Source organism: Citrobacter sp. Cpo045 (assembly GCF_030332875.1).
Taxonomy (GTDB): Bacteria; Pseudomonadota; Gammaproteobacteria; order Enterobacterales; family Enterobacteriaceae; genus Citrobacter; species Citrobacter portucalensis.
The window spans coordinates 1-230,686 of the sequence record NZ_JAOWGZ010000096.1; the positions used below are offsets into that span (position 1 = coordinate 1).

Genomic DNA, 230,686 nt, shown 5'->3' on the forward strand with positions numbered 1-230,686 from the left:
TGGGGGAAGGATTCGAACCTTCGAAGTCGATGACGGCAGATTTACAGTCTGCTCCCTTTGGCCGCTCGGGAACCCCACCACGGGGTAATGCTAATTACTGGCCTGCTTCCGTTGGAAGCGGGGCGCATCATATCAAATGATGCGCCCCTGTAAAGCATTCCGTTGATAAAAAAGAACTGGTTGCCTGATTTTTACACGTAAAGATGTAAAGGTAACCAATTAACTTATCAATCGATTACAGAATAATCGTTCGGTTACCGTAAACAAAGACGCGTTGAGCCAGAACCTGATACAGCGCACGGCTTAATACATTTTTTTCAACGTCGCGACCCGCGCGCATCATATCTTCGGCGGTGTAGGTGTGATCAACATGGATCACGTCCTGCATAATGATTGGGCCTTCATCGAGGTTATCATTCACGTAGTGGGCCGTTGCGCCGATAATCTTCACGCCGCGTTCATAAGCTTGATGGTATGGACGAGCACCAATGAATGCTGGCAGGAATGAATGGTGAATATTGATAATCTTATTCGGGAAGCGTGAAACAAATGTCGGGGTCAGAACGCGCATGTATTTAGCCAGCACGACATAGTCCGGCTGGTGGGCGTCGATAGCATCAGCCATTTTCTCATCATGTTCGTCACGTGTTAAACCTTCATGGCTCACCAGCTCAAACGGAATATCAAACCGTTCAACCAGAGGACGCAAGGTCTCGTGATTGCCGATCACCGCGGCGATTTCAACATCCAGCCCGCCGTAATTGGCCTTCATTAATAAATCGCCCAGGCAATGCGCTTCCTTGGTGACCAAAATGACGATGCGGCGGCGGCCTGCTGGGGTTAATTCACGAATCGAGCCTTCAGGTAAGGCGCTGTCCAGATCGGCAAGCAGCGTGACGTCGTTAAAAATGCCCTCCAGTTCGGTGCGCATAAAAAAGCGTCCGGTACGGTGGTCCACAAACTCATTGTTCTGCACGATGTTCAGTTCATGCTTGTAACAGATATTCGTTATGCGCGCGATCAGACCTTTTTGGTCCGGGCAAATAGTACGCAGCACTTTTCGTTGTAATGAATGCATTTGCAGCGGTGATCCTGTTGAGAATGTTTGCAAAATTGATACTGTCGGGCGTTGATTAGCCGCAGCACTTTTTAAATTTTTTACCTGAGCCACAAGGGCAGGTATCGTTTCGTCCAATTTGAGGGCGTGTACCGTCAATATAGTACCACTGACCGTTTTCTTTTAAAAAACGAGAGCGCTCGATAATTGCACCTGTTTTACCTTGTTCAGAAAACCGTGCGACAAAACTGACATAGCCGATATTTTCTGTGTCTGCCGTTTCTTGTTCAAAAACGGTCAGTCCAAGCCATTCGGTATGAGTAAATCCTGCGATAATGTCGTCGCGAAACTCGGCCGCATGACAATCCGGATGCCAGGTTCTGATAAGGTAATCTGCGTCTTTCATCACAAAAGCACAGTAACGAGAACGCATGAGGTGTGACGGCGTAGGTGCTACTTGCGCGCCGGACACATAACGGTAGCAACATAGGCTATACTCGACAGCGCTACCACAGGGACAAAGCTGAGACACAAAGTACTCCCTGGAATATAAAAACGGCGTAAAAACGCCAGAGTGGCACTATGTTAACTGAGCGGTAGCGATGTTGCTACGTCTGCAAGCCAGGGGAAGTTTGTACGTATAATGAGAAAAATAAAAATTGGGCTGGCGCTAGGTTCCGGCGCGGCGCGAGGTTGGTCGCATATTGGCGTTATTAAAGCCCTTAAGCATATGGGTATTGATGTTGATATCGTGGCAGGGTGCTCCATCGGTTCGTTGGTTGGCGCTGCCTACGCCTGCAATAAGCTGCCTGCTCTCGAAAAGTGGGTCTGTTCTTTCAGCTATTGGGATGTTTTACGGTTGATGGATCTCTCGTGGCGCAGGGGAGGTTTACTGCGCGGTGAACGGGTATTCAATCAGTACCGTAATGTGATGCCGGTAGAAGCAATTGAGCAATGTACTCGCCGTTTTGCAACAGTGGCCACCAATCTGAGTACGGGTCGGGAACTTTGGTTCACCGAAGGTGATTTACATCTGGCTGTCCGGGCCTCCTGCAGTATTCCTGGCCTGATGTCACCTGTTGCGCACAATGGTTACTGGCTGGTCGATGGTGCGGTGGTGAATCCTGTCCCTGTCTCCCTGACTCGCGCGTTGGGGGCCGATATTGTTATAGCGGTCGACCTGCAACACGATGCGCATCTCATGCAACAAGATTTACTCTCCTTCAACGTCAATAGCGATGCCGAATCGGGTGATGATGCTGACGAACTCTCATGGCATGCCCGTCTGAAAGAACGCTTGAGCAACATTACGGCCAGGCGTGCAGTAACTGCGCCTACGGCGATGGAGATCATGACGACGTCTATTCAGGTTCTGGAAAACCGACTGAAACGTAACCGCATGGCCGGTGACCCTCCAGACATTCTGATTCAGCCGTTTTGTCCACAAATATCCACGCTGGATTTTCACCGCGCCAGTGCGGCAATTGCTGCCGGGCAGTTAGCGGTCGAGAAGAAAATGGATGAGCTTCTACCCCTAGTGAAAACCAACGTCTAACGCATTTTTTATCAACACTTAAGCTAATTCTGACAGGCGTGAGTGGCAATAGCATGCCACTATTTATTAAAGCCAGTCAGGGGGGAGAATATGACGCAGCCATTGGTCGGAAAACAGATTCTTATCGTTGAGGATGAGCCGGTATTTCGCTCACTCATGGACTCATGGTTTTCCTCTTTGGGAGCGACAACGGCGGTAGCTGGTGACGGACTTGAAGCACTGGACTTGCTTGGGCATTTTAAACCCGACCTGATGATCTGCGACCTGGCTATGCCAAGAATGAACGGTCTCAAACTGGTTGAGTATTTACGCAATCGTGGCGATCAGACCCCGATACTGGTGATTTCTGCGACGGAAAACATGTCCGACATAGCCAAAGCGCTACGACTCGGTGTGGATGACGTCCTGTTGAAGCCGGTGAAAGACCTTAATCGCTTGCGAGAAACCGTCTTTGCCTGTCTTTATCCCAATATGTTTAATTCACGTGTGGAAGAAGAAGAGCGGCTATTTCGCGACTGGGATGCGATGGTGGACGATCCTGCCGCCGCCGCGAAGCTGCTAAAAGAATTACAGCCTCCAGTGTCGCAAGTGATTTCGCACTGTCGCATTAACTATCGGCAATTGGTGGCAGCCGACCAACCGGGGCTGGTGCTGGATATTGCGCCGCTGTCGGATCATGACCTTGCATTCTATTGCCTTGATGTGACGCGGGCAGGGGATAATGGCGTGCTGGCTGCATTATTACTGCGAGCGCTATTTAATGGTTTACTGCAGGAGCAACTGACACAACAAAATCAACGGTTGCCAGAGCTAGGTACGTTATTGAAACAGGTAAATCATCTGTTGCGGCAAGCCAATTTACCAGGGCAGTTTCCCTTGCTGGTGGGGTATTACCACAGCGGATTAAAAAATCTGATTCTGGTATCGGCAGGGCTGAATGCGACATTAAATACAGGTTCCCACCAAGTGCAAATCAGCAATGGCGTTCCGCTGGGTACCTTAGGTAATACGTATCTTAATCAGCTGAGCCAACATTGTGAGTCATGGCAATGCCAAATTTGGGGGGCGGGAGGTCGCCTGCGCTTGATGTTGTCTGCAGAATGAACAATTGAGAGGCGTGTAAATGAAATTGGTTCACCCTCCTCATGCTGTGAGTGCTACTATCAGCGCCAGTTTTATTCGTATTTATCTTAATTATACCGACGCGCGTCCTTTTCAGACCAGAATCTTGTCGCTGTACTGATATACTCGGATGCGATACAGAATGATGAACACGTTCAATACATGAACAGTCCAGGAGAGTTTTAAATGGCTGCCCTTAATTCAAAAGTCAAAAAAGCCGTTATCCCGGTTGCGGGATTAGGAACCAGGATGTTACCGGCTACGAAAGCAATCCCGAAAGAGATGCTACCGTTGGTTGATAAGCCATTAATTCAGTACGTCGTAAACGAATGTATTGCTGCGGGCATCACTGAAATTGTACTTGTAACTCACTCGTCTAAAAATTCCATTGAAAACCACTTTGATACCAGCTTTGAACTTGAAGCGATGCTGGAAAAACGTGTAAAACGCCAGCTGCTGGAAGAAGTGCAATCTATTTGTCCGCCACATGTGACTATTATGCAGGTGCGTCAGGGGCTGGCTAAAGGTCTGGGCCACGCGGTATTGTGCGCGCACCCTGTGGTTGGCGATGAACCGGTAGCTGTAATCCTGCCGGACGTAATTCTTGATGAATACGAATCTGATTTATCCCGCGACAACCTTGCCGAAATGATTCATCGTTTTGATGAAACAGGTAGCAGCCAGATTATGGTTGAACCGGTAGAAGATGTTACGGCTTATGGTGTTGTTGATTGTAAAGGCGTTGAATTATCCCCGGGCGAAAGCGTTCCGATGGTTGGCGTGGTTGAAAAACCAAAAGCTGATGTTGCGCCTTCTAATCTGGCCGTTGTGGGTCGTTACGTTCTTAGTGCCGATATCTGGCCTCTGCTGGCTAAAACCCCTCCGGGAGCGGGTGATGAAATTCAGCTGACAGATGCTATCGATATGCTGATTGAAAAAGAGACGGTTGAAGCTTATCACATGAAGGGCAAAAGCCATGACTGTGGTAATAAACTGGGCTATATGCAGGCGTTCGTTGAATATGGTATTCGCCATAATACTCTCGGCGCCGAATTTAAAGCCTGGCTGGAAGACGAGATGGGTATTAAGAAGTAACCTTCTGGTATTATCTGGTCAGAACGGCGCTGTATTAACAGCGCCGTTTTTTTTATACCTAATCCGGGTAGGGTTGAACGAAGTACCGGTAAAAAAAATCCCGCCAGTGGCGGGATTTTAAGCAAACTATTTCTGAATTATTCCTTGATCAGGAAATCGTCCAGTTGTTTACCTTGTTCTTCCATCGCTTTTTTGATCACTGCCGGTGTACGACCCTGGCCAGTCCAGGTTTTAGTTTCACCGTTTTCGTCAACATAGCTATATTTAGCCGGACGTGCAGCGCGTTTAGCTTTGGTGCCAGATTTAACAGCAGCCATGCTATTCAGCAATTCGTTCGGATCAATGCCGTCAGCGATCAGCATTTCACGATATTGTTGCAGTTTACGAGTACGTTCTTCAACTTCAGCAGCAGCAGCGCTTTCTTCTTCGCGACGCTCGCTAACTACAACTTCTAATTTTTCCAGCATTTCTTCAAGCGTTTCCAGAGTGCATTCTCTTGCCTGCGCACGAAGAGTACGGATGTTGTTCAGAATTTTAAGTGCTTCGCTCATTGTAGTAATCTCAAACTTATATTGGGGTGGTTTGTTGAGCTAATAATAGAGCGATAAATTCAGTTGTGCAATAGCCAGGAATGTAAGGAATTCAAAATTGCGCTTTATTTAGTATCAGAATTAATTCTCCTGTCTTAAATTCCCCATGATGTTGGGCATAAAAAAGGCTTATTGGCGAGGGGGCTTCTCAGCGGCTGAGAGTAAAAATTCAAGATTCAGGTCACATTTTATGGTGTACAAATAGTATCTCTTTGCAGTGATTTCAACCTTTTGTATTAGTTTTGCTTACGTGAATTCGCTAATACATGGCGATAGTGGGTAGATTCAATAACAATATGGGAAGGGTTTCTTTATTGCCGTATGATGATAAGTGACATTGATAAATTTCATGAGCACTATTTGTGAAAGAGTGTGTATATACGCGTCCGAGCACAGGCTGTTTGGTCGATGGTTGTATGCTCTCTCACTATCCGTTACTTAAATTCAGGCGGCACTGTGCGAGCTTGCCCGCTCATTTATACGCCTTTGCGACCAACGCTACACCGACATGTTCGTGAAATATGATACAATCCAGCCCATATTTATTTCCCCGGGTGAGGGCCTTCGGTCAATGGCACAACTATATTTTTACTATTCTGCAATGAACGCAGGTAAGTCGACTGCATTGTTGCAATCTTCGTACAATTATCAGGAACGTGGGATGCGTGCCGTTGTATATACAGCGGAAATTGATGACCGTTTTGGTGCTGGAAAAGTAAGTTCGCGTATAGGTCTGTCGTCACCTGCAAAATTGTTTAACCAAAATTCATCATTGTTCGAAGAGATTCGCGCCGAGAATGCGCAGCAAAGAATTCACTGTGTACTGGTCGATGAGTCTCAGTTTCTGACCCGACAACAGGTTTATGAATTATCTGAAGTTGTCGATCAACTGGATATTCCTGTTTTGTGTTACGGCTTACGCACTGATTTTCGTGGTGAGTTATTTGGTGGCAGCGAATACCTGCTTGCGTGGTCAGATAAACTGGTTGAATTAAAGACCATTTGTTTCTGTGGCCGTAAGGCCAGCATGGTATTACGCCTTGATCAGGCTGGAAGACCTTATAACGAGGGCGAGCAGGTGGTTATCGGCGGGAATGAACGCTATGTGTCGGTATGTCGTAAACACTACAAACAAGCGCAGTCTGAGGGCTCTCTGACGGCGATACAAGAACGACACAGCCACGATTAACCCTGTACGCTTCTGAGCGCTTTTAAACAAAGGGTAGGCCGGAACCTTCGTCAATGTTCTCTACCCTGTCAGACTCTCTTCTGACGGCTAGTCTCACATCTTCCTGATTACATCTCTTACACTGCCATTCTATTCACATGGTTAAATTGTGTATTCCCCGATTTTCATAACACAAGACGAAAAAAAACGGCCCCAATTGGGACCGTTTATGATGAAACTAAAACTTATCTGAGCAAATTAAGCGGATTTCTTCGCTTTCTTTTCTGCTTTCGGTGCAGCTACTGCTTCAGTCTTAGCGGCGGTCTGACCTTCGCTATACTCACGACCGTAGTAGGTATCCAGCAGGATCTGTTTCAGTTCAGAAATCAGCGGGTAACGTGGGTTAGCACCAGTACACTGGTCGTCAAACGCATCTTCAGACAGTTTGTCCACGTGTGCCAGGAAGTCAGCTTCCTGAACGCCAGCTTCACGGATAGACTTAGGAATACCCAGTTCAGCTTTGATTTCTTCCAGCCAGCCCAGCAGTTTCTGGATTTTCGCGGCAGTACGGTCACCCGGTGCGCTCAGACCCAGATGGTCTGCGATTTCAGCGTAGCGACGGCGTGCCTGCGGACGGTCGTACTGGCTGAATGCAGTCTGTTTAGTCGGGTTGTCGTTCGCGTTATAACGAATAACGTTGCTGATCAGCAGGGCGTTCGCCAGACCGTGAGGAATGTGGAACTGAGAGCCCAGTTTGTGCGCCATTGAGTGACATACACCCAGGAAGGCGTTAGCAAACGCGATACCGGCGATAGTTGCTGCACTGTGTACACGCTCACGCGCTACCGGGTTCTTAGAACCTTCATGGTAAGACGCTGGCAGGTTTTCTTTCAGCAATTTCAACGCTTGCAGAGCCTGACCGTCAGAGAACTCAGACGCCAGTACTGAAACGTAAGCTTCCAGAGCGTGAGTGACCGCATCCAGACCACCGAACGCACACAGTGACTTCGGCATATCCATAACCAGGTTGGCGTCAACAATCGCCATATCCGGAGTCAGCGCATAGTCTGCCAGCGGGTATTTCTGCCCAGTTGCATCGTCGGTAACGACCGCAAACGGAGTCACTTCAGAACCGGTACCGGAAGTGGTGGTAACTGCAACCATCTTCGCTTTTACGCCCATTTTCGGGAACTTGTAGATACGTTTACGGATGTCCATAAAGCGCAGTGCCAGTTCTTCGAAGTGAGTTTCCGGGTGCTCGTACATAACCCACATGATTTTCGCGGCGTCCATCGGGGAACCACCACCCAGTGCGATGATTACGTCTGGTTTGAAGGAGTTAGCCAGCTCAGCACCTTTGCGAACAACGGTCAGAGTCGGATCAGCTTCAACTTCAAAGAACACTTCGGTTTCAACGCCAGCAGCTTTCAGAACGGAGGTGATCTGGTCTGCATAACCGTTGTTGAACAGGAAGCGGTCGGTCACGATCAGCGCACGTTTGTGACCATCGGTAATCACTTCATCCAGTGCGATTGGCAGAGAGCCACGACGGAAGTAGATAGATTTCGGAAGTTTGTGCCACAACATGTTTTCAGCTCGCTTAGCAACGGTTTTCTTGTTGATCAGGTGCTTAGGACCAACGTTTTCAGAGATGGAGTTACCACCCCAGGAACCACAACCCAGAGTCAGGGAAGGTGCGAGTTTGAAGTTGTACAGGTCACCGATACCACCCTGAGAAGCAGGGGTGTTGATCAGGATTCGTGCGGTTTTCATCATCTGCCCGAAGTAAGCAACACGCTCTGGCTGGTTGTCCTGGTCAGTGTACAGGCAAGAGGTATGACCGATACCGCCCATTGCAACCAGTTTTTCAGCTTTGATAACTGCGTCTTCGAAGTCCTTCGCACGGTACATTGCCAGCGTCGGAGACAGTTTCTCGTGAGCAAACGGTTCGCTTTCGTCAACAACCTTCACTTCACCGATCAGGATCTTGGTGGTTTCTGGTACGGAGAAGCCTGCCAGTTCAGCAATCTTGTATGCCGGCTGACCAACGATAGCTGCGTTCAGCGCGCCATTTTTCAGGATAACGTCCTGAACTGCTTTCAACTCTTTGCCCTGCAGCATGTAGCCGCCGTGAGTCGCAAAACGCTCACGTACTGCATCATATACGGAGTCAACCACGACGACAGACTGCTCAGAAGCACAGATTACGCCGTTATCGAAGGTTTTAGACATCAGAACAGATGCAACAGCACGTTTGATATCAGCGGTTTCGTCGATAACAACAGGGGTGTTACCTGCGCCTACGCCGATAGCCGGTTTACCGGAGCTGTATGCCGCTTTAACCATGCCTGGACCACCGGTCGCAAGGATCAGGTTGATGTCCGGGTGGTGCATCAACGCGTTAGACAGTTCAACGGAAGGTTGATCGATCCAGCCGATCAGATCTTTCGGTGCGCCAGCAGCGATTGCTGCTTGCAGAACGATGTCAGCTGCTTTGTTAGTTGCATCTTTTGCGCGCGGATGCGGAGAGAAGATGATGGCGTTACGGGTCTTCAGGCTGATCAGTGATTTGAAGATTGCAGTCGAGGTAGGGTTAGTGGTTGGAACGATACCGCAGATGATACCAATCGGTTCAGCAATGGTAATGGTACCAAAAGTGTCGTCTTCAGACAGCACACCACAGGTTTTTTCATCTTTGTAAGCGTTGTAAATGTATTCAGAAGCGAAGTGGTTTTTAATCACTTTATCTTCGACAATACCCATGCCGGATTCGGCAACGGCCATTTTCGCGAGAGGAATTCGAGCGTCTGCGGCAGCCAGAGCGGCGGCACGGAAGATTTTGTCAACCTGTTCTTGAGTGAAACTGGCATATTCACGCTGGGCTTTTTTTACGCGCTCTACAAGTGCGTTAAGTTCAGCGACATTAGTAACAGCCATGATGCTCTCCTGATAATGTTAAACTTTTTTAGTAAATCATCTGCTCGATACGAGAGTATAGACAGACCGACGAAAATTTGTGTAATGGTTTGAAAATCAAACGGTTAATTAACGTCCACTTTACTTTGATTTACTAAAAGAGCTTATACGCTAGCGCCTGTTAACTCTAACGCGTTACCTCCAGGTGGCGTAAGCAAGATTACTCACTTCTGAGTAGTAATTGCGTGATCTGGATCAAAAATTCGCAAAGCTGACACCTTTCAGCAGGCCCTTTTAGCGTTTCTCGTTAAGTGTTAATAAATTGACGTAATGAATGCTAATAACATTAGCATATTTAATACATATTAATAACACTGAGTATTGGTAGCGTATTTACATTGATATACGAAGATAGAAGGTGAAGTATGCTGACAAAAGGCGTATCTTCAGCGCGGATTTTATCAATTTTATGACTCATTTTATCCGGCTAACGCTTCGGAGCTAACCGTGATCCAAACGCTATTTGATTTTCCTGTCTATTTTAAATTTTTCATTGGGTTATTTGCGTTGGTCAACCCGGTAGGGATCATCCCCGTCTTTATCAGTATGACCAGCTATCAAACTGCCGCAGCACGAAACAAAACCAACCTCACGGCAAACCTTTCGGTCGCAATCATCCTGTGGACTTCGCTGTTTCTTGGTGATGGTATCCTGCAACTATTCGGCATCTCAATTGACTCGTTCAGGATCGCTGGCGGTATTCTGGTTGTGACTATCGCGATGTCAATGATTAGCGGAAAACTAGGGGAAGATAAACAAAACAAACAGGAAAAATCAGAAACCGCAATCCGTGAAAGTATCGGCGTTGTACCGTTGGCACTGCCGTTGATGGCGGGACCGGGTGCGATAAGCTCAACTATTGTCTGGGGTACGCGATATCATAGTGCGATTAACCTGTTTGGCTTTTTTGTAGCGATTGCGTTGTTTGCCCTGTGCTGCTGGGGGCTGTTCCGCATGGCACCATGGTTAGTGCGCCTGTTGGGCCAAACCGGTATCAACGTCATTACGCGTATTATGGGGCTGCTGTTAATGGCTTTGGGTATCGAATTTATCGTTACAGGCATCAAATCCATTTTCCCTGGTTTGCTGGCCTGAAACCTCTCTTCTGTGCAAACGGAGTCGTGTCCGGCTCCGTTTCATTTCATTATCAGTAAAACTTCTCACTAAAGTTGAAAATCAGCAGAGCAATAATAAAAAATGCTGATGATTAACTCTCCTGTTAGCCATTGATTCTAAAGATATAACACGTCCCAGTACGCCCGGCGAAGACCGATACTGCTGTTATTTTATTAACATCATACTCTGGGGCTTGCTGAAGGATTATCGAAATGTTATTAGTTATTTCAGCCTTTATTTCAGATGAATGTGCTAATTAATAACCAATTGTTAAATTTATGTGCATTTTGACATGGCGTTGACTTAGGAAAGGATGGTTAACACCATGGTCGACATAATGCATTGATTTTTGTGAACTTCCCATAATAAATCTTCATTCGTAAGACTTTTTAAGTGAGATTTATTTCCAATAAAAGAGAATTGGTTAACAAATTTGTAAAATGTATTGGCGGTTAAGAAACGCATTTGATACTTTCCGGCCAGGTATTATGCAGAAGAATTCACGTTGATGAGAATCATTTGCAGTTAGTTTCTCTCAACAGGGTAATAGCGTGTTTCCGGCAGGGGAGGCACGTAGAGAATCGACGCAAGGCGGTCATACGAATCGCCAGAATAAATAAAGTCGGTGATAGCAAGCAGTAAAACAATAAACCACCTGACGGCAGAAAATCTCCGGTGCCGTACAGGGATCCTAACAGGATTAACAGTCTGGTTAAAAAACCAGCCATAATAATGAGGGAGTACAACACAATGACTAACATCACTAAAAAAAGTTTAGTAGCTGCGGGGATCTTAACTGCGCTAGTCGCAGGAAATGTTGCCACGGCGGCAGTAGTGCCAGCGGGTGTGCAGCTTGCTGAAAAGCAGACTCTGGTGCGTAATAACGGTTCGGAAGTGCAATCACTCGATCCCCATAAAATCGAAGGTGTACCTGAATCCAACATTAACCGTGACCTGTTTGAAGGTTTATTAATCAGTGATGTCGATGGCAAACCATCGCCTGGCGTGGCTGAAAAATGGGAAAATAAAGATTTTAAAGTCTGGACATTCCATCTGCGTAAAGATGCTAAGTGGTCTGACGGCACGTCTGTTACCGCGCAAGATTTCGTGTATAGCTGGCAACGTTTGGCAAATCCAAATACTGCATCACCGTATGCCAGTTATTTGCAGTACGGTCATATTGTCAACATTGATGATATTATCGCCGGTAAAAAACCGGTCACCGATCTGGGCGTAAAAGCTCTCGACGATCATACTTTTGAAGTTACCCTCAGCGAACCAGTTCCTTATTTCTACAAACTGCTTGTGCACTCTTCCGTTTCACCGGTTCCCAGAGCGGCTGTTGAAAAATTTGGCGAGAAGTGGACCCAGCCCGCTAACATCGTTACTAACGGTGCGTATAAACTGAAAGACTGGGTTGTAAACGAGCGCATTGTGCTTGAGCGTAATACCAACTATTGGGACAACGCCAAAACGGTTATTAACCAGGTAACCTACCTGCCTATTTCTTCTGAAGTGACTGACGTTAACCGCTATCGCAGCGGTGAAATCGACATGACCTATAACAACATGCCGATTGAGTTATTCCAGAAACTGAAAAAAGAGATCCCGAACGAAGTCCACGTTGACCCGTATCTGTGCACCTATTATTACGAAATCAACAACCAGAAAGCACCGTTCAACGATGTTCGTGTTCGTACCGCCCTGAAGCTGGCGTTGGATCGTGACATTATCGTCAATAAAGTGAAAAACCAGGGTGACCTGCCAGCATATAGCTTTACTCCTCCATACACCGATGGTGCGAAACTGGTTGAGCCAGAGTGGTTCAAGTGGTCTCAGGAAAAACGTAATGAAGAAGCGAAGAAACTGCTGGCTGAGGCCGGATATACCGCTGAGAAACCGCTGACCTTTGATCTGCTGTATAACACCTCAGACCTGCATAAGAAGTTGGCTATTGCCGCGGCATCTATCTGGAAGAAAAATCTGGGTGCTAATGTGAAGCTGGAAAACCAGGAATGGAAAACGTTCCTCGATACGCGCCATCAGGGCAACTATGATGTTTCACGTGCGGGCTGGTGTGCGGACTATAACGAACCGACGTCCTTCCTGAATATGGTGCTGTCCGACAGCTCCAATAATACCGTCCACTATAAGAGCCCGGCATTTGATAAGCTGATTGCGGATACGCTGAAAGTGACGGATGAAGCGCAGCGCAGCGAACTGTATTCGAAAGCGGAACAGCAGCTGGATAAAGATTCTGCGATTGTACCGGTTTATTACTATGTTAACGCCCGCCTGGTGAAACCATGGGTTGGCGGATACTCCGGTAAAGACCCGATGGATAATATCCACGTTAAAGACTTGTATATTATCAAGCATTAATGGCAAGACGTGGGGCAATCATATTGCCCCACAGTGTCTTTTTCTTCGAACTATATATACCTCTTTAGACAAAGAGAGGTATACCCTAAATAATTCACGTTGCAGGAAGGCGGCAACCCAGCGAATCGCCAGGAGCTTACTTAAGTAAGTGACTGGCGTGAGCGAGCAAAGCCAACGCACTTGCAGCTTGAAGTATGACGGGTATAAAGGCACACGCCAGAAGGTACGGGCAATGTTAAAATTTATATTACGTCGCTGTCTGGAAGCGATTCCGACGCTGTTTATTCTTATTACGATTTCATTCTTTATGATGCGCCTTGCGCCGGGTAGCCCATTCACCGGGGAACGCGCATTGCCGCCAGAAGTGCTGGCTAATATTGAAGCGAAATATCATCTCAACGATCCCATCTCGACGCAGTACTTCAGCTATCTGAAACAGCTGGCGCACGGCGATTTTGGACCATCCTTTAAATATAAAGACTACACGGTTAACGACCTCGTTGCCTCGAGCTTCCCGGTTTCTGCGAAGCTGGGTGCGGCAGCCTTTATTCTGGCGGTGCTCGTCGGTGTTAGCGCCGGAGTGATAGCCGCGCTGAAGCAAAATACACGTTGGGACTATACGGTGATGGGGGTGGCAATGACCGGGGTGGTTATCCCCAGTTTCGTGGTCGCTCCCTTATTGGTCATGATATTTGCCATAACCTTGAAATGGCTACCCGGCGGGGGCTGGAACGGCGGGGCGCTGAAATTTATGATCCTGCCGATGGTAGCCTTGTCACTGGCCTACATCGCCAGTATCGCCCGTATTACTCGCGGTTCGATGATTGAAGTACTGCACTCTAACTTTATTCGTACCGCACGCGCTAAAGGGCTGCCGATGCGGCGGATTATTTTCCGCCATGCGTTGAAACCTGCGCTGTTGCCAGTGTTGTCCTATATGGGACCGGCATTTGTCGGCATTATCACCGGTTCGATGGTTATTGAAACCATTTATGGTTTGCCGGGTATTGGCCAGTTGTTCGTCAATGGGGCGTTAAACCGCGACTATTCGCTGGTTCTTAGTTTGACCATACTGGTGGGTACGCTGACCATCGTGTTTAACGCGATTGTCGATGTGCTGTATGCCGTTATCGACCCGAAAATTCGTTACTGATACTGGAGCTCGCTATGATGTTAAGTAAGAAAAACAGCGAGGCGCTGGAGAATTTCAGTGAAAAGCTGGAGGTCGAAGGCCGCAGCCTGTGGCAGGACGCGCGTCGACGCTTTATGCATAACCGCGCGGCGGTAGCAAGCCTGGTGGTGCTGGTAATTATTGCGCTGTTCGTGACGCTGGCACCGATGCTGTCGCAGTTTACCTACTTCGATACCGACTGGGGCATGATGTCCAGCGCGCCGGATACGGAATCAGGCCACTATTTCGGTACTGACTCTTCGGGACGAGACCTGTTGGTGCGCGTGGCAATTGGCGGGCGCATTTCGCTGATGGTCGGCATTGCGGCGGCGTTAGTCGCGGTGGTTGTTGGTACGCTGTACGGTTCTCTGTCGGGCTATCTCGGCGGTAAAATCGACTCGGTGATGATGCGTCTGCTGGAAATCCTCAACTCCTTCCCGTTCATGTTCTTCGTGATCCTGCTGGTCACCTTCTTTGGGCAAAATATCCTGCTGATTTTTGTCGCTATCGGGATGGTCTCCTGGCTGGATATGGCGCGTATCGTGCGTGGACAAACGCTGAGTCTCAAGCGCAAAGAGTTTATTGAAGCGGCGCAAGTGGGTGGGGTGTCTACCGTGCGTATCGTTATCCGCCATATTGTGCCGAACGTGCTGGGTGTGGTGGTGGTTTACGCTTCATTGCTGGTGCCGAGCATGATCCTGTTTGAATCCTTCCTGAGCTTTTTGGGACTAGGTACGCAGGAGCCGTTAAGTAGCTGGGGCGCGCTGCTCAGTGATGGTGCCAACTCTATGGAAGTCTCACCATGGCTGCTGCTGTTCCCGGCTGGTTTCCTGGTGGTCACTTTGTTCTGTTTTAACTTTATTGGCGATGGCCTGCGTGATGCCCTCGACCCGAAAGACCGTTAAGGAGTGCAGCCATGAGCGTAATTGAAACCTCAACCGCGCCGCTCGCGCAACAACAGGCTAACGCACTGCTGAACGTAAAAGATCTGCGCGTGACGTTTGCTACCCCCGACGGCGATGTAACTGCGGTCAACGATTTAAACTTTTCTCTGCGAGCCGGAGAAACGCTGGGTATTGTCGGGGAATCCGGTTCGGGTAAATCGCAGACGGCCTTTGCCCTGATGGGGCTGCTGGCGGCGAATGGTCGTATCGGGGGCTCCGCAACGTTCAACGGGCGTGAAATTCTGAATTTACCGGAACGTGAGCTGAACAAACTGCGCGCCGAGCAAATCTCGATGATTTTCCAGGACCCGATGACGTCTCTCAACCCGTACATGCGGGTCGGGGAGCAGTTGATGGAAGTTCTGATGCTGCATAAAGGCATGAGCAAAGCGGAAGCCTTTGAAGAGTCGGTCAGAATGCTGGATGCGGTGAAAATGCCGGAAGCGCGTAAGCGTATGAAAATGTATCCTCATGAATTCTCCGGTGGTATGCGTCAGCGCGTAATGATCGCCATGGCGCTGCTGTGCAGGCCCAAATTACTGATTGCCGATGAACCAACCACTGCGCTCGATGTGACGGTACAGGCGCAAATTATGACGCTGCTGAATGAACTGAAAAGTGAATTCAACACCGCGATTATCATGATCACCCACGATTTGGGGGTTGTTGCCGGTATTTGCGATAAAGTCCTGGTGATGTATGCCGGACGTACTATGGAATACGGCAGTGCGCGGGATGTCTTTTATAAACCCGTTCATCCGTATTCGATTGGTTTGCTAAATGCCGTACCTCGTCTGGATGCCGAAGGGGAAGAGATGCTCACTATCCCTGGCAACCCACCGAACTTACTGCGTCTACCAAAAGGTTGTCCATTCCAGCCGCGTTGCCCGCATGCGATGGAAATCTGTAGCAGTGCTCCGCCACTGGAGGAATTTAGCCCAGGCCGTCTGCGTGCCTGCTTTAAGCCGGTGGAGGAACTGGTATGAATACGGTGACCGAACAACGTAAAGTGCTCCTTGAGATTGCCGACCTTAAAGTCCATTTCGATATTAAAGATGGCAAACAGTGGTTCTGGCAACCGTCTAAAACCCTGAAGGCGGTTGATGGCGTAACCCTGCGACTGTATGAGGGCGAAACCCTGGGCGTGGTCGGTGAATCAGGCTGCGGGAAATCGACCTTTGCCCGTGCGATTATCGGCCTGGTGAAGGCCACCGATGGAAAGGTTGCCTGGCTGGGTAAAGATTTACTGGGCATGAAACCCGATGAGTGGCGGGAAGTGCGCAGCGATATCCAGATGATTTTCCAGGATCCGCTGGCATCGTTAAACCCGCGCATGACCATTGGTGAAATCATTGCCGAACCGCTGCGAACTTATCATCCGAATCTTCCTGGTCAGGAAGTCCGCGACCGTGTGAAGGCGATGATGATGAAGGTTGGATTACTGCCCAACCTGATTAACCGCTACCCACATGAGTTTTCCGGTGGCCAGTGTCAGCGTATCGGTATTGCCCGCGCGCTGATCCTTGAACCAAAGTTGATTATCTGCGATGAACCGGTTTCGGCGCTGGATGTATCAATCCAGGCCCAGGTGGTTAATCTGCTGCAACAGCTTCAGCGCGAAATGGGATTATCGTTAATCTTCATTGCTCACGACCTCGCGGTGGTTAAACACATCTCCGACCGTGTGCTGGTTATGTATCTCGGACATGCGGTGGAATTAGGGACTTATGACGAGGTGTACCATAACCCGCTGCATCCTTATACCAAAGCGCTGATGTCTGCGGTGCCGATCCCCGATCCGGATCAGGAAAGGAACAAGGTTATCCAGTTGCTGGAAGGCGAGTTACCGTCCCCGATTAATCCTCCTTCCGGTTGCGTGTTCCGTACGCGCTGTCCGATTGCTGGACCGGAATGCGCAAAAACGCGCCCGGTTCTGGAAGGAAGTTTCCGACATGCAGTTTCCTGCCTGAAAATAGACCCGCTATAATCCTGAGGGCTGACAAAGGTCAGCCCTTTTTTTGGTGAGGTATCTGTGCCTGGTTTAGTCTCTTCTGTCCGCCGTGCGCTCTATCGCAAATTATTTGATTTAAATACCCGTTCAGGGCGTCGCTTTGAAGGTATGTGTGCGCTATTTGCCTTGCTCAGCGTTATCGTTATCTTCATTGAGTCCGGAGTAGGGACGCAATACCATTTAACCTTTGAGGAATGGCGCGTTTTTGTCTGGCTGGAGATCTTTATTACTCTGGTCTTCACCCTCGAATATCTTCTGCGCTTATGTTGCTGGGCCAACCCCGCTAAATATGTGTTCAGCTTCTGGGGGATAATTGACCTTGCCACCATTCTGCCGCTGTATGTGATGTGGCTATGGCCGGAAATCAGTCTGAGCTATGTTTTCGCCTGGCGAGCGATGCGTGTCCTGCGCGTCCTGCGTATTCTCAAGCTGCTGCGCTTTATGCCTTCTCTGCGGGTGTTCTGGAATGCGTTAAAAAGCGCCCGACATCAGCTGATGCTGTTCTATTCCTTTATTGCCATTCTGATGGTGGTTTTTGGCGCGATGATGTATCTGATTGAAGGGCCAAAATATGGGTTTACTACGCTGAATGCGTCGGTGTATTGGGCGATTGTTACTGTAACCACCGTCGGCTATGGCGATATCACGCCACACACACCATTGGGGCGCATGGTGGCGTCTGTGCTTATCCTGATTGGTTACTCGGTGATTGCGATACCGACGGGATTGATTACCACGCACATGAGCAGTGCGTTCCAGCAGCGCGGGCACCAACGAAAATGTCCCCAGTGCCAGCAGGCGCAGCACGAAAATAGTGCGCAATTTTGTAACCGCTGTGGAAGTAAACTGCCGGGTTAAAAATGAAAAAAGCTGCGAGAGCAGCTTTTTTGTTTGATTATTCGCGCCAGAGAATATGGCAGAGCTTATGATCTTTTTCGCGACATAATAAAACGCGCGCGAAAATATCGTTAATCTCGCCGTCTTCTGTATCTGCCAGACCAATCACCACCTCGGCAAAGAAGTCAGGGTTCAGGTCAAAATCAACATGCTCCTGCCAGTCTTCCGCCGGATCGAACAACTCGGCACCGCCACGCTCTTCAAACTGCAAATTGAACAGAATGATGTCGGCTGGATCCAGATTGTCCGCAGCCAGTTCGAGAAAAATGTCGTAAGCCTGCTCAAGCGTTTCGTCTTCGGTCAGGCGATTGTTCAAATCCATATCCATAATGACTACCTGTTTACTGTCTGATGGGCACGTTTTACAGCAACGGACTAAAGAAGTAAAACAGTCGCTCTGCTATCCGCTGCCAGAGTGGTCGTTTTACCCACAAACGGGCATCAAGCAGGCGGGAACGCGAAATATAATCATCCTGCACTGCCGCGAGATCGCCACCGAATCCGGCATCATCAATGACCAGCGTGATTTCAAAATTGAGCCACAGACTGCGCATATCCAGGTTAACCGTACCGACCAGGCTCAGCTCGCCATCGACCAGTACGCTCTTGGTGTGCAGCAAGCCACCTTCGAACTGATAAATTTTAACGCCAGCCGCCAGCAGCTCGGTGAAAAAGGCCCGGCTTGCCCAGCCAACCAGCAGGGAGTCATTTTTACGTGGAAGAATGATACTGACGTCAACCCCACGCTGCGCCGCCGTGCAGATCGCGTGCAACAGGTCGTCGCTGGGGACGAAGTAGGGGGTGGTCATAATTAAATATTCACGCGCTGAATAAGCAGCGGTTAGCAGCGCCTGATGAATCAAATCTTCAGGGAAACCAGGACCCGAGGCGATAGTGTGAATGGTGTGGCCGCTGGCCTGCTCAAACGGCATGATATTGACGTCCGGTGGCGGAGGCAAAATGCGCTTTCCGGTCTCAATTTCCCAGTCGCAGGAATAGACAATGCCCATAGCAGTGGCGACAGGACCTTCCATTCTCGCCATTAAATCAACCCATTGCCCGACGCCCGCATCTTGTTTGAAGAAACGCGGGTCGACCATGTTCATGCTGCCGGTATAAGCAATGTAGTTATCGATCATGATCATTTTGCGGTGCTGACGCAGGTCCATACGGCGTAAAAATACACGCATCAGGTTCACCTTCAGCGCTTCTACAACCTCGATACCTGCGTTACGCATCATCGCCGCCCAAGGGCTGCGGAAGAACGCCACGCTGCCGGCGGAGTCCAACATCAGGCGACAGTGAATGCCACGCCTCGCGGCAGCCATTAACGACTCGGCTACCTGATCGGCCATACCGCCTGGCTGCCATATGTAGAACACCATTTCGATGTTGTGGCGCGCCAGTTGAATATCACGGATCAGCGCCTGCATCACGTCATCTGAACTGGTGAGCAACTGCAGCTGGTTTCCCTTTACGCCGGCTATTCCCTGACGACGCTCGCACAGTTTAAACAATGAAGAGGCGACGCTGCTGTTTTCCTGGGCAAAAATATGCTTGCAGGCCTTGAGGTCGTTCAGCCATTTGGCGGTTGAAGGCCACATCGCCCGGGCGCGTTCGGCACGTCGCTTACCCAGGTGAAGTTCACCAAAAGACAGATAAGCAATAATTCCTACCAATGGCAGAATGTAGATGATCAACAGCCAGGCCATTGCGGAGGGCACTGCGCGTCGCTTCATCAGAATGCGTAACGTTACGCCAGCAATGAGTACCCAGTAACCCAGAATGACCAGCCAACTCACCACGGTGTAGAAGGTTGTCATAAATTTAAAAATCCTTTTGAAAGCGTATTGTTAAGAGTTTACGCATCAGGATTAATCTGGCAAATAAAAACACGGGAAAACCACTGGTCTGCATTCGGTCTGGCGTTATAATGGCCGCTCAGTGACTGGAAGAGTAGTTAACATGAAGCGTAGTAGAACGGAAGTGGGACGCTGGCGGATGCTGCGTCAGGCTAGCCGCCGTAAAGCACGTTGGCTTGAAGGACAATCGCGTCGTAATATGCGTATCCATACCATCAGGAAGTGCGTTCTCAACCACCAACGTAACTCGTTGTTGTTTGCGATCCACAGCATCTGATCCCAAAAGGGCACCGCTGGCGGTGCCCAATGTCTGTTTTCCCGTATTGATTCTTAAATACTTTCCTGGCTGCCATTATTGTTTTGGTCCAGGTAAGAGATAGCCATTTCATTATTTATATTATTGTCATCTTTCAGGTGCCGTATCTACTCGAAAAAAAGAATGCTGGTGACAAGAAAATATGTTTTTATTTCAGTGAGAACTGATACATTTTAACGATTAAACAATGAGACAGTATGATGGCATTCGACAAAATTAAAGCCGATACCCACCGTGAATTTGGTTATTTCTCATGGAGTAAACTAATAATTGGTACAGTAATTAGCAGAACATTCCGTATCATTGTGATGATGCGTTTATGCCAATACTGTGCGGTTTCGCGCACACCGCTGCGTATCATGCTCTATCCATTTAAGATCTTGCATCGGTGTGCTGCTCACATGGGCTCGATGGATTTTCCATCGAGCACGCAGGTTGGTGCCGGGTTGGCTATCACTCATGGCTGGGGGATAGTGATATCGCCGAGTGCAAGGATTGGAAAGAACGTTACCTTATTTCATGGTGTAACCATCGGTCAGCGAGATACTATTCGGGGAGCAGGAACCCGCATCACGGGTTACCCCATTATTGAGGATGAAGTTTGGATTGGTCCAAATGCTGTCATCGTCGGCGGGGTCATCATTGGACAAGGGAGTAAAATTGCTGCCGGGGCGTTTGTGACCGAAAGTATCCCGCCTTTTTCTGTCGTTGTTGGTAATCCTGGCGTGATTGTTAAAACCGGGTGCATCCCAGACGTAATGAATAAAGCACCGTTGTTTCAAGAAAGAACTGTTGAAAAAACGGCAGCGTAAATTTCTCGCTGATTATACTTTTATTTTTATTATCAATACGATGATTCTACATTCTGGGGCTAGTGGTTCATAATAGTGTGGTCAGGTATTACTCGTTATCCTATTCTGTTAGTTTATTGTCTTTTGAGGGAAGTCATTATGTGTACAAATCTTTTTGACAACGCTCGTCGCTACACTGACGAGAAAAAGTAACAACCAAAGCCGCTATCTGCGGCTTTTTTACTTGAGTGAATATTAGTATCCGAATGGATATGATTCCCATAGTTCTGGTCAAGCGTCAAAGTTGCAGGGCGTTAGTTGCCTCGGTGTGTTCTGCTTGTTTAAATGCGCGTTGAAACATGGGGAGTAAAAGCCTACTGCCAAATGCACTTAGGTGGTTACTGTCTGAGTAAAGTGGACGTCCACCAGCATCTCCCCAACACCGCCCATCCTTGCAAAGATAGGGTAACGGATTGAGAATATTGACGCCGCAGTGCAGGGCCGCCTCATCTTGTGCTGCCCAAATGGCTGTTTGTCGCTGGTAATATTTATCGAGAGAAATAGATACTGTACTGTCTGACTTACCAAACATCAGTGCCCTGGCCATTGTATTAGGCACATCGACTGCCATTTCAGGAATAGGGCGGACCAGAAATACCCTCTGACTATTCTCTATGGAACACAGAGTTTTTACGAGTTGCTGGCTAAACTGCTGTGTTAAATTCTGATTGGGGTGTTCATTCGGCGTATCAAAAAATCCCATAGGAATATTAAAAAAATCGTCCTTTTCATTTTGTCCCAGGATAGCGAGGCTGCTTCTGTTGGCGATAAAGACGAGTTTATTTTTATATTCATTATTTAGTAAATTAATAGCTCGATCATTAAATAGTTTACAGTCATCATTAATATCATCTCTTCGTTTCATGCCTAACACTGTCGGACAGCTCGCATAGGTCATCTCAACCACCGCACCGGGTGCAGCCTCTGCGACAGCTGAAACCAGCATGCTTGCATGACTGTCTCCAAGGACAATGGCCGTTAACTCTCCTTTGCCATATCTGCACATAGGAGACTCGCTTCCTTTACCCGGCGCGAGCAGACATTTTTCAAATCGGACTGCGTAATCAAGTTTCGGGATCATCGCTAATTCAATTGCCGGGTTAATTCTGCCGTCGACTTGCTGATAACGAGCCCCTGCGGCCAATCCACCAGTGCTCAAAATTAACAGTAATAGTACCCAGCTCTGTTTGCGTGCAGGGGTTAGCGCAAGCTGTTTGCGTGTCGGAATCTCTACGAGCAATAAAGAGGTCTTTCCCAATAGCAAACTCATTACGATGCCAGTAGCAATCCACCAGGGATTGTGCTGTTTGTCGGCATAACTGAGCAGCACCGCCAGCGGCCAGTGCCACAGATAAATTGAATAAGAACTGGCACCTATCTGGCGAAAAATTGCCGTAGATGTAAAAAATGATCGCTGGCGATTAGCCGCAAGAACCAGCACGGTCCCCAACACAGGAACCACGGCATAACTTCCCGGCCATGGTCGTGTCACATCCAGGAGTGTGACTGACAGGGCAATTAAAATAAAACCCACCAACTCTAGTATCCGGGCTGGGCGTTGCGACATAGAATGCCGACGAGTTAGCCACCATACAGCTCCTCCAGCTAATAATTCCCAAATGCGGGTGGGGAGTAGGTAAAACGCACTACCTGGGAGTCGAGGGCTCACGTAAATTGATAGAGCTAATGACAGTACGCCTGCGGCGATAAGTGCAAACTTAACACCCTGCAGGCCAAACCAGCGCCAGAGTAAAATGCAGCCAACAGGCAACAAAATGTAAAATTGCCACTCCACCGAAAGAGACCATGTGTGCAGCAGCCAGTTTTCTCTGGAAGTGATATCGAAATAACCCGCTTCACGCCAAAACTTGAGATTGGAAACAAAAGTAAGCGCTGTGATCGCATTGAGTGCCAGCACATGATAATCAGCGGTGGGCAACCAAAACCAACCCAAGAAAAGTAATGTGCTACATAATACAATTAAGGCAGGAATAATTCGTCTGGCACGTGCCAGATAGAAACTCCATAATGAAAAATTGCCACGTTCAAGGCCGTTCACGATGATGGCGGTCATCAGGAAACCTGATATAACAAAAAAAACATCAACGCCGATAAAGCCACCGCTAAATCCGGGTACGCCAAAGTGATAAAATACGACCGCTAATACAGCCCATGCTCGCAGGCCATTGATATCATGGCGGAATGCTTTAGGAGAGGGAGAGGCGGGACGGAACGAATCAAAAGCCATAATTGACTAAAATCCCGTATAGCGTAACAACGCAGCCTGTCTGCATTGTGACAAATTAATCTCGACAGATAATAAAATACACTGAGGTTGAGTAAGAAACAATCAATGACACGCTAATAAACGGTCGTTGCTACCTTTTATAAGGGTACTTATCATTGCTTTGATATGCTGAATTAATGCATAGAGACGAGAAGTGAGGGCGTTTAGACTAATGTGCACCTAAATGCGCCCTCAATGGCTATGTATTTTGCTTACAGTTCAGTATTTTTATAAATGAAAATGGCCTTTTGTTTTGTCAAAATACTTTCTTGTAAGGTTTTACTGAAACCTGCGCATATACGCCCGCCGCAACATACGGATCGGCTTCTGCCCAAGCCTGTGCCGCCTCCAAAGATTCAAATTCGGCAATCACCGTCGAGCCGGTAAAACCCGCCGCACCGGGATCGTTACTGTCGACCGCTGGCATAGGGCCCGCCGTGAGCAAACGACCTTCGTCATGAAGGAGTTGCAGGCGAGCCAGATGAGCAGGGCGCACGGAAAGACGTTTTTCGAGAGAGTCTGCGATATCTTGAGCGTAAATAACATACAGCACGGGTAGAGCTCCTTGAACGGTAAAAGTCGTTAATAACGTTATTGGAAAGGCCTAACAACTGCAACGGAAAGATAACTGATATGTTAAGGCCATACTCTGAAAGTGGTTTTTTATCATAAAATCGCGTTTTAAATGTCAGTTAGCCCCACGGGCTTATTGAATATGATTGCTATTTGCATTTAAAATCAGGGCCTGGTTTTTTTACTGAAACGATTATGACTTCAATGACCCTTGATTTACCTCGTCGCTTTCCCTGGCCAACGTTACTGTCTGTCGGCATTCATGGTGCCGTAGTGGCTGGTTTGCTGTATACCTCGGTACATCAGGTTATTGAACTACCTGCGCCAGCGCAGCCGATCTCTGTCACGATGGTCGCGCCTGCCGATCTCGAACCGCCTCAGGCCGTTCAGCCGCCGCCGGAACCCGTTGTCGAGCCTGAACCGGAACCTGAACCGATTCCAGAGCCACCAAAAGAGGCGCCGGTGGTGATTGAAAAACCGAAGCCCAAGCCTAAACCGAAGCCAAAACCGGTGAAAAAGGTGGAAGAGCAACCGAAACGCGATGTTAAACCAGCAGAACCGCGCCCGGCCTCCCCAGTGGAAAATACGGCACCTACTCGCACAATGACCAATACCGCGCCGGCAACTACCAGCAAACCGGTGGTCAGTGCGCCATCGGGTCCACGCGCTTTAAGCCGTAATCAGCCTCAGTATCCGGCGCGAGCTCAGGCGCTGCGCATTGAAGGCCGGGTAAAGGTCAAATTTAACGTAACGCCGGATGGCCGGGTTGAAAATGTGGAGATCCTGTCGGCACAGCCTGCCAATATGTTTGAGCGTGAAGTGAAAAACGCGATGCGTAGATGGCGTTATGAAGCAGGCAAACCCGGTTCCGGGCTTGTGGTGAATATTGTTTTCAAATTAAACGGCACAACGCAGATCGAGTAAGCATCAGGCCGTCCGGCAATGATCAAGAGCGATGATTGCCGGATAGCAGTACTGACGTGTGCTATCAGACCAACGTGGGAATTGGACGCGGTTTCCCATCTTTATCAACGGCAACGTAGATAAACAGAGCTTCGGTGGCCTTATAGCGCTGCCCAATAGGTTCAGAAGCGACCTTCTTCACCCAAACTTCAATATTGATGCTGATCGAGGTTGTCCCGCGTTTCACACAGCGCGCATAGCAACACACCACATCACCTACGGCGACCGGGCGCAAAAAGCTCATCCCTTCCACTCGCACCGTTACCACACGACCATGTGCGATCTCTTTGGCCTGAATCGCGCCACCTATATCCATTTGTGACATCAGCCAGCCGCCAAAAATATCACCGTTCGCGTTGGTATCGGCAGGCATGGCCAGAGTACGTAAAACCAGTTCACCCTGGGGAGTGTTATTCGTTGTTGTCATTGTAGAACCGACTATAGAGAAAGATTACAGGCGCGATGCTACTAGAATTTGTGCGTTGAGAACAGAGGGGATGCGGCGTGCAGGGCAGATGTAAGTCAGGTTGTCAGCACAATGGAACGCGAGGGGATAAAAATTCGCCAGATCCGCAGATCTGGCGAGCATGAATTATGATTTATCTTCTTGCGGCAGATGACGGTAAATATAGACCCCACTCAGCAGCGTAAAGAATAAAGTCAGGGCGGTCAGGCCGAACACCTTGAAGTTGACCCAAATGTTCTGCGGTAGCCAAAATGCAATATAGATATTCGCCAGGCCACACAGGATGAAAAAGACGGCCCAGGCTAAATTAAGTTTCGACCACACCGGCTGCGGCAGGGTCAGCTCTTTACCTAACATGCGTTGAATCAGCGGCTTTTTCATCACCCACTGGCTAACCAGCAGAGCACCAGCAAACAGCCCGTAAATCACCGTTACTTTCCACTTAATGAATTCATCGTTGTGGAAAAAAATAGTCAAACCACCAAATACGGCCACCAGGACAAAGGTGATTAACGCCATCTTCTCGACCTTGCGATAGCGAACCCAACTGTAAATCAACACTACAGCCGTCGCGACAATCAGCGCCGAGGTCGCCGCATAGATGTCGTAAAGCTTATAAAAAGCAAAAAAGACAACCAGCGGTAAAAAATCAAGAAACTGCTTCATTCTTCGATTCCGTCATCAAAAGCACCGGGAACAAGCCCGGAATGCGTTCAGGGTTTATTGGCGAATCAGCATATACAGGCGGAACAAATAGATCAGCAACACGGCGGAGATCATATTGCTCAGCGTATTCGCCAATACCGCGCCTACATTCGGCGTAAGTACTGCAAAACTTGGCGCAAAAAGCAACAGCAGCGTTTTTGCCAGCAACCAACCGATCACTGCCGGCGCAACCAGTCGCATATTCGACCACGCCAGACGCATACTGTTGCGCATCGCGGCAAAGACACCCATTTTGTCCTGTACCAACATCACCGGTGCGAGTGCCAGCAGGATCGCCAGCAGAATACCGGGTACAACAACCAGCATAATACCGATTTGCACCAGCAGAGTAGTCAGAAAAATCAGAATAAACAGCTTCGGTAACACTGGCGCACTGGCGCCGATAGCACGTAACGCGCTGACGCGATGACCTGCTGAAATCAGCTGAATCATCAGGATGACCCCCCCGGCGAGGATGGCATTACCAATCAGACCGGAAAACGTCGACGCTGCGGATGCGCGTAGCAAAATTTGCTGTTGCTCCGGGGTCATGTTTTGCACCAGATCGAACAGCCCCACGCTGCTGGTTAACTGATCGCCTTCACTGAGTTGCGCAATTTGTGCGTCAGTGGGGGAAAAGGCATGCCCTAACACCACTGTGATAAACGCGCACAACAACGATACCAGCAAGATGGTAATGAATTGATTACGGAAAAAGTTTCCCGTGTCACGGTAAACGGATTTCGCCGTGATAGACATGCACTCTCCTTGAGTTTTGCAGGTGTTCATTTGCGGGCAATTGTACCCTGGATAACTCTACAGTGGCAGCATCGCGCGATGTATGGAAAAGCATATCTTTGTAAAGCTGCAGTAATTTTTGGCTATGACTTCAGCGTCGTGCATGAACGCTGTTTGTTATCTGCGCATCACGCGCAGATATCCATCACCCATCAGCAATGAGCTGGAGGTACTTGCACATTGAAAATATATCAAAATTGATCTGAATTAATTTAACCAGGATTTTGAATGCAAGTTCTAACTTAATCTGGATCAATAAATGTTAAATTATCAAAGTCAATGTGATCCATGTTAGATCACTTATTACTCCAATGTGGGTATATTCGTTCCGCTTTTATAACCATAACGATGGAGCGGACATGAAAAAATTAACAGTTGCAGCATTGGCTTTAACAACTCTTCTCTCTGGTAACGCATTTGCGCATGAAGCTGGAGAGTTCTTTATTCGTGCAGGTTCAGCCACCGTCAGGCCGACGGAAGGTGCAGGTGGTACGCTGGGCAGCTTAGGTGGCTTTGATGTCAGCAATAACACGCAGCTGGGTCTGACATTTACCTACATGGCAACCGACAATATCGGTGTTGAATTACTGGCAGCTACGCCGTTCCGCCATAAAATCGGCACTGCTGCAACGGGGGATATTGCCACCGTACATCATTTACCGCCGACGTTAATGGCGCAGTGGTACTTCGGTGACTCCAGCAGTAAACTGCGTCCGTACGTAGGTGTTGGGGTGAACTACACGACCTTCTTCGATGAAGGCTTTAACGATAACGGTAAAGAAACAGGGTTATCGGACCTGAGTCTGAAAGATTCCTGGGGGGCAGCAGGGCAAGTCGGTATGGACTATCTGATTAACCGCGACTGGCTGATTAACATGTCGGTCTGGTACATGGATATCGATACCACCGCAAGCTATAAAATGGGTGGCGTCCAGCAGCGAGACAGTGTACGCCTCGATCCGTGGGTGTTTATGTTCTCTGCGGGTTATCGTTTTTAAGTTCTTCTGCAAAACCCCTGCAAAACTGGTCATCAAGTGACCAGTTTTTTTTCATTCTTTTCCACGCGTGTCGTTGTCTTGAACGGCCATTATTTTGCTCCTCTGGCCTGACAAAATTTGTGTGTCGAAACCTCGCTATAAGCAGTGCAGCAGCAACTTTAATAGTAGAAGTGTTTGTCTGGAATATCACTTTTGTTTCTCTTCACTTATGCATTATTGCTGCGGACCATTTATTAAGAACAAAAAAGAACCAGAGGATAATTTATCAATAATGTTAACTATTGATAAAATTAAAGTAACATATCGTAAAATTCGAATATTTTTATTTTTAATAGACGAGGATTTATACGTCATGATATAATGTAATGCTAGGTTATTTAACTGTCGGCTATGTAAATGAATTTTCGAGGAGATCATTCCAGTGGGACGTAAGTGGGCAAATATTGTTGCTAAAAAAACAGCTAAAGACGGTGCAACGTCTAATGTATATGCAAAATTCGGTGTAGAAATTTATGCAGCTGCTAAACAAGGCGAACCAGACCCAGAATTAAATACATCTTTAAAATTCGTTATTGAACGTGCGAAACAAGCGCAGGTTCCAAAACACGTTATTGATAAAGCCATTGATAAAGCCAAAGGCGGCAGCGATGAAACGTTCGTGCAAGGGCGTTATGAAGGCTTTGGTCCCAGTGGTTCACTGATTATCGCTGAAACATTGACTTCAAATGTTAACCGTACGATTGCTAATGTCCGCTCAATTTTTAATAAAAAAGGTGGGAATATCGGGGCGGCTGGTTCTGTCAGCTATATGTTTGACAATACCGGAGTGATTGTATTCGAAGGAACAGACCCTGATCATATTTTTGAAATTTTGCTTAATGCTGAAGTAGATGTTCGTGATGTAACCGAAGAAGAAGGAAACATCGTTATTTATACTGAATCAACAGATCTTCACAAAGGCATTGCAGCTCTAAAAGCAGCAGGGATTACTGAATTCTCTACCACAGAATTAGAGATGATTGCTCAATCAGAAATTGAACTTTCACCAGAAGATTTAGAAGTCTTTGCAGGGCTTGTTGATGCCCTTGAAGATGACGATGATGTTCAAAAAGTATATCATAACGTTGCAAATCTCTAATGATAGATTAAAGGAATCTGTCATTATGGCAGATTTTTTTAACTCATAGAGTTGTTATGAAGAAGAATGTCTGGCCTGATATGTCTATTCTAAAAAATAGATAAAAACCACTATCTTAAAAAAGAAAATGTAATAATTAAAATCTCTGGCCTTAACTTTATAAGTACGCGATATCCTGCATCCACTCAGCGCCGCTATGAACAATTGAGATGTTAACTCCATCATTCCAGATCATTCTGATGCAAGCACAACGTGAGTTCCTCACTTATCGCTGTCCCGACATTATGAGTGAAGCTTTTCATCAGATAGTGTGGTCCGCTTCACGCTCAGAGTCGTCCAGCGATTGACAGTCTCAGGCAGTATGGAAACAATGAGTACAAGTACACTGTTATTACAAACTCGGATATTTTCCATCGTCATCAACTAAAAAAATCTGAGATAGATACCAGATATCATTTTCTTTGGACAACTGATATTCATAAATAGGTGAATAATACTGCCTTGATAATTTTGTCGTTACGACCGCTATTTTTTCAGTAATCTGAACCGATATGATCTTCTCTTGCTCAGGGTCATGACTAGACTCAGAACCAAAAGCTATAGGCTCGCCCTGAAAACCAGGTTTTGTATATTTTTTCAAAAGCTCATTCCAACCCTTCTGGGCCTGGAGCATAACTTCTTGCTTTCCATCGTTCTGATTTCTCTGAAATGACTGGTCATTCCAATATTTATAATCCCTCTGGAAAGCGGTGACTACCTGTTCCGGAGTATTTGCCAGTATGTCCCCAGCGCTTAAAAATCCAACGCTTAACACAACTAATTTAATCAACAGATGTCTCAACAAGTTCACCCATATTTGGTATGCTTTAAAGCAGTGTCTCGCAAGGGACTTTTTGAAGTCAACTTAATTAATAGCTGCACAACCAGGATGATTGAACTGTATAGATTCCGAGCATGCCTGACAGTGGTTAGCAACCAGGAAACATTCCCCTCGTTCTTCATTTAAACATTCTGGGGAAAACATCGAGCCTTTCTCCCCTTTGATGTAGTGCTACTCTTTAAGCAAAACAATTTTGAGGATATTGCTGATGATGTTGACCCGCCATCTGCTACAGCAAAAAATCGCACTTCTGGAACCGTTCTCCGAAGATCAAACGGCAGCGTTTGCCGTAAGTGCTGCACGTGAGTTATTGCTTTACATGGATAAAATTGAGGCGCTGGAGAAACTTATTGCGACTCCAGTTACACTACCTTATTGCAGCGCCAGTCCGGTTTGTGAGATTGAGGCGGGCTATGCCGCAGGCGTAAACGACTGCCGCGAGGCCATTCGACGGGCAGGGTATCCTATTGAAGGTGATGATTAGTTTGCGTTTATGTTAACAATTATGTGCTTTTATTGTATAAAACTGTAACCTAAGCGCGCGGCTGTGGGCTACATCAACTTACCTGCATCGGGGTGGCGAACATTCTCTATCAACGTACAACGCTGTTATGCAACAACATAAACGGGTAACCGATTTGGCAATACTGTTAACTATCAGGGTGGACTCGTGAAGATTGTGCAGGATAAGCTCAGAAACAGGCAGGCACTGCTGGTATCAGGGCTCATTACGTTGATATTTACGTCGTTGTTTCTGTTTATTATTTATGAACAGCGAATGGCCGCTGCCAGCGAAGGTGTTAACCGCCTGCAAGCGCGCATGATGGACATTTTTAACGACAACGAGCTGATCGCCGATGCGATTGGCGAGCGCTACCACCATATCAAAACGGGTGATCAATGCGGTGATATTTCACAGTTCGCCCCCCGGGATGAGAATGAATGGGGAATTAACGCCGACCCAAAGCGGCTGCATTCGGCAACGGGGACAATGGTTGCTCAGCAAACCAGCCACAACGCGCTGTGTATGTATACGGCGGCGGAGTTTATTCGCGGTATGGTCAATGAGCTAAACCCGGGCAGTTTTGATGCACATCGTTATATTATCGCCAAAAACTCAGATTATTTTTACTGGTTTATGGCTTCCGATTCGCGCAATTTCAGTTTCTCTAATTCTGAAATGGCGCGGGATATCACGCAATTTTTCTATCCCCCCGTCGATTTCTATACCCGACTGCTGCAGAAAAACGTCAAAAATAAAGCCCTCAGCTCAACGAATTTCTATACCGATAAAATTACCGGTGAAAAAGCTTACAGCGTGGTGAGTTATATCTACGATCTGTCTGGCAAAGAGATATCAGACCAAATCGTGGCTTATCTGGTCTATGACCATTCAAAGTCCGAATTGCAGGAAGCGTTAGCCCAGGCATTTGACTACCAAATTCCACCAGAATTGAACGTAGAATTGGTGAATTTGACCAACAATGAGAGTCTCTGTTTATCCGGTAAATGTACCGGTCAATCCCGCTTTATGGTGCGCAATTTTTCAGAGAAATATGCGCTGCACTATTCGTTATCATTAGGTCGTTTTATGACGCGCGACACGCATGCAGGTATCGTGATTCTGCTGGCGCCGTTTTTCTTCATCATGATCAGCTTCTCGTTAAAATCATGGCTGAACGAAAGTGACCTCAAGGTTTATATTGATACCCTGACCGGTTGTTTTAACCGCCGAATTCTCGACATCATCAAGCGTCGGGATTTATCACACTGCTCGGTGGTGCTACTTGACTGTAATAAGTTCAAGGCCGTCAATGACACCTGGGGCCACGCGGCAGGCGATCGTGCACTGCAAATTATCGCCAACAGGATGCTGTCAAACACCCGCACCAGTCACGATATTGTGATTCGTACCGGCGGGGATGAATTTATGATCCTGCTGTTTCGATCGCAGGCAACTGACGCTATAGCAATCGCGCAACGTATTAGTGGGCAGGTGACCAGCCATGTGTTTGTGGTGGATGGCCATACCGTGCCATTGTCAGTATCGTGGGGGATTGCAGAGGTGAATGGTGAACTTGATGTGGCCATTCAGAATGCGGATAGCGCTATGTATAGAATGAAGCACACGAAAGAAGGATAAAACCGCCAGAAATTTCTGGCGGTTGATTTAGCTTATTGGTGGGTGGCGGCTTTCATCGTGCTGACAAACGCTTTCAGCTCAGCCAGCATCTGTTCCGGTGCCGCAACATTTTTCTCAATGATTTTCACAATTGCCGAGCCGGAAATTGCACCGGCAGCACCGGCTTCAATAGCACCAGCGACCTGTTCAGGCGCAGAAATACCAAAGCCCTGTAAAGAAGGTGGCGCACCATATTCTTTCAGCTTTTCAACCAGATGATGCAGCGGTAATGCTGCACGATTTTCGGCACCGGTTACACCTGCACGTGAAAGCAGATAAGTGTAGCCACGACCATAAGAGGCAATCTGGCGTAGCAGTTCTTCATCTGCATTCGGCGGGCAGATGAAAATCGGCGCGATGTTGTGGCGCAGCGCTGCAGTTCTGAATGGTGCAGACTCTTCAACGGGAACATCGGCCACTAATACAGAATCCACACCCACTTTCTCGCACTGGGCGTAAAATTCATCAATGCCCTTACTGAAGACCAGGTTGGCATACATCAGCAACCCAATGGGAATCGTCGGATGCTTCTGGCGAATCAGCGCCAGCATTTCAAAGCATTGCGACGGTGTAACGCCGGCGGCAAACGCACGCAGGGTGGCTTCCTGAATAGTTGGGCCATCTGCCAGCGGATCGGAGAACGGAATGCCGAGCTCAAGCGCGTCGGCACCGGCTTCAATCAGCGTATCAATGATTTTCAGTGACTGCTCAACAGACGGATCGCCCAGGGTTACGAAGGGGACAAAAGCGCCTTCTTTGCGGTCCTTCAGCTGTGCAAACAGGTTTTCGTAACGTTCCATCAGATTTCCCCTCGCGCTTTCAAAATATCGTGTACGGTGAAAATGTCTTTGTCGCCGCGACCGGAGAGATTAACCACCAGCAACTGCTCTTTTTCTGGATTCTCACGCATCATTTTCAACGCGTGCGCCAGGGCATGGGAGGACTCCAGTGCCGGAATAATTCCCTCGTGCAGACACAGCGTTTTGAAGGCTTCCAGTGCTTCATCATCGGTTATTGAAACATAATCAGCGCGACCAATGCTGTTCAGGTACGCATGCTGTGGCCCAACTGACGGGAAGTCCAGTCCTGCAGAAATAGAGTAAGACTCTTCAATCTGTCCTTCTTCGGTCTGCATCATCGGGGACTTCATGCCGAAGTAAATCCCGACACGACCATGCTTCAACGGCGCGCCGTGTTCTCCAGACTCAATCCCATGACCGCCTGGCTCTACGCCAATCAGACCGACGCTGGTTTCATTAATAAAGTCGGCGAACATCCCGATGGCGTTAGAACCGCCACCCACGCAGGCGATAACGGCGTCCGGCAGACGACCTTCTTTTTCCAGAATCTGCGCCTTGGTTTCTTCACCGATCATGCGCTGGAACTCACGCACAATGGTCGGGAAGGGGTGCGGACCAGCCGCCGTACCGAGCATGTAGTGCGCGGTATCGTAGCTGCCAGACCAGTCGCGAAGCGCTTCGTTACAGGCATCTTTCAGCGTCGCGGAACCGCTGTGAACGGGGATAACTTCAGCGCCCATCAAACGCATACGGAAAACGTTAGGCGACTGACGTTCAACATCTTTCGCGCCCATATAAATACGGCATTTCAACCCCAGCAGTGCACTGACGAGAGCAGATGCAACACCGTGCTGACCCGCGCCTGTTTCGGCGATGATTTCCGTTTTACCCATGCGCTTCGCCAACAACGCCTGACCCAGCACCTGGTTGGTTTTGTGCGCACCGCCGTGCAGTAAGTCTTCACGCTTGAGATACAGCGTCGTGTTGGTGCCTTGAGTAATGTTCTGGCACTTGGTCAGTGCGGTTGGGCGACCCGCATAGTTTTTCAGCAGATCTGTAAACTGCGCCTGAAATTCAGGATCCTTTTGTGCGCTGACAAAAGCTTCTTCCAGCTGGCGCAGGGCAGGCATCAGAATCTGTGGCACATACATACCGCCAAATTCACCAAAGTACGGATTGAGTAATGTTGTCATGTCCTTTTCCTTAATATGCGCGCAGCGTCTGAAAGACCGAAGCCAGAAGACGTGCATCTTTGATGCCCGGCTGTGACTCTACGCCAGAATTGAAATCGAGACCGGCACAGCCGGTTTTTGCCGCGTCAACGCAGTTATCTGCGCCGAGTCCGCCAGCCAGTAAAACGTTATCCAGCGATTGTCCGCCTAAAAGTGACCAGTCGAAGCGTTGACCGCTGCCGCCCTGGCCGTTGTCGAAGACGTATTTATCGACATGCTGATAATCACGGGCTGGCAACGTCTCGCTGACGCTGAGTGCCTTCCAGATTTGCACCTGTGCGGGCAGTAAGTCGCGCAGGGCGTCAACATAGGACTGGTCTTCGTTACCGTGCAGTTGCACGGCAGTTAGTCCCAGCTCCGCCGCTGTTGCGCTCACGTCGGTAATATCTGAGTTGCGAAACACCCCGACGTATTGCAGCGGCGCGCCGGTCATGACCTCTCGCGCTTGTTCAACGTTGACCGCGCGCGGTGATGTGGGGACAAAAATCAAGCCGCCGTAAATGGCACCCGCTTCGTATGCCGCATTTGCATCCTGAGCCCGGGTTAAACCGCAGACTTTATTCTCGCCGAGCAGTACGCGACGCACGGCGACGTGCAGATCAGCATGCGACATCAGCGCAGAGCCAATCAGAAAACCGTTGGCGAAGTGGCTGAGCTCGCGCACCTGACCGTAAGTATTGATGCCGGACTCGCTGATGACGGTCACACCGTGACCCAGACGCGGTGCCAGTTGACGAGTGCGATTCAGATCAATCGACAGGTCGCGTAAATCACGGTTGTTGATACCAACGACTTTGGCGCCCAGTGCGATAGCACGCTCCAGCTCTTCTTCGTTACTGACTTCGGTCAGTACGCCCATTTTCAGGCTGTGGGCGACGGCGGCGAGTTGACGATATTGCTCATCATCGAGCACCGACAGCATCAGCAAACAGGCGTCCGCCTGGTAGAAACGCGCCAGGTAAATCTGGTAAGGATCGATAATAAAGTCCTTGCACAGAATCGGCTGCGGTGCGATGCGGCTGACGATAGGCAGGAAATCAAAGCTCCCCTGGAAATACTTCTCATCGGTCAGTACGGAGATCGCGGAAGCATAATGTTTATAGATGCTCGCAATCTGTGCCGGGTCGAAGTCATCACGGATCACGCCTTTTGATGGAGATGCTTTTTTGCATTCCAGAATAAAGGCGGTGCGTGCACCTTGCAGCGCATCGTAGAAATCACGTGAGCCAGGCTGAACATCATTTTGAAAGCTGGCCAGCGGTTGTTGCTGTTTGCGGGCTTCTACCCAAATCGCCTTGTCTGCGACAATTTTCGCTAAAACGGTTTGCATCATTTACCCTCTTGCTGCCAGTGCAGTGACGCGGTCATAGGCCGCACCGCTACGCAGTACATTAATCACGGTTTGCGCATTGGCTTTTAAATCTTCTTCACCGTGCAGGCGCATTAACATGGCGACATTCGCGGCAACAGCAGCTTCATGAGCGGCTTCACCTTTACCTTGTAACAAGCGACTAAGAATGTCACGGTTTTCTTCCGGCGTGCCGCCAGCCAACTGTTCCTGGTGGTAAGGCGTCAAACCAAAGTCTTCTGCCGTCAGTTGATAACTCTTGATTTCACCATCGTGCAGCTCTGCCACAATGGTCGGCGCATGCAGCGAAACTTCGTCCATGCCACCACTGTGCACAACGGCTGCTCGTTGATATCCCAGCACGCGCAGCGTTTCAGCAATCGGTAGCACCAGTTCCGGGCTGTAAACGCCGATCAGCGCCAGCGGCGGATGCGCCGGGTTAATCAACGGGCCGAGCACGTTAAACAGCGTGCGGGTTTTCAACTGCTGACGTACCGGCATGGCATGGCGAAAACCGGTGTGATATTTCGGCGCAAACAGGAAGCACACCCCGAGGTCGTCTAGCGCCTGACGGGATTTATCAGCGTTCATATCCAGATTGATGCCAAATGCCGCTAACAGATCCGAAGAGCCAGACTTGCTGGAGACACTGCGGTTGCCGTGTTTGGCAACTTTCAGTCCGCAAGCCGCCGCAACAAAGGCGCTGGCGGTAGAAATATTGATGCTGTTGCTGCCGTCGCCGCCGGTACCGACAATATCGGCAAACAGATAATCAGGGCGCGGGAACGGGGCGGCGTTTTCCAGCAGCGCGGTTGCCGCACCGGCAATTTCATTCGGGTGTTCGCCACGAATTTTCATGCTCACCAGCGCCGCAGCCAGTTGTTCCGGCTTCAGTTCACCGCGAACGACTGCGGAAAACAGCTGGTGACTTTCCTGCTGGGACAGCGTCTGGGCCTGATACAGTTTCTCCAGAATGGGTTGCAGCGTATTGGTTTGTTCAAGCTTCTGTTGCGCCCAGGCCAGCGTTTGTTCCAGCAAACGCGCGCCCTGGGTGGTCAGAATTGATTCCGGATGGAACTGGAAGCCGCAGACGCGATCGGTATCGTGACGTACCGCCATCACCATGCCGTTAAAGTGGGCGTTAATGGTCAATCCAGCAGGTACGTTGCTGCCAACCAGCGAATGATAGCGTGCCACCGGCAGCGGATTCGCCAGACCAGAAAACATCGCCTGACCGTCGTGTTCAATGCTGGACGCTTTGCCGTGAAGGATCTCTCCGGCCTGACCCACATATCCACCATAGGCTTCAACAATGGCCTGGTGTCCCAGACAAATACCGATGATTGGCAGCTTGCCGCGCAAACGGGTTAACAGCTCCGGCATGCAACCTGCCTCGCTTGGCGCGCCTGGTCCTGGAGAAAGCATCAGCACCGGATTTTTCATGGTTGCTAAGCGGTCAATCAACGTCTGGGCCGGAATATGGTTGCGGTAAATCACCACGTTGTGACCATTAGTACGCAGTTGATCCGCCAGGTTATAGGTAAAAGAATCGATGTTATCAAGCAGCAGAATGTCAGCCATTAGAAGGTCTCCTGTGCGTGGTGCGCGGTAGCGATAGCACGCAGAACCGCGCGCGCTTTATTACGGGTTTCATCGGCTTCAGACTGCGGTACAGAATCCAGAACAATCCCGGCACCGGCTTGTACGGTGGCAATACCGTCTTCCACGAGGGCGGAGCGAATGACAATACAGGTATCCAGATCGCCATGCGCCGTGAAGTAACCTACCGCACCGCCGTAGCTGCCACGGCGACGACCCTCGGCCTCGGCGATAAGCTGCATGGCGCGAACTTTTGGCGCTCCGCTTAACGTGCCCATATTCATACAGGCGCGGTAAGCGTGCAGCACATCCAGATCGCTACGCAATTCGCCGACCACGCGCGAAACCAGGTGCATAACGAAGGAGTAACGATCGACTTTGGTGAGGTCAGCAACATAGCGGCTGCCAGGCGTACAGATGCGCGCCAGGTCGTTACGCGCAAGGTCAACCAGCATCAGGTGCTCAGAAAGCTCTTTATGGTCGGTACGCATCTCCAGCTCGATACGGCTGTCGAGATCGCGATCAAGCGAACCGTCCGCACGACGACCGCGCGGGCGAGTACCAGCAATCGGGTAGATCTCAATCTGGCGGCTGGTGGCATCGTATTTCAGCGAGCTTTCCGGGGAGGCGCCAAACAGCGTGAACTCGTTGTCTTGCATGAAAAACATGTATGGGCTGGGGTTACTTTTCTTCAGCACATAGTAGGCCGCCAGCGGAGATGGGCAGGGCAGCGAGAAACGGCGGGATGGCACCACCTGGAAAATTTCGCCCGCGCGAATCGCTTTTTGCATGCCACGAACTACGGCGCCAAACTCTTCATCGCTCTGATTGCACTCGCAGCGCATCTGCGGGACTTCAGTGACCGGCAACGGCGGCGCAGGCTCGGTAAGCTGCTGGCTCAACTGCGCCAGACGAGCGTTAATACGCTGTTTTTCCGCATCATTGGGGGTAAAAATACTGGCCTGAATACGGGTGCTTTTTTTCTGGTGGTCGATAACCATCAGCGTTTCTGCCAGATAGAAGCAGTAGTCAGGGCAACGGTTGCCCGCTTCAAGCTGAGGTAAATCTTCAAAACCGGCAACCAGATCGTAAGAAAACAGACCGCCGAAGAACATCGCTTCACGTTCTTGCGCTGGAACATTAACCAGCTCCTGCAATAAACGGAATGCATCAAATACGGACAGGGAGCATAAGCGGGCGTCTTCATCGAGCAGAGGGCTGACGGCAGGGAATCGCAGATGACGACCATTCGGCTGTTGTTCGTTCTCAACGCCAGCGGGCAGGGCAGCATCCAGCAGCGACAGCAGCGATGCGCCGTTTGCGGACAATGCCTGAATAGTGACAGTGTCACCGAGAGCGGTAATGCGTAATGCGCTGTCGACCAGCAGCAGGCTCTTCAGATCGTCTTTGCTGTCGATATCTGCAGATTCCAGCAGCAGTGTTGCTGGACGTGCGCCACACACTTGATGAAACAGCGCCGTCGGATTCTCACGGTAGGCGGCATCGCAGGCAAGCAGTTCGAGTGTCGGTTTTTGAGTTTGCATCGTTATTCTCATTAATTTTGTTCAAAAAAAAGCCCGCTCATTTGGCGGGCCGGGTATCTGGTTGCATATTGCAGACGTAAGACACTGCCCGAAATCAGGAAGTGCGCCACCAACCGTGCAGAACAAATGTTGCTTTCATCTCAGATACCTTCTTCATGTGAACTTGCGTACTAGTTAACTAGTTCGATGGGATAAAGTCAACACCTGATTTCAGTATATTTGTCGAAACCGCTATGATGGGCGTGATACGACATTTATTGAAACGGGAGCCGCCTTGAGCGACACGAATTACGCAGTGATTTATGACCTGCACAGTCATACTACAGCCTCCGATGGGCGATTAACGCCAGAAGCCTTAGTACACCGTGCGGTAGAGATGCGAGTCGGTACACTGGCGATCACCGATCATGACACCACGGCCGGCATTGCGGCGGCAAGAGAAGAAATTTCACGTTCAGGTTTAGCCTTAAATTTGATCCCTGGCGTCGAGATATCAACGGTCTGGGAAAACCATGAGATCCATATAGTGGGTCTGAACATTGATATCGCCCATCCCATGATGTGTGAGTTTCTGGCGCAACAAACGGAACGTCGTCAGCAGCGTGCACGCCTGATTGCTGAACGACTCGACAAAGCGCATATCCCCGGCGCGTGGGAAGGGGCGTTACGCCTGGCTGATGGCGGGGCGGTTACGCGGGGCCATTTTGCGCGTTTCCTGATGGAATGTGGAAAAGCCACAACCATGGCGGATGTCTTTAAAAAATATCTTGCCCGTGGGAAAACCGGTTACGTTCCGCCACAGTGGTGTACAATAGAACAAGCTATTGATGTCATTCATCATTCTGGCGGTAAGGCTGTTCTGGCTCATCCTGGGCGGTACGATCTTAGCGCTAAGTGGCTGAAAAGACTGGTTGCACATTTTGCTGAACATCGCGGCGACGCGATGGAAGTAGCACAGTGCCAGCAGTCTCCCAATGAACGCACCCATCTGGCGACGCTTGCGCGTTCGCATCAACTGTGGGCATCGCAAGGGTCTGATTTTCATCTACCCTGCCCATGGATTGAGTTGGGCCGTAAACTTTGGTTGCCCGCAGGCGTAGAAGGCGTCTGGCAACTTTGGGAGCAGCCCGCGATCACAGAGAGGAAAGTATGAGTCAGTTTTTTTATATTCATCCCGAAAACCCGCAGCAGCGACTGATCAATCAGGCCGTTGAAATCGTGCGTAAAGGTGGGGTGATCGTCTATCCAACCGATTCCGGTTATGCGTTGGGCTGCAAAATTGAAGATAAAGGCGCCATGGAGCGCATTTGCCGCATCCGTCACCTGCCGGACGGACACAACTTTACGCTGATGTGTCGTGACCTGTCCGAACTGTCGACCTATTCGTTTGTCGACAACGTGGCATTCCGTTTAATTAAAAACAACACGCCGGGTAACTACACCTTCATCCTGAAAGGGACGAAAGAAGTTCCGCGCCGTTTGTTGCAGGAAAAACGTAAGACCATCGGCCTGCGTGTGCCATCGAATCCGATTGCGCTGGCGCTGCTGGAAGCACTGGGCGAGCCGATGCTCTCTACATCGCTGATGCTGCCGGGCAGTGAATTTACTGAGTCAGACCCAGAAGAGATTAAAGACCGTCTGGAAAAACTGGTGGATTTGATTATTCACGGTGGCTATCTCGGTCAGCAGCCGACCACGGTCATCGATTTAACCGACGATTCCCCGGTGGTGTTGCGTGAAGGCGTCGGCGACGTTAAACCTTTCTTATAAGGGCGCGAACCGCTATACTACGCGGCCTTAAAATGGCGCTGACTGGCGCCGTTGATTCTCCTGTTCGACGCCTGTGAAGGCGACATCTAAAGGAAGCTCTATGAGCGAAAAGTTACAAAAAGTGCTGGCGCGCGCTGGCCACGGTTCTCGCCGTGAAATCGAATCTATTATTGCCGCGGGTCGCGTGAGCGTTGATGGCAAAATTGCCACGCTCGGCGATCGCGTTGAAGTCACTCCGGGTCTGAAAATCCGTATCGACGGTCATCTGATTTCGGTTAAAGAGTCTGCGGAGCAAATCTGCCGCGTTCTGGCCTATTACAAGCCAGAAGGTGAACTGTGTACCCGTAACGACCCGGAAGGTCGTCCGACCGTGTTCGATCGTTTGCCAAAACTGCGTGATGCGCGCTGGATTGCCGTAGGGCGTCTGGACGTGAATACCTGCGGTTTACTGCTGTTTACCACCGATGGTGAACTGGCTAACCGTCTGATGCACCCAAGCCGTGAAGTTGAACGTGAATATGCGGTACGTGTGTTTGGTCAGGTTGATGATGCCAAACTGCGCGATCTGAGTCGTGGCGTACAGCTGGAAGATGGTCCGGCGGCATTTAAAACGATCAAATTCAGCGGTGGTGAAGGGATCAACCAGTGGTATAACGTCACGCTGACCGAAGGGCGTAACCGTGAAGTCCGTCGCCTGTGGGAAGCTGTAGGTGTACAGGTAAGCCGTCTTATTCGTGTTCGTTACGGTGATATCCCGCTGCCGAAAGGCCTGCCGCGTGGTGGCTGGACCGAGCTTGACCTCGCGCAGACCAACTATCTGCGTGAACTGGTGGAGCTGAAGCCGGAAACGACATCTAAAGTTGCCGTCGAGAAAGATCGTCGTCGCATGAAGGCAAATCAGATCCGTCGTGCGGTGAAGCGTCACTCACAGGTCGGTAGTAGCCGTCGTCCGGGTGGTCGTAGCAACAACGGTTAATCATGAGTAGGCCTGATGAGCAAAGCGCCATCAGGCGTTAGCGTGGAGCCGGATGCGGCGCAAGCGCCTTATCCGGCCTACTGTCAGTAATCAATCCCTATCTGGGCCTTCACGCCCGCTTCAAACGCATGCTTGACCGGGCGCAACTCGCTGACCGTATCCGCTAACTCCAGAATATCGCGATGACATCCACGGCCGGTGATAATCACCGTTTGATGGGCAGGGCGCGCGTTTAGGGCAGTGATGACCTCTTCAAGCGGCAGATAGTCGTATGCCACCATGTAGGTCAGCTCGTCCAGCACCACCATATCCAGTTCATCGTCGGCCAGCATCCGCTTACCGTGTTCCCACACGGCCATACAGGCCGCGGTGTCGGACTCACGGTTTTGCGTTTCCCAGGTAAATCCTGTCGCCATAACCTGAAACTCTACGCTGTGGGGTTCAAGTAAGTTACGTTCTCCGTTTGGCCACGTACCTTTAATAAATTGTACGACGCCGACTTTTTTACCGTGGCCCACCGCGCGCGTGGCGGTACCGAATGCGGCGGTGGTTTTACCCTTACCATTTCCGGTGAATACGATGATGATCCCGCGCTCGTCCGTAGCGGCGGCAACGCGTGCGTCAACCCGATCTTTTACGCGCTGTTGACGTTGCTGATAGCGTTCTTCACTCATTGGGCAATTCCTGGTTTACGGCCCGGCTGGGCGTCAAAAGTCATACCGGTTTTACGGCGGCTGTCATCGCCCATCAGCCACAGGTAGAGCGGCATAATATCGGCGGGAGTTTTCAATTTTTGTGGATCTTCCGTGGGGAATGCGCTGGCTCGCATACCTGTTCGTGTTCCACCAGGATTGATACAGTTTACGCGCAGATGACGGTTTTGATACTCATCAGCCAGAACCTGCATCATCCCTTCGGTCGCAAATTTTGAGGTGGCATATGCACCCCAATTGGCGCGTCCCTGGCGGCCAACGCTGGAAGAGGTAAAGACCAGCGATCCGGCATCGGATTTGAGTAACAACGGCAGCAATGCCTGAGTCAGCATAAAAGTGGCATTCACATTTACCTGCATCACATCCTGCCAGACCAGCGGGTTTTGTTCACTCATTGGGCAAATATCGCCGAGTAATCCGGCGTTATGCAGTACGCCATCCAGACGCGGGAAATGTGCGGCAATGCGTTGCGCAAGCTGGTGACATTCTTCAGAGGTACAGGTCAGTAAATCCAGTGTAAACCACTGTGGTTGTGTTCCGTTTTCATCGGCGATAGTGCGGGCAACCTGACGCAGTTTTTCTTCGTTACGCCCAAGCAGGATAACGGTCGCGCCATAGCGTGCATAGGTCTGCGCGGCTTCGCGTCCGATACCATCGCTGGCACCGGTGACAAGAATAATGCGGCCCTGTAAAAGGTCTTGTTTAGGTTGGTAATGCACGGCTACTCCTCGGCGACGCCCTGGCCATCTCGTTCGCAATAACTTTTGGGCTTTATGCCTTAAACCCTGTTCTTTTTCAATCAGCCAAAGGCAATAACACCGCAAAATGAACGCTTTGTCATGCTTTTTACTGATTCAGCACTGGATGTATGAAGCAAGACGAGGTGACACGCCTGTTGTACACTGAGCGGAAGTCGCGTTGTTTAACCAAGGTGGGTCTCGTGGAATTGTTGTCTGAATATGGGTTGTTTTTGGCAAAAATTGTCACTGTCGTGGTGGCTATTGCAGTGGTGGTGATGCTGATCGTAAACGCGACACAACGCAAACGTCAGCGTGGGGAATTGCGGGTTATTAACCTCAGCGATCAATATAAAGAGATGAAGGAAGACCTGTCGCTGGCCTTATTGGATGGGCATCAGCAAAAATTCTGGCATAAAGCGCAGAAAAAGAAACAGAAGCTGGAGGCGAAGGCCGCCAAGGCAAAAGCAAAACTGGGTGACAGTACGTCATCAGATAAACCTCGTGTATGGGTGCTTGATTTTAAAGGCAGTATGGATGCCCATGAGGTCAGCGCATTACGCGAAGAGGTGACGGCGGTGCTGGCGGTTGTTAAACCTCAGGATCAGGTGGTGGTTCGTCTGGAAAGCCCGGGCGGTGTGGTACATGGTTATGGCCTGGCTGCGTCCCAGTTACAACGCCTGCGCGATAAGCAGATCCCGCTGACCGTCACGGTAGATAAAGTCGCTGCGAGCGGCGGATATATGATGGCCTGCGTGGCAGATAAAATTGTCTCGGCGCCGTTTGCTATCGTCGGCTCAATTGGCGTGGTAGCGCAGATCCCGAACTTTAACCGCTTCCTGAAAGGGAAAGATATTGATATCGAACTGCACACCGCCGGACAGTACAAGCGTACGCTGACGCTGCTTGGCGAGAATACGGAAGAAGGGCGGCAGAAATTCCGTGAAGATCTGAACGAAACGCATCATTTGTTTAAAGATTTTGTGCATCGTATGCGCCCGACTCTGGACATTGAGCAGGTTGCCACGGGTGAACACTGGTTTGGTCAACAGGCGCTGGCAAATGGGCTGGTGGATGAGATCAATACCAGCGATGAGGTGATCCTCGGGCTGATGGAAGGTCGTGAAGTGTTGAACGTTCGCTATCTGCAGCGTAAAAAGCTGATGGATCGTTTTACCGGTAGTGCGGCGGAGAGCGCCGATCGTTTGCTGATGCGCTGGTGGCAGCGGGGGCAGAAGCCACTGATGTAAAATTGTCATTGCCGGATAGCGATGCTCACACATCCTATCCGGCCTACAAATAGGCATCAATGTAGGCTGGATAAGGTGTTGCCGCCATCCGGCAAATTATTTCTCGAGTTAATCGATCAAGTGATACTTTTCAGAAAGTACGTGCGCCAGGTGTTTAAACATATTAAACACAGCCGTACTTTTGGGCGTTGGTAGCCCTTGCTCGTCTAAAAAGTAATCTCCGCTGAAAACCAGCACGCCGTTTCGCTGCGTAACGCCGGTGGCGACAATCCCCGCCAGCGTGTCCTCATGCTCACGAATGATTTTGTTGGCTTCAATCAGCAGTGTTTCGCGATCGATGGGTTGAGTGTCTTTATGCATGATTTACTCCTTAAACAAGGACATTAGTCTACGCTGAGCCCGCCTTATGGGCAAATATTCCCTGACATAAATGAAGGTTTTACGACAGTGTTACAACTGGCGAGATTTGTTTTTGCATGCTAATAAAGTTGCGTAACGCATTTTATCAGGTACAGTGTGACGCTTTCGTCAATCTGGCAACAGATTTGCTTGACATTCGACCAATACTTCGTCGTGCTAGAGCGTTTGTGAGAAAAAAGCCTGTTAACTCAGTTACATGAGAGTTACATTACAAGCGCGAAACAGTTTAAGGGGTTGATATCCGCCGACGCAGAGACCATATCGATGTCTCGTCGCCAGTGGAAGGTGAATCAACGTGCGACGCATTCTGGAAGAATCAAATTAGGTAAAGGTGAATATGGGTAAAGCTCTTGTCATCGTTGAGTCCCCGGCAAAAGCCAAAACGATCAACAAGTATCTGGGTAATGACTACGTGGTGAAATCCAGCGTCGGTCATATCCGTGATTTGCCGACCAGTGGCTCAGCAACTAAAAAGAGCGCCGACTCAACCTCCACCAAAACGGCTAAAAAGCCCAAAAAGGATGAACGTGGCGCTCTCGTCAACCGTATGGGTGTTGACCCGTGGCACAACTGGGATGCGCGCTATGAAGTGCTGCCTGGTAAAGAGAAAGTTGTTTCTGAACTGAAGCAACTGGCTGAAAAAGCCGACCACATCTATCTCGCAACCGACCTTGACCGCGAAGGGGAAGCCATTGCATGGCACCTGCGGGAAGTCATCGGTGGCGACGACACCCGCTACAGCCGCGTGGTGTTTAACGAAATTACCAAAAATGCTATTCGCCAGGCGTTTGAAAAACCGGGCGAGTTGAACATCGATCGTGTTAATGCGCAACAGGCGCGCCGCTTTATGGACCGTGTTGTGGGCTATATGGTGTCGCCACTGCTGTGGAAAAAAATTGCGCGTGGTCTGTCTGCCGGTCGCGTACAGTCTGTGGCTGTGCGTCTGGTGGTTGAGCGTGAACGCGAAATCAAAGCATTTGTTCCAGAAGAGTTCTGGGAAATTGATGCTAACACGACCACGCCGGGCGGCGACGCGTTGCCGCTTGAGGTGACGCATCAAAATGATAAACCGTTCCGTCCTGTAAATCGGGAACAAACGCTTGCCGCTGTTAGCCTGTTGGAAAAAGCGCGCTATAGCGTCCTGGAACGTGAAGATAAACCGACCAGCAGCAAGCCGAGCGCACCGTTCATTACCTCCACGCTACAGCAGGCTGCGAGCACGCGTCTGGGCTTTGGTGTGAAGAAAACCATGATGATGGCGCAGCGCTTGTATGAAGCGGGTTACATCACTTACATGCGTACTGACTCAACCAACCTGAGCCAGGATGCTGTCACCATGGTTCGCGATTACATCAGTGATAATTTTGGCAAAAAATATTTGCCGGAGAGCGCGAACCAGTACGCCAGCAAAGAGAACTCGCAGGAAGCACACGAAGCTATCCGTCCTTCCGATGTCGCCGTACTGGCGGAGTCGCTGAAAGATATGGAAGCCGATGCGCAAAAACTGTATCAGCTGATCTGGCGCCAGTTTGTTGCTTGTCAGATGACGCCAGCGAAATATGACTCTACCACCCTGACCGTGGGTGCGGGTGATTTCCGTCTGAAAGCGCGTGGTCGTATTCTGCGCTTCGATGGTTGGACCAAAGTGATGCCAGCGCTGCGTAAGGGCGATGAAGATCGCATCTTACCGGCGGTGGACAAAGGCGATACCTTGACGCTTATCGAGCTGACACCTGCGCAGCATTTCACCAAGCCGCCTGCGCGCTTCAGTGAAGCTTCGCTGGTTAAAGAGCTTGAAAAGCGTGGCATTGGTCGTCCATCCACCTATGCGTCGATCATCTCTACGATTCAGGATCGCGGTTATGTTCGCGTTGAAAACCGTCGTTTCTACGCTGAAAAAATGGGTGAAATCGTCACCGATCGTCTGGAAGAAAACTTCCGCGAACTGATGAACTACGATTTTACCGCGCAGATGGAAGACAGCCTCGACCAGGTGGCGAATCACGAAGCCGAATGGAAGGGCGTACTCGACAACTTCTTCACTGATTTTACTCAGCAGTTAGATAAAGCCGAGAAAGATCCTGAAGAAGGCGGTATGCGTCCGAACCAGATGGTGCTGACCAGCATTGATTGCCCGACCTGCGGACGCAAGATGGGTATTCGTACCGCCAGTACCGGCGTTTTCCTTGGTTGCTCCGGCTACGCACTTTCCCCGAAAGAGCGTTGCAAAACCACCATTAACCTGGTGCCGGAAAACGAAGTATTGAACGTGTTGGAAGGCGATGACGCGGAAACGAACGCATTGCGCGCCAAACGCCGCTGCCAGAAGTGCGGTACAGCAATGGACAGTTATCTCATCGATCCTAAGCGTAAATTGCATGTGTGTGGTAATAACCCAACCTGCGACGGCTACGAGATCGAAGAGGGTGAATTCCGTATCAAGGGTTATGACGGTCCTATCGTAGAGTGCGAAAAATGTGGTTCTGAAATGCACCTGAAAATGGGACGTTTCGGCAAGTACATGGCGTGTACTAACGACGAGTGTAAAAACACCCGTAAGATCCTGCGTAACGGTGAAGTTGCTCCGCCGAAAGAAGATCCGGTTCCGCTGCCGGAACTGCCGTGTGAAAAATCTGACGCGTATTTCGTGTTACGTGATGGTGCTGCAGGTATCTTCCTGGCGGCCAATACGTTCCCGAAATCACGTGAGACTCGTGCGCCGTTGGTGGAAGAGTTGTACCGCTTCCGCGATCGCCTGCCGGAAAAACTGCGTTATCTGGCAGATGCGCCGCAAACAGACCCGGATGGTAACAAGTCTATGGTTCGTTTCAGCCGTAAAACCAAGCAGCAATACGTTGCCGCTGAGAAAGACGGTAAGGCGACTGGCTGGTCCGCGTTCTTCGTTGACGGTAAATGGGTAGAAGGGAAGAAATAACAGCGTTACGGCTGAATTTCTCCTCAAAGGGTCGCGTAAGCGGCCCTTTTTGTTTCTGGCATATTATTTTTTGTCATACCTATACAGCGTACATATAAATGATATAGTGGTTATAGTTAACAGACTTTTTATTATTAAATCGTATTAGCAGCGCCCACGAGCCTGCACTGAAACGATGATTTGATGGCGCGAATCGGGATGGCATAACATGAAATTACAGCAGCTTCGCTACATTGTTGAGGTGGTGAACCACAACCTTAATGTCTCCTCAACGGCGGAAGGGCTTTATACCTCTCAGCCCGGTATCAGTAAGCAAGTTCGTATGCTGGAAGATGAACTTGGCATCCAGATTTTCGCCCGTAGCGGTAAGCATCTGACCCAGGTTACGCCAGCGGGGCAGGAAGTTATCCGTATTGCGCGCGAAGTACTGTCTAAGGTAGATGCTATTAAGTCCGTTGCTGGCGAACATACCTGGCCGGATAAAGGCTCGCTGTATATTGCCACCACGCACACCCAGGCACGTTACGCTTTGCCGAACGTGATTAAAGGTTTTATTGAGCGATATCCTCGTGTTTCATTGCATATGCATCAGGGATCGCCGACGCAAATTGCCGAAGCCGTCTCGAAAGGGAATGCGGATTTTGCCATCGCGACGGAAGCCCTGCATCTGTATGACGATCTGGTGATGTTACCTTGCTACCACTGGAACCGTTCGATTGTCGTCACGCCGGATCATCCGCTGGCGGGAAAATCTTCGGTTTCTATTGAGGAACTGGCACAATATCCACTGGTGACCTACACCTTTGGATTTACCGGGCGTTCGGAGCTGGACACCGCGTTTAACCGTGCGGGTCTGGAGCCGCGTATTGTTTTTACCGCGACCGATGCCGATGTTATTAAAACCTATGTCCGTCTGGGTCTCGGCGTGGGTGTAATTGCCAGTATGGCGGTTGATCCTGTTTCCGATCCTGACCTGGTACGTGTGGATGCGCACGATATCTTCAGCCATAGCACCACCAAAATTGGTTTTCGTCGCAGCACCTTCTTACGTAGTTACATGTATGATTTCATTCAACGTTTCGCGCCGCATCTGACGCGTGATGTGGTGGACACGGCGGTGGCGCTGCGTTCCAACGATGATATTGAAGCCATGTTTAAAGATATTAAATTGCCTGAGAAATAATAACGGTTGTTACCTCGTCGGTATCTGTAAGCATAAAGTGATACCGACGGGGGAGTCTGAATTCATTATTTCTCCTCCTATATATTAACCATATATTATTTATGGAAAAAGTTCTCTAAAGTAGTTTCAAATTAGTCAGCTTGCCAAAAATCACGCTCAAATATTCATAATTGATCAAACAATTGATTTATTTATCAGATCGAATCCGAAAATTAACTGGCTTTTTTTCGCCTTTTTTATTAGGATTCCTCCTATCTGATGATTAATTGTACCAATTGTTTGGTGCCTAAATGATAAGTGATTTCGATAGTATGAGGTTAGCGATGCCTTCAGGAAACCAGCCTGCACGCCGGGATCCCGCGATGAAACGTAAAGCCTGGTTCGCCGTGTTTCTTGGCTCTGCGATATTCTGGATTATTGTCGCACTCGTGGCCTGGAACGTGTGGGGGTAAGTATGTCCGCACCGGAGCAGCACTCTACCGTGACGCCAGCGTCTCATGACCATGAGCAAGAGAGCAAAACCGTCGCCGAGAAGGAGCCAAAGATACCCGAATCCTGGAATCTTTCTCCTGAACAACGGGCGTTTATTGATCTGTTAACCGATGATGATAAACAGAAACAATAATTCGTACGTATTTTATAATAATAACGATTACCTCGTGGCCTTAAATATCGAATCGTTTATCCCATGTATTCACCATCAGCCACCTAATCAACGTATTATCGATTGCGCTATTGCCTGCTGAATATTCATCCTATTCATCTTCACGGCTAGACCTTACTCCCTACCATTGACCTCAATTCGCGCTTTTGTATCGCGCGCTACTTTTATCAATTTGAGTTGTTATCAAAGCGTTACATTTTGTTTGTGTTATCTTTAATACTAACCCTGAGGAAATCAGGGGATCCAACCCTGTCATTTAAGGAGGAGCTATGTCGTCGACCCTACGAGAAGCCAGTAAGGACACATTGCAGGTTAAAGATAAAACCTACCGCTACTACAGTTTACCTCTGGCCGCTAAATCACTGGGTGATATCACCCGACTACCAAAATCGCTGAAAGTGTTACTGGAAAACCTGCTTCGTTGGCAGGATGGTAATTCCGTAACCGAAGATGATATTCATGCGCTCGCGCATTGGCTGAAGACTGCCCATGCCGATCGTGAAATTGCCTATCGACCCGCTCGTGTTCTGATGCAGGATTTTACCGGCGTGCCGGCGGTGGTCGATCTGGCCGCCATGCGCGAAGCGGTGAAACGTTTGGGTGGAGATACAGCAAAAGTGAATCCGCTTTCGCCAGTGGACCTTGTCATTGACCACTCGGTAACGGTGGACCGTTTTGGTGATGATGATGCTTTCGAAGAAAACGTACGCCTGGAAATGGAACGTAACCATGAGCGTTATGTGTTCCTGAAATGGGGGCAGCAGGCATTTAGTCGCTTCAGCGTTGTGCCACCGGGAACGGGGATTTGCCACCAGGTTAACCTTGAATACCTCGGCAAAGCCGTCTGGAGCGAGTTACAGGACGGTGAGTGGGTGGCTTACCCTGACACGTTGGTCGGAACCGATTCCCATACGACAATGATTAATGGTCTCGGTGTGCTGGGATGGGGCGTTGGAGGCATTGAGGCCGAAGCAGCAATGCTGGGTCAACCCGTCTCTATGCTTATCCCGGATGTTGTGGGCTTTAAACTGGTGGGCAAGCTGCGGGAAGGTATCACCGCGACTGACCTGGTTCTGACCGTCACCCAGATGCTGCGTAAGCACGGCGTGGTCGGTAAATTTGTTGAATTCTACGGTGATGGCCTGGACACCTTACCGCTGGCCGACCGGGCAACCATTGCGAATATGTCACCGGAATACGGCGCAACCTGCGGTTTCTTCCCGATCGATAGCATCACTCTTGAATATATGCGTCTGAGTGGGCGCAGTGAGGAGCAGGTTGAGCTGGTCAGCGCCTATGCCAAAGCGCAGGGCATGTGGCGTAATCCTGGGGATGAACCCGTATTTACCAGTTCACTGGAGCTGGATATGGGCAGTGTAGAAGCTAGCCTTGCCGGACCGAAGCGTCCGCAGGATCGGGTGGCACTGGCTGATGTCCCGAAAGCGTTTTCGGCGAGTAATGAACTCGAAGTGAATAGCTCACTGAAAGATCGCCAGCCAGTGGACTATACAATGAACGGTCACCAGTACCAGTTGCCGGATGGTGCTGTGGTTATTGCAGCGATTACTTCCTGTACCAACACCTCTAACCCAAGCGTATTGATGGCGGCGGGGCTGCTGGCGAAAAAAGCAGTGACGCTTGGTTTGAAACGTCAGCCATGGGTGAAAGCCTCGCTGGCGCCAGGATCGAAGGTGGTGTCTGATTATCTGGCGCAGGCTGGGTTCACGCCGTACCTTGATGAGCTGGGATTTAACCTTGTAGGTTATGGCTGTACCACCTGTATCGGTAACTCGGGTCCGTTACCCGATCCTATCGAGACTGCTATCAAAAAAGGCGACCTCACCGTTGGTGCTGTGCTTTCCGGCAACCGAAACTTTGAGGGGCGTATCCATCCGCTCGTGAAGACCAACTGGTTGGCGTCTCCGCCGCTGGTGGTGGCCTATGCGCTGGCGGGGAATATGAATATCAATCTGACGAAAGATCCGTTAGGGCATGACAGAAAGGGCGATCCCGTTTATCTGAAAGATATCTGGCCGACGGCTCAGGAAATTGCCCGTGCCGTGGAGCAGGTCTCTACCGCCATGTTCCATAAAGAGTATGCTGAAGTGTTTGAAGGCACGCCGGAATGGAAAGCAATCCAGGTTGATCGGGCTGATACCTATGGCTGGCAGTCTGACTCAACCTATATCCGCTTGTCGCCGTTCTTCGATGGTATGCAGGCGACGCCGGATCCGGTCCAGGACATTCATGGTGCGCGTATCCTTGCAATGCTTGGAGATTCCGTCACTACTGACCATATTTCTCCTGCCGGCAGTATCAAGCCGGACAGCCCGGCGGGGCGTTATCTGCAAAGCCACGGCGTAGAGCGTAAAGATTTTAACTCCTACGGTTCGCGGCGCGGGAATCATGAAGTAATGATGCGCGGTACCTTTGCCAATATTCGTATTCGCAATGAGATGGTGCACGGCGTGGAAGGTGGGATGACGCGTCATTTGCCGGGAACTGAGGTAGTGGCTATCTATGATGCGGCTATGCAATATCAACAGGAGAATATTCCCCTGGCGGTTATTGCCGGGAAAGAGTATGGCTCTGGCTCCAGTCGCGACTGGGCGGCAAAAGGCCCGCGCTTGCTGGGGGTTCGCGTGGTTATCGCTGAATCCTTTGAGCGAATTCACCGTTCTAACCTGATTGGTATGGGGATTTTGCCGCTGGAATTCCCGCAGGGCGTCACGCGTAAAACGCTGGGACTAACCGGTGAGGAAGCGATCGATATTACGGATCTGCAAAACATTAAACCGGGTGCAACAGTGCCGGTGAGTATGGTTCGCTCGGATGGACGTAAAGAGGTGGTTTTATGCCGCTGCCGTATCGATACCGCGACGGAGCTAACGTACTACCAAAACGATGGCATTCTGCACTACGTGATTCGTAATATGTTGAGCTAGAAGTAAAAAGCCTGCGAGAGCAGGCTTTTTTATCGGCGGTAACAACTATTACTTGCCCAGTAAATGTCCCATCTTGGCGGCTTTGGTGTCCAGGTAATGTTCATTGTTCGGGTTACGACCCACAATCAGCGGCACGCGTTCAACAATGTTGATTCCCGCTTCGGTCAGAATTTCCACTTTTTTCGGGTTATTGGTCAGCAAACGAACTTCGTCCACACCAAGCAGCTTGAACATATCCGCACACAGCGTGAAATCACGCTCATCTGCCGCAAAGCCCAACTGATGGTTAGCTTCAACGGTATCATACCCCTGGTCCTGCAACGCGTAGGCGCGGATTTTATTGAGCAGGCCGATATTGCGTCCTTCCTGACGATGATAAAGCAGGATACCGCGCCCTTCTTCAGCAATATGGGTGAGAGCCGCTTCGAGCTGGAAGCCGCAATCGCAACGCAGGCTAAACAATGCATCGCCAGTCAGACACTCGGAGTGGACACGCGCCAGGACAGGCGTTTGGCCTGTGATATCGCCAAAAACCAGTGCGACGTGATCGTGTCCGGTTGCCAGTTCTTCAAATCCCACCATCAGGAAATCACCCCAGGGGGTTGGCAGTTTGGCTTCTGCCACACGTTTAAGCTGCATGTAATTCTCCAGATTATGCTGGCACTGTCGTGCCGTCGCCTGTTGGCTTCTGTTCTATATTGCACTATTTTGCCATAAGGCAACGATGTTCACCTAATCGCGACAACGGATTCGCTTTTGGAATGGCACAAAATTGTCAATTTCCCCGGCATGCGCTTTTTTCAGTTATGATTGTGAGACTTATCGACGAAAGGAGAGGCAATGCTGTCAATTGCAAAGCGCACTGCGGTCGGGGCCGGGCTGCTACTTATTATGCCGGTTGCCGTATGGGTATCGGGCTGGAGCTGGCAGCCGGGACATAACGTTTGGTGGCTAAAATCTCTGTACTGGATAACGGAAACGGTGACGCAGCCGTGGGGCATTATCACTCACGTTGTTCTCTGTGCATGGTTTCTGTGGTGTCTGCGTTTTCGTCTGAAAGCTGCGGTAATGCTGTTTGCGATCCTGGCTGCGGCAATTTTAGTCGGTCAGGGCGTGAAGTCCTGGGTTAAAGACAGGGTGCAGGAACCTCGGCCCTTTGTCGTGTGGCTGGAAAAAACGCACCATATTCCGGTTGATGAGTTCTACACTTTAAAACGTAAAGATCGTGGTCACTTAGTTAAAGAGCAATTGGCAGAACAACAGGATATTCCGACGTTTCTACGTAAGCACTGGCAAAAAGAAACGGGTTTTGCCTTTCCGTCAGGGCATACGATGTTTGCCGCCAGCTGGGCTTTACTGGCAGTAGGGCTGTTATGGCCACGCCGACGTACGCTGACGATTGTGTTTTTACTTATCTGGGCTACGGGCGTTATGGGCAGCCGCTTGCTATTAGGCATGCACTGGCCCCGTGATTTGGTCGTTGCAACGCTGATTTCATGGTTGCTGGTAACACTGGCGACATGGCTTGCGCAGCGGGTATGTGGACCCTTAACGCCGCCAGTGCAGGAGGAAAAAGAAATCGCTCAGCGTGAACAAGAAAGTTAGCCATGATTGATTTTTCGAATTTTGCCCTTAAATCAGAAAGGGGAAAGCGCTTTTCCGTTTCGCACTCGTTGTGAAAATGGTAATTTAAAGGGCTCAACGCGGTAAGTTGTACACGATTTATTCGCTCAAACCACATAACGGGAAGTAATGTGAAATATTTACTCATTTTCTTACTGGTGTTGGCGATTTTTGTTATTTCGGTGACATTAGGTGCGCAAAACGATCAACAGGTTACGTTTAATTACCTGCTGGCTCAGGGTGAGTATCGTATCTCTACGCTGCTTGCTGTATTGTTTGCCGCAGGTTTTGCGATTGGTTGGTTAATTTGCGGCCTTTTCTGGCTGAAGGTTCGTGTGTCTCTTGCGCGTGCCGAACGTAAAATCAAACGACTGGAAAACCAGCTTACGCCTGCGACCGACGTTGCGGTTTCTGCCGATTCGTCGGTTGTGAAGGAATAATTATTTATGTTGGAGTTGTTGTTTCTGCTTTTGCCTGTAGCCGCTGCCTATGGGTGGTATATGGGTCGCAGAAGTGCGCAACAAACCAAGCAGGATGAAGCTAACCGTCTTTCCCGTGACTATGTCGCCGGGGTTAACTTCCTTCTGAGCAACCAACAAGACAAAGCGGTGGATCTGTTCCTCGATATGCTAAAAGAGGATACGGGCACCGTTGAGGCTCATCTCACCCTCGGAAACCTGTTTCGCTCGCGCGGTGAAGTCGACCGCGCAATCCGCATCCATCAAACGTTAATGGAAAGTGCTTCGCTAACCTACGAGCAGCGTTTGTTGGCCGTACAACAGCTGGGGCGCGACTACATGGCCGCAGGTCTGTACGACCGCGCGGAAGACATGTTTAATCAGCTTACCGATGAAACAGATTTTCGCGTCGGTGCATTACAGCAACTGCTGCAAATTTATCAGGCGACCAGTGAATGGCAGAAAGCGATTGATGTCGCAGAACGTCTGGTGAAGCTCGGTAAAGATAAACAACGTATCGAGATAGCTCACTTCTACTGCGAACTGGCCTTACAGCAGATGGGCAGCGACGATATGGATCGCGCCATGACGCTGTTGAAAAAAGGGGCTGCGGCAGACAAAAACAGTGCCCGTGTTTCCATCATGATGGGCCGTGTGTACATGGTGAAAGGCGATTACGCGAAGGCCGTTGAAAGTCTGCAACGCGTGATTTCTCAGGATAAAGAACTGGTCAGCGAAACGCTGGAAATGCTGCAAAGCTGCTACCAGCATCTGGGGAAAAACGATGAGTGGGCCGAGTTTTTACGTCGGGCCGTTGAGGAGAATACTGGCGCCGCCGCAGAGCTGATGCTGGCCGATATTCTTGAAGCGCGTGAGGGGACTGATACCGCTCAGGTTTATATTACCCGCCAGCTACAACGCCATCCTACGATGCGCGTGTTCCACAAGTTGATGGATTACCATCTTAACGAAGCAGAAGAAGGGCGCGCGAAAGAGAGCCTGATGGTTCTGCGCGATATGGTCGGGGAGCAGGTGCGCAGCAAGCCTCGGTATCGTTGCCAGAAGTGCGGATTTACCGCATATACACTGTACTGGCACTGCCCATCCTGTCGCTCATGGTCAACCATTAAGCCTATTCGCGGACTTGATGGGCTGTAATTTTTAAAAAAACTTCACTTTAGTTACAACATACTAATGATGTGTAACCAATCCATCCTCAACCTCCGTTGCCAAATTCGCCTGGCAGAAATGTAATCGCGCCTGTTAATTTTCTATTGCCGCAGGTAGAATGCACGCCGTTTACCCATTTTGCGCCGCCGATGGCGCCCATCCTCAGGAAGGTCTGGTCATGACGTTTACTGCTTCATCTTTTTCTCGTGCTGTTACTGATTCTCCTGTCGTTGTCGCTCTCGATTATTCCAATCGTGATAAAGCATTAGCTTTTGTCGACAGAATTGATCCTAGTGATTGCCGTTTGAAAGTGGGCAAAGAGATGTTCACGCTTTTTGGACCTCAGTTGGTTCGCGATTTACAACAGCGTGGCTTTGACGTTTTTCTTGATTTGAAATTTCATGATATTCCCAATACTACCGCGCATGCCGTTGCGGCGGCGGCTGAGCTTGGCGTGTGGATGGTTAACGTTCATGCTTCAGGTGGGGCGCGTATGATGACCGCCGCACGTGAAGCCCTGGTGCCTTTTGGCAAGGATGCGCCGCTGCTGATTGCAGTAACAGTTCTGACCAGTATGGAAGCCAGCGATCTTGCCGACCTTGGCGTGACGTTGTCACCTGCGGAGCATGCGGAAAGGCTGGCGCGTTTAACCCAACATTGTGGTTTGGATGGCGTCGTATGCTCCGCGCAGGAAGCAGTGCGATTCAAGCAGGCATTTGGCCAGGCATTTAAACTGGTTACGCCGGGTATTCGCCCTGAAGGTAGCGAGGCAGGCGACCAGCGTCGCATTATGACGCCGGAACAGGCACAGTCAGCTGGCGTGGATTATATGGTTATTGGTCGTCCGGTCACACAGTCGGCAGATCCGGCTCAGACGCTGAAGATGATCAATGCCTCCCTGAAACGAGGTGCGTAAATGAACGACTCAAATTCTCGTCTGGTCTACTCAACTGACACCGGGCGTATTGATGAACCGAAAGCCGTCCCAGAGCGTCCCAAAGGCGATGGCATTGTCCGTATCCAGCGACAGACCAGTGGCCGCAAAGGTAAGGGCGTGTGCCTGATTACTGGAATAGATCAGGACGATGCTGAACTGACCAAATTAGCTGCGGAACTGAAGAAAAAATGTGGTTGCGGCGGGGCAGTGAAGGATGGCGTGATTGAGATACAGGGTGATAAACGCGACCTGATTAAATCGCTGCTGGAAGCCAAAGGAATGAAAGTTAAATTGGCTGGCGGTTAATAAAAAAAGCCACGGAATTTTTCCGTGGCTTTTTAATAATACAGACCTGAAAAAGTAAACGTATTATTATATCGAGCCGTTTAACCGTAAATTATTTACCCACCTGGTGGCCAATAATACCACCTACTGCAGCACCACCCAGCGTGCCCAGCGTGCTGCCGTCAGTCAGGACTGCACCACCGATTGCACCAGCACCAGCACCAATTGCGGTGTTACGGTCACGTTTGGACCAGTTAGAGCAGGCACTCAGCGACATTGCCAGAGTAATTGCCAAAATGGCAGCGGTCATTTTTTTGCTCGTTACTAACATAATACTTTCTCCTGAATTATTGATTCACGGAATCCAGTGTTCTTTAAGAGTAGCGCTAAATTTAGGCTAACGAAGATATTTCCGTGAAACCGTTTAGCGAAGGCATGACAAACACTATCCTGAGATTGGAGGTTCGTTCCTGTTATATCGCTAACATTAATTTTACGACTTAATCCTGTTAACGACAGGTAAAAAGTCTTAATTGGACTGTCAGATAACTCTCATAGAGGGGATGATTTGCCGACTGACAAATCATCTGCTGAAGATTTTATGCGTGCGCATCAATGATATTGACGGTTAATCCTGAATGCTCGAGCTGCATTTGTACGCTGGCGCTGAGTCTGGAATCCGTGACTACGCGGCTGAATCGCTCTAATGGACCCAGCGTGTAAGGGTGAATGGCTTCGAATTTTGAGCTGTCAGTAAGTACAATAACTTCTGCACCTTTTTCCAGCACCGCGTTAACCACATCAGAACGCATCATGTCGCGTCCGGTGAAGCCGGTGTCAGCCTGCCAGCCATCAATGCCGATAAAGGCCTTGCTGAAGTGTACCTGCTGGATAAACTGGCGAGTTAAGGGCCCCACCATGCTTTCGCTTTTTTTCTGATAGATCCCGCCAAGGAGAATCACTTCGCAGGGGGTTTCTTTCAGCAGATGGGCTATATAACTGCTGACGGTAATGATGGTGACATCTTTTTGCTCCGCCAGCGTTCTGGCCAAGAGCGCATTGCTGCTGCCGTTTTCAATGAATACGGACTCGCCAGGGCTTACCAAAGATGCGGCAAATTCGGCCAGTTCACGCTTCAGCGTAAAATTAGTCATCATGCGCGTTTCCACATCATCACTGTTCAATGAAACGGCAAAACCGTGCGCACGGCGTAAATAACTCTGTTTTTCCAGTGTGTTCAGATCCTGTCGAATCGTCACTTCTGAGACACCGGTGATTTTTGCCAGTTCGGCAACGCTCATCTGACCTTTATCAGTCACCATCTGCAAAATAGATTGTTGTCGGGAATTCATAATATTAATTTTATTGCGATATCGTATCGGAAATTAAACGGAAACTGCTTCATACGCAGTTTGCTTATAGCAGCGACATTAAAGGGTTAATGTCATCAGATCTCCCAGGGAGCCTTGTGCTTTTTGGGCAAAGACTCGGCATCTTCTTTGGCCGTATCTAGCAGCTCAGCCTTCAGAATTTCGAGATTGTGGATGGCTGAGTGGTAATCACCTGCAACGAGGATATCCAGCACGGTATCAATGCGTTCGGCCAGACGCTGAGCGTCGATATCAGACATGGTTATCATCCTAATAGCAATAGAGTTTGAATTTCATGATGCAGAATTTCATGGCAAAAGAGAAGGGAAAAATAGTATTAACTATCAATGATAGAAGAATATTATATATTCTGTGATTACATGCAGATAGGATCGTTACGTAATGTCCATTTATGGCTATTAATGACGTTTGATCCCACAGCATTAGCGCGTTTTTTTATTCAGATGTCGTCGATACCAACGTTCAAATGCAGCCGCTGGCATTGGTTTGGCAAACAAAAAACCCTGACGTTCGTTGACGCCATTTTTGGTTAAAAAGGCATCCTCTTTCGCGCTTTCAACACCTTCGGCGATGACCTGCAGATTGAGTGCCTGTGCGACCGCAACAATGGCACGTACTAGCGACTGCGAAATAGGTTGTTTGTGTACATCCCTGACAAAGGTTTGATCCAGTTTAATTGCATCAAGCGGGAAGCGGGCCAGTTGAGACAGTGACGAATATCCAGTACCAAAATCATCCAAATGGATTTGCGCCCCCAACTGGCTAAACTGCTGAATGACGGACAGTGCCAACTGCTCATTTTCAATCAAACTGCTTTCCGTTAACTCGACATCGATGGGGCAATATTCAAAGTCGAGTTCATGAAGCACCTGTTTGAGATCGGTAAATAGCGTCTGATCGGCGAGCTGGCGGGCAGAAACGTTTACCGCCACGCGCAGATTGATTCCCTTGGCGCGCCATTTTGCGACCTGACGCACAACGTCCAGAATAACCCAGCGACCCAGCGGAACGATAAGCCCTGATTCTTCGGCGTAGGAGATAAATTCCAGTGGTGAAATGAGGCCGCGTTCCGGAGACTGCCAGCGTACCAGCGCCTCCAGGCTGCGCACTTCGCCTCGCCAGGTTATCTTTGGCTGATAATGGATAACCAGTTGATCGTTTTCCAGCGCCTTGCGCAGGTTAGTATCCAGCCACAGGTATTCAAATACCCGCTGATTCATTTCCGGAGAGAAAACACAAAACTGTCCGCGGCCGCCTTCTTTCGCGGTGTACATGGCCGTATCGGCGTTACGAATGACGCTCTCGCAGTCCTGACCATGCTGTGGAGCGAGGGAAATACCAATAGAGCAGCCTGTATAGACTTCAATCAGGCCAATGCGAAAGGGTTGACGCAGGCGTGTCAGAATGCGCGATGCGGTAGCTTCCAGAGTGCTCTGGGACGTTTCGGTGGCAAGGACGATAAATTCATCACCGCCAAACCGAGCCAATAGCTGGTTGTCGTCAAGACAACTGAGGATTGCAAGCGACACACTCTGTAATAGCTGATCGCCAAACATATGCCCGTAGGCATCGTTCACCTTTTTGAAGTTATCCAGATCGAGATATACAATCCCAACCTGAGTATCACCTGCGTTCTCAATCGCGTCGCTTATCAGCTCATGAATGGCGTTACGGTTCGGTAATCCGGTGATGGAGTCGGTATTAGCCAACATACGCAGGCGTTCCTGCGCGCGGCGTTCTTCAGTGATATCGGTGCCGGAACAGATCAGAAATATTTCGTTCTTGCCGCTACCGTTATGTACAAACTTATTGCGAAAAAGAAACAGGCGCTGACCTTTGCAGGTCTTCACCCAACGTTCGACTTCATATGAGTTGCCTTCGCGAAAAAAGACCTCGATGTTGCGTCTGGAGGCTGCGGCTTCACGTCGACTCATAAACAGTGTGAATACGCTTTGGCCAATGACTTCACGTTCTCTGAGTCCGGTGTACTCTTCGCACAGACGGTTAAAACGCTGAATGTTGCCCATGCGGTCAAGAATGACAATAACGGAGTTGGCTTCTGAAACTACCTGCTCGGCAAAAGAGAGACCTTGAGCCAGATCGCGTGCGACGGAAGGGGTGTCATCCCAGGCTGATGCGCTGCCGGCCCATTCGCGTTTATTGATTTTCCGCCCGACCAAATGTACCGGAATATCGTCATCTTCAATAGGTAACGTCATCAACAGGCTTGACGTAATTACCGTCATCTCGCGAATGCGGTCGGCCTGCTCGGGTGATAATTCGATGGTCTGCTCAGCGTCTGCTGTTTCGTCAATAGAGAAATGCAGGATGTTGCAATCCTCTGACAAACGCCAGTAGGGGTTATGAGTGCCCACATAGCTATACAACGTAACCAGCTCCCGGACGTCTTTCATGATGTGTACTATCCCGTTTAAAGCGCATAAAGCCTCAAAAGTAAGGGTAGCCATGATTCATTCAGGGTGATTATGGCTGAACGTATTGTTTTATTTATATATTTATATGTAATCCAGAATCCATAAAAAGCAAAGCCAGCGGAACTGAAAAATAGTAAAAAAAAATTTTGACTGGATAAGAGAAGTGTAGTGTGTGGTTGAAATTTGGCCGCTAAAAAAAGAAAACGACCTTTCAAAAAAGAGAAAGGTCGTTGGATTTGTCAGTTTACGCTGCTGGACGCGCGATAACGCTACGGGTTTCCATGCGAACTTCAGCGATAGTTACGTCAATCACATCAGTGACTTTGTAAACCACTTCACCTTTGATTTGTACGGTACCACTTTCCTGGCTGCAGACCAGTTCATCACGCACGGCGTGCAGGAAGGGTGCAGGAATAAAGGCAACAGCGCCATTATCAACCAAACGTACGCGCATGCCGCCGCGGCTGACGTCGATGATCTCGGCCGCAAAGCGGGTGTCAGTTCCGGCTTTATCACTCAGGAAACGGGCGTATAGCCAGTCACCCACATCACGCTCAGCCATCCGGTTCAGGCGACGACGTTCTGCCATCTGCGCGGTGGTATCATCCTGAGGTCGAGCGACGGTTTCGCCTTTGATGACGGCCTTAAGCAGACGGTGGTTGATCATATCGCCGTACTTACGGATTGGGGAAGTCCAGGTGGCATATGCCTCCAGACCCAACCCAAAGTGTGGACCTGGCTCAATACTAATTTCAGCGTAAGACTGGAAGCGGCGAATTCGGCTGTCGAGGAAGCCGGATGGCTGTGCATCCAGTTCGCGGCGCAGTTTGCAGAAACCTTCCAGTGTCAGTACTTCTTCGGCATCGACGTGCATACCGTGGGTTTTCAGCAGCGCGGCCAGTGCGTCGGCGTTGGCCGGGTCGAATCCCATATGGACGTTGTAAATACCGAAGCCCAGCTTGTCGCGAAGCACACGGGCGGCGCAAATATTTGCCGCAATCATGGATTCTTCCACGATACGGTTTGCGATGCGGCGTGGCTCAGCGACGATGTCCAGTACTTCACCTTTTTCACCGAGAACGAAACGGTAATCCGGGCGATCTTTAAAGACCAGCGCGTGGTTATGACGCCACTCTCCTCGGCTCAGGCAAATACGATGCAGCAGACGGATTTGTTCCGCAATCGCGTCGTTTTCTGGTTGCCACTCGCCAGTACCTTCCAGCCAGTCGGAAACATTGTCATAGGCCAGCTTCGCTTTAGACTCGATGGTTGCGACGAAGAAGGTGATGTTGTCTTCAATCGTGCCATCGGCGGTAATGCTCATACGACAAGCTAAAACCGGGCGCACTTCGTTCGCGCGCAGAGAGCAGAGATCGTCAGACAATTCACGTGGTAACATCGGGATATTGAACCCCGGTAAATAATTGGTGAACGCGCGAATTTTAGCCGTTTTATCCAGCTTGCTGCCTTCTGAAATCCAGGCTGTTGGGTCGGCAATGGCGACGGTTAATTGTAGCGTGCCGTCAGCTTGTTCTTCAGCATACAGCGCATCGTCCATATCTTCGGTGCTGGCGCTGTCGATGGTGACGAAATTGAGGGCGGTTAAATCTTCACGAACCAGGCCTTCGTCCAGCATTTCGGTTGCTACACCGTCTGGTGCTTCTTTTTCCAGATTATGGCGTGCCAGTGTGACCCACCACGGGACAAAGTGGTCATCAGCAAAAGTGATAAATTGGGTTAACTCGGCGTAGAAGGTGCGATCGCCTTTCAGCGGATGGCGGCGCATTTCTGCAACAGCCCAGTCGCCTTCTTTAAATTCATGTTCAACGCCGCGGGCTGCACGACAAGGAATAGCATCTTTCAGTAACGGATGATCCGGCACAATGGACAGACGGTCATTTTTGCCCTGAACTTTACCCACGAAGCGCGTCAGGAAGGGTTCGATCAGTTCTTCCGGCTCAGCAGACTCACGGTCTTTTTCTGTATGGATAACCGCAACAATACGGTCGCCATGCATCACTTTTTTCATCTGCGGCGGTGGAATGAAATAGCTTTTTTGTGCATCGACTTCCAGGAAGCCAAAGCCTTTTTCCGTGGCTTTTACCACCCCTTCAGCACGTGGCGTCTGGGAATGTAGTTGCTGTTTAAGCTGCGCTAGCAGCGGGTTGTCCTGAAGCATAATTGTCTATTTTCGTGGCTAAAAGAGCGGCTGACAGTTTTACGCGATTCTGCCAGTTGCAGCAAGCGCTCTTTCAGTAAGTGGATCGGTTAATCAGTGTCGCCCAGCGCGATTTTCAAGCGATTCAACCATCCGCACAATCCACTCCAGGCTAGCAGGTTAATGGCCTGCTCTGAAGAGATTCCCTGATCGAACAAAGGCGTTAACAGTGCGGTGCTAAAGCGGTCGGGCGCCCGGGTCAGCCATTGTACCGCCTGTAGGGTGACGCGCTCAACCGGATGTCGTTGTTCCCACCGTTGTAATTCACGTTCATCCTGACGAAGAACGGTAATGGCCTCGGTTAATTCATGAGTTGAATACGCATGTTCATTAAAACAGGCCACGCTGCCATTAATCCGTGAAGTCATCAGCGTCGCCAATGAAAATGCCTGTACCGGTATCCCGCTACGTTGCGTGCTGGAAATGAGCGACCCGAGTAAATCCAAAATGACGGGGGAATGTATCAGTAATGGCAGTAACGCTTGCAGTTCCTCGGGATAACGTATGTCTATCGACTCATCATGATTAAGATGTTTTTCAATCGGAAATGGCGAAGCGTGCCAGGTAGCGTTTGCTGCACTAAATGGTGAAGCGTGAGCGAATTGTTGTATATCGAGACCCGGAATTCGGCGCACCGGATGTCCACACCAGGCCTGAAACAGGGCCACGATACGGGCCTGAAAACCGACGAATCCGATAATTTGATTCATCAGAATGCTATCGCTGGTGGTCAGCCCGACTGCATCCAGATGCTGGCGATCGCGCGCGCCTATCACGGCAGGAGAGCTGGCAAGTTGACGAGCATATTGGGTGATTTGCGCCAGTCGATGGTTACTTTCCCGCGAGGAGTCCGGCCCAGGAAGCGGTGTTAGACGCGCGGCATAGTGATTACATAATCGCTGGACGCCATATACCTGAGCGACGGTTAACGCCGTACTCATCCGTTCATAGGCGCTGAATGTGTGCATCTGACTCAGGTTTACGTGGGTCGGGAAGAGGATCTGTGCAAGTTTACGGGCAGGGATTAACCAGGATTGAAAAGGTAAAAGGGCGTCATCAGATATCGCCAGATCCAGTAAAAAGCAGTCGTCGACATGAGCGGCTTCCGGCACCAGCGGCAGAACATCTTGTGGATACATGCTGGATTGCGTCTCATGATACCAGTGGCTTTTGCCTTCAATTCGGCGTTGTTCCATGGGCGGTCCTTGGTCTAAAAAGTGGCGACCCGGACACGTCGTCATACCACTACGCCGGATCGTTTGCGCTGCAATATCCTGACGTAAGCAGAAGAGGGGATGAAAGATTGTTACGTGATAATAAATATCAGAAAAGCATATATGGGACAGGGTAGAGGGGAATTAAAAACGAGCATCACGGGCGACGGTGGGCCGCCCAGAGAAGAGTGGATGATTATTTCAGTTCTAGTTCATTCATTGCAGCGATGCTGAAACCACCGTCAACGTGTACAACTTCACCTGAGATACCGGCAGAAAGATCGGAACACAGGAATGCCGCAGAGTTGCCCACATCTTCAATGGTAACAGTGCGGCGAATCGGCGTAACAGCTTCGCAATGGGCCAGCATTTTACGGAAATCTTTGATACCGGAAGCGGCGAGGGTGCGGATTGGACCTGCGGAAATTGCGTTTACGCGTACGCCTTCAGGCCCCATTGCGTTAGCCATATAACGGACGTTTGCTTCCAATGAGGCTTTCGCCAGGCCCATCACGTTATAGTTCGGGATTGCACGCTCTGCGCCCAGATAGGACAACGTCAATAGCGCAGAGCCAGGGTTTAGCATGGAACGACATGCTTTTGCCATCGCAACAAAGCTATAAGCGCTAATGTCATGCGCAATTTTAAATCCTTCGCGGGTAACTGCATTCACATAATCACCATCCAGTTGGTCAGCAGGTGCGAAGCCGATGGAGTGTACGAAACCGTCGAATTTCGGCCAGGCTTTGCTCAGTTCAGCAAACATGGCGTCAATGCTGGCATCTTCAGCTACATCACACTGCAAAACAATGTTGGAGCCTAATTGCGCTGCAAATTCTTCCACACGACCTTTCAGCTTGTCGTTCTGGTAGGTGAACGCCAGTTCGGCACCTTCGCGATGCATCGCCTGAGCGATTCCCCATGCGATAGACAATTTACTGGCAAGGCCTGTCACCAGAATGCGCTTACCTGATAAAAAACCCATGGCTTTAATCCTTTTGGTTAACACTTATCTTTTATCAATCAATGAGTTATGATTGACGCATCAAACACACTCGAAATTGGCCTGAAATTATATCCCACGCTTTTTCCCTGGAGAATGGTTATCCGCCTCACGTGACCTGTCACGTTATTACATGTGAGGAGTATATCATCCCCCTCCGCTTATGCTTCGTTCAGGCATCTAACGTCGGTGAATCAGAGAAAATACGAGGTTTCAAAGGCATTGAAATGGTATTATTTCATTGCTAGCTGATGTTAATAAACATAGCAAGGTAGGAACTTTCTTAAAACATAAAACATGACAATATTCAGCTTGTTATGATATATTGTTTTTATCGATCAATATCGATTCATTGATCGATATTATTGATTGATTGTGATTAGAAGTGCATTATCAGGATGTTATGATCAATTGGAGTGGTCTTATGCACTATCATTTCATCGCGGAACCGATGAGAGACACAACAGATAAATTACTGGGTGTAGAGATTAACGCCCGGTTTACTTCAGATACGGTTCACCCGTTGCATCCAGATTTCATCATTTCAGCGTGGGATAGCGAACAAAAGCGTAATTTCATGCTCGAGCAAATTCGACTAATTGCCGAAAAGCGTGATTGGTTTGAGCGCAACAGCCTTATTTGCACCCTGAACCTCATTGACGAAATGGCACTGCTGGCGATTGCTGATCCAGCCATCAAGTCGGCCTTACATGCTCTACCATTTATTGCACTGGAACTTTCAGAACGTTTTCTGTCGAATACCGTGTGCCTGAATAATCTGCTGATTAATTCACTTCGCGACGGCCCAAACGCATTGTGGTTGGGCGATCTTGGCTCCGGCAGCGTAGGGGCCAGTCCGCTGGTTTGCGGTCATTTTGACGTTGTGAAACTGGATCGCGGTTTCTTCCTGGAACAGGTAGAAAAACCGATGTTCCCGGTGCTGATCAAAAATATCAGGGAATATTGCGACCGTGTTGTGGTGAAGGGAGTAGAAACAGTACGATTTATTGACGAGGCCAGTACCGCAGGTGTCTGGGCAATGCAAGGTGGTGCCCTTTACCCGTCAGTCGCGTTTACCGAAGTTGATACGCTGCTCTTACCCACGTTGCGTCACTGATGGCAGATTGCCCCCCGGTTGAGGAGGGCAGCCGTTTGCTAACGATCTTTTCGCCAGGCATCAGCGGTGAGCGCTTCGCCGAAATGACCTGCAATCAGGCGGCGGGTAAGCTCATGAAGCGGGGACGCCAGAACATCCGCTGTACTGCCGCGTTCTACCACTTCGCCCTGATGCATGACTAATACCTGATCGCTGATGTGCTTCATCATGCCAATATGTTGGGTCACATAGATATACGAAATCCCCTGTTTTTCCTGCAATTCCAGCATCAGATTGATGAGCTGTGAACGCATCGACATGTCCAGAGAGGCCAGGGCTTCGTCGGCGATAATGACTTTGGGGCGTAAAATGAGCGCACGGGCAAGGCCCAGACGCTGTTTTTGCCCTGGGGCCAACATATGTGGGTAATAGCTTACGTGATCGGGCAGCAGCCCGACCATGCGCATGGTCTCCACGATCTGTTTACGACGCTGCTCAGGCTCGAGGTCGGTATTCAGACGTAGCGGAAAATCGAGGATTTGCGAGATACGTTGCCGCGGATTAAGCGATGTTGACGGATCCTGGAAAATCATACGGATCCGCTGACTACGAAATGAATAATCGCCATATTTTAACGGATGATCGTCAATCAGCAGCTCACCGCTGGTGGGTTCAATCATACCCGCCAACATTTTAGCCAGCGTAGATTTCCCCGAACCGTTTTCACCAATGACGGCGAGCGTCTGACGTTCACGCAGGGTGAAACTCAGGGGCTTAACGGCCTCAACGGTCTGGCGGCGAAATAAACCTGTCCGGTAGCGAAAGGTTTTGCTCAGATTACGAACTTCGAGCAGGGTTTCTACCATCTCACTCTCTCTCCATGTTCAGCGGGAAATGACAGGCGTAGAGATGATTTTTTGCTCCGGTCAGTCTTGGGGTTTCAATACATTCGCGTTGTGCATAAGGACAGCGTGGCCCCAGACGGCAGCCGATGGGTAATTGTTCCAGCAATGGAATAGCTCCTGGCATGGTATTCAGGCGGCTTTTGTGCGGCATCGCGCTACCAAAATCCGGAATAGCGCGAATCAACGCTTGAGTATAAGGATGATGCGGAATTGTCACCAAATCTTTACTTGGCGCGGTTTCGACCGTTTGTCCGCAGTACATCACGTTGATTTTGTCAGCCCACTGGCTGAGCATTTGAAGGTCATGGCTTATCAACAAAATGGTAGTATTGCTGTTTTGATTCAGACGGGTTAGCAGACGGAAAATTTGCGCCTGGGTGGTTGGCTCCATCGCGTTCGTTGGTTCATCGGCAATCAGCAAACGCGGCTGATTCGCTAATGCGATAGCGATCATGACCTTCTGACATTCGCCATCGGTCAGCTCATATGGAAAGCTGCGCATGGCGTCTTTATGGTCTTTTATCCCGACGCGGTGCAAGAGTTCAATCGCACGGCGTTTGCGCCAACCGATGCGCTGCCACCAGCGACCTTTGTAGGTCCATGCCGGAATATTTTGCATCAGTTGACGTCCGATACGCTCGGACGGATCGAGACATGACTGCGGCTCCTGAAAGATCATGGAGACGTTATGACCGACCAATTTGCGTCGTTCACGCGCCGAAAGGCGTAGCAGATCGATATCATCAAAACGCATACGGTCTGCGGTTACGCGCCAGTTATCTTTAGCAACCCCGCAAATGGCCTTAGCGATCAGACTTTTGCCTGATCCAGATTCACCGACCAGCCCGCGGATTTCACCCTCATTCAAGGTCATGCTGACACGATCAACAGCCTTAACCCAGTCGTCACCGGTTCTGAATTCAATGGTCAGGTTGCGGATATCCAGTAATGGCATTACTCCACCCCCGCAATAATTGCGCGGCGCACGCCGTCACCCAGTAGGTTAACCAGCAACACGCTTATCATAATTGCCGCGCCTGGCAGCATCACCGTCCACGGTGCGACATAAATCAGCTCCAGCGCGTCGCCGAGCATGGCTCCCCATTCCGGGGACGGCAGCTGTGCGCCAAGGTCGAGAAAACCCAGCGCGGCGATATCCAGAATCGCCATCGACAGTGCGCGGGTGATTTCAGTAATAAGGCCAGCGGTAATATTGGGCAGAACGGCGAACCACAGAATATTCAGTGTGGTTGCACCGTCCAGGCGAGCGGCAATGACGTACTCTTTCTCCAGCTCGTCATGCACCATGCTGTAAACGGAGCGCACCATGCGCGGCAGCAGCGCCAGCCAGACGGCAAACATGGCGTGTGTCAGGTGCGGCCCGGCAAAGGCCACCACAATAATCGCCAGCAGCAGAGAAGGGATCGACAGCAGGGTGTCCAGAATGTGGTTCAGCACCGCAGAGCGCAAGCCGTGCGTCGCACCGGCAACTACGCCCAATACCAGGCCACACAGCGTGGCGGCAAGAGTGACGACAAACGCGCCGCCAACGGTCGGGGCCGCGCCGCTGAGCAGACGACTTAAAACGTCACGTCCTAGATCGTCAGTCCCGAGGAAGAATGAGACTTCGCCATAGCGCGACCATGACGGCGGTAAAAGCTGATAGCCGAGAAATTGCTGATCGATGCCGTAAGGGGCAAACCAACCACCAAAAATACACAGAATAACCAGTCCCGCACAGCCGTACAGGCCAATCATCGCAGTCGCATCGCCATAGAAATTGCGCCATGCGGTGCGCAACGTACCTGGCGGGCGTTTTTCGCTGTAGACGCTATCGTAAGGCATACCATTCCTTATGTTTCAGAGGGTTAGCCATAGCACCCAAAATATCAGAGATGACGTTAACGATAATAACCAGTGAGCCAATCACCATCACGCCCGCTGAAATCGCCGCGTAATCCTGCTGGCGAATCGCGTTAATCAGCCAACGACCAAGACCTGGCCAGCTAAAGACCATCTCGGTGATCATCGCCAATGTCAGCATGGTGGAAAACTGTAAGCCCAGACGCGGGATCACCGGCGGAAGGGCATTGTGCAGGACGTGACGACGCAGAATCGTTAATCGTGACAAACCGCGCGTGGCCGCCGCTTTGACATAGTTCTGATCAAAGACCTCAATGGTGCTGATACGCATCAGGCGGATGACTTCGGTGGTGGGCGCAACGGAGAGCGTCAGCACCGGGAGCACCATATGACGGATAGCGCTGACCAGCATTTCATCGCGCCAGGGCGAGTCGGAGATCCACGCATCAATAATGGCAAAACCGGTAACAGGTTTCACCTCGTAGAGAAGATCAAAACGCCCGGAAACGGGTAACCAGCCGAGGGTCAGCGAGAAGAGCAATGTCAGCAGCAGCGCCAGCCAAAAAACGGGGATAGAAAATCCCATCAGAGCCAATGCGCTGATGCAGCGGTCCTGCCATTTGTTCCGCGTGATACCGGCCAGCATACCAACGGGGATCCCAACCATTAGTGCAAAACCAAAGGCAAGAATGCACAGCTCCATTGTGGCCGGGAACACCTCTTTCAGCTGCTCTGAGATCAACTGGCCGTTGATACTGGATACGCCGAAATCCCAGTGAATGAGACCATTGAACCAGAATACCCATGCGTTCCACAGCGATGCACCCTGTAACGGCGCATGAGGCGTGAAGTAGCTCAGGCTGAAGCCAATAAAGGTCAGGAAGAACAGGGTTACCAGTAGCAATAAAAATCGACGCAAGGTGAAGATAATCATGGTTTTTTCACCTCATCTTTCTTTTCCCTGGACACGCCGGCAAAAGAGGCATTACCGAATGGACTGAGCACCAACCCTTTGATGTCGTAGCGGTAAGCCTGTAGACGCAGTGAAGAGGCCAGTGGCAGGATCGGTAACTCTTGGGCAAGAATATTTTGCGCTTCGTCATAGGCATCAATTCGCGATGAAAGCTGCTGCGAAGAGAGAGCCTTGCGCAGAATGCTGTCAAACTGCGGATTACACCAGTGGGCAAAGTTGGTCTGTGAATTGATGGCGGCACAGCTGAGCAACGGCCGGAAAAAACTGTCAGGATCGTTACTGTCCGTCGCCCAGCCGGATAACGTCAGATCATGGTTCATATCCATTAATCTCGCCTCCTGAAAACGACCTTCTACCGGGATGATCTTCACTTTCACACCCACCTGAGCCATATCTGCCTGAATCAGCTCGGCGGTTTTCAGCGGACTGGGGTTCCAGGCCTGAGAGCTGGTAGGGACCCAAAGTTGTAACGTCAGATTCTCCAGCCCCAGCGCTTTTAGCTGCTCGCGCGATTTTGCCGGGTTGTATTCTGTAATTTTAGCTTCGTTATCATAAGCCCACGAGGCGCGAGGCAAAATAGATGCCGCGGTTTCTGCCGTCCCGTAGTAGATAGACTGCATTAAGCGCTGGTTGTTGATCGCTAGCGCCAGCGCATGCCGCACGGCAGGGTTATTCAACGGCGGTTTATTGGTGTTGAACGCCAGATAGGCAATGTTCATTCCCGGGCGCAGCGTTAAACGCAGGCGAGGGTCATCACGCAATATGCTGAGCTGGCTGGCGGCAGGCCAGGCAAGAACGTCACATTCGCCAGTGAGTAATTTCGATAAGCGTCCGGTTCCACCAGAACCGAGATCCACTACGACCTGCGGCATCAGAGGAGTGCCACGCCAGAATTTTTCATGTCGCTGCAACCGAATATATTGGCCGGCACGATTCTCCGAAAGCTGGTACGGGCCTGTGCCGACGGGTTGTCTGTCGAGCAACTCCTGGCGATCCTGTTTTGCCAGATTAGCGGCATATTCCGCCGACATTACGGATGCATAGTGTGTGGCAAGGTGCCACATAAAGGAGGCATCCGGTTGCGTTAAGCGGAATTCAACGGTGTTGTTGTCCAGTTTGCGCACGCTTTGGACGTTATCGGCAAACTGCAGGCTGTCGAAGTAGGGGAAACTGCTGCCGTTCACATTGTGCCACGGATGGTGGCGATCAAAGATGCGCTCGAAGGTAAACACCACATCGTCTGCATTCAGTTTGCGGGTGGGGGTGAACCAGGCCGTCTTCTGAAACTGAACGTCACGACGCAGATGAAAGCGGTAGGTTGCGCCGTTATCCAGCACCTCCCAGCTTTCAGCAAGCTCAGGCACCAGCCGATAGGTGTAGGGATCTACATCAAGCAGTCGGTCATACAATTGGGCCGCTAACGTATCGACGATGAGACCGCTGCTCGTTTTTTGTGGGTTGAACGTATTGACTTGCCCGCTGACGCAATAGACAAACCCACTGTCACGGATATCAGCGTGCGGAGCTTGCTCAGGCGCAGCAGCAGCCTGACCACTCAGAAATCCAGCCATCACGATCAGAGATGATAAAACCAGGCGCATAATTTTAATGGATTATATAAAGAGGCTATCTTACTAATACTTAATGACATTTGCCATTACCGTTTGTTTTTGGGAGTAACAGGCTCGATAAGCGCGAGTTCAACACCGCGACATGGTCAAAATTCATACCTGCTATCCACTTTGAATCTTCTCTGTTAACTATCTTAGCATTTTCATGGCCCATCTGACTTGCTATAAACGTGGGGGCGTACCTGTCGTTGTTTACTGATTGATATCAGTGTGTGCTCGGAAGATGGAGTATGGCATCGATAACGAAGTGTGGAGCGAGCATTTAGAGTGTCACTATCAATGCTGAACTATAATCATTCAGGAAGTAGTACACGTTATGTGAGTTGTAATAGCTAAAGTATCTATAATTATTTCAATATGTTAATTCCATTTTTTCTTCATGGCATCTTAATCTTCTCACCCATTTATGGTGATGATTTCCATTGGTTATTAAATGCATTTTGGCTTTGATCCTGGTTATGAACGGTTTTCTGTTGCCATTTAACTTCTAATGGAATGAATTGTATGAATAAATTACTGAGCCTTGTTGTTTCACTTGCCCTATTGCCTGGAGCCGTTTTTGCAGCGTCGACTCCAGACTGTGTGAAGGTGAATAAAGCGCAAATCGAAGCGCTATTTGATAAGTGGAACGAGTCATTGAAAACAGGTAACGCGCAGACGGTATCTGAAAATTATCTTAGCGATGCGGTATTGCTGCCTACTGTATCCAATAAAGCGCGTTTAACGGACGCTGAACGTGTTGATTATTTCGAGCATTTTCTTGCGAAAAAGCCGACCGGGAAAATTGACATGCGTACCATTCGCCTGGGGTGCAATAAGGCGATAGACACCGGTACCTACACATTTACCTTCGCGGACAAATCAACGGTTTCAGCCCGCTACACATTCACTTATGCATGGGACGGTAAAGAGTGGAAAATTTCCACACACCACTCTTCAGCGATGCCTGAGGGGTAAAAAGCAGTGCAGGGGGCGGAATATTCACCGCTCCCTGAAGACTAGCCAATAATCGCGATGCCAAGACGTTCCATGAGCAGCGATGCCTGGTAGTTGTCCAACTTAACGCCTTGTAAATCAACGCCCCGAATATCTAAGTCACCCAACTCCGAATTGGTCAGATCGCAATGTGTGAAGTTTGCTGCTCGCCAGTCGAAAGTCGAAAACTCGCCGCCGGAGAGATCTGAACCACTGAACGTCGCGCCCAGTACCTGGGCACCCATCCAACGGTTTTCCCACAGCTCACACTTTTCCAACACGACTTTCGAAAAATTGGCGTAGCTTAGATTTGTGTTAGTGATATATGCACTGCAAAACCAGGTGCGAGTAGTGATCATATTCATAAAGCTTGCGCCGCGGAAATCTGCGCCTTGCGCACGACAGTGGCGAATTTCAATGCCAAGCGCACTGGCATTGCGAAAATCCGCCATGGATAAATCACAGCTTTTAAAAATGGCATCTTTCAGCATCGCACGACTAAAATTGCACCCTTTCTGGCTTTCACGATCATAGAACTGACAGCCGATAAATTCAGTGCCGCTCAGGTCGGCACCTGAAAAATCACAGTTAAAAAATGTACTATTTTCAATTTTCTCACCGGTGAAGCGGTTCCTGTCAATTTTTTCGCCAACGAGTGCCAGAGCCATATTTGTACCTGTTTTTTTATACAGTAATGGTGTCATGGTAAACCCTGATGAGGTTATGCGTCAAATCCGCCAATATGACATCTGCAAATGTGCGTTAAATCTGGTGTTTTTTCAGCAAAGCGCGAAGCTGATGGTAAGTCAGCCCCAGTAATTCAGCGGCTTTTTTCTGGTTAAATTTTGCCTGCTGTAAGCTGGTTTGTAGAAAGTCTTTCTCTTGCTGCTGCTGGAATTCACGCAGATCCAGCGGTAAACCTACAGACATCGGTTTAGTTTCCGACGCCTGCGGCTGAGTAGTGTGGCGGCGGAAGGGGTCAATGATTATCTCATCCAGCGGGTAATCACTGGTTCCATGCCGGTAAACGGATCGCTCCACGACGTTTTTCAGTTCACGAATATTGCCCGGCCAACGGTAGTGGAGGAGAGTTTCTCTGGCCTCGGCACTAAAACCCGGAAACAGAGGTAATCCGATCTCGCGGCACATCTGAATGGCAAAATGCTCGGCCATTAACATAATGTCACTTTGACGCTCGCGTAACGGTGGGAGTTGCACCACGTCAAAGGCCAGGCGATCCAGCAGGTCCGCGCGGAAAGTGCCTTCGCTGACCATGCGAGGTAAGTCGGCATTGGTCGCACAAACAAGTCGTACGTTAACTTGCAACGGCTGGCTGCCACCAACGCGCTCCAGCTCGCCATATTCAATAACCCGCAGTAATTTTTCCTGTACCAACATCGGGGCGGTTGCCAGTTCATCGAGAAACAGCGTACCGCCGTCGGCGCGTTCGAAACGTCCTGGATGGCGTTTTTGCGCGCCGGTAAAGGCACCCGCTTCGTGACCAAACAGTTCGGAATCAAGCAAATTTTCGTTTAGAGCCGCGCAGTTAAGCGAAATAAACGGGCCTTGCCAGCGGGTGGAGAGGTAGTGCAGGCGGTTGGCAATAAGTTCTTTCCCGGTCCCGCGCTCACCTATAACCAGTACAGGTTTATCCAGCGGTGCCAGATGAGAAACCTGCTCCAGCACTTCAATAAAGCTGTTCGCTTCACCCAGAAGATTATCTTTGTATCCAGCCATGATGAAATTCACCATTTGTTAGTGTTATTCACCAATTTACCCTAATTTTCGCAACAGGTAAAATTAGATATAATTATTAGAATCAATTAGATAAAAAGTTGGCACGCCAAGTGCATTACGAAAACAGCAGGGCATAGCCCGATATCAGAACAGTAAGTGAGGATTACATTATGGGTATTTTTTCTCGTTTTGCCGACATCGTGAACGCCAACATTAATGCGTTGCTGGAAAAGGCTGAAGATCCGCAGAAACTGGTGCGGTTGATGATCCAGGAAATGGAAGACACGCTGGTTGAGGTACGTTCTAACTCAGCGCGTGCGCTGGCAGAAAAGAAACAATTATCTCGCCGTATCGAACAGGCCAGTGCCCAACAGGCAGAGTGGCAGGAAAAAGCAGAACTAGCGCTGCGTAAAGAGAAAGAAGATCTGGCGCGTTCTGCGTTAATTGAAAAGCAGAAACTGACCGATTTAATTGCCTCTCTGGAGCATGAGGTGACGCTGGTTGACGATACGCTGGCGCGTATGAAAAAAGAGATCGGTGAGCTGGAAAATAAACTCAGTGAAACCCGTGCTCGTCAGCAGGCGTTGATGTTGCGTCATCAGGCAGCGAGTTCTTCGCGTGATGTCCGTCGTCAACTGGACAGCGGTAAACTCGATGAAGCGATGGCGCGCTTTGAATCTTTCGAGCGTCGTATCGATCAGATGGAAGCCGAGGCTGAAAGCCATAACTTCGGTAAACAGAAGTCTCTGGATCAGCAATTTGCTGACCTGAAAGCAGATGATGAAATCAGCGAGCAGCTGGCGCAACTTAAAGCCAAAATGCAGCAAGACAAGCAATAATAACATCTGGCGGCGCCCGAACGCGCCGCCGCTCATCACCTGTAAGGAGTACTCATGAGCGCGCTATTTCTGGCTATCCCGTTAACCATCTTTGTGTTGTTCGTTTTACCGATTTGGCTCTGGCTGCACTACAGCAACCGTTCCAGTCGTGGCGAACTGTCGCAAAGTGAACAGCAACGCCTGGTTGAACTCAACGATGACGCACAGCGGATGCGCGAGCGCATTCAGGCGCTGGAAGACATCCTCGATGCTGAACATCCAAACTGGAGGGACCGTTAATGGGAGGCGTTAATCTGAACAAAAAACTGTGGCGTATTCCGCAGCAGGGCATGGTGAAGGGGGTTTGCGCAGGTATTGCGCATTATCTCGATGTGCCTGTGAAGCTGGTACGGATCCTGGTGGTGTTGTCAGTCTTTTTTGGCCTGGCCTTTTTCACCTTCGTCGCCTACATCGTGCTGACCTTTGTGTTGGATCCGATGCCGGACAATGTGGTTTCCGGCGAGCAGCAGCCATCAAGCGGTGAGCTGTTGGATGCCGTCGATCGCGAGCTGGCGGCTAGTGAAAAGCGTTTACGTGAAATGGAGCGTTATGTGACGTCCGATACTTTTTCCTTACGTAGTCGCTTCCGTCAATTGTGAGGACAGAAATGAACAATCGCTGGCAACGTGCCGGGCAAAGGGTTAAGCCGGGCTTTAAAATAGCAGGTAAGCTGGTGCTTCTGACCGCGCTGCGCTACGGCCCGGCGGGTGTAGCAGGGTGGGCGGTGAAGTCCGTCGCCCGACGCCCGCTAAAAATGCTGCTGGCGTTGGTTCTGGAACCGGTGTTGAGTCGGGCTGCGGCAAAATTGTCGAAACGCTATTCAGGTAATCAACCCTGATATTTGAATCAGCAAAAGCAAGCAACAATTAATCAACATTCCCTCAGTTAATTTGCGGCAGCTTACAAATATAATTTGGGGGCTGTCAAAATTCTTTTGGGTTGTTACCACGGGTATTGAAGGTGAACTAAAAAATCTATTTCGCAGGGCATTAATACCCAGGTTTTATATCAGGAAGTCGGTCAGCAATATTTGTGTTCCTATCGTGATATTCTGTAATCCTTTCTCACCTGCAATCAGATTAAATAATAAATTACAGCTTTGCTCACCTAATTGTTGGGTAGGAACATCAAATGTGGGTAGAAAAATCAACAGGCTAACTGCAGCATGGGTAACCTGAGGAACAATCGTCCGCGCCTGCAGACGGTGATAATGCGGTCGCAATATTTTCTTAAGAACTGGCGTATAGTGTAGAGGTAAATCCAACTATCAGTCAGGAAGATATTATGTTGAAAAAAGGTGTATTAGCGTTGGCTCTGGTCATCGGCATGCCGGTTTACGCAGCCGAACACTGGATCGATGTTCGCGTTCCTGAACAGTACCAACAGCAGCATATTCAGGGGGCCGTCAATATTCCATTAAAAGAAATGAAGGCACGTATTGCAGCTGAAGTTCCTGATAAGAACGACACTGTGAAGCTGTACTGCAACTCCGGGCGTCAATCGGGACAAGCGAAGGATATGTTGACTGAAATGGGCTATACGCAGGTGACGAATGAAGGTGGCATCAACCAGATCTCGCTTCCTAAAGTAGAGAATAAATAAGCCGTACGCAGTTCTTCTGCTCCTGGCGGTAAGAATAATGCCGCCAGGTACCGCCCAGGTAGTTGATAAGTAAGAATTGACCCCTATCTTTACTTCCTGTTTGTTATAATTTCTTCGGTTCCTTCAGCAAAACGGGATGGCGATGAAGCGACTTAAAAATGAACTCAATTCGCTGGTTAATCGCGGCGTAGACCGGCATTTACGCCTGGCTGTCACCGGACTTAGCCGCAGCGGTAAGACGGCGTTTATCACTGCGATGGTAAACCAGTTACTCAATATTCATGCCGGTGCGCGTCTGCCGTTGCTCAGTTGCGTGCGCGAAGAGCGTTTGCTCGGCGTAAAACGGGTTCCTCAACGCGATTTTGGCATTCCGCGCTTTACCTATGATGAGGGACTGGCGCAACTGTACGGCTCTCCGCCAACCTGGCCGACCCCTACGCGCGGCGTGAGTGAAATACGTCTGGCGCTGCGCTATAAATCCAATGACTCTTTACTGCGCCACTTTAAAGACACCTCTACGCTGTACCTGGAGATCGTCGATTATCCGGGGGAGTGGCTGCTCGATTTACCGATGCTTGCCCAGGATTATCTGAGCTGGTCGCGGCAAATGACCGGATTATTGCAGGGGCAGCGGGGCGAATGGTCGGCAAAATGGCGGCAGTTATGCCAGGGGCTGGATCCGTTGGCGCCTGCTGATGAAAACCGTCTGGCGGAAATTGCTGCCGCCTGGACGGAGTATCTGCATCAGTGTAAACAGCAGGGCCTGCATTTTATTCAACCGGGCCGTTTTGTCCTGCCCGGGGATATGGCGGGCGCGCCTGCGCTGCAATTCTTCCCGTGGCCGGATGTCGATGCCTGGGGGGAATCAAAGCTGGCGCAGGCTGACAAACACACCAACGCGGGCATGTTGCGCGAAAGATTCAATTATTACTGCGAAAAGGTCGTCAAAGGGTTTTATAAGAATCACTTCCTGCGCTTTGACCGCCAGATTGTGCTGGTCGATTGCCTGCAGCCGCTCAACAGCGGGCCACAGGCGTTCAACGACATGCGTCTGGCGCTTACCCAGTTGATGCAAAGCTTCCATTACGGGCAGCGTACGCTGTTTCGTCGGCTATTTTCTCCGGTGATCGACAAGCTGCTGTTTGCCGCCACCAAAGCCGACCACGTCACGGTCGATCAGCACGCCAATATGGTGTCGTTATTGCAGCAGTTGATCCAGGACGCATGGCAAAACGCGGCGTTCGAAGGTATCAGCATGGATTGTCTGGGGCTGGCATCGGTGCAGGCAACCACCAGCGGCTTGATCGATGTGAAAGGTGAAAAGATCCCGGCGCTGCGAGGTAATCGTCTGAGCGATGGCGAACCGCTGACAGTCTATCCGGGCGAGGTTCCCGCGCGACTGCCCGGACAGGCATTTTGGGACCGCCAGGGCTTTCAGTTTGAGGCGTTTCGCCCGCAGGTTATGGATGTCGATAAACCCTTACCGCATATCCGCCTTGATGCCGCGCTGGAGTTTTTAATAGGAGATAAATTGCGATGAGCGAGCCGTTAAAACCGCGTATCGATTTCTCAGGTCCGCTGGACGTGGAACAAAACACGGCGTTTAAAGCGCAGCAAATGTTCAATGAGACGGAGGCGCAGACTTTTTCTCCAGCGAAAGTGGATGAACCCCTGGAAGACGAAGGTCAGGCGGAGGCCGTCATTGATGCGGCCTTACGCCCCAAACGCAGTCTGTGGCGCAAGATGGTGATGGGCGGGCTGGCGCTGTTTGGCGTAAGCGTTGTTGCTCAGGGTGTGCAGTGGACCATGAACGCCTGGCAGACTCAGGACTGGGTCGCGCTGGGAGGATGTGCCGCAGGCGCATTGATTATCGGCGCAGGTGTCGGATCGGTGGCGACCGAGTGGCGCAGATTGTGGCGATTGCGTCAGCGCGCGCACGAACGTGATGAAGCGCGAGACTTGCTCCACAGCCATGGAACCGGAAAAGGTCGTGCATTTTGTGAAAAACTGGCGCAGCAGGCGGGTATCGATCAGTCGCATCCGGCTCTACAGCGTTGGTATGCCTCAATTCATGAAACGCAGAACGATCGCGAAGTGGTCAGCCTGTATGCCCATCTTGTGCAGCCGGTACTGGATGCGCAAGCCCGGCGTGAGATTAGCCGTTCAGCGGCAGAGTCCACGCTGATGATTGCCGTCAGTCCGTTGGCGCTGGTGGATATGGCGTTTATCGCCTGGCGAAATCTGCGGCTGATTAATCGCATTGCATCGCTGTATGGCATTGAACTTGGTTATTACAGCCGTCTGCGCCTGTTCCGCCTGGTGTTGTTGAATATCGCTTTTGCCGGGGCCAGTGAGCTGGTGCGGGAAGTAGGGATGGACTGGATGTCGCAGGATTTAGCCGCCCGCTTATCAACGCGTGCCGCACAGGGCATTGGGGCGGGGTTGTTAACGGCGCGTCTGGGCATTAAAGCTATGGAACTTTGCCGACCGCTGCCGTGGATCGATGATGATAAGCCACGACTGGGCGATTTTCGCCGTCAACTGATTGGTCAGGTGAAAGAGACCTTACAAAAGAACAAATCTCCGCGCGAAAGTTAGCTAAAAAACAGGCGCCGATCGTATAACTTTACGCCCCGGCGCCTAATTTTCCAGCGCGCTGTCAATATTTGTTGACAGAGTTCTTCCTGCGAACCAAATACTGTCTTATCATTTACTACATAATCCCTTGTCCTGATGAAGGTTCCTATGCGTTTGGAAGTCTTTTGTGAAGACCGTCTTGGTCTGACCCGCGAACTGCTCGATTTACTGGTGCTGAGAAGCATTGATTTACGCGGTATCGAGATTGACCCCATCGGGCGGATTTACCTTAATTTTGCGGAGCTGGAGTTCACCAACTTCAGCAGCCTGATGGCTGAAATTCGCCGTATTTCGGGTGTTACGGATGTGCGCACCGTGCCCTGGATGCCTTCTGAACGTGAACATCTGGCGCTAAGTGCGCTGCTTGAAGCGTTGCCAGAGCCGGTCCTTTCTCTTGATATGAAAAGCAAAGTTGAGATGGCGAACCCTGCGAGCTGTCAACTTTTTGCGCACACCCAGGAGCGGATGCGCAACCATACCGCAGCCCAGTTAATCAATGGGTTTAACTTCCAGCGCTGGCTGGAAAGCAATCCGCAGGATTCCCATAGCGAACATGTCGTGATTAACGGGCAGAATTTCCTGATGGAAATTACGCCTGTCCATTTGCAGGGCGAAAATCAGGAGCAGATGCTGACCGGCGCGGTGGTGATGTTGCGCTCCACCATTCGAATGGGACGTCAGTTGCAAAATATGACTACGCAGGATCTCAGCGCGTTTAGCCAGATTATTGCCGTCAGCGCCAAAATGAAACACGTGGTGGAACAGGCGCGCAAGCTGGCGACGCTGAGCGCGCCGCTGCTGATTACTGGTAATACCGGCACCGGCAAAGATCTCTTTGCTCACGCCTGCCATCTGGCAAGCCCACGTGCGTCGAAACCGTATCTGGCGCTGAACTGCGCGTCAATCCCTGAAGATGCGGTTGAAAGCGAGCTGTTTGGCCATGCGCCGGAAGGTAAAAAAGGGTTCTTTGAGCAGGCGAATGGCGGTTCGGTTCTGTTAGATGAAATTGGCGAAATGTCGCCGCGTATGCAGACCAAATTGCTGCGTTTTCTCAATGACGGTACGTTCCGTCGCGTGGGAGAAGATCACGAAGTTCATGTTGATGTCCGTGTGATTTGCGCGACGCAAAAGAACCTTGTGGAGCTGGTGCAGAAAGGACTTTTCCGTGAAGACCTCTATTATCGTCTGAATGTACTGACGTTAAACCTGCCACCGCTGCGCGATTGCCCACAAGATATTATGCCGCTCACCGAACTGTTCGTGGCGCGTTTTGCCGATGAGCAGGGCGTGCCGCGTCCGAAGCTGTCCGCCGATCTCAGCACGGTGTTAACCCGTTACGGTTGGCCGGGCAACGTGCGTCAGCTTAAAAACGCTATCTACCGGGCGCTGACCCAGCTTGAAGGTTATGAGCTGCGGCCGCAGGATATTTTACTGCCGGATTATGATGCGGCAACGGTTGCGGTCGGAGAAGAGGTAATGGAAGGGTCGCTGGATGAAATTACCAGCCGCTTTGAACGCTCCGTGCTGACGCAGCTGTATATGAATTATCCCAGCACACGCAAGCTGGCCAAGCGCCTCGGCGTTTCGCATACCGCGATTGCCAATAAATTGCGCGAGTACGGCCTGAGCCAACAGAAAAAAAGCGAAGAGTAATGCCGTAAATGAAAATGCCTCCATCCGGAGGCATTTTTGTATGCAAACGCAGCTTACGCTTTCAGTACGTCCAGCGCCGCTGTGTAGTCTGGTTCGTTGGTGATTTCATTGACCAGTTGGCTGAAAACAACATTGTCATTTTCATCGATAACAACTACGGCACGTGCGGCCAGGCCTTTCAGCGGGCCTTCAGCGATTTCAACACCGTAGTTTTTCAGGAATTCTGCGTTGCGCAGGGTGGACAGCGTGATAACGTTGCTCAGACCTTCCGCGCCGCAAAAACGAGAGTGGGCGAATGGCAGGTCGGCCGAAATACACAGTACGACGGTATTGTCGATTTCTGTCGCCAGTTGGTTAAACTTACGTACCGATGCCGCGCAAACGCCAGTATCGATGCTTGGGAAAATATTCAGCACTTTGCGCTTGCCTGCAAACTGGCCCAGCGTAACGTCAGACAGGTCTTTAGCCACAAGGGTAAAAGCCTGAGCTTTGCTTCCAGCCTGAGGAATGGAGCCGGCAACTGCAACCGGGTTGCCCTGGAAATGAACGGTTTGTGACATGGTTATCTTCCTGTTTACATATAGTTAACGTCGAGGCTAGTTTATGCCATCAACAGTTAACACGGCAAACGCTATTTGCGGATATCCGTTTCAGGGACTGCATTAAGGAAAACAAATGAGAACAGTTAAGGTATATGAGGAAGCCTGGCCGCTGCACACTCCCTTTGTCATCGCCCGTGGGAGCAGGACCGAAGCGCATGTGGTAGTCGTCGAATTGACAGAAAATGGCGTCACAGGTATTGGCGAGTGCACACCGTACCCACGCTACGGTGAAAGCGATGCCTCTGTCCTGGCGCAAATTATGAGCATTGCACCACAACTGGAAAACGGACTGACGCGTGAAGAGCTGCAAAAGCTGCTGCCAGCAGGGGCTGCGCGAAATGCCGTAGACTGCGCGTTGTGGGATCTAAGTGCGCGTCAACAGCAGAAATCGCTGGCGGAATTGGTGGGAAGTGAACTGGCGGAAGTGGTGACGACGGCGCAAACCGTAGTGATTGGCTCGCCGGAACAAATGGCTGCGAGCGCGGCTGCGCTGTGGGGAAATGGCGCAAAACTGCTGAAAGTTAAACTGGATGCTCGCTTGATTAGTGAGCGGATGGTTGCCATTCGTGCGGCTGTTCCTGACGCTACGATTATTGTCGACGCCAATGAATCCTGGCGGGCAGAAGGCCTTGCGGCACGCTGTCAGCTGTTGGCTGATTTAGGGGTGGCAATGCTGGAGCAGCCGCTGCCGGCTCAGGATGATGCCGCTCTGGAGAATTTTGTGCATCCGCTGCCCATCTGCGCAGATGAAAGTTGCCACACTCGCAGCAGCCTGAAAGCGCTGCACGGACGCTATGAAATGGTCAATATCAAACTGGACAAAACAGGCGGTCTGACGGAAGCACTGGCGCTGGCAACGGAAGCCCGCGAGCAGGGATTTGCGCTGATGCTGGGCTGCATGCTGTGTACCTCCCGGGCTATCGGTGCGGCGTTACCGCTTACGCCGCAGGTTAACTTTGCCGATCTTGATGGCCCTACCTGGCTGGCCAGCGATGCGGAGCCAGCCCTGCATTTTACGACCGGGCAGCTCCATCTCTAGGGTGCCAGCGCAGCAGATTGGACATGGCCAGCAGGTATTTTTCGCTCGCTTCATCCGATGAAATGGGCGGAAATTCGGCGGTTATGCAGTGTAAATTCAGGTCTGCGCACCAGCTCCCAAAAGAGCCGGGCGTTTCATAACCTACGCTGGTGACCAGAGGCAATTCAAACGACTGTGCCAGCCACGAACCCAGCTCGCTGCTTCTGGGATCTTCAATACAGGCCAGTGGATCGTGAAAAGAGACTACCCAGGCGGGATGAATTCGGTGAATAAGCTGACACAACGCCTGGGTTTCTGGTTCCGAACCCGGACTTTCGCCGGTCAACAACACCACATCACGCTCTTCTGCGCTACTGTTCCAGCGGTACACCGTTTCGCCCGCTTTCCAGTTTGCGGCGGGAAAGTTACGGTTCAGATCGACGCCGTTCGCATTTGCGCGCAGTCCAAGCTGGCAACCGTCAGGGTTTACGGCCAGCACTACATGGTGGCGACGCAGAGAAGGGTTAAGCGTACGCAATGCGCAGGAAAGGGTAACGACCGAGGAGTTTTCGTCGCCGTGCGTTCCCGCCAGTATCAGACCGCTTTCACGATCGGCTGCCAGTGCAGGAAACCAGATTAGCGGTGCGCCTAACAATGAACGTCCGTAATGTTCGGTTCCAGGTGGGAATGCGCCGCGCTCGGCACGGGGACGGGTAACGGTCATAGTCATCTCTGAATGCTTGGATTGTTACTCGCAGTGTTGTGCAAAATGTATGGATAATCAAATCGTTTTCACACACTTATCTTTTCAGGTGTAATATCACTTTCTTGTCGGAAGTTAATTGCATTTCCTGCTGGCGATACAAATAATTACACATTCACTTAGTAGCCGGAATTGAGGGTATCTTATGCAGCATTCTGTTTCAGTAACCTGTTGTGCGTTGTTGGTTAGCAGCATTTCTTTATCCTGGGCTGCTGATGTTCCCAGCGGAACGGTACTGGCAGAGAAACAAGAACTGGTGCGTCATATAAAAGACGAACCGGCGTCGCTTGATCCGGCAAAAGCCGTCGGGCTGCCTGAAATACAGGTTATTCGTGATCTATTTGAAGGGCTGGTCAACCAGAATGAGAAGGGTGAGATCGTGCCTGGCGTCGCTACCCAGTGGAAGAGTAACGATAACCGCATCTGGACGTTTACGCTGCGTGACAATGCGCAATGGGCCGATGGTACGCCGGTAACGGCGCAGGATTTTGTCTATAGCTGGCAGCGTCTGGTTGACCCAAAAACGCTGTCGCCGTTTGCCTGGTTTGCGGCGCTGGCGGGAATTAATAATGCTCAGGCTATTATCGATGGCAAAGCCACGCCTGATAAACTTGGCGTTAGTGCTGTCGATGCACGGACATTGAAAGTTCAACTGGATAAACCGCTGCCCTGGTTTGCCAATCTGACAGCGAGTTTTGCATTCTATCCGGTACAAAAAGCTAACGTTGAGAGCGGCAAAGAGTGGACCAAACCAGGCAATCTTATTGGTAACGGCGCCTATGTGCTCAAAGATCGCGTCGTGAACGAAAAACTGGAAGTGGTGCCGAACACGCATTATTGGGACAACGCCAAAACAGTGTTGCAAAAAGTCACCTTCCTGCCGATCAACCAGGAGTCAGCTGCGACCAAGCGCTATCTTGCGGGTGATATTGATATCACGGAATCCTTCCCGAAAAATATGTATCAGAAACTGTTGAAGGATATCCCGGGTCAGGTTTACACCCCGCCGCAGCTTGGTACTTATTATTATGCTTTCAATACCCAGAAGGGACCGACCGCCGATTCACGCGTGCGGCTGGCACTCAGCATGACTATCGATCGTCGTCTGATGGCGGAGAAGGTATTGGGTACAGGTGAGAAACCGGCATGGCATTTTACGCCGGATGTAACGGCAGGATTTGTGCCGGAACCTTCACCGTTTGAGCAAATGAGTCAGGAAGAACTGAACGCGCAGGCAAAAACGCTGCTTCGTGCGGCGGGCTATGGCCCACAGAAACCGCTTAAACTGACGCTGCTGTACAACACCTCAGAAAATCATCAGAAGATTGCTATCGCAGTGGCTTCTATGTGGAAGAAGAACCTCGGTGTTGACGTGAAACTGCAGAACCAGGAATGGAAAACGTATATCGACAGCCGTAATACCGGTAATTTTGATGTGATCCGCGCCTCATGGGTGGGTGACTACAATGAGCCTTCTACGTTCTTGTCGCTATTAACATCGACCCATACGGGCAATATCTCCCGCTTTAATGATCCGGCGTACGACAAAGTGTTGACCCAGGCAACTCTGGAGAATACAGAGAAAGCGCGCAATGCCGATTATAACGCCGCGGAGAAAATTCTGATGGAACAGGCACCTATTGCACCGATTTATCAGTATACCAACGGGCGTTTAATTAAACCGTGGCTGAAAGGGTATCCGATTACTAACCCTGAAGATGTGGCCTATAGCCGCACAATGTATATCGTTAAGCACTAGTTGAATACACTCTCCTGATAACCTTCGTTAACCTCATCTAAAACCAGAGCTGGCGCGGATTTCAGCGCCAGCACCTCTCGTATAATCGTAGTGGATGATGGCTTCTTTGAAACAGAGCGACGGGAAGAGGGTCATTGGATGCCACTACCAGCAGTACCGCAGCTGGACTGGGATAATCAGGTGAAGATTACTCTATGGGCGTATTCGCAAGGAAGATGAGAAAAATATTAATGATAATAAGGTTGCCAACAAAGATAGAGCTGATTTCATTCTGCTGTGCAGTCATTTGGGTTATTTGGTGTGCATGGGCAGACAAAATCACTCACGACACGTACCTTTTTGATGAGGGGCTTTATAAGTCAGTAATTGTTGGGACTTCCTTCCTAATAGGAATGTTCACTGCTTGGCGTGTGTACCTAAAGAATAAGTTCGCTGCAGGTATGGTTAAGAGGTTTTTTGGCGTTTGCCTCACCGTTATGATGTACCTGACTTTTATCTTTTGGAACGTTCCAGAGTTAATAATGATCTCATCAGCTAATAAGCATGAGAGTGACAATTACCGATTCAAGATGAGATATCCAACACAATCTGGAGGAAAAACCAGGTCATGTAAGGCTCATGTTATCTACTATGACACATATCTGAAGCGTGAAATCGCACTCTGTCACTGGGATGATGCTCCATCTTTTTTCTATACGGATTATATTCGCGTAGATAAGCTGATTTCAGGTATGGGCGCACAGATTATTTATCACGAAGCAGTTCATTGAGAAAATCCTATTCAAAGTTTAGCGGTCGCCATATGTCGGCCTTTTCTACTTCAGACTCACGGGAATCAACCACTACGTGCTTTGTTGATAAATCCAGCCGGTGAAGCCTGATCCTCTACACACAGAATAACTATGTCTGAGCCAATCATAATTGCCAGTGGGGTGACCTCCGCTACGGTAGGGATCACTTTCGCCACTATGTTCTTGGATTTAAGGGATTGATCCTTAATCTGATTGCAATGTAACTCAGACTCGAAGTCTGTATCTCGCAGGACCAGTATGTCGTAGCTATCAGCGTAAGCCCCCCATTTAAAACGGGCTAAATGTTTAGACTCACCATTAGGGTCGGTTAAATATAGGACACCATCCACCATCCACCATTCCTGCGTCGTACTTGTATAGCGTTTTTAACGCCAGCACGGGTGATCATCAGAGGCATATCCTGACCACGTTCATCATACCTCGCACAGCCAGTATTGATTCACCACTCCCGTTGGCGTTAGTACAATTCCAGGCATTCAGTACAGAATTGAAGCCTTATGCGATGATGTTATGTTGTTCTTTAGCCGCTTGAGTTTGAGCACTGCGGGCCAGCGCTTTCTCTTCATCGTAGTGAGAGCCATAGCCAGCAAGGACAGTCGTCGCGGCAAACAACAACATTAATTGACGATATTGGTTGTCTGTATTCGTAATTTTATCCATTTAGAACAATGAAATACCATGTTCATTTATAATCAAACACTAACAGAGATAATGGCTGGTGTGATTTTGCACCAACCATTTTATGTTTCCGGCGGCTGATGCTCCCGGCAAATCAGCAATGAATCGTCTTCACTCAATCTCTCTTTCGTCAGATTACAAAATCCCTGACCATCAATTTTTTGGTGGAACCGACAGCTATGGCAAAGACCAAAGCCAGGCACATTGTTGGTCCTCTGGATCCCGCGTAACAGTTCTAACAGCAGCTCTCTGAGCACGATCGCCCGTTCACCCATTGCCAATTCACCCTCCACCAAAAACGTTGGCGGGAGCAGGGCGTCCAGTAACGTACCGGCTGATTCAGTTAACTGTAAATGTACGCTGCGTTTATCGCGGGCATCCTGCTTACGAACAATCAGTCCTTTGCTTTCTAGCAGCTTCAGCGATTGCGATACGGTGCCTTTGGTGAGGCCAAGGTAGTCCGTTACGCCAAGCGGCGTATTGGAATAACGGTTGCAACGGGCCAGATACATTAACGCGCTGAGTTGTACCGGTTGCAGATCCGCCAGTAAAGGATGCTGGCGAAACCACATCCTTGTCAGGCTGGAAAGCCGGTCAAGTACGTCGAAAAGTGACATGTCGGGCATAACAAATCCTCCTCGGTATATAGTATCGATTAAAAACTATATTGACAAAGGGTAAAAGCAGCGTAGCATGAATTGTGGTATCGAATCGATACTATAATTTAAAGGAGATGTATCATGACTAAAGCTCGTTTCTATCATGCAGGTTGCCCGGTTTGTGTTTCCGCAGAACAGACACTTTTGCAGCATTTGTCTGCGGATGTTGAAATCGATGTGGTTCATCTTGGAGAGCAACCTGATCGGGTTGCTGAGGCTGAAGTGGCTGGCGTGAAATCTGTTCCGGCGCTGGTGATTGACGGCAATGTGCTGCATATTAATTTTGGCGCTCCCATTGAAGCGTTGAAATAGCTGGATAGTTCGGGAAGTTGCGTTGGCGATTTCCCGAATATACAAGACGTTGGGGAAGGTAGTGTGATGAAAACGACCGAAGAGTATCTCCCGATAGATTGCGATCTTCATGATTATCTGGAAATCGCCTGCATGTACCACTATTGGTTGCGCATTGAACTAACGGATGGCACATGTTTTGATGCTAAAGCGCTGACGACGTGTACCACCGTGGAAAAAGAAGAATTTCTGGTCGTGGGGCAATCTGAAAACCAGCAAAAAATCCGTCTGGATTATCTGTCAGCGATCACCGCGCTGACACCAGGAGCGACGTTTAGCACAGTTAGTTTTCAGCGAGCCTACCGCGGTTAGACTGTATAAATTCGAATGTCGTGCGCCTGGAACGCTGTGGCGTACTCTTTGCTGATGTTGTCCTCTACAACAATTACATCGATATTGCTGCTTTCGGTAACGACATATCGGGCGACGGCTGGGATTTTTTCAGCCGTTAGCGCGACGATAGTTTCATTACATTGTTTAATCACCGCTTTTTTGAATTCACAATCCGCATAATCAAATCCCGTTAAGCCGGATTCAGGCGACATCGCGCAGCCGCCAATAAATCCCTGATCGAATAAAATGTCCTGCACTTGTGCGATGGCGGAAGCTCCCACGCACCCACCTGAAGATCTCTGCACCACGCCACCCAGCATAATGACTTCAAACAGCGGTTTTTTTAGCAAAACGGCGGCAATTTCCGGTGAATTTGTCACCACGGTTAACGCCAGTTCGGCGGGCAGAGCTTCTGCCATTGCCAGATTGGTGCTACCCGTGTCGATAAAAATACAGCTTCCAGATTTGACCAGTCGGGCACATCTCTGCGCGATGTTGCTCTTTTTGGCTACATTAATACTCTTGCGCACGTCGATGTCTTCGGATTCAGGGAGTGTAATGACCGCGCCACCATAGACTTTTTTACACACGCCATCTTTGCTCAATTCATGCAAATCACGACGAATTGTGTGTTCAGAAACACCTAATCGGTTAGCAAGTTCAGAACAAATGACTCTGCCGTTTTCTTGCAGGATCTGAAAGATAAGCGCCTGGCGCTGTTCCGGGAATGCGGCGTAATCGAGCATAGATACTCCAGGTGAAATAAATATCGAGCAATAGAGTGCATGATCGTGCATTATGATTAACGATGTCAACATCCCTTACTGGGGCCGTACTATTCTGGATACAACGGGAAGAGGTTCGCTATGAAGATTGCGCATATGGCGTTATGGACACAGGATCTCGAGCAGCAAGCTCGCTTCTGGGTCTCGTTTTTTGACGGCAAGATCAACGAGAAATACCGCAGTAAAACCAATCCTGGGTTTGAATCTTATTTTGTCAAAATTGGCGAGGAAATTGCGATTGAGTTAATGACCAAACCGGGTCTTATCGGGCAGCAACCTGACAATAATCGTTGCGGATGGGTACACCTCGCCATTTCTGTTGGCGGCAATGAAAATGTTGATGCCATTGCAATGCAAGCGCAGGAACAGGGGATATTAGTCTCAGGTCCGCGCACTACTGGCGATGGTTATTACGAAGCGGTGATAAAAGATCCTGACGGCAATTTAATCGAGATTGTGGCGTAAGTCTTCAATCAATTACCTGCAAATAAAGAGTACCTGCTGCTCATTATTGATGAGCACAGCTCATAAGTTTGTCCTTCTTTTCCTCTCTAATCACCGACACGTCGAGTCTCTATAATTTTACTGTTTTCAGCCCCCGGTGGTGCAATGTTGCCACCGTTTTGGAGAGTCGAATATGCAATACCAACTGGATGCCAGACAACAGGCAATCATCCCCATTGCGGCATTCACTGCCACAGGACAGATGGAAAAGCTGGACGTCGCGCTCAACGCCGGACTGGATGCGGGACTCTCGCTCAGTGAAGTAAAAGAGATCCTGCTACAGCTCTACGCATACTGCGGTTTCCCTCGCAGCCTGAACGGTCTGTCCTGCTTTATGTCGGTGGTGAAAAGTCGAAGCGAGAAAGGGCTTTCAGACGACGAAGGTAGAACGGCCACGCCGCCACCTGCAGACTGGAACAGTGTTCAGGCTGGGAGCCTAACTCAGACGCAACTGGTTGGACAGCCTGTAAGCGGTCCGCTGTTTGACTTTGTACCCGCTATTGATGTCTGGCTTAAAGCACATCTGTTTGGCGATATTTTTCAGCGAGATGTACTTGACTGGCAGGACCGTGAATGGGCGACCGTTTCGGCGTTGGCCGTTCTGGGCGGCGTTAACAGCCAACTGAAAAGCCATTTTGCGATATGCCTTAACATCGGGATCCTCCCTGAGCAACTCAGTGAGTTTATTACGATACTCGAACAGCACTGTGGAGCCGGGATTGGGGAAAATGCCCGTACGGTTCTTGATGAATGTCTGGTATGAACACCGCGGACATTATCCATACTGGAGTCACTATGAACGAACAATTTGATGGTAACAGCGTCTTTCCACGTGGAGAGAAAAATGAAGCGTATGCGAAGTATTTCACTGGCGACAGCTATCTGACCATGCTCTCCATGGAAGGCGTGGTAATTGGCAATGTCGCATTTGAACCGGGTTGTCGTAACTTCTGGCATGTTCATCATGAGGGTGGACAAATATTGCTGGTGACCGGTGGCAGAGGCTGGTATCAGGAGTGGAATAAACCGGCACGTGAGCTGAAAACCGGCGATGTCGTGCACATTCCGGCGGGAATGAAACACTGGCATGGCGCCGCGCGTGATAGTTGGTTTGCCCATATCGCCGTGGAAATCCCGGCCCCTGGCGCGTCGAACGAATGGCTGGAACCGGTTAGCGACGCTGAGTACAACCTGCTGCCCTGAACTATGCTGGTTCTGGTAACACCTAATCCCTGAGGAGATCTCAATGGTCATGAATGTGAAGGGTTATGCTGCTCTGGCGGTGAAAGAAGATTTAGTCCCCCATAATTTTGTTCGTCGCGATCCGCGTGAAGATGATGTGGTTATCGATATTTTATACAGCGGTGTATGCCACTCGGATATTCACAACGCCTACAACGATTGGGGCGGTGCTAAATATCCGATGGTACCAGGGCATGAGATCATTGGCCGCGTGGTGCATGTTGGTAAGTCGGTAACAAAATTCAAAGTGGGCGATCTCGCAGGGGTCGGCTGCATGGTTGATTCGTGTCAACACTGTAGCGCCTGCGAGCAGGGGCTAGAGCAGTATTGCGAAGAAGGTAACACGCTAACGTATAACGATATCGACCGTCATGACGGTCTGCCTACTTTCGGCGGCTATTCTGACAAAATTGTCGTTACCGAAAAGTTTGTGGTGAAGGTCCCTGAAGGGATCGATTTACGCGGTGCGGCGCCGCTGCTTTGCGCCGGGATCACAACATGGTCGCCTCTGCGCCACTGGCAGGTAGGCGAGGGCAGTAAAGTCGCGGTTGTCGGTCTGGGTGGACTCGGGCATATGGCAATCAAACTTGCAAATGCGCTGGGCGCGGAAGTTACGCTGTTTACGCGTTCACCGGGCAAAGAAGCTGATGCCAGACGTTTGGGTGCCAGTCACGTTGTGCTTTCCACTGACAGTGAACAGATGAAAGCGACAGCGAATCAGTTTGATCTGATTATCGATACTGTGCCCTACGTTCATGACCTGAACCCTTATATCCCAACCCTGGCGCTAAGCGGTACGCTGGTGCTGGTCGGTTATCTTGGTGCGTTGGATCCGTTTCTGAATACGGTTCCCCTGATCCTTGGGCGTAGGTCTGTGGCGGGTTCAGTTATCGGCGGCATTGCTGAAACGCAGGAGATGATGGATTTTTGCGGTCAGCATGGTATTACCGCCGATGTCGAAGTGATCGATATTCAGGATATTAATCGTGCCTGGCAGCGGATGTTGAAAAGCGATGTGAAATACCGCTTTGTAATTGATATTGCCTCATTGAAATAAGTACAAAAAAGACGCGGATTTCCGCGTCTTTTCTTTTGTTAGTGTGTCGATGGCGATGCTTCAGGATTATCCATATACAGCGTCTGGCTGGGGAACGCAAAGTCGGCGCCGTTTGCCTGGACTATCGTGATAATCTTTAAATAAACGTCTTGCTGTACCGCGAGCCATTCCTTCCAGACGGTGGTTTTCGTGAAGCAATACACCATGATATTCAACGATGAATCGGCAAATTCATTAAAATAGACCAACAGAGTTTGTTTCTGGTCTATTCCAGGATGGTTTTGCAGCATTTCTCTGACCGACTCGACAACGGCACCGACTTTATCGGCATCCTCATATCGTAACCCGATCACCGTTTTAATTCGCCGGTTGGTCATGCGCCCTGGGTTTTCTACGCTGATGGAGGAGAAAATCGAGTTTGGCACATACAACGGACGATGGTCGAAGGTGTTTATTTTAGTCATTCGCCAGCCAATTTCTGCTACCGTGCCTTCAATATTGCGGTCCGGGGAGCGGATCCAATCGCCTATGCTAAACGGTCTGTCGAAATAGAGCATAATGCCTGAGAAAAAGTTGCTCAGAATATCTTTCCCCGCCATACCCACTGCGATACCGCCAATACCGCCAAAGGTTAACAGGCCGGATAAGCTCATACCGAAGTGTTCGCCATACAGTAAAATGATGGCAACCACGATGGTAATCTTGATGATACGCGACAGGATCCTCGCGCTGGTGATATCTCTGCCTTTATTAATCTGCGTCTTTTCAAACTGATTAATCACCAGAAAAAGTTTGATGGTCAGGATCAACGCAATCAACGAGGTGCAGATAAAGTCGACCACGCTGGGGGAGATAAATTTCAGGCTGTAACTTTCGATAACGTTATTAGCAATGCTGCCAAACGTCCCAATGATAATGGCATAGACAAAAAATTGTGCGGCATGAAATATGAATCCTTTGCAGCGACGCTCTCCACGATGATACCAGACGCTCATCAGGACCAGCGCGGCACAGCAGCTAAGAATTACCGTCAAATTAAACGCATTATTCATAAACAGTTCAGCGATCATGATTCTTCCTGGCAACTCCGTGTTAGCTAAATATCATCTGACATCCTAATCCCCAGATATTTTACTCAGTTAAGGCGGTCAGATCATTAATCAAAAGGAGAGATAAATAATGCAATCAGCGCTATTTTCAGCGAAATAACGCTGACGTCAACCCTGTATGCGGTTTATGTAGCAGACAGTCAGTTGATGTCATGGTATTGTTAGCGCAAAGTAACAAGGTTTTTCATTTGCAAAAGGACAGTACTATGATCATGGCTAAGCTGAAAACAGCGAAGGGACGGAAGTTTCTGTTGTGCCTGCTTGGGGTGTTTATTATCGCAGCGTCGGTCGTGACGCGAGCGACGATCGGTGGCGTTATTGAACAGTATGACATTCCGCTATCCGACTGGACCGCTTCAATGTACGCCATTCAATCTGCAATGATTTGTGTCTACAGCATGGTGTTTACGATTCTGTTGGCTATCCCGCTTGGTATCTATTTCCTCGGCGGTGAGGAGCAACACTAGGCGTTTAAAATGCCGGATGATATCGCCATCCGGCATTTCATTGTGTGGTTAATCGTCTTCTTCGTCGTCCAGTTCAACTGGCGTCTGATATTCATCCGGCTTGATGACCAGCAGGTCACAGCGTAGATGATCGATAACCTGTTCCGCGGTATTACCAAGAAACGCAGCAGAAATACCGGTACGTCCGACGGTCCCCAATACCACAATACCCGCCTGCAAGTGCTCGGCTAAATCAGGAATGACTTCTTCAGGTAAGCCTTTTTCAACGTGCGTCACTTTCTCATCAATACTGAATTTCTGGCGTAGCGCCTTCATGGCCAGCAGATGCTGTCCACGGATTGCATCGTTATAAACGCTGGGATCAAATTCAGGCAGTTCAATCGCGATGTTGATTGGTGTGACAGGGTAGGCGCCTACCAGATGCACTTCGGTATGGTTAACCTGTTCTGCAAGCTGTAGCGTCTCTTTAACCAGTTTTTCATTGAGCGCGTTGTGATAAGCCTCTTCACTGGCGAGGTTTACGGCAACCAGTGCTTTACCCCCTTCAGGCCATGGCTGGTCTTTCACCATCCATACCGGACTTGGACATTTACGCAATAAATGCCAGTCGGTTGGCGTAAATATTACGGCTTCGAGGCGGTCGTGTTGGTGCGCCATCTTGAGGACCAGATCATGCCTGGCACTGATGACTTCCTGGATGATGGCTTCAAAGGGTCGGTTATGCCAGACCACTTTAATCTCCAGAGGGATCCCTGCTTCGATGTAGTATTTCGCTTGTTCACGTATCCATGCAGTTCGCTGGCTGATGACCCCCTGACGCATTGCCGTACGCTCATCAGGCGACAGCAGGGTAGTCATCTCATAGGAAAAGTCATAGATCGGCAAAAAGGCTTTAATTTTGCCACCAATCCGTTGATGCAAATAAACAGCTCGCCGTAATGCTGGTTGATCGTCCTGGTTAGGGTCGATGACGACCAGCATATTTTTATACATAGCCATACAGGGTCTCCTTACAACTGTCATCGCAGTTTGTAACTAAAAGAGTAACCCAATAATGTGGTTTGAAACAGGGAATAACCTCCTGCCAGATCAATAAATCGGGAAAATTTAGCGATTTGACAGAAGGATAACAGAGAGGCTTGCGGAAAGATTACGCAACGTTACGCGTGTGGCCGGCAAGAACTGCCAGCGCGTCGCTGTTCTCAATAGTGATATATTTGCCTTTCACCGCCAGCATGCCGCTTTTCTGGAAACGACCCAGCAGGCGGCTGATGGTTTCAACCGTCAGACCGAGGTAGTTACCAATGTCGCCACGGGTCATGGTCAGGCGGAATTCACGAGGCGAGAACCCACGCTGGGCGAAGCGACGAGACAGATTGTAGATAAAGGCCGCCAGGCGCTCTTCAGCGTTTTTCTTCGACAGCAACAGGATCATATCCTGGTCGCCTTTGATTTCGCCACTCATCAGACGCATCATCTGCTGACGCAGGTTCGGCATCTTACCAGACAGGTCATCAAGGGTTTCGAAAGGAATTTCGCATACCATTGAGGTTTCCAACGCCTGAGCAAAGCTCGGGTGATGGCCGCTGCCAATGGCGTCAAAACCTACCAGGTCACCCGCCAGATGGAAACCGGTAATTTGCTCATCGCCTTGTTCGGTAATGGTATAGCTTTTTATCGTTCCGGAGCGGATAGCGTAGAGTGATTTAAGCTCATCACCTGCTTTAAAGAGCGTCTGCCCTTTTTGGATAGGCTTTTTGCGCTCGATGATGTTATCGAGCTGGTCAAGCTCATGCTCGTTAAGTGTGAACGGGATGCAAAGCTGGCTGATGCTGCAATCCTGGCAATGGATAGCACAACCGCCAGACTGAATGCGCCGTATAATTCGCTTTTCCGGGATCATAGGTCTGCTCAAGCCGTAATTGATATTTGTCAATTTTAACATCTTTTTGGTGAGCACGTAAGCCTGAGCTACTCCCAATAGAGAATAATTCAGGCATAACTGGAGCGAATGTTTGTATCTGCTTGATTAACCACACTTAATTTGGGGTCGCATTATGCGGAAGTGTGATGAATAAGGCATTAATTGCCTGGAATCTAGAGTAGCAAATAACCTTCGTGGCGCAATAACCACTCTTTTCGTTGTACACCGCCGGCATATCCGGTCATGGTGCCGTTACGTCCAATGACGCGATGACAGGGGACCACAATGCTTACTGGATTGGAGCCATTAGCTGCGCCGACCGCTCTTGCAGCGCCGGGGCGCCCCAACTGTTCGGCCAACTGACCATAATGCATGACCTGCCCGCAGGGGATAGTGCGTAATGCTTGCCAGACTTCACGCTGGAAAGGCGTCCCAGCGGTTGCCGTTTCCAGCGTGTCAATGATGCTGAGGTTTCCGGCAAAATACTCAGAGAGTTTGTCGCTTAATCCACCAGGATTTTTGGCGGTAATGCGCTGATAACCTTCTGTACGGTAATGAATATCAAGCAATTGTTCCATGCGATCGCTGTGCTGATCCCATTCCACTGCGCGCAGGCGAAATTGCTCATCACAAATAACCCACAGCGGGCCCAGCGGCGTGTCGATGGTGTCTTCCAGTAAGTTAAGCATCCGTTTCTCTCATTACAGCATTCAGGCGAGCCTACACATTATCACGCCAGTGACCGTCGCAGCTATACCCCTAAAAACGGATATCAACTTGTCGTGAGTAGATCGGTTCAGCGCGGAGGATCCGGTTAATTATTGGAAATAATCGTAAACCGTTACCAGTACAGTTGTCGGTATAATAGTGCGCGGTTATGATAATGCCCGTCGCAATACGCTGGAGGATGAAACATGAACCTTGATGATGCATCGCTGTTTCTTGACGCAATGGGGGATGTTCAACCGCTGAAAAACCATGCCGATGTGCACTGGCAGCCCATGCGTAATCTTCGCACTCCGGCGCGTATCGATACGCTACAACTGGATAATTTTCTCTCGACGGGATTTCTCGATATTGTCCCGTTGAATGTGCCGCTCGAGTTTCGTCGCGAAGGTTTACAGAACGGCGTGACCGACAAGCTGCGAAACGGAAAATACCCGCAGCAGGCGAGCCTTAATCTTATTCGCCAACCTGTTGAAACATGTCGCCAGATGCTCTTTAGCTTTATTCTGCAGGCGCAGCAGGAAGGGTTGCGTAACGTGCTGGTGATACACGGCAAGGGACGTGACGATAACTCCCATGCCAATATTGTTCGCAGCTACGTGGCGCGCTGGTTGACGGAATTTGACGACGTGCAAGCATACTGCGCCGCACTGCCGCATCATGGCGGCAGCGGGGCATGTTATGTGGCATTGCGTAAAACCGCACAGGCAAAACAGGACAACTGGGAGCGTCACGCTAAACGCAGTCGCTGAACGACGTAAACATCAGGCGGCCAGTACTCTGTTCCTGCCTTCGTTCTTGGCTTTGTACAACGCGTCGTCAACGCGTTTGAATAACTCATCGATGCTTTCATTTGTTTCGTGCCGTGCTACGCCAATGCTGACGGTAAAGCGGGGAAGGCCAGGGAGAGTCACTTTGGCCACCGTCGCCCGTATCACTTCTGCGAGATTGAGGGCAATATCTAACGAGGTTCGCGGCAGCAGCAGCACAAATTCTTCACCTCCCCAGCGAAAAATCAGATCATCCTTTCTTGCACAGGATTCAAGTGTGCGTGCCAGAGCACAAAGTACCTCATCACCTTTTAAATGACCAAAAAGATCGTTAATGCTTTTAAAGCGATCGGTGTCGATCAACAGCAGGCTGTAATCCTGTGTCAATGACATCGCGTGGGTCTGTTCCGGCTCGGTTACCTGATAAAAATGTCGGCGGTTAAGCAATCCCGTTAAGGCGTCACGCAGGGCCGCACGCTCAAGCTCCTGTTCCAGCCGTTTTTGCTCGGTAATATCATGAATAATGCACAGCATGAGCTTATTACCGTAGATTTCGATTGGCCCGGCGTAGGTTTGTACGTGACGGGATGTGCCGTCTGCCAGTTTATGCACAAAATGCAAAGGTTTATGGCCACCGGGAAGATGGGCGATTTCATGCATCACCGGGAGTATATGGCGGCCCAGCGTATTGATTTCCCATGTATGTTTCTGGCACATCGTATCATGACTATAGCCATAAAAATTTAGCGCACTGAGATTTGCATCAACGATAAGCCCATCACGGGACGGATCGATAAGCAACATTGGGGCCGAGTTAGTCTGGAAAAAACGCGCGTAAAATCCCTGTTTTTTTCGCTGATAATTCGCTGAACGGCTCGCTTTCAGACCTTGCGAAGTCGGTGTTTCAATGCCTTCGAAAAGAATAACGTCACCTGATTCCGGCAGAGAGCGGATGGACAGGCGGCTGGCCATCGCGACGTCTTCACCTTCGCGGCAAACCGTAAGGATTTCTACAATGTCGTGATGATTTCTCAAATCGCTGAGATACATGGTTAAATCATTTTGGGCATGAGTTGAAAATATGCCCTTGCGGAGTAGAGAAAAGCAGGGGGCCTGCATCAGTTCCCGTGCAACGGTATTAGCGAACACCAGTTCTTCGGTATGCGGCGAAACAATCCACACCGGCAGGGTTAATAAATCCAGTGAATGCAGCTCGGTTGTGCTCATCGATAATCCCGTTATCTTTATCTGCTGTGTTGCCCGTTTAATGGCATCTGTTTTTTATATTACAGTCTCATAATGTTATTGATTGTTGAGGAGACAAAGACTGTACGATTCGCTGCTGCTTAATGTTGCTTTCCGTTGGAATCAATTCATGGATCTGATGCGCAGGCAACGGTTTTGCAAACAAGAAACCTTGCAGCACGCCACATCCCATCTGGGTCAGGAGTATTTCCTGCTCCTGGGTCTCTATTCCTTCAGCCACCACTTGCATATTCATGGAGTGGGCTATGTCAATAATAGTAGACACAATCTTTGTATTTTTGCTGTTCTCGCTGATATCTTTAACAAATACTCTGTCAATTTTTAATTCCTGTGCCGGAAGAGACTTCAACATCAATATATTTGAATAACCGGTACCGAAATCATCAATTGAAACGGTGATCCCTAAAGCTGAAAATGCATTTAAGACTTCAGCGCTACGTTTTAAATTTTTAAGTGCTGTACTTTCAGTCAATTCCAGCGTGAGATATGCAGGTGATAGTTGATATTGTGCAAGGGCGCTGCAAACCACATCAACGATGTCATGTTGTTCAAACTGGGAAGGGGAAAGATTAACGGCGAGGGTCCATTCCGCATGGCCCTGTAACTTCCATTGATGTAACTGCTGGCATGCCTGCTGGATAACCCATTTTCCGACCGGAATGATAAGGCCTGTTTCTTCCAGCGCAGGCAGAAACTCAGCGGGTAACAACATTCCGCGTTCCGGGTGATGCCAGCGTAATAACGCTTCAAAACCGGTCAGGGAATGATCTCCGGCGGTGTATTTGGGTTGGTACCAAAGCTCAAATTGATCGTGTTCCAGTGCTTGTGACAGTTCCTGTAAAAATGTCGGCGGTGTATCGGCGATAGCTTCCATTTCCGGGCTATAAATAGCCCAACCGTTTCTGCCAGCCTGTTTGACATGATACATCGCCATATCAGCCTTTACTTTTAACTCATGCAACGTGGAACCATGTTCAGGATAAATACTGCTTCCCGCACTTAACGAAACCCGAATGGTGTACCCAAACAGCGTGAAAGGATCGCCAATCGCAGCGGCAATCCGGGTCAGCAGAGCGGTGATATCCTCTTTATTGCAGTCAGGAACCAGAAGAATAAACTCATCTCCCCCCAGCCTCGCCAGCGTCATGGTGTCATCAAGGCAGCTGTATATTCGCTGCGTACTGGCGATGAGCAACTGATCGCCGATGTGATGTCCCCAGGTATCGTTAACGACTTTGAAGCGATCGAGGTCGATGAATACCAGAGCAAATTGATGCTGATGCAGTTTGGAATGCTGCAAACAGGCCTGTAAGCAGGCATCTATCTGTGTGCGATTGGCAAGTCCGGTAAGTGCGTCGAAGTGGACCTGATGCTCAAGCTGGCAGTTAAGTTGATGTAAGTTGTCAGCCAGTCGGGAGGTACGCAGTTGCGAATCCACCATCGACACCACCAGCATGATACCCAAAATAACCAGCGTGACGGCGCAGACCCAGACAGAGAGTTCCAGTGTGCTGAGCCCATTGTGTACTGTGTGTCCAAAATGGGTGAATGTTGCCGCTCCCATCCCGGTGTAATGCATAGAGGCAATCGCCAGCGCCATAATAAGGGCGGCGACAAGCCGATTGATCAGGGCTCGACGGGTATTTTGGCGCAAATGAAACGCCAGCCACAAACCTACACCAGATGCAACGATGGCAATCATCACTGAGAGCAGTATCAGCGAATGACTCCATAGGATGGCAACATGCTCAATAATGGCATACATGCCAACGTAGTGCATGGTGACGACACCGGCGCTTAATATTCCAGTGGCTACGACTAATCGTTTTGTTGAAAGCGTATTACCGGAAATGGCGATATTAATGGCGAGAGTTGCAGAAATGAGCGCAATAAAGAAAGAAAATGCCGTGAGCGAAAAATGGTAATTGATCGGCATACTCATTTTCATGGCCAGCATACCGATAAAATGCATTGACCAAATACCCATCCCTAGCGTAGCCCCGCCAGACAGGCGCCAGAAGGTTGATTCACGTCGATTGGAGATTGCCACCTTGCCCGCACTATCGAGAGCAATAAAAGAGGCAATAAACGCGACAACAAAGGAAATCCCAATCAATACAGGGTCCCACGACACGTTCAACATCATACTACCTATCGAAAAAAAGCCGTGGTAATAAATCTAGCAGGTTTTGTCCAGTTAACATGATAAAACCGGGAATGTTCTTGTGTTTTTACACTGGTATTAGAGGAAACAGGAAGATAGTGAAAATAACGAGCCATTACTTATATAAGCATTCACCAAATTTATAGTTCTGTGTGTTTTATGCTCTCCATGTGCTTGTCATCACAATAACCTGATGACTGGCGCCATCACAGCCATTTTATGGAATAAAACACTGAGCTAATAGGAATAAAAGGTGTAATTTCTTGCCTTAAGTAAAAGGATTGCAGGTTCTCATTGAAAGTTCAGCTTTCGTCACAGAGCAATGGCATTCTGCATTGCAGGTGCTATAAAAAATAATATCTACATAATTTCTTAGTGCACAGGACTAAAATGTTAAATGATATTAGCGTCAGAACCTTTATTATTTTATTTCTGCTCATTTCGACAGTTGCTCTCAATATTGTTGAGATGATTTTCTCGGCCGCGCCGGAAATTATAATTGGTACAAATGTGGTAAGCGTTATTTCTATATTATGCTTATGGTGGTATATGACGAAATACCTGGTCATGCCGATCAATACGGTAAAAAGGAGCATTGAGGAAGTGACGTCTGGGAATCTGGCGATCAGTATTCCAGAGTTTGGTAATAATTGTGCAGGTAGACTAATACCGGGCATCAATAGTTTATCGAGTAATATTTCAACACTCGTTAATGAGATCCGAACATCCTCACAAACGGCGATGGCGCTCTCTGAACAGCTTGCGGAACGCAGCGCCGAGCTTTCAGTGAAAACGGAACAACAATCCGGAGCATTGATGCAGACGGCTGCTAATATGGATGAAATAGCCGTTAATACGCGAAATAATGCTGACAACACGCAAATCGCCAGCGTCCAGGCAACAGTTGCCACGCAATGCGCCATTCAGGGTGGCGAATTAATGGTGCAGGTTGCGACAAATATGCGTTCAATCACCGAATGTGCACAGCAGATGACGGAAATAATTACGCTAATTGATGGTATCGCATTCCAGACAAATATTCTGGCATTGAATGCTGCCGTGGAAGCGGCGAGGGCCGGTGAACATGGCAAAGGTTTTTCCGTGGTGGCCGGTGAGGTCAGAATGCTTGCACACCGAAGTGCGGATGCTGCTAAGAATATTAAGCAGCTGATTGCGCAAACCCATCAAAATGTTCAGCAAGGTGCAGCTATTGTGCGTGAAGCAGAAAAAAATATGCATGATATTGTCGGTGGTGCCGGTCAATTAAACCAACTGATGGGCGAGATATTAACCACTACACAGGAGCAGGAGAAAGGAATTATCAGAATTACTCATGCACTGGCCGAACTGGAGAATGTAACCCAAAGTAATGCCATTATGGTTGATGAGCTTTCTGATTCCTCGGGTATCCTGAAAAACCAGGTGATTGATCTCCAGTCGCGAACACATAAATTTCGCTTAAGTAACGCTCTTGAGTCAGCGAGATGGCAGCGGGCTTAACTGGGCATCTCGATGCAAGCGTCGCAATCGTCGGCGCTTTTTGTATTATCAGATATTTTTATGAATCATTTCAGCACAATGGGACAATGAGATATTGCTTAACATATTCTGACAGCTAGACTAACGAAAAAAGCTGAATGTTTGTGGAGGCGCTGTGGAAGCCATTAAGGGAACGGATGTTAATGTGCCGGATGCCGTGTTTGCCTGGCTGTTGGATGGCCGGGGTGGGGTGAAACCCTTGGAAGATAACGATGTTATCGATAGTCAGCATCCCTGCTGGCTACATCTTAATTATACCCATCCTGAAAGCGCCCAATGGTTGGCGACAACACCTCTTCTTCCCAACAATGTGCGTGATGCGCTGGCAGGCGAAAGTACACGCCCACGCGTCAGTAGAGTCGGGGAAGGTACGCTGATTACACTGCGCTGTATTAACGGCAGCACCGACGAGCGTCCTGACCAACTGGTGGCGATGCGTTTATATATGGATGAACGTCTGATTGTCTCAACCCGTCAGCGCAAAGTGCTGGCGCTGGATGATGTGGTCAGCGATCTCCAGGAAGGGACGGGACCGGCTGATTGTGGCAGTTGGCTGGTGGATGTTTGTGATGCGCTAACCGACCATGCCAGCGAATTTATCGAACAGCTGCACGACAAGATTATTGATCTGGAAGATAACCTGCTCGATCAGCAGATCCCACCGCGTGGTTTTTTGGCTTTACTGCGTAAGCAGCTAATTGTGATGCGCCGTTATATGGCTCCTCAGAGAGATGTTTATGCGCGTCTGGCGAGTGAACGTTTACCCTGGATGACCGACGACCATCGGAGACGGATGCAGGATATCGCTGACAGGCTGGGGAGAGGGCTGGATGAAATAGACGCCTGTATTGCCCGGACCGGTATTATGGCGGATGAAATTGCGCAGGTGATGCAGGAGTCTCTGGCTCGCCGAACGTATACAATGTCATTGATGGCAATGGTTTTTCTTCCCAGCACATTTTTAACTGGGCTTTTCGGCGTTAACCTCGGCGGTATCCCCGGCGGTGGTTGGCAGTTTGGTTTCTCACTTTTTTGTATTCTGTTAGTGGTCCTGATTGGTGGTGTTACTTTATGGTTGCACCGTAGTAAATGGTTGTAACAACAACGTTTTTTAGTGGCTTTTGCGCATGAAAACGTCCTGATTTTTGAGCGAAGTCAATAAACCATCTACCTATTCGGGGCAATATCTCTCTCGCAGGTGAATGCAACGTCAAGCGATGGGCGTTGCGCTCCATATTGTCTTACTTCCTTTTTTGAATTACTGCATAGCACAATTGATTCGTACGACGCCGACTTAGATTAGTCGGCTTTTTTTTGCCTGCAGGAAATCAGCGTCTACCCTAAAAGAGTCAACCTGAATGACTGGAGGGGTATATGACCTGTCTGATTGCAACGTCGAACACTAATTCGCTACCGACCGATCCGGTTCCCATTCCCGATCCCATACCTCGTCCGCAGCCCATGCCGGATCCGCCGCCGGATGAAGAACCGATTAAATTGTCGCATCACGGGCACATATCTGCGAGGATACGCGCCTGCTGAATGTGAGTTTTTACCGCGAGATTAAATTGTGACCGCTTTTTCAACCCTGAATGTTTTACCTGCTGCTCAACTCGAGAATCTTAACGAGCTGGGCTATCTTGAAATGACGCCTGTTCAGGCTGCTGCGTTACCGGCAATCCTGGCGGGTAAAGATGTTCGCGTGCAGGCTAAAACCGGCAGTGGCAAAACGGCTGCTTTTGGTCTTGGGCTATTACAGCATATTGATGCCGCGCTGTTTCAAACGCAGTCTCTGGTGCTGTGCCCAACGCGCGAGCTTGCCGACCAGGTAGCGGGTGAGCTGCGTCGTTTAGCGCGCTTCCTGCCAAACACCAAGATCTTAACGCTGTGCGGTGGGCAACCTTTTGGCGCACAGCGTGACTCCCTGCAACATGCACCACATATTATTGTTGCCACACCGGGTCGTTTACTTGACCACCTGCAAAAAGGCACCGTTTCTCTGGATGCCCTGAATACGCTGGTTATGGATGAAGCCGACCGCATGCTGGATATGGGCTTTAGCGATGCGATTGATGATGTCATTCGCTTTGCGCCTGCGTCACGTCAGACTTTGCTGTTTTCCGCAACCTGGCCGGAAGCCATTGCTGCTATCAGTGGCCGGGTACAGCAAAATCCATTAACGATTGAAATTGATACGGTCGATGCGTTACCGGCGATTGAACAGCAGTTTTTCGAAATCTCCAGCCACGGAAAAATTCCGCTGCTGCAAAAGCTACTCAGCCAGCATCAACCCGCATCGTGCGTGGTTTTTTGTAACACCAAAAAAGATTGTCAGGCCGTTTGTGATGCACTGAATGCGGCAGGGCAAAGCGCACTGTCATTACATGGCGACCTGGAACAGCGCGATCGCGATCAGACGCTGGTTCGTTTTGCCAACGGTAGCGCGCGCGTCCTGGTCGCAACCGATGTGGCCGCACGTGGCCTGGATATCAAATCACTTGAGCTGGTAGTTAACTTCGAACTGGCGTGGGATCCGGAAGTCCACGTCCATCGTATCGGACGTACCGCGCGTGCCGGCAACAGCGGTCTGGCGATTAGCTTCTGTGCTCCGGAAGAAGCGCAGCGTGCCAACATTCTTTCTGAAATGCTGCAACTGAAGCTGAACTGGCTAACTGCGCCAGCTAACGGCTCAATCCTGCCGCTGGAAGCAGAGATGGCGACGTTATGCATTGATGGTGGTAAAAAAGCGAAAATGCGTCCTGGTGATGTTCTGGGGGCTCTGACCGGTGATATTGGTCTGGATGGCGCAGATATCGGCAAAATTGCTGTTCATCCGGCACACGTCTATGTCGCCGTTCGCCAGAGTGTAGCGCACAAGGCGTGGAAGCAATTACAAAACGGCAAGATTAAAGGCAAGACTTGCCGGGTCCGGTTATTGAAATAACCACCCGTTGGGGCGCCTGATGGCGCTCCGCTTATCAGGCCTACAGGCGCTTATGCACGTTGTAGGCCTGACAGACGCTTACTTCACTTCCACCACGTTCAGGCGTAACTCATCCAGTTGAGCATCATCTTCTTCTGGCTGCCAGCCCGCAGGCTGCAGCGGGATCTCTTCACGATCGAACGCTAAATCCCCGCCGTCCACAACCTCTGAACCGTGCTTAATGCCTTTAAAATCGAACAGATTGATATCGCTCAGATGTGAAGGTACAACGTTTTGCATCGCACTGAACATGGTTTCAATGCGGCCTGGATAGCGTTTGTCCCAGTCACGCAGCATGTCAGCAATGACCTGACGCTGTAGGTTAGGCTGTGAGCCGCACAGATTACACGGAATAATCGGGAAACCTTTCGCTTCGGAGAAACGCTCGATATCTTTCTCACGGCAGTAAGCCAGCGGGCGGATCACGATGTGCTTACCGTCATCACTCATCAGCTTCGGCGGCATGCCTTTCATTTTCCCGCCGTAGAACATGTTTAAAAACAGCGTTTGCAGGATGTCGTCGCGATGGTGGCCGAGCGCAATCTTGGTGGCTCCTAATTCGGTTGCCGTACGGTACAGAATGCCGCGACGCAGGCGAGAGCAGAGCGAGCAGGTCGTTTTGCCTTCTGGGATTTTGTCTTTGACGATCCCGTAGGTGTTTTCTTCGACAATCTTGTACTCAACACCCAGCTGTTCCAGATACTCTGGCAGAATGTGCTCCGGGAAACCGGGTTGTTTTTGATCGAGGTTAACCGCAACTAAGGAAAAACTGATCGGGGCGCTTTGCTGCAAATTACGCAGGATCTCCAGCATGGTATAGCTGTCTTTCCCGCCGGAAAGGCACACCATAATGCGATCGCCGTCTTCGATCATATTGAAGTCGGCAATGGCTTCGCCCACGTTACGACGCAGACGTTTTTGCAGTTTGTTCAGGTTGTATTGTTCTTTCTTTGTAACTTGTTGATTATCTTGCATTCTTACCGTTCTCAAAAACCAAAAGGGGCATGTAATGGGCAAACTTCAATCACAGGGCTAGTTGGTTATTCAACATTGCAACCCGATCGTCATTCATTTCTTCAATCCATGTACTGTAGACGTCGTACACTATTTGCGCGTTTTCATGCCCCATCTGATTAGCTATAAATGATGGGTTCGCTCCAGCCGATTACAGCCAGCAGGCAAAAGTATGCCGCGTATGGTACGGATTACGGCGACGAATACCAGCACGTTTTACAGCTGCGTTCTATCTGGCACCGATGCTACTCATAGAGTAGTAAGATTTTTGCTCTTCGTGACCAGACCAGAATAAACAGCGAACAGCATGATTGGATAAAGGTACATGGTCCCGGACAGGAAGCAATTAATCAGCTGAAAGCAGATATTGAAGCGCTGAAGAAAATTGTGGAGCAGTTCACCGCCAGATAATTCAGTTCTGAACTATCAACGAGCAATGTCAGGGAGCGAAAAACGCAGGGTGTGGCGAACTGCCGCAACCATGCCGTATGCAAGAGCATGGCTGCGGCCGACCGGCAAACGTCCGATAGTGCGAGTATTGAATGATTGCCAGTCACAGCGGATGGTACTTAAGCAATATGACGATTCAAGGTGCTTAATCTGAAACCAGCCACATATCAGCCTCTTCAAACATTTCTTGAACCGTTCGGCTTATCTGTTCTTTTTCATGCTTGCTGGCGTCAGTGTTGATCGCCGGAAGTGTCATCATCGGTTTAACCCGAACTTCAGCATCGGGGAAGATCCGATGAACCCTCTTGGTCAATTCGCCGAGAATAATATCTTTTGCGCCGGGCAGACCATCAAAATTCCTTTTGTCATAAACGAGTTCCACGAACATTGCTTATCGCTTTTTTGCTGGATGTATATACAGTATTTATACTCTGTTTTTATCCGGGTTTCAAGAGAGGGCGTAATGATGTCACGACATAGCGATACTGAAATGGCCTTGTATGCTTCGATCAGGAATCGTGGGGAAAATGAGGGAGAAACAAAAAGCCCGCAGCGATATGCGGGCCAGACAGCTTAGCGGACTACCAGTACCGAACACTCCGCGTGACGCACTACAGCCGCGGCGTTAGAGCCCAGCAGGTAGGTGGTGATGTCAGGTCGGTGTGAGGCAATAATGACCATATCAGCCGGTAATTTTTTAGCGATCTCCAGAATCTTGTCTTTCGGCGCACCTTCTGCGACATGAACGTGCACTCTGTCCGTTGGGATATTGAACTTCTTGATAATCTCTTCCAGTTGAGATTTCGCTTCGGCTTTCAGATCGTCCATGGCCGGTAACTCTGCCGAGTAGGCCAGTCCCAGGGAAGCGTAATAGGGCAATGACGGAATAACGGTCAAAAAATGAACCTGCGCATCGTCAATCTTTGCTTCTGCTTCAACATGGGCAATAACGCGTTGAGTTAATTCTGAGTCTGAAATATCGATGGGTACAAGAATCGTTCTGTTCATAAAACCTCCTGTTTAAGTATCCACCTAAAGCTTACCGCGTAATGGCACTTTATGTACAATGACAACGATCACATTTTGGCATCACTTTATTTTGATTTCAGGAAATTTGCCTTTTATTACTCCATCGTAAAATCGGCCTTTAGAGACCACGATCAGGAAATCACGAAAAATACGGGCAGGGACCTGCTGATATTGCAGGGTAGCCAACTGGTGAAAGCGAATTTCTAGCGTGCAAGAGGATTCGTCATAGCCGACGGATGCAATACGAGATGATTTTACAGGATGATGATTCATTGCAGGTATTCTCTACTACAGGGCTTAATGCAAGATATCATCTATCAGAGATGTGTTTTAACGCAACAGATATAATGTTTTGAATGAGATAAAACAGAGTTACACAGAAAATAAGGAGAGCCCGCTGTTGCCAGCGGGCTGACAAACTTAGAACTGGTAAACCAGACCTACAGCAACTACGTCATCAGTAGAGATGTTTTTGTTGGTGTAGAAGCTATCGTCTTCATCCAGCAGGTTGATTTTGTAATCAACGTAGGTAGACATGTTTTTGTTGAAGTAGTAAGTCGCACCGATGTCTGCGTATTTAACCAGATCTTTGTCGCCGTCAGATCCGTTAGCGCCCAGGTCCTGACCTTTAGACATCAGGAAGGAAACGGACGGACGCAGACCAAAGTCGAATTGGTACTGTGCAGTTACTTCGAAGTTCTGAGTTTTGTTGGCTACGCCGCTATCACCGTATGGAGTCATGTTGCGAGTTTCTGCATACATGGTTGCCAGGTAGATGTTGTTCGCATCGTATTTCATACCGACAGTCCAGGAATCAGCTTTGTCACCGCCAGCAACGTCGCCGCCCTTAGTGGTCTGCTCGTTAGTACGGTCAGACGTGGTGTATGCCGCACCGAAGCTTACGCCCATACCCAGGTCGTAGGTAGAGGAGAGACCGAAGCCGTCGCCGTTAGAGTTCTGAACGTTACGACCATTACCATTACCGGTACCTTCCTGGTCGAAGCCATCTTTGATCTCATCACCAGATTGCTCGTTCGCACCCTGGTACTGCAGCGCGAAGTTCAGACCGTTCACCATACCGAAGAAGTCGGTGTTGCGGTAAGTTGCCACACCGTTCGCACGACCGGTCATGAAGTTGTCTGCTTTGGTGTAAGAGTCGCCACCGAATTCTGGCAGCATATCGGTCCAACCTTCTACGTCGTACATAACGCCGTAGTTACGACCGTAGTCGAATGAACCGTAGTCGCCGAATTTCAGACCTGCAAAGGCCAGACGAGTAAAGTTGTTGCTGCGGTTGCTTTCAGTAGTGTTGGCATTTACCTGATATTCCCACTGGCCATAGCCGGTGAGCATATCGTTAATCTGAGTTTCGCCTTTGAAGCCGCCACGGAAATAAGTCTGATCGCCATCATTGCTGGCATCGTCAGAGAAGTAACGCAGACCATCAATTTTTCCGTAGAGATCTAATTTGTTACCGTCTTTATTATAAACTTCTGCAGCGTGAGCAGCACCAGCAGCTAACAGGGCAGGAATAACAAGAGCCAATACTTTTCTGTTCATTGAAATAATCCTTTAGTTTTTTTATTAACCTGTGACCACCCATGTAGGGAGTAAAAGCATGCTAAAGGAGAAGTTCCGTAAAGAGATAAATATGAATTGTTACGTCTTAAGTAAAACCTTAAACAAATAATTCTACGGAAATAGTAATAGTTTACATGAATGAGTTAATGAAAATATATATAAAATAAAAATTATACAATTGAATTTTGTTGGGCTATTCTGCGCGTGTTATATGCCTTTATTGTCACGTTTTATTTTTTGTTGGTATATTGATGACACTTATTAATTAGCCAGCGAATAAATTGACAAGCCCGAACAACTGTTCGGGCTTTTTTTTTGGTTCCGGGCTAATACTGAGAAAAACGTATTATTCGGTACCGCTCTTTTCCGCTTTGCCTGCCAGTTGGGCCAGGAAGTCGTAGCGTTTTTGCAAATCAGCCGTCGCATCCTTCCACAGCTGTTCTGCAACTTCTGGCTGTTGGGCGTTCAGGCGGCGGAAACGCTGCTCGTTAAGCAATGTTTCGGCCAGCGCATCTGACGGTGGGCGCGAGTCGAGCGCCAGCGGCAGCTTACCTTCGTCTGCTCGGCGTGGGTCAAAGCGGTACAGCGGCCAGAATCCGGTAGCCGTGAGTTGACGCATCTGATCGTGGCTTAGCGCGAGGTCATAGCCATGCTCCTCACATGGGCTATACGCGATAATCAGCGACGGGCCGGGGTAGGATTCAGCTTCCTGGATAGCTTTGACCGTCTGATTCAACTGGGCGCCCAGAGAAATCTGCGCGACATAAACATGCCCGTACATCATCATGCTGACGCCAAGATCTTTGCGAGCCTTGCGCTTGCCATGCTCACCAAACTTGGTAACCGCCCCAAGCGGCGTGGCTTTCGACGCTTGTCCGCCCGTGTTGGAGTAACACTGGGTATCCAGCACCAGAATATTGACGTTCTCGGTGAGACTCAGGACGTGATCCAACCCGCCAAAACCAATATCGTAAGCCCAGCCGTCGCCGCCAATCAGCCAGATGGACTTCTCGACCAGCGCGTCGGCATCGGTTAACAGTTGCTGTGCACCTTCGACATCTTTCAGATGCTGGCGCAGCGCTGCGACTTGCTCACGGCGTACTTCTGGCGTCGCTTCAGCATGCAGGGCGTCATTCAGTTCAGCCGGAATATTATCCGCAAACTGCTCCAGCAAACGCATGACGCGCACACGGTGTTGATCCACCGTCAGGCGGAAGCCCAGACCAAACTCAGCGTTATCTTCGAACAGAGAGTTTGCCCACGCAGGTCCACGACCATTGGCATCGGTCGTATACGGCGTTGAGGGGAGGTTACCGCCATAAATCGATGAACAGCCGGTCGCGTTAGCGATCAGCATGCGGTCGCCATACAGCTGCGTAAGCAGTTTGATATACGGCGTTTCTCCACAACCAGAACAGGCGCCGGAATATTCAAACAGCGGAGTGATTAACTGCGAGGTACGGATATCAATGCGTTCAAACTTGCTGCGGTCGATCTCCGGCAGATTGAGGAAGAAGTCATAGTTAACTTTTTCTTCTTCAACATGCTCAAGGCGCGACATCATATTGATGGCCTTGATTTCCGGGTTTTGGCGATCTTTTGCCGGGCAAACTTCGACACACAGATTACAGCCAGTGCAATCTTCTGGTGCAACTTGCAGGACATACTTCTGACCGCGCATATCGCGTGATTTCACATCCAAAGAATGCAGACTGGCAGGGGCGTTTTCCATCGCTTCAGGTGAAACCACTTTGGCGCGGATTGCCGAGTGCGGGCAAGCGGCAACGCAGTGGTTACACTGGGTACACAGCTCTTCCTTCCAGATGGGGATCTCTTCGGCGATATTACGTTTTTCCCAACGCGTGGTGCCCATTGGCCAGGTGCCGTCTGGCGGCAGCGCGGATACGGGAAGGGCATCACCCAGACCGGCGAGCATTGCCGCGGTGACGGTTTTCACGAAATCAGGTGCGGCATCAGAAACCACCGGTGGGCGGTTTGCGCTGTGCGGATCAACCGGCTGGAGTGCTACTTCGGCGACGGATTCGCGCGCCAGGGCTAGAGCCTGCCAGTTACGTTCAACCAGGTCCTGTCCTTTACTACTGTAACTTTTCGCAATCGCCCCCTGCAATTCAGCCAACGCGCTGTCGCCGGGTAAGATTTGCGTCAAATGGAAGAAGGCCATTTGCATAACGGTGTTAATACGCGCTGCCAGACCGCATTCGCGGGCGATTTTGGCCGCATTAATCACGTAGAAACGGGCTTTCTTCTGATTCAGTACCGCCTGAACTTCCTGTGGCAGACGACCCCAGACTTCATCCACACTGTATGGCGTATTAAGCAGGAAGATACCGCCTGGTTTCAGGCGCTCGGCCATCTGATACTTATCGATAAATTGCAGCTGGTGACAGCCAACAAAATCGGCTTGTGAAACCAGATACGCTGATCGAATAGGCTGCTCGCTGACGCGCAGGTGGGAAACCGTCAGACCGCCTGCTTTTTTCGAGTCGTAGACGAAATAACCCTGCGCATACCATGGCGTCGAGTTACCAATAATTTTGATATTGTTTTTGGTGGCTGACACGCTACCGTCGCTGCCCAGCCCGTAAAACAGCGCTTCGAGCTTAGCCGTACCGGGCAGGGTGTTTTCCGGTAACGGTAGCGACAAGTTGGTGACATCATCATAGATACCGACCGTAAAGCGAGGTTTCGGCTTCGCGCTGCTCAGCTCATTAAAGACCGCCATCACGCAGTCTGGACCAAACTCTTTGGAAGAAAGGCCATAACGTCCGCCAATCACGCGCGGCAGCGTTTCTCGCTCGCCACAGTTGAAGGCTTCTGCTAACGCGGTCATCACGTCCAGATACAATGGTTCGGCCTGTGCGCCGGGCTCTTTGGTGCGATCCAGGACGGCGATGCTGCGTACGGTTTCCGGAAGCGCGCGCAGTAAATGTCTGGCAGAGAATGGACGGAACAGACGCACTTTCAGAACGCCGACTTTCTCGCCATGCGCCAGCAGTTCTTCAACGACTTCTTCGCAGGTTCCAATCGCCGAGCCCATTAAGATAATGACGCGCTCAGCCTGAGGATGGCCGTAATATTCAAATGGCTGGTACTGGCGACCTGTCGCTGCGGCGAAATCGTTCATCGCCTGTTCTACATGATCGTAAACCGCGTTGTACCACGGGTTTGTTGCCTCGCGTGACTGAAAATAGGTGTCCGGGTTCGCAGACGTACCGCGAATAACCGGATGCTCAGGATTAAGCGCCCGAGCGCGATGAGCATCGATTTCCGTCTGCGGCATCAGTCCGAGGATCGTGTCGTCGGCCAGTGGCACAATTTTATTGATTTCATGGGATGTACGGAAACCATCAAAGAAATGAATAAACGGAACCCGGCTTTTCAGGGTGGCAATTTGCGAAATCAGCGCAAAGTCCTGTGCCTCCTGAACGCTGCTGGCACACAGCATCGCACATCCTGTCTGGCGCACCGCCATCACGTCGGAATGATCGCCAAAGATCGATAATGCGTGAGTTGCAATTGTACGAGCCGCAACGTGCAGTACAAACGGGGTCAACTGACCGGCCAGTTTGTACAGCGTTGGGATCATCAGCAACAGGCCCTGCGATGAGGTAAACGACGTAGAGAGCGCACCGGTCTGCAACGCGCCATGAACGGTTGCGATCGCGCCACCTTCTGACTGCATTTCTACGACGCGAGGGGTATCCCCCCACACGTTCTTAAGCCCGTTCCCGGCCCAGGCATCTGCCTGTTCAGCCATCGTCGAACTGGGCGTAATCGGGTAGATGGCGATAACCTCGCTGGTACGAAATGCGACTGCAGCAACCGCACCATTACCGTCAATTGTGATCATACTGACACCCTTACATTGCGCAAAAAGAGGGACACGCGTAACAGCGGCGAGTCCTGGTTGTTATCCTTCTATTTTAGCAAAAGCGCTAAAGACAGATTTTCGCTTTTGTGTCCCTGGAATAAACAGAATGAATGGTTTGATCAAAGGAGCAGGCAAAAAATTGCCAGAAAATGTAAACAGTACGCATAAATGCGTATTTTGCCTCTCGACGGCGGTGTTTCCGCTGCCTATTATTTATGGCTGTGTCGTTTGGTTAATATTCAGAGGGGAGTAAGATGCGCGCAGCGTTTTGGGTAGGATGTGCCGCGTTATTATTATCGGCTTGTAGCAGCGAACCTGTTCAGCAGGCAACCGCCGCGCATGTCGCACCGGGCATGAAGGCAGCAATGTCCAGTTCAGGAGAAGCTAATTGCGCCATGATTGGCGGTTCGCTCTCTGTTGCTCGTCAACTGGATGGTTCTGCTATCGGGATGTGTGCGCTACCCAACGGCAAACGCTGTAGTGAGCAGTCGCTTGCCGCCGGAAGTTGTGGGAGCTATTAAGCCACCACGTTTCCTACATTAAATCCGCGAGTTTATACGTCAGTGTTTGTTCTGCTGTCGCCAGCGTTAACTGGTCAGCAGTTAGATCGACCTGTGCGCCTTGCTTAAACATTTCGCTGACGATCCCGTCGAGCGCGTTAAGCTGTGGATCGGCGCACATCATACGCGTCATCGCCATATCTTTTACCTTCAACTCACCGTCGGACAGCTTGCCCTGGCCGTGGAATTGATTACACATCTTTCCTGATACCGTCATGTTTTCGCCAAAACTTAACTCAGGTGGGTTGTTGGTGGCGGTGAAGGCTTTACCATTCACGCTTTGCAAAACGAAGCGGTGATGCTGCAACTGTTCGCGATTGACGGAAACTTTTCCATTGCTCACACAGCCAGCCATCAGCATGCTGAGCGCAATCAACGTGACAACTTTCTTCATTAAATTTCTCTACGTTTGTGACGGGAATACATTCAATATAATAATGATACTGAATGTTTTATCATCGGTGATTGTCTGAAAATGCTCCCCTGACGCCAGGGGAGCACAGGTATTAGAAGAGGGCGTTTGGACAGGTCTCGCCTTTAGAGATTTGGGCCAGATTCTGCAGCGTGGTCTCAGAAATGCTGGTTAACGCTTCAGCTGTCAGGAATGCCTGATGTCCGGTGAACAACACGTTATGACAGGCTGAGAGACGACGGAATACATCATCCTGAATGACGTCATTGGATTTATCTTCAAAGAACAGATCGCGTTCGTTCTCATACACGTCCATACCCAGAGAACCAATTTTCTGGTTTTTCAGCGCATCGATAGCGGCTTGTGAGTCGATCAATGCACCACGACTGGTGTTAATGACCATCACGCCGTTTTTCATCTGTTCAAAGGCTTCGTGATTGAGCAGATGATAATTCTCCGGTGTTAACGGGCAGTGCAGAGAGATGACATCGGACTCGGCAAACAGCGTTTTAAGATCGACATATTCAACGCCTAGCTCCAGCGCAGCAGCGCTCGGGTAAGGATCGAACGCCAGCAGACGCATACCAAAACCTTTCAGGATCCGCAGCGCAGCAATACCGATTTTGCCGGTACCGATCACCCCAGCGGTTTTGCCATACATAGTAAAACCGGTCAGCCCCTCAAGAGAGAAATTGGCATCACGGGTACGCTGGTAGGCGCGGTGAATTCGGCGATTCAGCGTCATCATCATGCCAATCGCATGCTCAGCGACGGCCTCTGGTGAATAAGCTGGAACACGCACCACCTGCAGACCCAGCTCTTTTGCTGCGTCGAGATCGACGTTATTGAACCCGGCACAACGCAGCGCGATGTATTTCACGCCATGCTTTTTCAGTTCTTCCAGAACGGGGCGGCTGCCATCGTCGTTGACGAAAATGCACACAGCTTCACAGCCATGGGCGGTTTTCGCTGTTTTTTCCGTCAACAGAAAGTCAAAGAATTCAAGTTCAAAACCAAAAGCCTCGTTAACCTGCTGCAGATACTTCTTGTCGTACTGTTTTGTACTATAGATGGCGAGTTTCATAAGACTTTCTCCAGTGATTTTGACGTCACATTAATCCAATTCAAATTATTTTACAAAATCTAAAAAGTTATTGATAGTCATAGGCGTAATGAATAATTTCAGCGTATCTGTTGTTAGTATGGGCAGGTTACACAATTTCAACAACTGGATATTTTTCTATCCAACTCAACACCCGAATATCGCGGCAGGTAAAAAGCCAGCCGAATCACATCCGGACAGCTACGCTTATACAGGTAGCAATTATCGGGAGGGGTTATGCTGACTCACTCTGAAGCAAAACGATGGGCCACTCTAATGCTCAAGGCGGCATTATGCGATGGTATGAAACCTGATGAGATTTCCCGGCAGGTACATCTGGTCTGCGATCATCATGGTAGGGAGTGCCTCGAAGAACTCATTGAGGAAATTCTGATAGAAGCAGGTCGTATCGGACCTAAACATAGCGATGGACAACTGAGGCCTCATTGAGTCTGAATCTTAATATCCCCGACGGCACGTGTAACAGCGTGCCTATAAATCGGTTATCTATCCTTAATGTGGGCATATCCAGTTAAACATGCCACAATACAGGCCTAAACCGGCTTAAATTTTTGCTAAATCAGGATATTAACTACCCATGAAGGGTAAATATAAAGCCGTTCTGGCACTCCTCTTATTATTGATTCTCGTGCCGCTGACGCTAGTGATGACGCTTGGCCTGTGGGTGCCTACGTTGGTGGGTATCTGGTTACCCGTTGGAACACGCATCGCGCTGGATGAGAGCCCGCGGCTGACACGGCATGGGTTGCATATACCTGAACTCCGCTATCTTGTTGAAGATTGCCCACTAGCACGCATCACTCAGGCGGATCTGTCTCACCCCAGCCGCTGGTCGCTGAATGTCGGGACCATTGAGTTGGATTCAGCTTGCCTGGCCAAATTGCCGCAGGCAGAGCCGTCGCCAGCAGCGCCTAAAACGCTGGCTGAATGGCAGTCAATGCTGCCCAATACCTGGATTAACATCGACAAACTTATTCTTTCTCCATGGCAGGAATGGCAGGGAAAACTGTCACTCTCGCTCACTCCCTCTACTCAACAGCTGCGTTACCAGGGTGAAAAAGTTAAATTTCAGGGGCGTTTGCACGGGCAAAACCTCACGGTAACGGAGCTGGATGTTGCGGCATTTGAAGGCCAGCCGCCGGTAAAACTGGTCGGTGAATTTACTATGCCACTGGTGCCCGATGGACTACCGGTAAGCGGTCATGCGGTTGCGACGTTAAGTCTGCCGCAAGAGCCCACGCTTGTGGACGCCGAACTGGAGTGGCAAGAAAACAGCGGACAACTGATCGTCATGGCGCGTGATAATGCCGATCCGCTGCTTGACCTTCCGTGGGAAATAACACGCCAGCAACTGACCATCAGCGACGGACGCTGGAACTGGCCTTATCAGGGATTCCCCTTAAGCGGGCGGTTGGGCATAAAAGTTGAAAACTGGCAGGCCGGACTGGAAAACGCGGTGGTGAGCGGGCGTCTGAACGTTCTGACGCATGGCGACGCCGGTAAAGGAAATGCCGTATTAACGCTGGGGCCGGGTAAGCTTGGCATGGATAGTAGCGAGATGCCGCTACAGTTGACCGGTGAAGCGAAACAGGGCGATCTGATCTTCTACGCGAAATTGCCCGCCAGACTTAGCGGAAGTCTGAACGATCCACAATTGGCTTTTGAGCCAGGAGCGCTGCTGCGCTCACGTGGGAGGGTGATTGATTCGCTGGATATTGACGAGATTCGCTGGCCGCTGGCAGGCGTAAAAGTCACGCAACGTGGTGTGGATGGGCGTCTGCAGGCTATTTTACGTGCGCATGAAAACCAGATGGGGGGCTTTGAACTGCATCTGGATGGCCTGGCAAATGATTTTCTTCCTGATGCCGGTCGTTGGCAGTGGCGATATTGGGGGGAAGGCAGCTTTACGCCGATGCATGCCCGTTGGGACGTAGCGGGTAAGGGAGAATGGCATGACAACACCCTGAAGCTATTTGATCTTTCTACCGGATTTGATCATCTGCAATACGGCACGATGAAGGTGGAAAATCCGCGTCTGGTGATGGACGAACCGATAGTTTGGGTGCGGGATGCAACCAAACCAAGATTTAGCGGCGCGCTGTCGCTGGACGCAGGGAACACCACCTTCACCGGGGGAAGCGTGTTACCACCATCGACGCTGAAGTTCAGCGTGGAAGGTAGCGATCCGACAATTTTCCAGTTCAAAGGCCAGCTTCACGCGGGGGCGATTGGGCCCGTACAGCTGAATGGTCGTTGGGACGGTATCCGTCTGCGCGGACAGGCATGGTGGCCAAAACAATCGCTCACCGTATTCCAACCTCTGGTTCCACCTGACTGGAAAATGAAGCTACGTGAAGGTGATCTGTATGCGCAGGTCGCGTTTTCGGCAGCCCCGGAGCAGGGCTTTGAAGCAGGAGGTCATGGGGTGTTAAAAGGCGGTAGCGCCTGGATGCCCGATAACCAAATCAACGGTGTCGATTTTGTATTGCCTTTCCGGTTCAGTGAAGGCGCATGGCAACTGGGTACGCGTGGACCTATTTCACTGCGTATTGCGGAAGTGGTGAATCAGGTGACGGTGAAGAATATCGCCGCCGATCTGCAGGGGGCGTACCCCTGGAGTGAAAACAACCCGTTACTGTTGAGCGATGTCAGTGCCGACCTGCTGGGTGGCAAAATCATCATGCAGCAACTGCGGATGCCGCAGCACGACCCGGCCTTATTGCGGGTGCAGAATATCTCTTCCAGCGAGCTTATCAGTGCGGTTAACCCCAAACAGTTCGCCATGTCTGGCCCGGTCAGTGGTGCGTTGCCATTATGGCTGGACAACGAAAAATGGATCATTAAAGACGGCTGGTTGACTAATCCAGGGCCGATGACGTTGCGTATTGATAAGGACACAGCGGATGCGGTCGTCAAAGATAACATGGCGGCGGGGGCGGCCATTAACTGGCTGCGTTATATGGAAATAAGCCATTCGTGGACGAAAATAAATCTGGATAACCTCGGTGTCTTAACCATGCAGTCAACCGTGACTGGCAATAGTCGGGTAGATGGCAAAGTAGGTACGGTTAATTTGAATTATACCCACGAGGAAAACGTCTTTACGCTATGGCGCAGTTTGCGTTTTGGCGACAATTTACAGGCATGGCTTGAACAAAATGCAGCGCTGCCGGAAACCCATTGCCCGGAAGGCAAGGAATGTGAGGAACAACAATGAAAACGATAGCTGCCATGCTGGGTCTGCTGACTTCATCTCTGCTGGTAGGGTGTACTCCCAGAATCGAAGTGGCTGCGCCAAAAGAGCCCATCACCATTAATATGAACGTCAAAATTGAGCATGAGATCCATATCAAAGTTGATAAAGACGTCGAAAGTTTATTGAAATCGCGCAGCGATTTGTTCTGAGGTCATGATGAGAAAACAGTTTGCAGTGGCGCTGGTCGTCCTGAGTTTACTCTGCAGCAATGCGTGGGCATTGACCCTGAATGAAGCCAGAACTCAGGGGCGAGTAGGGGAAACGCTCAATGGCTATCTGGTTGCATTGAAAACCGATGCCGAAACGCAGGCGCTGGTGAGTGAGATTAATAAAGCGCGCAACGCCAGCTATCAGCAACTGGCTGAGAGCAATAATATTCCGCCAGATGAAGTGGCGAAAATGGCCGGGCAAAAGCTGGTTGCTCGCGCTAAACCGGGTGAATACGTCCAGGGTATAAATGGTAAGTGGTTGAGAAAAGAGTAAATCGCTTTTTCACACAGCCAGAGGGACACGACGCTGGATTATTCATCGACATCGCAATAGTTGCCACACGGCATAAAATGGATGCTGGTATAGTCCAACACCGGTCGCGTCGTGGGATGAAATCATGTGGCTTCTCAAGTGGTATGTCTGGAATCGTTGGGTATTCAAGCTGTTAAGCCGGGATGTCGCGGAGCCTGAACAATTTTTGCTTCATTGCTGGGAAGAGAATCTGGCGAAATGCAGGGATTATGCAACCATCTGGCGTGATATTAATCGCATTCACGGCAAACAGATACAAATGCAGGGAAAGAAGTAAGTGTCGGAGAAACCCTCCCACCGGATGGTGAGAGGGGGAATTATCAGGCAGCTACCACGCTGTCGATAGCGGCTTTCGCATCGGACTGTGCTTTAGACGCCACTTCCGGGCCGTAAGCAATACCTTCAGCAAAGACGACATTCACGTCGGTGATGCCGATAAAGCCCAGGAATACGTTCAGGTACGGCGTGATCAGGTCGGTTGGTGTGTCTTTATGGATACCACCACGGCTGGTCAGCACCACCGCGCGTTTACCTGTCACCAGACCTTCCGGGCCTTTCTCGGTATAACGGAAAGTCACACCTGCACGGGCAATCAGGTCAAAGTAGTTTTTCAGCTGCGTTGGGATGTTGAAGTTGTACATCGGCGCGGCGATAACAATCACATCATGCGCTTTCAGCTCAGCAATCAGCTCATCGGACAGCGCCAGCGCTTCTTGCTGACGCGGCGTCAGCGGTGTATCGCTCGGGCGCATCGCACCCACCAGTTCGCCATCCAGTACCGGTACAGGATTTGCAGCCAGGTCGCGGACAGTGATTTCATCAGCAGAGTGCTTTTCACGCCACTGTTCAACAAAATAATCAGACAACTGACCAGACTGAGAGTACCCTGCCAGAATACTGGATTTAAGAACTAATACCTTGCTCATGGGTGTTTCCTTTTATGTGTTTGAAGGGGTAGTGCCCCGTTGCTTGTTGACACTTTATTCACAATCCTGTCGCAGTGATAGCGCAATATATCGAATCCTATGTTCGAAATTATTGAACAACACATGAAAAGCGCCGATGTGGTACTCTATACCCATCATCTAAAAGAGATTTAACCCGGCAGAGCACTGCCTTTTAACGCTATGACAGAACAACAAAAATTAACCTTCAACATGTTGCAGCAACAGCTGGACTCACTGATGCTGCGTGACAGACAGCGTTTTGCCCGCCGCCTGCACGGTGTGAAGAAGGTTAAAAATCCTGATGCACAACAGGCCATTTACCAGGAGATGGCGAAAGAGATTGAGCTGGCAGCCGGTAAAGTTGTGCTGCGTGAAGCGGCGCGTCCGGAAATTAGCTACCCGGAAAACCTGCCCGTCAGCCAGAAAAAACAGGATATTCTGGAGGCTATTCGCGACCATCAGGTGGTGATTGTCGCCGGTGAGACCGGATCGGGGAAAACTACCCAGTTACCCAAAATATGTATGGAACTGGGGCGCGGGGTAAAAGGGCTGATAGGCCATACCCAGCCGCGTCGTCTGGCGGCGCGCACCGTGGCGAACCGTATTGCGGAAGAGCTGCAGACCGAGCCGGGCGGCTGTATCGGTTATAAGGTTCGTTTCAGCGATCATGTCAGTGATAACACCATGGTCAAGCTGATGACGGACGGTATCCTGCTGGCAGAAATCCAACAGGATCGGCTGCTAATGCAGTACGACACCATCATCATCGATGAAGCGCATGAACGCAGTCTGAATATCGATTTTCTGCTCGGCTATTTGAAAGAACTTCTACCGCGTCGCCCGGATCTAAAAATTATCATCACTTCGGCGACCATCGATCCTGAACGTTTTTCAAAGCATTTCAATAACGCGCCGATTATCGAAGTCTCCGGCCGAACGTATCCGGTAGAAGTGCGCTATCGTCCAATTGTTGAAGATGCAGATGACACTGAGCGTGACCAACTGCAGGCAATTTTTGATGCCGTAGATGAACTGGGGCGTGAAGGGCCTGGCGACATTCTGATCTTCATGAGCGGCGAACGTGAAATTCGCGATACCGCCGATGCGCTGAATAAGCTGGATTTGCGCCATACCGAAGTGCTACCGCTGTATGCGCGTCTTTCAAACAGCGAACAGAACCGCGTGTTCCAGTCGCACAGCGGTCGCCGCATCGTGCTGGCGACCAACGTGGCGGAAACGTCGCTGACCGTTCCGGGAATCAAATACGTAATTGACCCGGGCACCGCGCGTATCAGCCGTTACAGTTACCGCACCAAAGTTCAGCGCTTGCCGATTGAACCGGTGTCGCAGGCTTCTGCTAACCAGCGTAAAGGTCGCTGCGGTCGTGTTTCGGAAGGGATCTGTATTCGTCTGTATTCCGAAGACGATTTCCTGTCGCGCCCGGAGTTTACCGACCCGGAGATCCTGCGTACCACCCTGGCATCCGTTATTTTGCAGATGACCGCGTTGGGGCTGGGCGATATCGCGGCGTTCCCGTTTGTTGAAGCGCCGGATAAGCGCAATATTCAGGACGGTGTACGCCTGCTCGAAGAGCTGGGGGCGATAACCACCGACGAACAGGCAACTGCATACAAGTTAACGCCGTTGGGCCGTCAGCTGTCGCAACTTCCGGTAGACCCACGGCTGGCGCGAATGGTGCTGGAAGCACAAAAACATGGTTGTGTGCGCGAAGCGATGATCATCACCTCAGCGCTGTCCATTCAGGATCCGCGCGAGCGCCCGATGGACAAGCAGCAAGCTTCCGACGAGAAGCACCGCCGCTTCCATGACAAAGAGTCTGATTTTCTTGCATTTGTGAACCTGTGGAACTATCTCGGCGAGCAGCAAAAAGCGCTGTCGTCAAACCAGTTCCGTCGCCAGTGCAAACTTGATTTTCTGAACTACCTGCGCGTGCGTGAGTGGCAGGATATCTACACGCAACTGCGCCAGGTGGTGAAAGAGCTGGGTATTCCGGTCAACAGCGAACCTGCTGAATATCGGGAGATCCACGTCGCGTTGCTGACCGGTTTACTGTCGCACATCGGGATGAAAGATACCGATAAGCAGGAGTTTACCGGGGCGCGTAACGCTCGCTTCTCGATCTTCCCGGGTTCAGGTTTATTCAAAAAACCGCCGAAGTGGACGATGGTCGCGGAGCTGGTGGAAACCAGCCGCCTGTGGGGACGCATTGCCGCGCGTATCGATCCCGAATGGGTGGAGCCGGTAGCCCAGCATCTGATCAAACGTTCATACAGTGAACCGCACTGGGAACGCGCGCAGGGTGCTGTGATGGCGACAGAAAAAGTCACTGTCTACGGCTTACCGATTGTTGCGGCCCGTAAGGTGAATTACAGCCAGATCGATCCCGCGTTGTCGCGTGAACTGTTCATTCGTCATGCGCTGGTGGAAGGCGACTGGCAAACGCGCCATGCGTTTTTCCGTGACAATCTGAAGTTACGGGCTGAAGTGGAAGAGTTAGAGCACAAATCACGCCGTCGCGACATTCTGGTCGATGATGAGACGCTGTTTGAGTTTTACGACCAACGCATCAGCCATGACGTGGTTTCTGCTCGTCACTTTGATAGCTGGTGGAAAAAGGTCAGCCGTGAAACACCGGATCTGCTCAACTTTGAAAAGAGCATGCTCATCAAAGAGGGTGCGGAGAAAATCAGTAAGCTGGATTATCCGAACTTCTGGCATCAGGGTAACCTTAAGCTGCGCCTGAGCTACCAGTTCGAACCTGGAGCCGATGCGGACGGTGTGACCGTACATATTCCACTCCCGCTGCTTAATCAGATCGAAGAGAGCGGTTTTGAATGGCAAATCCCGGGGCTGCGCCGCGAACTGGTGATCGCCCTGATTAAGTCGTTGCCAAAACCGGTACGACGCAACTTTGTGCCCGCGCCGAACTATGCGGAAGCGTTTTTAGGCCGCGTCACACCGCTGGAACTGCCGCTGCTGGACTCGCTGGAGCGTGAACTGCGCCGCATGACCGGCGTTACCGTTGACCGTGAAGACTGGCACTGGGATCAGGTGCCCGATCATCTAAAAATCACCTTCCGGGTGGTGGATGATAAAAATAAGAAGCTACAGGAAGGGCGTTCGCTGCAAGATTTGAAGGATGCGCTGAAGGGTAAAGTTCAGGAAACATTGTCTGCGGTGGCCGATGACGGCATCGAACAGAGTGGGTTGCACATCTGGAGCTTCGGTCAACTTCCGGAAAGTTACGAACAAAAGCGCGGTAACTATAAGGTGAAAGCGTGGCCGGCGCTGGTCGATGAGCGTGACAGCGTTGCCATCAAACTGTTTGATAATCCGTTGGAACAACAGCAGGCGATGTGGTGCGGTTTACGCCGCCTGTTGCTGCTGAATATTCCTTCGCCAATCAAATATTTGCATGAGAAGCTGCCCAATAAAGCCAAGCTGGGGCTGTACTTTAACCCATACGGTAAAGTTCTGGATTTGATTGACGACTGTATCTCCTGCGGTGTGGATCAGTTAATTGACGCCAACGGTGGCCCGGTGTGGACTGAAGAAGGCTTTACCGCGCTGCATGAGAAAGTGCGGGCTGAACTGAACGATACGGTGGTGGAGATTGCGAAGCAGGTCGAACAGATCCTGACCGCAGTGTTTAATATCAATAAACGTCTGAAAGGGCGCGTGGATATGACCATGGCGCTGGGTCTCGCGGATATCAAATCGCAAATGGGCGGACTGGTGTATCGCGGGTTTGTTACCGGCAATGGTTTCAAACGCTTGGGCGATACGTTGCGTTATTTGCAGGCTATTGAAAAACGTCTGGAAAAACTGGCTATCGATCCGCACCGTGACCGTGCACAGATGCTGAAAGTGGACAGTGTGCAGCAGGCCTGGCAGCAGTGGTTCAATAAACTGCCTCCCGCGCGCCGTCAAGATGCCGATGTCAAAGAGATCCGCTGGATGATAGAAGAGCTGCGCGTCAGCTATTTTGCCCAGCAGCTTGGTACGCCGTATCCGATCTCCGATAAACGTATTCTGCAGGCGATGGAGCAGATTTCGGGATAAATCGGTGCAGGACCGTAGGCCGGATGAGGCGTAGCCGCCATCCGGCATCTGTACCCGGTAAAGATAAACACCAGGAGTCATCAATATGAGTCAGTTTCCGACACTTTCCGCAACCACCCTTGCGGCTATCAATACCGTAGGGCGATGGCTGGCGCAGAATGATTTTACGGGGAATATCACCGTTCAGTCAGATTGCGTGATTCTGGCAGGGAACGCGGTTATTCCGACCATCGACGCCGCCTGTCGGATCGCGAAAGAGCAACAGGTTCCCTTGCTGATTAGCGGTGGCATCGGTCATTCCACGCGCTTTCTGTATGATGCGATTGCCCAGCATCCGCGTTATAGCATCATTCGTACTACCGGACGCGCGGAAGCGGCGATCCTTGCCGATATTGCTCACCAGTTCTGGCAAATTCCGGGTGAGAAAATTTGGGTGGAAGATCAGTCGACAAACTGCGGTGAGAATGCCCGGTTTAGCTGTGCATTACTGAATCAGGCGGCAGAAAGTATTCATACCGTCATTGTGGTGCAGGATCCCACTATGCAACGCCGCACAATGGCCACGTTTCAGCGCGTCACCCGCGATGAACCGCATGCGCCGCGCTGGTTGGGTTTCCCTGGTTTCATCCCTGAACTGGCCCAACAGCACAGCGGCGTGGATTTTGTGCCCGCCGCAGAAGGTCTGTGGTCGGTAGAACGCTATCTTTCTCTCATTACCGGTGAACTTCCGCGTCTGCGTGATGATGCAACCGGCTACGGGCCCAGTGGACACGATTTTATTGTACATGTTGATATACCCCAGGACGTCGAGCAAGCCTGGCAGCAGCTAAAAAATGATACCGCGTTGACCGACTTACTGGAGAGCCGTTCTCTGTAATTCTTGCTGCCCGTTTGTCGGTGTTTTACGGCAAACGGGCAGAAATCCCACCTGGTTTTTCTCTTTATTCTTACTTTTCCAGACGCTTTTATGAAGCAGTTCACAGAACCGCCACTCCAGCGATAATGCGTCATGCATGATTGATATTAATTAACAATAGTTTTACTTGTTAAAAACAAATCAGTCACAGGAGAGCCGCATGTCAGTACCCGTACAACATCCTATGTATATCGATGGGCAGTTTGTGACCTGGCACGATGACGCCTGGATTGATGTCGTCAATCCGGCCACGGAAGAGATTATCTCGCGTATTCCCGATGGGCGTGCCGAAGATGCGCGTAAAGCGATCGATGCCGCGGATCGCGCTCAGCCGCATTGGGAAGCGTTGCCTGCCATTGAACGGGCAAACTGGTTACGCAAAATTTCTGCAGGTATCCGCCAGCGAGCCGATGAAATCAGCGCGTTGATTGTGGCGGAAGGTGGAAAAATTCAACAACTGGCTGACGTTGAAGTCGCGTTTACCGCCGACTATATCGATTACATGGCGGAGTGGGCGCGTCGCTATGAAGGCGAGATCCTGCAAAGCGATCGTCCGGGTGAGAATATCCTGCTGTTTAAGCGTGCACTGGGCGTGACGACGGGCATTCTGCCGTGGAACTTCCCGTTTTTCCTGATTGCCCGCAAACTGGCTCCCGCCTTGCTGACGGGAAATACCATCGTCGTTAAGCCGAGTGAATTCACACCGAATAACGCCATCGCCTTTGCCAAAATTGTTGATGACATTGGTTTACCGCGCGGGGTCTTTAACCTGGTGCTGGGACGCGGTGAAACGGTCGGGCAGGAGCTGGCCGGAAACCCGAAGGTCGCCATGGTGAGCATGACCGGTAGCGTCGGTGCGGGTGAGAAAATTATGGCCGCAGCGGCCAAAAACATCACCAAAGTTTGTCTGGAGTTGGGTGGCAAGGCCCCGGCTATCGTGATGGACGATGCTGACCTTGAGCTGGCGGTGAAGGCTATTGTTGACTCGCGGGTGATCAATACCGGACAGGTATGCAACTGTGCCGAGCGCGTATACGTTCAGAAAGGTATCTATGACCAGTTCGTTAATCGTCTGGGTGAGGCGATGAAAGCCGTGCAGTTTGGCAATCCGGCCGAACGCAATGACATTGCGATGGGGCCGCTGATTAATGCCGCTGCGCTGGCGCGTGTAGAGCAAAAAGTCGAGCGAGCGGTTCAGGAAGGCGCCCGTGTGGTGCTGGGTGGTAAAGCCGTTGCCGGTAAAGGTTATTACTATCCGCCGACGTTACTGTTAGACGTGCGCCAGGATATGGCGATTATGCACGAGGAGACGTTTGGTCCGGTGCTGCCGGTGGTGGCATTTGATACGCTGGAACAGGCGCTGACGATGGCCAATGACAGCGACTACGGACTGACCTCATCGATCTATACGCAGAATCTGAATACGGCAATGAAGGCGATTAAGGGGCTGAAGTTTGGCGAAACCTATATTAATCGCGAAAACTTCGAGGCGATGCAGGGCTTCCACGCTGGCTGGCGCAAGTCCGGGATTGGCGGGGCAGATGGTAAACACGGTCTGAATGAATACCTGCAAACACAGGTAGTGTATTTGCAGTCTTAAGTTTTTCGCCGGGTGAGCCTGTACGCCACCCGGCGCAATTCTCACATTTTGGTGGCGATCCAGTTCATCATCATTTCCGGCCAGATGGCCAGCGGTAACCCTTGCGCATCGCGAATACCAAACCCGTGCTTACCGCGTTCAAACAGATGCATTTCGACCGGAACGCCCAGCCCACGTAGCGAATTAAAGAAAACCAGGCTGTTTTCTACTTTCACCGCCGGATCGTCGATGGCGTGTAGCAGGAATGTCGGCGGTGTCGTGTTATCCACTCGCTCTTCCAGAGAATAGTGGCGCAGATCTTCCTTTTCTGGCGTAGCGCCAACCAGCTCAAGACGAGAGCCCGGGTGACCGATGTCTTCGCGCAGAGTAATCACCGGGTAGACCAACGCCATGAACGCAGGACGCGCAGGTTGCTCGTCTATGCTATCAATCGGTGTATAAACCGGTTCGGCAAACCGGGTTCCCAGACTGGCGGCTACGTGACCACCGGAAGAGAAGCCCAACACACCGATACGATCAGGGTTAATTTTCCATTCATGGGCGTTGGCGCGAATGTAGCGCATGGCGCGCTGGGCATCGGCCAGCGGCGCGTTTGCACCTTCCTCATGGCCATCACCCGGCATGCGGTAGGTCATCACAAACAGGGTATAACCGCGGGCGTTAAAGAATGGTGCCAGCACGCTGCCTTCTTTATCCATCACCACGCGACGGTAAGAACCTCCCGGTGTAACAAGGATCCCTACGCCGTTAGGTTTTTCGGGGGCATAAACGGTAATTTCCGGGGCACGAATGCCGGTGGCCGCACGATCATACTGAGATGTTCCTGTATGTCGGGGTTCTGGCGTAAAGACCGCATCGCTGTTTTTTGCTCCGGGGGCTTCACTCTGCGGCCAGAATGAGACGGTGGTTGCGTGGGCAACGGCTTGCTCCATCATGTTTTCTAACGTTTCACGACTCAGTGCTTCCATTACTATGCTCCCTCAGTGGCAAAGGTTAGCTATAGCACAGTCAGTGAATCGAAAACGGGGAGAGACTCACAACGTATTGAATTCGCGGGAAATGAAAGAGGGCGGAGGCAGGCCTCCGCCGGAAGATCAGAGCTTGATAAATTTATCCAGCGTACGAATAAGCTGGGTGACAAAACCGTATTCGTTATCGTACCAGGCGACGGTTTTTACCAGTTGCAGATCGCCAACTTCGGTAATCTCGGTTTGTGTTGCATCAAATACCGAACCGAAATGCGAGCCAATGACATCTGACGAGACGATTTCCTCGTCGGTATAACCAAACGACTCATTATTTTGCGTGGCTTTTTTCAGCGCGTTGTTGACCTCTTCAGCAGTGACTTTTTTCCCCAATATCGATACCAGTTCCGTGACAGATCCTGTTTTCACCGGAACACGCTGGGCATGGCCTTTTAATTTTCCGCTCAACGCCGGAATAACCAGACCAATGGCCTTGGCGGCACCAGTGGTATGGGGAATGATGTTCTCTGCTGCTGCCCGCGAGGCGCGCAGATCTTTCCCGCGTGGACCATCAACCAGCGACTGCGTTCCCGTGTAGGCGTGGATGGTGGTCATAGTGCCAAGCTGAATACCGAAGCTATCGTGCAGTGCTTTCGCCATCGGTGCCAGGCAGTTGGTGGTGCACGATGCGACCGAGATAATCCGATCGTTCGCATCCATTGTGTCGTCGTTGACGTTAAAGACAATGGTCTTCATGTCGCCAGCCGGGGCGGATATCAGCACTTTTTTGGCCCCTGCATCCAGGTGCGCGTTGGCTTTTTCTGTCGAGGTATAAAAACCGGTGCATTCGATGATTATCTCAGCGCCAGTGGTTTTCCACGGAATATTTTTGGCCTCTTTTTCTGCGTAAACCGCGATTTTTTTACCGTCGACAATCAGCGCGTCTTCGGTAAAGTCGATGCTCCAGGGAAACGGGCCGTAGTTTGAATCGTGCTTTAACAGATAGGCGAGAATTTTGGGCGAGGTGAGGTCATTAATGGCCACAACCTCCACGTTGCTTTTGACTTCCAGTAGCCTACGCAATACCAGACGGCCGATACGACCAAAACCGTTAATGCCAATTTTACTCATGGTTTTCTCCTGTCAGGATGAGGCGGTACGACATATTTTCCTTACCAGGCTTAGTCCAGACAGGCATCCTCGGCAATAGCGGTTCTTGCGGTTAAGCGTAAGCGACTGAAAATGGGTGAACAAAAGTTAATGAATTTTTAACAAAAGCCCGTTATGTTGACGCATTATTGTTTTTATTCAGGAAGTGTTATGGGGAATAAGTATTCTGGCCTGCAAATCGGTATTCACTGGCTGGTCTTTTTGTTAGTTATTGTGGCCTATAGCGCCATGGAGTTTCGCGGATTTTTCCCGCGCAGCTATCGTCCCTTATTCAACATGGTGCACGTATCCTGTGGTATCACGATATTAACGCTGATGGTGGCGCGTCTGCTGGTCAGGCTGAAATATCCGGCACCGCCGATTGTGCCAAAACCAAAGCCAATGATGACCGGCATGGCGCATCTGGGGCATCTGGTTATCTATCTGTTGTTTATTGTGCTGCCTATTATTGGGCTGGTGATGATGTACAACCGGGGTAATCCGTGGATTGCATTCGGCATCGTTATGCCACATGCGGCAGAGGCTAACTTTGATTTAGTGGATATGCTGAAGTCCTGGCACGTGACGCTGGCAAACCTGGGTTATTTTGTTATTGGTCTGCATGCCGTTGCCGCCCTGATGCATCACTATTTCTGGAAGGATAATACGCTATTGCGCATGATGCCGCGTAAACGCTCCTGAGGTAACGCCCCGCAAATGCGGGGCATTTTTTAGCCGATTAATTTTCGCAGGATGGTGCTTTTCGTACGCTTTGAACCTGGGAGACGCGTTTTTTCAGGCTGACGATAGCCAGCGCAACAACAATCAGCACAATACCGCAACCTTCAACAACGCCAGGCTCTTCACCCAGCAACCACCAGGAAAACAGAACGCCACAGACAGGTACCGCCAGCGTACTTAAGCTGGCAATACTGGCTGGTAAGTTACGCAACACAAACAGCCATAAACTCCATGCCAGCGCCGTCGCCAGCACGGCGCTATAAGCTAATGCCCAGAAAACGACAGGTTGCCAGTCTGGATCTCGCTGTGGAACCAGCCAGGCCACCAGACTCATCACCAGCGCGGCATACAGCATCTGCCATGCGGTCAGCGCTAACAGATCGATATTCGGATGGCGGGTATACATTCGCTTTGCGACAATCGCGCTGGCCCCCCAACTGATCCCAGAAAGGATCGCCAGTAGCGCGCTTTGCATTGAGGCAAAGTTCAGTTGCCATGGCTGTAAAACCAGCAATAATCCCGCAGCTGCCACGGCAATGGCGAAATACTGTAAACGCCGCATGCGTTCACCGAGGAAAATGGCGGCCATAATCACCACCCAGAATGGCATGGTATAACTCAGTATAGCTACTTTACCTGCACCGCCGCTGACTAGCGCCCATTGTGATAATCCAACCATGCCGCATGTTTGTAGCAAGGCGATCGCTAACGTATAGCCGAAAGGTGTCGGGCGCATTCCTCGGCCACGCAGTAACAGAACGATGAATAACAATAATGCGCCAAAAGAACAGCGTAGTGCGGTGAAGTCGAACGCGCCGATGTAGTGCGTGACCTGTTTCATCGCGATCCAGCTGTAGCTCCAGATGAGCGTTAAGGTGATGAGGCCGCCAATGGCCAGCGGATGGCTTTTCCCTGCGGTGGTCATAATGTGTCCGTTTTAATGATTTTAGTACGCCACTATACGCGCTTTCAGGGCGCCGTAGTCGTTATCATTCCGGCTGAGTACATGTCGCGAAAATTTGTACTTTCTTTTGTGGAATAAAACCGAAAATTATTTTTCCAGATAGCATAAACGCTTACCGGCAAGATGATTAAACAACGCTCAGTTCGCCACGTCTGTCACTTGATCACTGTCCTCATTAAAACTACTGTATATAAATACAGTTACATGAGAGGCAGATTATTATGTTGTTTTTCCAGCCAGTAGAACATCGCGAAATCAAACAATTCCCGCTATTTAGCGATCTCGTGCCCTGCGGTTTTCCTTCTCCGGCGCAGGATTACGTTGAGAAACGTATCGATCTTAACGACCTGTTGGTGCAGCATCCCAGCGCAACCTATTTTGTTAAATCGTCTGGCGACTCCATGATGGGGGCAGGGATCGGTGCTGGTGACTTGCTGGTAGTCGACAGTGCCAGAAAAGCGGCCCACGGAGACATTGTGATTGCTGCTATTGAAGGCGAATTCACCGTTAAGCGCCTGCAATTGCATCCGGTGGTGATGCTGAAGCCAGAGAACAGCGCCTACGCGCCGATCATGATCGGCAGCGAGGACACGCTGGATATATTTGGCGTGGTGACATTTATCATTAAATCCGCGGGCTGATTATGTTTGCGCTGGTGGATGTTAATTCGTTTTATGCCAGTTGTGAATCGGCATTCCGACCGGACCTGAAAGGTAAACCCGTTGTTGTTCTTTCAAATAATGATGGTTGTGTCATTGCCAGCAGCGCGGAAGCGAAGGCGCTTGGCGTCAATATGGGAGCACCATACTTCAAACAGAAAGATCTGTTCAGGCGCTGCGGCGTGTTCTGCTTTAGTTCGAACTACGAGCTGTATGCGGATATGAGCAGCAGGGTAATGTCGATTCTGGAGGAGCTGTCTCCGCGCGTGGAAATGTACAGTATCGATGAAGCCTTTTGTGATTTAACCGGCGTGCGAAACTGCAGGGATCTTACAGATTTTGGTCGTGAAATCAGAGAAACCATTTTACAGAAAACACGCCTCACGGTTGGGGTCGGTATCGCCCAGACCAAAACCCTGGCCAAGCTGGCGAACCATGCTGCCAAAAAGTGGCAGGAACAGACTGACGGGGTGGTGGATCTCTCGAATATTGAGCGTCAGCGTAAGCTGATGGCTGCGCTCCCGGTTGATGAAGTCTGGGGTGTCGGACGCCGTATCAGTAAAAAACTGGACGCTATGGGCATTAAAACGGTCTGCGATCTAGCGGATACCGATATTCGCTTTATCCGCAAACATTTCAACGTTGTGCTTGAGCGCACTGTGCGGGAATTGCGCGGTGAACCGTGCCTGGCGTTGGAAGAGTTTGCGCCAGTTAAGCAGGAGATCATTTGTTCAAGATCGTTTGGTGAAAAACTCACGGATTACAATGCGATGAGAGAGGCTATTTGTACCTATGCTGCACGTGCTGCGGAAAAATTGCGCAGAGAGCACCAGTTCTGCCGGTTTATCTCTACGTTTATCAAAACCAGCCCATTTTCTCTGAATGAACCGTATTACGGTAACAGCGCATCGATAAAACTGCTGACACCAACCCAGGATAGTCGGGAAATTATAAGGGCGGCCACACGTAGCCTGGACGCAATATGGCGGGAGGGGCTGCGTTATCAAAAAGCAGGGGTCATGCTGGGCGATTTTTTTAGTTCTGGCGTTGCGCAGTTGAATCTGTTTGATGACAACGCCCCACGGCATAACAGCGATAAGCTGATGGCCGTTCTGGATACACTCAATGCTGAAAAGGGTAAAGGAACACTCTATTTTGCCGGACAAGGTATACAGCAACCGTGGGCAATGAAGCGAGATATGCTTTCACCGCGTTATACAACGAGATATAGCGATTTACTGCGGGTGGGATAGCCATTGTTATCGTAAATAAGCGTCCAGAGCGATTCTAAAACTGTCCAGAAATAAATAAAAAAACGATTATCAGCCTTCATTAAAAATCTTATTGTAGCGCCGACTAACAGATAACTAACTGACAAACGGCAAGTCTATAATAGGAAATTTATGAAAAAGACGCTTATTACACTCATTATTGCAAATGCGCTGACCGCGACTACGGCATTTGCCGCAGCGGATGCGGGAACCTGGTATGCTGGTGGGAAATTTGGTTGGTCACATTACTTTGATACCAGTGCAAGCCAGCAAACGGGGGCCAATGGTAATAAATATGGTGATGTTGGTTTTGATAGCGATAACGTCGGTGGCGGGGTATTTACAGGCTACCAGATTACTCCATGGCTGGCAGTTGAAGGCGGCTATGATTATTTAGGTAATATGCAATTCAACGGTAAAAATGGTTCTTCTGGTTCTCAAATGAAAAGCCAGGGTCTGCAATTGTCTCTGAAAGCAAGTTATGGTTTGACTGATGATTGGGATCTCTACGGTCGTGCAGGGGCAATGGGATATCGCGCGGAGTCAGATATTAAAGGCAATAACCGCTTTGATACTGGTGTGCGTCCGGTTGTGGCTGTTGGTACGGAATATGCCTTTAACAAGAACTGGGCTGGCCGCGTGGAATATCAATGGGTGAGCAATGTGGGTAATGAAAACCAGATTGGCGTATCAAGTGATGTTAGTTCCGTTACCGCTGGGGTGTCATATCGCTTTGGCCAGCATGACGACGCGGAGGTTACGCCTGCACCGGCAGTTGCCGCAACTCCTGCGCCTGAACCTCAGCGTTTTAACTTAAAATCTGATGTGATGTTTGGTTATGATTCAGCAGCATTAACCCCAGAAGGGAAAGCGGCGATTGCGCAGTTATACCGAAATCCCGGTCTGCAACCGGCCAAAGACAAAGCGACCGTTGTTATTGGCTATAGCGATCGCACCGGAGCCGCAGATTATAACCAGCAACTGTCAGCCCAGCGCGCGCAGGCTGTTGCCGATGAATTAGTCGCGTTAGGCATGCCAGCTGCAAATATTACTGCACAAGGACATGGTTCGAGTGATTCTGTCACGGGATCCAGTTGTGATGGGCAGACCGGACAGCAGCTGATTAATTGCCTTGCTCCAGATCGCCATGTCGTTGTTGAGATCACTGATAAGTACTAAATCGGTGTACAAAAGCCCTCCACATTATCGAATGGGGAGGGCTTTTTTATTCGCACAGTGAACTATCATTAACTGTGACAAATTAAAGGTGTTAGAGCGTAATTATGTTCATAGAATCCTTAGTTTCGAGAGCTAAAGGTAGATTATGGCGTTATTTTCTGCCACGGTTTACTCTGAAAAATCATGTGGATGATCAAGTATATAATTACTATGGCGTTTATTTTTCGGATGTAAAACAAGAAAAATATCAGCTTGTGAGCCTAAGAGGCAAAAATGTTGTGCTTGAAAAATGGCATGCTGAGCAGCACGCCTATATGGAGAAAATAAACCTTCCACTCAATGATATTGAAAAAATGAATGTTGAGATTATTCATTGGAGAAAGCAAGGTCCGTTAAGGTTTGATTCGATTTTTCTTTTTGCAATAAATTATTTTACGCGTATTGCTTATGCAAAAAATGCTCTGACGAGAGCAAAAAGCAATCTCTTTTCTTCATTCGCCAGTAACAAGGCGTTGAATGGACTTGATCGTATAATGTTGCTACAGATGCTGGTGAACGAATATGTACATCAATCGTCAGAGAAAACTCACACTGGAGTGACATGTGATGAGGTTATTGATCTATTGTACGGGACGCTTTGGTATAAACATATCAAGAATGAAGATTTCAGGAGGAAGGTCTTTCTGCTTCTCCAGTCACTTGTAATTACAGAAGATGTCAGATTTAGTGATGAAAAATATTATATACAAGGCAAGGCTATTTCAACAATTGTTTCATGGGAATCTGAAGATAAACGGGAAAAGCAGCAGATCAGGATCCAGAAAAATATTAGTCGTTTGATGCTTGTGATTACCGCGTCCACATTGATGATCACCCTGGCAATACTGGCTCAGGCAGGCCTTATTAATTTACATAATCTTTGGGTGCATCTGACACAGTTAAAGCCAATCAGGGTGTTGTTCAAATTAATGTGATAAAACACAATTTTTTTAGTCCTGGCAGTAATACAAACTTGTGATGCTGCGTTTCTCTGCTGCCGTACTCCTTGAAATGCTGAATAATATCCGTTCCCTCGCGATGGCCTGTGATGAGGTATTGATAAATCTGCTGCGGTGAACCATAAATTAGTAATCCTGGTTGCCCTGGGCGTTATCGTTCGGTTTTTTTATTGGGGTGGAAAATTCCGTGAATGTTGCGGTGACGTCCTGAGCGGGGCAGTGATCATGATGTTTGCAGCAGCTCACCTCCCAAACGTAACGTTCACTATCCCGCAAGTTGGCGAGGTCACATTTACACACAATGAGATCGTGTTTGTGTTGGGTATGCTCGGTTATAAGGGGCTGAAGGAAGTTATCTTCGGGGTATTAAAAAACGGTTTGGTATCGATTTGCGCAAGCTTATAGCGCAACGAAAAAATAATTAAGGGGAATGAAGCCCATACGAATTAACGGGCTTTACATAGATTACTTTAGACTGATGTTCGGCAAGATATCCTGTCTGGCTACAGATTGAACTTTCCAGGCCCCGCCTTCCTGCACCATACAGTCGATAACGGTATGTGCTTTATTCGTTCCAAACGACACATAAACTTGCATACACACGGGATCATAATCTGACGACACAATCTCGATCTGCCGCCAGTCTTCACTATAATCCTGGGCTTTGATAAACATATCAGAGTCCGGTACGTCTTCGGTATTGGGGTCAGCCGCATTAGATTTTTTCAATGCGGCAATCGTGCTGGTAGTGACGTAAGGTTTAAGTCCAGCGTAATCCGTTAAAGGATTTTTCTCTTTTAGCAATTGTGCAACATACCAGTGATTAAATTTCAATGCTGCTACCTCTGGGCCAGTAGGGGAAACAGTCGCGAACGCGGAAGTGCAGATTAATAGGCTGGTAAATATTAATAATTTCATATCAATTGTGCCGAATTTCAATATTTGGGAAATGATATTAGACACTAATCATCAACCAATTAGCTAAACAGTTATACATCAAAATCAGCCGCCCTCGGGCATTTTTTTATTGCCAGTAATCAGCACCCAGCTCCATCGCAGCGTAGTGACTATTAGAAGGTGGTTGACCGCCGCCAGCGGGAACTGGCGACAGTCATTCATACCCACATAGCGCTATGGATATAAACCGGGGGTCCGTTTGCCTGCACAGGCGATAGTAAACGGGTGTCCGCATATATCCGATAACAGCTTAATCTAAGCTACTGATATTAAATAAGTCTTATATTTTACAATGAAATAACAAATCTGATAGTATACCCCCCTATAGTATCTGGAGGGCGTATGCCGCATTCACCTGAAGACAAGAAACGCATTCTTACCCGTGTACGCCGTATTCGCGGTCAAGTTGATGCGCTTGAGCGTGCACTGGAATCTGGCGAACCGTGTCTGGCAATCCTGCAGCAAATTGCCGCCGTGCGCGGTGCATCCAATGGCCTGATGGGCGAAATGGTTGAGATCCATCTGAAAGACGAGCTGGTCAGCGGAGAAACAACGCCAGACCAGCGTGCCGTGCGCATGGCTGAAATCGGCCATCTTCTGCGTGCTTATCTAAAATAACATCATCACCTCGCAATAATGGGAAGAGACAAATGAAATCACGTGCAGCAGTTGCATTCGGCCCCGGCCAACCGTTAAAAATTGTCGAAATCGACGTCGCACCGCCAAAGAAAGGTGAAGTGCTGGTTAAAATTACCCATACCGGCGTGTGCCACACCGACGCCTTTACGCTCTCTGGCGACGATCCGGAAGGCGTATTCCCGGCGGTACTTGGCCATGAAGGTGGCGGCATTGTGGTTGAAGTAGGCGAAGGTGTCACCAGTCTGAAACCGGGCGATCATGTGATCCCGCTGTACACCGCAGAGTGCGGCGAGTGTAAGTTCTGTAAATCGGGTAAAACCAACTTGTGTCAGGCCGTACGTGCGACCCAGGGCAAAGGTCTGATGCCGGATGGCACAACGCGCTTCTCGTATAACGGTGAGCCGATTTATCACTATATGGGCACCAGCACCTTCAGCGAATACACCGTTTGCGCGGAGATCTCTCTGGCGAAGGTTAACCCGCAGGCCCCGCTGGACAAAGTGTGTCTGCTGGGTTGTGGCGTGACCACCGGTATCGGAGCAGTCCATAACACCGCAAAAGTGAAAGAAGGCGACACCGTCGCCGTATTTGGTCTGGGCGGTATTGGTCTGGCGGTAATTCAGGGCGCGGTGCAGGCGAAAGCCGGGCGTATTCTGGCCGTTGATACCAATCCGGAAAAATTTAAGCTGGCAGGTGAAATGGGCGCGACCGATTTCATCAACCCAAAGGATTACGACAAACCGATTCAGGATGTGATCGTTGAGCTGACCGACGGCGGCGTGGATTTTAGCTTTGAATGTATCGGCAACGTTAACGTGATGCGCGCGGCACTGGAATGTTGCCATAAAGGATGGGGCGAAAGCATCATCATTGGCGTGGCGGGAGCAGGGCAAGAGATCAAAACTCGTCCGTTCCAGCTGGTTACCGGGCGTATCTGGCGCGGTTCCGCGTTTGGCGGTGTGAAAGGGCGTACTCAGCTTCCTGGCATGGTTGAAGAAGCAATGAGCGGGAAAATTCAGTTGGATCCCTTTATTACCCACCGTTTACCGCTGGAGCAGATTAACGAAGCGTTCGATTTAATGCACCAGGGTAAGTCCATCCGTACCGTTATCCACTTTGGCGATAACTGATTCATTGGCCAGCGGATTTAACCGCTGGCACTTTCCTGAATTTTTTAGAATTATGTTGTGAAAGTGTGACGAATCCGGCGCTTTTCACGGTAAGTAAACTTCCCGGATTGCCGATGACTATCTAACGGGCGTGTTTTCACGCATAAACCCTACAAGAGAGTCGACGGTCATGGACAACACTACATCGATGCAAGCCCAGCATAAACTGGGCTTTCTGCATCAAATCCGGCTGGTTCCGCTGTTTTCCTCCATTCTCGGTGGCATCCTTCTGCTGTTCGCCTTAAGTTCCGGACTGGCAAGCTATTTTCTTATGCAGGCCGATCGCGATCAGCGCGACGTGACCGATGAGATTCAGGTCAGGATGGGGTTATCTAACAGCTCTAACCATTTACGTACCGCACGTATCAACATGATCCACGCCGGCGCGGCGAGCCGTATTGCCGAAATGGATGACATGAAGGCCAATATTGCCGAGGCCGAAAAACGGATCAAGCAGTCGCAGGACGGTTTCAATGCTTATATGTCACGCGCGGTAAAAACGTCTGCCGATGAAGCGTTAGATGCTGAACTGAGCGCCAGCTTCAAAGCCTATATCGACGGCTTACAGCCTATGTTGAAGTACGCTAAAAACGGCATGTTTGAAGCGATCATCAACCATGAAAATGAACAGGCCAGACCGCTGGACTCTGCTTACAACAAGGTGTTGTTAAAAGCGATCGACATTCGTACCGCAAGGGCGAACCAGTTAAGCGAACAGGCGCACCAGCGTACACAGCTCGGCATGGCTTTTATGCTGGGTGCATTCGTTCTTGCGCTGGCGCTGACCGTGATGACGTTCATTGTTCTGCGTCGTACCGTCATTCACCCTCTGTTACGCGCGGCCAAGCGTATTGAGCAAATTTCCGCGGGCGATCTGACCATGCAAGATGAACCGACCGGGCGCAGCGAAATTGGTCGCCTGAGCCGCCATCTGCAGACAATGCAACGATCGTTGGGGAAAACGGTGGGTACGGTACGTCAGGGTGCGGAAGAAATATACCGCGGTACCAGTGAGATTTCGGCGGGTAATACCGATTTGTCTTCACGTACTGAACAACAGGCCGCAGCGATTGAACAAACGGCAGCCAGCATGGAAGAGCTGACCGCCACGGTGAAGCAAAACGCCGACAATGCGCATCACGCAAGCAAACTGGCGGAAGATGCTTCCGGTAAGGCCAGCCGGGGCGGTCAGATGGTTTCTGGCGTGGTGAAAACCATGGGTAATATCTCAACGAGTTCGAAGAAAATCTCCGAAATCACAGCCGTGATTAATAGCATTGCTTTCCAGACCAATATCCTGGCGCTGAACGCGGCGGTTGAGGCGGCGCGGGCAGGAGAGCAGGGGCGTGGATTTGCCGTGGTCGCTAGTGAGGTCCGTACGCTGGCAAGCCGCAGCGCTCAGGCGGCAAAAGAGATTGAAGGATTGATCAGCGAATCAGTCCGACTGATTGACCAGGGCTCCGGAGAAGTCGTCGCGGCGGGCAATACGATGACGGATATTGTCGATGCGGTAAAACGCGTGACCGATATCATGCTGGAAATCGCGGCGGCTTCTGATGAGCAGAGCCGGGGTATCGTACAGGTGAGCCAGGCGATATCAGAAATGGATAAGGTGACGCAGCAAAATGCCTCGCTGGTTGAAGAAGCATCGGCTGCGGCGGCCTCTCTCGAAGAGCAGGCGGCGCGCTTAACGGAAGCCGTAGGTACATTTCGCTTAACGGGAATGAGTGCAATTAAACGCCCTCCCGTAACCACTACGCCTGACCATTCGCGTCCGCAGACGGCAACGGCCAGTGGCGATAACTGGGAAACGTTTTAACAATAAATTAAGGGACCTGATGGTCCCTTAATATTTGGCATCAAAACGGTACGGTTTTGCGTATTGCGGCGATGAGGATCTGCGCGGCCTGAGAGAGTTGCACATCGACACGGGTAAGAATACCGATGGGTTCACCCGCACCATGGGTAGGTATCGGCAACGACACCAGCGTCGCCTGGCGTAAATCCTCTCTAACCGCACCTGAAGGGACAAACCACACATAGTCGTAATCAACCGTCAGCTGGCGGGAAAGCGATGCTGACAGCGTTTCAATGCAGCCTGGCGGCATTTTACAACCCTGACTTTGCAACAATGCTTCTGCGTGCTGGCGAGGTGCGGTTCCTTTTGGTGAAACCACCACCGGCCACTCCATTACCCGACTTAACGTGATGGTTTCCTGCAACAGCGGATGGTTAGGGCGCACGACCAGTTTAAGTGATTCCAGAAACAACAATTCATAGTTCAGACCGACCATTAATTCCGGATCGGCCATGCGACCAATGCCAAGATCGATTTCCCCGGATTTTAAACCTGCCAGAATCATCGGATTGCTCATGGTGGCGACCTGTAGCGTGGTCTCCATTTGCTGCTTGTGGAAAGGACCAATTACCGCAGGCAGAATGCCCAGTGCCGCGGTGGGTAAGGCCCCGATCCGTACGACATCAGTCTGCGACTCTTCGCGCTGATTTAACGCTTGTCCGGCGGTGTTGAGCGCATCCAGCACTCTTACCGCGTGGGTAAGAAACTGTTCTCCGGGCAGCGTTAACTGCGCGCCAAGGCGGCCACGCTCAAAGAGACGGGTACCGGTCAGTTGCTCCAGTTCATTTAGCGTTTTGGAGAGAGCCGGTTGGCTCAGGTTAAGGGTCTCAGCCGCGCGCCCCAACGTTCCCTGCTGTGCAACGGCGACAAAAGTATGAAGGTGGCGCAAGCGAATGCGCTGATTGAACAGAACATTTTTTTCCATAAGCGATGTTAAAAACAGAGCCGTATCGGTGACAAGTAAAGTTGTTTGTTTTTGATAACCTGATAGCAAAATATTATTAACATTTATCATGTTTTACTTACAACTGATTTATTTTGCTTATGTTTTGTACAGCATTGCTGGGTGGTGGGATCATGGAAGGGAGTGTGCCCAGTCGTTATACTTTGGTGATTGTTTACTTTTGAACGATTTCTCTTCACAAGGCACTGATGAATGATACATGTAATAGGGCACCTTAATCCCGATAGCGATGCCATCTGCACCGCCGCAATGACGGCGCGTTGGCTTAGTTTACGTGGCCAGCAGGCGACGGCATGGCGTTTGGGCGAGCCTAACCGCGAAACGCAGTTTATCTTTGAGCATGCGGGGCTGACGATGCCTGAACGGCTGACGTTTGAACTGACCGATCGTGATGTCTGGCTGGTCGATTTCACCGAGCCGGCCCAGGGACCGGAATCGTTAACAGAAAGTAACGTGGTGGGAATTATCGATCATCACCGACTTGGTGGGTTAGTCACCCGTCTGCCACCGGAAGTGTGGGTGAAGCCTGTCGGCAGTAGCGCAACCCTGCTGTGGCAACTGATGACGGAGGATGAACGCAACCAGTTATCTTCTGCTGAGGCTATTTTACTGCTCGGCGCCGTATTGAGTGACACTGTCACGCTTCGTTCACCTACGACGACCACTGACGATCGCCTGGCGGTTGATGCGCTGGCCCAAAAAACCGGAGTGGATCTTGACGCTTTCAGTCGTGACCTGCTGTCAGCTAAAACCAGCGTGGAAGGGATGAGCGCCCGGGAACTTTTGCAGAAAGACATTAAAACCTTCACCATCCATGGACATTCAGTCTGTGTCGAGCAGCTCGAACTCTATGCGCTGCAACAGGTGGATGCGGTACTGGACGATCTCCGTCAGGAAATGGCGCGCTATGCAGAAGAAAAGAATGCTGCGTTAGTCGTGCTGATGCTCACTGACATCAATCTGGGTGACACTAGCCTGTGGTTTGCTGGAGCAGAACTTTCAGACATCCCGCAGCCTTGCAAGGTAGAAGGTATGCTTAGCCGTAAAAAACAGATGCTGCCCTGGCTGGAAAGTCATTTGAAACCACGCCAGTAGGTACTGTTCATCTTTTGTATGGGTGGGAAGTTTACGCGGGGTCACACTTTGTAAATTCTTCCCACCGGAGTCAGCGGCGTTTTCTACACTCCAGGTAATATTCACTGGAGGCATGACATTATGGCGAACACCATCACGGCAGATGAGATTCGGGAACAATTTTCGCAGGCAATGTCAGCAATGTACCAGCAGGAAGTCCCGCAGTACGGCACGTTGCTGGAACTTGTCGCTGATGTGAATCTGGCGGTACTGGAAAATAATCCGACGCTGCATGAAAAACTGGCGAATGCGGATGAACTGGCCCGGCTAAACGTTGAGCGTCATGGTGCCATTCGAGTGGGTACAGCGCAGGAGCTTTCTACGCTGCGCCGGATGTTTGCCGTTATGGGCATGTATCCGGTGAGTTATTACGATCTCTCCCAGGCGGGCGTCCCTGTACATTCCACAGCCTTTCGTCCCATCGACGATGCCTCGCTATCGCGCAACCCGTTTCGGGTATTCACCTCGTTATTACGGCTCGAACTAATCGAAAACGCCGCGCTGCGGCAAGAAGCCGCTGAGATCCTCGCGAAACGCGATATTTTCACTCGCCGTTGCCACGAACTGCTGGATGAATTTGATGCGCAGGGCAGTTTTACATCTGAACAGGCGCAAGAATTTGTGCATGAAGCGCTGGAAACATTCCGCTGGCATCAGCATGCCACGGTCGATGAAGCGACCTATCACGCATTACACAACGAACACCGGCTGATTGCCGATGTGGTGTGCTTCCCCGGTTGTCATATCAACCATCTGACACCGCGAACGCTGGATATTGACCGGGTGCAGTCGATGATGCCGGAATGCGGCATTGAACCGAAAATACTGATTGAAGGGCCGCCGCGCCGCGAGGTGCCCATTTTATTGCGTCAGACCAGTTTCAAAGCGCTGGAAGAACCGGTGTTGTTTGCCGGTGAAATGCGCGGCACTCACACGGCACGTTTTGGTGAGATCGAACAGCGCGGCGTGGCCCTGACGCCGAAAGGTAGGGCGTTGTACGACGAATTGCTGAATAAAGCGGGAACGGGGAAAGACAATCTGACGCATCAGCTACACCTTCAGGAAGTATTCAAGGCCTTCCCGGACAGCGAATTCCTGCTGCGCCAGCAGGGGCTAGCCTGGTTCCGCTATCGTCTGACGCCATCGGGTGAAGCGCATCGGCAGGCGATTCGCCCGGATGACGATCCGCAGCCGCTTATTGAACGGGGCTGGCTGGTTGCGCAACCCATAACCTACGAAGATTTTTTACCGGTGAGCGCCGCAGGAATTTTCCAGTCCAATTTGGGCAATGAAACACAAGCTCGCAGCCACGGAAATTCCAGCCGCGACGCGTTTGAACAGGCGCTGGGTTGCGCGGTTTATGATGAGTTTGCGCTGTATCAGGAGGCTCAAGAACGAAGTAAACGTCGGTGTGGTTTACTTTAATGGAATTTACATGGGATTCGGTCTGTTCCCATCGACATAAAATATTTTCGATTTTGTACAGATAATCGGCGACCAACAATTGGATTATTAATGAATTTTGTCTAGAGTGAGCGGTCAGAAATGTGCACTCTCATGCCGCAGATTTTGACCGGCGCGGGACCATTTACACGACCAGAAGGACTCACTTTCAGGCATGAATCGCAGACGATTTATTAAAGGTTCAATGGCAATGGCCGCCGTGTGCGGAACCAGTGGTATTGCATCACTCTTTTCCCGCGCCGCCTTTGCGGCAGAGTCTGACATTGCAGACGGAAAAACCGTACGTTTTGATTTTTCCGTTCTGCAATCGATGGCCCATGACTTAGCACAGAAACCCTGGGGCGGTGCACCACGCGCGTTACCGGACACGCTGGCGAAACTGACGCCGCAGGCCTACAACAGCATTCAATATGATGCAGAGCAGTCTCTGTGGAACAATGTTGAAAATCGTCAGCTTGATGCGCAGTTCTTCCACGTGGGAATGGGCTTCCGTCGCCGTGTACGCATGTTCTCGGTTGATGGTAGTACGCATATGGCGCGTGAAATTCACTTCCGTCCGGAACTGTTTAAATACAACGACGCGGGTGTGGATACCAAACAATTGGAAGGGCAGACTGACCTCGGATTCGCTGGATTCCGCGTGTTTAAAGCGCCAGAACTGGCCCGCCGCGATGTCGTTTCTTTCCTGGGCGCCAGCTATTTCCGCGCCGTGGATGACACCTATCAGTACGGTTTATCGGCCCGTGGTCTGGCGGTAGATACCTACACCGACAGCAAAGAAGAGTTTCCTGATTTCACCTCTTTCTGGTTCGAAACGGTTAAACCGGGCGCAACCTCCTTTACCGTGTATGCGCTTCTCGACAGCCCAAGCGTAACCGGCGCATTCAAGTTCGTGATCCACTGCGAGAAAACGCAGGTGATTATGGATGTACAAAACCACATCTATGCGCGCAAAGACATCAAGCAGCTCGGCATTGCGCCGATGACCAGCATGTTCAGCTGTGGCAACAACGAGCGTCGGATGTGCGACACTATTCACCCGCAAATCCATGACTCCGATCGTCTGGCGATGTGGCGGGGCAATGGCGAGTGGATCTGCCGTCCGCTGAATAACCCGCAAAAGCTGCAGTTCAACGCCTATACCGATAACAACCCGAAAGGATTTGGCTTGCTGCAACTCGATCGCGACTTCTCCCATTATCAGGACATCATGGGCTGGTATAACAAGCGCCCAAGCCTGTGGGTCGAACCGCGCAACCAGTGGGGCAAGGGGACCATCGGTCTGATGGAGATCCCGACGACCGGCGAAACGCTGGATAACGTTGTCTGCTTCTGGCAGCCGGACAAGAAGATCAAAGCCGGGGATGAGCTGGAATTCAAATATCGCCTGTACTGGAGCGCTCAGCCGCCGGTGCGTTCACCTCTGGCTCGCGTGATGGCGACCCGGACAGGCATGGGCGGTTTCCCGGAAGGATGGGCACCGGGCGAGCATTACCCAGAAAAATGGGCGCGTCGTTTTGCCGTTGACTTCGTTGGTGGCGATCTAAAAGCGGCTGCGCCGAAAGGCATTGAACCGGTGATTACGCTCTCCAGCGGTGAAGCGAAACAGATTGAGATCCTCTACGTGGAGCCTATCGATGGTTATCGCATTCAGTTTGACTGGTATCCGACCTCTGACTCAACCGATCCGGTAGATATGCGTATGTTCCTGCGTTGTCAGGGTGACGCCATCAGCGAAACCTGGCTGTATCAGTACTTCCCGCCAGCGCCGGATAAACGTCAGTACGTTGACGACCGCGAGATGCGTTAAGCCCCCCTTTACGGCTCTCCTGATGGGGAGCCGTATCTGCATTCATCCTCATAACGACTCTGTACACTATTTACTCGATCCTGTTCGCATTTTTCTGTATGCCAAATGGGTACTCTGTGGGTGTGTATTTCTTATACACGTTCTTGTCCACTAACAGGGAGAAAGTATGTTTCCAGAATACAGAGACCTTATTTCCCGACTGAAATCCGAGAACCCTCGCTTTCTGTCCTTATTCGAAAAACACAACAGCCTTGATCATGAGATCTCCAGACTGGAAGGTTCGGATGGTCGGGGGTATAGTTTGGACATTGTTCGTCTTAAGAAACAGAAACTCCACCTGAAGGAAGATCTGCTCAAAATATTGCAAAAAGAGAGTGTCAGTGAGAGCTAAGTAGAACGGCGCTTGCTGTGTAAAAGGGCTTCCTGCGAGAAACGGAAGCCCTTCCTGTTTTAGGTGTTAATCGACCATCACGCGTTTGTTCGTCGCCCCCCAGAGGATCGACATTTCAGTGAACAACGCGCCGCTAATTTCTTCGACTTCTTCTGCACTAACCTGCGCATTTCCCTGTTTACCGAACAGCACCACTTCATCACCGGATGCAACCTGCGGCAAATCGGTTACATCGACGATCACGGTATTCATGGATGTTTTACCCAGTACCGGAACCCGCTGGCCGCGGATCAGCACGTGCCCTGCATTACTGAACACACGGCGATAACCATCGGCATAACCTGTCGGGATATTGGCCAGAACGGAATCACGTTTAAGGGTATAGGTTCTGTCATATCCGACGGTGTTTCCTTTGGGGTAATGGTTTACCGACGCGATGGCAGATTTAAACGTCATGACGCGTTTGTATTCGGTGCTGGCGATGGTATCGCCATAGAAAATACCGCCAACACGCACCATGTCGAGCCAGGATTCTGGAACGGTCAGGGTAGCGAACGTATTCGCGACATGCAGGGTGACATCTTCGCGCTTAAGCCCGGTAATTTTCAGTACCTGGGCTGATTGCGTATTGAAACGGGCCAGATCGCGTTTTACCACTGCCGCATCTTCTTCCGGGAAATGCGACATGATGCCGACAATTTTCAGGCCGGGTAATGCGGAAATAGCGCGTGCTTCTTCCAGACCTGCAGCGGTACTGACTTCCAGACCGTTACGCGACATATCGCCAGAGTTCAGCGCAAGATGGATACGAATAGTTTTACCTTTCTCTTGAGCGATTGCACTTAGACGCTTAGCCATATCCAGATTACCAATAAGCTCTTCGGTATCGAAATCCGCCGCCTGGCGCATCTCTTTTTCCGTCGCGTTACGCACGCGCATGAGCTGCGATGTATAGCCTGACTGGCGAACGGTACTAATCTCCTCGTTGCTGGCGATGCCAATACATTGCACGCCGTTTTGCATCATCACTGGCGTTACCAGTGAGAGATCGTGGCCATACGCGTCGCCTTTAAGAATGGCGCACATCCGGGTTTTATCTCCCAGCAGTTGCTGAACTTTATGAATGTTATATTCCAGCGCGCTACGGGAAATTTCCAGCGTGGTATTATCCACGACCTGTTGCTTATTGACGGCAAAGGGAACGGGGCCCGCTTGCGTGGTGGAAACAGGTTGGTGACAGGCGGTAATCAGTAAAAGCGGAATAAGTGCTAAACGACCCAAAGGTGCTGCCATGCTTGCTCCTTAGCAATAGAATGAAAGTGTTATTGTCATCATTACGGTCTATCCATCAGGGGATACCCGGATCACCAGAGTAACGGGTTCCACGCCAGAGATTCTTTCTAAGTGATTGCTGTTACAGCATAAAAATAAGACATCCTCGGTGCTAAACAGAGTAATATCGGCTACTGCCAGTCAGAAATGCCCTGTTTACGATCGCAAAGGAGATAAACATGTCAGAAATAATTATCGTTAGTGACGCGCTGGAACTGCGGGCGGTAGAAGAACACCACGTCACCCCTCTGCATCAGTTGGTGCTTAAAAATCAAACCTGGCTCCAACAGTCACTGAACTGGCCGCAGTTTGTCGAATCTGAGGACGACACGCGTAAGAACGTGCAGGGGAATATGATGTTGCACCAGCGCGGCTACGCCAAAATGTTCCTTATTTTCGAACAAGGGGAGGTGGCTGGCGTTATCTCGTTTAACCAGATAGAGCCGCTGAACAAAGCCGCTTATATTGGTTATTGGCTGGATGAAGAGCACCAGGGCAAAGGCATTCTGTCTCAGGCGCTACAGGCGATGATTCATCATTATGCGCAGCGCCAGGAGATTCGCCGCTTCGTGATTAAATGTCGTGTAGATAACGTCAGAAGCAACCAGGTTGCACTGCGCAATGGTTTCCGACTGGAAGGATGTATGCAACAGGCGGAGTTCCTTAATGGCGATTACCATGACGTGAATCTCTACGCCCGCATCATTGATGGCTCTTCAGAATAAACCGGCGATAGGGGTGCGCGTGATACGTTGTTCGCCGTTGATCACTTTTGGCCCGCGCAGATGGATCGCATCGCCATCAAAGGCTTCAACTTGGGCCTGATCGGTTATCTCAATATGATGCTCGATCAGCACTTCACCCAGAATACAGGCATAGCCTTCAATCAGGATGTGACCGTCAAGCTGGAGCGGTCCGCCACGTAATTGCGCATGCCCCCCAACCAGCACGTGGTGTTTCAGCACGCAGTTACCTTCAACCACCGCGTGTTCCGCCACCTGCGAGCTGTAGCGCAGGGTAGGAATGGCGTCTTCATCCGTTCCGGCGATGACGCGTGCATGCCCATAGACTTTGGCGCAATCGCAGATCCAGACATTATTCTCTTCGTTGCCTTCTATCCGTGCAAAATCAAAAACTTCAGCCCGATGTTCTATAAAGGCATAATTGATCATCGCATCGCCATAGATTTGCGCCTGATGCACTACGCGTGAATTGCTGACTGCCGCCCGCTCGTAAATTTGCAGGAGCTGGTCGCTTTCACGGGTTAACCCTCTGGCTGCAATGATTTCAGAGTCACACACAATGCGTGCATCACCGCAGATGAGGCACTCACCGCGAACAACAGAATCCTGAATAGTGACGTTGTCACGTATTTGCGCGTTATGGCTGATTTCTGCTCGGTCAATCCAGACGGCATCACCAATCTGCGCGCCATCTCTGACCACGCTTGCCTGTGTAATACGGGCGTCTCCGGTTATCGTCGCGCCGGAAAACGCGAGCGCATTCTCATCGTATATCCAGCAATTACCGCTTTGCGACAGAACGCTTTCATCATCAATCCAGCCACCGAGAGTACCGGATCTAACATCATTAAAATCAATGAGTGCGATGATTTGGCGTAGTAATACACTTTTTTTATTGCCATTATCCTGGTAACTAAAGGAGCGAGATTCATCGCTTAGACGGTATTTGGTCATAGCTCATTTCCATGTTGCGCACCTTAGTTAAACGTAGCAAAGTTTTCTGCACTGGCTAAACCGGCAGATATTCCATAAAATGCATTTCAAATATACTTTAAAAAATAAACAAAATGAGTAAGAACAAACAGAGTGAACGGGTCCTCAATCTTCCGGCCGGTTATTTTGGCATGGTACTGGGTACAATTGGGATGGGATTTGCGTGGCGTTACGCCAGCCAGGTGTGGCCGGTGAGCCACTGGATTGGTGATGGCTTAGTCATCCTTGCGATGATCATCTGGGGATTGCTGACGCTGGCATTTGTGAATCGCTTACTGCGTTTTCCGCACAGCGTACTTGCGGAAATTCGTCATCCGGTGATGAGCAGTTTTGTCAGTCTTTTTCCAGCAACAACGATGCTGGTCGCGATTGGTTTTGTACCGTGGTATCGACCGCTGGCGTTAGGATTGTTCAGCATTGGTGTGGTGATACAGCTCTCATACGCCGCCTGGCAAACGGCAGGGCTGTGGCGTGGGGAGCATCCGGAAGAGGCCACCACGCCGGGTCTGTATCTGCCGACCGTTGCCAATAACTTTATCAGCGCAATGGCCTGTGGTGCACTTGGGTTCAACGATGCCGGGTTGGTGTTTTTGGGCGCCGGGGTATTTTCCTGGCTCAGCCTGGAGCCGGTGATTCTGCAGCGTTTACGTAGCTGCGGTGAACTACCGACGGTTTTACGGACTTCACTTGGTATACAGTTGGCACCCGCGCTGGTGGCCTGTAGCGCCTGGCTTAGCGTCAACGGCGGCGAGGGGGATACGTTAGCTAAAATGCTATTTGGTTATGGTCTGCTGCAACTTCTGTTCATGCTACGCCTTATGCCGTGGTATTTGTCTCAGCCATTTAATGCGTCATTCTGGAGCTTCTCGTTTGGCGTGTCTGCGTTGGCGACAACGGGATTGCATCTTGGGCACGGCAGTGAATCAGGATTTTTTCATACGCTGTCTATCCCACTGTTTATTTTTACCAATTTTATCATTGCATTATTACTGATACGTACGTTTGCATTGCTGATGCAGGGGAAACTGCTCATCCGCACGGAGCGTGCTGCATTACTGAAATCTGAGGATAAATAATGACCCTTTGCGACGAAAACTACTTTACTGAAAAATATGATTTAACCCGTACGCATTCCGATGTCGTTGAAGCGGCAAAAGTGGTTGCACCAGGTAAAACGTTAGATCTGGGCTGCGGTAACGGCCGAAACAGCCTGTACCTGGCGGCAAATGGCTATGACGTTACCGCATGGGATAAAAACCCCATGAGCATCGCTAACCTTGAGCGCATCAAAGCGGCTGAGGGGCTGACCAACCTGAACGCGAAGGTCGCTGACCTTAATGCGTTGCGTTTTGAGGGTGAATACGATTTTATTCTTTCTACCGTTGTACTGATGTTTCTTGAAGCCAAAACGATCCCTGGCCTTATTGAGAATATGCAACGTTGTACTAAACCGGGTGGATATAACTTAATCGTCGCAGCGATGGATACTGATGATTTTCCGTGCACCGTTGGTTTTCCGTTTGCGTTTAAAACCGGAGAATTACGCAACTATTACAGTGGGTGGGATCTGCTGAAATATAACGAAGACGTAGGTGAACTTCATCGTACAGATGAAAACGGTAATCGAATTAAACTGCGCTTTGCCACCATGCTGGCACGCAAAACTGCCTGAACCTCGCGTCTGGGTTAACTCTTTCTGCGTTCAGCATTTTTTGTGCTGAGCGCAGAGATAAAATTGTGCGGTGCTTACCATTTTTAGTACATCCAAAATGAAACTGTTTTGCTATCCTTTTTAGGCATCATTGCGAAAACTAAAGGGATCGTTTCATGCGTACTCAAACTTTATTTAAAGTTGCAGCGCTTACTGGCTTGTTGGCATTATCCGGCTGTGCGTCAAAAGTGACCGAGCCGGATAAATATTCTGGGTTTTTAAAAAATTACTCTGATCTGAAGGAAACAAAATCAGCCTCGGGACAAACGGTACTCCGTTGGGTTGACCCGAGCTACAACGAATCCAAATATGACAACATCGTGTATAACCCGGTAACGTATTATCCGGTTCCGAAACCTACTACGCAGGTAGGGCAGCAGGTTCTTGATCAATTACTGACCTATACCAATACACAGTTGAAATCCGCCATCAGCAAGCGTAAGCCTCTGGTTACGACCCCTGGACCGCGTAGCCTGATTTTCCGCGGGGCGATTACCGGTGTAGCGACCAGCAAAGAAGGACTGCAGTTCTATGAAGTGGTCCCGGTTGCACTGCTCGTTGCGGGAACGCAAATGGCGACGGGTCACCGTACCATGGATACCAACCTCTATTTCGAGGGTGAGTTGATTGATGCAGCGACCAATAAACCGGTGATTAAAGTTGTACGTAAGGGTGAAGGTAAAGACCTGAACAACGAAAGCACGCCGATGGCGTTCGAAACGTTGAAGAAAGTTGTTGATGACATGGCGACCGATGCCTCCATGTTTGATGTGAACCAAAAACCACAATAAAAATGATGAACGCACCATCTCAGGATGGTGCGTTTTTTTATGCCACACGACGACGATAGAGTAGTTTACCCATCAGCGCTTCCGGTCGGGCAAACATCACCAGATTTCCCAGTAAGATCAACACCAATCCGGCAATTGCATTAACTTGCCAGATGTATCCTTCATACAATGTTGACAGCGTCAGCGCCACCAGCGGGAACAGCAGCGTGCTGTATGCCGCCTTACTGGGACCAATGCGACCTACCAGCGTGAAATAAGCGCCAAAGGCAATCACTGAGCCGAAAATAGCAAGATATAACAGCGCGCTAAGATAGCTGAATGTCCACTGTGGCGTGAAGTTGTCGCCGCGCACCAGAGCAATGGCCGCGATCAGCAATGTGCCGTACAGCATGGCCCAGCTGTTGGTCGTTAACACTTCTAACCCTTTTTTCTGGTGACGCAGACTGATCATATTGCCCAGTGAGAAGCCGAAGGTCCCGAGGGCGCTTAAGCCGATGCCCAGCAGCAGTGAATGATTAAACCCGCTGTTGAGCAAATCCTGCCAGAACAGAGTCACGATGCCCGTCAGTCCCAAACCCGCTGCAATATAGAAGCGCAGCGGTGGTTTTTGCCCAAAAAAGATGAAGCTATTGACTGCATTGAACAGGACGGCCATCGAGAAAATCACCGACTCCAGGCCGGTATTAATCCACGCCGCAGCCGTATAAAAACACCAGAAGTTAAAGCAAAAAACGCATCCGCCCTGTAACAGACAAAACAGATGATCGCGGCCAGACAGTTTGCGTAATTTACCGCTTAGCAACAGGATCACTATCATCACTGAGCTGGCAACGGCGAAGCGCCAAAAGATAGAAACCGGCGCAGAAACCGGACCTTGCTGCAAATAAATCGCAATCCATGTCGTTCCCCAAATAACCACTACCAGGCAGTACAACAGTGCGTTCATACGACTCTCTCTTTATTCATTCAGACTTACACTGTGTCACGACGGAATGCAGGAGGCTTTCATCGGCTTGCGGTGGACTTGCAAAATCTTGCGCTTTTTTTAGCGTAATAGTGAAAAGGCAGCTGTTAACGATATGTAGCTGATATAGACTGAAAGCCTGCTAACTTATTTTGAATGTGATGGTATGTCTCAGCCCTACGGTGCCTTTGAAAACTTGCGCAAACATAATGCCGTGCTGCATGAATCGGTTGCGTTACATTCAGGGATCCAACTGGCGGCCTGGTCGAACAAACGCGATACCATCACCCAATATTGCGATCACCATACGCTCAGTTTATACATCGCAGATGGTTACGAGAGTTACCACAAGACGGCGGGAGGCTGGAAGAATGGCGGGGGACCAGACCGTTTTTGCCTGATGCCGAAAGAGAGTGAGTCCAGTTGGGATATTCGTGACGATCTTTCCTTTGTTCATCTCTATTGTACGGACGCGCATTTGCGCGAAGTGGGTGAAAAAGTCTGGGACAAAAGCCCCTATAGCTTCACGCTGGACGAGCATACGTTTGGCAGTGACCCGGGGATCACGGCGGTTTACCGTCAGTTTTTGCTTGGTAATGACTGGCAGCAACCGGCCAATCACCTCACGCTTAGCGCGGCATCTTCACTACTGTTAACGCATCTGATCCAGCATTACAGCAATGTGCAATGGCGACTTCCCGTCGTCACCGGAGGGCTTGCGCCTGCCACATTGCGCAACGTGCTGGCCTATATTGAAGCACATCTGGCGTATCCCATAACGTTGAGCGATCTGGCAGGTGAAGCAGCGCTAAGTGAATTCCATTTTGCCAGAATGTTTCGCCAGTCGATGAATATGGCGCCTCATCAGTACGTCATGCAACGCCGTATGGCGCTGGCGCAGCAACTGGTCTGTTGTTCATCACGCAGCCTGTCGGATATTGCAATGGCCTGTGGGTTCAGTTCGGCGAGCCATTTCAGTAACCGGTTTAAACAAGTGACGGGTAAAACGCCAACGCAGCTACGCGCGGCGAAATAATGTCAACACTGAGTAGCAAATACCGCCGACGACCAGCCCCCAGAATGCAGACCCAACGCCAAATACCGTCAGACCACTGGCCGTAACCAGAAAAGTCACGATGGCCGCATCGCGTTCTGCTTCATTATGTAAGGCTTGAAATAAACTACCGCTAATCGTGCCGAGTAATGCCAGACCAGCAAGCATCTGGATCCAGCTTACGGGCAGGGCTGCCATCAGTCCTGTGACCGAACCGCCAAACACCCCAGCCAGAATGTAAAAGACACCCGCTGCGGCTGCGGCGAGCCAGCGTCGATTTGCATCTGGATGGGCTTCGGGGCTTTGGCAAATTGCTGCGGTTATGGCGGCGATGCAGATGGAATAGACGCCAAACGGCGAAAATAGCAGTGCCAACAGACCCGTAAAAACAATCAGGGGTGAAACGGGTAACGAATATCCAGATGCTTTCATGGTCGCAATACCGGGGGCATTTTGCGAAGCCATAGTGACCAGAAACAGCGGTAGCGCAATACTGATACTGTGGGCTAATGAAAAGTGTGGTGCAATAAACGCTGGCAACACCGGTGACAGATTAACACCATCGGTGACAATGTCACCTTTAACCAGGGCGATGGCTATACCTACCAACATTGCGGCGATAACGGCATACCGTGGGGCAATTACTTTTAGTACCAACCACGCCAGCAGCATGCTGCCGCACAAGATAAGCTCACTGTTCAGGCTATTGAACGCCTGCAAACCAAAACGCAGCAAGATCCCGGCCAGCATGGCCGATGCCAGCGAGTGGGGAATAATTTTCATCAGGCGGGCAAACAGCCCGGTTATACCACACAGCACAATCAATGCATTAGCTACGATAAAAACACCGATAGCATCCTGAATCGATACCCCTTGCAGGCCCGTCACCAGCAGCGCGGCACCGGGCGTTGACCATGCGGTGAGTACAGGGGCGCGATACCACAATGTCAGCGCCAGCGTACTGACCCCCATTGCTAACCCCAGTGCGGTCATCCAGCCTGCGATTTGTCCGGTCGTCGCACCTGCGGCGAGCGCCGCTTGCCAGATAATGGCCGCTGAACTGGCGTAGCCGACCAGGACCGCCACAAAACCCGACAAAACTGTAGGCAAGGGGATGGAAAATGTGCGCATAGCAACTCCGCGTGCGTTATAACGGTCAGTCACTGTAACACTGTGCGTTATAGCGTACAAGTGCTAAGCTGTAGCCCTGAGAAAGGAGAGCGACGAAGGAGAAAAATGGACAACTTAACCCACTATTTGGCCACAACGCTCAAGACGCTACGTCACCAGAGGGAATGGAGCCTTTCGCGTCTGGCGGAGGAAACTGGCGTGTCAAAAGCGATGCTGGGGCAGATTGAGCGCAACGAATCCAGTCCAACGGTGGCGACATTGTGGAAAATTGCCACCGGACTGAACGTCCCATTTTCAACGTTTATTTCACCACCAGAGTCAGACGGCACGCTAACATTCGATCCCCAGCAGCAGGCGATGGTCGTCACACCGTTGTTCCCGTGGGATCCGCAACTGTGCTTCGATTATTTTTCGATACTGCTGGCACCCGGCGCGCTCAGTGAATCTACTCCGCATGAAACCGGCGTAATTGAGCACGTGGTGGTGATTAGTGGTCTGCTGGATATGTGTATTGAGGGGCAGTGGCGCACCTTTAAATCCGGTGAGGGTGTCCGTTTCGCTGGAGATACGGCACATAGTTACCGTAACAGTAGCGAGCAAACGGTTCATTTTCATTCGCTGATCCATTACCCACGCGGTTAATCGGGAAAACTATTCCGAAACGCCGCGCTTGTGACTACAATAACCGCCATTTTTACCGCTTGTGGATGGTAACAACTGTATGCGCCAGCAGCCTCATCACCTTGAATTGTTAAGCCCGGCTCGGGATACCGCCATTGCGCGCGAAGCCATTTTGCACGGCGCAGACGCCGTTTACATTGGTGGACCAGGTTTTGGCGCGCGTCATAACGCCAGTAATAGCCTGAAAGATATTGCCGAATTAGTGCCTTTTGCCCATCGTTACGGGGCAAAAATCTTTGTGACGCTAAACACGATCTTGCATGATGATGAGCTGGAGCCCGCACAACGGTTAATTACCGATCTGTATCAGACCGGCGTTGATGCCCTGATCGTGCAGGATATGGGGATTCTGGAACTGGATATTCCCCCGATTGAACTGCACGCCAGCACCCAGTGCGATATTCGCAGCGTTGAGAAGGCGAAATTTCTATCCGATGTGGGATTCACCCAGATTGTGCTGGCGCGCGAACTGAGCCTTGAGCAGATTAACGCTATCCATCAGGCTACCGATGCGACCATTGAGTTTTTCATTCACGGTGCGCTGTGCGTTGCCTATTCAGGGCAGTGTTATATTTCACATGCACAAACCGGACGCAGCGCTAACCGCGGCGACTGTTCCCAGGCTTGCCGTCTGCCGTATACCCTGAAAGACGATCAGGGGCGCGTGGTATCCTATGAAAAACATCTGCTGTCGATGAAAGATAACGATCAGACCGCCAACCTGGGCGCGTTGATTGACGCAGGTGTGCGTTCCTTCAAAATTGAAGGGCGCTATAAGGACATGAGTTATGTGAAGAATATTACCGCGCATTATCGCCAGATGCTCGACGCCATCATTGAAGAACGCGGCGATCTGGCCCGTTCATCAGTGGGACGTACCGAACATTTCTTTACCCCATCCACAGAGAAAACCTTCCATCGCGGCAGCACCGATTATTTTGTGAATGCCCGTAAAGGGGATATCGGCGCATTCGACTCACCAAAGTTTATCGGTTTGCCGGTCGGCGAAGTCCTGAAGGTGGCAAAAGATCATCTCGATGTTGAGGTGACCGAACCGCTGGCAAACGGGGATGGCCTGAACGTGTTAATCAAACGTGAGGTGGTTGGATTCCGCGCCAACACCGTGGAAAAAACGGGGAACAATCGTTATCGGGTATGGCCGAATGAAATGCCCGCCGACCTGTACAAAGTGCGTCCGCATCATCCGCTGAATCGCAACCTCGATCATAACTGGCAGCAAGCGTTAACAAAAACTTCCAGCGAACGCCGTGTTGCGATCGATATTGAGCTCGGCGGCTGGCAGGAGCAGTTGATTCTGACGCTCACCAGTGAAGAGGGCGTGAGTATCACCCATACGTTGGACGGCCAGTTTGAGGAAGCGAACAATGCGGAAAAAGCGTTGAGTAACCTACAGGACGGACTGGCAAAACTTGGTCAGACGATGTACTACGCCCGCAATATTCAGGTGAATCTGCCGGGCGCACTGTTTGTGCCAAACGGTCAACTAAATCAGTTCCGGCGTGAAGCCGTTGATATGCTGGATGCAGCGCGCCTGCAAAGCTATCAGCGCGGTAGCCGCAAACCGGTATCTCAGCCAGCGCCGGTTTACCCACAAACGCACTTGAGTTTTCTGGCTAACGTCTACAATCAAAAAGCGCGTGAGTTTTATCACCGCTATGGCGTTCAGTTGATTGATGCAGCCTATGAAGCACATGAAGAAAAGGGCGAAGTGCCGGTGATGATCACCAAACATTGCCTGCGTTTCGCCTTTAACCTGTGTCCGAAACAGGCGAAAGGTAACATCAAAAGCTGGAAAGCAACACCGATGCAACTGGTTAACGGCGATGAAGTCCTGACGCTGAAATTTGATTGCCGACCGTGCGAAATGCACGTAATCGGCAAGATGAAGCATCACATTCTGAAGATGCCGTTGCCGGGCAGCGTCGTGGCTTCGGTCAGTCCAGAAGAACTGATGAAGACACTGCCGAAGCGCAAAGGTTAATCGTTAGCTCAGATGTGTATCGGGTTTGCGTGATTTTTGCCAGTGATGGTGCTCACGAAGATCGGCGGCGGATTCTTCCGCCGTCACTCGAAGTTCATCGCTGTCGGCCGTGTGTCGTAGTAAATGATCGGCATCCTGCACCTGAAGATATTCATGTCCCTGATTAGTAGCGAAAAGTTGACCGGAAAAAAGCGCGCTGGCCAGCAATAACACCGTTAACCCTTTCTTAAACATCATGCACCCTCTGGTACGTTAGCTGCGGAATTGGCGATAATTTCGCCCGGTGACTATTCAATATTTTAATCGGGTTAATGACAATCTCTGTTTTGCCATTTCGATGTTTTTTACATTTTTGTTTAGTCGATGTTGGGATTTGTAACACCCGGGCAGTGCAGCGCGCTGACCGGGTGTTATCAGGGCGAGATTCAGGACTTAAATCCGGCGGCCGTCATCAGGAGACGAAAGAACATACCAACGGCGGCCAGGGCCAGCACGCTGCCGCCCCAGAGGATCACCAGCCACATCAGGCGTTTCCAGATTGTTTGTTGCATCAATGATACCCCTCACCATGTTGAACTTTGCCGCGGAAAACGTAGTAGCTCCAGAAGGTGTACACCAGGATTATCGGGATAATCAGCAGTGCGCCAACCAACATAAAGCCCTGACTTTGTGCCGGAGCCGCCGCCTGCCAGAGCGTAATAGACGGTGGAATGATATGTGGCCAGATACTGATCCCCAGCCCGCTAAACCCGAGAAAAATCAGCCCCAGCGTTAATACAAAAGGCAGCGTATGGCAGTTATGTTGCCCCAGCGAACGCCACAGCCAGAGACTGATAAGCGCAACCAGCAGCGGAACCGGCATCAGGAACCAAAGGTTGGGCAGGCTAAACCAACGCTCGGCAATCGCGCTATGTGCCAGTGGTGTCCACAGGCTGATAATGGCAATCACAACCAACATTGCCAGCAGCAGTTTTTTGGCCACACTGCGCATTTTATCCTGCAACGGATTTTCGCTTTTCATCACCAGCCATGTCGCCCCTAGCAGGGCGTAAGCCACGACCAGACCAACGCCGCAGAACAACGTGAACGGGGTCAACCAGTCGAAAGGACCGCCGCTGTAGCTGCGTCCGGTAACGGAAAATCCGTTGAGTACGGCACCCACCACGACACCTTGCGTGAATGTCGCGAGGATTGAACCGCCGAGAAAGGCTTTATCCCAGAATGGTCGGTGAGTCGGTGTGGCTTTGAAGCGAAACTCGAACGCGACGCCGCGAAAAATCAGACCGATTAGCATCAGGGTCAACGGAATCGTCAGCGCATCGACAATCACCGCATAGGCCAGGGGGAAAGCGCCGAATAATCCGGCTCCGCCCAACACCAGCCAGGTTTCATTGCCGTCCCATACCGGGGCGACGCTGTTGACCATAACATCGCGGTCGTCAGCGTCCTGAATCGCTGGGAATAAAATGCCAATCCCGAGATCAAAACCGTCCATCACGATATACATCAGCGTGGCGAAGACGATAATCACAAACCAGATAACTGATAAATCGATACCCATTAGCGATGTGCCTCCGGTTGAGAATCGAGGACGGCGGCTGAAAGCGGCCGGGCAGGCGTGCCTGTTGGCGGAATGGTCGGGTCATCTTCCTGTGGCCCTTTACGGATCAGGCGGATCATGTAGCTGTAACCCACGCCAAACACTGAGCTGTACACCACAAAGAAGGACAGCAGGCTGATGCTCATATGTAAATCGCCATGTGCAGAAACCGCATCCGCCGTACGTTGCAGACCGTAAACCACCCACGGCTGACGGCCAACTTCAGTGGTCACCCAACCGGCAAGGATGGCAATCAGACCGGAAGGACCCATCCATAAGGCAAAGCGCAGAAAAGGGCGCGAGGTGTATAAACGCTGCTTATAGCGCAGCCACAGGGCAAACGCGCCCAACAGGATCATCAGCATGCCTAGCCCGGCCATTATGCGAAACGACCAGAACACCATAGTGGAGTTGGGCCTGTCTTCTTTAGGAAACTCTTTTAGGGCCGGGACCTGTTTGTCCAGACTATGGGTCAGGATCAGACTGCCCAGCGCCGGGATTTCCAGCCCATAGCGGGTGCGTTCCTGCTCCATATCCGGCCAGCCGAACAGCAGCAGCGGAGTCGGTTCACCGGGGCGATTTTCCCAGTGTCCTTCAATCGCAGCAATTTTTGCCGGCTGATGCTTCAGCGTATTCAAACCGTGCATATCGCCAATCAAGGCCTGCAGTGGAGCGACGATTAATGTCATCCACAGCGCCATCGAAAACATCGCTCGAATTGCTGGTGTGTTATTCCCGCGCAGCAAATGCCATGCCCCCGAGGCAGCAACAAACAACGCGCTGCTCAGGAAGGCGGCAACCGACATATGCAGCAGACGATAGGGGAATGAAGGATTGAAAATAACGGCGAACCAGTCGACGGGAACGACCTGGCCGTTAACTATTTCATAGCCTTGCGGTGTCTGCATCCAGCTGTTGGAGGCGAGGATCCAGAAGGTTGAAATAATGGTACCCAGTGCGACCATGCAGGTGGCAAAGAAGTGAAGTCCTGGACCAACCCGATTCCAGCCAAACAACATCACCCCAAGGAAACCAGCTTCGAGGAAGAAGGCGGTTAATACTTCATAGGTCAGTAACGGCCCAGTGATACTCCCGGCGAACTCGGAAAAACCACTCCAGTTGGTGCCGAACTGATAAGCCATCACCAGCCCGGAAACTACACCCATACCAAAATTTACGGCGAATATTTTCGACCAGAAATGGTAAAGCGATCGCCAGGTGGGATTTTTCGTTTTTAGCCATAGCCCTTCCAGCACAGCCAGATAACTGGCGAGCCCGATAGTAATAGCCGGAAAGATGATGTGAAAGGATACCGTAAACGCGAACTGGATCCTTGCCAGGTGAAACGCGTCAAGACCGAACATGCTTAACTCCGCAGGCAAAATTGATTTAGCGCAATTCTAAGTCTGAGGAGCAATGGAAGGCAGAAACAGAACAGTTCTTTTTAACCATAACAGTTGCAGCGCTGTTATAAGTTGCACTCGCTGATATGAAATCTGGAAGCTTGATTCCTGTTATTGAATAGCGTTCTCTTCTTGAAATACGCGCCGTAGGCAAAGAACTGTCATTACCGATGTTGTAAAACTGTTAACTATAACAGTTAAATAAAATACCCTGATTATGTAAACTGATATACACAGTGGTTGTCACCGGCACCGGTAATCAGGACGAAAAATGAAAAAGTACCAGCGACTGGCAGAGCAAATTCGCGATCAAATTGCGTCTGGCGTATGGCAGCCAGGCGATCGCTTGCCATCCTTGCGTGAGCAGGTGGTCAGCAGCGGAATGAGTTTTATGACCGTCGGACACGCATACCAGTTGCTGGAAAGCCAGGGGCGGATTATTGCCCGACCGCAGTCTGGCTATTATGTCGCCGCGCGCCCCGAACGTGAATTTGCTGCGCCGCAGGTGCAGGTCATGCGCGATGAAGCGGTGGATATCAATACCTACATTTTTGATATGTTGCAGGCCAGCCGGGATGCGTCAGTGATGCCCTTTGCCTCCGCATTCCCCGACCCGCGGCTGTTTCCACTTCAGCAGTTGAATCGCTCGTTGGCGCAGGTGAGTAAAACTGCCACCGCCATGAGCGTGATTGAAAACCTGCCGCCGGGGAATGCTGAGCTGCGTCATGCCATTGCCCGTCGCTATGCTCAACAGGGGATGACCATTTCACCGGACGAAATCGTCATCACCACCGGCGCGATGGAAGCACTCAACCTGAGCCTGCAAGCAGTCACCGAACCGGGTGATTGGGTAATTGTCGAAAACCCCTGTTTTTACGGGGCGTTGCAGGCCCTGGAGCGATTACGTCTGAAGGCGCTTTCGATTGCCACCGACGTAAAAGAGGGGATCGATCTCACCGCGCTGGAGCAGGCGTTGCAGGAGTACCCGGTAAAAGCTTGCTGGCTAATGACAAACAGCCAAAATCCACTGGGTTTTACGCTCAGCGCAGAGAAAAAGGCGCGTCTGGTTGCCTTGCTGGAAAAATACCACGTAATACTGATTGAAGATGATGTTTACAGCGAGCTGTACTTTGGCCGCGAAAAACCGTTGCCTGCCAAAGCCTGGGATCGCGCCGACAGCGTTCTGCATTGTTCGTCCTTCTCGAAGTGTCTGGTACCAGGATTTCGTATTGGCTGGGTAGCAGCAGGGAAACATGCCCGGCGTATTCAGCGACTCCAGCTAATGAGCACCTTATCTACCAGTTCGCCTATGCAGCTTGCCCTTGTTGATTATCTTTCAACCCGGCGCTATGACGCGCATCTGCGGCGCTTGCGTCGGCAACTGGCGGAACGTAAACAACAGGCCTGGCAAACGCTGCTGCGTCATCTTCCGGCGGAAGTCAAAATTCACCACAACGACAGCGGTTATTTTCTGTGGCTGGAGCTGCCGGAACCGCTTGATGCCGGTGTGCTCAGTACCCATGCGCTGGCACACCACATCAGTATTGCGCCGGGGAAAATGTTCTCGACCTCGGGAAGCTGGACACGTTTTTTTCGTTTTAATACGGCATGGCACTGGGGAGATCGCGAAGAGCAGGCCGTAAAACAGCTTGGTAAATTAATTCGTGAAATGATGAAATAAACCATAACGCGCTATTCAATATAAATGAATAGCGTGTTCTTATTTTCGAAATAGTGAATGCTGAACCACGGTATTATTTATATCGGGTGCGTCCATACAAAATATCAATAGTTATTACTATTGCCACCTCTGCGTCTAACTCCTTGTCTATACTCCAGAAGATTACCCCCAGGTCAGAGTCTGTAGCGTAATGAGCGTTAGCTCACAACCTGATTAAATTTCCTTGCGCCAGCAGGAACGCTTACAACACCCCGACTATTTTTAGAAAAGGACATATATTTACGGCAAGGCTGCCGCTCAATATTTTTTAGACAGGAGTAAGACGTTATGAGCAAGCAGTTTGCCCTCAGTAGCCTGTGCGCACTCAGTATGACGCTGATGACTGCGCAGGCAGCCGAACCCCCCACATCATTAGATAAACCGGAAGGCCGCCTGGATATTATTGCCTGGCCGGGTTATATCGAACGTGGGCAAACCGATAAGCAATATGACTGGGTCTCACAGTTTGAGAAAGATACCGGCTGCGCGGTTAATGTAAAAACGGCAGCCACATCTGATGAAATGGTCAGCCTGATGGCAAAAGGCGGCTACGACCTGGTTACCGCTTCTGGTGATGCCTCACTGCGCCTGATTATGGGAAAACGCGTTCAGCCAATTAATACCGCGCTGATCCCTAACTGGAAAACCATCGATCCACGCGTGGTAAAAGGCGAATGGTTTAACGTTGGCGGAAAAGTTTACGGCACACCGTACCAGTGGGGACCAAACCTGCTGATGTATAACACCAAAATTTTCCCAACGCCGCCGGATAGCTGGAGCGTGGTGTTTGTTGAGCAAAAACTTGAGGATGGGAAAAGCAATAAAGGGCGCGTTCAGGCCTACGATGGCCCGATCTATATTGCCGATGCCGCGTTATTCGTTAAAGCCACTCAGCCGCAGTTGGGTATTACCGATCCCTATCAGCTCACTGAAAAACAGTATCAGGCGGTGATCAAAGTCTTGAGCGATCAGCACGCGCTGATCCATCGCTATTGGCACGATACCACCGTGCAAATGAGCGATTTCAAAAACGAAGGCGTGGTGGCGTCAAGCGCCTGGCCTTATCAGGCTAACGCCTTGAAAGGCGAAGGTCAGCCAATTGCCACGGTTTTCCCAAAAGAAGGGGTTACCGGATGGGCTGATACCACCATGCTGCACAGTGAAGCGAAACACCCGGTTTGTGCTTACAAATGGATGAACTGGTCATTAACCCCGAAAGTACAGGGCGACGTAGCGGCCTGGTTTGGTTCTCTGCCAGTGGTGCCTGAAGGTTGTAAAGCCAGCCCGTTACTGGGTGAAAAGGGTTGTGAAACCAACGGCTATAGCTACTTTGACAAAATTGCCTTCTGGAAAACGCCGATTGCCGAAGGTGGAAAATTCGTTCCTTACAGTCGCTGGACGCAGGATTACATCGCCATCATGGGCGGTCGTTAATTCCGCTGGGGGTTTTATGACGTACGCAGTGGAGTTTCATAACGTCTCGCGTTTGTATGGGGATGTTCGTGCAGTTGATGGGGTAAGTATTGCGATTAACGACGGTGAGTTTTTCTCTATGCTGGGGCCATCCGGCTCCGGCAAGACCACTTGTCTGCGCCTGATTGCCGGGTTTGAGCAGCTGTCAGGCGGCGCAATTACCATTTTTGGTAAGCAGGCCAGCGAATTGCCGCCCTGGGAACGGGACGTCAATACGGTATTTCAGGATTACGCGTTGTTCCCGCACATGTCGATTCTCGACAACGTCGCCTACGGGCTGATGGTCAAAGGCATCGATAAAAAACAGCGCCACGCGAAAGCACGTGAAGCGCTGGATAAGGTCGCACTCGGTTTTGTGCATGAGCGTAAACCGTCGCAGCTTTCCGGTGGGCAACGTCAGCGCGTGGCGATTGCCCGGGCGCTGGTCAATGAGCCGCGTGTCCTGCTGTTGGATGAGCCGCTCGGGGCATTGGATCTTAAATTGCGTGAACAGATGCAGCTGGAACTGAAAAAATTACAGCAATCTCTTGGCATCACGTTCATTTTTGTTACTCACGATCAGGGTGAAGCCCTGTCGATGTCCGATCGTGTGGCGGTGTTTAATAACGGTCGCATTGAACAGGTAGATTCTCCGCGTGAACTGTATATGCGTCCACGTACGCCGTTTGTGGCAAGTTTCGTCGGGACGTCCAATGTCTTCGATGCGACGATGTCGGCGAACGTTTGTGGGCTACAGGGGATGTTCTCCCTGCGTCCGGAACACATTCGCTTGAATGATACCGGAGGAGAAGTTCAGGCCCGGGGGGTTATTCAGGCGGTGCAGTATCAGGGGGCGGCGACGCGGTTTGAGCTAAAACTCGCCGGAGGGGAAAAATTGCTGGTTAGCCAGGCGAACCTGACGGGAGAAATGCTACCGTCAACGTTGTCGCCAGGTCAGCAGGTGATGGCATCCTGGTCACGCGACGTGATGGTACCGCTGGTTGAGGAGAGGTGAATGGCTATGAACGTCTTACATTCGCCTCCACAGTCGACCAACCTGAACCGGATCTCAGGTTACTTCTGGCGTAATCCGGGGCTGGGGTTATTTTTGCTGCTCCTCGGACCGCTGATGTGGTTTGGCATCGTCTACTTTGGCTCATTACTGACGCTGTTGTGGCAAGGTTTTTATACCTTCGACGATTTCACCATGTCGGTCACACCAGACCTGACGCTGGCGAATTTGCAGGCGCTGTTTAATCCCGCTAACTACGACATCATTTTGCGCACTCTGACGATGGCGGTAGCAGTCACCATCGCCAGCGCGATTCTGGCGTTTCCGATGGCGTGGTATATGGCTCGCTATACCAGCGGCAAAATGAAGGCTTTTTTTTACATTGCCGTAATGTTGCCAATGTGGGCCAGCTACATCGTTAAAGCCTATGCGTGGACGCTGCTGTTGGCTAAAGACGGCGTGGCGCAGTGGTTTTTAACCCACCTTGGGCTGGAGCCGTTGCTGCTTTCGTTCCTGACATTGCCTGCGGTAGGCGGCAATACGCTGTCAACTTCAGGGTTAGGGCGTTTCCTGGTGTTCGTCTATATCTGGCTGCCGTTTATGATCCTGCCGGTACAGGCCGCGCTGGAGAGACTTCCGCCGTCGCTGTTACAGGCTTCTGCTGATTTGGGCGCGCGTCCGCGTCAAACCTTCCGCTATGTGGTGCTTCCATTGGCGATACCGGGCATTGCAGCGGGTTCAATCTTTACCTTCTCTCTGACGTTGGGTGACTTTATTGTGCCGCAACTGGTGGGACCGCCGGGCTATTTCATCGGCAACATGGTGTATTCGCAACAAGGGGCGATCGGCAATATGCCGATGGCGGCGGCATTTACTCTGGTGCCGATTGTGTTAATCGCACTGTATCTGGCGTTTGTGAAGCGTCTGGGAGCTTTCGATGCACTCTGAACGCGCACCTGGCGGCATGGGGCGGGGTTATTTTCCTGCACTTTCCCATCCTCATCATCGCCACCTATGCTTTTAATACTGAGGAGGCTGCTTTTAGTTTTCCACCCCAGGGATTAACGCTGAAGTGGTTTAGCGTTGCTGCGCAGCGTAGCGATATCCTGGAGTCTGTGACGTTGTCACTTAAGATCGCTGCGTTGTCGACAGCTATTGCCCTTGTTCTGGGGACGCTGGCCGCGGCCGCGCTGTGGCGTAGGGACTTTTTTGGCAAAAGTGCAATATCGCTGTTGCTACTGTTGCCGATCGCGCTGCCGGGCATTATTACCGGCCTTGCGCTGTTGACGGCGTTTAAAACCATCAACCTGGAACCGGGTTTTCTCACGATCGTAGTGGGCCATGCGACGTTTTGCGTGGTGGTGGTGTTTAACAACGTTGTGGCGCGTTTTCGCCGTACCTCATGGAGTCTGGTCGAAGCGTCTATGGATCTTGGCGCCAATGGCTGGCAAACCTTTCGTTATGTCGTGCTGCCAAATCTGGCATCGGCACTTCTGGCGGGGGGGATGCTGGCGTTTGCCTTGTCGTTTGATGAAATCATCGTGACAACGTTCACCGCCGGACATGAAAGAACACTTCCTCTGTGGCTGCTCAATCAATTGGGCCGTCCACGGGATGTGCCTGTCACCAACGTTGTGGCATTGCTGGTAATGCTGGTGACAACACTGCCAATTTTAGGGGCCTGGTGGCTAACGCGTGAAGGCGACACTCTCGCCGGAAACGGTAAATAAACGACGATATGGGAAATTGCTATGCAACATCAATTACTGATTAATGGCGAGCTGGTCAACGGTGAAGGTGAAAAGCAGCCAGTCTATAACCCTGCCACTGGTGAACTCATTCTGGAGATTGCTGAGGCGTCAGCCATGCAGGTTGATGCCGCTGTACGTGCGGCAGACGCCGCGTTTGCCACCTGGGGGCAAACCACGCCGAAAGTCCGCTCTGAACTGCTGCTGAAACTGGCGGATGCTATTGCTGATAACGCGCAAACCTTCGCTGAGCTGGAATCACTTAACTGTGGTAAACCGCTGCACTGTGTTCTCAACGATGAAATTCCCGCTATTGTCGATGTTTTCCGCTTCTTTGCCGGTGCGGCGCGTACCCTGCAAGGACAGGCGGCCGGTGAATATCTGGAAGGGCATACCTCGATGATTCGCCGTGATCCGCTGGGTGTGGTGGCTTCTATTGCGCCGTGGAACTATCCGCTGATGATGGCGGCGTGGAAGCTGGCTCCAGCGTTGGCGGCGGGGAACTGCGTGGTGATTAAACCGTCAGAAATTACTCCGCTGACGGCGCTTAAATTAGCCGAATTCGCCAAAGACATTTATCCGGCTGGCGTGATTAACGTGCTGTTTGGTCGCGGTAAAACGGTGGGCGATCCGCTGACCGGTCATGAAAAAGTGCGTATGGTTTCGCTGACCGGCTCCATTGCAACCGGCGAACACATTATTCAGCACACCGCGCCGTCAATTAAGCGTACGCATATGGAACTGGGCGGAAAAGCTCCGGTGATCATTTTTGATGATGCCGATCTGGATGCAGTGGTGAGCGGCGTGCGGACCTTTGGTTATTACAACGCCGGGCAAGACTGTACCGCCGCTTGCCGAATTTATGCCCAGAAAGGTATTTATGATGCACTGGTCGAAAAACTTGGCGCCGCCGTTGCCAGCCTGAAAATCGGTCCGCCGAATGATGAATCGACCGAGCTGGGACCAGTGAGCTCGCAGGCACATCTCGATCGCGTGACTAAAGCGGTCGATGAGGCTAAAGCGTTGGGCCATATTAAGGTCATCACCGGCGGTAAAAAAGTGGATGGTTCAGGCTACTATTTTGCCCCGACGCTGCTTGCTGGGGCGAAGCAGGACGATGCCATCGTACAGCGGGAAGTTTTCGGTCCGGTGGTCAGCGTGACCGTATTTGATGATGAAGATCAGGTGCTGGCATGGGCCAACGATTCGAAATACGGCCTGGCATCCTCCGTCTGGACCCGGGATGTTGGGCGAGCGCATCGCTTTAGCGCTCGCCTGCAATATGGTTGTACCTGGGTCAATACCCATTTCACGCTGGTTAGCGAGATGCCGCACGGTGGGCAAAAACAGTCTGGCTATGGAAAGGATATGTCGGTTTATGGGCTGGAGGATTACACGGTTATTCGCCATGTTATGATCAAGCATGAGTAATATCTTAAGCGCGATCGGCGAATGGGGCACGGATAGCTAAATATTGGCATACGTGTGTCTATACTATTCGCGCCACTGGCCTCGTCGCCATCGGACGGCGGTAAGTTGGAAATATCCGCGAGGTCAGGCTAATTGATACAACAAAGCCCCAGCATATAGCCGGGGCTTTGTGCTTTCAGGATCGCCATCGGGTTTATCTGCGGCCCTGGCTGCAAAGCCAGGCGAGTAGGGCACAGACGCTCAGAACCAGCCCCAGTTGCTGCACCATGCCTGCTAAACCCAGCATCATCCCAAGTAACAGGTAATAGCTTAATCCGAACAAAGCACCTGCGGCACCGGCCTGTTCACGGTAGTGACGCAGCGCCTGACTCAGCACATTGGGAATGGCGATACCATAGGCAATCACCACGCCGAACACCGGAATCAGGATCCACGCGGAGTGCTGTAAACACCACGCGACGAGACCTGACAACGCTGCCAGCACACAGGCATAACGTACAAGTCGCTCCGGCGTCAGACCTGTCGTTAACAGTCCTCGGTTCAGCAGGCTACCTGACAGAGAAGCAAACGCAAGTAGCAACCCCGTCCAGCCAAAGGCTCTGGAGCTCCATCCTAATTGCCCAAAAAGAAACGGTGCCAGGCTGTAATAGCTAAACAGCATGGTGTTCAGTAGGGCAACCAGCAAGGCGTTTTTCCGCAACTCACTGTCCCGCATCATGCGGGAAAACAGCGCGGCAAGCTTCGGGCTGAGCGTATGTTCGGGCCGGGTTTCTGGCAGCATGGTCGCTGTCAGTATTAGCAGTAGCAACGCCAACAGCACTAGGGCAACAAAGACACCGGTATGACCATACAGACTCACTAACCAACCTCCGCTTAGCAGGCCAAAAACTGGACTCAATGCCAGCGCGGCCCCCATCACGGAAAAGACGCGGGATAGCGCAGTTGATTCATAACTGTCCCTTAGCATGGTCTGTACCACGACCGACCCCGCAGCCGCACCGACGGCGGAGATCATCCGCGCCAGCAGCAAAACGCTGAAGTCGGTGGCAACAACGGCCAATGCGCAACCTGTTCCATAGCATATTAGCCCTGCCAGCATCGCCCAACGTCGTCCGATGCAGTCACTTAGCCAACCCCACATCGCTACGCCGACGGCAAAGGCAACAAAATAAACGGAGAGTGTTTGAGCCGCGCGCTCACTGCTTACGTGAAAAGAGGTAGCGATACCCGGCAATGCCGGGCTGTAAATGGTTTCCACCAATTGTGGAAACATAATCAGTAGCGTAAGAAGCCACAGCGGTGGGCGACGAAGTGTGTTCATAGCAATATCCAAAGAGACAGAAAACAGGCGGGTATTATTGCTGAAAGGAATATGTCGCATTACCATTATCAGGACTTCAAATATCAAATATCAGACAGATAATGAAAATTGCCCCTGATGATGCTTTTGATGCGGATAGTTTTGATAAACCGGTAATCGGTATTGCTGCCGATATGGGCGTACATGATTCCGGGCGGCATAGTCATCTTCGTCATCAGCTACTTTTTTCGGCAGCGGGAAGTATTACGATTGAACTGGAGCAGGCCCTGTGTCTGCTACCGCCACGCCGTGCGGTTTGGATCCCGGCAGGCACGGTACATCGCGCCATAATGCGTGGTGTGATGGCTTATCGCTCTTTGTACTTTTCAACCACATTGCCGTTATCTGAGTTACCGCTGCAGATAGTCGAAGTTAATCCGCTGTTTTTTGAAGTGATAGAACGTATGGCCTTCTGGCCATGGGAAATGCCTGCCGCACAGCAGTCCAGCCTCATTACCGTTTTTTGTGAGGAAATGCGTGCCGCCCGCACTGAAAACTGGACATTGCAGTATCCCTCAGATCCGCGGCTTAACGTGTGGCTCAAGGGATTACGCATGGGGGAATTGCCACCACGACTGAATCAATTGTCCCGACAGGTTGGGGCATGCGAGAGGACGATCAGCCGAATATTTATCAGGGATACCGGGATGAATTATCAGGACTGGCGGCAGCAATTTAGGCTGTTAAAAGCCATGGAGATGTTGGCTGACGGAGGCCATATCAGCCAGGTCGCGCAATATCTGGAGTTTGTCAGCGACAGTGCTTTTATTGCGTTCTTCCATCAACATACCGGCACAACACCTGGCCGATATTCGGGCAATATAATGCCGCAGAAGGATTAGGGGTATTACATATTAAGGATAATTTACCCAGTAATAGCAGAGTGGGAAGATCGTTTACTGATGGCAGAGAGAAGATCCTCTCTGCCAGCGGACGCTGCAATTAATCAAGAAGAGTTACATCAAGCAAACCAGCCGAACCTTGCGGATATCAGACTGAAAAGTCCTACAGCAGCAAATATATTTATCAGCACCACAGTTTTACTGGAAACATTCATTTTTGCCACCTTTCGTTTTAACCCTTATGGGTATAGTACGGCTTATAACTATCCGCAATAGTACGAATTCTGAACATAATGAAAATGGGTTGTTTTACAGCCGTTTTTCTTAAATTAATTAATAAAACTTGATGTGAGTCATGAAAAAGAGCATATTGCGCGCGATTTTCCCTTCTGGCCAGGATGCCTTAAATGTCCCTATACCAAAAAATGTTGGTTTTTTATGCGGTGATGGCCGTCATCACGGCAATCATCACCTGGTTTCTTTCCCGCGATAAAAAGCGGATCCGCTTTCTTAGCGCGGTATTAGTCGGGGCGACCTGGCCGATGAGTTTTCCCGTTGCGCTGATGTTTTCTCTTTTCTGATGACGGCGTATTCGCCGTTTCAGGAGAAAAGCAGGGCATCTAATCGTTTTTTGTCGGTTTCAGAGACATCCTGTGGGTGCTGATATCCCGCATTCTCATTCGCACGGGTGTACAAGGCAACCAGCCAGTCGTAAACGTAACGGCTTGCACCATGCGAGGGTTGTTCATCCAGCTTCGTCAGGCGTAACATCGGCGATTGCTTCGGCGCGCTAAAAATAGCCGATCCTTTTTGGATCCTGCTGGCAGGGCGCTGTTCCTCAGCAACGTCGGCAAATCCAAGCCAGGTAATAAAATCACCAATATCGGCGTGTAACTGCGCGGCACAGACATTTTCGCGCTGCATAATGCGCTGTAAGTGTTGTGGCATCTCCAGGCGATAGCTGGTGGTGACGAGAATGTCGGCAACCTGCCTTAACGTACGGGGATCGAGTCGTAAACGGCGGGCATTATTTTCATCGCGACACCACTGGCGCACGTGGTTAATCCACATTTTGTGTGCCTGATATCCGGTCTCCTGACTTTCCGGCGAGTGTAGTGTGTCACGCACCTCGGCAAACAGGTCAATCTCTTCATTAAATAAACCGCTTACCTGCTCCTCGCGAGGTTGCTGAATACGCAGCAGCGACTCAAAAATGCGCATCGGCGGGAGCAAACCATCCAGCAGTTCGCCATGTTTTGCCGCTTGCGCCTGTAACTGGCGGATCACCGACTCGTGGCTATCCGATTCAGCTTGAGCGGGATTAATCCAGCTTATCAGCGTTTCGCGGATGCGCTGTTGATGCTGCTCGCGTAGAGAAGTCAACCTGGCCTGGCGCTGCTGTGGTGAGGTTGCCTGAGTCAGCCATTCGACAAGACGTTGTAAGCTATGTTTATCCAGCGCCTGCAACGTACCCCAATGCAGCCCGGGCTTGCCCATCAATTGCTGCACGGATTCATCAAGGTTTTGCTGGGTACTAAAACGCGCATCCTGCGGGGTAATGGCCCAAACCACGCCCGGTAATGCGGCATCATGAACAGGTTGGGTATCGTTGACCCAGCCCAACAGCTTGCGGGTGATGGCGGGCGTCTGGGCGCGGGCAGAGACCGCGTTGCAGATTAAGAGCACATCCGGTTGCAGGTGCTGGCGATAATGTTCCAGCATCCAGCCTAATTTTACCTGCCACAGTGGGTTAGGATGAGCATCCGGGGCGAGGGGAATATCGAGCAGATCGACATTCTCCAGCACCGAGTCTTCAACCGTCAGGACCAGCTCGCGCGTGAGTAGCGCCAGTGACGACAAAGAAAGACTGACCGCATTGAGCAACTGATGATTTTCAATCGGATGAACCACCACATCGCTTTGCGTCTCATTATTGCTGGTCAATGCCACCTGGGTCAGGAAACTTTCGGCAGGTAAACCAAAATGATCAACCAGCAGGCTCAGCGGGGCCGCTAATTCTTGCGCGTGTCCGGTTTGTTGCAACGTGTGCGCCAGCGCCAGCCACTGCTGCGTCAGCTCTGGTTGTTCTCCCCACAGTAACGCCCAGGCGTTTGCCCGGGTAGTCAGGTCCAGTGCGGGCAGCAACGTGGCAAACTGATACCATAGTGCATCGTCAATTTGCTGCTGGTTTGCCGGTACGCAGGAGCGCCAGAAACGACCAATTGCCGCAACATCATGTGCGGTAATGCCCGGCACCGGGTGACGCTGACGCAGCGTTTGCCATTTTTCCAGGCGCGCCTCAATAATCGATTTCTCGACCTGTCGGTTGCCCGGGAGCGCGCTGAACTGGGCGATAAATAGCTGTACCAGTTCGGCTTCACTGAGTAATCGCAGACGCAACGGCCATTCGCTATCATGCGGATTTTCATCGCGCGTAAAGCGGATCGCCATATTGGTTGGTGCATGGCCCGGATTAATATGCGAGAAATAATCAAAGCTGCGATCCGGGGTAACAATATTCACTTTGCCAGTGGCATTGCAGCACAATGCCGCCAGCAGATGTGCTTTTGCCGATTGTGAGTGTCCGTATAACCCTATACATCCTTGCGATGAAAAGGTCTCCTTCAACGCAGATTCACTCACTGCGGCTAGCGTAAGCTGTGCCAGCAGGGCATCCGCTTCATCATCAAGACGCGCCGCACGTTGACGGGTATCTACCACCCACTCGATGGCGGCCTGCGCGGTATTTAACATCTTACTCATTTTAGGTACACGCTCCCGCTATCAATCCAGTAATGGCTTCCGCTATGGCGACGGTCTGCCAGCGTATTCAGTTTTAACGTTAAGGCATTGGCGGCAACGGGGGTGCCATCCTGTAACCAGGCATCACTCAGGATGAAGAATTCCGGGCCACTTTCTTTGCTGCCGCCGCGTAGCTGCAGCCGAACATTCAACACGCCATCTCCGGCGATAGTTTTTGCCAGTTCGGCAGAGTTTATGCTGAGCGTATACAGCGGCGTGGCAGGCCAGCGGCTGTTTGCCAGTTGCCGAAATCCTAACGTCACGTTGCCACGTAACGGGAAATGCAACCGGGCATCCAGCTTCGCCCCAGGTTTATCCAGATCAATATCGTGATACCAGATGTTCTCATCGCGCAGGGTATTGACCGTATTATCCAGCACACCGAGAAAGCGTACGGTCGAGTAAGCGCCGATATCAGCAGCTTTAAAGTTAAAACGTGGCAAACGCAAATCCAGCGCCAGGCTGCACAGCATAGCGCCTACTGCTGCGGTCGATTTGGGATTACCAATTCGCCCTTGCTGGCTGAACGGATACCACTCATGCACGCGGTAGTTATCCATCCAGATCATACGATTAACCGGAACAGGTTGCAGATGGCGGATCAACGCCTGTACACCCGGTAAACAGGCGGGTCTGCCTGTTACTAATAAAATATCGCAGCGATAGTGTGAAATGGCCTCACAAACCGCGTGCAGTGGGGAAGTTAGGGTAAATTGCCCCGCCAATAGTGCTTCTTGTAACTGCCTGAACTGTACCTGTAACGGCACGCTCAGAATATCAAACGCTGGCGACCCTGCAGGCAACGCATGATCGATAGCCTGTTGGATGTAGTTCATCACGTTGCGCGTGGGTTGTTGACTCAGGAGTTCGCCAAAGGTGGCATGTAGCCCGGCGACCGGATCGTTAATATCGCTTTGTTCCCAGGCAGAGAGGACCGCATGACCGAGCGGCATAAAGAGCTGCAACGCCGTTTGTTGACGCAAAATCGCCTGGGTGTCAATGCGACCAGAATCGCCAAATAGCGTGGCCAGCAATGCGGCGGCGTCGGTCACGCCAGCCTGTTGTAAGCGGGTTTGCAGTGCAGGCAACACGCAGCGCTGAATCACGTCCAGCAGCATGTCATCGCCCGCAACTTTAAAACCTTCACGGAACAGCAGATGCGGGGTAATTTTGACGTTCGCGCCAACGCCGTCATCAAGCTGGTAATGAACGACGGCCATATCCGTTGTCCCGCCGCCAATGTCGATCGATGCCACGCGCAGTGCACGGCCTTTAGTCTCACCAGGCTCTGGCAAACGGTCCGGGCGGGCAAGAGCGTTAAAGAACGATTCGGTGTGGCCATCGTAGTGTGAGATAGCCTCGTTATACAGCCACACCAGTTGCCCGCAACTGGCTTCATCCCATTCCATCTGAATTTCAGGTACGGGAACCACACTTTTTTCCTGCTGCTTACGGGTGGTGAAGTCTTCATCCTGCGGGTGCCAGCCCATCGCTTTCCAGACCAGGGCAATAGCTTCAAACATGCGCAGGCGGAAAATCTCGCGCTCCTGTTTGGGCATCGCCGACGGTAGGGTCAGGATCAGCGTCCGTAACTGACGAGGAGACGCCGGGAATCCGAGGCGCAAACGCGTCGCTACGCTGTTAATTTGCCCCAGCGCCTGGGCCAGTATTTCGCACAGCATATGCGTCATCAACGTGCTGCGGCTGTATTGTGGTGAGAACACAGGCAGACGATCGTCCTGCGGCAGGCTGAACAGCGGTTGCCCGTCATCGTTCATCAGGTTCATCAGCGGGAAGGCGGTAGCCAGCGGTTCGCGCTGGGTTTTGCCATTCATCTGGCTAAAGCGCCAGTCATGTAACACCGGCGTTTCATCCCACAGATAGCGGCGCGGGCTTGAGATCCCACTGTTGCCCTCGGTGCCCATACGCTGCATCGCCAGCTTACGGGCTTCATCACCCACACGTACAATCGACGGCCAGATAAAGGCGTCATCACGTCCGCTCTCAACGGAAAAGTGCTGCTTACCAAAGCGTGCTTCGGAAAACTCCAGCCGACTGGTGAATAGCGGATCGTTGAGGAACTGCGGCTCGCTTAACGAACGGACCTGCAATTCAGCGGTCTGACGCAGCCCGTCATTGGCATCCCCGTGATCTTCAATCAGGACACCACAGGTATGGGTATTACCGATATCCAAAATAAGATCGACGGGAATGGCGGGGGTGCTAAGGGTGTGCGTAACCAGTTTCACTTCCGGGACGGAAAGCTGCTCACCTAACAGGGTCAGCACATTCAGCCAGTGCGCCTGGTATTCAAAGTTACGCAGCGCCTGCTGGATCTCTTGTTCTGAGCGGTTCTCATGTTGGGTGACATGGTGCATAAAAGATTCGCGCAACCAGCCGTCAATCCAGGTCTGGTCAAGGAAATCAGCAATTTCGTTGTCATGCCAGGCCAGCGCAAACCGTGTACCGTTAAGCAGATCATTTTCGTTGGGGGTTAACGCCGCAGGGGCATTTTCAGTAAGCTGGCTGTCCAGCGCTACGGTAACACGGTGGGTGTTGCCCGCGCTGTCCGGCTGCGGCAGCTTTCGCACCTGCACGCGTGCCCAGTTATCCGGGCCTTCAACAAACGTACGCGGCGGGTTAAAGCGCAAAAACGGCAGCGGCAGCCAGACGCCGTCGAGCACGTCCAGCGAATAGTGTAGCGTCTGAGTACTTTCCGGCTTCACCACTTCGGGTTGCGCGCCGGTGCTGCCCGGTAGGGTATAGCGTCCTGACGTCAGATCGAAGTCTAGTCTCAGTAGCGGACCGTTTGCCGTTTTGCGCACAAAGCGTCCAAGGTGCGCAGATTCCTGCGGCGTGAGGCCGAAATCCAGAAATTGCACACCGCTATTGGCGATGAGCGTCACGCTCTGTTTGTAATCACACAGATTCACCAACATAAAATCAGGCACCTATCTTTTTGATCGTCAGAGGGATTTCCGCGTGATCGTCATAACGCGCGGTACAGGCGGCGACGTCATTGGTTCCCGCTTTGCAGGTAATTTCTGGCATTGGATAACGTGAACCGTCGGTACAACGGGCATTGCCGCGACTCTTAATCATTAATTCACCCGACTGGTGCAAACCAGAGAAAATCTCGGCACGACAAACAATGTTGTCACCATGAACCACGCGCGCAGTGCCTTTATTGGCCTGGATCTGATAGCGCAGCGACGGCGCTTTGCCGCTCACCGGATCTTTAACATCGACCATGACGCGCCAGTTACCGTTGAGAAAACGCGTCGTTCCTGCCTTCATCTGGTTGGCATCCATCACCAGCGCATCTTTTGGAATTGCGGCAATCACCACAGGTCCTTCGACAGGTTTCTCTTTCTTCGCAGCTGGAGTCACTTCAGCACGATGCAGGGGCAGTGCAGATGTCAGTGCTGGCAGCGGTGCCATATCAACCTTAGCGACTTCAATAGCGGCTACTGCGGGTACGGGCTGGGTGGTCTGTTGCTTCCACAGCAGCGGCCCAACGATGGCTGCAATAATCACTGCGACAACGGGGAGGCTCCACAGCGGCAGGCGGCGTATGGGCTTCTCATGTACCGGCGGCGCAGTGACTTCAGGTTCGTTAACAATAACCGGGGGTTGAGGTTCAGGTTCAGCCGGTTTTGGCAAATCAACGACCGGTGTCAGTAAGGGGGCATCGGCCTCGGCAAAGGTAATTTCCGGTGCGATTTCATCTTCCTGTTCTGGCTCTGCTACTGTAACCACAGGAGGAACATCGGCAATGCGCAGGCAGTCGAGCACATCGTCGCGGGGATTTTCATTCAAATTGACGAAGCCCCAGAACGTAATAACGGGTTTGCCATCAACCAGAAACACGTGATTTTCACCGGGAAATTGGATGGCTTTTTCGAGCAGCGAGCCAAACAGCTGTAGGGAAGTTTTCCCCGATTGCAGGCTTTTACGGCTCAGGGTCGCCGCATTTTCCAGCGTGCTCCCCAGATAGCGCAGCGCACGAAAACGTGCTTCTTCATCAGCGGCTTTCCACGCCACGGCTTTCCCTTCTATCGGGGAATACCAGTCAACCCGATCGCCGTTGTCGTTAATTTGTGGGATCGCCAGACAATCCACCATCGCCTGCTGTTTACGCAGACGAAGCGTTTCACGAATTTGCAATGCTGAATCAAACACGGCCTGACCACCGCCGCCCACGGCCTGATAGTCATCCAAATTGCCGCTGCGCAAGAGAGTTTTTGCCACGTTGTTACCCCTTAGACTTCTTCACGTATCTACTTTACGTTTTATAAAAACGAGCAAACGGCGAAAGAGAGGCAAAAAGGGGCTAATTTTCATGGCATAGAGTGCCGGGAAAAATCTTGACGTTTTGAAAAAGACTTAAGGGAAATTAATTCGCTTGGAGTGATGAATTATTCAGCGAAATACACCGGATTAGAATAACCTGATAGTGATTTGTTATTGGTCAGTTTTTGTCAGCTATGCTCTGATATCCCTGTTAATAATAAAATAAGAAGGCTTATAACCATGATTGCAAGGAAAACGTTACTCGCGCTGGCTCTCAGCGCCGTCTTACCGTCAGGCGCTGCGTTCGCGGCCAATACTGACACCATCATCTATTGCTCTGAAGCATCTCCGGAGTCATTTAACCCGCAAATCGCCAGTTCAGGTCCTTCATTTGTGGCCAGTTCACAGGTGCTCTACAACCGACTCATCAACTTTGATCCAGTAAAGAATACCCCGATACCGTCTCTGGCAACGGACTGGACGATTTCCCCGGACGGTAAGACTTATACGTTTACCCTGCGTCAGGGCGTGAAATTCAACAGTAATAAATTCTTTAAACCGACCCGCGACTTCAACGCAGATGACGTGATTTTCTCGGTATTACGGCAAAAAGATGCCGATCATCCGTATCACAAGGTTTCTCAGGGAAGCTACGAATACTTTTACGATGTTGGTCTGGATAAACTGATTAAAGAAGTGAAGAAGCTCGATGATTATCACGTTCAGTTTGTCCTCAATGAACCTAATGCTGCGTTTCTTGCCGACTGGGGTATGGATTTTGCCTCTATCCTTTCTGCGGAATATGCCGACGCGATGCTGAAAAAAGGCACCCCGGAAAACGTTGATAACTGGCCGATTGGCACCGGGCCTTACGTGTTGCAACAGTACAAGCAGGACTCGCAAATCCGCTATCTTGCCAACCCGAACTACTGGGATGGCGCCGTTCCAACGAAGCACCTGATCTTCTCAATCACGCCAAACGTCCAGACGCGGCTGGCAAAACTGCAAACCAATGAGTGCCAGATAATCCCGGCACCAGCCCCCGTACAGTTTGACGAGATTAAAAAGAATAAAGATTTGACGCTGCATGCGGTTGAAGCGCTGAACGTCGGATATCTGGCGTTTAATACCGAGAAAAAACCGTTTGATAACGTACTGGTGCGTCAGGCGCTAAACTACGCGACCGATAAAAAGGCCATTATTAACGCCGTCTTTTTAGGTTCCGGTACGGTGGCGAAATCGCCGATTCCGCCGAATATGATGGGCTTCAATAAAGATCTGCAGGATTACACTTACGACCCGCAAAAGGCGAAAGATCTGCTGAAGCAGGCGGGGCTGGAAAACGGCTTTGAAGCGACGCTGTGGTCAATGCCGGTTCAGCGCCCTTACAACCCGAACTCCCGACGGATTGCTGAGATGATCCAGAGCGACTGGGCAAAGGTGGGCGTGAAGGCGAAAATTGTGTCGTACGAGTGGGGGGAATATCTCTCCGGAATGCGTAAAGGTGAGCATGACACCGCGTTGTTTGGCTGGATGTCAGACAACGGCGATCCGGATAATTTCGCCGATGTGCTGCTGGGCTGCGACAGCATAAAAACCGGATCTAACGCCGCGCGCTGGTGCGATAAAGAGTATAATTCGCTGGTTCAAAAGGCGAAGCTGGTGAGTAAACCGGAAGAGCGCGCCGCGCTTTACCAGCAATCGCAAGAGATTTTCTACCAGCAGGCTCCGTGGATAGCCCTGGCAAACGGTAAAACGTTCTACGCTACGCGCAGCAACGTCAGCGGATACAGCGTCAGCCTGATGGGCAGTGATTTTTCAAAAGCAAAATTAAATTAATGAGTTAAGGAGAGGTTATGTCGCATCTGGATGAGGTCAGCGCACGTGTTGATGCCGCCATTGAAGAGAGCGTCATTACGCATATGAATGAATTGCTGATTGAGCTCAGCGATGATATCGCGTTGAGCCGGGAAGACCGCTATACCCAGCAACAGCGTTTGCGTACGGCTATCGCACATCATGGCCGTCAGCATAAAGAAGATATGGAAGCCCGTCGCGAACAGTTGACCAAAGGCGGCACAATCCTCTGATATTTCACTTATCCGACCTACAGGCACGTTCTGTAGGTCTGATAAGCGAAGCGCCGTCAGGCAATTAAAATGAACGTCTCGCCACCAGCCACGCCCCGATGACCAACAGCACCGCGCCACAGACCGGACCTACCAGCGCCCGCAGCGGCACGCCGTGACTACGTAGAATATCCAGCACCAGCCCGCCGATTAACTGGCTAGCCACCAGCACCGCGATAGTGGTAGCGGCACCCACATTTTGGTACCCACTGATGCTGGCGAAAACAAAGAACGATCCCAGCAATCCGGGGATGAGTGTCCACCAGCGCACGCTGGATACCAGTTCTCCAAATCCCACAGCTCCTTGCTTAAACCACAGTATGCTGACAAACAGCACGATCCCGACAAGCGAGTTAAGTAACATGGCGATGAGGATCGTCGAAGACGTCTGGGTGATGCGTACCATCAAGGTATTTTGCACCACCAGACCAATACCTGCGGCAATCAGAAAGGAGAGGGTCAGCGTCTGGTTCATCTACGGGCATCCGGATCGCGGCGATCGTCTAGCTGTAACTGCATGAAGGTCAGATCCAGCCAACGGCCAAATTTGGTTCCAACCTGCGGCATTTGCGCGGTGGTTTTAAAACCCAGCAAGCTGTGCAGATGCAGTGATGCCTGATTCTGAGACTCAATACCTGCCACCATCACATGCTTGCCGCATGCGCGGGCTTCGTCTATCAGTCTGCTGAGCAGTGCCCGTCCTAGCCCTTTTCCCTGATGTTCAGGATGAACATACACCGAATGTTCAACGGTATGACGGAAGCCATCAAAGTTACGCCAGTCGCCAAAGGAGGCGTATCCTGTAACCACGCCATTCTCTTCACTCACCAGCACCGGATACCCCATCAATTGGCGGGCTTCATACCAAGAAATACGGTTTTCGGCATCGACCGTTTGATCGTTCCAGATAGCCGCCGTATGCAGTACCGCATGGTTGTAGATTTCTGCAATGGCGGCGCAGTCTTCTTTGCTGGCAAATCGAATTGACATGTTGAACCTCAGGGGTTGTTCACTATAGTATTACAATATGAATACTATTGAAGACAGCATAAATCAACGGATCAGTGCAAGAATTCGCATTGAGCGGGAATCTCGCGGTTGGTCACTCACGGAACTTGCCGAGCGCGCGGGTGTGTCGCGGGCCATGATCCATAAAATAGAGCGCGGCGAGAGTAGTCCAACGGCTACGCTGCTGGGCAGGCTTTCCGGCGCGTTTGGCATCAGCATGTCTACCCTGATTGCGCGGGCTGAAATGCAGGAGGGCAAGCTATTGCGCTTCGTCGATCAGCCTGTTTGGCACGATCCACAAAGCCACTATCTGCGCCGCCATGTTTCACCGCGCAGCGATCTGCCTATCGATCTGGTGCAGATCGAATTACCCGCCGGAAGTGATATCCCGATGCCAGCCTCTTCCTATGTGCAGGCCAGACAACTTATCTGGTTACAGCAGGGGGAATTAGTCTTTGTCGAAGGGGACGTACGCCATGAAATGCAGGCAGGTGATTGCCTGGAACTTGGCCCGCCGAATGACTGTCGGTTTATCAATGAAACCGCGCAACCCTGCGTTTACCTGGTTGTGCGGTTAAATCACGTCGTCAGCTAAATAGCAGGAACGGGCTGCTACTATTGATGGATTCATGCAAAAAGCAGAGGAGCACATCATGGGTCAACAGACTAATCGTAACCGTCGTTGGGTACTGGCTTCCCGTCCACATGGCGCGCCAGTCCCAGAGAACTTCCGTCTTGAAGAAGATGAAGTCGCAACACCGGGCGAAGGCCAGATGTTGTTGCGCACCGTTTATCTTTCCCTTGATCCCTACATGCGTGGCCGCATGAGCGATGAGCCATCTTACTCACCACCAGTAGAGATTGGTGGTGTCATGGTGGGGGGTACCGTAAGTCGCGTGGTGTCATCCCACCATCCGGACTACCAGCCAGGCGAATGGGTATTGAGCTACAGCGGTTGGCAGGACTATGACATCTCCGACGGTAACGGGCTGGTGAAGCTTGGCGATCATCCCGAGCATCCCTCCTGGGCGCTGGGTGTTATGGGTATGCCGGGGTTTACCGCTTATATGGGCCTGCTGGATATTGGTCAGCCAAAAGCGGGGGAAACGCTGGTGGTAGCTGCCGCAACCGGGCCGGTTGGCGCAACGGTCGGGCAGATCGGTAAGCTTAAGGGTTGTCGGGTGATCGGTGTGGCGGGTGGGGCAGAGAAATGCCGACATGCCACCGAGGTATTGGGGTTTGATGTCTGTCTCGATCACCACGCACAAGATTTTGCGCAACAACTGGCAAAAGCCTGTCCGCGGGGTATTGATATTTATTACGAAAACGTCGGAGGAAAAGTATTTGATGCTGTCCTGCCGTTACTCAACACCTCAGCGCGGATCCCGCTTTGTGGCCTGGTCAGCGGTTATAACGCAACGTCGCTTCCGGCCGGACCTGACAGATTACCGCTGTTAATGGCAACGCTGCTGAAAAAGCGTATCCGCATGCAGGGTTTTATCATTGGTCAGGATTATGGACACCGTATTCATGAGTTTCAGCGGGAGATGGGGCGCTGGGTTAAAGAGGGCAAAATCCACTACCGCGAGCAGGTGACCGACGGTCTGGAAAATGCGCCACAAACCTTTATCGGTCTGCTGACCGGCAAAAACTTCGGCAAGGTAGTGATTCGTCTTGCTGAGGATTGATGCGTAAAGGTGGAAGACGGTGAATGCCTGTAACCAGGCCTGCTTCGTACAAAATGTAGGCCTGGTAAAATGCCAATGTCGTTATCTGGTATTCATGGAGAAAATAAGAAGGTTACTACCCGAAAGCGAATAAACACTCCACATTGAGATAAATAATGATTACTATTCTCATTCTTAAAAAGGCAAAACCATGATTTTGCTCATTGAAGCTATGTGAAGCAGTAACAAACGAATTTATCAAAGGGAGTCGTCATGTCTTTACGTCATCTGTTTTCGCCGCGTCTGCGTGGTTCTTTACTGTTAGGTTCACTGCTCGTTGCATCATCTTTTACTACGCAGGCTGCAGAAGAACTGCTGCGCAAAGCCGTCGGCAAAGGCGCCTATGAAATGGCGTACAGCCAGCAAGAGAACGCGCTGTGGCTGGCGACCTCACAGAGCCGCAAACTGGATACCGGCGGGGTGGTTTATCGTCTTGACCCGGTCACCCTCGAAGTGACCCAGGTGATTCATAACGATCTCAAACCATTTGGTGCCACCATCAACAACGCCACGCAAACGCTGTGGTTCGGCAACACGGTAAACAGCGCGGTTACGGCGATGGATGCCAAAACCGGTGCGGTGAAAGGACGTCTGGTGCTGGATGCGCGTAAGCGTTCTGAAGACGTTCGCCCGCTGCAGCCGCGTGAGCTGGTCGCCGATGATGCCACCAACACGGTATACATTAGCGGTATTGGTAAAGAGAGCGTGATTTGGGTGGTGGACGGTGAGACGATCAAGCTGAAGGACACCATCCAGAATACCGGCAAAATGAGCACCGCTCTGGCTGTCGACAGCAAGGCTAAACGCCTGTACACCGCCAATGCCGACGGTGAATTCATTACTATTGACACCGCCACTAACAAAATTCTCAGCCGCAAAAAACTGCTGGATGACGGGAAAGAGCATTTCTTTATCAACCTGAGCCTGGACACAGCGGGCAACCGCGCATTTGTCACCGACTCTAAAGCGGCGGAAGTGCTGGTCATCGATACCCGTAATGGCAATGTACTGGCAAAAGTCGCCGCGCCGGAATCCCTGGCCGTGTTGTTCAACCCAACGCGTAATGAAGCCTACGTGACTCATCGCCAGGCCGGTAAAGTGAGTGTGATCGACGCGAAAAGCTATAAAGTCGTCAAAACATTCGAGACCCCAACGTTCCCGAATAGCCTGGCGCTCTCCGCCGATGGTAAAACCCTGTACGTCAGCGTGAAACAGAAATCTACCCGCGAGCAGGAAGCCACTCAGCCGGACGATGTTATTCGTATTGCGCTATAAAACATCCGGAGGGGGAAACCCCTCCTGTCATTTCTCTAAACCCCACGATACGCCTCGTTACACCCCGCCAGTAGCCCGACCCACTTCAGGGACTTACACTACGCCCTCAACGGCTAACTGAATAACACGGGAATACCATGAAAAAGCCATTTATCTGTCTGTGTGCAGGCGTAATGCTGTTTACCCTGGCAGGGTGTACCACCGATTACGTCATGACGACCAAAAGTGGACAAACCATCACCACCCAGGGTAAACCAAAACTGGATAAAGACACGGGAATGACCAGCTATACCGATCAGGATGGGAATGCGCGGGAAATTAACAGTAACGACGTAGCGCAGTTGATTGAAGCGAACTAAAAAAGAAGGCCTGAAGGGGTAACCTGTCAGGCCTTTTGCCGTTATGGCGCGGTGCGGTGGATTTCCGCGACGCGTTTACGCACGCCGAACCAGCCTGCAACCAGCAGGATGGCAATCAACGGTAATGACGCGATGGTGTAGGTGCCGTTTGGATAGTCAAACGCCATCAGCACCAGCACGCTCAGCAGGAACAGCAGCGTGAGCCACGAGGTAAACGGAGCGCCCGGCAGTTTAAAGCTGACGTCTGCCGTTTTACCTTCTTTTATGGCCCGGCGCAGACGCATCTGACAGACCATGATAAAGCCCCACGACGCAATAATGCCCAACGACGCGAAGTTCAACACGATCTCAAACACCTGCGACGGTACCAGATAGTTCAGAAATACCCCGACGACATAGACGACCAACGTGGCGAGGATCCCCGCCCAGGGTACTTGTTGACGGCTCATTTTAGCCATGAATTTAGGCGCCGATCCGCCCATCGACATGGAACGTAAAATACGCCCGGTGCAGTACAGCCCAGAGTTAAGGCTGGAAAGCGCCGCGGTGAGCACCACAATATTCATGATACTGCCGATATACGGCACGCCCAGTTTGGAGAAGAAGGTAACAAACGGGCTTTGCCCCGCCTGATAGGCATTCCACGGCAGTAACAGAACCAGCAGCACGACAGAACCCACATAGAACAGACCAATACGCCAGATAACGCTATTGATCGCTTTTGGCACCATGGTTTGCGGATCTTTGCATTCTCCAGCAGCGGTGCCCACCAGTTCAATGGAGGCAAACGCAAAAACTACCCCCTGAACCAGTACCAGCGCCGGCAGCAGACCATGTGGGAAGAACCCACCGTTGTCGGTGATCAGGTGAAAACCGGTGGCGTTACCATCCAGCGGCTTTCCAGTGCCTAAAAAGACGGTACCCACCACCAGGAAAATCACAATCGCCAGCACTTTGACCAGCGCAAACCAAAACTCCATCTCCGCGAACCACTTCACGCCGATCATGTTCATGGTGCCAACAATGGCCAGCGCGCCGAGGGCGAACACCCACTGCGGTACATCACCAAATGCGCCCCAGTAATGCATATACAACGCCACCGCGGTGATATCGACAATGCCGGTCATCGCCCAGTTGATGAAGTACATCCAGCCAGCCACATAGGCGGCTTTCTCACCTAAAAATTCACGGGCGTAGGAGACAAAGCTGCCGCTGGAAGGGCGATGTAAAACCAGTTCACCAAGCGCACGCAGTATAAAGAACGAAAAAATACCGCACACCAGATAAACCAGCGCCAAAGCAGGACCCGCCATTTGCAAGCGTGCGCCAGCCCCTAAAAACAACCCGGTACCAATTGCGCCGCCAATGGCGATCATTTGTACCTGTCGATTACCCATCGCTTTGTGATACCCCTCTTCGTGGGCATTCAACCAGCGTCGTTTCGCCGCATGTTGTTCCGCGGCTTGCGTGTTGTTTGTGTTCATTACTTTTCCTGTTGACCTGACAAAAATACAAAATCCTTTTTGCCGCACCTGCTGCGGCGAAAACAGCCTTACCCTTCATTGAGTTATGGGGGAAAACTGCCGGCCGAGCATCCTACATTCAATTGTTCGGTTCCGCAAAGCCCCGATAACAAGAATTCAGCATTTTTGTACAGCCAGCACTGGCGCGGTATGGCCTCGATTCAGCCAATAAAAGAGAAGGGCGTAAATACGTGGAGAGGTGTGCGCTTATCGAGACATTCACCCGATAAGCGCCGTAAGGTTATGCTGATACGCCAAAGACCTGAACGGCCTGCTGTAAGCGCGATGAACGTTGAGTCAGATCGGCGGTAGCATCGGTGACACGCTCCACCATCTCGGCGTTATTGTGTGTCATGGTTCCAACGCGTGAAATCGAATCGTTAATCAGATCCAGCGCCTGGGTTTGCTCACGCGTCGCCAGACTAATATCTTTGATCATCATCGACATCTGCAGGACATCGCCAATCATCCCAGTGAGATGCGTTTCCGTTTGCTCCACCATTTTGACGCCGCTGTTAACGTTGGCGACGTTCTTCTCAATCAGATGTTTGATCTCTTTTGCTGCAGACGCCGAATGCTGCGCCAGATTACGGACCTCTGCCGCCACAACGGCAAAACCACGCCCGGACTCCCCGGCCCGCGCGGCTTCAACCGCGGCATTGAGCGCCAGAATATTAGTCTGGAAAGCAATACTGTCGATAACGCCGATGATGTCGACTATCTGCCCGTTGTCACGCGATATCGCCTGCATCATGGCGATAGTTTGTTTCATAATATCGCCGCCTTCTGCCGCATTGGCGCTGGTTTTATCGGCCATGGTCATAGTATGAGCCGCAGTCTCAGCAGTTTGCTGTACCGCGCTACCAATTTCTTCAATGGCGGCAGCGGTTTGTTGCAGGTCGGCGGAGGTTTCTTCTGAACGCTTGTGCAGCGCCGTACCTTCTTTTGATACCCGCTGACTGATGGCGCGAATACCGGATATTTGCGTACTGACATCATCGACCAGGGAATTCAGATTAAGCCCGGACTGATTAACCAGACGCATCAGCATTCCGATCTCATCCACTCGATTTAAATGACAGTTATCAGGTTTTCTCCCGGATACCACTTTCTTCATTTGCGTCAGTAGCGTATTAACTGGCTGACAAATTTGATACTTAAGGTAAATAGCAAGCATCAGAAATAAGAACAATAACCCTCCCGCCTGAATAAATGGATTAACAGGAGCGAAGAGAAATAGCACAGCGAGCAGGGCGATTACCCCTAAAGAATAATTGACGCGCTGGCTAATGCTCAGCCATTTAAACATTGATGCCCATGACAATATTCCGCGACGAATGATAATGCCTTTAAAAAGACGAAACCCTTTAAGCTGCTGATTATTAATTTTTTGATATAAGCTTTCGCTTTGAGTTATTTCATCGCGCGAAGGAACGGTACGCACCGAGATGTAGCCGGTGAGTTTTTCATTGTGCCAGACTGGCGTAACGTTGGCGCGAACCCAGTAATGGTCGCCATTCTGTCGACGGTTTTTCACCATCCCCGTCCAGCTGTCTCCCTGCTGTAGCGTGTACCACATATCGGCGAACGCCGCGGGAGGCATATCGGGATGGCGAATAATATTATGTGGTTCGCCCATTAACTGGTGTTCGTTAAATCCGCTGGCATCAATAAACGCGGAGTTGGCGTAGGTAATATGACTTTCTTTATCCGTCGTAGAAAGCAGCGTCGCTTTATCGTTAAGTGCGTGCTCAATTTGTGTAACGGGCATGTTACTTTTCATAGAGGTCCCATGGTGCTATGTATAATCCATACAAAAATCCCCGCAATAAAATCGGGGGATATTAAAATCTGTTTTAAACCGTTTTAATAAGAACGTTGCATTCTCTACTAATCATCAATTCTGTGGAAGTAGTTAAAATAAAAATTCCTATGTAAATCATTCATCCTGTGTCATAAAAGTGAAACAATTAATACAAGCGCATAACGTGACAAGTCGTTTAAACTGACTTAACGTAAATCGCGTTAAAAAACCTTTTCGTAAAAAGAAAACTGGCATGAAATGATTTTGATGCTATTACCGTGATGCCAACGACCCTATTATATTTTGTAGGCTATTAATTGCGGGTGTTTTTCTGTTTAGCGTTACAACCAGTACTGGGCGATCCAAATTTTAACCCTGGCAGCGACAGGGGCTGTTATCTACTTTTTAGCTGAGTAAATGTGAATTAAATGTTTCAGTATGGCTATTTGATAAATTAATAATAAAGACATGTTAACAAACATAGGCTCGTAACATGTCATATCGCCTGAGTATTCTGGATAAAAGCCCCATCGGTGAAGGTGAAACTGCCGCGACCGCGCTTTCCCGGACGTTGCGCCTGGCGCAACTGGCAGAAGAGTGGGGGTACCATCGTTTCTGGATCGCGGAACACCATAATACGGCACAGCTGGCCAGCCCATCGCCGGAGCTGGTGATCGCCTGGATCCTCGGGCAAACCCAGCATATCCGCGTAGGTTCCGGCGGCGTAATGCTGCAACATTACAGCCCGTACAAAGTGGCGGAAAACTTCAATCTTCTGGCATCGCTGGCTCCTGGACGTGTTGATCTCGGCGTAGGGAAAGCCCCTGGCGGCTTACCGCTGTCGACCCAGGCGTTACAGCATGGGCTGCATCAGGAAGAAAAAGGCAGTTTTGCCGACCAGCTTTCTTTGCTTAACGATTGGCTGGCGCTGAGCGGAACGGAAAGCGGGGAAACGGTATTCCCGACGCCAATTCCACCGATACCACCGGAAAAGTTTGTACTGGGAGCCAGTGTACAAAGCGCGCAGTTAGCAGCGCAATCCGACTGGAATTTCATCTTCGCAGCGCACCTCAATGGTGACAAAGCGTTATTGCATGACGTTTTGTCCTTCTGGCAGACCCACAGTGCACGCCCGACGATAGTCGCCGTCCAGGTGATTGTGGCTGACAGTTACGACACCGCTGCGCAACTGGCGGAAAACGTACAAATCTGGGGCGTGGAGCTGGAAGATGGTCAACGTGTCACGGTAGCCAGCGAAGAACAGGCGCTGGCGTTTGCCGCTCAGTCTGGCAGCCCACCACGCAAAATCGCGCGTCGTGAGCAGGCGTTGCTACACGGCACCGCTCAGGAGGTGATGGCAAAGCTGAATGCTCTGCATACGCAATTTGGCATTGACGAGTTCATTATCGACACGCCAGTGGCGCAAGGGCATGCGCGTCTGACATCGCTGCGTTTGTTAGCGCAAGCCCATAACGCCGTGGAGGTGCTCTGATGACTCTCGGCTCAACGCTTATCGACTGGCGTCGTGAACTACATCAGCATCCGGAGCTTTCCCTGCAGGAGGAAGCAACCACGGCGCGCATTCACGCCTGGTTGCACGCTGCGGACGTCGACATTCTGCCGTTCGAGCTGAAAACCGGTCTGGTCGTGGAAATTGGTCAGGGAGAAGATGTCATCGCGCTGCGGGCGGATATCGACGCGCTACCGATAGAAGAAAGCGCCGACGTTCCGTTTCGCTCCCTCACGCCGGGCGTGATGCATGCCTGCGGGCATGACGTCCATACCAGCGTCATGCTTGGTGCAGCACTGCTGCTAAAACAGCAGGAAATAACCTTACCGGGGCGAGTACGTATTTTGTTTCAGCCAGCTGAAGAGAGTTTCGGCGGCGCAAAAACGTTGATCCGCGCCGGTGCGCTGCAAAACGTAGCGGCTATTTTCGGTATGCACAATGAGCCCGGTTTGCCGGTGGGCGAATTTGCCACACGCGGCGGCGCATTTTATGCCAATGTCGACCGCTTCGTACTGCGCATTAATGGCAAGGGTGCACATGCGGCGCGTCCGCATGAAGGTAAAGATGCCATCCTGCTCGCCAGCCAGTTGGTAACGGTGCTGCAAAGCGTTGCCAGCCGCGACATAAACACGCTGGATTCTGTGGTGCTCAGCGTGACCCGTATTCAGGGGGGAAACACATGGAACGTACTGCCGGAGTCCGTTGAGCTGGAAGGGACACTCAGAACGCACCGAACCCAGGTACAGCAGCAGGTTAAGGCTCGGGTTAATGACATTGCCGCCGGATTTGCCCACGCCTTTGGCGCACAAATCGACGTAATCTGGCATGCGGGACCAACCGCGTTGGTAAATGATGATCGTTGGGCCGATATTGCCACCGCGGTGGCGAAACAGTCAGGCTATACCACCCACCATGCCGACCTGCATATGGGCGGAGAGGATTTTGCCGTCTACCTGCAAAATACACCTGGCGCATTTGTCAGTATTGGCAGCGCCAGTGAATACGGATTACATCACCCGGGATTCAATCCGGACGAGCGTTTAATTGAACCTGCCGCGCATTACTTTGCACAGTTAGCAAAAACGGCATTTGCACACCTTTAAGTTTACCTGTTGGGTAGGGGTTATTATGGCTGAAAATCGGAAACTACGGCTCGGCACTATTCTACATGGCGCATCGGGAAATATGTCCGCATGGCGCCATCCGGCGGCTCAGGCTGATGCCAGTATTAATTTTGATTTTGTCAAAGAGACGGCGCTTATTGCGGAAAAAGGGAAGCTGGATTTTATTTTTGTCGCCGATGGTCTGTATATTAATGAAAAATCAATCCCACACTTTTTAAATCGTTTTGAGCCGCTGACAGTATTATCCGCTTTGGCCAGTATCACCACGAATCTGGGGCTGGTTGGCACGGTGTCCACATCATACAGCGAGCCGTTTACGACCGCACGGCAGTTCGCTAGCCTGGACCATCTCAGCAAGGGGCGCGCGGGTTGGAACGTGGTGACGTCGCCTCTGGAAGGATCGGCAAAAAACTATTCTCGCGCTCAGCATCCAGAGCATGCCCAGCGTTATCGTATTGCCGATGAATATTTACAGGTAGTGAAAGGGCTGTGGGATTCCTGGGAAGATGATGCTTTTACCCGTAATAAAACAAGTGGGGAATTTTTTAATCCGCAAAAACTGCATACGCTTAATCATCATGGAGATTATTTCCAGGTTGCCGGGCCCTTAAATATTGGGCGTACACCACAAGGTCGTCCGATTATATTTCAGGCGGGCGCTTCAGCAGATGGTAAAAAATTAGCGGCGCAGCATGCTGATGCCATTTTTACCCATCAGGAGTCGCTGGCAGAGGCTAAAGCTTTCTATCAGGATGTAAAAAGCCAGCTGGAAGTCGCCGGACGACATCCCGAACAACTGCATATATTCCAGGGCGTCAGCGTTATTGTTGGCGACAGCGCAGAAGACGTTGAGCAGCAGTATCAGACTACCGCTGCGCTGGTCTCCGTTACTGACGCGCTGAACTATCTTGGCCGCTACTTTGAACATCATGATTTTGCCCAATATCCGCTGGACGCACCGTTCCCAGATCTGGGCTCTCTCGGACAAAACAGCTTTCGCAGTACGACTGATGAGATCAAACGCAATGCACGCGAGCGTGGTTTAACACTTCGTCAGGTTGCTCTGGAAGCGGCCAGTCCACGTCCGCGTTTCAGCGGCACGCCACAACAGGTTGCCGACGGCCTGCAGCAGTGGTTCGACGAAAAAGCCGCAGACGGTTTTATCATCCAGGGCGGAACGCCGGATACCTTCCCGCGTTTTGTCGAACAGGTTGTCCCCGTGCTTCAGGCGCGCGGCCTGTTCCGCCATGAATATCCCGGTACGACCCTGCGCGCAAGCCTGGGATTAGCGACACCTGCAAATCAATTCACACAATAAGAGAAAAACGCTATGCAGAAAAAATCAGTATTTCTCGCGCTGTCACTGGCTTTAAGCGCGACCGTTTGGGCAAATGAGGTGACGATTAACGGCACCGGCGTAAGCCTGGAAGCCAATAAAGCGCCGATCAATACAGCAAAGAATCCGCAGGCGATTGCGCAGTTGCCCGCAAACCTGCACCTGGCCGTACCGGGTAAATTCACCGTGGCGATTGCCGGGCTCAGCCAGCCGCCGCTGACCGTCTTTGCCGATGACAATAAAACGCTGATCGGCAGCGAGGCGGATATTGCGCGTCTGGTGGCTGACAGTTTGGGGCTGGAACTTAACGTTGTACCTACGTCATGGGAAGACTGGCCGCTGGGCGTCACTTCCGGCAAATACGATGCCGCGATCAGCAATATTACCGTCACCAAAGCACGCAAAGAAAAATTCGATTTCGCGACGTATCGGAAGGACTCTCTTGGCTTTTATGTCAAAACCGGTAGCAAGCTGAAGAAAATCGAGCAGGCGGAAGATATCGCAGGACTACGCATTATTGTCGGTTCGGGGACTAACCAGGAAGCCATTCTGTTGGCCTGGAACGATGAGAACGTGAAGAAAGGGTTACAGCCGTTTACGCCGGTGTATACCAAAGATGATGCCGCGCAAACCCTGGCCCTACAGTCGGGCCGCGCCGATGCCTACTTCGGTCCTAATGTAATCGGCGCGTGGAAAGCTGCACTCAACGGTAAAACGCAATTAGTGGGTAGCGTTGATGGCGGTTGGCCAAAAGCGGCACATATCGCTGTGACGCTGAAAAAAGACAGCGGCCTGGTTCTGCCGGTACAAACCGCCCTCAACGGCGTGATTGGCAACGGCGACTATGACAAGGTGCTGAATCGCTGGGGAGAAGGGGGGGAACGCATTCCACACTCTGAAATCAACCCGGCCGGTTTAGGCGACTAAGGAGGTCATCGTGAGCGATCAATTTCGCGTGCTCTCACCGGAAGCCAGCGAGCTGCAGCCCATTTTGAACGGTCTGTTCGGTGAATATGCCGCCCGCTATGGCGATTACTTTTCTCGCGACGCTGAAGTGGAACTGACCGAATGGTATCTGGCGCCGCAGGGACTTTTTGTGGTACTGGAGCGCCGCGGCGAAATTATCGCCACCGGGGCTTACAAACCTTACGATAAAGATACCGCCGAGATTAAGCGCATCTGGACAAAAAGCAGCCTGCGTCAGCAGGGGCTGGCGGCGCGCGTGGTGCAGGAACTGGAACGTAGAGCGCTGCTCGCAGGCTACAGCCGGATTTATCTGACCACGGGATTTCGCCAGCCGGAGGCCGTCAGACTTTATTTAAGCCAGGGCTACGATCCGCAATTTGATACGACGCGCGATCCCGAAGAGTACAGTCTGCCGCCGTTTGATGGACGGCTGCGCTTTACCAAACTGCTGACTATTGCCGGTCAGGCCAGAATCGCCTGAGGAGAGAAAATGAAAACGACAGATAGCATTAGAGTCGTACCGGCACGTTATCCCATGCGTACCGTAGGCGCGGTCATTGCCTTATTTGCCCTTGCGGTAATTCTCCAGTCCGTGGCGTTTAATCCGCGCTGGGAATGGAGCGTGTTTGCCCGCTGGTTCTTTGATCCGGTTATCTTGTCCGGCCTCGGGCAAACGCTGTTACTGACGCTGATCGGGACGCTGTTGAGTATTGTCATCGGCGGTCTGCTGGCGTTGGCGCGGCTTTCATCTTCCTGGCTGTTGAACGGTCTGGCATGGGGATACATCTGGCTGTTTCGTTCGTTACCGCTGATTGTGGTGCTGATCGTTTTGTACAACTTCTCCTATCTGTACGACACGTTGACGATTGGTATTCCGTTTACTCCCATTCAGTGGGGAAGTTTTGAGACCATCAATGTACTCGGTCAGTTTTCCACTGCGGTGGTTGGCCTGACGCTGGTGCAAAGCGCCTATACCGCTGAAATTATTCGGGGTGGATTTTTAGGGGTCGATCACGGTCAGTACGAGGCAGCGGCAGCACTGGGCTTACCAGCAGGGCGACGTACGCTGCGGATTATTCTGCCGCAGGCGCTGCGCACCATTTTGCCTGCTGGATTCAATGAAATCATCAGCCTGGCGAAAGGGACGGCGATGGTATATGTGCTGGCAATGCCGGAGCTGTTCTACACCATCCAGATGATATATAACCGCACGCAGGAAGTGATCCCGCTGCTGATGGTGGGTGCGGTGTGGTATCTGGTGATCACCAGCGTCCTGTCGTTAATTCAGCACCTGGTTGAACGTGCGTTGGCACGCAGCGAACGACGTTCAGCGATCAACACAGCCCGGGTGAGTCGTGCAGAAAAACGCAGTCGTCAACGTCCACAGCAGGAGGCCGTCCATGTCCCGCTCGCCTGAAGGCCATATTTCTATTACCGGCGTTAGCAAATACTTTGGTCGCCACAAAGCGCTGGATAATGTGTCGCTGGAGATCCCTCCCGGTACGGTAACGGTTATTCTTGGCCCGTCCGGTTCAGGGAAATCCACACTCTTGCGGACCATCAACCATCTGGAACGCGTCGATGAGGGGTTTATTCAAATCGATGGCGATTACATTGGCTATCGTCGGCAGGGAGACAAGCTGTATGAGCTGAAAGAGGCGGAAATTTTGCGCCAGCGTGTTAACGTCGGCTATGTGTTCCAGAACTTTAATCTGTTCCCGCACTTAACGGTTCTGGAGAATCTGATTGAAGCGCCCATTGCGCACGGACTGGCAACGCGTAAAACCGCCACCGAGCGGGCATTAACTCTGCTTGATGCGGTAGGGTTACGGAATAAAGCCGATGCCTGGTCGCGCCACTTATCCGGAGGTCAGCAGCAGCGTATCGCTATTGCCCGTGCGCTGGCATTAAATCCGCGCGTCATGCTGTTTGATGAGCCTACATCTGCACTGGATCCTGAACTGGTCGGTGAAGTACTGGATGTCATTAAAGCGCTGGCGAAGTCGGGAACCACGCTGGTTGTGGTAACGCATGAGATTGGCTTCGCCCGGGAAGTGGCGGATCAGGTGGTGTTTATGGTCGATGGCAAAATCATCGAGCAGGGCAGCAGCGAGCAAGTGCTGAATCATCCACGCCACACGCGCACTCAGCAGTTTTTGTCGAAAGTGCTTTGAGACACATTGCGGCACAAGGCTGTGCCGCACAGAGGTTACAGAGTGACGACGATTTTGCCTACCTGGCCGTTGGCTTCCATGTATTGATGTGCTTCGACGATATCATCAAAGGCAAAGGTTTTATCAATCAGCGGCTTGAGCTGGCCAGACTGCAATCCTTCAAAGATAAACTGTTTCGCCCGCGCAAGTTTTTCTGCGTCCGTGGTGATTTCGAAAATCTCATAGCCGCGGAAGGTCAGATGACGACCGAGTATCTCAATGACCGGGATAGAAAGGTCACGTGAATCAAGCGAACCATACTGGAAAAAGAGCCCACCGGCTGGCATCACTTGGGCAATTTTTGCCACCGCTGGGCCACCGACCGGATCGAACACCACGCGGGTTCCTTTACCCTCAGTAATCCGCTGAATCTCGGCCACCAGATCCTGCTCCTGGCTTGCAATAACCTCTGCCGCGCCCAGTTGCAGCAACTGATCACGTTTCTCACTGGTCCGTGTCATCGCAATCGGTTTTGCTCCCCGCATGTTAACAATCTGAATTGCCGCCAGTCCGACGCTGCTGGAAGCAGCATTGATCAGCACGTTATCACCGGGCTTAATATCCGCATATTCAACCAGCGCACCGAAAGCGGTCACATACATCATCCAGCTGGCAGCAGCCTCGGTAAAGCTCAGGTTTTGTGGATGCTTTACGACCGCGTGAGCGGGGGCATTAACGACTTCACCATACATTCCATATTGATGAAAGCTGAATGCCGGGATGACGCTAACGTAATCGCCAGGTGCAAACTCACGTACGTTGTCTCCCACTGATTCAATGACTCCGGCAGCTTCATAACCCAGTCGCGCCGGGAAATTGGGTTGGTAAATATACTGTCCGGTGCGGTACATAACTTCCGCACGGTTGATACCAATAGCCCGCACGCGGATCTGAACCTCATTTGCATCAGGCGCGCGAACCTGCATCTCCTGAATCTTCAGGACTTCAGCGCCACCAATTTGATTAAAAACTACGACCTTAGACATAGCAGACCTCTGTAAATTGTTCTGTATTGGGTCTGCACAATTTAACGACTCAGATGAGAGTGAAAAACCGTTGTTGCGGAACTTCACTATTACTTATTTTGTAATAATCCCTGAAGTCGCGGTTTTTGTTGGCTAAAAAGTTCGCATAACCAGTCAATGAATACCCGAACCCGAGGGGCGAGATGACGTCTGTCCGGGTAAAGCACCGAAACTGGTTTTGATTCTCCGGTATAATCGGCCAGCACCTCAACAAGCTGGCCTGACTGAAGATAGGGCGCAAGGACAGCATGAACGCCACGTATAATGCCGAGTCCAGATAAGCAGCCGGTCAACAGAATATCGGAGTTATCAACGCTTATCCGCCCTGCGGGGGTGAACGATTCGGTTTTACCTCTGTTGACGAAGGTCCATTCCAGCGCTTCGCGATGACGCTCGCTAAAAAAGTTAAGCGCCTGGTGTCGGGATAAATCCTCTGGTACCTGCGGCACCCCCTGTTTTTGCAGATAATCCGGTGAAGCACAGGTCACCATTTTGACCTCACCAAGCCGCCTGGAGATCAAGGTCGAATCTTGTAGCTCGCCAATACGGATCATGCAGTCGATGCCTTCGGCAAGCATATCGATTCTACGGTCGGTGGAGGTGAGCACCATCTCGATGTCAGGATACCGCGACTGGAAATCTTTCAGCGCAGGAACTAACACGGAGTGCGCCAGCGACAGAGGTGCATTAACCCTGAGTTTTCCGCGTGGCGGGCGAGTTGGCGAGAAAGAAGCCATGATGTCATCAACGTCACTGAGCAGTATTTTTGTGCGTTGGTAAAAAGCATCACCTTCTTCTGTCAGACTCACTTTACGAGTCGTGCGGTTAAGCAACTTTGCCCCCAGGTCGTCTTCAAGATGTTGGATAGCTTTGGTGACCGCAGGGCGGTGCAGGTGTAACACATCTGCGGCTCTGGCAAATCCACCTTGCTCAACAACCTGTACAAAAATGTTCATGTATTCAAACATACTGGAACGCATTGCTTATTCTCTCCCGGTATTCGACCATTGTTATTATGAAAGTAATAATCATGTCTGCATAGGTTGCCGAATGCTGCTCTACACTTAGGGTTTTAACGTTGGGGGTTGCAGCATGATTAAGGTCTATGGGGTACCGGGCTGGGGATCGGCCATCAGTGAAGTGATGCTCACACTGGCGGAGATCCCTTACAGCTTTATTGATGTGGACGGTTTTGACAGCGATGGTCCTTCGCGGGAGTTGCTTAAAACAATGAATCCGCTATGCCAGGTGCCCACGCTGGTACTGGAAAATGGCAGCGTGTTGACGGAAACGGCGGCGATCGCGCTGATGATCCTCGATCGTCGCCCCGAACTTTCACCACCCGTTGGACACGCCGAACGCCAGCAGTTTCAGCGTCTGCTGATATGGTTGGTGGCAAATGTCTATCCCACGTTTACCTATGCCGATTATCCTGACCGATGGGTACCGGACGCCCCGGCGCAGTTGAAAAAGAGCTGCATTGAGTACCGTAAATCCCTCTATATGTGGCTGAACAACCAGCTAAGCGCCGAGCCGTACGCATTTGGGGATCAGCTAACACTGCTGGACATTTACATTGCCGTTATGCGCACCTGGGGACCAGGGCATGACTGGTTTCAGGACAACACGCCGAATATTAGCGCCATCGCCGATGCGGTTTGTCAGCATCCGAGGCTGCGTACCGTACTGAAAAGCAATAAGATTATTTGAGTAAAAAACGCTGTTCCGCAGGAGTGCAAATCCCGGAACAGCGGGCGAACTATCGCCATAAGTTTTAAATTACGCGACAGAAGGGGTCAGCGTAATACGATCCAATGGACCCACGATAAACAGATAAGAAATCAGGCCAATCAGCCCCATCGAACCGACGTACAGAATGGCGTAATCAAAAGACTGGGTATTCGCCAGAATGATGCCGATCACCAGTGGCGTGATGATACTGGCCATATTGCCGCACATATTGAAAACGCCACCTGCAATACCGAGCACTTCTTTTGGCGAGGTATCGCTAAGTACGCACCATCCCAGATTGCCAAAACCTTTGGCGAAAAACGCCAGACTCATCGCCGCGATCACCACAAATTCTGACGAGGTGTAGTTGGCGATAACGATGACGCAGGAAAGCAGCATTCCGCAGATAACCGGCAGCTTACGGGCAATCGTCAGGCTGTAGCCGCGCTTTAAAAGCCAGTCGGAGAAAACACCGCCTAATAATCCACCGATAAAACCGGCAATGGCAGGGATACTGGCGACAAACCCCACTTTGAGGATCGACATGCCTTTCGCCTGATACAGATAAGTAGGGAACCAGGTCAGGAAGAACCAGGTAATGGATGTCACGCAGAACTGTCCGATATATACGCCAATCATCATGCGGTTGACGCAGACGCTTTTAATTTGCGCAAAGGTAATCTTCTGTGGTTCTTTTTTATTACCCAGCGACGGTTCACCACCGCCTTCCCGAATATAGTCAATTTCCTGCTGGTTCACCTTTGGATGATGCATAGGGTCTCTGACTTTGACCAACCAGAAGATGCCAAGAATAACGCCTATTGCCCCAATGTAATAAAACACAAAGTGCCAACTGAGATTATGCAAAATAATCGTCATTAGCGGCGTAATAATCCCTAACGAGATATATTGCGCGGCCTGATAGACAGAGGTAACAAAGCCCCGTTCGTTATTAGGAAACCACTGCACGCTTAATCGGCTATTGGCCGGAAAGGCCGGAGCTTCAATCGCACCCATCAGTAATCGTAAGATAATCAATACGACAAGCGGGCTGGCGTACAGATAAATGGTGCCCTGAAACATAGTCACCAGCGACCAGCCAATCAGTGCGCAGCCGTATACCAGACGCGAGCCATAGCGATCCAGCAGCCAGCCGCCGGGTAGTTGCATAATGACATAAGAAATACCGAAGGCAGAAAAGGCCAGCCCCATTGCTTCAGGATCAAAACCTAATTCTTTGCTCATAATCGGCGCCACGACGGATAACGTCGCGCGATCGGCGTAATTAAATACGGTCGCAAGAAACAGAAATATCAGAATGCCGTAACGCACTTTTGTACGCTTTATTATTGTGTTCATCACCCACTCCTTTCATAAGGTTGAGAGCGTTTTTGTAGGGGAGGATGGCGGGTATTGCTTACCCGCCAAATTAATTAAGGACGTTTGCCAAACTCGCAGGTTAATTGCGTCCAGCGGCGCGCCTGCTCGCTGATGCTGAAGCCCAGACCGTGACGATCGGAAACCCACATCCGGCCATCGCGCAGCTCAAGTTGTTCGTTAAATAACGGGTTCAGCCATTCAAAATGCTCCAGCCATGGCTCAAGCGGATAAGCGGCGGACAGATGCAGGTGAACTTCCATAGCGAAGTGTGGAGCCAACTTGCGACCATGTTTAGCCGCCAGGTCCATAATTTTCAGGAACGGTGAAATCCCTCCCACACGCGGTGCATCGGGCTGCACAAAATCGCTGGCATTGCCGAGGATCAGCTGTTCATGTTCGCGGAAGCTGGTCAGCATTTCACCGGTGGCAATCGGGGTATCAAGCGCGGCGGCCAGTTGGGCGTGGCCTTCAACATCGTAGGCGTCCAGCGGCTCTTCAATCCAGATTAGATTGAACTGCTCCATTTTACGTCCCATACGGATGGCGGTTTCCCGATCCCACTGCTGATTGGCATCGACCATTAGCGGGAAGTCATCCCCCAGCGCTTCACGCACCGCGGTTAAGCGGCGAATATCCTCGGCGCAGTTTGGCTGACCAACCTTGAGTTTGATACCACCAATGCCGTTTTCACGGGAAATAACCACGTTTTTTAGCACCTGATCCAGCGGCGTATGCAGGAATCCGCCGGAGGTGTTGTAGCACTGCACGGAGTCCCGATGCGCGCCAAGCAGTTTTGCCAGCGGCAATCCTGCACGCTTGGCTTTCATATCCCATAATGCGATATCGATAGGGGAGATGGCCTGTACCGCCATGCCGCTGCGCCCCACGGAAGCGCCAGCCCACAGCAGCTTGGTGTAGATCTTGTCAATATCGTTTGGATCTTCGCCTAACAGGTTATCGGCAATTTCTTTGGCATGCGCATAGATTCCCTGGCCGCCAGCCCGCTTGGAGTAACTAAATCCCACGCCTTCAAACCCGTCGCGGCTGCGGATCTCGGCGATGATTATGGCGACTTCAGTTAGCGGTTTCTGGCGACCGGTGAGCACTTTGGCATCGCTCACGGGTGTTGCCAGAGGAAGGAAAGCCAGAGACAGTTTTACCCATTCAATACGGTCACCGGTTTCTGCTGCGGTTTTAGCGTTAGCCGATTTGGCATAGGTCACGGCATCGGAATTGGCACTTAAAGACATATTGTTCTCTCCTGGTGATAACAAATGATTGCGCTATCATTTTTAATGTTAGCGCAATCACTGTGCCAGCGAATTGACTGCGATTTGAACAATTGCTCACAAATTCAGAGAGAGAAGGGTGGTAAATTATAAACGACGTCACATTCCAGTACTTTATGGAGAAATGCACAAATCATTGTGATTGCGCTATCATTTTGAGTGGCGATAATTAACTAAGCTGCTGTTTTCCCTGCGTTATCACTGAGCAACGCTGGCAATAGCCAAAATCATGATGAATAATGCCAGCATAAATCAGCGATTTTTGACAAGGGCATCGACAGTGAAAAATCCCAAACCACCGCGCGCTCCCACGCTGGAAGATGTTGCCCGTACCGCGGGATTGTCACCCATGACGGTGAGCAGGGCGTTGAATACCCCGCAGCTGGTGCGCCCGAAAACGGTTGAAAAAGTGATGCAGGCGGTGCGCGCCACCGGCTATATTCCCAACGCACTGGCTGGGGGACTGGCGTCGCGTCGCAGCAAGCTTATCGCCGTGGTTATTCCGCAAATTAACAACAATATGTTTGTCGATACCATCCAGTCATTAAGTGATGAACTGGCAGAACGCGGATACCACATTTTGCTCTGCGTGTCGGGTTATACGCCGCAAACAGAGGCGGAGCTGGTGGCGACGCTGCTTTCTCGTCGCCCGGATGGTGTAGTACTCACCGGTATTCATCATACCGCTGAGCTGAAAAAAGTGATTCTTAATGCGGCCATCCCGGTCGTGGAAATCTGGGATTTAACCCCAACACCCATCGATATGCTGGTCGGTTTTTCGCATGAAAAGGTCGGGCAAGCGGTGGCAGACTATCTGCTGAATAAAGGCTATCGACGTCCGGGGTTGTTATGGACTGCCGATCGCCGGGCAGGCCAGCGTAAACAAGGACTTTGCGATGCGTTGAGTCGTCATGGTATTGCTGCTGACGCACAGGTGGACGTCCCGCTACCGGCCTCTCTGGCATTGGGACGCACTGGATTAACGCAGCTATTGGCGGAGCGCGAGTTTGATGTCATTGTCTGTAGCTCTGATACGCTAGCCCAGGGGGCGATCATGGAGGCCGAAAGTCGCGGTATACGCGTGCCGCAAGAGTTGGCGGTAATCGGTTTTGGCGATCTGGATTTTGCTGCCAGCAATCGGCCCGCCATCACCACCGTCAGCGTCGACAGACGGGCCATCGGGCAACGTGCTGCCTCACTGCTTGCCGATCGTATCGAACAAATTCCGCGTGAAGACGATATTATTGATGTCGGTTTTCATCTGGTAGAACGAGAGTCCGCATAAGTTACCTGCAACCCAAAACAATAAGGAATCTGCTATGCCGCACGTTGATATTAAATGTTTTCCTCGCTCTCTTACCGACGAACAGAAAACCGCCCTGGCGGCGGATATTACCGAGGTTATTATTCGTCATTTGCAAAGCAAAGACAGTTCAGTCAGCGTGGCGCTCAATGAAGTTGAGCCAGAGGCGTGGCAGGCCGTGTGGGATAAGGAAATTGTGCCGCAGATGGCGAGATTAATTAAAAAACCTGGCTACAGTATGTAAGAAAAAACGGGCGGATTTCCGCCCGTTTTCGTTGTGCTTATGGCGTAACGATGTTGAACCAGAATTCGAATTTATCCATATAGCCGAGCATGGCATCAAGCTTGGCGCCGTCACCGGTTATCTTCACGTCACCGCTGTCTTGTGCCTGTTTCAGCGTCACTTCCTTGAGGATGATTTTGTTCAGCGTATCGCGATTAAGCGTGATCGTAGCATCGGCATCTTTCGCTTCGGCATTGGCGGTATGGTTCAGGACGCCATTCTCCAGCTCAAGCTTATATTTACCGCCATCACTGCCAAGATCGATGTTAAACACCGACTTCGCATCACCTGCTTTTTGTCCGTTAATATGCACTGCCAGATAATCGAAGAACATTTCCGGTGTCATAGCACGAACGGTATCCGGGCTGGCGGTATTCGGGGTTGGGCCTTTGACCACGCCGTTACGCAGCTCTTGCGCGCCGGTCAGGTAGAAGTTACGCCACGGGCCGGATTCAGCCTGATAACCCAGTTGCTCAAGCGCATCTGCTTCCAGATTACGTGCGGCCTGGTTATTTGGATCGGCAAACACGACTTTGCTTACCACCTGTGCCACCCAGCGGTAGTTGCCCTGGTCATAGTCTGCTTTTGCTTTCTGCAAAATGGCGTCCGCACCACCCATGTAGTCGACAAATTTCTTCGCAGACTCTTCCGGCGGCAGCTCATCCAGCGTTGCCGGGTTGCCGTCAAACCAGCCGAGATAGAGCACATAGGTCGCTTTTACGTCATGGCTCACGGAACCATAGTAACCGCGGTTAGCCCAGGTATGTGCCAGTGAGTCCGGCAGCTTAAAGTTGGCAGCGATTTCATCGCGGGTCAGACCTTCGTTAGCCATGCGTAGCGTCTGGTCGTTGATGTAACGATACAGATCGCGCTGACTTTTCAGCAGGCTGACCACCTTGTCATTACCCCAGGTTGGCCAGTGGTGCTGCGCCATCAGCACCTCGGCTTTATCACCCCAGCGCACAATCGCTTCGTTGATGTATTTGGACCACGGCAGCGGCTCACGAATTTTGGCTCCGCGCAGGGAGTAGGTGTTGTGCAGGGTGTGGGTAACATCTTCTGCGGATTCAATCAGTTTCTTCTCTTCGATGTACCACAGCATTTCCGACGGTGCTTCGGAACCCGGGGCCAGCATGAAGTCATAGGTCAGGCCATCGATGACCTCTTTTTGTCCATCTTTCTCAATGATATTTGTTGGCGCAATCAGGGTAACGGTTCCCGCGGAGGTCGTGGTTCCCAGTCCCGCGCCGACCTGGCCTTTGGCATCAGGTTTGAGTAGGTTGCCGTACATGTAGCTCGCGCGGCGGCTCATGACGTTACCGGCCATGATATTCTCAGCGACCGCGGCTTCCATAAAGCCGGCTGGCGCATAAACTTTCACTTTGCCCGCTTTAACGTCGGCTTCATCGACAACGCCGCGTACGCCGCCGTAATGGTCAACGTGGCTGTGGGTATAAATCACTGCAACAACCGGTTTTTTACCGCGGTTTTTAAAGTAAAGATCCATCCCGACTTTGGCCGTTTCTGCCGAGACCAGCGGGTCAACAACGGTGATGCCTTCTTTACCTTCAATAATGGTCATGTTTGACAGATCGAGGTTACGAATCTGGTAAACGCCATCCGTTACTTCAAACAGCCCGCTGATGTTGATCAACTGAGATTGACGCCACAGGCTCGGGTTTACCGTATCCGGGGCTTTATCGCCTTCTTTGATGAACGCGTACTGCTGCGGATTCCAGATAACATTTCCCTGCTCGCCCTTGATCACGTCCTGCGGGAGTGGGGCGATAAAGCCTTTGTGGGCGTCGGTAAAGTCGGTGTTATCGGAGAAGGGCAGTTGATTGTAAAGCGCGTTGTTGGCTTGTTGCGTGGCGGCTGTAGCGTCTTTGGGGGCTTCAGCGGCCATAAGGGGAACAGAAAACGATGTGAGTAACCCAGCAAGTATAAAACTTTGTGCGATTCTATTAAGTTGCATCGTAAAACCTCTCTGACACTTCAAAAGTACAGTTGGGGATGCTGCTTTGACGGATAGCGTTTTGATTAGGTATTTGAGTTAGTGCAAGATTAACTATAATTCACATGAATGATTAGGCAAGGAAGGCAGAGTAATTTATCTAACTGGTTTTTCAGAAGTTTTAAGAAAACAGTTGCGGATGACAGAGCAGAACTGCCATCCGTTAGCATACTATCATTCACCTGCGATAATGCGTTTCCCGCTGGAGATAAACGTTCCTGCCCCAAGGTGATGCAGAGTATTGAGCTTGCCATCATCAAACTGCCAGCGTCCTTCCACGAAGGCTCGCTCATCAGCGGCAGCGGAGACCACTTCCCCAAACAGAGTGTCATATTTTTCCTGTGCCGCCGTGGCTGGCAACAGGCGACACTCCATCCAGGCCAGACATTTCGCTTCTATCAGCGGTAAACCTAGCACGGGTCCTTGCACCACGGGAATGCCGTAACAGTTGAATTTATCTTCCACGCGACCGGAAACGCTGCCTACGGCCCAGGTCCAGTTGACGGCGGCGATACCCGGAATAACGATGCCGAATTTACCGCTACGTTCAATGAGATCCCGCGACCAGGCGGTCTTATCAACAACAATTGCTACCCGCGGCGGCTCAAATTCCACGGGCATTGACCATGCCGCAGCCATCACATTTCGCCGCTCGGTATGCTCATCCCGGCTGGTTATCAATATCGTTGGGCCATGATTGAGTAGCCGGCTGGCATGTTTTAATTCGATCGGACGAAAATGGCTCATGGATGCTCCTTGGCTGAGAGATAACACACCACAATAAACATAGATATTAACGGTATTAGCGATTTTGTCGCCTCACAGGAATTAACAACGCACAAAATCGACAGCGTAAAACGAAAAATACGTTATAAGTACTGCATTAATCGAACAGGAACTCCGTATGACGCCTTTTTTAACCGCTTATTTTGCCCGTATTGGCTGGTCAGGTTCGGCCAACGTCAACCTTGAAACCTTGCAAGCGCTACATCTACTGCACAACAGCGCAATTCCCTTTGAAAACCTGGATGTATTACTGCCAAGAGAGATGCAGCTTGACGATTTGTCGCTGGAAGAGAAGCTGGTAACGGCGCGTCGTGGCGGTTATTGCTTTGAACAGAATGGCGTGTTTGAGCGCGCGTTACGCGAAATCGGTTTTAACGTACGTAGCCTTCTCGGTCGCGTAGTACTGGCAAATCCGTCAAGTCTGCCGCCGCGCACGCATCGTTTGTTGCTGGTTGAATTGCAGGGAGAGCAGTGGATCGCCGACGTTGGCTTTGGCGGGCAAACTCTGACAGCACCAATTCGTCTGCAGGCCAACACTGAGCAGAAGACGCCACACGGCGAATATCGGCTGATTCAGGAAGGTGAAGATTGGATCCTCCAGTTCCGTCATCACGAACACTGGCAGTCAATGTATCGTTTCGATCTGGTCGTGCAGCATCAGAGCGATTATCTGATGGGCAACTTCTGGTCCGCACACTGGCCGCAATCACATTTTCGCCATCATCTGCTGATGTGCCGTCATCTGCCCGACGGCGGGAAATTAACGTTAACCAATTTTCACTTTACCCATTATCAGGATGGACATGCGGTAGAGCAGATTAATTTGCCTGACGTCGCCAGTTTGTATGCGTTGTTGCAAGAACGATTTGGACTGGGTGTGGATGACGTGAAGCATGGATTTACCGAAGATGAGCTGGCGACGGTCATGGCGGCGTTTGATACGCATCCGGAGGCGGGGAAATAGGGGCATCGGAATTAATGCCGGATGCGGCGTCATCGCCTTATCCGGCCTACAGGAACAATTAAAAATCTATCGCCCATTCTGCGTGAAACAGGATCACCGCCGAACCGGTAATGGTGACTTTTTCCGGCTGGTTTTCACGGATAGTCACCGTCACATCAACAATCCCGTCGCGCCCGAGCGCACGGCCCTGATGCCCCTGAACACGTAACGTTTTCCCATCATGCGCCATCAGCCCATGGTGGACCAGCCACGCGCCCATTGGACCGTTGGCATTGCCGGTAACCGGGTCTTCCACAATACCAATAGCAGGTGAAAACATGCGGCCATCAGTGGCATTTTCGCCCTCGCGGATTTGAAAAGGGAAAAAGCCGTTACAGCCAATTTGCTGGCTGATGGCGGTCAAAGCCGGTAAATCAGGGGAAAGGGCGTCTAGGTCCACCTCGGGTTTCAGTGGAATCATCACTTTCGAATGTCCGGTCGTGGCAACCTGAATGGGTAAGCCTGCCAGCATATCGTCTTCGCTCAGGTGCAGCGCATCGAGAATCGCAGTACGAACAGCGCCCTCCAGCGGAGGTTCAAAACCCGGTTCACCTTGCTCAAGGCTAATGCGATAGTCGTTCCCGGTAGCGTCAATATCCACCCGATGACGTCCGGCCAGCGAGGTTTGCCAGACCGTGCAGTTGCCCAGACCCAGCACCTTAGCCCGCACATAATGCGCGGCGACGGTAGCATGCCCACAGATAGGAACTTCGACCGTCGGGGTGAAATAGCGGATGCGAACATCGCTGTCGTCACTGGTCAGCAGAAATGCGGTTTCTGAATGACGCAGCTCGCGAGCGATGAGCTGCATCTGCGCGTCACTCAGTCCATCAGCATGTAAAACCACACCTGCTGAGTTGCCGCGAAAAGGGACCGAGGTAAAGGCATCGACGTGGTAAACCTGTGGTTTCATTAGTGTTCTCCCTGAAATGGAGAAGCATCATAACGTACAAAAAGCGGGATAGCGATGCAGGCCCGGTAAGCGCAAGCGCTACCGGGCATCAGAGTTCAATTATCGGCGGGAACGCACTATCTGATAGCGGCGAGTGAAGTACTCAAACGGCGCACTCCATACGTGGACCAGACGGGTGAACGGGAATAGCAGGAAGATAGTCATCCCCAGAACCAGGTGCACACGGAAAATCAACGCCACGCCATCCAGATGTGCAGATGCGCCGCCCTGGAAGGTCACCACTGACTGCGCCCAACCAACCAGTTTCAGCATTTCACTGCCGTCAGGATGCTGTGCGGAGAACGGGATGGTGGTTAAGCCGAGGATACACTGAATCAGCAGAACGCAAAGGATCAGAATATCAGCGGTGGAAGACGTTGCACGAATGCGCGGGTTGGTCAGACGCCGCACCAGCAAGCCTGCGCCACCAACCAGCGTCAGTATGCCACAAAGCCCACCGGCAATCATCGCCATCTGTTGTTTCACCGCAATCGGCAGGAACCAGGCATACATCCAGTGCGGCGTTAGCATGCCGAACAGGTGACCGAAAAAGATCCCCAGAATGCCGATGTGGAACAGGTTTGACCACAGCACCATGCCGCGTTTGTCCAGCATCTGGCTGGAAGAGGCGCGCCAGGTGTATTGCCCGTAGTCATAGCGTAGCCAACTGCCGAGGATAAACACCGTACCGCACAGGTACGGGTAGATATCGTAAAAAAAGACGTTCAGGTACTGTATCATTTCGGGCCTCCCGCGCTGACGTCGACATACTGCGGCGCCACGTCCTGGCTAAAGCGTCGTTGATAGTTTTGTAACGGTGAACTGTCACAGGCGGTGGCGTTATCCTCGATAAACTTCACCTGTTCCTCTTCCCACACCGCATCCAGCGCCTGACGAGTATCATCGCGGGTTTCAGCACCAACCTGCTTAGTGACACTGTCACTTGAAAGAGGGCTTCCGGCAAGCAGCAGCAGGGCGTCAAACAGTTGATACCATGGCGTATCGCGCTGTTTTAAGCGCCCGCCCAACAGAGCCAGAATCGGAGCAACGTTCTGCAGTCCTTCTTTGGCCTGGTCCTCCGGCAACACGCTCAAATACTCCAGATACAACGGCAGGTGATCCGGTAGTTCGCGGCAGTCGAGCTGTAGCCCGACCTTTTCATACTGCGCCAGCAGATCAACCATCGCCTGACCCCGGTCACGGGACTCGGCGTGCACGTGCTCAAACAGCAGCAGAGAGGTGGCCCGGCCCCGGTCAAAGATTTCGCACCATTCCGCTTGTTTATCCAGCAGTGGCGCATTGAGCAATCCCTGGCTAAATTCGGTAAGCATGGGGGCATCGCTGGCCACAAGCGCCAGCGCGTCGTCTTTACACTCCCACAGCAGCTCGTCGGGATATTCCATCAGCAGGCCGATAACCTTCAGGATTTGCATTATTCACCCTCCGCTTTATCGCGCACTTCGGTGATGTCGATTGCATCGATACGGCTACTGTTAAACAGGTTGAATTTGGTATCTGAGCCATGGCAGCCGTCACCGAAAGTAAATCCGCAGCCGTTTTTCTCCGGGAAAGCATCGCGCGCCATTTCGCGGTGGCTGGTCGGGATCACAAAGCGGTCTTCATAGTTGGCGATGGCCAGATAGCGATACATCTCTTCAACCTGCTCAACGGTCAAACCTACTTCCTCAATCGCGCGTGTGTCCGTCACGCCTTCCACTGTTTGCGCACGCATATAGTGGCGCATGGCCATCATACGTTTCAGCGCGCGCAGCACCGGACCGGTATCACCAGCACTGAGCATGTTGGCGAGGTACTGAACCGGAATTCGCAGCGACTCAACCGCCGGCAAAATGTTGCCATTGTGCGGCAGTCCGCCCGCGTCGGCGACCGACTGAATCGGTGACAATGGCGGTACATACCAGACCATCGGCAGGGTGCGATATTCTGGGTGCAGCGGCAGCGCCAGTTTCCAGTCCATCGCCATTTTGTAGACTGGCGAACGTTGGGCCGCTTCGATGACGTTGTGCGGAATACCTTGTTTTAACGCCTCTTCAATGACCGCCGGATCGTGCGGATTGAGGAATACATCGCACTGACGCTCATAGAGATCGGTCTCATGCTCGGTGCTGGCCGCTTCTTCGATGCGGTCGGCGTCGTACAGCAATACGCCGAGATAACGAATACGTCCAACGCAGGTTTCCGAACATACCGTCGGCTGGCCGGACTCAATACGTGGGTAGCAGAAAATGCACTTCTCTGACTTACCGCTCTTCCAGTTAAAGTAGATTTTTTTGTACGGACAGCCGCTGATGCACAAGCGCCAGCCGCGACATTTGTCCTGGTCGATCAGCACAATGCCGTCTTCTTCACGCTTATAGATAGCACCGCTTGGGCAGGTGGCGACACAGCTTGGGTTCAGGCAGTGCTCGCACAGGCGCGGTAAATACATCATGAAGGTGTTTTCGAACTGGCCGTACATCTCCTTTTGCATCTTCTCGAAGTTACGGTCGCGGGCACGTTTTGAAAATTCGCCGCCAAGCAGTTCTTCCCAGTTTGGACCCCAGATAATCTTGTCCATCCGCTTACCATCGATCAGCGAACGCGGACGCGCGGTGGGCTGATTCTTGCTTTCCGGCGCGCTATGCAGATGCTGATAATCGTAGGTAAACGGTTCATAGTAGTCGTCAATTTGCGGGATCACCGGGTTGGCGAAAATTTTGGTGATTACGCCCATCTTGCCGCCCAGACGCGGTCTTATTTTGCCGTTAACATCGCGAACCCAGCCGCCTTGCCACTCTTCCTGATCTTCCCAGTTTTTTGGATAGCCAATCCCCGGTTTAGTCTCGACGTTGTTAAACCACGCATATTCCATCCCTTCACGCCCGGTCCAGACGTTTTTACAGGTGACGGAGCAGGTGTGGCAGCCGATGCACTTATCCAGATTAAGAACCATGCCTACCTGTGAGCGTATTTTCATTTTTTCGCCTCCTGTACCTGATCGCGACCTTCATCATCCAGCCAGTTAATATTTTTCATTTTTCTAATCATGATGAACTCATCGCGGTTAGAGCCGACCGTACCGTAATAGTTGAAGCTGTATGCCAGCTGCGCATAGCCACCTATCATGTGCGTGGGTTTCGGGCAGACGCGGGTCACCGAGTTATGGATCCCGCCGCGCATCCCGGTCACTTCTGAGCCAGGGATATTCATGATTCGCTCCTGAGCGTGATACATCATGGTCATTCCCGGTGGCACGCGTTGACTCACCACTGCACGCGCGGTGAGCGCACCGTTGGCGTTGAAGGCTTCAATCCAGTCGTTATCCTCAATGCCCAGCTCTTTGGCATCGGTCTCGCTGATCCAGACAATCGGTCCGCCGCGCGACAGCGTCAGCATCAGCAGGTTTTCGCTATAGGTAGAGTGGATCCCCCATTTTTGGTGCGGCGTCAGGAAGTTGAGCGCTTTTTCCGGGAAGCCGTTAGGCGGAACCTCGCGCATTTCACTGACGCTGCGGGTATCGATAGGTGGACGATACGCCACCAGACTTTCACCGAACGCTCGCATCCACGCGTGATCCTGATACAGCTGCTGGCGACCGGACAGAGTACGCCATGGGATCAGCTCGTGGACGTTGGTATAGCCTGCGTTATAGGAAACATGTTCACTTTCCAACCCGGACCAGGTGGGGCTGGAGATGATTTTGCGCGGCTGCGCCTGGATATCGCGAAAACGGATCTTTTCGTCTTCTTTGTTCAACGCCAGGTGCGTATGGTCGCGTCCGGTCATCGCCCCCAGCGCTTCCCAGGCTTTCACCGCCACCTGACCGTTTGTTTCCGGTGCCAGGGCGAGGATCACCTCAGAGGCATCCAGCGCGGTGTCAATCAGCGGGCGTCCTTTTGCCGGGCCTTCGCGCTTGGTGTAGTTCAGCTTGCCGAGGAAATCGACTTCCGCCTGGGTATTCCACGCAATGCCTTTCCCGCCGTTACCGAGTTTGTCCATGAGCGGGCCAAGTGAAGTAAAGCGTTCGTAGGTGGCGGGGTAGTCACGCTCCACAACGGCGATATTCGGTGCCGTTTTGCCCGGGAGGAGATCGCATTCGCCTTTGCGCCAGTCCTGAATGTCAAACGGCTGCGCCAGCTCTGCCGGAGAGTCGTGTTGCAACGGTTGCAATACCACATCCGTTTCTTGTCCAAGGTGTCCGACGCAAACCTCAGAAAATACTTTGGCGATGCCTTTATAAATTTCCCAGTCGCTCTTCGATTCCCATGCCGGGTCGACCGCCGCAGACAACGGGTGAATAAACGGATGCATATCCGAGGTATTCATATCGTCTTTTTCATACCAGGTAGCGGTTGGCAGAACGATATCGGAGAACAAACAGGTACTGGACATACGGAAATCGAGCGTGACCAGCAGATCGAGCTTGCCCTCTATCGCCGCCGACTGCCATTCAACCTCTTCAGGTTTAATACCCTCGCTTGAACCGAGTGCTTCCCCCTGGATCCCGCTTTCGGTACCCAGCAAATATTTGAGCATGTATTCATGCCCTTTACCGGAGGAGCCGAGCAGGTTAGAGCGCCAGACGAAGAGGTTGCGCGGATGGTTTTTGCCGTTATCTGGCTGTTCGCAGGCAAAACGAATATCACCCGACTTCAGCGCCTGTGCGGTGTATTGTGCAGGAGATAGCCCTGCTTGTTCGGCTTTTGCTTTAACGGTCAAAGGGTTGAGGTTAAGCTGCGGCGCAGACGGCAGCCAGCCCATCCTTTCAGCCCGCACGTTAAAGTCAATCAAATGTCCGCTAAACTTCGACGCGTCGGCCAGCGGAGAGAGGAGTTCCTGCGCGGTGAGTTTTTCATAACGCCACTGGCTGGAGTGGTTATAGAAAAACGAAGTGCTGTTCATCTGACGCGGTGGTCGGTTCCAGTCCAGCGCAAAGGCCAGCGGCAACCAACCGGTTTGCGGTCGCAGTTTCTCCTGACCCACATAGTGCGCCCAGCCGCCGCCGCTTTGTCCCACGCAGCCACAGAACACGAGGATGTTAATCATGCCACGGTAGTTCATATCCATGTGATACCAGTGGTTGACGCCAGCCCCGAGAATGATCATCGAACGGCCATGCGTTTTGTGCGCCGTATCGGCAAACTCACGGGCGATCTGTTCGATATGACGGCGTGGCACACCGGTAATTTGCTCGCCCCAGGCCGGGGTGTAGGCTTTCACTTCGCTGTAATCTTGCGCGCTATGAACGTCATCCAGACCACGATCGAGGCCATAATTCGCCAGCACCAGATCATAGACGCTCACCACCGGGCAACGGCTACCGTCAGCGAGGGTAAGATGTTTTACCGGTAGTTGACGGATCAGCACCGGTTCTTGTTTTACACTGCGAAAATGTGGGTTTTCGTTGCCGCCAAAATAGGGGAATGCCACGCCGGTCACTTCATCATGCTGACCAAGCAGCGAAAGAGAAAGTTCAGTTTCAGCGCCAGCCGCCAGTGGTTCCAGGTTCCATTTGCCTTTTTCCCCCCAGCGAAAACCGATAGATCCGTTCGGGACAACCAGTTCGCCAGCGCTGTTAAAGGCTACCGTTTTCCACTCCGGATTGTTGCTTTCACCCAGGCCATCGACAAGGTCTGAAGCACGCATCATGCGTCCAGGCACGTAGCTGCCATCTTCGCGGGCATCCAGTAAAACCAGCATCGGCATGTCGGTATAGCGACGACAGTAATTGAGGAAATAATCGCTGGGATTGTCGAGGTGGAACTCTTTCAGGATGACGTGGCCCATCGCCATTGCCAGCGCGCTGTCTGTTCCTTGTTTGGGTGCCAGCCACTGATCGCACAGTTTGGCGACTTCCGAGTAATCCGGCGTAATGGCAATCGTCTTGGTGCCTTTGTAGCGTACTTCTGTGAAAAAGTGCGCATCCGGGGTACGAGTCTGCGGCACGTTAGAGCCCCAGGCGATGATATAGCTGGAGTTATACCAGTCGGCGGATTCAGGAACGTCGGTCTGCTCGCCCCAGGTCATCGGTGACGCGGGCGGTAAGTCGCAGTACCAGTCATAGAAACTCAGACATGTTCCGCCGATTAGCGAGAGATAGCGAGTGCCGGCGGCATAGGAAACCATCGACATCGCCGGGATCGGGGAGAAGCCGACCACGCGATCCGGGCCGTAGGTTTTCACCGTCCAGACGTTGGCGGCAGCAATCAGCTGATTAAGCTCTTTCCAGTTCGAACGGATAAATCCACCGCGCCCGCGTACCTGCTTGTAGCTCTGGCATTTTTGCGGGTCGTTCATAATGGATTCCCAGGCCAGCACCGGATCGGGCTGGCGGGAGAGGGCGTCGCGCCACAATTCGATTAAGCGTTTACGCACCAAGGGATATTTCAGGCGGTTAGCGCTATAGAGATACCACGAGTAACTGGCGCCGCGTGGGCAGCCACGGGGCTCATGATTTGGCAGGTCAGGACGGGTACGCGGGTAGTCGGTTTGCTGCGTTTCCCAGGTCACCAACCCGTTTTTAACGTAGATCTTCCAGCTGCATGAGCCGGTACAGTTAACGCCGTGGGTAGAACGCACAATTTTGTCGAACTGCCAGCGCTGACGATAGCTGTCTTCCCAGTCCCGGTTGGTGTGCATCACTTGCCCGTGCCCCTCGGCAAACGTATCGCCCTTTTGTTTAAAGTAGCGAAAGCGGTCTAACAGTTTACTCATGACATAACTCCTGCTTCGATAATATTGCCGACGGTGAATCGAACTCCAGGCCTGATCCGACCTACCTAAATGTCCGATCCTGCGGTATCCATTTTGTTATTTTTTTTGTGATTTACGGCCATAGACCAACCAGGTCACCAGCACGCAGACGATGTAAAACACGAGGAATATTTTCATGGCACCCACCGGAGAGCCGGTCAATGCCAGCGATGAGCCAAACGCTTTAGGAATGAAGAACCCCCCCACAGCGCCAATGGCGGAGATAAACCCCAGGGCGGCGGCGGTATCGGTTACCGCTTCCCGCTGAGCTTGCTCTTCAGTGCCACCATGCAGCTTCACCCGATAAATTGTGATTTTGCGAAAGATCACCGCAATCATCTGGAAGGTTGAACCGCTGCCCAGACCCGCGGTCAGGAACAAGCCCATAAACACCAGGTAAAACGCGATAAAGCTACCTTCGCCCGAGCCGGGCAAAGTGAGAAACAGCAGGGCGCTGAACAGTGCCATAAAGATGAAGTTAATTAAGGTGACACGCACACCACCAAACTTGTCAGAGATAACACCACCCGCCGATCGTGCAAGCGCGCCGATGAAGGGGCCGAAGAACGCCAGTTGCAGGATATTCACGTCGGGGAACTGGGTTTTCGCCAGCATGGCAAAGCCTGCCGAAAAACCGATAAATGAACCGAAGGTGGCGAGATACAGCAGACTTAATAACCACAGATGAAAACGCTTGAGGACCGGTAACTGAGAGGCAATTGAGGCCTTCGAGCTGGCAATGTCGTTCATTCCCATGCCCGCTGCCACGGTGGCTATCAGCAGTAACGGCACCCATATCCATGCTGCATTGGCCAGCGACAATAACGAGCCGTCAGCTTGCGGTACGCCCTGTACGCCCAAAAAGGTAAATATGGGCAGAAAGATCACCAGTGGCGCGATCAACTGCATCACGCTGACGCCGAGGTTGCCGAGACCACCGTTAACGCCTAACGCGCTGCCTTGCTTCGCTTTGGGGAAGAAAAAGCTGATATTGCCCATGCTGGAGGCAAAGTTAGCGCCTGCAAATCCGCACATCAGCGCAATGATTATAAATACTCCAAACGGAGTAGCGGTATTTTGCACGGCAAATCCGAGCCAGACGCAGGGAATAACCAGAATAATCGTGCTAAAAATGGTCCAGCGACGACCACCAAATATAGGTACCATAAAGGAGTAGGGTACGCGTAATATTGCACCAGAAAGAGATGGCAATGCCGTTAATAAAAACAGTTGGTCGGTGGTGAAATTAAAACCAATTTTATTCAGATTGACGGCTACGGCACTGAACAGCATCCAAACGCAAAACGCAAGAAGCAGGCAACTCACTGATATCCAGAGGTTTCTGCGCGCAATGTGCTTGCCTTTATTTTCCCAAAAGCCGGGGTTCTCTGGTTTCCAGTCAGTTAAAAGATAACGATTATTTTTCTCATTTGATGATGACATATTATTCTCCATGCACATGCCGTTCATGAAAAAGAAATAAACGCATGCAGCGCCGCGCGGCTTCTTTTTAGAAACTATTGAAAAGTTTTAGGAATATTGACTGAAAGAATAGATAAAAAAGCGCAATAACGCGGCGTGATGGGAGAATTACACGTTGCTTAAGTGTTACCAATTGTAAACATAAAAGATGTATTGTTAATTCATCTATTACATTAAATAAATAACTCCTGCGTTATCATACGATCAAGATGACGATCGAATGCAGGATCGGCCATTTCCTCAATACCTAATATGTACATACCATCCAGGCCGCAGACTAATGCGATTAAGCGCCATGCGACGTCGGCGGCATCAGGCGCGGATGAGAACTCACCGGCTTTCTGTCCTTGTGTAATGATGTTGGCGGTTTCTTCGTGCCACATTCGCATGGTCAACAGGTAGGCGCTTTTAATTTCCGGATCTTTACCCGCAACAACCTGTGCTTCACGCCATAGCTTAATATAGGGTTCCAGACCACCATCTTCACTGCCTAGCATCGCATGCAGTCGCTCACGGAAACTGGCGTCTTCGCTGACCAGTTCGGCATCAAGTAGGGTGCGGATAAGGCGCACAAATGCCTGGGATTTGAGTTCGCCGGCAGAGGCGAAATGGTGATGTACCTGGCCCGTCGCGACGTGAGCTTCTGCAGCAATGCGTCGAACCGTCATGGCGGAAAATCCTTCTTCAAGTGCGACACGCATTGCTGCTTGCAGAATCACTTCCCGACGTTCATCCCGATTTAGATAGCTCATCATTCCTCCTGTACCCGTATAGATCGCAGTCTAACAAAAAGTTGGACATATGTTCAATTTTCCGTAGGATCGCTAAAGCTGGACATGTGTCCAGTTTTGGTTTCGTTAGGGAGTTTTATGTTTCGTCAGTGGTTAACGTTAGTCATTATTGTGCTGGTCTACATCCCTGTTGCGATTGATGCAACGGTGCTGCACGTTGCCGCGCCCACGCTGAGTATGACGCTGGGTGCCAGTGGTAACGAGCTGCTGTGGATCATTGATATTTATTCCCTGGTAATGGCCGGAATGGTATTGCCAATGGGTGCGCTGGGGGATCGCATCGGCTTTAAACGTCTGCTGCTGTTAGGCGGTGGATTATTTGGTCTCGCATCGCTGGCGGCCGCTTTTGCTCATAACGCAAGCTGGCTGATTGCAACCCGGGCGGTATTGGCAATTGGCGCGGCGATGATTGTTCCGGCAACGCTGGCGGGTATTCGCGCCACGTTCTCTGAGCAACGGCATCGAAATATGGCGCTCGGCGTCTGGGCAGCGGTCGGTTCCGGCGGTGCGGCGTTTGGCCCACTGGTCGGCGGGATGCTGCTGGAGCACTTCTACTGGGGGTCCGTATTCTTAATTAATGTGCCAATTGTCCTGGTGGTAATGGCCTTAACCGCACGCTTAGTGCCGCGCCAGGCTGGACGTCGCGATCAATCGTTAAATTTTGGTCATGCGATAATGCTGATTGTTGCCATTCTGCTGTTGGTTTACAGCGCTAAAACCGCGCTGAAAGGGCATACGGCGACCGTTGCCATCGCCCTGACGCTGTTAACCGGCGCTTTACTGTTGTGGCAGTTTGTCCGTATCCAGCTTGCGGCAGCTCGCCCGATGATTGATATGCGTCTGTTCACGCATCGCATTATCTTGAGCGGTGTAGTGATGGCGATGACCGCGATGATAACGCTGGTGGGTTTTGAGTTGCTGATGGCTCAGGAACTACAGTTTGTTCACGGTTTAACACCGTATCAGGCTGGATTGTTCATGCTGCCTGTGATGCTGGCAAGTGGTTTCAGCGGACCGATTGCCGGTATGTTGGTTTCACGCCTGGGATTACGTTGTGTGGCAACGGCGGGCATGGCGCTGAGCGCCGTCAGTTTTTACGGCCTGGCGATGACGGATTTCAGTAGCCAACAGATACAAGCCTGGATTTTGATGGCTTTGCTCGGCTTCAGCGCCGCCAGTGCGCTCCTGGCTTCAACGGCGGCTATCATGGCAGCAGCGCCGGCGGAAAAAGCCGCGGCCGCTGGCGCCATCGAGACAATGGCTTATGAACTGGGGGCAGGACTTGGGATCGCTATCTTTGGTTTACTGTTGAGCCGCAGCTTTTCTGCATCGATTCTGCCGCCAGCCGGACTTAATCCGCAGGAAATGGAACGTGCCTCATCGTCAATGGGGGAGGCGGTACAACTGGCGCACTCGCTCCCGTCGTCACTGAGTGAAGCATTGCTGACGGCTGCCAGGGAAGCGTTCACCTGGTCACATAGCGTGGCCTTAAGCAGCGCCGGCAGCATGCTTATCGTATTAGCGATAGGAATGTGGTTCAGTCTGGCAAAGGTACAACGTTAATAACTAGTGAGCTAAATGACAGGGGTAATCCATCTCTTCGACTTCTTTCCCACTCAGTCGAGCGTATTGCCCCGTCAATCTCCAGAACGCAGGCTGTGTTTCCGTATAGATTTCTGCCGCTAATATCAGGCGGCGGCGATCTACCTCATTAAGTTCCAGAAGTGTCCACGGAATAAAGTAGCGATCGCTGTCCGTCAACGTAAACCACAGTGGGCATCCGCAGCCGGAACAGAAGAACCGTTCACCACGATTTGAAGAAGGAAAGTGCGAAGGTTCTGCCGATTCTGGCGACATCAGCGGGTGAGTGCTGGCTTCCAGATACATGGCGATGCCGCCTGACCATTTCTGACACAGCGTACAGTGGCAGGCATAGACATCCAGCATTTCGACGTCAACGGTAAAATGACTCTGTCCGCAAAGACAACGACCAGTGAATGTCTGCACGGCATACTCCTTATGACCGAGTCTACATTAAGAGAAAAAGCCAGCCCTTGGAGGACTGGCTTTGTATTCAGACTACAACAAAATTAGAACTGGTAGTTCAGACCAACAGCCACGATGTTGTCAGTGCTTACACCGGCAGCGCGAGTGAAGTTGTTATCATCCAGCAGGTTGATTTTATAATCAACGAAGGTAGACATGTTTTTGTTGAAGTAGTAGGTAGCACCCAGGTCTACGTATTCAACCAGATCTTGGTCGCCGTATACTGCAATGTCTTTACCTTTGGATTTCAGGTAAGCAACGGACGGACGCAGACCAAAGTCGAACTGGTACTGAGCAACAGCTTCAAAGTTCTGTGCTTTATTTGCAATACCGTTGATCTTATTACCGTTAACAGTACCACCAAAGGTAGTCATGTTACGGGTTTCAGAGTAGGTAGTTGCCAGGTAGATGTTGTTCGCATCATATTTCAGGCCAGCAGCCCAAACTTCAGCGTTCTTACCGTCAGCTTTGAACAGACCATTGTGGTTGTTCTGGGAATCAGTACGGTCAGATTTCGCATAGGTAGCACCTACACCGAAGCCTTCATACTCGTAAGTAGAAGACAGACCGAAACCGTCGCCATTAGCTTCTTTGTCGTTGTCACGGTCGTTTTTGCCCTGGTACTGAGCAGCAAAGTTCAGACCTTCTACCAGACCGAAGAAGTCGGTGTTACGGTAGGTTGCAACGCCAGTAGTACGGCCAGTCATGAATACGTCAGTCTGGGTCCAGGTATCACCACCGAACTCAGGCAGGACGTCGGTCCATGCGCCGATGTCGTATGCTACGCCGTAGTTACGACCGTAGTCGAAAGAACCGTATTCAGCGAATTTCAGACCAGCGAATGCCAGACGAGTTTTGTCGCTGTTGGAACCACCGGTGGATTCAGTACGGTTACCTTTGAATTCATATTCCCACTGACCAAAACCAACCAGCTGGTCATTGATCTGAGTTTCGCCTTTGAAGCCCAGACGCGCGTAGGTTTTGTCGCCATCGCTGCCGTTGTCGTCAGAGAAGTAATGCTGAGCGTGAACTTTACCGTAGATATCCAGTTTGTTTGCGTCTTTGTTATATACCTCAGCTGCGTTTACCGCACCTGCCGCCAACAGGCTAGTCACTGCCACTGCAACTAATTTAAGTTTCATTCTAAATAATCCTTATAATTTTTTCTTGGTGTGTTTCCTAAACCATTGCTAAACGAAGGGGTTCGTCAATGGCAAACTATTTTTAAATGACGCAGTGGTATAAGTTCAATAATAAGTTTCATAATATTGCGAAATATTTGAATTTGTGTGATCCAGATCTACATAATATAGCTGATTGTATTAATCTTTATATGTGACAAATCTGAATGGGTATATTTACGTAGGGGACTATTGTGCCGTCTATGGTTTAAATGGCGTTAGTCACGCAGGTGTAATATATACATACTGAGGAATATAGATAAGCATGCAATATTTTCGGGAGTTAATTAATCACCAATTATTTAACATTAAATTAAACAAAAATAAACATAACCCACAAGTGGAATGAACATTTATTATTCATTAATTTGATTACAGTGTAGCCGGGTTTTAGATTTGCGCGATAAAACCCGGATTTTTTTCAGGCGCGGCGTGTTGCCAACCAGCAAAGTAGCGAACCCGCACAAACCATCAATGCACCCTGCCAAAAAGATAGCGACAACGGGGCGCTGAGTAACACAGCAGCCAGAGCGGAGGATAGCACTGGGGTAAAATAGGAACCTACGGCCATGATGGTCACGTTGCCATGCAAAATGCCAATATTCCACGCCGCATAGGCAAATCCTAACGTTAATGCCGCTGAGAACATTTTAATAGTCACCGAAGTGCTGAAATTCATTTCTGGTTGCGGAGTCATAAAATAGTAAACCCACAAACTTGCAGCCGTTAGTAAAACGAATACGGTAATACCGTTAAAGCCTTTTGCGTATTTATTGGTCACCGTGCAATACGTTGCCCAGATAAATGCGCCAAGAAAGGCGAGGAAATAGCTCAGCGGGCTGCTGGCAACGTTGTTTATAATTTCACCAGGATTAAGGCCATTTTCGCCACCCAATACCCAACAAACCCCGGTCAATGCGATAATTAATCCAGGGATTACCAGCCAGGTTGTTTTTTGACCATTAAATAAAATAGCAAACAATATCGTCAGACTCGGCCAGAGATAATTAACCATACCGACTTCAATAGCCTGGTGACGAGTAGCCGCATAACCGAGAGCCAGCGCTAAACATATTTCATAGGTAACAAAAAGCACGCTACCCGCGATTAAATAACGCACAGGAATTTTTCTGATATTCGGAAAGCCGACGGTAAAAATCAGCAACAGGCCACTTAACGAAAAAATCATTGCTGCGCCACCTGCAGGACCCAGTCCTTCACTTACCCCACGCATTAGCCCGACCATCGTGCTCCAGAGCACGATGGCAATGAGCCCAATTAACGTCGCTTTTTGTTTTGTCATTCTGATTGTCTGTCCATGGTGCTGGCAAAAATTTAAGCTGAAATTTATAGCACTTTTACACCGTAGCGCGCTAACTAATTACCTTTTACCTACCCCCTTATGGGTACAAAGGTTAAACAAAGTGCACTATTTAGTAGCGGAACCGTTTCGTTATTGATTTGACGCAAAAAAAATATGGATATAGCTGATAGTTTCGTCGCGAAGTTGTACATGTCATTTTTCAATTATGCCTCGCCGGCGCGATTTGAGAGATGTCCTGTACGAATCCCTGCAAAAAAGAGGAAAGCAATGGACGTCAGCCGCAGACAATTTTTTAAAATCTGCGCGGGCGGTATGGCGGGAACAACAGTAGCTGCTCTGGGTTTTGCACCCAAAATGGCACTGGCTCAGGCGCGAAACTATAAGCTTTTACGCGCCAAAGAGATCCGAAACACCTGCACATACTGTTCCGTAGGTTGCGGGCTATTAATGTATAGCCTGGGAGATGGAGCAAAAAACGCCAAAGAGTCGATTTACCATATTGAAGGGGATCCGGATCATCCGGTGAGCCGTGGGGCATTATGTCCTAAGGGCGCAGGATTACTGGATTACGTGCACAGTGAAAACCGTCTGCGTTACCCGGAATACCGTGCACCAGGTTCCGACAAATGGCAGCGTATCAGCTGGGATGAAGCATTCACCCGTATCGCGAAGCTGATGAAAACTGACCGTGACGCCAACTTTATTGAGAAGAATGAGCAGGGCGTAACGGTAAACCGCTGGCTTTCAACCGGGATGCTGTGTGCATCTGCGGCAAGTAATGAAACCGGTATGCTGACGCAAAAATTTGTGCGCTCACTCGGCATGCTGGCAGTAGACAACCAGGCGCGCGTCTGACACGGACCAACGGTAGCAAGTCTTGCTCCAACATTTGGTCGCGGTGCGATGACCAACCACTGGGTTGATATTAAAAACGCTAACGTCGTGATGGTGATGGGCGGTAACGCCGCTGAAGCACATCCGGTGGGATTCCGCTGGGCGATGGAAGCTAAAAACAACAATGATGCCACGCTGATTGTTGTTGACCCTCGTTTTACACGTACAGCTTCGGTGGCGGATATCTATGCGCCAATTCGTTCCGGCACGGACATTACGTTCCTGTCCGGCGTCTTGCTGTACCTGATTGAAAACAAAAAAATTAACGCTGAATACGTTAAGCATTACACCAACGCCAGCCTGCTGGTGCGGGATGACTATGCTTTTGAAGACGGTCTGTTCAGCGGGTATGACGCGAAAAAACGCCAATACGATAAATCGTCCTGGAACTACCAGTTCGATGAAAACGGCTACGCGAAACGCGATGAAACGTTAAGCCATCCTCGCTGTGTCTGGAACCTGCTAAAACAGCACGTTTCCCGCTACACGCCGGATGTGGTGGAAAACATTTGTGGTACGCCGAAAGAAGACTTCCTGAAAGTCTGCGAAGTGCTGGCTTCCACCAGTGCAGCCGATCGCACCACCACGTTCCTGTACGCGCTGGGTTGGACTCAGCATACCGTCGGGGCACAGAACATCCGCACCATGGCGATGATCCAGTTGCTGCTCGGCAACATGGGGATGGCAGGTGGCGGTGTCAACGCCTTGCGCGGCCACTCCAACATTCAAGGGTTAACCGACTTAGGTCTGCTCTCTACCAGCCTGCCGGGCTACCTGACGCTGCCGTCAGAGAAACAGACAGACCTGCAAACCTATCTGGCCGCAAACACGCCAAAAGCGACATTGGCCGATCAGGTTAACTACTGGGGCAACTATCCGAAGTTCTTCGTCAGCCTGATGAAATCTTTCTACGGCAATGCAGCGCAGAAAGAAAATGACTGGGGCTTTGAGTGGCTGCCGAAGTGGGATCAGTCCTACGACGTCATTAAATACTTCAACATGATGGATAGCGGGAAAGTCACCGGCTACATCTGTCAGGGCTTTAACCCTGTTGCGTCCTTCCCGGACAAAAACAAAGTGGTGCAGAGCCTCAGCAAACTGAAGTATCTGGTGGTTATCGATCCGCTGGTGACCGAAACCTCAACGTTCTGGCAGAACCACGGTGAATCAAACGACGTTGACCCGGCGTCGATTCAGACCGAAGTTTTCCGTTTGCCTTCTACCTGCTTTGCAGAAGAAGACGGTTCCATCGCCAACTCCGGCCGCTGGCTGCAGTGGCACTGGAAAGGTCAGGATGCCCCTGGCGAAGCCCGCAACGACGGCGAAATCCTTGCCGGTATTTACCACCGTCTGCGCGACATGTATCGCACTGAAGGCGGTAAAGCTGTAGAACCCGTTCTGAAAATGAGCTGGAACTATAAGCAGCCGGACGAACCGCACTCCGAAGAAGTGGCGAAAGAGAACAACGGCTATGCGCTGGAAGATCTCTATGATGCCAACGGCGTGCTGGTTGCGAAGAAAGGTCAGTTGCTCAACAGCTTTGCGCTGCTGCGCGATGATGGTTCTACGTCATCATCCTGCTGGATTTATACCGGTAGCTGGACCGAGCAGGGCAACCAGATGGCCAATCGCGATAACGCCGACCCGTCAGGTCTCGGTAATACGCTGGGCTGGGCCTGGGCATGGCCGCTAAACCGTCGCGTGCTGTATAACCGCGCTTCGGCGGATCCGCAGGGTAAACCGTGGGATCCAAAACGTATGCTTATCCAGTGGAACGGTACGAAGTGGACGGGGAACGATATCCCGGACTTCAATACCGCGGCACCGGGCAGTGGCACCAATCCGTTTATCATGCAGCCGGAAGGGCTGGGGCGTCTGTTTGCTATCGATAAGATGGCGGAAGGTCCGTTTCCGGAACACTACGAGCCGATGGAAACGCCGCTGGGCACTAACCCGCTGCACCCGAATGTGATCTCCAACCCGGCAGCGCGTCTGTACGAGGCGGATAAACTTCGTATGGGCACGAAACAGGACTTCCCGTTCGTCGGGACGACCTATCGTCTGACCGAACATTTCCATACCTGGACCAAGCACGCATTGTTGAATGCGATTGCCCAGCCAGAGCAGTTTGTGGAAATCAGCGAAACGCTGGCGGCAGCGAAGGGGATCAACAACGGCGATCACGTGAAAGTCAGCAGCAAACGTGGATTTATTCGCGCAGTTGCCGTGGTCACTCGTCGTCTGCGTACCCTGAACGTCAACGGTCAGCAGGTAGAAACGGTTGGGATCCCAATCCACTGGGGCTTTGAAGGAGTCGCGCGTAAAGGCTTTATCGCCAACACCCTGACGCCGAATGTCGGTGATGCAAACTCGCAAACGCCGGAATACAAAGCGTTTTTAGTTAACATCGAGAAGGCGTAAGGGAGGCGAACATATGTCTATGGAAACGCAGGACATCATCAAACGGTCCGCAACAAACTCCATCACGCCGCCACCTCAGGCTCGTGATTACAAAGCAGAGGTCGCGAAGCTGATCGACGTTTCCACCTGCATAGGCTGTAAGGCCTGTCAGGTGGCATGTTCAGAGTGGAACGATATCCGCGATGAAGTCGGCCACTGCGTCGGGGTTTATGACAACCCCGCCGATCTCAGCGCCAAGTCCTGGACGGTGATGCGATTTACCGAAACCGAACAGAACGGCAAGCTGGAGTGGTTGATTCGTAAAGACGGTTGTATGCACTGTGAAGATCCGGGCTGCCTGAAGGCGTGCCCGTCTGCCGGGGCCATCATCCAGTATGCCAACGGGATTGTCGATTTCCAGTCAGAGCACTGCATTGGCTGCGGCTACTGTATTGCCGGGTGTCCATTTAATATTCCGCGCCTCAATAAAGAGGATAACCGCGTGTATAAATGTACGCTGTGTGTGGACCGCGTCAGCGTCGGGCAGGAACCTGCCTGCGTGAAAACGTGTCCGACCGGGGCAATACATTTCGGCACCAAGCAGGAAATGCTGGAAATGGGTGAACAGCGTGTGGCTAAACTGAAAGCTCGCGGTTTTGAACATGCCGGTCTTTACAACCCGGAAGGTGTGGGCGGCACGCACGTCATGTACGTTCTGCATCATGCCAACCAGCCTGAACTGTATCACGGCCTGCCAAAAGACCCGCAGATAGATACCTCTATCAATCTGTGGAAAGGCGCGCTGAAGCCGCTGGCCGCTGCCGGATTTATCGCCACCTTCGCCGGACTGATTTACCACTACATTGGTATTGGTCCGAATAAGGAAGTGGACGACGACGAGGAGAATCATCATGAGTAAGTCGAAAATGATTGTGCGCACGAAATTTATCGACCGCGCCTGTCACTGGACGGTGGTGATCTGCTTCTTCCTGGTAGCGCTGTCGGGGATTTCATTTTTCTTCCCGACTCTGCAATGGCTGACGCAAACCTTCGGTACGCCGCAGATGGGACGCATTTTGCACCCGTTCTTCGGCATACTGATCTTCGTGGCACTGATGTTCATGTTTGTACGCTTTGTGCACCACAACATCCCGGATAAGAAAGATATTCCGTGGCTGAAAAACATTGTGGAAGTACTGAAAGGCAATGAACACAAAGTGGCGGATGTGGGCAAATACAACGCCGGACAGAAAATGATGTTCTGGTCGATTATGAGCATGATTTTCGTGCTGCTGATTACCGGTATCATTATCTGGCGTCCGTACTTTGCGCAGTTCTTCCCGATGCAGGTCGTGCGCTATAGCCTGCTGATCCATGCGGCGGCGGGGATTATCCTGATGCACGCCATCCTCATCCATATGTATATGGCGTTCTGGGTGAAAGGATCGATTAAAGGTATGGTCGAAGGGAAAGTGAGCCGTCGTTGGGCGAAGAAACATCACCCACGTTGGTATCGCGAAGTTGAAAGACAAGAAGCGAAAAAAGAGAGCGAGGAGGGGGTTAACTAATCCCTGATGTTCCCTCTACGCAATGGCGCTACATCAGTAGCGCCATTTTTTTGCCAAAAAAACGTCATGTTTCTGTCATCTGCTGAACGTAAGGTGTTGTCTTTCCGATAATAGAAGAGTTAAAAGACAATGCATCTGGTGAAAAAATTACTCGCAGTCAGCGTGTTTCTTTGTGCTTCAGCTCAGGCGCAAAACATCCTCGAATTTCCTCAGCCGGAGAACAACCCGGAAGAGTTTTATGCCGTAACCGAAATTCCGGCAGGTGGAATGATTAAATATGAAACCGACGCCAAAACCGGTTTTATCGTTGCCGATCGCTTCCAGTCAATGCCGGTTGCCTATCCCGCCAACTACGGTTCACTCACCCAGTCTTTAGCCGGTGACGGTGACCCGCTGGACGTCATTTTTTATACCCGTGCGCCGCTTGCTCCGGGAACGTTGATTAAGCTGCGCGCTATTGGCGTCCTGAAGATGATCGACGGCGGTGAAAAGGACGACAAAATTGTCGCCGTTCCGGCCAGTAAAATTGACCCCACTTATGACGACATCAAAGAGTTGAGCGATCTGCCCAAGATTGAAGTTCAACGTCTGGAATCTTTCTTCCGCGTGTACAAAGATCTGCCGGAAGGGCGCAAGAAGGTCGAATTAAACGGTTTCAATGACGCCGCTACGGCAAAGCAAGAGATCAAACAGGCCTGGGATGCCTGGAAAGAGAAAAAACCGCAGCAATAAATGGTATGCCGGATGACAAAAATATATCCGGCATTTATATCACTGTACCGCCAGCTTACGCAGACGTGAAATATCCACGCTTTTTTGGGCCTCTGCCAGACTCCAGGTATTTTGCAGGTTTAACCACATTTCGGGTGAACTGCCAATCACTACGGAGAGTTTAATCGCCATCTCAGGCGTCAGAGCCGCTTTCCCGGTTAATAGTCGACTTGCCGTTGACGGTGCAATCTCCATAGCTCTGGCAAACTCGCGCAGGCTGACATTGAGTTCTTCCAGCGCTTCCTGAATGATATCCCCAGGACGGGGATGATTTGCCATCTTCATCAATGATAGTCCTCGGAATCCAGTATGTACGCGTCGCCATTGACGAATTCAAACGTAATACGCCAGTTACCTGAAACAGAAATTGCCCATATGCCGTCGCGTTCACCCACCAGAGGATGTAGCTTATAACCGGGCATATTGATATCTGTAACCTTGCTTGCCGCATCAATAACGGCAAGTCTGTGTCGTAATCGTCGGACATGTTTCGCCATAACGCCTGATGTTCGTCCATGAAGAAACAAATCGCGCAATCCCTTGTGCCTGAAGTTCATGATCATCCGTATCATCCTTGTTCCTTCAAGAGGAACACTACCATCAATGTTCCGTTAAACGCAACACCAAGATTGCGATATTTAAAATTGTGCGGCGAATGTGCAAAAAGAAAAAGGGAGAAGGGGAATAACTGGAAAGCGTCACGCAAGAATTGCCGGATGGCTGGCCTACACGCGCATTTTGCTGATGTAGGCCGGATAAGCTTGCGCCATCCGGCAATAAAGATTACTCCAGTTGTGCGTTCAGACATTCAATCTCTTTACGCCATTGCGCCTGTAACAACGGTTTTTGATGTTTCGGCTTGCGGGCGAGATCGTCGGCCAGACGCTGCTCAAGATCGAGAAGTTGTTCCAGCAATCTATCGCTGTCACCGCTTATTTCAGTTTTCGCTTCAGCCACCGTTTTGGGAACGGTTATCTCCGCGGACGTTTCCCGAATACGCGCATTGACCGCATCCAGATCGTGCCATTCACTGAGTTCGCCATTGTCGATTAACCAGAACCGGTTGCAGCTTTGGCTGATAAGCTGCCGGTCGTGACTGACCAGCAACACGCCGCCGTTATAGCTTTGTAGCGTTTCTGCCAGCGCCTCTTTGCCTTCCATATCCAGATGGTTGGTCGGTTCATCGAGCATCAGCAGACTGTAGCGCGCAAGCGTCAACCCAACAAACAGTAACCGGGAGCGCTCACCGCCGCTTAACGTGCTGACTCGCTGCGCATGACGAACCCACGGAAATCCCGCGCTAATCAACGCCATCTTGCGAATCTCTGGCTGCGGGGCAAACGCTTCCAGCGCGTCAAACAATGAATCGTTATCGGCAAGCTGATGCAGCGTCTGGTCGTAATAACCCAGGGTAACGCGCGGGTGTAACACCAGTGAAGGTGATGCCAGCTGTGACTGAAACTGTTGCCAGATAAGCCTTAACAGCGATGATTTCCCGCAACCGTTACGCCCGACAATCGCCACGCGATCGCCGCTTTTTAACCGGATACCGGCAATGGAAAACAGTGTATCTGCACCGGGAGCAGGGGCTACAGACAGATTGGTCATCTCCAGCAAACGATCTGCACGCAGGGCATCACCCTGCAATGTTAGTGTCCACTGACTTCCTGACGTTACTTCTGTTTGCACCTCTTTCAAGCGCTGTACCTGTTTTTCCATCTGCTTGGCCTTGCGGGAGAGATCTTCGTTGTCGTAGACCCGCCCCCAGGTTGCCAGCCGTTTGGCGCTGGCAGTCACCCGGTCTATCTCTTTTTGCTCAGCCTTATGGCGCAAGGCATCGCTGACATCTCTTTCTGCCAGAGCCTGACGCGCCGCGCTACAGGGTAGATCGAAGGCATGCAGGGTGCGATCGCGCAAGATCCAGGTTCCGTGAGTCACCGCGTCCAGCAGCTGCGGGTCGTGGGAGACCACCACAAAACTGCCAGACCAGTTCTGTAAGAACTGCTCAAGCCACAGTAATGTAGGCAAATCCAGGTGGTTACCCGGTTCATCCAGCAGCAGCAGGTCAGGATTACGCATCAGTGCCCGCGCTAATAGCAAGCGCGTGTGCTGGCCACCGCTCAACGTTTGCGCTGTAAGAGATAAATTCTCTGGCGTAAAACCCATTTCGGCAAGCAGTGCTTCAACCCGCCACTGCTGAGCTGCGCGTTCATGCTCGGGAAGTTGAGCGAGAACGGCTTCCTGCAGCGTAAGCGGCAGTATATCGTCAGGTAGATGTTGTTCTACACGTGCGAGATGGCAGTGATTCGCCTGCGCGATTGCCCCACTGGTGGGCGAGATCGTGCCATCGAGCAGTTTTAACAGTGTGCTTTTGCCGCAGCCGTTGTAACCGATAAGCCCGATGCGGTCGCCTTTTTTCAGGGTAAAGGAAAGATCGTCGAATAGCGTGCCGAATGCCGTATCAACGTGTAAGGATTGTGCGGTTAGTAATGTGCTCATTGTTGCTTACTCAAGAGTTACAGGCGTGAAAACGCCTCGTCAAACATCGCTGACGATAACCCGGTAAGCCCGAGAGAAGGGGATTTAGAAGTTAGCTTCGCTCAAGCAGAAGTTATCGCAGCACGATACCGATAACGCTTGAGCACTGGCGATCGCCAAAAGCATGTGAAACGATAAAACGTTCACAGTACAGCATAAGTATCCTCCTTTTGTTTTTCAGAATGTTAATCGGTGGTGAAAGTGTAATCGTAAGTTACGCAAAAGCGCAAGTGTTGAACGCCCGGCAGCAGTGTGCCGCCGGGCAAACCGTCAAATAGAAGTACGACGGTAGTCGCGATATTCTGCCTGCCAGAAATTATCGTCAATCGCCTGTTGCAGCGCTTCGGCGGAGGTTTTCACTGCCACACCTTGCTGCTGAGCCATTTTACCGACGGCAAAGGCAATGGCGCGAGAAACGGTCTGAATATCTTTCAGTTCCGGTAGCACCAGACCTTCACCGTTGAGCACCAGCGGTGAATACTGCGCCAGCGTTTCACTCGCCGACATCAGCATTTCATCAGTGATGCGCGACGCGCCAGACGCAATCACACCCAGGCCGATACCCGGGAAGATATAGGCGTTGTTACACTGGGCGATTGGGTAAATTTTATCTTTCCACAGTACCGGTGCGAATGGACTACCGGTCGCAACCAGCGCGTTACCTTCGGTCCAGGCGATAATATCCTGTGGTGTAGCTTCAACACGGGAAGTGGGGTTAGACAACGGCATGACGATCGGACGCGGACAATGCTTGTGCATTTCGCGGATGATCTCTTCGGTAAACAGGCCGGTTTGTCCGGAAACGCCGATCAGGATATCCGGCTTAACGTTGCGGACCACATCGAGCAACGACAGCACATCTTCTTGGGTATCCCAATGCTGGAGATTTTCGCGTTTTTGCACCAGTTTGGTCTGGAAGGAGAGCAGGTTCGGCATTTTGTCTGTTAACAGGCCGAAGCGGTCGACCATGAATACGCGTTGACGCGCCGCTTCTTCGCTTAAACCTTCACGCTGGATCTGCGCAATGATCTGCTCGGCAATCCCGCAACCGGCGGAACCCGCACCGAGGAAGACGATGTTCTGTTCGCTCAACTGGCTACCGGCCGCGCGGCTAGCCGCAATAAGCGTACCGACAGTAACCGCCGCGGTGCCCTGAATATCGTCGTTAAACGAGCAAATTTCATCACGATAACGGGTCAGCAGTGGCATAGCGTTTTTCTGGGCGAAATCTTCAAACTGCAACAGCACGTCCGGCCAGCGATGCTTCACGGCCTGGATGAATTCATCAACGAATTCGTAGTATTCATCATCAGTGATACGCGGATTGCGCCAGCCCATATACAGCGGATCGTTCAGCAGTTGCTGGTTGTTGGTCCCCACGTCCAGTACCACCGGAAGAGTATAGGCCGGGCTAATTCCGCCACATGCGGTATATAGCGACAGTTTACCGATTGGAATGCCCATCCCGCCGATCCCCTGATCGCCAAGACCTAAAATACGTTCGCCATCGGTGACAACGATGACCTTGATATTGTGGTTAGGGACGTTTTGCAGGATATCGTCCATATTGTGGCGGTTCTGATATGAGATAAACACGCCGCGCGCACGACGATAAATCTCAGAGAAACGCTCACAGGCCGCGCCGACCGTTGGGGTATAGATAACTGGCATCATCTCATCCAGGTGATTATGCACCAGTCGGTAAAACAGGGTTTCGTTGGTGTCCTGGATGTTGCGCAGGTAAATATGTTTGTCGATTTCGGTTTTGAATCCCTGATATTGGATCCAGGCGCGTTCAGCCTGTTCCTCAATCGTCTCGACCACTTCCGGCAGTAACCCCAGCAGGTTGAAGTTACGGCGTTCTTCCACACTGAAGGCGCTCCCTTTATTCAGTAAAGGGAATTCCAGCAGTACCGGGCCAGCGTAGGGGATGTAAAGGGAACGCAGTTTTTTGGTTTCGTTTTCCATGTCACTCACTCTTTTTTGAATAACCGTCCCTGGCGCTCTTTATGATCGTATGTGGCCTGTCCGCCAGGGAAACGGGCGAAGTATAAAGCATTGTGAATGGGTTAAGGGGTTTTATAAGCAAAAACACCACTGCGGTTGCAATGGTGTTTATCTCGTTACTCAGTCAGACGTGCGAAAGGCTACTTGCCGTCAGTGCGGCGCTTTCTTCCAGTAGGATTATTGACCACGTTGGTTTTGTCACCTTCGGTCACGATTTTACGTTGATTTGAGATTTTGTGGTCCAGTCCGAGAATATGACGGGCCTGACGGTTCGATTTCATTCTAACTCCTTAATCCTGTTACTGGTTTCAAGGGCGAGCCCGTATGAGAACGGACGAAATACAACCTGATAAAAAGCCGATGTTCAACATAACGGCTTTCTGGATGGTCGGTCATTTTATCTGAAAGGTCAATGCTTAAGCGGCAAATGAGAACTATCCCGTATGTAACATGCTTTTTCTCAGCCGTCCTATACTAGTAACTCCGACGACAACACAGGAGAGCGGTAATGACTATCCATAAGAAAGGTCAGGCACACTGGGAAGGCGACATTAAGCGCGGCAAAGGCACTGTGTCGACAGAAAGTGGCGTGTTGAATCAGCAACCGTATGGGTTTAATACACGATTTGAAGGTGTGAAAGGCACCAATCCTGAAGAATTGATTGGCGCGGCCCATGCAGCCTGCTTCTCGATGGCACTTTCGCTGATGCTGGGCGAAGCAGGGTTTACACCAGATGCCATTGATACCACTGCCGATGTTTCTCTGGATAAAGTAGATGCCGGGTTTGCGATCACTAAAGTCGCGTTGCATAGCCAGGTGAGCGTGCCGGGGATAGACGCCGCCACGTTTGACGGCATCATCCAGAAAGCAAAAGCCGGATGCCCGGTATCGCAGGTACTGAACGCGGATATTACGCTGGATTATCAGCTGAAGTCTTAATCATGGCGCGCCGGATGCGACTGCGTCTTATCCGGCCTACGACTGTGCCGGATGTAAGTCAGTCTTATCCGGCACCTGATGATGTTATTGCGCTACCCAACCGCCATCCATATTCCACGCCACGCCGCGCACCTGCGCCGCACCGTCTGAACACAGAAATAGTGCCAGCTCACCTAACTGTTCCGGCGTGACGAATTCGCGCGACGGCTGCTTTTCCGATAGCAGGGCGTCACGCGCAGCCTCAGGCTCTGCGCCTTCGGCAATACGCTTATCGATCTGCTGCTGGACCAACGGTGTGAACACCCAACCGGGACACAGCGCATTGCAGGTGACACCCGTCTGCGCGGTTTCCAGTGCGATGGTCTTAGTGAATCCCACCACGCCGTGCTTCGCCGCTACGTAGGCGGATTTCTCTTTTGAAGCCACCAGGCCGTGAACAGAAGCGATATTAATGATGCGCCCCCAGTTTCGCGCGCGCATACCAGGAAGCGCCAGACGCGTGGTGTGAAAAACGGAAGAGAGATTAATAGCGATAATCGCGTTCCATTTATCAACCGGGAAGGTTTCCACCGGGGATACATGCTGGATCCCCGCGTTATTGACCAGTATATCAACACCGCCGAATTCGCTCTCGGCATAGCGCATCATGTCGGCAATTTGCGCTTCATCGCTCAGATCCGCGCCATGATAGCCTGGCGTTTTGCCATATTGGGCAACAGCGTCTTTGGCGGCATCCACATCACCAAACCCGTTGAGGATCAGGGTGGCGCCTGCTTGCGCCAGCACCTGTGCGATACCTAATCCGATACCGCTGGTCGAGCCGGTAACCAGGGCGGTTTTTCCCGTTAAGTTCATGATGATTCTCCTTAAACAATTCCGGTGGTGTAGAAGACGCCGATGACAAACAGTACGGCCAGACTTTTAATGACGGTAATAGCAAAAATTCCGCCATACGCCTGACGGTGGCTGAGACCGGTGATAGCTAATAAGGTAATGACTGCGCCGTTATGCGGCAGGGTGTCCATACCGCCGCTGGCCATAGACGCCACGCGGTGAAAGACTTCAAGTGGGATATTGGCAGCGTGAGCGGCCGCGATAAAGGTGTCAGACATGGCGGCAAGGGCAATACTCATCCCGCCAGACGCCGAACCGGTGATCCCGGCGAGCGTAGTGATACTGATAGCTTCATTGAGCAGCGGGTCAGGAATAGCCGCCAGTGCTTTTGACAGTACAAGGAAACCTGGCAGGGCGGCGATCACTGCGCCAAAACCGTACTCTGACGCGGTGTTCATCGCCGCGAGGATCGCGCCGCCAACCGCCGTTCTGCTGCCTTCCGCCAGGCGACCTTTAATGTTGCGATAGCCGAAGAGCACCACCAGCAGGATCCCAGAAATCAGCGCCGCTTCCACTGCCCAGATAGCAGTGATTTTACCGACTTCGGTGGTAATCGGTTTGGCGAGACCCGGAAGCTCCAGTTGATGCGTGGCGCCATACCATTGCGGGATCCAGCGGGTAAACAGCAGGTTAAATACCCCAACCAGGATCAGCGGAGAGATCGCGATGAGCGGGTTCGGCAGATTAATGTTATCCGGCGTTTCCGGCTCGTTTAACAGTTCAGTCCCATAACCCTCATTCTTAGCCTGCGCTTTACGACGCTGACGTTCGAGATAAACCAGACCAACAACGATGATAAATACGGAACCTATCAAACCCAGCCACGGCGCGGCCCAGGCGTTGGTACCGAAGAAACTGGTCGGAATAATGTTCTGGATCTGCGGTGTGCCTGGCAGGGCATCCATGGTGAAGGAGAAGGCACCCAGCGCAACGGTTGCCGGGATCAGGCGTTTAGGAATATTGCTCTGACGGAACAGTTCAGCCGCGAACGGATACACCGCAAAGGCCACCACAAACAGCGATACGCCGCCGTAGGTCAACAACGCACATACCAGCACAATCACCGGGATGGCATGACGACGACCGAGGATGTTGATAGCGGCGGCAACAATGGAACGTGAAAATCCAGATAACTCGATTAACTTGCCAAACACGGCCCCCAGCAAGAACACCGGGAAGTA

215 protein-coding genes, 4 pseudogenes and 1 other annotated feature (1 of these 220 cut by a window edge) are annotated in these 230,686 nt (G+C 50.9%); of the genes and pseudogenes, 115 read left to right on the forward strand and 104 right to left on the reverse strand.

Translation table 11 applies throughout. From position 1 onward, the window contains the following. Positions 1-235: 235 nt before the first annotated feature. A complete protein-coding gene (gene purU, locus OGY13_RS11605; RefSeq protein WP_048224038.1) occupies positions 236-1,078 on the reverse strand; it encodes a formyltetrahydrofolate deformylase in 843 nt (280 codons plus the stop codon). A 55-nt stretch (positions 1,079-1,133) separates the two neighbouring features. Beyond that, entirely contained in the window at positions 1,134-1,589 is a 456-nt protein-coding gene (locus tag OGY13_RS11610; RefSeq protein ID WP_008784957.1) for a YchJ family protein, read from the reverse strand. 111 nt (positions 1,590-1,700) lie between these two features. On the opposite strand from OGY13_RS11610, the gene rssA reads away from it, so the two are divergent. The 3 genes from rssA (at position 1,701) to galU (ending at position 4,829) form a co-directional block, all read left to right on the forward strand. Further along, positions 1,701-2,612 (forward strand): patatin-like phospholipase RssA, encoded by a 912-nt coding sequence (gene rssA, locus OGY13_RS11615; protein ID WP_008784956.1) that lies wholly within the window; start codon positions 1,701-1,703, stop codon positions 2,610-2,612. A 90-nt stretch (positions 2,613-2,702) separates the two neighbouring features. After that, positions 2,703-3,716: a two-component system response regulator RssB gene (gene rssB / locus OGY13_RS11620; RefSeq protein WP_032943688.1), complete on the forward strand. Its 1,014-nt coding sequence runs from the start codon at positions 2,703-2,705 to the stop codon at positions 3,714-3,716. Positions 3,717-3,920: 204 nt separating this feature from the next. After that, positions 3,921-4,829, forward strand: a complete 909-nt coding sequence (gene galU / locus OGY13_RS11625) for a UTP--glucose-1-phosphate uridylyltransferase GalU (RefSeq protein ID WP_003020727.1) — start codon at positions 3,921-3,923, stop codon at positions 4,827-4,829. Between the two features lie 137 nt (positions 4,830-4,966). Here galU and hns read toward each other — a convergent pair whose 3' ends face one another. After that, positions 4,967-5,380 carry a histone-like nucleoid-structuring protein H-NS gene (gene hns / locus OGY13_RS11630; protein WP_003020723.1) on the reverse strand — a complete coding sequence of 138 codons (414 nt, stop codon included), beginning with the start codon at positions 5,378-5,380 and terminating at the stop codon, positions 4,967-4,969. Positions 5,381-5,990: 610 nt separating this feature from the next. Between hns and tdk the strand changes: the two genes are divergently transcribed. Continuing rightward, the gene (tdk, locus tag OGY13_RS11635) at positions 5,991-6,608 is read left to right on the forward strand and encodes a thymidine kinase (RefSeq protein WP_008784954.1); all 618 of its coding nucleotides are present in this window, start codon (positions 5,991-5,993) and stop codon (positions 6,606-6,608) included. 237 nt (positions 6,609-6,845) lie between these two features. Here tdk and adhE read toward each other — a convergent pair whose 3' ends face one another. Then, positions 6,846-9,524, reverse strand: coding sequence for a bifunctional acetaldehyde-CoA/alcohol dehydrogenase (adhE, locus tag OGY13_RS11640; RefSeq protein WP_008784953.1), 2,679 nt, complete (start codon positions 9,522-9,524; stop codon positions 6,846-6,848). A 486-nt stretch (positions 9,525-10,010) separates the two neighbouring features. On the opposite strand from adhE, the gene ychE reads away from it, so the two are divergent. The 7 genes from ychE to OGY13_RS11675 all read left to right on the forward strand — a co-directional run bounded on the left by ychE (position 10,011) and on the right by OGY13_RS11675 (position 18,045). Continuing rightward, on the forward strand, positions 10,011-10,658 hold the full coding sequence (gene ychE / locus OGY13_RS11645; RefSeq protein ID WP_003020714.1) for an NAAT family transporter YchE: 648 nt from the start codon (positions 10,011-10,013) through the stop codon (positions 10,656-10,658). Positions 10,659-11,429: 771 nt separating this feature from the next. Beyond that, positions 11,430-13,061, forward strand: coding sequence for an oligopeptide ABC transporter substrate-binding protein OppA (gene oppA, locus OGY13_RS11650; protein WP_213752334.1), 1,632 nt, complete (start codon positions 11,430-11,432; stop codon positions 13,059-13,061). Between the two features lie 232 nt (positions 13,062-13,293). Beyond that, positions 13,294-14,214: an oligopeptide ABC transporter permease OppB gene (gene oppB, locus OGY13_RS11655; protein WP_003020708.1), complete on the forward strand. Its 921-nt coding sequence runs from the start codon at positions 13,294-13,296 to the stop codon at positions 14,212-14,214. A 14-nt stretch (positions 14,215-14,228) separates the two neighbouring features. After that, positions 14,229-15,137 (forward strand): oligopeptide ABC transporter permease OppC, encoded by a 909-nt coding sequence (gene oppC / locus OGY13_RS11660; RefSeq protein WP_003020701.1) that lies wholly within the window; start codon positions 14,229-14,231, stop codon positions 15,135-15,137. An 11-nt stretch (positions 15,138-15,148) separates the two neighbouring features. After that, entirely contained in the window at positions 15,149-16,162 is a 1,014-nt protein-coding gene (gene oppD / locus OGY13_RS11665) for a murein tripeptide/oligopeptide ABC transporter ATP-binding protein OppD (RefSeq protein WP_003833364.1), read from the forward strand. Beyond that, the gene (oppF, locus tag OGY13_RS11670; protein ID WP_213752333.1) at positions 16,159-17,163 is read left to right on the forward strand and encodes a murein tripeptide/oligopeptide ABC transporter ATP-binding protein OppF; all 1,005 of its coding nucleotides are present in this window, start codon (positions 16,159-16,161) and stop codon (positions 17,161-17,163) included. Before oppD ends, oppF begins: the two co-directional genes overlap by 4 nt. A gap of 45 nt (positions 17,164-17,208) precedes the next feature. Then, entirely contained in the window at positions 17,209-18,045 is an 837-nt protein-coding gene (locus tag OGY13_RS11675; RefSeq protein WP_008784948.1) for an ion transporter, read from the forward strand. A gap of 37 nt (positions 18,046-18,082) precedes the next feature. Here the strand turns inward: OGY13_RS11675 and OGY13_RS11680 are convergent, their stop codons facing one another. Together OGY13_RS11680 and cls are read right to left on the reverse strand one after the other, a co-directional pair. Then, on the reverse strand, positions 18,083-18,412 hold the full coding sequence (locus tag OGY13_RS11680) for an HI1450 family dsDNA-mimic protein (protein WP_003020691.1): 330 nt from the start codon (positions 18,410-18,412) through the stop codon (positions 18,083-18,085). A 34-nt stretch (positions 18,413-18,446) separates the two neighbouring features. Then, the gene (gene cls / locus OGY13_RS11685; protein WP_003020687.1) at positions 18,447-19,907 is read right to left on the reverse strand and encodes a cardiolipin synthase; all 1,461 of its coding nucleotides are present in this window, start codon (positions 19,905-19,907) and stop codon (positions 18,447-18,449) included. Between the two features lie 142 nt (positions 19,908-20,049). Here cls and OGY13_RS11690 point away from each other — a divergent pair, with 142 nt between their 5' ends. Continuing rightward, entirely contained in the window at positions 20,050-20,223 is a 174-nt protein-coding gene (locus OGY13_RS11690) for a YciY family protein (RefSeq protein ID WP_122984013.1), read from the forward strand. Positions 20,224-20,459: 236 nt separating this feature from the next. After that, the gene (locus OGY13_RS11695; protein WP_048216256.1) at positions 20,460-21,074 is read left to right on the forward strand and encodes a serine acetyltransferase; all 615 of its coding nucleotides are present in this window, start codon (positions 20,460-20,462) and stop codon (positions 21,072-21,074) included. Positions 21,075-21,351: 277 nt separating this feature from the next. Here OGY13_RS11695 and OGY13_RS11700 read toward each other — a convergent pair whose 3' ends face one another. Further along, on the reverse strand, positions 21,352-23,361 hold the full coding sequence (locus OGY13_RS11700) for an acyltransferase family protein (RefSeq protein WP_213752332.1): 2,010 nt from the start codon (positions 23,359-23,361) through the stop codon (positions 21,352-21,354). Between the two features lie 295 nt (positions 23,362-23,656). Then, positions 23,657-23,953, reverse strand: coding sequence for a YciI family protein (locus OGY13_RS11705; RefSeq protein ID WP_003020675.1), 297 nt, complete (start codon positions 23,951-23,953; stop codon positions 23,657-23,659). 215 nt (positions 23,954-24,168) lie between these two features. Between OGY13_RS11705 and tonB the strand changes: the two genes are divergently transcribed. Then, entirely contained in the window at positions 24,169-24,897 is a 729-nt protein-coding gene (gene tonB / locus OGY13_RS11710; protein ID WP_170974248.1) for a TonB system transport protein TonB, read from the forward strand. A 64-nt stretch (positions 24,898-24,961) separates the two neighbouring features. Here the strand turns inward: tonB and yciA are convergent, their stop codons facing one another. The 4 genes and pseudogenes from yciA to OGY13_RS11730 form a co-directional block, all read right to left on the reverse strand. Then, positions 24,962-25,363 (reverse strand): acyl-CoA thioester hydrolase YciA, encoded by a 402-nt coding sequence (yciA, locus tag OGY13_RS11715; protein ID WP_008784945.1) that lies wholly within the window; start codon positions 25,361-25,363, stop codon positions 24,962-24,964. 165 nt (positions 25,364-25,528) lie between these two features. Further along, positions 25,529-26,068, reverse strand: coding sequence for a septation protein A (locus OGY13_RS11720; protein WP_003020667.1), 540 nt, complete (start codon positions 26,066-26,068; stop codon positions 25,529-25,531). Between the two features lie 54 nt (positions 26,069-26,122). After that, on the reverse strand, positions 26,123-26,866 hold the full coding sequence (locus OGY13_RS11725; RefSeq protein WP_003020663.1) for a YciC family protein: 744 nt from the start codon (positions 26,864-26,866) through the stop codon (positions 26,123-26,125). Between the two features lie 28 nt (positions 26,867-26,894). Next, a pseudogene (locus tag OGY13_RS11730) lies at positions 26,895-26,972 on the reverse strand (YkgJ family cysteine cluster protein); the annotation flags it as partial. Between the two features lie 292 nt (positions 26,973-27,264). Here OGY13_RS11730 and ompW point away from each other — a divergent pair. Together ompW and OGY13_RS11740 are read left to right on the forward strand one after the other, a co-directional pair. Continuing rightward, positions 27,265-27,903, forward strand: coding sequence for an outer membrane protein OmpW (gene ompW / locus OGY13_RS11735; RefSeq protein ID WP_003833354.1), 639 nt, complete (start codon positions 27,265-27,267; stop codon positions 27,901-27,903). Positions 27,904-28,324: 421 nt separating this feature from the next. Further along, on the forward strand, positions 28,325-29,041 hold the full coding sequence (locus tag OGY13_RS11740; protein ID WP_003020658.1) for a YebC/PmpR family DNA-binding transcriptional regulator: 717 nt from the start codon (positions 28,325-28,327) through the stop codon (positions 29,039-29,041). Between the two features lie 391 nt (positions 29,042-29,432). On the opposite strand, the gene OGY13_RS11745 is transcribed toward OGY13_RS11740, so the two are convergent. After that, positions 29,433-29,870: a hypothetical protein gene (locus tag OGY13_RS11745; RefSeq protein WP_250153154.1), complete on the reverse strand. Its 438-nt coding sequence runs from the start codon at positions 29,868-29,870 to the stop codon at positions 29,433-29,435. A 259-nt stretch (positions 29,871-30,129) separates the two neighbouring features. Here OGY13_RS11745 and OGY13_RS11750 point away from each other — a divergent pair, with 259 nt between their 5' ends. Beyond that, a complete protein-coding gene (locus OGY13_RS11750; RefSeq protein WP_103285304.1) occupies positions 30,130-30,405 on the forward strand; it encodes a hypothetical protein in 276 nt (91 codons plus the stop codon). Positions 30,406-30,591: 186 nt separating this feature from the next. Further along, positions 30,592-32,064, forward strand: coding sequence for a GGDEF domain-containing protein (locus OGY13_RS11755; RefSeq protein WP_213752781.1), 1,473 nt, complete (start codon positions 30,592-30,594; stop codon positions 32,062-32,064). Between the two features lie 32 nt (positions 32,065-32,096). Here OGY13_RS11755 and trpA read toward each other — a convergent pair whose 3' ends face one another. The 6 genes from trpA to trpL all read right to left on the reverse strand — a co-directional run bounded on the left by trpA (position 32,097) and on the right by trpL (position 38,765). Further along, positions 32,097-32,903, reverse strand: coding sequence for a tryptophan synthase subunit alpha (gene trpA / locus OGY13_RS11760; RefSeq protein WP_111465494.1), 807 nt, complete (start codon positions 32,901-32,903; stop codon positions 32,097-32,099). Beyond that, a complete protein-coding gene (trpB, locus tag OGY13_RS11765; RefSeq protein WP_213752782.1) occupies positions 32,903-34,096 on the reverse strand; it encodes a tryptophan synthase subunit beta in 1,194 nt (397 codons plus the stop codon). The genes trpA and trpB overlap by 1 nt, the downstream gene beginning before the upstream one ends. A 10-nt stretch (positions 34,097-34,106) precedes the next feature. After that, on the reverse strand, positions 34,107-35,465 hold the full coding sequence (gene trpCF / locus OGY13_RS11770) for a bifunctional indole-3-glycerol-phosphate synthase TrpC/phosphoribosylanthranilate isomerase TrpF (RefSeq protein ID WP_032944436.1): 1,359 nt from the start codon (positions 35,463-35,465) through the stop codon (positions 34,107-34,109). Positions 35,466-35,468: 3 nt separating this feature from the next. Then, a complete protein-coding gene (gene trpD, locus OGY13_RS11775; protein ID WP_057067328.1) occupies positions 35,469-37,064 on the reverse strand; it encodes a bifunctional anthranilate synthase glutamate amidotransferase component TrpG/anthranilate phosphoribosyltransferase TrpD in 1,596 nt (531 codons plus the stop codon). Next, positions 37,064-38,626, reverse strand: coding sequence for an anthranilate synthase component 1 (locus OGY13_RS11780; RefSeq protein ID WP_213752783.1), 1,563 nt, complete (start codon positions 38,624-38,626; stop codon positions 37,064-37,066). Before OGY13_RS11780 ends, trpD begins: the two co-directional genes overlap by 1 nt. A 23-nt stretch (positions 38,627-38,649) precedes the next feature. Beyond that, positions 38,650-38,744 (reverse strand) — a sequence feature (Trp leader region). Continuing rightward, positions 38,721-38,765: a trp operon leader peptide gene (trpL, locus tag OGY13_RS11785; RefSeq protein ID WP_012905981.1), complete on the reverse strand. Its 45-nt coding sequence runs from the start codon at positions 38,763-38,765 to the stop codon at positions 38,721-38,723. It overlaps the preceding feature by 24 nt. Positions 38,766-38,900: 135 nt before the next feature. Between trpL and rnm the strand changes: the two genes are divergently transcribed. From rnm to rluB, 3 genes are all read left to right on the forward strand, one after another. Then, the gene (gene rnm, locus OGY13_RS11790; protein ID WP_060682125.1) at positions 38,901-39,779 is read left to right on the forward strand and encodes an RNase RNM; all 879 of its coding nucleotides are present in this window, start codon (positions 38,901-38,903) and stop codon (positions 39,777-39,779) included. Further along, on the forward strand, positions 39,776-40,396 hold the full coding sequence (locus OGY13_RS11795) for an L-threonylcarbamoyladenylate synthase (RefSeq protein WP_003833336.1): 621 nt from the start codon (positions 39,776-39,778) through the stop codon (positions 40,394-40,396). Before rnm ends, OGY13_RS11795 begins: the two co-directional genes overlap by 4 nt. 100 nt (positions 40,397-40,496) lie before the next feature. Next, positions 40,497-41,372, forward strand: a complete 876-nt coding sequence (rluB, locus tag OGY13_RS11800) for a 23S rRNA pseudouridine(2605) synthase RluB (RefSeq protein ID WP_003020625.1) — start codon at positions 40,497-40,499, stop codon at positions 41,370-41,372. A gap of 83 nt (positions 41,373-41,455) precedes the next feature. Here rluB and cobO read toward each other — a convergent pair whose 3' ends face one another. Next, on the reverse strand, positions 41,456-42,046 hold the full coding sequence (gene cobO / locus OGY13_RS11805) for a cob(I)yrinic acid a,c-diamide adenosyltransferase (protein WP_213752784.1): 591 nt from the start codon (positions 42,044-42,046) through the stop codon (positions 41,456-41,458). After that, positions 42,043-42,804, reverse strand: a complete 762-nt coding sequence (locus OGY13_RS11810; protein WP_048216262.1) for a YciK family oxidoreductase — start codon at positions 42,802-42,804, stop codon at positions 42,043-42,045. Before OGY13_RS11810 ends, cobO begins: the two co-directional genes overlap by 4 nt. 221 nt (positions 42,805-43,025) lie before the next feature. Between OGY13_RS11810 and sohB the strand changes: the two genes are divergently transcribed. Continuing rightward, on the forward strand, positions 43,026-44,072 hold the full coding sequence (sohB, locus tag OGY13_RS11815; protein WP_032934465.1) for a protease SohB: 1,047 nt from the start codon (positions 43,026-43,028) through the stop codon (positions 44,070-44,072). Positions 44,073-44,180: 108 nt separating this feature from the next. Here sohB and OGY13_RS11820 read toward each other — a convergent pair whose 3' ends face one another. Then, positions 44,181-44,432: a YciN family protein gene (locus OGY13_RS11820; protein ID WP_003020616.1), complete on the reverse strand. Its 252-nt coding sequence runs from the start codon at positions 44,430-44,432 to the stop codon at positions 44,181-44,183. Between the two features lie 397 nt (positions 44,433-44,829). Here OGY13_RS11820 and topA point away from each other — a divergent pair, with 397 nt between their 5' ends. The 5 genes from topA (at position 44,830) to acnA (ending at position 52,219) form a co-directional block, all read left to right on the forward strand. Then, entirely contained in the window at positions 44,830-47,427 is a 2,598-nt protein-coding gene (gene topA / locus OGY13_RS11825) for a type I DNA topoisomerase (RefSeq protein ID WP_003833325.1), read from the forward strand. Between the two features lie 208 nt (positions 47,428-47,635). Further along, positions 47,636-48,610 (forward strand): HTH-type transcriptional regulator CysB, encoded by a 975-nt coding sequence (gene cysB / locus OGY13_RS11830; RefSeq protein ID WP_003020610.1) that lies wholly within the window; start codon positions 47,636-47,638, stop codon positions 48,608-48,610. A 311-nt stretch (positions 48,611-48,921) separates the two neighbouring features. Beyond that, positions 48,922-49,062, forward strand: a complete 141-nt coding sequence (locus tag OGY13_RS11835; protein WP_213732144.1) for a YmiA family putative membrane protein — start codon at positions 48,922-48,924, stop codon at positions 49,060-49,062. Positions 49,063-49,064: 2 nt separating this feature from the next. Further along, entirely contained in the window at positions 49,065-49,235 is a 171-nt protein-coding gene (locus OGY13_RS11840) for a YciX family protein (protein WP_164091695.1), read from the forward strand. A gap of 308 nt (positions 49,236-49,543) precedes the next feature. Further along, a complete protein-coding gene (acnA, locus tag OGY13_RS11845; protein WP_213752785.1) occupies positions 49,544-52,219 on the forward strand; it encodes an aconitate hydratase AcnA in 2,676 nt (891 codons plus the stop codon). A gap of 48 nt (positions 52,220-52,267) precedes the next feature. Here acnA and ribA read toward each other — a convergent pair whose 3' ends face one another. Continuing rightward, complete coding sequence (ribA, locus tag OGY13_RS11850; protein ID WP_003020601.1) at positions 52,268-52,858, reverse strand: GTP cyclohydrolase II; 591 nt, start codon at positions 52,856-52,858, stop codon at positions 52,268-52,270. A 201-nt stretch (positions 52,859-53,059) separates the two neighbouring features. Between ribA and pgpB the strand changes: the two genes are divergently transcribed. From pgpB to yciH, 5 genes are all read left to right on the forward strand, one after another. Next, positions 53,060-53,824 (forward strand): phosphatidylglycerophosphatase B, encoded by a 765-nt coding sequence (gene pgpB, locus OGY13_RS11855; RefSeq protein WP_003833318.1) that lies wholly within the window; start codon positions 53,060-53,062, stop codon positions 53,822-53,824. Between the two features lie 149 nt (positions 53,825-53,973). Then, positions 53,974-54,282 carry a LapA family protein gene (locus tag OGY13_RS11860; protein ID WP_003020595.1) on the forward strand — a complete coding sequence of 103 codons (309 nt, stop codon included), beginning with the start codon at positions 53,974-53,976 and terminating at the stop codon, positions 54,280-54,282. Between the two features lie 6 nt (positions 54,283-54,288). After that, complete coding sequence (lapB, locus tag OGY13_RS11865; protein ID WP_008784929.1) at positions 54,289-55,458, forward strand: lipopolysaccharide assembly protein LapB; 1,170 nt, start codon at positions 54,289-54,291, stop codon at positions 55,456-55,458. Between the two features lie 190 nt (positions 55,459-55,648). Continuing rightward, on the forward strand, positions 55,649-56,386 hold the full coding sequence (pyrF, locus tag OGY13_RS11870; RefSeq protein ID WP_204558971.1) for an orotidine-5'-phosphate decarboxylase: 738 nt from the start codon (positions 55,649-55,651) through the stop codon (positions 56,384-56,386). Next, positions 56,387-56,713 (forward strand): stress response translation initiation inhibitor YciH, encoded by a 327-nt coding sequence (gene yciH, locus OGY13_RS11875; protein ID WP_003833315.1) that lies wholly within the window; start codon positions 56,387-56,389, stop codon positions 56,711-56,713. A 91-nt stretch (positions 56,714-56,804) separates the two neighbouring features. Here the strand turns inward: yciH and osmB are convergent, their stop codons facing one another. From osmB to fabI, 7 genes are all read right to left on the reverse strand, one after another. Beyond that, entirely contained in the window at positions 56,805-57,023 is a 219-nt protein-coding gene (gene osmB, locus OGY13_RS11880) for an osmotically-inducible lipoprotein OsmB (protein WP_003020583.1), read from the reverse strand. A 268-nt stretch (positions 57,024-57,291) separates the two neighbouring features. Continuing rightward, positions 57,292-58,044: a DNA-binding transcriptional regulator YciT gene (yciT, locus tag OGY13_RS11885; RefSeq protein WP_003020580.1), complete on the reverse strand. Its 753-nt coding sequence runs from the start codon at positions 58,042-58,044 to the stop codon at positions 57,292-57,294. Positions 58,045-58,139: 95 nt separating this feature from the next. Further along, complete coding sequence (locus tag OGY13_RS11890) at positions 58,140-58,322, reverse strand: YciZ family protein (RefSeq protein ID WP_003833313.1); 183 nt, start codon at positions 58,320-58,322, stop codon at positions 58,140-58,142. Positions 58,323-58,505: 183 nt separating this feature from the next. Beyond that, complete coding sequence (gene pdeR, locus OGY13_RS11895; protein WP_213752786.1) at positions 58,506-60,497, reverse strand: cyclic di-GMP phosphodiesterase; 1,992 nt, start codon at positions 60,495-60,497, stop codon at positions 58,506-58,508. A 265-nt stretch (positions 60,498-60,762) separates the two neighbouring features. Next, the gene (locus OGY13_RS11900; protein WP_213752787.1) at positions 60,763-62,697 is read right to left on the reverse strand and encodes an exoribonuclease II; all 1,935 of its coding nucleotides are present in this window, start codon (positions 62,695-62,697) and stop codon (positions 60,763-60,765) included. Between the two features lie 89 nt (positions 62,698-62,786). Further along, on the reverse strand, positions 62,787-63,932 hold the full coding sequence (locus OGY13_RS11905) for a carboxymuconolactone decarboxylase family protein (protein WP_213752788.1): 1,146 nt from the start codon (positions 63,930-63,932) through the stop codon (positions 62,787-62,789). Positions 63,933-64,146: 214 nt separating this feature from the next. After that, the gene (gene fabI, locus OGY13_RS11910; RefSeq protein WP_020996373.1) at positions 64,147-64,935 is read right to left on the reverse strand and encodes an enoyl-ACP reductase FabI; all 789 of its coding nucleotides are present in this window, start codon (positions 64,933-64,935) and stop codon (positions 64,147-64,149) included. A gap of 442 nt (positions 64,936-65,377) precedes the next feature. On the opposite strand from fabI, the gene OGY13_RS11915 reads away from it, so the two are divergent. Continuing rightward, positions 65,378-66,070, forward strand: coding sequence for an EAL domain-containing protein (locus tag OGY13_RS11915; protein WP_213752789.1), 693 nt, complete (start codon positions 65,378-65,380; stop codon positions 66,068-66,070). A gap of 38 nt (positions 66,071-66,108) precedes the next feature. Here OGY13_RS11915 and sapF read toward each other — a convergent pair whose 3' ends face one another. Genes sapF through sapA form a run of 5 tightly spaced genes read right to left on the reverse strand, consistent with a single transcriptional unit; the run spans position 66,109 to position 71,391 of the window. Next, on the reverse strand, positions 66,109-66,915 hold the full coding sequence (sapF, locus tag OGY13_RS11920) for a peptide ABC transporter ATP-binding protein SapF (protein WP_003020558.1): 807 nt from the start codon (positions 66,913-66,915) through the stop codon (positions 66,109-66,111). 1 nt (position 66,916) lies between these two features. Next, a complete protein-coding gene (gene sapD, locus OGY13_RS11925; protein ID WP_003020556.1) occupies positions 66,917-67,909 on the reverse strand; it encodes a peptide ABC transporter ATP-binding protein SapD in 993 nt (330 codons plus the stop codon). Further along, positions 67,909-68,799 carry a peptide ABC transporter permease SapC gene (sapC, locus tag OGY13_RS11930; RefSeq protein ID WP_213752790.1) on the reverse strand — a complete coding sequence of 297 codons (891 nt, stop codon included), beginning with the start codon at positions 68,797-68,799 and terminating at the stop codon, positions 67,909-67,911. The genes sapD and sapC overlap by 1 nt, the downstream gene beginning before the upstream one ends. Then, the gene (sapB, locus tag OGY13_RS11935; RefSeq protein ID WP_003020545.1) at positions 68,786-69,751 is read right to left on the reverse strand and encodes a peptide ABC transporter permease SapB; all 966 of its coding nucleotides are present in this window, start codon (positions 69,749-69,751) and stop codon (positions 68,786-68,788) included. Before sapB ends, sapC begins: the two co-directional genes overlap by 14 nt. Next, the gene (gene sapA / locus OGY13_RS11940) at positions 69,748-71,391 is read right to left on the reverse strand and encodes an ABC transporter substrate-binding protein SapA (protein WP_003833288.1); all 1,644 of its coding nucleotides are present in this window, start codon (positions 71,389-71,391) and stop codon (positions 69,748-69,750) included. Before sapA ends, sapB begins: the two co-directional genes overlap by 4 nt. A 534-nt stretch (positions 71,392-71,925) precedes the next feature. Between sapA and OGY13_RS11945 the strand changes: the two genes are divergently transcribed. Next, on the forward strand, positions 71,926-72,378 hold the full coding sequence (locus OGY13_RS11945; protein ID WP_003833285.1) for an SgcJ/EcaC family oxidoreductase: 453 nt from the start codon (positions 71,926-71,928) through the stop codon (positions 72,376-72,378). Positions 72,379-72,419: 41 nt separating this feature from the next. Here the strand turns inward: OGY13_RS11945 and OGY13_RS11950 are convergent, their stop codons facing one another. Then, positions 72,420-73,064, reverse strand: coding sequence for a quinolone resistance pentapeptide repeat protein QnrB9 (locus OGY13_RS11950; RefSeq protein ID WP_004201260.1), 645 nt, complete (start codon positions 73,062-73,064; stop codon positions 72,420-72,422). A gap of 94 nt (positions 73,065-73,158) precedes the next feature. Next, positions 73,159-74,148: a phage shock protein operon transcriptional activator gene (gene pspF / locus OGY13_RS11955; protein WP_167819984.1), complete on the reverse strand. Its 990-nt coding sequence runs from the start codon at positions 74,146-74,148 to the stop codon at positions 73,159-73,161. Positions 74,149-74,303: 155 nt separating this feature from the next. Between pspF and pspA the strand changes: the two genes are divergently transcribed. The 4 genes from pspA to pspD are packed head-to-tail and all read left to right on the forward strand — an operon-like array spanning position 74,304 to position 75,849. Beyond that, on the forward strand, positions 74,304-74,972 hold the full coding sequence (pspA, locus tag OGY13_RS11960; RefSeq protein WP_003020532.1) for a phage shock protein PspA: 669 nt from the start codon (positions 74,304-74,306) through the stop codon (positions 74,970-74,972). Between the two features lie 54 nt (positions 74,973-75,026). Further along, entirely contained in the window at positions 75,027-75,251 is a 225-nt protein-coding gene (gene pspB, locus OGY13_RS11965; protein ID WP_003020509.1) for an envelope stress response membrane protein PspB, read from the forward strand. After that, positions 75,251-75,610: an envelope stress response membrane protein PspC gene (pspC, locus tag OGY13_RS11970; protein ID WP_003020497.1), complete on the forward strand. Its 360-nt coding sequence runs from the start codon at positions 75,251-75,253 to the stop codon at positions 75,608-75,610. Before pspB ends, pspC begins: the two co-directional genes overlap by 1 nt. 8 nt (positions 75,611-75,618) lie before the next feature. Continuing rightward, entirely contained in the window at positions 75,619-75,849 is a 231-nt protein-coding gene (pspD, locus tag OGY13_RS11975) for a phage shock protein PspD (protein WP_003833267.1), read from the forward strand. A 165-nt stretch (positions 75,850-76,014) separates the two neighbouring features. On the opposite strand, the pseudogene OGY13_RS11980 reads toward pspD, so the two are convergent. Continuing rightward, positions 76,015-76,140: pseudogene (locus OGY13_RS11980) on the reverse strand (LacI family DNA-binding transcriptional regulator); the annotation flags it as partial. 155 nt (positions 76,141-76,295) lie between these two features. Between OGY13_RS11980 and pspE the strand changes: the two are divergent. The 4 genes from pspE (at position 76,296) to tyrR (ending at position 80,903) form a co-directional block, all read left to right on the forward strand. Continuing rightward, positions 76,296-76,613: a thiosulfate sulfurtransferase PspE gene (gene pspE, locus OGY13_RS11985; protein ID WP_008784913.1), complete on the forward strand. Its 318-nt coding sequence runs from the start codon at positions 76,296-76,298 to the stop codon at positions 76,611-76,613. A 142-nt stretch (positions 76,614-76,755) separates the two neighbouring features. Next, positions 76,756-78,153 (forward strand): YcjX family GTP-binding protein, encoded by a 1,398-nt coding sequence (locus OGY13_RS11990; RefSeq protein WP_032944430.1) that lies wholly within the window; start codon positions 76,756-76,758, stop codon positions 78,151-78,153. Beyond that, a complete protein-coding gene (locus OGY13_RS11995) occupies positions 78,150-79,211 on the forward strand; it encodes a YcjF family protein (RefSeq protein ID WP_032943592.1) in 1,062 nt (353 codons plus the stop codon). The genes OGY13_RS11990 and OGY13_RS11995 overlap by 4 nt, the downstream gene beginning before the upstream one ends. A gap of 147 nt (positions 79,212-79,358) precedes the next feature. After that, positions 79,359-80,903, forward strand: a complete 1,545-nt coding sequence (gene tyrR / locus OGY13_RS12000) for a transcriptional regulator TyrR (RefSeq protein ID WP_008784910.1) — start codon at positions 79,359-79,361, stop codon at positions 80,901-80,903. Between the two features lie 53 nt (positions 80,904-80,956). Here the strand turns inward: tyrR and tpx are convergent, their stop codons facing one another. Then, a complete protein-coding gene (gene tpx, locus OGY13_RS12005) occupies positions 80,957-81,463 on the reverse strand; it encodes a thiol peroxidase (RefSeq protein ID WP_003020437.1) in 507 nt (168 codons plus the stop codon). 115 nt (positions 81,464-81,578) lie between these two features. Here tpx and ycjG point away from each other — a divergent pair, with 115 nt between their 5' ends. Further along, entirely contained in the window at positions 81,579-82,544 is a 966-nt protein-coding gene (gene ycjG, locus OGY13_RS12010) for an L-Ala-D/L-Glu epimerase (RefSeq protein ID WP_008784909.1), read from the forward strand. Here ycjG and mpaA read toward each other — a convergent pair. After that, positions 82,519-83,247: a murein tripeptide amidase MpaA gene (gene mpaA / locus OGY13_RS12015; RefSeq protein ID WP_060682138.1), complete on the reverse strand. Its 729-nt coding sequence runs from the start codon at positions 83,245-83,247 to the stop codon at positions 82,519-82,521. The two genes, ycjG and mpaA, sit on opposite strands and share 26 nt — an antisense overlap. 184 nt (positions 83,248-83,431) lie before the next feature. Between mpaA and mppA the strand changes: the two genes are divergently transcribed. Next, positions 83,432-85,045 (forward strand): murein tripeptide ABC transporter substrate-binding protein MppA, encoded by a 1,614-nt coding sequence (gene mppA, locus OGY13_RS12020; RefSeq protein WP_008784907.1) that lies wholly within the window; start codon positions 83,432-83,434, stop codon positions 85,043-85,045. A 194-nt stretch (positions 85,046-85,239) separates the two neighbouring features. Further along, a complete protein-coding gene (locus tag OGY13_RS12025) occupies positions 85,240-85,815 on the forward strand; it encodes a hypothetical protein (RefSeq protein WP_103285287.1) in 576 nt (191 codons plus the stop codon). Between the two features lie 537 nt (positions 85,816-86,352). Here OGY13_RS12025 and OGY13_RS12030 read toward each other — a convergent pair. Both OGY13_RS12030 and OGY13_RS12035 read right to left on the reverse strand, forming a co-directional pair. Next, positions 86,353-86,517 (reverse strand): hypothetical protein, encoded by a 165-nt coding sequence (locus OGY13_RS12030; protein ID WP_158654536.1) that lies wholly within the window; start codon positions 86,515-86,517, stop codon positions 86,353-86,355. A gap of 80 nt (positions 86,518-86,597) precedes the next feature. Beyond that, positions 86,598-87,161: a MarR family winged helix-turn-helix transcriptional regulator gene (locus tag OGY13_RS12035; protein WP_213752792.1), complete on the reverse strand. Its 564-nt coding sequence runs from the start codon at positions 87,159-87,161 to the stop codon at positions 86,598-86,600. Positions 87,162-87,275: 114 nt separating this feature from the next. Here OGY13_RS12035 and OGY13_RS12040 point away from each other — a divergent pair, with 114 nt between their 5' ends. Then, on the forward strand, positions 87,276-87,506 hold the full coding sequence (locus tag OGY13_RS12040; RefSeq protein ID WP_008784905.1) for a glutaredoxin family protein: 231 nt from the start codon (positions 87,276-87,278) through the stop codon (positions 87,504-87,506). Positions 87,507-87,572: 66 nt separating this feature from the next. Then, positions 87,573-87,857, forward strand: coding sequence for a Rho-binding antiterminator (locus tag OGY13_RS12045; protein ID WP_213752797.1), 285 nt, complete (start codon positions 87,573-87,575; stop codon positions 87,855-87,857). Here OGY13_RS12045 and OGY13_RS12050 read toward each other — a convergent pair. Continuing rightward, complete coding sequence (locus OGY13_RS12050; RefSeq protein ID WP_008784903.1) at positions 87,854-88,624, reverse strand: DeoR/GlpR family DNA-binding transcription regulator; 771 nt, start codon at positions 88,622-88,624, stop codon at positions 87,854-87,856. The two genes, OGY13_RS12045 and OGY13_RS12050, sit on opposite strands and share 4 nt — an antisense overlap. Before the next feature lie 120 nt (positions 88,625-88,744). Here OGY13_RS12050 and OGY13_RS12055 point away from each other — a divergent pair, with 120 nt between their 5' ends. The 4 genes from OGY13_RS12055 to OGY13_RS12070 all read left to right on the forward strand — a co-directional run bounded on the left by OGY13_RS12055 (position 88,745) and on the right by OGY13_RS12070 (position 91,466). Beyond that, positions 88,745-89,128, forward strand: a complete 384-nt coding sequence (locus OGY13_RS12055) for a VOC family protein (RefSeq protein ID WP_008784902.1) — start codon at positions 88,745-88,747, stop codon at positions 89,126-89,128. A 172-nt stretch (positions 89,129-89,300) separates the two neighbouring features. Further along, positions 89,301-89,930 (forward strand): carboxymuconolactone decarboxylase family protein, encoded by a 630-nt coding sequence (locus OGY13_RS12060; RefSeq protein ID WP_213752793.1) that lies wholly within the window; start codon positions 89,301-89,303, stop codon positions 89,928-89,930. Positions 89,931-89,962: 32 nt separating this feature from the next. After that, complete coding sequence (locus tag OGY13_RS12065; protein WP_020996378.1) at positions 89,963-90,370, forward strand: cupin domain-containing protein; 408 nt, start codon at positions 89,963-89,965, stop codon at positions 90,368-90,370. A 43-nt stretch (positions 90,371-90,413) separates the two neighbouring features. Next, positions 90,414-91,466, forward strand: a complete 1,053-nt coding sequence (locus OGY13_RS12070) for an NAD(P)-dependent alcohol dehydrogenase (protein WP_125363831.1) — start codon at positions 90,414-90,416, stop codon at positions 91,464-91,466. 38 nt (positions 91,467-91,504) lie between these two features. Here OGY13_RS12070 and OGY13_RS12075 read toward each other — a convergent pair whose 3' ends face one another. After that, positions 91,505-92,536 carry a mechanosensitive ion channel family protein gene (locus OGY13_RS12075; RefSeq protein WP_003843943.1) on the reverse strand — a complete coding sequence of 344 codons (1,032 nt, stop codon included), beginning with the start codon at positions 92,534-92,536 and terminating at the stop codon, positions 91,505-91,507. A gap of 245 nt (positions 92,537-92,781) precedes the next feature. On the opposite strand from OGY13_RS12075, the gene OGY13_RS12080 reads away from it, so the two are divergent. Then, positions 92,782-93,042 (forward strand): DUF2534 family protein, encoded by a 261-nt coding sequence (locus tag OGY13_RS12080; RefSeq protein ID WP_003020403.1) that lies wholly within the window; start codon positions 92,782-92,784, stop codon positions 93,040-93,042. Between the two features lie 48 nt (positions 93,043-93,090). Here the strand turns inward: OGY13_RS12080 and uspE are convergent, their stop codons facing one another. The 3 genes from uspE to ogt form a co-directional block, all read right to left on the reverse strand. Further along, positions 93,091-94,041, reverse strand: a complete 951-nt coding sequence (uspE, locus tag OGY13_RS12085; protein WP_003833229.1) for a universal stress protein UspE — start codon at positions 94,039-94,041, stop codon at positions 93,091-93,093. Between the two features lie 151 nt (positions 94,042-94,192). Continuing rightward, positions 94,193-94,945, reverse strand: a complete 753-nt coding sequence (gene fnr / locus OGY13_RS12090) for a fumarate/nitrate reduction transcriptional regulator Fnr (RefSeq protein WP_003020397.1) — start codon at positions 94,943-94,945, stop codon at positions 94,193-94,195. A 194-nt stretch (positions 94,946-95,139) separates the two neighbouring features. Further along, positions 95,140-95,655, reverse strand: coding sequence for a methylated-DNA--[protein]-cysteine S-methyltransferase (gene ogt / locus OGY13_RS12095; RefSeq protein ID WP_008784895.1), 516 nt, complete (start codon positions 95,653-95,655; stop codon positions 95,140-95,142). A 225-nt stretch (positions 95,656-95,880) separates the two neighbouring features. On the opposite strand from ogt, the gene smrA reads away from it, so the two are divergent. After that, positions 95,881-96,444 (forward strand): DNA endonuclease SmrA, encoded by a 564-nt coding sequence (smrA, locus tag OGY13_RS12100; RefSeq protein WP_032943576.1) that lies wholly within the window; start codon positions 95,881-95,883, stop codon positions 96,442-96,444. Between the two features lie 12 nt (positions 96,445-96,456). Here smrA and OGY13_RS12105 read toward each other — a convergent pair whose 3' ends face one another. After that, on the reverse strand, positions 96,457-97,689 hold the full coding sequence (locus tag OGY13_RS12105; RefSeq protein WP_008784893.1) for a GGDEF domain-containing protein: 1,233 nt from the start codon (positions 97,687-97,689) through the stop codon (positions 96,457-96,459). Positions 97,690-97,756: 67 nt separating this feature from the next. Beyond that, positions 97,757-99,871 carry a putative bifunctional diguanylate cyclase/phosphodiesterase gene (locus OGY13_RS12110; RefSeq protein ID WP_213752798.1) on the reverse strand — a complete coding sequence of 705 codons (2,115 nt, stop codon included), beginning with the start codon at positions 99,869-99,871 and terminating at the stop codon, positions 97,757-97,759. A 411-nt stretch (positions 99,872-100,282) separates the two neighbouring features. Between OGY13_RS12110 and OGY13_RS12115 the strand changes: the two genes are divergently transcribed. From OGY13_RS12115 to dbpA, 4 genes are all read left to right on the forward strand, one after another. Next, positions 100,283-101,392 carry a methyl-accepting chemotaxis protein gene (locus tag OGY13_RS12115; RefSeq protein ID WP_213752794.1) on the forward strand — a complete coding sequence of 370 codons (1,110 nt, stop codon included), beginning with the start codon at positions 100,283-100,285 and terminating at the stop codon, positions 101,390-101,392. A gap of 154 nt (positions 101,393-101,546) precedes the next feature. Further along, on the forward strand, positions 101,547-102,530 hold the full coding sequence (zntB, locus tag OGY13_RS12120; protein WP_032943570.1) for a zinc transporter ZntB: 984 nt from the start codon (positions 101,547-101,549) through the stop codon (positions 102,528-102,530). A gap of 275 nt (positions 102,531-102,805) precedes the next feature. Then, complete coding sequence (ynaL, locus tag OGY13_RS12125) at positions 102,806-102,973, forward strand: proline-rich small protein YnaL (protein ID WP_191553967.1); 168 nt, start codon at positions 102,806-102,808, stop codon at positions 102,971-102,973. 28 nt (positions 102,974-103,001) lie between these two features. Then, on the forward strand, positions 103,002-104,375 hold the full coding sequence (gene dbpA, locus OGY13_RS12130) for an ATP-dependent RNA helicase DbpA (protein WP_213752795.1): 1,374 nt from the start codon (positions 103,002-103,004) through the stop codon (positions 104,373-104,375). Between the two features lie 78 nt (positions 104,376-104,453). On the opposite strand, the gene ttcA is transcribed toward dbpA, so the two are convergent. The 7 genes and pseudogenes from ttcA to nifJ all read right to left on the reverse strand — a co-directional run bounded on the left by ttcA (position 104,454) and on the right by nifJ (position 112,359). Beyond that, complete coding sequence (ttcA, locus tag OGY13_RS12135; RefSeq protein WP_032943567.1) at positions 104,454-105,389, reverse strand: tRNA 2-thiocytidine(32) synthetase TtcA; 936 nt, start codon at positions 105,387-105,389, stop codon at positions 104,454-104,456. 49 nt (positions 105,390-105,438) lie between these two features. After that, positions 105,439-105,702: pseudogene (locus OGY13_RS12140) on the reverse strand (tyrosine-type recombinase/integrase); the annotation flags it as partial. 321 nt (positions 105,703-106,023) lie between these two features. Beyond that, entirely contained in the window at positions 106,024-106,266 is a 243-nt protein-coding gene (locus OGY13_RS12145) for a DinI family protein (RefSeq protein WP_032943565.1), read from the reverse strand. 185 nt (positions 106,267-106,451) lie between these two features. Then, positions 106,452-106,886, reverse strand: coding sequence for a universal stress protein UspF (uspF, locus tag OGY13_RS12150; protein ID WP_003833207.1), 435 nt, complete (start codon positions 106,884-106,886; stop codon positions 106,452-106,454). An 81-nt stretch (positions 106,887-106,967) separates the two neighbouring features. Next, positions 106,968-107,180, reverse strand: a complete 213-nt coding sequence (locus OGY13_RS12155; RefSeq protein WP_003833205.1) for a KTSC domain-containing protein — start codon at positions 107,178-107,180, stop codon at positions 106,968-106,970. A gap of 147 nt (positions 107,181-107,327) precedes the next feature. Beyond that, the gene (ompC, locus tag OGY13_RS12160; protein WP_213752796.1) at positions 107,328-108,467 is read right to left on the reverse strand and encodes a porin OmpC; all 1,140 of its coding nucleotides are present in this window, start codon (positions 108,465-108,467) and stop codon (positions 107,328-107,330) included. A gap of 367 nt (positions 108,468-108,834) precedes the next feature. Continuing rightward, positions 108,835-112,359, reverse strand: a complete 3,525-nt coding sequence (gene nifJ / locus OGY13_RS12165) for a pyruvate:ferredoxin (flavodoxin) oxidoreductase (RefSeq protein ID WP_213753056.1) — start codon at positions 112,357-112,359, stop codon at positions 108,835-108,837. A gap of 275 nt (positions 112,360-112,634) precedes the next feature. On the opposite strand from nifJ, the gene OGY13_RS12170 reads away from it, so the two are divergent. After that, the gene (locus OGY13_RS12170; RefSeq protein ID WP_003833199.1) at positions 112,635-112,901 is read left to right on the forward strand and encodes a putative hemolysin; all 267 of its coding nucleotides are present in this window, start codon (positions 112,635-112,637) and stop codon (positions 112,899-112,901) included. 13 nt (positions 112,902-112,914) lie between these two features. Here OGY13_RS12170 and hslJ read toward each other — a convergent pair whose 3' ends face one another. Both hslJ and OGY13_RS12180 read right to left on the reverse strand, forming a co-directional pair. Then, complete coding sequence (hslJ, locus tag OGY13_RS12175) at positions 112,915-113,334, reverse strand: heat shock protein HslJ (RefSeq protein WP_213753057.1); 420 nt, start codon at positions 113,332-113,334, stop codon at positions 112,915-112,917. Between the two features lie 112 nt (positions 113,335-113,446). Continuing rightward, a complete protein-coding gene (locus tag OGY13_RS12180) occupies positions 113,447-114,436 on the reverse strand; it encodes a 2-hydroxyacid dehydrogenase (protein ID WP_003833196.1) in 990 nt (329 codons plus the stop codon). A 616-nt stretch (positions 114,437-115,052) separates the two neighbouring features. On the opposite strand from OGY13_RS12180, the gene OGY13_RS12185 reads away from it, so the two are divergent. The 4 genes from OGY13_RS12185 to OGY13_RS12200 all read left to right on the forward strand — a co-directional run bounded on the left by OGY13_RS12185 (position 115,053) and on the right by OGY13_RS12200 (position 118,530). Next, positions 115,053-117,692: a YdbH family protein gene (locus OGY13_RS12185; RefSeq protein WP_213753058.1), complete on the forward strand. Its 2,640-nt coding sequence runs from the start codon at positions 115,053-115,055 to the stop codon at positions 117,690-117,692. Next, the gene (locus OGY13_RS12190) at positions 117,689-117,880 is read left to right on the forward strand and encodes a YnbE family lipoprotein (RefSeq protein WP_008784882.1); all 192 of its coding nucleotides are present in this window, start codon (positions 117,689-117,691) and stop codon (positions 117,878-117,880) included. The genes OGY13_RS12185 and OGY13_RS12190 overlap by 4 nt, the downstream gene beginning before the upstream one ends. Positions 117,881-117,887: 7 nt before the next feature. Then, complete coding sequence (locus tag OGY13_RS12195) at positions 117,888-118,214, forward strand: YdbL family probable chaperone protein (protein WP_204192535.1); 327 nt, start codon at positions 117,888-117,890, stop codon at positions 118,212-118,214. A gap of 124 nt (positions 118,215-118,338) precedes the next feature. Continuing rightward, on the forward strand, positions 118,339-118,530 hold the full coding sequence (locus OGY13_RS12200; RefSeq protein ID WP_008784880.1) for a hypothetical protein: 192 nt from the start codon (positions 118,339-118,341) through the stop codon (positions 118,528-118,530). A gap of 43 nt (positions 118,531-118,573) precedes the next feature. Here OGY13_RS12200 and azoR read toward each other — a convergent pair whose 3' ends face one another. Further along, a complete protein-coding gene (gene azoR, locus OGY13_RS12205) occupies positions 118,574-119,179 on the reverse strand; it encodes an FMN-dependent NADH-azoreductase (RefSeq protein ID WP_003020341.1) in 606 nt (201 codons plus the stop codon). 201 nt (positions 119,180-119,380) lie between these two features. Between azoR and hrpA the strand changes: the two genes are divergently transcribed. From hrpA to aldA, 3 genes are all read left to right on the forward strand, one after another. After that, positions 119,381-123,283, forward strand: coding sequence for an ATP-dependent RNA helicase HrpA (gene hrpA / locus OGY13_RS12210; RefSeq protein WP_213753059.1), 3,903 nt, complete (start codon positions 119,381-119,383; stop codon positions 123,281-123,283). 79 nt (positions 123,284-123,362) lie between these two features. Next, positions 123,363-124,160 carry a YdcF family protein gene (locus OGY13_RS12215; RefSeq protein ID WP_194841970.1) on the forward strand — a complete coding sequence of 266 codons (798 nt, stop codon included), beginning with the start codon at positions 123,363-123,365 and terminating at the stop codon, positions 124,158-124,160. Positions 124,161-124,359: 199 nt separating this feature from the next. Further along, positions 124,360-125,799, forward strand: a complete 1,440-nt coding sequence (gene aldA / locus OGY13_RS12220) for an aldehyde dehydrogenase (RefSeq protein ID WP_137377966.1) — start codon at positions 124,360-124,362, stop codon at positions 125,797-125,799. A 41-nt stretch (positions 125,800-125,840) separates the two neighbouring features. Here the strand turns inward: aldA and OGY13_RS12225 are convergent, their stop codons facing one another. Together OGY13_RS12225 and gap are read right to left on the reverse strand one after the other, a co-directional pair. Then, a complete protein-coding gene (locus OGY13_RS12225) occupies positions 125,841-126,767 on the reverse strand; it encodes an alpha/beta hydrolase (protein WP_213753060.1) in 927 nt (308 codons plus the stop codon). A 126-nt stretch (positions 126,768-126,893) separates the two neighbouring features. Beyond that, positions 126,894-127,895: a type I glyceraldehyde-3-phosphate dehydrogenase gene (gene gap, locus OGY13_RS12230; RefSeq protein WP_008784871.1), complete on the reverse strand. Its 1,002-nt coding sequence runs from the start codon at positions 127,893-127,895 to the stop codon at positions 126,894-126,896. Positions 127,896-128,084: 189 nt separating this feature from the next. Here gap and cybB point away from each other — a divergent pair, with 189 nt between their 5' ends. Then, on the forward strand, positions 128,085-128,615 hold the full coding sequence (cybB, locus tag OGY13_RS12235; RefSeq protein WP_008784870.1) for a cytochrome b561: 531 nt from the start codon (positions 128,085-128,087) through the stop codon (positions 128,613-128,615). Positions 128,616-128,652: 37 nt separating this feature from the next. Here the strand turns inward: cybB and OGY13_RS12240 are convergent, their stop codons facing one another. Further along, complete coding sequence (locus OGY13_RS12240; protein WP_079934082.1) at positions 128,653-129,579, reverse strand: DMT family transporter; 927 nt, start codon at positions 129,577-129,579, stop codon at positions 128,653-128,655. A 260-nt stretch (positions 129,580-129,839) separates the two neighbouring features. Here OGY13_RS12240 and OGY13_RS12245 point away from each other — a divergent pair, with 260 nt between their 5' ends. The 4 genes from OGY13_RS12245 (at position 129,840) to OGY13_RS12260 (ending at position 133,701) form a co-directional block, all read left to right on the forward strand. Then, complete coding sequence (locus OGY13_RS12245; RefSeq protein ID WP_032943548.1) at positions 129,840-130,259, forward strand: translesion error-prone DNA polymerase V autoproteolytic subunit; 420 nt, start codon at positions 129,840-129,842, stop codon at positions 130,257-130,259. A 2-nt stretch (positions 130,260-130,261) separates the two neighbouring features. Continuing rightward, entirely contained in the window at positions 130,262-131,530 is a 1,269-nt protein-coding gene (locus OGY13_RS12250) for a Y-family DNA polymerase (RefSeq protein WP_048214134.1), read from the forward strand. 150 nt (positions 131,531-131,680) lie between these two features. Further along, a complete protein-coding gene (ompA, locus tag OGY13_RS12255) occupies positions 131,681-132,727 on the forward strand; it encodes a porin OmpA (protein WP_153687280.1) in 1,047 nt (348 codons plus the stop codon). A 185-nt stretch (positions 132,728-132,912) separates the two neighbouring features. Continuing rightward, positions 132,913-133,701, forward strand: a complete 789-nt coding sequence (locus OGY13_RS12260; protein ID WP_213753061.1) for a hypothetical protein — start codon at positions 132,913-132,915, stop codon at positions 133,699-133,701. A 489-nt stretch (positions 133,702-134,190) separates the two neighbouring features. Here OGY13_RS12260 and OGY13_RS12265 read toward each other — a convergent pair whose 3' ends face one another. After that, the gene (locus tag OGY13_RS12265; RefSeq protein WP_286594134.1) at positions 134,191-134,688 is read right to left on the reverse strand and encodes a DUF3828 domain-containing protein; all 498 of its coding nucleotides are present in this window, start codon (positions 134,686-134,688) and stop codon (positions 134,191-134,193) included. A 336-nt stretch (positions 134,689-135,024) separates the two neighbouring features. Here OGY13_RS12265 and OGY13_RS12270 point away from each other — a divergent pair, with 336 nt between their 5' ends. From OGY13_RS12270 to OGY13_RS12280, 3 genes are all read left to right on the forward strand, one after another. Beyond that, positions 135,025-135,300 carry a metal/formaldehyde-sensitive transcriptional repressor gene (locus OGY13_RS12270; protein WP_003833178.1) on the forward strand — a complete coding sequence of 92 codons (276 nt, stop codon included), beginning with the start codon at positions 135,025-135,027 and terminating at the stop codon, positions 135,298-135,300. 32 nt (positions 135,301-135,332) lie between these two features. Beyond that, positions 135,333-136,451 (forward strand): S-(hydroxymethyl)glutathione dehydrogenase/class III alcohol dehydrogenase, encoded by a 1,119-nt coding sequence (locus OGY13_RS12275; RefSeq protein ID WP_286637641.1) that lies wholly within the window; start codon positions 135,333-135,335, stop codon positions 136,449-136,451. Positions 136,452-136,620: 169 nt separating this feature from the next. After that, positions 136,621-138,309, forward strand: a complete 1,689-nt coding sequence (locus OGY13_RS12280) for a methyl-accepting chemotaxis protein (RefSeq protein WP_213752764.1) — start codon at positions 136,621-136,623, stop codon at positions 138,307-138,309. A 40-nt stretch (positions 138,310-138,349) separates the two neighbouring features. On the opposite strand, the gene pcaQ is transcribed toward OGY13_RS12280, so the two are convergent. After that, positions 138,350-139,273: a pca operon transcription factor PcaQ gene (pcaQ, locus tag OGY13_RS12285; RefSeq protein ID WP_003020288.1), complete on the reverse strand. Its 924-nt coding sequence runs from the start codon at positions 139,271-139,273 to the stop codon at positions 138,350-138,352. Positions 139,274-139,504: 231 nt separating this feature from the next. Between pcaQ and OGY13_RS12290 the strand changes: the two genes are divergently transcribed. The 4 genes from OGY13_RS12290 (at position 139,505) to OGY13_RS12305 (ending at position 144,111) form a co-directional block, all read left to right on the forward strand. Continuing rightward, the gene (locus OGY13_RS12290; RefSeq protein WP_213752763.1) at positions 139,505-140,407 is read left to right on the forward strand and encodes a manganese-dependent inorganic pyrophosphatase; all 903 of its coding nucleotides are present in this window, start codon (positions 139,505-139,507) and stop codon (positions 140,405-140,407) included. A 120-nt stretch (positions 140,408-140,527) separates the two neighbouring features. Further along, a complete protein-coding gene (gene hglS / locus OGY13_RS12295) occupies positions 140,528-141,871 on the forward strand; it encodes a 2-oxoadipate dioxygenase/decarboxylase HglS (protein WP_153687277.1) in 1,344 nt (447 codons plus the stop codon). Positions 141,872-142,064: 193 nt separating this feature from the next. Further along, positions 142,065-143,720, forward strand: a complete 1,656-nt coding sequence (locus OGY13_RS12300; protein ID WP_047411098.1) for a glucan biosynthesis protein D — start codon at positions 142,065-142,067, stop codon at positions 143,718-143,720. A gap of 166 nt (positions 143,721-143,886) precedes the next feature. Continuing rightward, positions 143,887-144,111 carry an HP1242/YdcH family protein gene (locus tag OGY13_RS12305; RefSeq protein ID WP_003833168.1) on the forward strand — a complete coding sequence of 75 codons (225 nt, stop codon included), beginning with the start codon at positions 143,887-143,889 and terminating at the stop codon, positions 144,109-144,111. A 66-nt stretch (positions 144,112-144,177) separates the two neighbouring features. Here the strand turns inward: OGY13_RS12305 and alr are convergent, their stop codons facing one another. Beyond that, positions 144,178-145,404 carry an alanine racemase gene (alr, locus tag OGY13_RS12310; protein ID WP_213752762.1) on the reverse strand — a complete coding sequence of 409 codons (1,227 nt, stop codon included), beginning with the start codon at positions 145,402-145,404 and terminating at the stop codon, positions 144,178-144,180. A gap of 218 nt (positions 145,405-145,622) precedes the next feature. Between alr and rimL the strand changes: the two genes are divergently transcribed. Further along, the gene (gene rimL, locus OGY13_RS12315) at positions 145,623-146,168 is read left to right on the forward strand and encodes a 50S ribosomal protein L7/L12-serine acetyltransferase (RefSeq protein ID WP_153687275.1); all 546 of its coding nucleotides are present in this window, start codon (positions 145,623-145,625) and stop codon (positions 146,166-146,168) included. Here the strand turns inward: rimL and ydcK are convergent. Next, entirely contained in the window at positions 146,160-147,140 is a 981-nt protein-coding gene (gene ydcK, locus OGY13_RS12320; protein ID WP_008784855.1) for a YdcK family protein, read from the reverse strand. The two genes, rimL and ydcK, sit on opposite strands and share 9 nt — an antisense overlap. A 113-nt stretch (positions 147,141-147,253) precedes the next feature. Between ydcK and tehA the strand changes: the two genes are divergently transcribed. The 3 genes from tehA to OGY13_RS12335 all read left to right on the forward strand — a co-directional run bounded on the left by tehA (position 147,254) and on the right by OGY13_RS12335 (position 149,681). Beyond that, complete coding sequence (gene tehA, locus OGY13_RS12325) at positions 147,254-148,255, forward strand: dicarboxylate transporter/tellurite-resistance protein TehA (RefSeq protein WP_174771534.1); 1,002 nt, start codon at positions 147,254-147,256, stop codon at positions 148,253-148,255. Continuing rightward, positions 148,255-148,851, forward strand: coding sequence for a tellurite resistance methyltransferase TehB (gene tehB / locus OGY13_RS12330; RefSeq protein ID WP_048227574.1), 597 nt, complete (start codon positions 148,255-148,257; stop codon positions 148,849-148,851). The genes tehA and tehB overlap by 1 nt, the downstream gene beginning before the upstream one ends. A 155-nt stretch (positions 148,852-149,006) precedes the next feature. Continuing rightward, on the forward strand, positions 149,007-149,681 hold the full coding sequence (locus OGY13_RS12335) for a DUF3313 domain-containing protein (RefSeq protein WP_048227575.1): 675 nt from the start codon (positions 149,007-149,009) through the stop codon (positions 149,679-149,681). 37 nt (positions 149,682-149,718) lie between these two features. On the opposite strand, the gene OGY13_RS12340 is transcribed toward OGY13_RS12335, so the two are convergent. After that, positions 149,719-150,627 carry a DMT family transporter gene (locus OGY13_RS12340; protein WP_032943534.1) on the reverse strand — a complete coding sequence of 303 codons (909 nt, stop codon included), beginning with the start codon at positions 150,625-150,627 and terminating at the stop codon, positions 149,719-149,721. Between the two features lie 184 nt (positions 150,628-150,811). Here OGY13_RS12340 and OGY13_RS12345 point away from each other — a divergent pair, with 184 nt between their 5' ends. Further along, positions 150,812-151,681, forward strand: coding sequence for an AraC family transcriptional regulator (locus OGY13_RS12345; RefSeq protein ID WP_048214144.1), 870 nt, complete (start codon positions 150,812-150,814; stop codon positions 151,679-151,681). Here the strand turns inward: OGY13_RS12345 and OGY13_RS12350 are convergent. Further along, positions 151,664-152,830 (reverse strand): benzoate/H(+) symporter BenE family transporter, encoded by a 1,167-nt coding sequence (locus OGY13_RS12350; RefSeq protein ID WP_126317998.1) that lies wholly within the window; start codon positions 152,828-152,830, stop codon positions 151,664-151,666. The two genes, OGY13_RS12345 and OGY13_RS12350, sit on opposite strands and share 18 nt — an antisense overlap. A 105-nt stretch (positions 152,831-152,935) precedes the next feature. Here OGY13_RS12350 and OGY13_RS12355 point away from each other — a divergent pair, with 105 nt between their 5' ends. After that, on the forward strand, positions 152,936-153,472 hold the full coding sequence (locus OGY13_RS12355; protein ID WP_213752761.1) for a helix-turn-helix domain-containing protein: 537 nt from the start codon (positions 152,936-152,938) through the stop codon (positions 153,470-153,472). 79 nt (positions 153,473-153,551) lie between these two features. Then, the gene (gene rlhA, locus OGY13_RS12360; RefSeq protein WP_213752760.1) at positions 153,552-155,513 is read left to right on the forward strand and encodes a 23S rRNA 5-hydroxycytidine C2501 synthase; all 1,962 of its coding nucleotides are present in this window, start codon (positions 153,552-153,554) and stop codon (positions 155,511-155,513) included. Between the two features lie 3 nt (positions 155,514-155,516). Here the strand turns inward: rlhA and OGY13_RS12365 are convergent, their stop codons facing one another. The 4 genes from OGY13_RS12365 to OGY13_RS12380 all read right to left on the reverse strand — a co-directional run bounded on the left by OGY13_RS12365 (position 155,517) and on the right by OGY13_RS12380 (position 158,477). Beyond that, the gene (locus OGY13_RS12365; protein ID WP_003020233.1) at positions 155,517-155,747 is read right to left on the reverse strand and encodes a DUF2554 family protein; all 231 of its coding nucleotides are present in this window, start codon (positions 155,745-155,747) and stop codon (positions 155,517-155,519) included. Positions 155,748-155,938: 191 nt separating this feature from the next. Continuing rightward, positions 155,939-156,064 (reverse strand): DUF2474 domain-containing protein, encoded by a 126-nt coding sequence (locus tag OGY13_RS12370; protein WP_003020230.1) that lies wholly within the window; start codon positions 156,062-156,064, stop codon positions 155,939-155,941. Then, positions 156,064-157,074 (reverse strand): cytochrome d ubiquinol oxidase subunit II, encoded by a 1,011-nt coding sequence (gene cydB, locus OGY13_RS12375; RefSeq protein WP_213752759.1) that lies wholly within the window; start codon positions 157,072-157,074, stop codon positions 156,064-156,066. The genes OGY13_RS12370 and cydB overlap by 1 nt, the downstream gene beginning before the upstream one ends. Continuing rightward, positions 157,074-158,477 (reverse strand): cytochrome ubiquinol oxidase subunit I, encoded by a 1,404-nt coding sequence (locus tag OGY13_RS12380; protein WP_060682173.1) that lies wholly within the window; start codon positions 158,475-158,477, stop codon positions 157,074-157,076. Before OGY13_RS12380 ends, cydB begins: the two co-directional genes overlap by 1 nt. A gap of 310 nt (positions 158,478-158,787) precedes the next feature. Here OGY13_RS12380 and OGY13_RS12385 point away from each other — a divergent pair, with 310 nt between their 5' ends. The 6 genes from OGY13_RS12385 (at position 158,788) to patD (ending at position 165,879) form a co-directional block, all read left to right on the forward strand. Further along, the gene (locus OGY13_RS12385; protein WP_008784843.1) at positions 158,788-160,197 is read left to right on the forward strand and encodes an aminotransferase-like domain-containing protein; all 1,410 of its coding nucleotides are present in this window, start codon (positions 158,788-158,790) and stop codon (positions 160,195-160,197) included. Positions 160,198-160,524: 327 nt separating this feature from the next. After that, a complete protein-coding gene (gene ydcS / locus OGY13_RS12390; RefSeq protein ID WP_008784842.1) occupies positions 160,525-161,670 on the forward strand; it encodes a putative ABC transporter substrate-binding protein YdcS in 1,146 nt (381 codons plus the stop codon). Positions 161,671-161,686: 16 nt separating this feature from the next. Continuing rightward, complete coding sequence (locus OGY13_RS12395; RefSeq protein WP_048235324.1) at positions 161,687-162,703, forward strand: ABC transporter ATP-binding protein; 1,017 nt, start codon at positions 161,687-161,689, stop codon at positions 162,701-162,703. Further along, positions 162,704-163,648: an ABC transporter permease gene (locus OGY13_RS12400; protein ID WP_003833133.1), complete on the forward strand. Its 945-nt coding sequence runs from the start codon at positions 162,704-162,706 to the stop codon at positions 163,646-163,648. It abuts the gene before it with no gap. Further along, entirely contained in the window at positions 163,645-164,430 is a 786-nt protein-coding gene (locus OGY13_RS12405; RefSeq protein WP_502873537.1) for an ABC transporter permease, read from the forward strand. Before OGY13_RS12400 ends, OGY13_RS12405 begins: the two co-directional genes overlap by 4 nt. A 21-nt stretch (positions 164,431-164,451) precedes the next feature. Beyond that, entirely contained in the window at positions 164,452-165,879 is a 1,428-nt protein-coding gene (gene patD, locus OGY13_RS12410; RefSeq protein ID WP_003833127.1) for an aminobutyraldehyde dehydrogenase, read from the forward strand. A 193-nt stretch (positions 165,880-166,072) separates the two neighbouring features. Here the strand turns inward: patD and OGY13_RS12415 are convergent, their stop codons facing one another. Continuing rightward, positions 166,073-167,200 (reverse strand): multidrug effflux MFS transporter, encoded by a 1,128-nt coding sequence (locus OGY13_RS12415; protein WP_213752758.1) that lies wholly within the window; start codon positions 167,198-167,200, stop codon positions 166,073-166,075. A gap of 101 nt (positions 167,201-167,301) precedes the next feature. On the opposite strand from OGY13_RS12415, the gene OGY13_RS12420 reads away from it, so the two are divergent. Further along, on the forward strand, positions 167,302-168,081 hold the full coding sequence (locus OGY13_RS12420; RefSeq protein WP_008784837.1) for an AraC family transcriptional regulator: 780 nt from the start codon (positions 167,302-167,304) through the stop codon (positions 168,079-168,081). A 119-nt stretch (positions 168,082-168,200) separates the two neighbouring features. On the opposite strand, the gene yncL is transcribed toward OGY13_RS12420, so the two are convergent. After that, positions 168,201-168,296 carry a stress response membrane protein YncL gene (yncL, locus tag OGY13_RS12425; protein ID WP_071524268.1) on the reverse strand — a complete coding sequence of 32 codons (96 nt, stop codon included), beginning with the start codon at positions 168,294-168,296 and terminating at the stop codon, positions 168,201-168,203. 192 nt (positions 168,297-168,488) lie between these two features. On the opposite strand from yncL, the gene OGY13_RS12430 reads away from it, so the two are divergent. Then, entirely contained in the window at positions 168,489-168,662 is a 174-nt protein-coding gene (locus OGY13_RS12430) for a GhoT/OrtT family toxin (RefSeq protein WP_003020198.1), read from the forward strand. Positions 168,663-168,681: 19 nt separating this feature from the next. On the opposite strand, the gene OGY13_RS12435 is transcribed toward OGY13_RS12430, so the two are convergent. The 3 genes from OGY13_RS12435 to OGY13_RS12445 are packed head-to-tail and all read right to left on the reverse strand — an operon-like array spanning position 168,682 to position 175,134. Beyond that, the gene (locus OGY13_RS12435; RefSeq protein ID WP_213752757.1) at positions 168,682-170,844 is read right to left on the reverse strand and encodes a virulence factor SrfC family protein; all 2,163 of its coding nucleotides are present in this window, start codon (positions 170,842-170,844) and stop codon (positions 168,682-168,684) included. Continuing rightward, positions 170,841-173,822, reverse strand: a complete 2,982-nt coding sequence (locus tag OGY13_RS12440; RefSeq protein ID WP_213752756.1) for a virulence factor SrfB — start codon at positions 173,820-173,822, stop codon at positions 170,841-170,843. Before OGY13_RS12440 ends, OGY13_RS12435 begins: the two co-directional genes overlap by 4 nt. Positions 173,823-173,826: 4 nt before the next feature. After that, positions 173,827-175,134 (reverse strand): SrfA family protein, encoded by a 1,308-nt coding sequence (locus OGY13_RS12445; protein ID WP_213752755.1) that lies wholly within the window; start codon positions 175,132-175,134, stop codon positions 173,827-173,829. Between the two features lie 282 nt (positions 175,135-175,416). Between OGY13_RS12445 and OGY13_RS12450 the strand changes: the two genes are divergently transcribed. Both OGY13_RS12450 and OGY13_RS12455 read left to right on the forward strand, forming a co-directional pair. Next, positions 175,417-177,015 (forward strand): ABC transporter substrate-binding protein, encoded by a 1,599-nt coding sequence (locus tag OGY13_RS12450; RefSeq protein ID WP_213752754.1) that lies wholly within the window; start codon positions 175,417-175,419, stop codon positions 177,013-177,015. Positions 177,016-177,032: 17 nt separating this feature from the next. Beyond that, positions 177,033-177,266 carry a YdcY family protein gene (locus OGY13_RS12455; RefSeq protein WP_048235333.1) on the forward strand — a complete coding sequence of 78 codons (234 nt, stop codon included), beginning with the start codon at positions 177,033-177,035 and terminating at the stop codon, positions 177,264-177,266. A 64-nt stretch (positions 177,267-177,330) separates the two neighbouring features. Here the strand turns inward: OGY13_RS12455 and OGY13_RS12460 are convergent, their stop codons facing one another. Then, a complete protein-coding gene (locus OGY13_RS12460) occupies positions 177,331-177,780 on the reverse strand; it encodes a DMT family transporter (protein ID WP_048235334.1) in 450 nt (149 codons plus the stop codon). Continuing rightward, positions 177,777-178,295 (reverse strand): GNAT family N-acetyltransferase, encoded by a 519-nt coding sequence (locus tag OGY13_RS12465; protein WP_048235335.1) that lies wholly within the window; start codon positions 178,293-178,295, stop codon positions 177,777-177,779. The genes OGY13_RS12460 and OGY13_RS12465 overlap by 4 nt, the downstream gene beginning before the upstream one ends. Positions 178,296-178,332: 37 nt before the next feature. On the opposite strand from OGY13_RS12465, the gene OGY13_RS12470 reads away from it, so the two are divergent. The 4 genes from OGY13_RS12470 (at position 178,333) to OGY13_RS12485 (ending at position 181,674) form a co-directional block, all read left to right on the forward strand. Beyond that, complete coding sequence (locus tag OGY13_RS12470; RefSeq protein ID WP_003833097.1) at positions 178,333-178,908, forward strand: helix-turn-helix domain-containing protein; 576 nt, start codon at positions 178,333-178,335, stop codon at positions 178,906-178,908. A 58-nt stretch (positions 178,909-178,966) separates the two neighbouring features. Next, positions 178,967-180,001, forward strand: coding sequence for an NADPH-dependent curcumin/dihydrocurcumin reductase (gene curA / locus OGY13_RS12475; protein WP_103285241.1), 1,035 nt, complete (start codon positions 178,967-178,969; stop codon positions 179,999-180,001). A 252-nt stretch (positions 180,002-180,253) separates the two neighbouring features. Next, on the forward strand, positions 180,254-181,315 hold the full coding sequence (gene yncE / locus OGY13_RS12480) for a 7-bladed beta-propeller protein YncE (RefSeq protein ID WP_003833093.1): 1,062 nt from the start codon (positions 180,254-180,256) through the stop codon (positions 181,313-181,315). Positions 181,316-181,452: 137 nt separating this feature from the next. Continuing rightward, positions 181,453-181,674, forward strand: a complete 222-nt coding sequence (locus OGY13_RS12485) for a YgdI/YgdR family lipoprotein (protein ID WP_003020157.1) — start codon at positions 181,453-181,455, stop codon at positions 181,672-181,674. Between the two features lie 41 nt (positions 181,675-181,715). On the opposite strand, the gene ansP is transcribed toward OGY13_RS12485, so the two are convergent. Together ansP and OGY13_RS12495 are read right to left on the reverse strand one after the other, a co-directional pair. Beyond that, positions 181,716-183,158, reverse strand: coding sequence for an L-asparagine permease (gene ansP, locus OGY13_RS12490; RefSeq protein WP_003833088.1), 1,443 nt, complete (start codon positions 183,156-183,158; stop codon positions 181,716-181,718). 280 nt (positions 183,159-183,438) lie between these two features. Then, positions 183,439-184,980 carry a methyl-accepting chemotaxis protein gene (locus tag OGY13_RS12495; protein WP_213752753.1) on the reverse strand — a complete coding sequence of 514 codons (1,542 nt, stop codon included), beginning with the start codon at positions 184,978-184,980 and terminating at the stop codon, positions 183,439-183,441. A 514-nt stretch (positions 184,981-185,494) separates the two neighbouring features. Between OGY13_RS12495 and OGY13_RS12500 the strand changes: the two genes are divergently transcribed. The 7 genes from OGY13_RS12500 to OGY13_RS12525 are packed head-to-tail and all read left to right on the forward strand — an operon-like array spanning position 185,495 to position 192,111. Further along, positions 185,495-186,493 carry an MsnO8 family LLM class oxidoreductase gene (locus OGY13_RS12500; RefSeq protein WP_032943505.1) on the forward strand — a complete coding sequence of 333 codons (999 nt, stop codon included), beginning with the start codon at positions 185,495-185,497 and terminating at the stop codon, positions 186,491-186,493. Then, on the forward strand, positions 186,493-187,614 hold the full coding sequence (locus OGY13_RS12505) for an amidohydrolase (protein WP_032943504.1): 1,122 nt from the start codon (positions 186,493-186,495) through the stop codon (positions 187,612-187,614). Before OGY13_RS12500 ends, OGY13_RS12505 begins: the two co-directional genes overlap by 1 nt. 25 nt (positions 187,615-187,639) lie before the next feature. Beyond that, the gene (locus OGY13_RS25135; RefSeq protein WP_502872398.1) at positions 187,640-188,953 is read left to right on the forward strand and encodes an LLM class flavin-dependent oxidoreductase; all 1,314 of its coding nucleotides are present in this window, start codon (positions 187,640-187,642) and stop codon (positions 188,951-188,953) included. A 12-nt stretch (positions 188,954-188,965) separates the two neighbouring features. Next, positions 188,966-189,898, forward strand: a complete 933-nt coding sequence (locus OGY13_RS25140) for an ABC transporter substrate-binding protein (protein WP_502873536.1) — start codon at positions 188,966-188,968, stop codon at positions 189,896-189,898. A gap of 10 nt (positions 189,899-189,908) precedes the next feature. Then, a complete protein-coding gene (locus OGY13_RS12515; protein WP_003833076.1) occupies positions 189,909-190,418 on the forward strand; it encodes a GNAT family N-acetyltransferase in 510 nt (169 codons plus the stop codon). A gap of 9 nt (positions 190,419-190,427) precedes the next feature. Beyond that, positions 190,428-191,354, forward strand: a complete 927-nt coding sequence (locus tag OGY13_RS12520) for an amino acid ABC transporter permease (RefSeq protein WP_008784820.1) — start codon at positions 190,428-190,430, stop codon at positions 191,352-191,354. Further along, entirely contained in the window at positions 191,338-192,111 is a 774-nt protein-coding gene (locus tag OGY13_RS12525; RefSeq protein ID WP_008784819.1) for an amino acid ABC transporter ATP-binding protein, read from the forward strand. Before OGY13_RS12520 ends, OGY13_RS12525 begins: the two co-directional genes overlap by 17 nt. A gap of 35 nt (positions 192,112-192,146) precedes the next feature. Here the strand turns inward: OGY13_RS12525 and OGY13_RS12530 are convergent, their stop codons facing one another. Both OGY13_RS12530 and OGY13_RS12535 read right to left on the reverse strand, forming a co-directional pair. Beyond that, a complete protein-coding gene (locus tag OGY13_RS12530; RefSeq protein WP_213752752.1) occupies positions 192,147-193,136 on the reverse strand; it encodes a zinc-dependent alcohol dehydrogenase family protein in 990 nt (329 codons plus the stop codon). A gap of 89 nt (positions 193,137-193,225) precedes the next feature. After that, entirely contained in the window at positions 193,226-194,155 is a 930-nt protein-coding gene (locus OGY13_RS12535; protein ID WP_071445647.1) for a LysR family transcriptional regulator, read from the reverse strand. Positions 194,156-194,267: 112 nt separating this feature from the next. Here OGY13_RS12535 and OGY13_RS12540 point away from each other — a divergent pair, with 112 nt between their 5' ends. After that, the gene (locus OGY13_RS12540; RefSeq protein WP_213752751.1) at positions 194,268-194,885 is read left to right on the forward strand and encodes a glutathione S-transferase family protein; all 618 of its coding nucleotides are present in this window, start codon (positions 194,268-194,270) and stop codon (positions 194,883-194,885) included. A 69-nt stretch (positions 194,886-194,954) separates the two neighbouring features. Here the strand turns inward: OGY13_RS12540 and OGY13_RS12545 are convergent, their stop codons facing one another. Beyond that, complete coding sequence (locus OGY13_RS12545) at positions 194,955-196,265, reverse strand: MFS transporter (RefSeq protein ID WP_008784815.1); 1,311 nt, start codon at positions 196,263-196,265, stop codon at positions 194,955-194,957. Between the two features lie 74 nt (positions 196,266-196,339). Beyond that, positions 196,340-197,536, reverse strand: a complete 1,197-nt coding sequence (locus OGY13_RS12550; RefSeq protein WP_032943493.1) for an L-talarate/galactarate dehydratase — start codon at positions 197,534-197,536, stop codon at positions 196,340-196,342. A gap of 319 nt (positions 197,537-197,855) precedes the next feature. On the opposite strand from OGY13_RS12550, the gene OGY13_RS12555 reads away from it, so the two are divergent. Beyond that, positions 197,856-198,860 (forward strand): LacI family DNA-binding transcriptional regulator, encoded by a 1,005-nt coding sequence (locus tag OGY13_RS12555; RefSeq protein ID WP_162623432.1) that lies wholly within the window; start codon positions 197,856-197,858, stop codon positions 198,858-198,860. Positions 198,861-198,894: 34 nt separating this feature from the next. Further along, positions 198,895-199,122 carry a tautomerase PptA gene (gene pptA / locus OGY13_RS12560; protein WP_032943490.1) on the forward strand — a complete coding sequence of 76 codons (228 nt, stop codon included), beginning with the start codon at positions 198,895-198,897 and terminating at the stop codon, positions 199,120-199,122. 37 nt (positions 199,123-199,159) lie between these two features. On the opposite strand, the gene OGY13_RS12565 is transcribed toward pptA, so the two are convergent. Together OGY13_RS12565 and OGY13_RS12570 are read right to left on the reverse strand one after the other, a co-directional pair. Next, positions 199,160-201,136, reverse strand: coding sequence for an alkyl/aryl-sulfatase (locus OGY13_RS12565; protein WP_057068212.1), 1,977 nt, complete (start codon positions 201,134-201,136; stop codon positions 199,160-199,162). Between the two features lie 213 nt (positions 201,137-201,349). After that, positions 201,350-201,922, reverse strand: coding sequence for a flavin reductase family protein (locus OGY13_RS12570; protein ID WP_003833054.1), 573 nt, complete (start codon positions 201,920-201,922; stop codon positions 201,350-201,352). Between the two features lie 157 nt (positions 201,923-202,079). On the opposite strand from OGY13_RS12570, the gene nhoA reads away from it, so the two are divergent. Beyond that, positions 202,080-202,925, forward strand: coding sequence for an N-hydroxyarylamine O-acetyltransferase (nhoA, locus tag OGY13_RS12575; protein WP_048235350.1), 846 nt, complete (start codon positions 202,080-202,082; stop codon positions 202,923-202,925). A 58-nt stretch (positions 202,926-202,983) separates the two neighbouring features. Here nhoA and OGY13_RS12580 read toward each other — a convergent pair whose 3' ends face one another. The 7 genes from OGY13_RS12580 to OGY13_RS12610 all read right to left on the reverse strand — a co-directional run bounded on the left by OGY13_RS12580 (position 202,984) and on the right by OGY13_RS12610 (position 212,903). Next, positions 202,984-203,877 carry a PhzF family isomerase gene (locus OGY13_RS12580; RefSeq protein ID WP_137377935.1) on the reverse strand — a complete coding sequence of 298 codons (894 nt, stop codon included), beginning with the start codon at positions 203,875-203,877 and terminating at the stop codon, positions 202,984-202,986. A gap of 99 nt (positions 203,878-203,976) precedes the next feature. Beyond that, entirely contained in the window at positions 203,977-204,657 is a 681-nt protein-coding gene (gene narI / locus OGY13_RS12585; RefSeq protein ID WP_213752750.1) for a respiratory nitrate reductase subunit gamma, read from the reverse strand. Continuing rightward, on the reverse strand, positions 204,654-205,349 hold the full coding sequence (gene narW, locus OGY13_RS12590) for a nitrate reductase molybdenum cofactor assembly chaperone (RefSeq protein ID WP_003833045.1): 696 nt from the start codon (positions 205,347-205,349) through the stop codon (positions 204,654-204,656). The genes narI and narW overlap by 4 nt, the downstream gene beginning before the upstream one ends. Next, positions 205,349-206,893 carry a nitrate reductase subunit beta gene (gene narH, locus OGY13_RS12595; protein WP_008784807.1) on the reverse strand — a complete coding sequence of 515 codons (1,545 nt, stop codon included), beginning with the start codon at positions 206,891-206,893 and terminating at the stop codon, positions 205,349-205,351. The genes narW and narH overlap by 1 nt, the downstream gene beginning before the upstream one ends. Continuing rightward, positions 206,890-210,630 (reverse strand): nitrate reductase subunit alpha, encoded by a 3,741-nt coding sequence (locus OGY13_RS12600; protein WP_008784806.1) that lies wholly within the window; start codon positions 210,628-210,630, stop codon positions 206,890-206,892. Before OGY13_RS12600 ends, narH begins: the two co-directional genes overlap by 4 nt. Positions 210,631-210,726: 96 nt before the next feature. Further along, entirely contained in the window at positions 210,727-212,112 is a 1,386-nt protein-coding gene (locus tag OGY13_RS12605; protein WP_008784805.1) for a NarK family nitrate/nitrite MFS transporter, read from the reverse strand. Positions 212,113-212,324: 212 nt separating this feature from the next. Next, positions 212,325-212,903, reverse strand: a complete 579-nt coding sequence (locus OGY13_RS12610) for a TetR family transcriptional regulator (protein WP_057068227.1) — start codon at positions 212,901-212,903, stop codon at positions 212,325-212,327. 117 nt (positions 212,904-213,020) lie between these two features. Between OGY13_RS12610 and OGY13_RS12615 the strand changes: the two genes are divergently transcribed. Beyond that, the gene (locus OGY13_RS12615) at positions 213,021-214,505 is read left to right on the forward strand and encodes an MFS transporter (protein ID WP_213752749.1); all 1,485 of its coding nucleotides are present in this window, start codon (positions 213,021-213,023) and stop codon (positions 214,503-214,505) included. Positions 214,506-214,508: 3 nt separating this feature from the next. On the opposite strand, the gene OGY13_RS12620 is transcribed toward OGY13_RS12615, so the two are convergent. The 3 genes from OGY13_RS12620 to yddG form a co-directional block, all read right to left on the reverse strand. Beyond that, a complete protein-coding gene (locus OGY13_RS12620) occupies positions 214,509-214,949 on the reverse strand; it encodes a GFA family protein (RefSeq protein ID WP_008784802.1) in 441 nt (146 codons plus the stop codon). Positions 214,950-215,032: 83 nt separating this feature from the next. Beyond that, on the reverse strand, positions 215,033-216,130 hold the full coding sequence (ompD, locus tag OGY13_RS12625) for a porin OmpD (RefSeq protein ID WP_153753039.1): 1,098 nt from the start codon (positions 216,128-216,130) through the stop codon (positions 215,033-215,035). A gap of 460 nt (positions 216,131-216,590) precedes the next feature. Next, the gene (gene yddG, locus OGY13_RS12630; protein WP_048214181.1) at positions 216,591-217,472 is read right to left on the reverse strand and encodes an aromatic amino acid efflux DMT transporter YddG; all 882 of its coding nucleotides are present in this window, start codon (positions 217,470-217,472) and stop codon (positions 216,591-216,593) included. A gap of 288 nt (positions 217,473-217,760) precedes the next feature. Between yddG and fdnG the strand changes: the two genes are divergently transcribed. From fdnG to OGY13_RS12650, 4 genes and pseudogenes are all read left to right on the forward strand, one after another. Beyond that, on the forward strand, positions 217,761-220,808 hold the full coding sequence (gene fdnG, locus OGY13_RS12635) for a formate dehydrogenase-N subunit alpha (RefSeq protein ID WP_213752259.1): 3,048 nt from the start codon (positions 217,761-217,763) through the stop codon (positions 220,806-220,808). 13 nt (positions 220,809-220,821) lie between these two features. Further along, on the forward strand, positions 220,822-221,706 hold the full coding sequence (gene fdnH, locus OGY13_RS12640) for a formate dehydrogenase N subunit beta (protein ID WP_213752258.1): 885 nt from the start codon (positions 220,822-220,824) through the stop codon (positions 221,704-221,706). Continuing rightward, on the forward strand, positions 221,699-222,355 hold the full coding sequence (gene fdnI, locus OGY13_RS12645) for a formate dehydrogenase-N subunit gamma (RefSeq protein WP_003020054.1): 657 nt from the start codon (positions 221,699-221,701) through the stop codon (positions 222,353-222,355). Before fdnH ends, fdnI begins: the two co-directional genes overlap by 8 nt. A 129-nt stretch (positions 222,356-222,484) precedes the next feature. After that, positions 222,485-223,085: pseudogene (locus OGY13_RS12650) on the forward strand (inorganic diphosphatase); the annotation flags it as partial. 41 nt (positions 223,086-223,126) lie between these two features. On the opposite strand, the gene OGY13_RS12655 reads toward OGY13_RS12650, so the two are convergent. The 5 genes from OGY13_RS12655 to sra all read right to left on the reverse strand — a co-directional run bounded on the left by OGY13_RS12655 (position 223,127) and on the right by sra (position 227,952). Continuing rightward, on the reverse strand, positions 223,127-223,411 hold the full coding sequence (locus OGY13_RS12655; RefSeq protein ID WP_003833018.1) for a HigA family addiction module antitoxin: 285 nt from the start codon (positions 223,409-223,411) through the stop codon (positions 223,127-223,129). After that, positions 223,411-223,689: a type II toxin-antitoxin system RelE/ParE family toxin gene (locus tag OGY13_RS12660; RefSeq protein WP_213752257.1), complete on the reverse strand. Its 279-nt coding sequence runs from the start codon at positions 223,687-223,689 to the stop codon at positions 223,411-223,413. The genes OGY13_RS12655 and OGY13_RS12660 overlap by 1 nt, the downstream gene beginning before the upstream one ends. 220 nt (positions 223,690-223,909) lie before the next feature. Next, on the reverse strand, positions 223,910-225,625 hold the full coding sequence (locus OGY13_RS12665) for an ABC-F family ATP-binding cassette domain-containing protein (RefSeq protein WP_213752256.1): 1,716 nt from the start codon (positions 225,623-225,625) through the stop codon (positions 223,910-223,912). Between the two features lie 309 nt (positions 225,626-225,934). After that, on the reverse strand, positions 225,935-227,632 hold the full coding sequence (gene maeA / locus OGY13_RS12670; protein WP_003833011.1) for a malate dehydrogenase: 1,698 nt from the start codon (positions 227,630-227,632) through the stop codon (positions 225,935-225,937). 179 nt (positions 227,633-227,811) lie between these two features. Next, positions 227,812-227,952: a stationary-phase-induced ribosome-associated protein gene (gene sra / locus OGY13_RS12675; protein ID WP_003833009.1), complete on the reverse strand. Its 141-nt coding sequence runs from the start codon at positions 227,950-227,952 to the stop codon at positions 227,812-227,814. A 227-nt stretch (positions 227,953-228,179) separates the two neighbouring features. On the opposite strand from sra, the gene OGY13_RS12680 reads away from it, so the two are divergent. Then, positions 228,180-228,611: an OsmC family protein gene (locus OGY13_RS12680; protein WP_195994657.1), complete on the forward strand. Its 432-nt coding sequence runs from the start codon at positions 228,180-228,182 to the stop codon at positions 228,609-228,611. 84 nt (positions 228,612-228,695) lie between these two features. Here the strand turns inward: OGY13_RS12680 and OGY13_RS12685 are convergent, their stop codons facing one another. Both OGY13_RS12685 and OGY13_RS12690 read right to left on the reverse strand, forming a co-directional pair. Continuing rightward, positions 228,696-229,466: a 3-hydroxybutyrate dehydrogenase gene (locus OGY13_RS12685; protein WP_286637646.1), complete on the reverse strand. Its 771-nt coding sequence runs from the start codon at positions 229,464-229,466 to the stop codon at positions 228,696-228,698. 11 nt (positions 229,467-229,477) lie between these two features. Continuing rightward, positions 229,478-230,686 carry the 3' portion of a GntP family permease gene (locus OGY13_RS12690; RefSeq protein WP_213752255.1) on the reverse strand. It continues 186 nt past the right edge of the window, so 1,209 of the gene's 1,395 nt are visible here — the last part of the coding sequence; its start codon lies off the right edge, out of view; the stop codon is at positions 229,478-229,480.

Excerpts from the sequence above, each read along its gene's own strand:
- pcaQ (WP_003020288.1), bottom strand. The coding sequence starts at position 139,273 with ATGGAAAAAAATGTTCTGTTCAATCAGCGCATTCGCTTGCGCCACCTT.
- tpx (WP_003020437.1), bottom strand. The coding sequence starts at position 81,463 with ATGTCACAAACCGTTCATTTCCAGGGCAACCCGGTTGCAGTTGCCGGC.
- purU (WP_048224038.1), bottom strand. The coding sequence starts at position 1,078 with ATGCATTCATTACAACGAAAAGTGCTGCGTACTATTTGCCCGGACCAA.
- OGY13_RS12665 (WP_213752256.1), bottom strand. The coding sequence starts at position 225,625 with ATGAGCACATTACTAACCGCACAATCCTTACACGTTGATACGGCATTC.
- tehA (WP_174771534.1), top strand. The coding sequence starts at position 147,254 with ATGAGTAAGAACAAACAGAGTGAACGGGTCCTCAATCTTCCGGCCGGT.
- OGY13_RS11840 (WP_164091695.1), top strand. The coding sequence starts at position 49,065 with ATGTCCGCACCGGAGCAGCACTCTACCGTGACGCCAGCGTCTCATGAC.
- OGY13_RS11795 (WP_003833336.1), top strand. The coding sequence starts at position 39,776 with ATGAGTCAGTTTTTTTATATTCATCCCGAAAACCCGCAGCAGCGACTG.
- OGY13_RS12270 (WP_003833178.1), top strand. The coding sequence starts at position 135,025 with ATGCCGCATTCACCTGAAGACAAGAAACGCATTCTTACCCGTGTACGC.
- OGY13_RS12025 (WP_103285287.1), top strand. The coding sequence starts at position 85,240 with ATGGGCGTATTCGCAAGGAAGATGAGAAAAATATTAATGATAATAAGG.
- uspE (WP_003833229.1), bottom strand. The coding sequence starts at position 94,041 with ATGGCTATGTATAAAAATATGCTGGTCGTCATCGACCCTAACCAGGAC.
- OGY13_RS12080 (WP_003020403.1), top strand. The coding sequence starts at position 92,782 with ATGATCATGGCTAAGCTGAAAACAGCGAAGGGACGGAAGTTTCTGTTG.
- OGY13_RS11915 (WP_213752789.1), top strand. The coding sequence starts at position 65,378 with ATGCACTATCATTTCATCGCGGAACCGATGAGAGACACAACAGATAAA.
- tonB (WP_170974248.1), top strand. The coding sequence starts at position 24,169 with ATGACTTCAATGACCCTTGATTTACCTCGTCGCTTTCCCTGGCCAACG.
- OGY13_RS11995 (WP_032943592.1), top strand. The coding sequence starts at position 78,150 with ATGAGCGAGCCGTTAAAACCGCGTATCGATTTCTCAGGTCCGCTGGAC.
- rimL (WP_153687275.1), top strand. The coding sequence starts at position 145,623 with ATGTCAGAAATAATTATCGTTAGTGACGCGCTGGAACTGCGGGCGGTA.
- OGY13_RS11835 (WP_213732144.1), top strand. The coding sequence starts at position 48,922 with ATGAGGTTAGCGATGCCTTCAGGAAACCAGCCTGCACGCCGGGATCCC.
- OGY13_RS12200 (WP_008784880.1), top strand. The coding sequence starts at position 118,339 with ATGTGGCTTCTCAAGTGGTATGTCTGGAATCGTTGGGTATTCAAGCTG.
- ansP (WP_003833088.1), bottom strand. The coding sequence starts at position 183,158 with ATGAACACAAACAACACGCAAGCCGCGGAACAACATGCGGCGAAACGA.
- OGY13_RS11690 (WP_122984013.1), top strand. The coding sequence starts at position 20,050 with ATGAAGCGTAGTAGAACGGAAGTGGGACGCTGGCGGATGCTGCGTCAG.
- pgpB (WP_003833318.1), top strand. The coding sequence starts at position 53,060 with ATGCTGTCAATTGCAAAGCGCACTGCGGTCGGGGCCGGGCTGCTACTT.
- OGY13_RS12240 (WP_079934082.1), bottom strand. The coding sequence starts at position 129,579 with ATGACCACCGCAGGGAAAAGCCATCCGCTGGCCATTGGCGGCCTCATC.
- nifJ (WP_213753056.1), bottom strand. The coding sequence starts at position 112,359 with ATGATCACAATTGACGGTAATGGTGCGGTTGCTGCAGTCGCATTTCGT.
- OGY13_RS11945 (WP_003833285.1), top strand. The coding sequence starts at position 71,926 with ATGAATAAATTACTGAGCCTTGTTGTTTCACTTGCCCTATTGCCTGGA.
- OGY13_RS11950 (WP_004201260.1), bottom strand. The coding sequence starts at position 73,064 with ATGGCTCTGGCACTCGTTGGCGAAAAAATTGACAGGAACCGCTTCACC.
- OGY13_RS25135 (WP_502872398.1), top strand. The coding sequence starts at position 187,640 with ATGGCTGAAAATCGGAAACTACGGCTCGGCACTATTCTACATGGCGCA.
- pspF (WP_167819984.1), bottom strand. The coding sequence starts at position 74,148 with ATGGTGAATTTCATCATGGCTGGATACAAAGATAATCTTCTGGGTGAA.
- OGY13_RS12565 (WP_057068212.1), bottom strand. The coding sequence starts at position 201,136 with ATGCAACTTAATAGAATCGCACAAAGTTTTATACTTGCTGGGTTACTC.
- OGY13_RS12615 (WP_213752749.1), top strand. The coding sequence starts at position 213,021 with ATGTTTCGTCAGTGGTTAACGTTAGTCATTATTGTGCTGGTCTACATC.
- yddG (WP_048214181.1), bottom strand. The coding sequence starts at position 217,472 with ATGACAAAACAAAAAGCGACGTTAATTGGGCTCATTGCCATCGTGCTC.
- OGY13_RS12350 (WP_126317998.1), bottom strand. The coding sequence starts at position 152,830 with ATGCGCACATTTTCCATCCCCTTGCCTACAGTTTTGTCGGGTTTTGTG.
- OGY13_RS12170 (WP_003833199.1), top strand. The coding sequence starts at position 112,635 with ATGCGCGCAGCGTTTTGGGTAGGATGTGCCGCGTTATTATTATCGGCT.
- OGY13_RS12300 (WP_047411098.1), top strand. The coding sequence starts at position 142,065 with ATGAATCGCAGACGATTTATTAAAGGTTCAATGGCAATGGCCGCCGTG.
- ydcK (WP_008784855.1), bottom strand. The coding sequence starts at position 147,140 with ATGACCAAATACCGTCTAAGCGATGAATCTCGCTCCTTTAGTTACCAG.
- fdnI (WP_003020054.1), top strand. The coding sequence starts at position 221,699 with ATGAGTAAGTCGAAAATGATTGTGCGCACGAAATTTATCGACCGCGCC.
- OGY13_RS11750 (WP_103285304.1), top strand. The coding sequence starts at position 30,130 with ATGATGTTGACCCGCCATCTGCTACAGCAAAAAATCGCACTTCTGGAA.
- oppD (WP_003833364.1), top strand. The coding sequence starts at position 15,149 with ATGAGCGTAATTGAAACCTCAACCGCGCCGCTCGCGCAACAACAGGCT.
- OGY13_RS12420 (WP_008784837.1), top strand. The coding sequence starts at position 167,302 with ATGAAAATTGCCCCTGATGATGCTTTTGATGCGGATAGTTTTGATAAA.
- topA (WP_003833325.1), top strand. The coding sequence starts at position 44,830 with ATGGGTAAAGCTCTTGTCATCGTTGAGTCCCCGGCAAAAGCCAAAACG.
- sapD (WP_003020556.1), bottom strand. The coding sequence starts at position 67,909 with ATGCCATTACTGGATATCCGCAACCTGACCATTGAATTCAGAACCGGT.
- OGY13_RS12415 (WP_213752758.1), bottom strand. The coding sequence starts at position 167,200 with ATGAACACACTTCGTCGCCCACCGCTGTGGCTTCTTACGCTACTGATT.
- pptA (WP_032943490.1), top strand. The coding sequence starts at position 198,895 with ATGCCGCACGTTGATATTAAATGTTTTCCTCGCTCTCTTACCGACGAA.
- OGY13_RS12340 (WP_032943534.1), bottom strand. The coding sequence starts at position 150,627 with ATGAACGCACTGTTGTACTGCCTGGTAGTGGTTATTTGGGGAACGACA.
- OGY13_RS12055 (WP_008784902.1), top strand. The coding sequence starts at position 88,745 with ATGAAGATTGCGCATATGGCGTTATGGACACAGGATCTCGAGCAGCAA.
- rssB (WP_032943688.1), top strand. The coding sequence starts at position 2,703 with ATGACGCAGCCATTGGTCGGAAAACAGATTCTTATCGTTGAGGATGAG.
- tdk (WP_008784954.1), top strand. The coding sequence starts at position 5,991 with ATGGCACAACTATATTTTTACTATTCTGCAATGAACGCAGGTAAGTCG.
- OGY13_RS12195 (WP_204192535.1), top strand. The coding sequence starts at position 117,888 with ATGAGAAAACAGTTTGCAGTGGCGCTGGTCGTCCTGAGTTTACTCTGC.
- OGY13_RS12530 (WP_213752752.1), bottom strand. The coding sequence starts at position 193,136 with ATGTCTAAGGTCGTAGTTTTTAATCAAATTGGTGGCGCTGAAGTCCTG.
- hslJ (WP_213753057.1), bottom strand. The coding sequence starts at position 113,334 with ATGAAGAAAGTTGTCACGTTGATTGCGCTCAGCATGCTGATGGCTGGC.
- OGY13_RS12655 (WP_003833018.1), bottom strand. The coding sequence starts at position 223,411 with ATGAAGATGGCAAATCATCCCCGTCCTGGGGATATCATTCAGGAAGCG.
- pyrF (WP_204558971.1), top strand. The coding sequence starts at position 55,649 with ATGACGTTTACTGCTTCATCTTTTTCTCGTGCTGTTACTGATTCTCCT.
- rlhA (WP_213752760.1), top strand. The coding sequence starts at position 153,552 with ATGCGCCAGCAGCCTCATCACCTTGAATTGTTAAGCCCGGCTCGGGAT.
- ompA (WP_153687280.1), top strand. The coding sequence starts at position 131,681 with ATGAAAAAGACGCTTATTACACTCATTATTGCAAATGCGCTGACCGCG.
- OGY13_RS11820 (WP_003020616.1), bottom strand. The coding sequence starts at position 44,432 with ATGCATAAAGACACTCAACCCATCGATCGCGAAACACTGCTGATTGAA.
- aldA (WP_137377966.1), top strand. The coding sequence starts at position 124,360 with ATGTCAGTACCCGTACAACATCCTATGTATATCGATGGGCAGTTTGTG.
- osmB (WP_003020583.1), bottom strand. The coding sequence starts at position 57,023 with ATGTTAGTAACGAGCAAAAAAATGACCGCTGCCATTTTGGCAATTACT.
- rluB (WP_003020625.1), top strand. The coding sequence starts at position 40,497 with ATGAGCGAAAAGTTACAAAAAGTGCTGGCGCGCGCTGGCCACGGTTCT.
- sra (WP_003833009.1), bottom strand. The coding sequence starts at position 227,952 with ATGAAATCGAACCGTCAGGCCCGTCATATTCTCGGACTGGACCACAAA.
- OGY13_RS12470 (WP_003833097.1), top strand. The coding sequence starts at position 178,333 with ATGAATACTATTGAAGACAGCATAAATCAACGGATCAGTGCAAGAATT.
- OGY13_RS12610 (WP_057068227.1), bottom strand. The coding sequence starts at position 212,903 with ATGAGCTATCTAAATCGGGATGAACGTCGGGAAGTGATTCTGCAAGCA.
- OGY13_RS11695 (WP_048216256.1), top strand. The coding sequence starts at position 20,460 with ATGATGGCATTCGACAAAATTAAAGCCGATACCCACCGTGAATTTGGT.
- OGY13_RS12190 (WP_008784882.1), top strand. The coding sequence starts at position 117,689 with ATGAAAACGATAGCTGCCATGCTGGGTCTGCTGACTTCATCTCTGCTG.
- ycjG (WP_008784909.1), top strand. The coding sequence starts at position 81,579 with ATGAGAACAGTTAAGGTATATGAGGAAGCCTGGCCGCTGCACACTCCC.
- acnA (WP_213752785.1), top strand. The coding sequence starts at position 49,544 with ATGTCGTCGACCCTACGAGAAGCCAGTAAGGACACATTGCAGGTTAAA.
- OGY13_RS12430 (WP_003020198.1), top strand. The coding sequence starts at position 168,489 with ATGTCCCTATACCAAAAAATGTTGGTTTTTTATGCGGTGATGGCCGTC.
- OGY13_RS11900 (WP_213752787.1), bottom strand. The coding sequence starts at position 62,697 with ATGCTTCAGGACAACCCGCTGCTAGCGCAGCTTAAACAGCAACTACAT.
- hrpA (WP_213753059.1), top strand. The coding sequence starts at position 119,381 with ATGACAGAACAACAAAAATTAACCTTCAACATGTTGCAGCAACAGCTG.
- OGY13_RS12660 (WP_213752257.1), bottom strand. The coding sequence starts at position 223,689 with ATGATCATGAACTTCAGGCACAAGGGATTGCGCGATTTGTTTCTTCAT.
- pspE (WP_008784913.1), top strand. The coding sequence starts at position 76,296 with ATGTTGAAAAAAGGTGTATTAGCGTTGGCTCTGGTCATCGGCATGCCG.
- ompW (WP_003833354.1), top strand. The coding sequence starts at position 27,265 with ATGAAAAAATTAACAGTTGCAGCATTGGCTTTAACAACTCTTCTCTCT.
- OGY13_RS11720 (WP_003020667.1), bottom strand. The coding sequence starts at position 26,068 with ATGAAGCAGTTTCTTGATTTTTTACCGCTGGTTGTCTTTTTTGCTTTT.
- yncE (WP_003833093.1), top strand. The coding sequence starts at position 180,254 with ATGTCTTTACGTCATCTGTTTTCGCCGCGTCTGCGTGGTTCTTTACTG.
- cysB (WP_003020610.1), top strand. The coding sequence starts at position 47,636 with ATGAAATTACAGCAGCTTCGCTACATTGTTGAGGTGGTGAACCACAAC.
- OGY13_RS12335 (WP_048227575.1), top strand. The coding sequence starts at position 149,007 with ATGCGTACTCAAACTTTATTTAAAGTTGCAGCGCTTACTGGCTTGTTG.
- mpaA (WP_060682138.1), bottom strand. The coding sequence starts at position 83,247 with ATGACCGTTACCCGTCCCCGTGCCGAGCGCGGCGCATTCCCACCTGGA.
- ogt (WP_008784895.1), bottom strand. The coding sequence starts at position 95,655 with ATGCTTAACTTACTGGAAGACACCATCGACACGCCGCTGGGCCCGCTG.
- OGY13_RS11680 (WP_003020691.1), bottom strand. The coding sequence starts at position 18,412 with ATGGATATGGATTTGAACAATCGCCTGACCGAAGACGAAACGCTTGAG.
- ttcA (WP_032943567.1), bottom strand. The coding sequence starts at position 105,389 with ATGCAAGATAATCAACAAGTTACAAAGAAAGAACAATACAACCTGAAC.
- ompC (WP_213752796.1), bottom strand. The coding sequence starts at position 108,467 with ATGAACAGAAAAGTATTGGCTCTTGTTATTCCTGCCCTGTTAGCTGCT.
- OGY13_RS12460 (WP_048235334.1), bottom strand. The coding sequence starts at position 177,780 with ATGAACCAGACGCTGACCCTCTCCTTTCTGATTGCCGCAGGTATTGGT.
- OGY13_RS12400 (WP_003833133.1), top strand. The coding sequence starts at position 162,704 with ATGGCTATGAACGTCTTACATTCGCCTCCACAGTCGACCAACCTGAAC.
- OGY13_RS12035 (WP_213752792.1), bottom strand. The coding sequence starts at position 87,161 with ATGCCCGACATGTCACTTTTCGACGTACTTGACCGGCTTTCCAGCCTG.
- cls (WP_003020687.1), bottom strand. The coding sequence starts at position 19,907 with ATGACAACCTTCTACACCGTGGTGAGTTGGCTGGTCATTCTGGGTTAC.
- OGY13_RS12250 (WP_048214134.1), top strand. The coding sequence starts at position 130,262 with ATGTTTGCGCTGGTGGATGTTAATTCGTTTTATGCCAGTTGTGAATCG.
- sapC (WP_213752790.1), bottom strand. The coding sequence starts at position 68,799 with ATGCCTTACGATAGCGTCTACAGCGAAAAACGCCCGCCAGGTACGTTG.
- pspA (WP_003020532.1), top strand. The coding sequence starts at position 74,304 with ATGGGTATTTTTTCTCGTTTTGCCGACATCGTGAACGCCAACATTAAT.
- OGY13_RS12580 (WP_137377935.1), bottom strand. The coding sequence starts at position 203,877 with ATGAAACCACAGGTTTACCACGTCGATGCCTTTACCTCGGTCCCTTTT.
- lapB (WP_008784929.1), top strand. The coding sequence starts at position 54,289 with ATGTTGGAGTTGTTGTTTCTGCTTTTGCCTGTAGCCGCTGCCTATGGG.
- pspD (WP_003833267.1), top strand. The coding sequence starts at position 75,619 with ATGAACAATCGCTGGCAACGTGCCGGGCAAAGGGTTAAGCCGGGCTTT.
- OGY13_RS12225 (WP_213753060.1), bottom strand. The coding sequence starts at position 126,767 with ATGGAAGCACTGAGTCGTGAAACGTTAGAAAACATGATGGAGCAAGCC.
- OGY13_RS12145 (WP_032943565.1), bottom strand. The coding sequence starts at position 106,266 with ATGTTCGTGGAACTCGTTTATGACAAAAGGAATTTTGATGGTCTGCCC.
- galU (WP_003020727.1), top strand. The coding sequence starts at position 3,921 with ATGGCTGCCCTTAATTCAAAAGTCAAAAAAGCCGTTATCCCGGTTGCG.
- tyrR (WP_008784910.1), top strand. The coding sequence starts at position 79,359 with ATGCGTTTGGAAGTCTTTTGTGAAGACCGTCTTGGTCTGACCCGCGAA.
- OGY13_RS11990 (WP_032944430.1), top strand. The coding sequence starts at position 76,756 with ATGAAGCGACTTAAAAATGAACTCAATTCGCTGGTTAATCGCGGCGTA.
- OGY13_RS12545 (WP_008784815.1), bottom strand. The coding sequence starts at position 196,265 with ATGAACACAATAATAAAGCGTACAAAAGTGCGTTACGGCATTCTGATA.
- OGY13_RS12185 (WP_213753058.1), top strand. The coding sequence starts at position 115,053 with ATGAAGGGTAAATATAAAGCCGTTCTGGCACTCCTCTTATTATTGATT.
- OGY13_RS12115 (WP_213752794.1), top strand. The coding sequence starts at position 100,283 with ATGTTAAATGATATTAGCGTCAGAACCTTTATTATTTTATTTCTGCTC.
- OGY13_RS12455 (WP_048235333.1), top strand. The coding sequence starts at position 177,033 with ATGTCGCATCTGGATGAGGTCAGCGCACGTGTTGATGCCGCCATTGAA.
- sapA (WP_003833288.1), bottom strand. The coding sequence starts at position 71,391 with ATGCGCCTGGTTTTATCATCTCTGATCGTGATGGCTGGATTTCTGAGT.
- rssA (WP_008784956.1), top strand. The coding sequence starts at position 1,701 with ATGAGAAAAATAAAAATTGGGCTGGCGCTAGGTTCCGGCGCGGCGCGA.
- OGY13_RS12385 (WP_008784843.1), top strand. The coding sequence starts at position 158,788 with ATGAAAAAGTACCAGCGACTGGCAGAGCAAATTCGCGATCAAATTGCG.
- hns (WP_003020723.1), bottom strand. The coding sequence starts at position 5,380 with ATGAGCGAAGCACTTAAAATTCTGAACAACATCCGTACTCTTCGTGCG.
- pspB (WP_003020509.1), top strand. The coding sequence starts at position 75,027 with ATGAGCGCGCTATTTCTGGCTATCCCGTTAACCATCTTTGTGTTGTTC.
- patD (WP_003833127.1), top strand. The coding sequence starts at position 164,452 with ATGCAACATCAATTACTGATTAATGGCGAGCTGGTCAACGGTGAAGGT.
- curA (WP_103285241.1), top strand. The coding sequence starts at position 178,967 with ATGGGTCAACAGACTAATCGTAACCGTCGTTGGGTACTGGCTTCCCGT.
- ydcS (WP_008784842.1), top strand. The coding sequence starts at position 160,525 with ATGAGCAAGCAGTTTGCCCTCAGTAGCCTGTGCGCACTCAGTATGACG.
- OGY13_RS12685 (WP_286637646.1), bottom strand. The coding sequence starts at position 229,466 with ATGAACTTAACGGGAAAAACCGCCCTGGTTACCGGCTCGACCAGCGGT.
- OGY13_RS12105 (WP_008784893.1), bottom strand. The coding sequence starts at position 97,689 with ATGAGCACAACCGAGCTGCATTCACTGGATTTATTAACCCTGCCGGTG.
- OGY13_RS12505 (WP_032943504.1), top strand. The coding sequence starts at position 186,493 with ATGACTCTCGGCTCAACGCTTATCGACTGGCGTCGTGAACTACATCAG.
- fdnH (WP_213752258.1), top strand. The coding sequence starts at position 220,822 with ATGTCTATGGAAACGCAGGACATCATCAAACGGTCCGCAACAAACTCC.
- ompD (WP_153753039.1), bottom strand. The coding sequence starts at position 216,130 with ATGAAACTTAAATTAGTTGCAGTGGCAGTGACTAGCCTGTTGGCGGCA.
- OGY13_RS11700 (WP_213752332.1), bottom strand. The coding sequence starts at position 23,361 with ATGGCTTTTGATTCGTTCCGTCCCGCCTCTCCCTCTCCTAAAGCATTC.
- OGY13_RS12245 (WP_032943548.1), top strand. The coding sequence starts at position 129,840 with ATGTTGTTTTTCCAGCCAGTAGAACATCGCGAAATCAAACAATTCCCG.
- OGY13_RS12355 (WP_213752761.1), top strand. The coding sequence starts at position 152,936 with ATGGACAACTTAACCCACTATTTGGCCACAACGCTCAAGACGCTACGT.
- narH (WP_008784807.1), bottom strand. The coding sequence starts at position 206,893 with ATGAAAATACGCTCACAGGTAGGCATGGTTCTTAATCTGGATAAGTGC.
- OGY13_RS12070 (WP_125363831.1), top strand. The coding sequence starts at position 90,414 with ATGGTCATGAATGTGAAGGGTTATGCTGCTCTGGCGGTGAAAGAAGAT.
- uspF (WP_003833207.1), bottom strand. The coding sequence starts at position 106,886 with ATGAACAGAACGATTCTTGTACCCATCGATATTTCAGACTCAGAATTA.
- sapB (WP_003020545.1), bottom strand. The coding sequence starts at position 69,751 with ATGATTATCTTCACCTTGCGTCGATTTTTATTGCTACTGGTAACCCTG.
- OGY13_RS12045 (WP_213752797.1), top strand. The coding sequence starts at position 87,573 with ATGAAAACGACCGAAGAGTATCTCCCGATAGATTGCGATCTTCATGAT.
- cobO (WP_213752784.1), bottom strand. The coding sequence starts at position 42,046 with ATGAGTGAAGAACGCTATCAGCAACGTCAACAGCGCGTAAAAGATCGG.
- OGY13_RS12450 (WP_213752754.1), top strand. The coding sequence starts at position 175,417 with ATGATTGCAAGGAAAACGTTACTCGCGCTGGCTCTCAGCGCCGTCTTA.
- OGY13_RS11725 (WP_003020663.1), bottom strand. The coding sequence starts at position 26,866 with ATGTCTATCACGGCGAAATCCGTTTACCGTGACACGGGAAACTTTTTC.
- hglS (WP_153687277.1), top strand. The coding sequence starts at position 140,528 with ATGGCGAACACCATCACGGCAGATGAGATTCGGGAACAATTTTCGCAG.
- OGY13_RS12465 (WP_048235335.1), bottom strand. The coding sequence starts at position 178,295 with ATGTCAATTCGATTTGCCAGCAAAGAAGACTGCGCCGCCATTGCAGAA.
- pspC (WP_003020497.1), top strand. The coding sequence starts at position 75,251 with ATGGGAGGCGTTAATCTGAACAAAAAACTGTGGCGTATTCCGCAGCAG.
- sapF (WP_003020558.1), bottom strand. The coding sequence starts at position 66,915 with ATGGTAGAAACCCTGCTCGAAGTTCGTAATCTGAGCAAAACCTTTCGC.
- OGY13_RS12040 (WP_008784905.1), top strand. The coding sequence starts at position 87,276 with ATGACTAAAGCTCGTTTCTATCATGCAGGTTGCCCGGTTTGTGTTTCC.
- OGY13_RS12365 (WP_003020233.1), bottom strand. The coding sequence starts at position 155,747 with ATGTTTAAGAAAGGGTTAACGGTGTTATTGCTGGCCAGCGCGCTTTTT.
- OGY13_RS12180 (WP_003833196.1), bottom strand. The coding sequence starts at position 114,436 with ATGAAACTCGCCATCTATAGTACAAAACAGTACGACAAGAAGTATCTG.
- OGY13_RS12065 (WP_020996378.1), top strand. The coding sequence starts at position 89,963 with ATGAACGAACAATTTGATGGTAACAGCGTCTTTCCACGTGGAGAGAAA.
- yciH (WP_003833315.1), top strand. The coding sequence starts at position 56,387 with ATGAACGACTCAAATTCTCGTCTGGTCTACTCAACTGACACCGGGCGT.
- OGY13_RS12440 (WP_213752756.1), bottom strand. The coding sequence starts at position 173,822 with ATGTTGGTGAATCTGTGTGATTACAAACAGAGCGTGACGCTCATCGCC.
- adhE (WP_008784953.1), bottom strand. The coding sequence starts at position 9,524 with ATGGCTGTTACTAATGTCGCTGAACTTAACGCACTTGTAGAGCGCGTA.
- OGY13_RS12050 (WP_008784903.1), bottom strand. The coding sequence starts at position 88,624 with ATGCTCGATTACGCCGCATTCCCGGAACAGCGCCAGGCGCTTATCTTT.
- OGY13_RS12500 (WP_032943505.1), top strand. The coding sequence starts at position 185,495 with ATGTCATATCGCCTGAGTATTCTGGATAAAAGCCCCATCGGTGAAGGT.
- oppC (WP_003020701.1), top strand. The coding sequence starts at position 14,229 with ATGATGTTAAGTAAGAAAAACAGCGAGGCGCTGGAGAATTTCAGTGAA.
- cybB (WP_008784870.1), top strand. The coding sequence starts at position 128,085 with ATGGGGAATAAGTATTCTGGCCTGCAAATCGGTATTCACTGGCTGGTC.
- OGY13_RS12030 (WP_158654536.1), bottom strand. The coding sequence starts at position 86,517 with ATGGATAAAATTACGAATACAGACAACCAATATCGTCAATTAATGTTG.
- trpA (WP_111465494.1), bottom strand. The coding sequence starts at position 32,903 with ATGGAACGTTACGAAAACCTGTTTGCACAGCTGAAGGACCGCAAAGAA.
- oppB (WP_003020708.1), top strand. The coding sequence starts at position 13,294 with ATGTTAAAATTTATATTACGTCGCTGTCTGGAAGCGATTCCGACGCTG.
- OGY13_RS12570 (WP_003833054.1), bottom strand. The coding sequence starts at position 201,922 with ATGAGCCATTTTCGTCCGATCGAATTAAAACATGCCAGCCGGCTACTC.
- OGY13_RS12435 (WP_213752757.1), bottom strand. The coding sequence starts at position 170,844 with ATGAGTAAGATGTTAAATACCGCGCAGGCCGCCATCGAGTGGGTGGTA.
- OGY13_RS12155 (WP_003833205.1), bottom strand. The coding sequence starts at position 107,180 with ATGAATCATCATCCTGTAAAATCATCTCGTATTGCATCCGTCGGCTAT.
- trpD (WP_057067328.1), bottom strand. The coding sequence starts at position 37,064 with ATGGCTGACATTCTGCTGCTTGATAACATCGATTCTTTTACCTATAAC.
- OGY13_RS12380 (WP_060682173.1), bottom strand. The coding sequence starts at position 158,477 with ATGTTCGGTCTTGACGCGTTTCACCTGGCAAGGATCCAGTTCGCGTTT.
- OGY13_RS12110 (WP_213752798.1), bottom strand. The coding sequence starts at position 99,871 with ATGTTGAACGTGTCGTGGGACCCTGTATTGATTGGGATTTCCTTTGTT.
- OGY13_RS12075 (WP_003843943.1), bottom strand. The coding sequence starts at position 92,536 with ATGATCGCTGAACTGTTTATGAATAATGCGTTTAATTTGACGGTAATT.
- OGY13_RS12290 (WP_213752763.1), top strand. The coding sequence starts at position 139,505 with ATGATACATGTAATAGGGCACCTTAATCCCGATAGCGATGCCATCTGC.
- ribA (WP_003020601.1), bottom strand. The coding sequence starts at position 52,858 with ATGCAGCTTAAACGTGTGGCAGAAGCCAAACTGCCAACCCCCTGGGGT.
- pdeR (WP_213752786.1), bottom strand. The coding sequence starts at position 60,497 with ATGAAAGACGTCCGGGAGCTGGTTACGTTGTATAGCTATGTGGGCACT.
- OGY13_RS11780 (WP_213752783.1), bottom strand. The coding sequence starts at position 38,626 with ATGCAAACTCAAAAACCGACACTCGAACTGCTTGCCTGCGATGCCGCC.
- yciT (WP_003020580.1), bottom strand. The coding sequence starts at position 58,044 with ATGAATTCCCGACAACAATCTATTTTGCAGATGGTGACTGATAAAGGT.
- alr (WP_213752762.1), bottom strand. The coding sequence starts at position 145,404 with ATGGCAGCACCTTTGGGTCGTTTAGCACTTATTCCGCTTTTACTGATT.
- OGY13_RS12275 (WP_286637641.1), top strand. The coding sequence starts at position 135,333 with ATGAAATCACGTGCAGCAGTTGCATTCGGCCCCGGCCAACCGTTAAAA.
- oppA (WP_213752334.1), top strand. The coding sequence starts at position 11,430 with ATGACTAACATCACTAAAAAAAGTTTAGTAGCTGCGGGGATCTTAACT.
- cydB (WP_213752759.1), bottom strand. The coding sequence starts at position 157,074 with ATGGGTATCGATTTATCAGTTATCTGGTTTGTGATTATCGTCTTCGCC.
- OGY13_RS12680 (WP_195994657.1), top strand. The coding sequence starts at position 228,180 with ATGACTATCCATAAGAAAGGTCAGGCACACTGGGAAGGCGACATTAAG.
- OGY13_RS12395 (WP_048235324.1), top strand. The coding sequence starts at position 161,687 with ATGACGTACGCAGTGGAGTTTCATAACGTCTCGCGTTTGTATGGGGAT.
- OGY13_RS12605 (WP_008784805.1), bottom strand. The coding sequence starts at position 212,112 with ATGTCATCATCAAATGAGAAAAATAATCGTTATCTTTTAACTGACTGG.
- tehB (WP_048227574.1), top strand. The coding sequence starts at position 148,255 with ATGACCCTTTGCGACGAAAACTACTTTACTGAAAAATATGATTTAACC.
- fabI (WP_020996373.1), bottom strand. The coding sequence starts at position 64,935 with ATGGGTTTTTTATCAGGTAAGCGCATTCTGGTGACAGGCCTTGCCAGT.
- smrA (WP_032943576.1), top strand. The coding sequence starts at position 95,881 with ATGAACCTTGATGATGCATCGCTGTTTCTTGACGCAATGGGGGATGTT.
- OGY13_RS12535 (WP_071445647.1), bottom strand. The coding sequence starts at position 194,155 with ATGCGTTCCAGTATGTTTGAATACATGAACATTTTTGTACAGGTTGTT.
- narI (WP_213752750.1), bottom strand. The coding sequence starts at position 204,657 with ATGATACAGTACCTGAACGTCTTTTTTTACGATATCTACCCGTACCTG.
- OGY13_RS25140 (WP_502873536.1), top strand. The coding sequence starts at position 188,966 with ATGCAGAAAAAATCAGTATTTCTCGCGCTGTCACTGGCTTTAAGCGCG.
- OGY13_RS12520 (WP_008784820.1), top strand. The coding sequence starts at position 190,428 with ATGAAAACGACAGATAGCATTAGAGTCGTACCGGCACGTTATCCCATG.
- trpB (WP_213752782.1), bottom strand. The coding sequence starts at position 34,096 with ATGACAACATTACTCAATCCGTACTTTGGTGAATTTGGCGGTATGTAT.
- yciA (WP_008784945.1), bottom strand. The coding sequence starts at position 25,363 with ATGACAACAACGAATAACACTCCCCAGGGTGAACTGGTTTTACGTACT.
- ynaL (WP_191553967.1), top strand. The coding sequence starts at position 102,806 with ATGACCTGTCTGATTGCAACGTCGAACACTAATTCGCTACCGACCGAT.
- OGY13_RS12370 (WP_003020230.1), bottom strand. The coding sequence starts at position 156,064 with ATGCAACAAACAATCTGGAAACGCCTGATGTGGCTGGTGATCCTCTGG.
- mppA (WP_008784907.1), top strand. The coding sequence starts at position 83,432 with ATGCAGCATTCTGTTTCAGTAACCTGTTGTGCGTTGTTGGTTAGCAGC.
- OGY13_RS12550 (WP_032943493.1), bottom strand. The coding sequence starts at position 197,536 with ATGTCTTTAAGTGCCAATTCCGATGCCGTGACCTATGCCAAATCGGCT.
- OGY13_RS12485 (WP_003020157.1), top strand. The coding sequence starts at position 181,453 with ATGAAAAAGCCATTTATCTGTCTGTGTGCAGGCGTAATGCTGTTTACC.
- OGY13_RS12495 (WP_213752753.1), bottom strand. The coding sequence starts at position 184,980 with ATGAAAAGTAACATGCCCGTTACACAAATTGAGCACGCACTTAACGAT.
- OGY13_RS11905 (WP_213752788.1), bottom strand. The coding sequence starts at position 63,932 with ATGGAACAACGCCGAATTGAAGGCAAAAGCCACTGGTATCATGAGACG.
- OGY13_RS12305 (WP_003833168.1), top strand. The coding sequence starts at position 143,887 with ATGTTTCCAGAATACAGAGACCTTATTTCCCGACTGAAATCCGAGAAC.
- azoR (WP_003020341.1), bottom strand. The coding sequence starts at position 119,179 with ATGAGCAAGGTATTAGTTCTTAAATCCAGTATTCTGGCAGGGTACTCT.
- narW (WP_003833045.1), bottom strand. The coding sequence starts at position 205,349 with ATGCAAATCCTGAAGGTTATCGGCCTGCTGATGGAATATCCCGACGAG.
- trpCF (WP_032944436.1), bottom strand. The coding sequence starts at position 35,465 with ATGCAAACCGTTTTAGCGAAAATTGTCGCAGACAAGGCGATTTGGGTA.
- gap (WP_008784871.1), bottom strand. The coding sequence starts at position 127,895 with ATGAGTAAAATTGGCATTAACGGTTTTGGTCGTATCGGCCGTCTGGTA.
- maeA (WP_003833011.1), bottom strand. The coding sequence starts at position 227,632 with ATGGAAAACGAAACCAAAAAACTGCGTTCCCTTTACATCCCCTACGCT.
- OGY13_RS11890 (WP_003833313.1), bottom strand. The coding sequence starts at position 58,322 with ATGTCTGATATCGACGCTCAGCGTCTGGCCGAACGCATTGATACCGTG.
- fnr (WP_003020397.1), bottom strand. The coding sequence starts at position 94,945 with ATGATCCCGGAAAAGCGAATTATACGGCGCATTCAGTCTGGCGGTTGT.
- yncL (WP_071524268.1), bottom strand. The coding sequence starts at position 168,296 with ATGAATGTTTCCAGTAAAACTGTGGTGCTGATAAATATATTTGCTGCT.
- oppF (WP_213752333.1), top strand. The coding sequence starts at position 16,159 with ATGAATACGGTGACCGAACAACGTAAAGTGCTCCTTGAGATTGCCGAC.
- OGY13_RS12280 (WP_213752764.1), top strand. The coding sequence starts at position 136,621 with ATGGACAACACTACATCGATGCAAGCCCAGCATAAACTGGGCTTTCTG.
- nhoA (WP_048235350.1), top strand. The coding sequence starts at position 202,080 with ATGACGCCTTTTTTAACCGCTTATTTTGCCCGTATTGGCTGGTCAGGT.
- OGY13_RS12345 (WP_048214144.1), top strand. The coding sequence starts at position 150,812 with ATGTCTCAGCCCTACGGTGCCTTTGAAAACTTGCGCAAACATAATGCC.
- OGY13_RS12600 (WP_008784806.1), bottom strand. The coding sequence starts at position 210,630 with ATGAGTAAACTGTTAGACCGCTTTCGCTACTTTAAACAAAAGGGCGAT.
- OGY13_RS12525 (WP_008784819.1), top strand. The coding sequence starts at position 191,338 with ATGTCCCGCTCGCCTGAAGGCCATATTTCTATTACCGGCGTTAGCAAA.
- OGY13_RS12060 (WP_213752793.1), top strand. The coding sequence starts at position 89,301 with ATGCAATACCAACTGGATGCCAGACAACAGGCAATCATCCCCATTGCG.
- OGY13_RS12540 (WP_213752751.1), top strand. The coding sequence starts at position 194,268 with ATGATTAAGGTCTATGGGGTACCGGGCTGGGGATCGGCCATCAGTGAA.